At 71.4% G+C, this 179,718-nt stretch carries 171 protein-coding genes, 5 tRNA genes, 2 pseudogenes and 1 riboswitch; of the genes and pseudogenes, 75 read left to right on the forward strand and 103 right to left on the reverse strand.

Features of this window, described 5'->3' with window-relative positions; genetic code table 11:
* Window positions 1-400: 400 nt before the first annotated feature.
* The 5 genes from AB0L45_RS27610 to dxr form a co-directional block, all read right to left on the reverse strand.
* Entirely contained in the window at window positions 401-934 is a 534-nt protein-coding gene (locus AB0L45_RS27610) for a GNAT family N-acetyltransferase (RefSeq protein WP_365844522.1), read from the reverse strand.
* A 76-nt stretch (window positions 935-1,010) separates the two neighbouring features.
* Window positions 1,011-1,856, reverse strand: a complete 846-nt coding sequence (locus AB0L45_RS27615) for a GNAT family N-acetyltransferase (protein ID WP_365844524.1) — start codon at window positions 1,854-1,856, stop codon at window positions 1,011-1,013.
* Window positions 1,857-2,053: 197 nt separating this feature from the next.
* The gene (gene ispG, locus AB0L45_RS27620; RefSeq protein ID WP_365844526.1) at window positions 2,054-3,211 is read right to left on the reverse strand and encodes a flavodoxin-dependent (E)-4-hydroxy-3-methylbut-2-enyl-diphosphate synthase; all 1,158 of its coding nucleotides are present in this window, start codon (window positions 3,209-3,211) and stop codon (window positions 2,054-2,056) included.
* A gap of 179 nt (window positions 3,212-3,390) precedes the next feature.
* Entirely contained in the window at window positions 3,391-4,692 is a 1,302-nt protein-coding gene (locus AB0L45_RS27625) for a site-2 protease family protein (RefSeq protein WP_365844528.1), read from the reverse strand.
* Window positions 4,689-5,960 carry a 1-deoxy-D-xylulose-5-phosphate reductoisomerase gene (dxr, locus tag AB0L45_RS27630; RefSeq protein WP_365844530.1) on the reverse strand — a complete coding sequence of 424 codons (1,272 nt, stop codon included), beginning with the start codon at window positions 5,958-5,960 and terminating at the stop codon, window positions 4,689-4,691. The genes AB0L45_RS27625 and dxr overlap by 4 nt, the downstream gene beginning before the upstream one ends.
* A gap of 75 nt (window positions 5,961-6,035) precedes the next feature.
* Here dxr and AB0L45_RS27635 point away from each other — a divergent pair, with 75 nt between their 5' ends.
* Window positions 6,036-6,878 carry a YwqG family protein gene (locus AB0L45_RS27635; RefSeq protein WP_365844532.1) on the forward strand — a complete coding sequence of 281 codons (843 nt, stop codon included), beginning with the start codon at window positions 6,036-6,038 and terminating at the stop codon, window positions 6,876-6,878.
* Window positions 6,879-6,908: 30 nt separating this feature from the next.
* Here AB0L45_RS27635 and AB0L45_RS27640 read toward each other — a convergent pair whose 3' ends face one another.
* The 5 genes from AB0L45_RS27640 to AB0L45_RS27660 form a co-directional block, all read right to left on the reverse strand.
* The gene (locus AB0L45_RS27640) at window positions 6,909-8,831 is read right to left on the reverse strand and encodes an acyl-CoA dehydrogenase family protein (RefSeq protein ID WP_365844534.1); all 1,923 of its coding nucleotides are present in this window, start codon (window positions 8,829-8,831) and stop codon (window positions 6,909-6,911) included.
* A 248-nt stretch (window positions 8,832-9,079) separates the two neighbouring features.
* Complete coding sequence (locus tag AB0L45_RS27645; RefSeq protein WP_365844536.1) at window positions 9,080-9,766, reverse strand: response regulator transcription factor; 687 nt, start codon at window positions 9,764-9,766, stop codon at window positions 9,080-9,082.
* A complete protein-coding gene (locus AB0L45_RS27650; RefSeq protein WP_365844538.1) occupies window positions 9,741-11,048 on the reverse strand; it encodes a sensor histidine kinase in 1,308 nt (435 codons plus the stop codon). The genes AB0L45_RS27645 and AB0L45_RS27650 overlap by 26 nt, the downstream gene beginning before the upstream one ends.
* A gap of 350 nt (window positions 11,049-11,398) precedes the next feature.
* Window positions 11,399-12,844, reverse strand: coding sequence for an aldehyde dehydrogenase family protein (locus AB0L45_RS27655; RefSeq protein WP_365844540.1), 1,446 nt, complete (start codon window positions 12,842-12,844; stop codon window positions 11,399-11,401).
* A gap of 199 nt (window positions 12,845-13,043) precedes the next feature.
* Window positions 13,044-14,705 (reverse strand): PucR family transcriptional regulator, encoded by a 1,662-nt coding sequence (locus tag AB0L45_RS27660; protein WP_365844542.1) that lies wholly within the window; start codon window positions 14,703-14,705, stop codon window positions 13,044-13,046.
* Between the two features lie 168 nt (window positions 14,706-14,873).
* Here AB0L45_RS27660 and AB0L45_RS27665 point away from each other — a divergent pair, with 168 nt between their 5' ends.
* Window positions 14,874-15,086, forward strand: a complete 213-nt coding sequence (locus AB0L45_RS27665) for a type II toxin-antitoxin system VapB family antitoxin (RefSeq protein WP_365844544.1) — start codon at window positions 14,874-14,876, stop codon at window positions 15,084-15,086.
* A complete protein-coding gene (locus AB0L45_RS27670) occupies window positions 15,083-15,511 on the forward strand; it encodes a PIN domain nuclease (RefSeq protein WP_365844546.1) in 429 nt (142 codons plus the stop codon). The genes AB0L45_RS27665 and AB0L45_RS27670 overlap by 4 nt, the downstream gene beginning before the upstream one ends.
* Before the next feature lie 10 nt (window positions 15,512-15,521).
* Here AB0L45_RS27670 and AB0L45_RS27675 read toward each other — a convergent pair whose 3' ends face one another.
* A complete protein-coding gene (locus AB0L45_RS27675) occupies window positions 15,522-17,666 on the reverse strand; it encodes an ATP-binding protein (protein WP_365844548.1) in 2,145 nt (714 codons plus the stop codon).
* Between the two features lie 241 nt (window positions 17,667-17,907).
* On the opposite strand from AB0L45_RS27675, the gene gabT reads away from it, so the two are divergent.
* Together gabT and AB0L45_RS27685 are read left to right on the forward strand one after the other, a co-directional pair.
* Window positions 17,908-19,257: a 4-aminobutyrate--2-oxoglutarate transaminase gene (gene gabT / locus AB0L45_RS27680; RefSeq protein WP_365844550.1), complete on the forward strand. Its 1,350-nt coding sequence runs from the start codon at window positions 17,908-17,910 to the stop codon at window positions 19,255-19,257.
* A 346-nt stretch (window positions 19,258-19,603) separates the two neighbouring features.
* Window positions 19,604-20,305, forward strand: a complete 702-nt coding sequence (locus tag AB0L45_RS27685) for a phosphatase PAP2 family protein (RefSeq protein ID WP_365844552.1) — start codon at window positions 19,604-19,606, stop codon at window positions 20,303-20,305.
* Here the strand turns inward: AB0L45_RS27685 and AB0L45_RS27690 are convergent.
* Together AB0L45_RS27690 and AB0L45_RS27695 are read right to left on the reverse strand one after the other, a co-directional pair.
* Window positions 20,269-21,333 carry an isocyanide synthase family protein gene (locus AB0L45_RS27690; protein WP_365844554.1) on the reverse strand — a complete coding sequence of 355 codons (1,065 nt, stop codon included), beginning with the start codon at window positions 21,331-21,333 and terminating at the stop codon, window positions 20,269-20,271. The genes AB0L45_RS27685 and AB0L45_RS27690 overlap by 37 nt on opposite strands.
* The gene (locus tag AB0L45_RS27695; protein ID WP_365844556.1) at window positions 21,330-22,241 is read right to left on the reverse strand and encodes a TauD/TfdA family dioxygenase; all 912 of its coding nucleotides are present in this window, start codon (window positions 22,239-22,241) and stop codon (window positions 21,330-21,332) included. The genes AB0L45_RS27690 and AB0L45_RS27695 overlap by 4 nt, the downstream gene beginning before the upstream one ends.
* A 269-nt stretch (window positions 22,242-22,510) precedes the next feature.
* Here AB0L45_RS27695 and AB0L45_RS27700 point away from each other — a divergent pair, with 269 nt between their 5' ends.
* Together AB0L45_RS27700 and AB0L45_RS27705 are read left to right on the forward strand one after the other, a co-directional pair.
* Window positions 22,511-23,647: a DegT/DnrJ/EryC1/StrS family aminotransferase gene (locus AB0L45_RS27700; protein ID WP_365844558.1), complete on the forward strand. Its 1,137-nt coding sequence runs from the start codon at window positions 22,511-22,513 to the stop codon at window positions 23,645-23,647.
* A 31-nt stretch (window positions 23,648-23,678) separates the two neighbouring features.
* The gene (locus AB0L45_RS27705; protein ID WP_365844560.1) at window positions 23,679-24,809 is read left to right on the forward strand and encodes a nucleotide disphospho-sugar-binding domain-containing protein; all 1,131 of its coding nucleotides are present in this window, start codon (window positions 23,679-23,681) and stop codon (window positions 24,807-24,809) included.
* Between the two features lie 57 nt (window positions 24,810-24,866).
* Here AB0L45_RS27705 and AB0L45_RS27710 read toward each other — a convergent pair whose 3' ends face one another.
* The 13 genes from AB0L45_RS27710 to AB0L45_RS27770 all read right to left on the reverse strand — a co-directional run bounded on the left by AB0L45_RS27710 (window position 24,867) and on the right by AB0L45_RS27770 (window position 39,971).
* Window positions 24,867-26,093, reverse strand: coding sequence for a class I SAM-dependent methyltransferase (locus AB0L45_RS27710; protein ID WP_365844562.1), 1,227 nt, complete (start codon window positions 26,091-26,093; stop codon window positions 24,867-24,869).
* Window positions 26,090-27,427: an NDP-hexose 2,3-dehydratase family protein gene (locus AB0L45_RS27715; protein WP_365844564.1), complete on the reverse strand. Its 1,338-nt coding sequence runs from the start codon at window positions 27,425-27,427 to the stop codon at window positions 26,090-26,092. Before AB0L45_RS27715 ends, AB0L45_RS27710 begins: the two co-directional genes overlap by 4 nt.
* Before the next feature lie 41 nt (window positions 27,428-27,468).
* The gene (locus tag AB0L45_RS27720; protein WP_365844566.1) at window positions 27,469-28,581 is read right to left on the reverse strand and encodes a DegT/DnrJ/EryC1/StrS family aminotransferase; all 1,113 of its coding nucleotides are present in this window, start codon (window positions 28,579-28,581) and stop codon (window positions 27,469-27,471) included.
* Entirely contained in the window at window positions 28,578-29,558 is a 981-nt protein-coding gene (rfbB, locus tag AB0L45_RS27725; RefSeq protein WP_365844568.1) for a dTDP-glucose 4,6-dehydratase, read from the reverse strand. Before rfbB ends, AB0L45_RS27720 begins: the two co-directional genes overlap by 4 nt.
* Window positions 29,555-30,613, reverse strand: a complete 1,059-nt coding sequence (locus AB0L45_RS27730; protein WP_365844570.1) for a glucose-1-phosphate thymidylyltransferase — start codon at window positions 30,611-30,613, stop codon at window positions 29,555-29,557. The genes rfbB and AB0L45_RS27730 overlap by 4 nt, the downstream gene beginning before the upstream one ends.
* Window positions 30,614-30,718: 105 nt before the next feature.
* A complete protein-coding gene (locus tag AB0L45_RS27735) occupies window positions 30,719-31,738 on the reverse strand; it encodes a helix-turn-helix domain-containing protein (protein ID WP_365844572.1) in 1,020 nt (339 codons plus the stop codon).
* 180 nt (window positions 31,739-31,918) lie between these two features.
* Entirely contained in the window at window positions 31,919-32,371 is a 453-nt protein-coding gene (locus AB0L45_RS27740) for a hypothetical protein (RefSeq protein ID WP_365844574.1), read from the reverse strand.
* 328 nt (window positions 32,372-32,699) lie between these two features.
* A complete protein-coding gene (locus tag AB0L45_RS27745) occupies window positions 32,700-34,115 on the reverse strand; it encodes an FAD-dependent oxidoreductase (RefSeq protein ID WP_365844576.1) in 1,416 nt (471 codons plus the stop codon).
* Between the two features lie 5 nt (window positions 34,116-34,120).
* Window positions 34,121-34,915, reverse strand: a complete 795-nt coding sequence (locus AB0L45_RS27750) for an ABC transporter permease (protein WP_365844578.1) — start codon at window positions 34,913-34,915, stop codon at window positions 34,121-34,123.
* A complete protein-coding gene (locus tag AB0L45_RS27755) occupies window positions 34,915-35,847 on the reverse strand; it encodes an ABC transporter permease (RefSeq protein WP_365844580.1) in 933 nt (310 codons plus the stop codon). The genes AB0L45_RS27750 and AB0L45_RS27755 overlap by 1 nt, the downstream gene beginning before the upstream one ends.
* Window positions 35,844-36,992 (reverse strand): ABC transporter ATP-binding protein, encoded by a 1,149-nt coding sequence (locus AB0L45_RS27760; RefSeq protein WP_365844582.1) that lies wholly within the window; start codon window positions 36,990-36,992, stop codon window positions 35,844-35,846. The genes AB0L45_RS27755 and AB0L45_RS27760 overlap by 4 nt, the downstream gene beginning before the upstream one ends.
* Before the next feature lie 117 nt (window positions 36,993-37,109).
* On the reverse strand, window positions 37,110-38,357 hold the full coding sequence (locus AB0L45_RS27765; protein ID WP_365844584.1) for a spermidine/putrescine ABC transporter substrate-binding protein: 1,248 nt from the start codon (window positions 38,355-38,357) through the stop codon (window positions 37,110-37,112).
* Between the two features lie 96 nt (window positions 38,358-38,453).
* Window positions 38,454-39,971, reverse strand: a complete 1,518-nt coding sequence (locus AB0L45_RS27770; RefSeq protein ID WP_365844586.1) for a gamma-aminobutyraldehyde dehydrogenase — start codon at window positions 39,969-39,971, stop codon at window positions 38,454-38,456.
* Window positions 39,972-40,203: 232 nt separating this feature from the next.
* Between AB0L45_RS27770 and AB0L45_RS27775 the strand changes: the two genes are divergently transcribed.
* A complete protein-coding gene (locus tag AB0L45_RS27775) occupies window positions 40,204-40,899 on the forward strand; it encodes an NADAR family protein (protein WP_365844588.1) in 696 nt (231 codons plus the stop codon).
* 87 nt (window positions 40,900-40,986) lie between these two features.
* Here the strand turns inward: AB0L45_RS27775 and AB0L45_RS27780 are convergent, their stop codons facing one another.
* Window positions 40,987-41,610, reverse strand: coding sequence for a DUF4190 domain-containing protein (locus AB0L45_RS27780; protein ID WP_365844590.1), 624 nt, complete (start codon window positions 41,608-41,610; stop codon window positions 40,987-40,989).
* An 820-nt stretch (window positions 41,611-42,430) separates the two neighbouring features.
* Here AB0L45_RS27780 and AB0L45_RS27785 point away from each other — a divergent pair.
* Window positions 42,431-43,453 carry an adenosine deaminase gene (locus tag AB0L45_RS27785; RefSeq protein WP_365844592.1) on the forward strand — a complete coding sequence of 341 codons (1,023 nt, stop codon included), beginning with the start codon at window positions 42,431-42,433 and terminating at the stop codon, window positions 43,451-43,453.
* A 26-nt stretch (window positions 43,454-43,479) separates the two neighbouring features.
* A complete protein-coding gene (locus tag AB0L45_RS27790) occupies window positions 43,480-44,166 on the forward strand; it encodes a glycerophosphodiester phosphodiesterase (RefSeq protein WP_365844594.1) in 687 nt (228 codons plus the stop codon).
* Between the two features lie 21 nt (window positions 44,167-44,187).
* Here the strand turns inward: AB0L45_RS27790 and AB0L45_RS27795 are convergent, their stop codons facing one another.
* Window positions 44,188-44,721: an HXXEE domain-containing protein gene (locus AB0L45_RS27795; RefSeq protein ID WP_365844596.1), complete on the reverse strand. Its 534-nt coding sequence runs from the start codon at window positions 44,719-44,721 to the stop codon at window positions 44,188-44,190.
* A 218-nt stretch (window positions 44,722-44,939) separates the two neighbouring features.
* On the opposite strand from AB0L45_RS27795, the gene AB0L45_RS27800 reads away from it, so the two are divergent.
* Window positions 44,940-45,890, forward strand: coding sequence for a hypothetical protein (locus AB0L45_RS27800; protein ID WP_365844598.1), 951 nt, complete (start codon window positions 44,940-44,942; stop codon window positions 45,888-45,890).
* A 106-nt stretch (window positions 45,891-45,996) separates the two neighbouring features.
* Here the strand turns inward: AB0L45_RS27800 and AB0L45_RS27805 are convergent, their stop codons facing one another.
* Together AB0L45_RS27805 and AB0L45_RS27810 are read right to left on the reverse strand one after the other, a co-directional pair.
* On the reverse strand, window positions 45,997-47,181 hold the full coding sequence (locus AB0L45_RS27805) for a spermidine/putrescine ABC transporter substrate-binding protein (protein ID WP_365844601.1): 1,185 nt from the start codon (window positions 47,179-47,181) through the stop codon (window positions 45,997-45,999).
* 128 nt (window positions 47,182-47,309) lie between these two features.
* The gene (locus AB0L45_RS27810) at window positions 47,310-48,764 is read right to left on the reverse strand and encodes a gamma-aminobutyraldehyde dehydrogenase (protein ID WP_365844603.1); all 1,455 of its coding nucleotides are present in this window, start codon (window positions 48,762-48,764) and stop codon (window positions 47,310-47,312) included.
* A gap of 180 nt (window positions 48,765-48,944) precedes the next feature.
* On the opposite strand from AB0L45_RS27810, the gene AB0L45_RS27815 reads away from it, so the two are divergent.
* The 7 genes from AB0L45_RS27815 to AB0L45_RS27845 all read left to right on the forward strand — a co-directional run bounded on the left by AB0L45_RS27815 (window position 48,945) and on the right by AB0L45_RS27845 (window position 56,638).
* Window positions 48,945-49,418, forward strand: coding sequence for an Lrp/AsnC family transcriptional regulator (locus AB0L45_RS27815; RefSeq protein ID WP_003980199.1), 474 nt, complete (start codon window positions 48,945-48,947; stop codon window positions 49,416-49,418).
* Between the two features lie 2 nt (window positions 49,419-49,420).
* On the forward strand, window positions 49,421-50,782 hold the full coding sequence (locus AB0L45_RS27820; protein WP_365844605.1) for an aspartate aminotransferase family protein: 1,362 nt from the start codon (window positions 49,421-49,423) through the stop codon (window positions 50,780-50,782).
* A gap of 302 nt (window positions 50,783-51,084) precedes the next feature.
* A complete protein-coding gene (locus AB0L45_RS27825) occupies window positions 51,085-51,690 on the forward strand; it encodes an HD domain-containing protein (protein WP_365844607.1) in 606 nt (201 codons plus the stop codon).
* Between the two features lie 250 nt (window positions 51,691-51,940).
* Window positions 51,941-52,672 (forward strand): ATP-binding cassette domain-containing protein, encoded by a 732-nt coding sequence (locus AB0L45_RS27830; protein ID WP_365844609.1) that lies wholly within the window; start codon window positions 51,941-51,943, stop codon window positions 52,670-52,672.
* Window positions 52,654-53,865, forward strand: a complete 1,212-nt coding sequence (locus tag AB0L45_RS27835) for a hypothetical protein (RefSeq protein ID WP_365844611.1) — start codon at window positions 52,654-52,656, stop codon at window positions 53,863-53,865. Before AB0L45_RS27830 ends, AB0L45_RS27835 begins: the two co-directional genes overlap by 19 nt.
* 395 nt (window positions 53,866-54,260) lie before the next feature.
* Window positions 54,261-55,409, forward strand: coding sequence for an LOG family protein (locus AB0L45_RS27840; RefSeq protein ID WP_365844819.1), 1,149 nt, complete (start codon window positions 54,261-54,263; stop codon window positions 55,407-55,409).
* Between the two features lie 215 nt (window positions 55,410-55,624).
* On the forward strand, window positions 55,625-56,638 hold the full coding sequence (locus AB0L45_RS27845) for a hypothetical protein (RefSeq protein ID WP_365844613.1): 1,014 nt from the start codon (window positions 55,625-55,627) through the stop codon (window positions 56,636-56,638).
* A 198-nt stretch (window positions 56,639-56,836) separates the two neighbouring features.
* Here the strand turns inward: AB0L45_RS27845 and AB0L45_RS27850 are convergent, their stop codons facing one another.
* The 4 genes from AB0L45_RS27850 to rlmN form a co-directional block, all read right to left on the reverse strand.
* A complete protein-coding gene (locus tag AB0L45_RS27850) occupies window positions 56,837-57,901 on the reverse strand; it encodes an ABC transporter ATP-binding protein (RefSeq protein ID WP_365844821.1) in 1,065 nt (354 codons plus the stop codon).
* 102 nt (window positions 57,902-58,003) lie between these two features.
* A complete protein-coding gene (locus tag AB0L45_RS27855; protein WP_365844615.1) occupies window positions 58,004-59,617 on the reverse strand; it encodes an iron ABC transporter permease in 1,614 nt (537 codons plus the stop codon).
* 56 nt (window positions 59,618-59,673) lie between these two features.
* Entirely contained in the window at window positions 59,674-60,753 is a 1,080-nt protein-coding gene (locus tag AB0L45_RS27860; RefSeq protein ID WP_365844617.1) for a thiamine ABC transporter substrate-binding protein, read from the reverse strand.
* Window positions 60,754-60,830: 77 nt separating this feature from the next.
* Window positions 60,831-60,965, reverse strand: a riboswitch (TPP riboswitch).
* Window positions 60,966-60,998: 33 nt separating this feature from the next.
* Window positions 60,999-62,105: a 23S rRNA (adenine(2503)-C(2))-methyltransferase RlmN gene (gene rlmN, locus AB0L45_RS27865; protein ID WP_365844619.1), complete on the reverse strand. Its 1,107-nt coding sequence runs from the start codon at window positions 62,103-62,105 to the stop codon at window positions 60,999-61,001.
* Window positions 62,106-62,368: 263 nt separating this feature from the next.
* On the opposite strand from rlmN, the gene AB0L45_RS27870 reads away from it, so the two are divergent.
* Together AB0L45_RS27870 and AB0L45_RS27875 are read left to right on the forward strand one after the other, a co-directional pair.
* Window positions 62,369-62,815 (forward strand): GntR family transcriptional regulator, encoded by a 447-nt coding sequence (locus tag AB0L45_RS27870; protein WP_365844621.1) that lies wholly within the window; start codon window positions 62,369-62,371, stop codon window positions 62,813-62,815.
* Between the two features lie 10 nt (window positions 62,816-62,825).
* Entirely contained in the window at window positions 62,826-63,395 is a 570-nt protein-coding gene (locus tag AB0L45_RS27875; RefSeq protein WP_365844623.1) for an HD domain-containing protein, read from the forward strand.
* Here AB0L45_RS27875 and AB0L45_RS27880 read toward each other — a convergent pair.
* Window positions 63,383-63,856 carry an NUDIX domain-containing protein gene (locus tag AB0L45_RS27880; protein ID WP_365844625.1) on the reverse strand — a complete coding sequence of 158 codons (474 nt, stop codon included), beginning with the start codon at window positions 63,854-63,856 and terminating at the stop codon, window positions 63,383-63,385. The two genes, AB0L45_RS27875 and AB0L45_RS27880, sit on opposite strands and share 13 nt — an antisense overlap.
* Window position 63,857: 1 nt before the next feature.
* On the reverse strand, window positions 63,858-64,622 hold the full coding sequence (locus tag AB0L45_RS27885; RefSeq protein WP_365844627.1) for a helix-turn-helix transcriptional regulator: 765 nt from the start codon (window positions 64,620-64,622) through the stop codon (window positions 63,858-63,860).
* A 906-nt stretch (window positions 64,623-65,528) separates the two neighbouring features.
* Here AB0L45_RS27885 and AB0L45_RS27890 point away from each other — a divergent pair.
* From AB0L45_RS27890 to AB0L45_RS27990, 21 genes are all read left to right on the forward strand, one after another.
* Window positions 65,529-65,786, forward strand: a complete 258-nt coding sequence (locus AB0L45_RS27890) for a DUF6284 family protein (RefSeq protein WP_365844629.1) — start codon at window positions 65,529-65,531, stop codon at window positions 65,784-65,786.
* Window positions 65,786-66,232, forward strand: a complete 447-nt coding sequence (locus AB0L45_RS27895) for a DUF3307 domain-containing protein (protein ID WP_365844631.1) — start codon at window positions 65,786-65,788, stop codon at window positions 66,230-66,232. The genes AB0L45_RS27890 and AB0L45_RS27895 overlap by 1 nt, the downstream gene beginning before the upstream one ends.
* Window positions 66,232-66,384, forward strand: coding sequence for a hypothetical protein (locus AB0L45_RS27900; RefSeq protein ID WP_365844633.1), 153 nt, complete (start codon window positions 66,232-66,234; stop codon window positions 66,382-66,384). Before AB0L45_RS27895 ends, AB0L45_RS27900 begins: the two co-directional genes overlap by 1 nt.
* Entirely contained in the window at window positions 66,381-66,983 is a 603-nt protein-coding gene (locus AB0L45_RS27905) for a hypothetical protein (RefSeq protein WP_365844635.1), read from the forward strand. Before AB0L45_RS27900 ends, AB0L45_RS27905 begins: the two co-directional genes overlap by 4 nt.
* Window positions 66,980-67,681 carry a GGDEF domain-containing protein gene (locus AB0L45_RS27910; protein ID WP_365844637.1) on the forward strand — a complete coding sequence of 234 codons (702 nt, stop codon included), beginning with the start codon at window positions 66,980-66,982 and terminating at the stop codon, window positions 67,679-67,681. Before AB0L45_RS27905 ends, AB0L45_RS27910 begins: the two co-directional genes overlap by 4 nt.
* The gene (locus tag AB0L45_RS27915; RefSeq protein ID WP_365844639.1) at window positions 67,678-68,202 is read left to right on the forward strand and encodes a hypothetical protein; all 525 of its coding nucleotides are present in this window, start codon (window positions 67,678-67,680) and stop codon (window positions 68,200-68,202) included. Before AB0L45_RS27910 ends, AB0L45_RS27915 begins: the two co-directional genes overlap by 4 nt.
* Window positions 68,199-69,926, forward strand: coding sequence for a DUF2637 domain-containing protein (locus AB0L45_RS27920; RefSeq protein ID WP_365844641.1), 1,728 nt, complete (start codon window positions 68,199-68,201; stop codon window positions 69,924-69,926). Before AB0L45_RS27915 ends, AB0L45_RS27920 begins: the two co-directional genes overlap by 4 nt.
* Window positions 69,923-70,840 carry a hypothetical protein gene (locus tag AB0L45_RS27925; RefSeq protein WP_365844643.1) on the forward strand — a complete coding sequence of 306 codons (918 nt, stop codon included), beginning with the start codon at window positions 69,923-69,925 and terminating at the stop codon, window positions 70,838-70,840. Before AB0L45_RS27920 ends, AB0L45_RS27925 begins: the two co-directional genes overlap by 4 nt.
* Complete coding sequence (locus AB0L45_RS27930; protein ID WP_365844645.1) at window positions 70,837-71,169, forward strand: hypothetical protein; 333 nt, start codon at window positions 70,837-70,839, stop codon at window positions 71,167-71,169. Before AB0L45_RS27925 ends, AB0L45_RS27930 begins: the two co-directional genes overlap by 4 nt.
* Window positions 71,170-71,225: 56 nt before the next feature.
* On the forward strand, window positions 71,226-71,558 hold the full coding sequence (locus AB0L45_RS27935; RefSeq protein ID WP_365844647.1) for a hypothetical protein: 333 nt from the start codon (window positions 71,226-71,228) through the stop codon (window positions 71,556-71,558).
* Window positions 71,559-71,916: 358 nt separating this feature from the next.
* Complete coding sequence (locus AB0L45_RS27940; RefSeq protein ID WP_365844649.1) at window positions 71,917-72,141, forward strand: hypothetical protein; 225 nt, start codon at window positions 71,917-71,919, stop codon at window positions 72,139-72,141.
* Window positions 72,138-72,434, forward strand: coding sequence for a hypothetical protein (locus AB0L45_RS27945; RefSeq protein WP_365844651.1), 297 nt, complete (start codon window positions 72,138-72,140; stop codon window positions 72,432-72,434). Before AB0L45_RS27940 ends, AB0L45_RS27945 begins: the two co-directional genes overlap by 4 nt.
* Before the next feature lie 16 nt (window positions 72,435-72,450).
* Window positions 72,451-72,663 (forward strand): hypothetical protein, encoded by a 213-nt coding sequence (locus AB0L45_RS27950; protein WP_365844653.1) that lies wholly within the window; start codon window positions 72,451-72,453, stop codon window positions 72,661-72,663.
* 1,216 nt (window positions 72,664-73,879) lie between these two features.
* Window positions 73,880-75,241: a hypothetical protein gene (locus AB0L45_RS27955; protein ID WP_365844655.1), complete on the forward strand. Its 1,362-nt coding sequence runs from the start codon at window positions 73,880-73,882 to the stop codon at window positions 75,239-75,241.
* Window positions 75,234-77,441 (forward strand): hypothetical protein, encoded by a 2,208-nt coding sequence (locus AB0L45_RS27960; protein ID WP_365844657.1) that lies wholly within the window; start codon window positions 75,234-75,236, stop codon window positions 77,439-77,441. Before AB0L45_RS27955 ends, AB0L45_RS27960 begins: the two co-directional genes overlap by 8 nt.
* A gap of 209 nt (window positions 77,442-77,650) precedes the next feature.
* Entirely contained in the window at window positions 77,651-77,845 is a 195-nt protein-coding gene (locus AB0L45_RS27965) for a hypothetical protein (protein WP_365844659.1), read from the forward strand.
* A 33-nt stretch (window positions 77,846-77,878) separates the two neighbouring features.
* Window positions 77,879-78,355 (forward strand): hypothetical protein, encoded by a 477-nt coding sequence (locus tag AB0L45_RS27970; RefSeq protein ID WP_365844661.1) that lies wholly within the window; start codon window positions 77,879-77,881, stop codon window positions 78,353-78,355.
* 8 nt (window positions 78,356-78,363) lie between these two features.
* Window positions 78,364-78,861, forward strand: a complete 498-nt coding sequence (locus AB0L45_RS27975) for a MazG-like family protein (RefSeq protein WP_365844663.1) — start codon at window positions 78,364-78,366, stop codon at window positions 78,859-78,861.
* A gap of 20 nt (window positions 78,862-78,881) precedes the next feature.
* Window positions 78,882-79,328, forward strand: coding sequence for a single-stranded DNA-binding protein (gene ssb, locus AB0L45_RS27980; RefSeq protein WP_365844665.1), 447 nt, complete (start codon window positions 78,882-78,884; stop codon window positions 79,326-79,328).
* A gap of 61 nt (window positions 79,329-79,389) precedes the next feature.
* Window positions 79,390-79,830 (forward strand): hypothetical protein, encoded by a 441-nt coding sequence (locus AB0L45_RS27985; RefSeq protein WP_365844667.1) that lies wholly within the window; start codon window positions 79,390-79,392, stop codon window positions 79,828-79,830.
* Window positions 79,823-80,152, forward strand: coding sequence for a hypothetical protein (locus AB0L45_RS27990; RefSeq protein ID WP_365844669.1), 330 nt, complete (start codon window positions 79,823-79,825; stop codon window positions 80,150-80,152). The genes AB0L45_RS27985 and AB0L45_RS27990 overlap by 8 nt, the downstream gene beginning before the upstream one ends.
* Window positions 80,153-80,212: 60 nt before the next feature.
* Here the strand turns inward: AB0L45_RS27990 and AB0L45_RS27995 are convergent, their stop codons facing one another.
* A complete protein-coding gene (locus tag AB0L45_RS27995) occupies window positions 80,213-80,908 on the reverse strand; it encodes a hypothetical protein (protein ID WP_365844671.1) in 696 nt (231 codons plus the stop codon).
* A 296-nt stretch (window positions 80,909-81,204) separates the two neighbouring features.
* Between AB0L45_RS27995 and AB0L45_RS28000 the strand changes: the two genes are divergently transcribed.
* The 5 genes from AB0L45_RS28000 (at window position 81,205) to AB0L45_RS28020 (ending at window position 85,949) form a co-directional block, all read left to right on the forward strand.
* A complete protein-coding gene (locus AB0L45_RS28000) occupies window positions 81,205-81,903 on the forward strand; it encodes an SAM-dependent methyltransferase (RefSeq protein ID WP_365844673.1) in 699 nt (232 codons plus the stop codon).
* Window positions 81,900-82,814, forward strand: a complete 915-nt coding sequence (locus tag AB0L45_RS28005; RefSeq protein WP_365844675.1) for a bifunctional DNA primase/polymerase — start codon at window positions 81,900-81,902, stop codon at window positions 82,812-82,814. Before AB0L45_RS28000 ends, AB0L45_RS28005 begins: the two co-directional genes overlap by 4 nt.
* A gap of 172 nt (window positions 82,815-82,986) precedes the next feature.
* Entirely contained in the window at window positions 82,987-84,234 is a 1,248-nt protein-coding gene (locus AB0L45_RS28010) for a DUF3631 domain-containing protein (RefSeq protein WP_365844677.1), read from the forward strand.
* Between the two features lie 136 nt (window positions 84,235-84,370).
* A complete protein-coding gene (locus AB0L45_RS28015; protein WP_365844679.1) occupies window positions 84,371-84,601 on the forward strand; it encodes a helix-turn-helix domain-containing protein in 231 nt (76 codons plus the stop codon).
* A gap of 85 nt (window positions 84,602-84,686) precedes the next feature.
* Window positions 84,687-85,949 (forward strand): site-specific integrase, encoded by a 1,263-nt coding sequence (locus AB0L45_RS28020; RefSeq protein WP_365844681.1) that lies wholly within the window; start codon window positions 84,687-84,689, stop codon window positions 85,947-85,949.
* Window positions 85,950-86,162: 213 nt separating this feature from the next.
* Here the strand turns inward: AB0L45_RS28020 and AB0L45_RS28025 are convergent, their stop codons facing one another.
* The 5 genes from AB0L45_RS28025 to rpsB all read right to left on the reverse strand — a co-directional run bounded on the left by AB0L45_RS28025 (window position 86,163) and on the right by rpsB (window position 90,806).
* Window positions 86,163-87,293, reverse strand: a complete 1,131-nt coding sequence (locus tag AB0L45_RS28025) for a phosphatidate cytidylyltransferase (RefSeq protein WP_365844683.1) — start codon at window positions 87,291-87,293, stop codon at window positions 86,163-86,165.
* Window positions 87,293-87,850, reverse strand: a complete 558-nt coding sequence (gene frr / locus AB0L45_RS28030) for a ribosome recycling factor (protein ID WP_003980211.1) — start codon at window positions 87,848-87,850, stop codon at window positions 87,293-87,295. Before frr ends, AB0L45_RS28025 begins: the two co-directional genes overlap by 1 nt.
* A gap of 175 nt (window positions 87,851-88,025) precedes the next feature.
* Entirely contained in the window at window positions 88,026-88,799 is a 774-nt protein-coding gene (gene pyrH / locus AB0L45_RS28035) for a UMP kinase (protein WP_030017377.1), read from the reverse strand.
* Between the two features lie 176 nt (window positions 88,800-88,975).
* Window positions 88,976-89,812, reverse strand: a complete 837-nt coding sequence (gene tsf / locus AB0L45_RS28040; RefSeq protein ID WP_365844686.1) for a translation elongation factor Ts — start codon at window positions 89,810-89,812, stop codon at window positions 88,976-88,978.
* A 109-nt stretch (window positions 89,813-89,921) separates the two neighbouring features.
* Window positions 89,922-90,806 (reverse strand): 30S ribosomal protein S2, encoded by an 885-nt coding sequence (gene rpsB / locus AB0L45_RS28045; protein WP_365844689.1) that lies wholly within the window; start codon window positions 90,804-90,806, stop codon window positions 89,922-89,924.
* 930 nt (window positions 90,807-91,736) lie between these two features.
* Here rpsB and AB0L45_RS28050 point away from each other — a divergent pair.
* Window positions 91,737-92,492, forward strand: a complete 756-nt coding sequence (locus AB0L45_RS28050) for a M23 family metallopeptidase (protein ID WP_365844823.1) — start codon at window positions 91,737-91,739, stop codon at window positions 92,490-92,492.
* On the opposite strand, the gene AB0L45_RS28055 is transcribed toward AB0L45_RS28050, so the two are convergent.
* The 18 genes and pseudogenes from AB0L45_RS28055 to AB0L45_RS28140 form a co-directional block, all read right to left on the reverse strand.
* Window positions 92,446-92,985 carry a helix-turn-helix domain-containing protein gene (locus tag AB0L45_RS28055; RefSeq protein WP_365844826.1) on the reverse strand — a complete coding sequence of 180 codons (540 nt, stop codon included), beginning with the start codon at window positions 92,983-92,985 and terminating at the stop codon, window positions 92,446-92,448. The genes AB0L45_RS28050 and AB0L45_RS28055 overlap by 47 nt on opposite strands.
* 1,160 nt (window positions 92,986-94,145) lie before the next feature.
* The gene (gene whiG, locus AB0L45_RS28060) at window positions 94,146-94,982 is read right to left on the reverse strand and encodes an RNA polymerase sigma factor WhiG (RefSeq protein WP_365844691.1); all 837 of its coding nucleotides are present in this window, start codon (window positions 94,980-94,982) and stop codon (window positions 94,146-94,148) included.
* Between the two features lie 364 nt (window positions 94,983-95,346).
* Entirely contained in the window at window positions 95,347-96,510 is a 1,164-nt protein-coding gene (dprA, locus tag AB0L45_RS28065; protein WP_365844693.1) for a DNA-processing protein DprA, read from the reverse strand.
* 1,004 nt (window positions 96,511-97,514) lie between these two features.
* Window positions 97,515-99,131, reverse strand: coding sequence for a YifB family Mg chelatase-like AAA ATPase (locus tag AB0L45_RS28070; RefSeq protein ID WP_365844695.1), 1,617 nt, complete (start codon window positions 99,129-99,131; stop codon window positions 97,515-97,517).
* 1 nt (window position 99,132) lies between these two features.
* Window positions 99,133-99,492 (reverse strand): YraN family protein, encoded by a 360-nt coding sequence (locus AB0L45_RS28075; RefSeq protein WP_365844828.1) that lies wholly within the window; start codon window positions 99,490-99,492, stop codon window positions 99,133-99,135.
* A 582-nt stretch (window positions 99,493-100,074) separates the two neighbouring features.
* On the reverse strand, window positions 100,075-100,383 hold the full coding sequence (locus tag AB0L45_RS28080) for a DUF2469 domain-containing protein (protein WP_003980220.1): 309 nt from the start codon (window positions 100,381-100,383) through the stop codon (window positions 100,075-100,077).
* 38 nt (window positions 100,384-100,421) lie between these two features.
* Window positions 100,422-100,910 (reverse strand): NUDIX domain-containing protein, encoded by a 489-nt coding sequence (locus tag AB0L45_RS28085; protein WP_365844830.1) that lies wholly within the window; start codon window positions 100,908-100,910, stop codon window positions 100,422-100,424.
* Window positions 100,911-101,044: 134 nt separating this feature from the next.
* Entirely contained in the window at window positions 101,045-101,773 is a 729-nt protein-coding gene (lepB, locus tag AB0L45_RS28090) for a signal peptidase I (RefSeq protein ID WP_365844698.1), read from the reverse strand.
* A 405-nt stretch (window positions 101,774-102,178) separates the two neighbouring features.
* Window positions 102,179-103,183 carry a signal peptidase I gene (gene lepB, locus AB0L45_RS28095; RefSeq protein WP_365844832.1) on the reverse strand — a complete coding sequence of 335 codons (1,005 nt, stop codon included), beginning with the start codon at window positions 103,181-103,183 and terminating at the stop codon, window positions 102,179-102,181.
* Window positions 103,125-104,060, reverse strand: a pseudogene (lepB, locus tag AB0L45_RS28100) (signal peptidase I); the annotation flags it as partial. The pseudogene lepB (AB0L45_RS28100) and the gene lepB (AB0L45_RS28095), both read right to left, overlap by 59 nt.
* A 460-nt stretch (window positions 104,061-104,520) precedes the next feature.
* On the reverse strand, window positions 104,521-105,471 hold the full coding sequence (gene lepB, locus AB0L45_RS28105; protein ID WP_365844700.1) for a signal peptidase I: 951 nt from the start codon (window positions 105,469-105,471) through the stop codon (window positions 104,521-104,523).
* A 45-nt stretch (window positions 105,472-105,516) separates the two neighbouring features.
* Window positions 105,517-105,864, reverse strand: coding sequence for a 50S ribosomal protein L19 (gene rplS, locus AB0L45_RS28110; RefSeq protein WP_003980226.1), 348 nt, complete (start codon window positions 105,862-105,864; stop codon window positions 105,517-105,519).
* Between the two features lie 132 nt (window positions 105,865-105,996).
* Complete coding sequence (gene trmD, locus AB0L45_RS28115; RefSeq protein ID WP_365844702.1) at window positions 105,997-106,806, reverse strand: tRNA (guanosine(37)-N1)-methyltransferase TrmD; 810 nt, start codon at window positions 106,804-106,806, stop codon at window positions 105,997-105,999.
* The gene (gene rimM, locus AB0L45_RS28120) at window positions 106,806-107,417 is read right to left on the reverse strand and encodes a ribosome maturation factor RimM (RefSeq protein ID WP_365844704.1); all 612 of its coding nucleotides are present in this window, start codon (window positions 107,415-107,417) and stop codon (window positions 106,806-106,808) included. Before rimM ends, trmD begins: the two co-directional genes overlap by 1 nt.
* A gap of 195 nt (window positions 107,418-107,612) precedes the next feature.
* On the reverse strand, window positions 107,613-107,852 hold the full coding sequence (locus AB0L45_RS28125) for an RNA-binding protein (RefSeq protein WP_003980229.1): 240 nt from the start codon (window positions 107,850-107,852) through the stop codon (window positions 107,613-107,615).
* Window positions 107,853-107,854: 2 nt separating this feature from the next.
* Window positions 107,855-108,295, reverse strand: a complete 441-nt coding sequence (rpsP, locus tag AB0L45_RS28130; RefSeq protein ID WP_365844706.1) for a 30S ribosomal protein S16 — start codon at window positions 108,293-108,295, stop codon at window positions 107,855-107,857.
* Window positions 108,296-108,450: 155 nt separating this feature from the next.
* Complete coding sequence (locus AB0L45_RS28135) at window positions 108,451-109,041, reverse strand: hypothetical protein (RefSeq protein WP_003980231.1); 591 nt, start codon at window positions 109,039-109,041, stop codon at window positions 108,451-108,453.
* Window positions 109,042-109,289: 248 nt separating this feature from the next.
* Window positions 109,290-109,629: pseudogene (locus AB0L45_RS28140) on the reverse strand (hypothetical protein); the annotation flags it as partial.
* A 490-nt stretch (window positions 109,630-110,119) separates the two neighbouring features.
* Here AB0L45_RS28140 and AB0L45_RS28145 point away from each other — a divergent pair.
* From AB0L45_RS28145 to AB0L45_RS28185, 9 genes are all read left to right on the forward strand, one after another.
* A complete protein-coding gene (locus AB0L45_RS28145; protein ID WP_365844709.1) occupies window positions 110,120-110,992 on the forward strand; it encodes a methyltransferase domain-containing protein in 873 nt (290 codons plus the stop codon).
* A gap of 384 nt (window positions 110,993-111,376) precedes the next feature.
* A complete protein-coding gene (gene yhfZ / locus AB0L45_RS28150) occupies window positions 111,377-112,324 on the forward strand; it encodes a GntR family transcriptional regulator YhfZ (RefSeq protein WP_365844711.1) in 948 nt (315 codons plus the stop codon).
* A 148-nt stretch (window positions 112,325-112,472) separates the two neighbouring features.
* Window positions 112,473-112,844, forward strand: a complete 372-nt coding sequence (locus AB0L45_RS28155; protein ID WP_365844713.1) for a PRD domain-containing protein — start codon at window positions 112,473-112,475, stop codon at window positions 112,842-112,844.
* Window positions 112,841-113,197 (forward strand): DUF2620 family protein, encoded by a 357-nt coding sequence (locus tag AB0L45_RS28160; RefSeq protein WP_365844715.1) that lies wholly within the window; start codon window positions 112,841-112,843, stop codon window positions 113,195-113,197. The genes AB0L45_RS28155 and AB0L45_RS28160 overlap by 4 nt, the downstream gene beginning before the upstream one ends.
* Before the next feature lie 88 nt (window positions 113,198-113,285).
* Complete coding sequence (locus AB0L45_RS28165; RefSeq protein ID WP_365844717.1) at window positions 113,286-114,668, forward strand: YhfT family protein; 1,383 nt, start codon at window positions 113,286-113,288, stop codon at window positions 114,666-114,668.
* 36 nt (window positions 114,669-114,704) lie between these two features.
* Entirely contained in the window at window positions 114,705-115,769 is a 1,065-nt protein-coding gene (locus tag AB0L45_RS28170; RefSeq protein WP_365844719.1) for a phosphotriesterase, read from the forward strand.
* Window positions 115,766-116,911 carry an aminotransferase class V-fold PLP-dependent enzyme gene (locus AB0L45_RS28175; protein ID WP_365844721.1) on the forward strand — a complete coding sequence of 382 codons (1,146 nt, stop codon included), beginning with the start codon at window positions 115,766-115,768 and terminating at the stop codon, window positions 116,909-116,911. The genes AB0L45_RS28170 and AB0L45_RS28175 overlap by 4 nt, the downstream gene beginning before the upstream one ends.
* Window positions 116,912-116,916: 5 nt before the next feature.
* Entirely contained in the window at window positions 116,917-118,113 is a 1,197-nt protein-coding gene (locus tag AB0L45_RS28180) for an alanine racemase (RefSeq protein WP_365844723.1), read from the forward strand.
* A complete protein-coding gene (locus AB0L45_RS28185) occupies window positions 118,110-119,390 on the forward strand; it encodes a phosphopentomutase (RefSeq protein WP_365844725.1) in 1,281 nt (426 codons plus the stop codon). Before AB0L45_RS28180 ends, AB0L45_RS28185 begins: the two co-directional genes overlap by 4 nt.
* Window positions 119,391-119,500: 110 nt before the next feature.
* Here the strand turns inward: AB0L45_RS28185 and ffh are convergent, their stop codons facing one another.
* From ffh to AB0L45_RS28210, 5 genes are all read right to left on the reverse strand, one after another.
* Entirely contained in the window at window positions 119,501-121,057 is a 1,557-nt protein-coding gene (gene ffh / locus AB0L45_RS28190) for a signal recognition particle protein (RefSeq protein ID WP_365844727.1), read from the reverse strand.
* A 720-nt stretch (window positions 121,058-121,777) separates the two neighbouring features.
* Window positions 121,778-124,411, reverse strand: a complete 2,634-nt coding sequence (locus AB0L45_RS28195; RefSeq protein WP_365844834.1) for a [protein-PII] uridylyltransferase — start codon at window positions 124,409-124,411, stop codon at window positions 121,778-121,780.
* Between the two features lie 488 nt (window positions 124,412-124,899).
* A complete protein-coding gene (locus tag AB0L45_RS28200) occupies window positions 124,900-125,238 on the reverse strand; it encodes a P-II family nitrogen regulator (protein ID WP_365844729.1) in 339 nt (112 codons plus the stop codon).
* On the reverse strand, window positions 125,235-126,695 hold the full coding sequence (locus tag AB0L45_RS28205; RefSeq protein ID WP_365844731.1) for an ammonium transporter: 1,461 nt from the start codon (window positions 126,693-126,695) through the stop codon (window positions 125,235-125,237). The genes AB0L45_RS28200 and AB0L45_RS28205 overlap by 4 nt, the downstream gene beginning before the upstream one ends.
* A 401-nt stretch (window positions 126,696-127,096) precedes the next feature.
* Window positions 127,097-128,572 carry a hypothetical protein gene (locus AB0L45_RS28210; RefSeq protein ID WP_365844733.1) on the reverse strand — a complete coding sequence of 492 codons (1,476 nt, stop codon included), beginning with the start codon at window positions 128,570-128,572 and terminating at the stop codon, window positions 127,097-127,099.
* Window positions 128,573-129,878: 1,306 nt separating this feature from the next.
* On the opposite strand from AB0L45_RS28210, the gene AB0L45_RS28215 reads away from it, so the two are divergent.
* Entirely contained in the window at window positions 129,879-130,547 is a 669-nt protein-coding gene (locus AB0L45_RS28215) for a bifunctional DNA primase/polymerase (protein ID WP_365844735.1), read from the forward strand.
* Between the two features lie 340 nt (window positions 130,548-130,887).
* On the opposite strand, the gene ftsY is transcribed toward AB0L45_RS28215, so the two are convergent.
* A complete protein-coding gene (gene ftsY, locus AB0L45_RS28220) occupies window positions 130,888-132,132 on the reverse strand; it encodes a signal recognition particle-docking protein FtsY (RefSeq protein ID WP_365844737.1) in 1,245 nt (414 codons plus the stop codon).
* Window positions 132,133-132,623: 491 nt separating this feature from the next.
* Here ftsY and AB0L45_RS28225 point away from each other — a divergent pair, with 491 nt between their 5' ends.
* Both AB0L45_RS28225 and AB0L45_RS28230 read left to right on the forward strand, forming a co-directional pair.
* Window positions 132,624-134,105, forward strand: coding sequence for a cytosine permease (locus AB0L45_RS28225; RefSeq protein ID WP_365844739.1), 1,482 nt, complete (start codon window positions 132,624-132,626; stop codon window positions 134,103-134,105).
* Window positions 134,106-134,197: 92 nt separating this feature from the next.
* Window positions 134,198-135,187, forward strand: a complete 990-nt coding sequence (locus AB0L45_RS28230; protein WP_365844741.1) for an LLM class flavin-dependent oxidoreductase — start codon at window positions 134,198-134,200, stop codon at window positions 135,185-135,187.
* A 218-nt stretch (window positions 135,188-135,405) separates the two neighbouring features.
* Here the strand turns inward: AB0L45_RS28230 and AB0L45_RS28235 are convergent, their stop codons facing one another.
* The 4 genes from AB0L45_RS28235 to AB0L45_RS28250 all read right to left on the reverse strand — a co-directional run bounded on the left by AB0L45_RS28235 (window position 135,406) and on the right by AB0L45_RS28250 (window position 141,802).
* Complete coding sequence (locus tag AB0L45_RS28235; protein ID WP_365844743.1) at window positions 135,406-136,824, reverse strand: sugar porter family MFS transporter; 1,419 nt, start codon at window positions 136,822-136,824, stop codon at window positions 135,406-135,408.
* 262 nt (window positions 136,825-137,086) lie between these two features.
* Window positions 137,087-140,638 (reverse strand): chromosome segregation protein SMC, encoded by a 3,552-nt coding sequence (gene smc / locus AB0L45_RS28240; RefSeq protein WP_365844745.1) that lies wholly within the window; start codon window positions 140,636-140,638, stop codon window positions 137,087-137,089.
* A 295-nt stretch (window positions 140,639-140,933) separates the two neighbouring features.
* Window positions 140,934-141,140, reverse strand: a complete 207-nt coding sequence (locus AB0L45_RS28245) for a hypothetical protein (RefSeq protein ID WP_361145746.1) — start codon at window positions 141,138-141,140, stop codon at window positions 140,934-140,936.
* A 380-nt stretch (window positions 141,141-141,520) separates the two neighbouring features.
* Window positions 141,521-141,802 carry an acylphosphatase gene (locus tag AB0L45_RS28250; RefSeq protein ID WP_031007255.1) on the reverse strand — a complete coding sequence of 94 codons (282 nt, stop codon included), beginning with the start codon at window positions 141,800-141,802 and terminating at the stop codon, window positions 141,521-141,523.
* Window positions 141,803-141,937: 135 nt separating this feature from the next.
* Here AB0L45_RS28250 and AB0L45_RS28255 point away from each other — a divergent pair, with 135 nt between their 5' ends.
* Entirely contained in the window at window positions 141,938-142,891 is a 954-nt protein-coding gene (locus AB0L45_RS28255) for a CAP domain-containing protein (RefSeq protein WP_365844748.1), read from the forward strand.
* A 25-nt stretch (window positions 142,892-142,916) separates the two neighbouring features.
* Here the strand turns inward: AB0L45_RS28255 and AB0L45_RS28260 are convergent, their stop codons facing one another.
* Together AB0L45_RS28260 and AB0L45_RS28265 are read right to left on the reverse strand one after the other, a co-directional pair.
* Window positions 142,917-143,147, reverse strand: a complete 231-nt coding sequence (locus AB0L45_RS28260) for a hypothetical protein (RefSeq protein ID WP_365844750.1) — start codon at window positions 143,145-143,147, stop codon at window positions 142,917-142,919.
* A gap of 182 nt (window positions 143,148-143,329) precedes the next feature.
* Complete coding sequence (locus AB0L45_RS28265; protein WP_365844752.1) at window positions 143,330-143,938, reverse strand: flavodoxin family protein; 609 nt, start codon at window positions 143,936-143,938, stop codon at window positions 143,330-143,332.
* A 122-nt stretch (window positions 143,939-144,060) separates the two neighbouring features.
* Between AB0L45_RS28265 and AB0L45_RS28270 the strand changes: the two genes are divergently transcribed.
* On the forward strand, window positions 144,061-144,486 hold the full coding sequence (locus AB0L45_RS28270; RefSeq protein WP_365844755.1) for a helix-turn-helix domain-containing protein: 426 nt from the start codon (window positions 144,061-144,063) through the stop codon (window positions 144,484-144,486).
* A gap of 193 nt (window positions 144,487-144,679) precedes the next feature.
* On the opposite strand, the gene mutM is transcribed toward AB0L45_RS28270, so the two are convergent.
* The 9 genes from mutM to AB0L45_RS28315 all read right to left on the reverse strand — a co-directional run bounded on the left by mutM (window position 144,680) and on the right by AB0L45_RS28315 (window position 154,125).
* Window positions 144,680-145,540 (reverse strand): bifunctional DNA-formamidopyrimidine glycosylase/DNA-(apurinic or apyrimidinic site) lyase, encoded by an 861-nt coding sequence (gene mutM, locus AB0L45_RS28275; protein WP_365844758.1) that lies wholly within the window; start codon window positions 145,538-145,540, stop codon window positions 144,680-144,682.
* Window positions 145,541-145,833: 293 nt separating this feature from the next.
* Window positions 145,834-146,661 carry a ribonuclease III gene (gene rnc, locus AB0L45_RS28280; protein ID WP_365844760.1) on the reverse strand — a complete coding sequence of 276 codons (828 nt, stop codon included), beginning with the start codon at window positions 146,659-146,661 and terminating at the stop codon, window positions 145,834-145,836.
* A 19-nt stretch (window positions 146,662-146,680) separates the two neighbouring features.
* Window positions 146,681-146,854 carry a 50S ribosomal protein L32 gene (gene rpmF / locus AB0L45_RS28285; protein WP_003951102.1) on the reverse strand — a complete coding sequence of 58 codons (174 nt, stop codon included), beginning with the start codon at window positions 146,852-146,854 and terminating at the stop codon, window positions 146,681-146,683.
* A gap of 2 nt (window positions 146,855-146,856) precedes the next feature.
* Window positions 146,857-147,486, reverse strand: a complete 630-nt coding sequence (locus AB0L45_RS28290; RefSeq protein ID WP_365844836.1) for a YceD family protein — start codon at window positions 147,484-147,486, stop codon at window positions 146,857-146,859.
* Between the two features lie 128 nt (window positions 147,487-147,614).
* Window positions 147,615-148,706 carry a cell division initiation protein gene (locus tag AB0L45_RS28295; protein WP_365844838.1) on the reverse strand — a complete coding sequence of 364 codons (1,092 nt, stop codon included), beginning with the start codon at window positions 148,704-148,706 and terminating at the stop codon, window positions 147,615-147,617.
* A gap of 97 nt (window positions 148,707-148,803) precedes the next feature.
* Window positions 148,804-149,283: a pantetheine-phosphate adenylyltransferase gene (gene coaD, locus AB0L45_RS28300; RefSeq protein ID WP_365844762.1), complete on the reverse strand. Its 480-nt coding sequence runs from the start codon at window positions 149,281-149,283 to the stop codon at window positions 148,804-148,806.
* Between the two features lie 26 nt (window positions 149,284-149,309).
* Window positions 149,310-149,894 carry a 16S rRNA (guanine(966)-N(2))-methyltransferase RsmD gene (gene rsmD / locus AB0L45_RS28305; RefSeq protein WP_365844764.1) on the reverse strand — a complete coding sequence of 195 codons (585 nt, stop codon included), beginning with the start codon at window positions 149,892-149,894 and terminating at the stop codon, window positions 149,310-149,312.
* Window positions 149,895-150,048: 154 nt separating this feature from the next.
* The gene (gene recG, locus AB0L45_RS28310; protein WP_365844766.1) at window positions 150,049-152,262 is read right to left on the reverse strand and encodes an ATP-dependent DNA helicase RecG; all 2,214 of its coding nucleotides are present in this window, start codon (window positions 152,260-152,262) and stop codon (window positions 150,049-150,051) included.
* A 123-nt stretch (window positions 152,263-152,385) separates the two neighbouring features.
* Window positions 152,386-154,125 (reverse strand): DAK2 domain-containing protein, encoded by a 1,740-nt coding sequence (locus tag AB0L45_RS28315; RefSeq protein WP_365844769.1) that lies wholly within the window; start codon window positions 154,123-154,125, stop codon window positions 152,386-152,388.
* Window positions 154,126-154,387: 262 nt separating this feature from the next.
* On the opposite strand from AB0L45_RS28315, the gene rpmB reads away from it, so the two are divergent.
* Window positions 154,388-154,573 carry a 50S ribosomal protein L28 gene (gene rpmB / locus AB0L45_RS28320; protein ID WP_003984695.1) on the forward strand — a complete coding sequence of 62 codons (186 nt, stop codon included), beginning with the start codon at window positions 154,388-154,390 and terminating at the stop codon, window positions 154,571-154,573.
* 129 nt (window positions 154,574-154,702) lie between these two features.
* Here rpmB and thiD read toward each other — a convergent pair whose 3' ends face one another.
* Window positions 154,703-155,494, reverse strand: a complete 792-nt coding sequence (gene thiD, locus AB0L45_RS28325; RefSeq protein WP_365844772.1) for a bifunctional hydroxymethylpyrimidine kinase/phosphomethylpyrimidine kinase — start codon at window positions 155,492-155,494, stop codon at window positions 154,703-154,705.
* 73 nt (window positions 155,495-155,567) lie between these two features.
* Complete coding sequence (locus AB0L45_RS28330; RefSeq protein ID WP_365844773.1) at window positions 155,568-156,551, reverse strand: thiamine-phosphate kinase; 984 nt, start codon at window positions 156,549-156,551, stop codon at window positions 155,568-155,570.
* Between the two features lie 227 nt (window positions 156,552-156,778).
* Between AB0L45_RS28330 and AB0L45_RS28335 the strand changes: the two genes are divergently transcribed.
* Both AB0L45_RS28335 and AB0L45_RS28340 read left to right on the forward strand, forming a co-directional pair.
* A complete protein-coding gene (locus tag AB0L45_RS28335; RefSeq protein WP_030018372.1) occupies window positions 156,779-157,012 on the forward strand; it encodes an Lrp/AsnC ligand binding domain-containing protein in 234 nt (77 codons plus the stop codon).
* A 9-nt stretch (window positions 157,013-157,021) separates the two neighbouring features.
* The gene (locus tag AB0L45_RS28340; RefSeq protein ID WP_365844775.1) at window positions 157,022-157,513 is read left to right on the forward strand and encodes a DUF3515 domain-containing protein; all 492 of its coding nucleotides are present in this window, start codon (window positions 157,022-157,024) and stop codon (window positions 157,511-157,513) included.
* A gap of 27 nt (window positions 157,514-157,540) precedes the next feature.
* Here AB0L45_RS28340 and AB0L45_RS28345 read toward each other — a convergent pair whose 3' ends face one another.
* The 3 genes from AB0L45_RS28345 to AB0L45_RS28355 form a co-directional block, all read right to left on the reverse strand.
* Window positions 157,541-158,677 carry a D-alanine--D-alanine ligase family protein gene (locus AB0L45_RS28345; RefSeq protein WP_365844777.1) on the reverse strand — a complete coding sequence of 379 codons (1,137 nt, stop codon included), beginning with the start codon at window positions 158,675-158,677 and terminating at the stop codon, window positions 157,541-157,543.
* A 102-nt stretch (window positions 158,678-158,779) separates the two neighbouring features.
* On the reverse strand, window positions 158,780-159,781 hold the full coding sequence (locus tag AB0L45_RS28350; protein WP_365844779.1) for an NAD(P)H-dependent glycerol-3-phosphate dehydrogenase: 1,002 nt from the start codon (window positions 159,779-159,781) through the stop codon (window positions 158,780-158,782).
* Window positions 159,778-160,608, reverse strand: coding sequence for a lysophospholipid acyltransferase family protein (locus AB0L45_RS28355; protein ID WP_365844781.1), 831 nt, complete (start codon window positions 160,606-160,608; stop codon window positions 159,778-159,780). The genes AB0L45_RS28350 and AB0L45_RS28355 overlap by 4 nt, the downstream gene beginning before the upstream one ends.
* Window positions 160,609-160,748: 140 nt before the next feature.
* On the opposite strand from AB0L45_RS28355, the gene cofC reads away from it, so the two are divergent.
* On the forward strand, window positions 160,749-161,435 hold the full coding sequence (gene cofC, locus AB0L45_RS28360) for a 2-phospho-L-lactate guanylyltransferase (protein WP_365844783.1): 687 nt from the start codon (window positions 160,749-160,751) through the stop codon (window positions 161,433-161,435).
* Window positions 161,436-161,565: 130 nt separating this feature from the next.
* On the opposite strand, the gene AB0L45_RS28365 is transcribed toward cofC, so the two are convergent.
* The 5 genes from AB0L45_RS28365 to leuC all read right to left on the reverse strand — a co-directional run bounded on the left by AB0L45_RS28365 (window position 161,566) and on the right by leuC (window position 165,171).
* Window positions 161,566-161,793: a hypothetical protein gene (locus tag AB0L45_RS28365; protein ID WP_365844785.1), complete on the reverse strand. Its 228-nt coding sequence runs from the start codon at window positions 161,791-161,793 to the stop codon at window positions 161,566-161,568.
* Window positions 161,794-161,914: 121 nt separating this feature from the next.
* Window positions 161,915-162,637: an HU family DNA-binding protein gene (locus AB0L45_RS28370; RefSeq protein WP_365844787.1), complete on the reverse strand. Its 723-nt coding sequence runs from the start codon at window positions 162,635-162,637 to the stop codon at window positions 161,915-161,917.
* Window positions 162,638-162,762: 125 nt separating this feature from the next.
* Complete coding sequence (locus tag AB0L45_RS28375; RefSeq protein ID WP_360131275.1) at window positions 162,763-163,008, reverse strand: hypothetical protein; 246 nt, start codon at window positions 163,006-163,008, stop codon at window positions 162,763-162,765.
* A gap of 135 nt (window positions 163,009-163,143) precedes the next feature.
* Complete coding sequence (leuD, locus tag AB0L45_RS28380; protein ID WP_365844789.1) at window positions 163,144-163,737, reverse strand: 3-isopropylmalate dehydratase small subunit; 594 nt, start codon at window positions 163,735-163,737, stop codon at window positions 163,144-163,146.
* 3 nt (window positions 163,738-163,740) lie between these two features.
* Window positions 163,741-165,171, reverse strand: a complete 1,431-nt coding sequence (gene leuC / locus AB0L45_RS28385; RefSeq protein WP_365844791.1) for a 3-isopropylmalate dehydratase large subunit — start codon at window positions 165,169-165,171, stop codon at window positions 163,741-163,743.
* Between the two features lie 172 nt (window positions 165,172-165,343).
* Between leuC and ndgR the strand changes: the two genes are divergently transcribed.
* Window positions 165,344-166,060 carry an IclR family transcriptional regulator NdgR gene (gene ndgR, locus AB0L45_RS28390; RefSeq protein ID WP_003984709.1) on the forward strand — a complete coding sequence of 239 codons (717 nt, stop codon included), beginning with the start codon at window positions 165,344-165,346 and terminating at the stop codon, window positions 166,058-166,060.
* A gap of 52 nt (window positions 166,061-166,112) precedes the next feature.
* On the opposite strand, the gene AB0L45_RS28395 is transcribed toward ndgR, so the two are convergent.
* Entirely contained in the window at window positions 166,113-166,604 is a 492-nt protein-coding gene (locus tag AB0L45_RS28395) for a DUF4188 domain-containing protein (RefSeq protein ID WP_365844793.1), read from the reverse strand.
* 85 nt (window positions 166,605-166,689) lie between these two features.
* Between AB0L45_RS28395 and AB0L45_RS28400 the strand changes: the two genes are divergently transcribed.
* Complete coding sequence (locus AB0L45_RS28400; protein WP_365844840.1) at window positions 166,690-167,337, forward strand: MerR family transcriptional regulator; 648 nt, start codon at window positions 166,690-166,692, stop codon at window positions 167,335-167,337.
* A gap of 71 nt (window positions 167,338-167,408) precedes the next feature.
* On the opposite strand, the gene AB0L45_RS28405 is transcribed toward AB0L45_RS28400, so the two are convergent.
* The 6 genes from AB0L45_RS28405 to AB0L45_RS28430 form a co-directional block, all read right to left on the reverse strand.
* A tRNA-Glu gene (locus tag AB0L45_RS28405) sits at window positions 167,409-167,481 on the reverse strand.
* A gap of 37 nt (window positions 167,482-167,518) precedes the next feature.
* A tRNA-Gln gene (locus AB0L45_RS28410) sits at window positions 167,519-167,590 on the reverse strand.
* 16 nt (window positions 167,591-167,606) lie between these two features.
* Window positions 167,607-167,679, reverse strand: a tRNA-Glu gene (locus AB0L45_RS28415).
* Between the two features lie 63 nt (window positions 167,680-167,742).
* A tRNA-Glu gene (locus AB0L45_RS28420) sits at window positions 167,743-167,815 on the reverse strand.
* Window positions 167,816-167,854: 39 nt separating this feature from the next.
* Window positions 167,855-167,926, reverse strand: a tRNA-Gln gene (locus AB0L45_RS28425).
* 87 nt (window positions 167,927-168,013) lie between these two features.
* Window positions 168,014-168,739, reverse strand: a complete 726-nt coding sequence (locus tag AB0L45_RS28430) for an HAD family hydrolase (protein WP_365844795.1) — start codon at window positions 168,737-168,739, stop codon at window positions 168,014-168,016.
* A gap of 136 nt (window positions 168,740-168,875) precedes the next feature.
* Here AB0L45_RS28430 and AB0L45_RS28435 point away from each other — a divergent pair, with 136 nt between their 5' ends.
* Window positions 168,876-169,175 (forward strand): hypothetical protein, encoded by a 300-nt coding sequence (locus AB0L45_RS28435; RefSeq protein ID WP_365844797.1) that lies wholly within the window; start codon window positions 168,876-168,878, stop codon window positions 169,173-169,175.
* Window positions 169,176-169,242: 67 nt separating this feature from the next.
* Here the strand turns inward: AB0L45_RS28435 and AB0L45_RS28440 are convergent, their stop codons facing one another.
* Together AB0L45_RS28440 and AB0L45_RS28445 are read right to left on the reverse strand one after the other, a co-directional pair.
* A complete protein-coding gene (locus AB0L45_RS28440) occupies window positions 169,243-169,443 on the reverse strand; it encodes a DUF397 domain-containing protein (protein ID WP_365844799.1) in 201 nt (66 codons plus the stop codon).
* Between the two features lie 9 nt (window positions 169,444-169,452).
* Window positions 169,453-170,331 carry a helix-turn-helix transcriptional regulator gene (locus AB0L45_RS28445; RefSeq protein WP_365844801.1) on the reverse strand — a complete coding sequence of 293 codons (879 nt, stop codon included), beginning with the start codon at window positions 170,329-170,331 and terminating at the stop codon, window positions 169,453-169,455.
* Window positions 170,332-170,441: 110 nt separating this feature from the next.
* On the opposite strand from AB0L45_RS28445, the gene AB0L45_RS28450 reads away from it, so the two are divergent.
* From AB0L45_RS28450 to AB0L45_RS28460, 3 genes are all read left to right on the forward strand, one after another.
* Window positions 170,442-170,741: a hypothetical protein gene (locus AB0L45_RS28450; protein ID WP_365844803.1), complete on the forward strand. Its 300-nt coding sequence runs from the start codon at window positions 170,442-170,444 to the stop codon at window positions 170,739-170,741.
* Between the two features lie 143 nt (window positions 170,742-170,884).
* Window positions 170,885-171,217 carry a DUF6247 family protein gene (locus AB0L45_RS28455; RefSeq protein WP_365844805.1) on the forward strand — a complete coding sequence of 111 codons (333 nt, stop codon included), beginning with the start codon at window positions 170,885-170,887 and terminating at the stop codon, window positions 171,215-171,217.
* Window positions 171,214-171,453: a hypothetical protein gene (locus AB0L45_RS28460; protein WP_365844807.1), complete on the forward strand. Its 240-nt coding sequence runs from the start codon at window positions 171,214-171,216 to the stop codon at window positions 171,451-171,453. Before AB0L45_RS28455 ends, AB0L45_RS28460 begins: the two co-directional genes overlap by 4 nt.
* A gap of 78 nt (window positions 171,454-171,531) precedes the next feature.
* Here the strand turns inward: AB0L45_RS28460 and gltX are convergent, their stop codons facing one another.
* The 3 genes from gltX to AB0L45_RS28475 form a co-directional block, all read right to left on the reverse strand.
* Complete coding sequence (gltX, locus tag AB0L45_RS28465) at window positions 171,532-173,010, reverse strand: glutamate--tRNA ligase (protein WP_365844809.1); 1,479 nt, start codon at window positions 173,008-173,010, stop codon at window positions 171,532-171,534.
* Window positions 173,003-173,764, reverse strand: coding sequence for a fumarylacetoacetate hydrolase family protein (locus tag AB0L45_RS28470; protein ID WP_365844811.1), 762 nt, complete (start codon window positions 173,762-173,764; stop codon window positions 173,003-173,005). Before AB0L45_RS28470 ends, gltX begins: the two co-directional genes overlap by 8 nt.
* Window positions 173,765-173,849: 85 nt before the next feature.
* Complete coding sequence (locus AB0L45_RS28475) at window positions 173,850-174,071, reverse strand: hypothetical protein (protein WP_365844813.1); 222 nt, start codon at window positions 174,069-174,071, stop codon at window positions 173,850-173,852.
* Between the two features lie 639 nt (window positions 174,072-174,710).
* Between AB0L45_RS28475 and AB0L45_RS28480 the strand changes: the two genes are divergently transcribed.
* From AB0L45_RS28480 to AB0L45_RS28495, 4 genes are all read left to right on the forward strand, one after another.
* Complete coding sequence (locus AB0L45_RS28480; RefSeq protein WP_365844815.1) at window positions 174,711-178,496, forward strand: nitrate- and nitrite sensing domain-containing protein; 3,786 nt, start codon at window positions 174,711-174,713, stop codon at window positions 178,494-178,496.
* Window positions 178,497-178,505: 9 nt separating this feature from the next.
* Window positions 178,506-178,919 carry a roadblock/LC7 domain-containing protein gene (locus AB0L45_RS28485; RefSeq protein WP_365844842.1) on the forward strand — a complete coding sequence of 138 codons (414 nt, stop codon included), beginning with the start codon at window positions 178,506-178,508 and terminating at the stop codon, window positions 178,917-178,919.
* Window positions 178,920-179,016: 97 nt separating this feature from the next.
* Window positions 179,017-179,427 (forward strand): DUF742 domain-containing protein, encoded by a 411-nt coding sequence (locus AB0L45_RS28490; protein WP_003986417.1) that lies wholly within the window; start codon window positions 179,017-179,019, stop codon window positions 179,425-179,427.
* Window positions 179,408-179,718 (forward strand): ATP/GTP-binding protein (locus tag AB0L45_RS28495; RefSeq protein ID WP_365844817.1); only part of this gene is annotated, 311 nt, incomplete at its 3' end. The genes AB0L45_RS28490 and AB0L45_RS28495, both read left to right, overlap by 20 nt.

Here is a 179,718-nt window from a genome sequence, read left to right on the forward strand (position 1 = left end):
CGCCCCACGCGGCCCGCTCCCGCGCCCCACGCGGCCCGCTCCCGCGCCCCACGCGGCCCGCTCCCGCGCCCCACGCGGCCCGCTCCCGCGCCCCACGCGGCCCGCTCCCGCGCCCCATGCGGCCCGGATGGCGCGCCCCATGCTGCCGGAGTCCACGCCCCATGCGGCCACATTCCACGTGGCCGCCCGCCCCACGGCCCGGCCGCCCCGTCCCCGCCCGTCCCACGGCCCCGGCCGCCCCATCCCCGCCCGTACCGGGCCGACCGCCTCGCCCCCACCCATACCGACCCGACCGCCCCACACCCCACCCATACCGACCCGACCACCCCACACCCCACCCCTACCGACCCGACCGCCCCACACCCACCCCTACCGACCCTGCGCCCGAAGGCCAGGCAGGTCAGCGCTTGAGCGGCAGCGGCGCGCCCATCACGGCGTACGGCAGCGGGGCGCTCGGGAACAGCACGCGGCGGGCCAGGTCGCGGTAGCCCAGGGAGCGGTACAGGCCGCGGGCGGGGCTGTCGGTGTCGATGGCGGACAGGATGCTGCGCGGTTCGGCGGCGTCGTCCGTGATGCGGGTGATCAGTTCGCGGCCGATGCGCCGGTTCTGGAAGGCGGGCAGCACATGCAGCTCGGTGATCACGAAGGAGTCGTCGAGCCAGTGGTCGTGTCCCTGGGAGCGCAGGTACGGCTCGACGACCGTGGACCACCAGTGCGTGCGGCTGTTGGGCATCCCGTAGACGAAGCCGACCAGCCGCCCGCCGGGGGTGGTGGCGCCGAGGGCGCGCGCCCCGGGGCTGGTCAGGTGCCGCAGGACGATGTGGCGGCGGACCCCGATCTCGTCGTCGGTCAGTCCGAACGCCAAGGCCTGTACGGCGAGCGCGTCATCCACGCGGACAGCGAGATCCAGGGGGCCGACCGCGACGTCATCCATGGTCGGGAGCGTACAAGGCACCGGCCCGTAAGACGATCGGCCCGCGGGCCTCCGGCGGCCGGACCGCGCCGGTGCTTCAGAACAGCACGCTCATGAAGGCGCCGGTCTCCTCGAAGCCCACCCGCCGGTACGCGGCCCGCGCCGGGGTGTTGAAGTCGTTCACGTACAGCGAGGCGACCGGCGCGACCTCGGTGAGGGCGTGGCGCAGCACGGCCGCCATGCCGGTCTCCGAGAGGCCCTTGCCGCGGTATTCGGGGGCCACCCAGACGCCCTGGATCTGGCAGGCGCGCTGCGTGGCGGCGCCGATCTCGGCCTTGAAGACGACCTTGCCGTCGTCGACGCGGGCGAAGGACCGCCCGGCACCGACGAGCTCGGCGACGCGCGCCTGGTAGAGCAGCCCGCCGTCACCGGCCAGCGGTGAGATGCCGACCTCCTCGGTGAACATCGCCACGCACGCGGGCATGATCAGGTCCATCTCGTGCTTGCCGATGCGCCGTACGTACGGGTCGGGCTCGACCTCGGTGGCGAAGGAGGACGTGACCATCAGCGGCTGGTTGGCGCGCACCTCGCGGGCGGGGCCCCAGGCGGGCTCCAGGAGGGACCACAGTTCGGCGGTCGGTCCGGCCGGGCCGACGATGGAGGAGCAGCGCCGGCCCTGGCGGCGGGCCCGCTCGGCGAAGCCGCGTACCGCTTCGGGGGTGGCGCAGACGGGGACGAGGTTGGCGCCCGCGTAGCACAGTGACTCCAGGCGGCCGTGCGTGTACCAGCCCCACATCTCGCCGCCGAGCCGCCAGGGGTCCAGCCCGGCGACCTGGACGCGGGCGGCGACGAAGGCGTTGGCGACGGGGTCGCGGTCCAGTACGGCCAGTGCGTCGTCGAGCTCCCCGGGCTCCAGAACCTTGGTGGTCGTGGTCGTCAGCACGTGTCGGAAAGCCTCACCTTTACGGGCCTGGGAGGCCAGGCGACTGCAGGTCCTGGCACTTTACCTCCCTGGCGGCTGAGCAGCGGATCTGCTGCGGGTACCGCTCCTGGCGCGCTTTACGCACGAGCCCCGCCACCGGTGTGGTCCGGAGGCGGGGCTCGTGGGGCGCGCGGGGCGCCGGGGCGCTACGGGGGGCGTCAGCCGGCCACCGCGATGGTGGGTTCGCCGGACGCCACGCCGTCCTTCTCCATCTGCTCGGCGATCTTCATGGCCTCTTCGATGAGGGTCTCGACGATCTTCGACTCGGGCACGGTCTTGATGACCTCGCCCTTCACGAAGATCTGGCCCTTGCCGTTGCCGGACGCCACACCGAGGTCGGCCTCGCGGGCCTCGCCGGGGCCGTTGACGACGCAGCCCATGACGGCGACGCGCAGCGGCACCTCCATGCCCTCCAGACCCGCGGTGACCTCGTCGGCCAGCTTGTAGACGTCCACCTGGGCGCGGCCGCACGACGGGCAGGAGACGATCTCCAGGCGGCGCGGGCGCAGGTTCAGCGACTCCAGGATCTGCAGGCCGACCTTGACCTCCTCGGCCGGCGGGGCCGACAGGGAGACGCGGATGGTGTCGCCGATGCCCTCGGACAGCAGCGCGCCGAAGGCGACGGCGGACTTGATGGTTCCCTGGAAGGCCGGGCCGGCCTCGGTCACGCCCAGGTGCAGCGGGTAGTCGCACTGCGCGGCGAGCTGCCGGTAGGCGTTGACCATGACCACCGGGTCGTTGTGCTTGACCGAGATCTTGATGTCCCGGAACCCGTGCTCCTCGAACAGCGAGCACTCCCACAGCGCCGACTCCACCAGCGCCTCAGGCGTGGCCTTGCCGTACTTCTGGAGCAGGCGGCGGTCCAGGGAGCCGGCGTTCACGCCGATGCGGATGGGGGTGCCCGCGTCGGAGGCCGCCTTGGCGATCTCCTTGACCTTGTCGTCGAACTGCTTGATGTTGCCCGGGTTGACCCGGACCGCGGCGCAGCCCGCGTCGATCGCGGCGAACACGTACTTCGGCTGGAAGTGGATGTCGGCGATGACCGGGATCTGCGACTTCTTCGCGATGACCGGCAGCGCGTCGGCGTCGTCCTGGGTCGGGCAGGCGACCCGGACGATCTGGCAGCCGGACGCGGTCAGCTCGGCGATCTGCTGGAGCGTGGCCCCGATGTCGGACGTACGCGTGGTCGTCATCGACTGCACCGAGACCGGTGCGTCTCCGCCCACGGCGACCGGACCGACCTGGATCTGACGGCTGACCCGGCGGTCGGCCAGCTTGGTCGGTACGTCCGGCATTCCCAGTGAAATGGCAGTCATCTGGCGAGCAACCCCAAGGTGTGGATCTAGGTCCCGAGATCGGCGGGCTCCGGCCTTCGAGATTACGGCACGAGGGTTGCCGTGGGCACATCGATCCCCTCCTGCCCCCCGTCAGGGGGCAGGGGAGCACCCGTGTGCGCGGTGCGGGGAGCCCGAACGGGCGGAGGCCGCGCCCTCCCCTACGTCAGCTTCACCGGATTCACCACGTCCGCCACCAGCACCAGGAGCGTGAAGCAGATGAAGATCCCGGCGACCACGTAGGCGACCGGCATGAGCTTGGCCACGTCGAAGGGGCCGGGGTCGGGGCGGCGGAAGACGCGGGCGAAGGCCCGGCGGACCGACTCCCACAGCGCGCCCGCGATGTGTCCGCCGTCCAGCGGCAGCAGCGGGAGCATGTTGAACAGGAAGAGGGACAGGTTGAAGCCGGCGACCAGGAAGAGCATGGTCGCCACCCGCTGCTCCGGCGGGATGTTCAGCGAGAAGACCTCGCCGCCGACCCGGGCCGCGCCGACGACGCCCATCGGGGAGTCCTGCTTGCGCTCGCCGCCGTTGAAGGCGGCGTCCCACAGGTCGGGGACCTTGGCGGGCAGGTGGACCAGCGACTGGACGCCCTGTTCGACCATGCTGCCCATCCGGTCCACGGACTGGCCGAAGGTCTGCGGGACGATGCCGGTGGCCGGGGTGAAGCCGAGGAAGCCCGCGGTGACGTACTCGCCCGGCACGTACGCGCCGTTGCCGTCGGTCTTGGCGACCTTGTTCTCGATCAGGTTCGCGTGCAGCTGCTGCCGCTTGCCGTCCCGCTCGACGGTGATCGTCGCGGGTCCGGTGGTGTCCCGGATGCTCTGCTGGAGGGTCGCCCAGTCCGGTACGGGCTTGCCGTCGAAGTCGACGATCTTGTCACCGGCGCGCAGGCCGGCGGCCTTGGCCGGGGAGTCCTTGGCGCCCGCGGTGCACTTGTCGGTCTTGGCGGAGGCCGCGATGACGCAGTCCGAGACCGAGCCGACCTGGGTGGTCTGGGTGTTGATGCCGAAGCCCATCAGCACGCTCATGAAGATCACGACCGCGAGGATCAGGTTCATGAACGGCCCGGCGAACATCACGATGACGCGCTTCCAGGGCTTGCGGGTGTAGAACAGCCGCTTCTCGTCACCCGGCTGCAGCTCCTCGAAGGCGGCCGAACGGGCGTCCTCGATCATGCCGCGCCAGGGGGAGGTGGAGCGGGCGCTGATGGCGCCGTCCTCCCCCGGCGGGAACATCCCGATCATGCGGATGTAGCCGCCGAGCGGTATGGCCTTGATGCCGTACTCGGTGTCGCCCTTGCGGCGCGAGAAGAGCGTCGGTCCGAAGCCCACCATGTACTGCGGCACCCGGATGCCGAACATCTTGGCCGTGGACAGGTGTCCCAGCTCGTGCCAGGCGATCGAGAAGAGCAGGCCGACGACGAAGACGACTATGCCCAGAATGGTCATCCAGGTCGTCATGCGCGAGCCTCCGATGTCGTACGGGCCGCTCGGGCGGCCAGCTCACGGGCGCGGGCGCGCGCCCAGGTTTCCGCCTGCAAGACGTCCGCGACCGTCAGGGAGGTTCCCCGGGCCGGCGTACCGTGCTCCGCGACCACCTCGGCGACCGTATCGACAATTCCTGTGAACGGCAGCCCGCCCTTCAAGAAAGCGTCGACGCATTCCTCGTTGGCGGCGTTGAAGACGGCCGGCGCGGTGCCGCCCAGATTGCCGACGTGGCAGGCCAGCGGCACGGACGGGAACGCCTCGGTGTCCAGCGGCAGGAAGTCCCACTGGTGGGCCTTGGTCCAGTCGACGCCGGGGGCCGCGTCCGGCACCCGGTCCGGCCAGCCGATACCGAGCGCGATCGGCATCCGCATGTCGGGCGGGCTGGCCTGGGCCAGGGTGGAGCCGTCGGTGAACTCCACCATCGAGTGGATGTAGGACTGCGGATGGACGACGACCTCGATCCGGTCGAACGGCACGTCGTACAGCAGGTGCGCCTCGATGACCTCCAGCCCCTTGTTGACCAGGGTGGCGGAGTTGATCGTGATGACGGGGCCCATCGCCCAGGTGGGGTGCGCGAGCGCCTGCTCCGGCGTGACGGACGCCAGCTCCTGCTTCGTACGGCCCCGGAACGGCCCCCCGGAGGCGGTGACGACCAGCTTGCGCACCTCCTTGCGGGGGCCGCCCAGCAGGCCCTGGAAGAGGGCGGAGTGCTCGGAGTCGACGGGCACGATCTGGCCGGGGCGGGCCTGCTCCTTGACCAGCGGGCCGCCGACGATCAGCGACTCCTTGTTGGCGAGCGCCAGCGCGCGGCCCGCCTTCAGGGCGGCGAGGGTGGGCGCGAGGCCGATGGAGCCGGTGATGCCGTTCAGGACGGTGTGGCACTCGGAGGCGGCGGCCTCGGTGGCCGCGTCGGGCCCGGCGAGGATCTCCGGCAGCGGCTCCCCCGCCCCGTACCGGGCGGACAGCGCCTCGCGCAGCGCCGGCACCACGTCCTCGCGGGCCACCGCCACCGTACGGACCCGCAGCAGGTGCGCCTGCTCGGCCAGCAGCGCCACCCGGCCGCCGGCCGCGGACAGCGCGGTCACCCGGAAGCGGTCGGGGTTGCGCAGCACCAGGTCGATGGCCTGGGTGCCGATGGAGCCGGTCGAGCCGAGGATCACGATGTCGCGCGGCCCGTCGCCGCCGCCGGTGAGCGGGGCGGGGGTGAAGCGCAGATGCGGGTCAGCGAGGGTGTCCGTCATGGGCACCATTGTTGCCGGTCCGGGCGGGACGGTGAGCCGCAGGGGATTGTCAGTGGCGCGTGGGACCGTACGGGCATGGAACGGATGATGTCCCCGCCGGAGCGACTGGCCGCCGAGCACCTGCCCCCGGACGTGGCGGAGCGCTGGACGGCGCTGCTGCGTCCGGCGGTGCGCCTGACGCGCCCGGACGACCGCCGCGCCCCGCTGCCCGGTCCGGTGGTCGGCCACCTGGGTGGTCTCCCTGAGCTGCCGGCGGACGTGCCGTGGCCGGTGCGGGAGGGCAACGGGCCGCTGGCGTTCGTGGCGTCCGTGTCGCTGTCCGCGCTGGCCGCGCTGTCCGCTCAGGCCGGCGTGGAGCTGGACATACCCCTGCCCGGGGACGGCACGCTGCTGTTCTTCGTGGCCTACGGCCCGGGGCAGGACGGCGACGGGGTGCCGGGGCTCGGGCCCGAGGGGCAGCAGGGCGCCCGCGTGCTGTACGTCCCTGAAGGCACTCCGGTGGCCGAGCGCGGGGCTCCGGAAGGCATCGAGCCGTACCACCGGGTCCGGCTGTCGGCGGAGCCGGAGACGACGTTTCCCGACCGGGAGGATTTCTGGCTGGGGGACCTGGTGGGTGCGGAGTCCTTGGACGATCTCCCGGAGTGGGCGGAAGCCTTCGAGGACGCGCTGGCGGACCTCGACCCCACGGTGCGGCACCGCATCGGGGGCCATCCGATATCCGTGCAGGGCGGTGTGGGCCTCGACGACCTCGGCGAGGACGAGGATCCGGGCGACTGGGTGCTGCTCGCGCAGCTCGACAGCGATGAGCGGGCCTGGATGGACTGGGTCCACCAGGGCACCCTGTACTGGCTGATCACCCGGGCGGACCTGGCCGCGCGGAACTTCGCGGGGGCGCGCTTCACCTGGCAGTTCCTTTAGAACGGCTCGGGGAAGCGCGCCCCGCGCGGGTCAGCGGATCGGCCGGTGGACGTTCTGCTTCGTCGTCGGTCCGGGCGTCGCGTCGGCGATCCACGGGCCGTCGTCGCTGGGGTCCACGACGCCTTCCTCCAGCCAGGTGTACGTGCCGGTGAGCACGCCGGAGACGACCTTGCGGTCCAGGTCGTCGGTGTTGGTCCACAGCCGGCCGAAGAGTTCGTCGACGCGGATGCGGGCCTGCCAGCAGAACACGTCGGCGAGCTGGTGCGCCTCGCGGCCGTGGTCGTCGGTGGCGCGCAGGTGCTCGGCCCGTACGACGGCCGCGCTCATGGCGAACAGCTCGGCGCCGATGTCGACGATCCGGCCGAGGAAGCCCTGCTTGGTCTCCATCCGGCCCTGCCAGCGGGACATGGCGTAGAAGGTGGAGCGGGCCAGCTTGCGGGCGGCGCGCTCCACGTACCGCAGGTGCCCGGCGAGGTCGCCGAACTCCGCGTACGTGCGCGGCAGCTGGCCGGGGCCCGCGACCAGCTTGGGCAGCCAGCGGGCGTAGAACGTGCCGGCCTTGGCGGCGGCCTTGCCCTTGTCGGACAGCGATGTGTCCGGGTCGATGAGGTCGCCGGCCACGGACAGGTGCGCGTCCACCGCCTCCCGGGCGATGAGCAGGTGCATGATCTCGGTGGAGCCCTCGAAGATGCGGTTGATGCGCAGGTCGCGCAGGATCTGCTCGGCGGGCACGGCGCGCTCGCCGCGGGCGGCGAGCGAGGCGGCGGTCTCGAAGCCGCGGCCGCCGCGGATCTGCACGAGTTCGTCGGCCATCAGACAGCCCATCTCGGAGCCGTACAGCTTGGCCAGCGCGGCCTCGATGCGGATGTCGTTGCGGTCCTCGTCGGCCATCTGGGAGGCGAGGTCGACCACGGCCTCCAGGGCGAAGGTGGTGGCCGCGATGAAGGAGATCTTGGATCCGACCGCCTCGTGCCTGGCGATCGGCTTGCCCCACTGCTCGCGGGCGGCCGACCACTCGCGGGCGATCTTCAGACACCACTTGCCGGCGCCGACGCACATGGCGGGCAGCGAGAGGCGGCCGGTGTTGAGCGTGGTCAGCGCGATCTTCAGGCCGGCGCCCTCGGGCCCGATGCGGTTGGCGGCCGGCACCCGTACGCGGTGGAAGCGGGTGACGCCGTTCTCGATGCCGCGCAGGCCCATGAAGGCGTTGCGGTGTTCGACGGTGACGCCTTCGGCGGCGGCCTCCACGACGAAGGCCGTGATGCCGCCCTTGTGCCCCTCGCTCTTGGGGACGCGCGCCATGACGACCAGGAGGTCGGCGACGACGCCGTTGGTGGTCCACAGCTTGACGCCGTCGAGCACGTAATCGCCGCCGTCGTCCGGCACCGCGGTGGTCGCCAGCCGGGCCGGGTCGGAACCCACGTCCGGTTCGGTCAGCAGGAAGGCGGAGATGTCCGTACGGGCGCAGCGCGGCAGGAAGGTGTCCTTCTGCTCCTGGGTGCCGAACTGTTTCAGCGGCTGCGGTACGCCGATGGACTGATGCGCGGAGAGCAGCGCGCCGATGGCCGGGTTGGCGGAGCCGGCGAGGGCGAGCGCCTTGTTGTAGTAGACCTGGGTGAGGCCGAGGCCGCCGTACTTCGTGTCGATCTTCATGCCGAGCGCGCCGATCTCCTTGAGACCGTCGATCGTCTCGTCCGGGATCTGCGCCTCGCGCTCGATGCGGGCGCCGTCGATCTTCGTCTCGCAGAAGTCGCGGAGCTTGGCGAGGAACTCCTCACCGCGCTGGGCGTCCTCGTCGGCGGGGGTGGGGTGCGGGTGGATGAGGTCGAGCCGGAAGCGGCCCAGGAACAGTTCCTTGGCGAAGCTGGGCTTGCGCCAGTCCTGCTCGCGGGCGGCCTCGGCGACCTGCCGGGCCTCGCGCTCGGACACATTGCGGGTGGATGGAGCGGTCATGAGGGGCTCACCTCGCCGCGGAGTCGGGTCTCGGAGTGGGTCGGCGGTCTGCGGGACCGTGCGGTGCGGCCGACGGGGCGCGGTCCGCGTTCCGTACGGTCCGCGCCGGGCCGGCAGGCGTAGGGCGTCCCGCCGCCGTCCGGCTACCGGCCAGTGCTACTTGTGAGTCTCTACCCGTTCCGTTCGACTTGCACCAGACTTCGCGGCACGGAACGGGGCGGACGGCGCCCCGCCCGCCCCATGCCCCCTCACCGTGCCCCCGGCGTCACCAGCCCCGTCTCGTACGCCAGCACCACGGCCTGGGCCCGGCTGCACAGGCCCAGTTTGGCCATCGTCCGGTTCAGGTGGGTCTTCACGGTGGCCTCGCTGATCACCAGCCGCTCGGCGATCTCCGGGTTGGACAGCCCCTTGGCGGTGTGCCGCAGCACCTCCAGTTCACGGGCGGTGAGCGCCTGGAGGGACTCCGGCCCGTCCGCGGCCTCCTGGGCGGGCTCGTCCAGCCGCTGGGCGTACGCCTCGACCAGCCGGCGGGTCACGCTCGGCGCGAAGAGCATGTCGCCGCCCGCGACGGTGGCGATGGCCGAGAGCAGCCGCTGCGGCGGGGTGTCCTTCAGGAGGAAGCCGCTGGCTCCGGCGCGCAGCGCCGCGTACACGTACTCGTCCAGGTCGAAGGTGGTCAGGACCACGACGTGCGGGGCCGGTCCGCCGGTCTCGGCAGCGGCGCGCAGGATGCGTTCGGTGGCCGTGATGCCGCTGACCCCGGGCATCCGGATGTCCATGAGGATGACGTCGGGTCGGTGTTCGGCGGCCAGCCGGACCGCCTCCTCGCCGTCCGACGCCTCGCCGACCACCTCGACGTCGGGCGCGGCCCGCAACAGGGCGGCGACGCCGGCCCGGATGAGGACCTGGTCATCGGCCACCAGCACCCTGATCATGCTCTGTCGTCCCTTTCCCCGGCGGTGCCGGGCCCGCCGCGGGATGGACCGGCAGGGTGAGCAGCACCTGGAAGCCGCCGCCCGGAAGAGGACCGGCGCGCAGACTGCCGCCGTAAATCCTGGCCCGCTCGCGCATCCCTATCAACCCGTGTCCGGTGGAGACATGGCGGAATGCCGGCGGCGGAGACGGGGCCGCCGGCCGCGGGGCGCGTGGTGCGGGTGCGTCCGAGGCGCTGCCGTCGTCGCGTACGTCGACGGTGAGGCGGTCGGCGCCGTGGTCGATACGCACCTCGACATGGGCGGCCCCGGCGTGCTTGAGGGCGTTGGTCAGAGCTTCCTGGACGACGCGGTAGGCGCACTGTTCCAGCCCCGGCGCGTACGGCCGCCGCTCCCCCGTGGTGCGCAGCGCGACCGGCAGGCCCGCGGTCCGCACCCGGGCGACGACGGTCTCGATCCGGTCGAGGCCCGGCGCCGGCTCGTAGGCGTCGGCCGTCTCGCCCTCGCCCGTCTCCCGGCGGTCCACGGCGGCCGCTCCGCCCGCCATCTCCCGCGGGTCCACGCGCAGCACGGCGAGCAGCCGCCGCATCTCCTCCAGGGCTTCGCCGCTGGTTCCGGCGATGGTGTCCAGCGCGCGGCGGGCGGTGTCCGGGTCGGAGGTGAAGACGTACCCGGCCAGCCCGGCCTGCACGGAGATCACGGACATGTGGTGGGCGACCACGTCGTGCAGTTCGCGGGCGATGCGTACGCGTTCCTCGGCGACCGCGCGGCGGGCGTTCTCCTCCTGTTCGCGGCGGAGCTGTCCGGCCATCTCGGTGAGGCGGACGTTGCGCTCGGCGGAGGTGCGGGCGACGTTGCCGAACCAGCACAGGATCGCAGGGTAGAGGATGCTCTGGCCGAGTGTGGTCGCCCAGGAGCTCTCGTGCCCCGTCAGCCCGGCGAAGTTCCACAGCAGCACCAGCAGCACGGAGCAGCCGGCGGCGACGCGTGGCGGGCGGTGGGCGGCGACGGTGTAGAGGGCCATCAGGCCGGCCAGGCTGTTGACGACGGGCCAGTAGTCCAGCGCGATGTAGCCGGTCCAGAGCGCGAAGACGGCCAGGCAGACGGCGACGGGGGCTCGCCTGCGGGCCACGATCAGCAGGTTGATCAGGCAGGTCAGCGCGTTGCCGAGAGCGTCCAGGCGCTCCCAGCCGACGGGTACGTTGTCGTGGCCGAGCAGCAGGGAGACGGTGGCGAAACCGGCCGCGACGGCCGCGTCGAGGGTCAGCGGCGGGGCCCTCCTCACCCGCCGTCGCACCTCCCCTGCCACCCCGCCCATGCGCACGTCCGCAGCGTAACCCGGCGGACACGGCGGGTCGTCGGCCAGGAGGAGTCCGTCCGCGTACCACGGAAGTTGTACGCGTACGGAGCGCGCTACCGCGGAAGTCACACCCGGTTTTCCACCCGTGACGGGACGCCCCGGCGCGCGGCGGGCGCGTACGGTCGGAACACCACCACAAGAGTGCGGGGGCACGGGGGAGAGCACGGCACCACCGCACGGGGGAACGGGGGAGGCAACGCGCTCCGGGACAGGGTGCCGGAGCGCGTTGCTCGCTGTCCGCGCGCCGCCGGGCAGCGGCGCGCGGCAGGCCGCTCCTAGAGGTTCAGCCCGGTCAGCACGAGCACCCGCTCGTACGTGTAGTCCTCCATCGCGAAGCGCACGCCCTCGCGCCCCACGCCGGACTGCTTGGCGCCGCCGTACGGCATCTGGTCCGCGCGGTAGGACGGCACGTCGCCGATGATGACGCCGCCGACCTCCAGCGCACGGTGCGCCCGGAAGGCGGTCTGCACGTCGTGCGTGAACACGCCCGCCTGCAGGCCGTACTTGGAGTCGTTGACGGCCGCGAACGCCGCCTCCTCGCCGTCCACCTTCGTCAGGCTCAGGACCGGACCGAAGACCTCCTCGCAGGCCAGCGTCGCGCCGGCCGGCACGTCCTCCAGCACGGTCGGCGCGTAGGAGGCGCCGTCCCGCTTGCCGCCCGCGAGCAGCTTGGCGCCCGCGCCGACCGCCTCGTCCACCCACGCCTCGACGCGCTTGGCGGCGTCCTCGCTGACCAGCGGGCCGACCTCGGTCGCGTCGTCCGACGGGTCGCCGGTGACCTGCGCGTTGACGGCAGCCACGATCTTCGGCACCAGCCGGTCGTAGACCGAGGCGTCGGCGATCACCCGCTGCACGGAGATGCAGGACTGGCCGCCCTGGTAGTTGGAGAAGGTGGCGATGCGCTGCGCCGCCCAGTCCAGGTCGGCCTCGGAGGCGTAGTCCGCCAGCACCACGGCCGCGCCGTTGCCGCCCAGTTCGAGGGTGCAGTGCTTGCGCGGCACCGAGTCCATGATCGCGTAGCCGACCTTCTCGGATCCGGTGAAGGAGATCACCGGCAGCCGCTCGTCCTGCACCAGCGCCGGCATCCGGTCGTTGGTGACCGGCAGGATCGACCAGGAGCCGGCCGGCAGGTCCGTCTCGGCCAGCAGCTCGCCGAGGATCAGGCCGGACAGCGGGGTGGCCGGGGCCGGCTTGAGGATGATCGGCACGCCGGCCGCGACGGCCGGGGCGATCTTGTGGGCGCAGAGGTTGAGCGGGAAGTTGAAGGGCGCGATGCCCAGCACCGTGCCGCGCGGGAAGCGGCGGGTCAGGGCGAGCCGGCCGGCGCCGCCCGCGTCGGTGTCCAGGCGCTGCGCGTCGCCGCCGTTGAAGCGGCGGGCCTCCTCGGCCGCGAAGCGGAAGACGGACACGGCGCGGCCGAGTTCGCCGCGGGCCCACTTCATGGGCTTGCCGTTCTCGGCGGAGATGAGCCGGGCGATCTCCTCCGTGCGCTCCACCAGGCGCCGCTGCACGTGGTCCAGCGCCGCGGCCCGCACGTGCGCGGGGGTGGCGGCGAACTCTTCCTGCACGGCGACGGAGGCCGCGACGGCCTCCTCGGTCTGGGCCTCGGTGGGAACGCTCACCGTGCCGACGAGACGGCCGTCCCAGGGCGAGGTGACGTCGAAGGTGTCCTCGCCGGTGGCCTGGCGACCGGCGAGCCAAAAGGCGGTGGGAGAAGTCACAGTGGATCCCGGCCCTTCCGAAGTGGGGGTGGTACGGACGGCCCTGTCGGGCCTGGGTCCACCGTAGGGGCGGGGTGCGGCCGCGGTGTTTGTCCGGCGCGGAGTAGTCGTACGGTGCCGCCCGCCGCATTGGCGTACGGGGCACCGCTTCCCTCCTGCAACGGGGCGCCCCTTCCCCGCGACGGGGCGCCGCCCGCTCCTACAGCTGCTCCCCCGGCTCGCCCCCGTACGGCTCCGCGACCGCCGCCGTCGCCTTCAGCGCCAGCCACAGCTCCATCCGTACGTCCGGATCGTCCAGCGAGCGGCCGAGGATCTCCTCCACCCGCCGCATCCGGTAGCGCAGCGTGTGCCGGTGCACGCCCAGGTCGGCGGCGGCCGCGTCCCACTGGCCGTGCCGGGACAGCCAGGCGTGCAGGGAGGCCACCAGATCGCCGCGGCCGGTGGCGTCGTGGTCCCGCAGGGCGCGCAGCAGGCCGTCGGCGAAGGCCCGTACGGCGTCGTCGGCCAGCAGCGGCAGCACCGATCCGGCCGCCACGTCCTCGTGCTCGACCAGCACCCGGCCGCGCCGGCGGGCCACGGACAGCGCCTGTTCGGCCTGGCGGTGGGCGTGCGCGGCGTCCCGCGGCCCGGACGGTGCGGACAGGCCGACGGCCAGCCCTCCGGCGGTCCGCCCGGCCCCGTCCCGCCCCGTGCGCCCGCGTGGCGCCGGTTGCCCGCCGTACCGCGCCTCGGCCACGGCGGCATGCTCGGCGCACGCCTCGACGGCGGCGCCGCCGTCGGCCGCCAGCACGACCAGCCGGGTGCCCTCCGGTACGGCCAGCACCGCCTCGCCGGTACGGGCCGCCGCCGACTCCATGGCGTCGGCGAGCGCGTCCAGGGCGGGCACCGCGTCACCGGACTCCTCGCCGGCCGCGGCCATCGGTTCGGCGACCACGACCCGGAACGGTGCGTCCAAGAGCCCGCCGTACAGCCGGCCCGCGACCGCCCGCGCATGGTCCGGCTCACCGGCCAGCAGCATCCGCAGCACCGCGGCGCCGAGCCGTTGCTCGGCCTCCTGGAGCGCGCGGGAGCGCTCGGTGGTCAGGGTCAGCAGGGCGACGGCGGAGTGCACGGCGAAGCGCTCGGCGGTGCCCAGCGGCGCGCCCGTACCGACCGCGAGGACGCCGCGGGCGCGGCGGCCGGTGCCCAGGGACTGCAGTTCGACGCGGTCGTCGCCCTCGGCGTCGCTGACGACGGAACTGGCGGGGGCCGGGCGCTCGCGCAGCCGCCCCACGTCGCCGCCGAGCCGCGCCGCGCGGCGCGCGGCCCAGTCGGGAGCTGCCGCGACCACCGTGCCGGACGCGTCGTACAGCGCGGCCCACCCCTTGAGGTGCGCGGCGAGGCGGGCCAGCAGCTCGGCCGGTCCCTCGGTGCCGAGGGCGGCCCGGGTCAGCTCGCGCTGGGCCTCGAAGCCCTCGGTCACGGCGCGGTACTGGTCGGCGGCGACCGCGGCGGAGACGGCCTTGCTGATGGCGATGAACGGGGTGCTGCGGGGCACGCCCAGCAGCGGCAGCCCTTCCTCGGCCGCGGCGGTGACCAGCGCGTCCGGCACGTCCTCGTAATTGACGCCGACCGCGAAACCGAGCCCGACGACCCCGGCGCCCGCGACCCGCCGCACATACCTGCGGGCCGTCTCCGGGTCCTCGGCGTCCAGCTTGAGGGCGGTGATGAGCAGCAGCTCGCCGCCTTCCATGTACGGCACCGGGTCGATCAGCTCGCTGGCGTGCGCCCAGCGCACCGGGGTGTCCAGCCGGTCCCCGCCCGCGAGCACCGACAGCTTGAGCGCGGAGTGGTGGGCCAGGGAGGCGAGCGTGTGCGGCATGAGACCTTCGGTGGGGCGTCGGCGGGCGGGCGTGCTGGCGGCGGTCGGGGTCTTCGCCGTCCCGTATGAACGGTCGCTGCCGATTCTGCCTCAGTGGTGGGGTAAGGGGAGGGGTTGAAGCCTATGGATATCCTGGATACATTCTTGATATATCCAGGAGGCGATCGTATGACCAAGATGCTGGTGGACATCGACGACGAGGCGCTGGAGCAGGCGGCCCAGGTTTTCGGCACGAAGACGAAGAAGGACACGGTCAACACTGCCCTGCGTGAGGCGACTCGGCGGATAGCTCGTGCCCGCGCTCTGGAGCGGCTCGGCGAGATGGCCGACCGCGGAGACTTCGACGAGTACATCGACAACAAGACGGCCTACCGTCCGTGACCAGCAGCGCCCTCTACCTGATCGACACTTCCGGGCTGTTCCGGATTCTCGGCAGACCACTTCGTGAGCGGTGGCATCAGCAGATCACCAACGGGATCATCGCGCTGTGCCCGGTCGTGGAACTGGAGTTCCTGTATTCCGCCCGGTCGCTGGCCGATCGCCTGGAGAAGCAGGAACTGCTGCGCGAGCTGTTCTCCTGGGTGCCGATGCCCGAGCAGGTATTCGAGCGGGCACAAAAACTCCAGCAGCAACTCACCGAGTCAGGACTCCACCGCTCCGCCGGCGCCGTCGATCTGCTGGTGGCCGCCACGGCGGAGCGGGAAGGACTCATCGTGCTGCACGACGACCGCGACTACGAAGCCGTGTCGCGGATCACCGGACTGGCCGTGAAGCGGATCGCGAGCCCCGCCACGTCCGACGACTGACCACCCGCCCCTATCCCCGAAGATCCACCAGCACCGGCGGCGCATGCTCCCCCCGTACCGACGTCACCGACAGCACCGCGTGTCCCGGGGGGACGGAGTTGGCCAGGTCGGAGGCGGACCAGCGTTCGCGTTCGACGGTGCGGACGGTGACGGCCTTGGCGGTGGCGGCCTTGCCGGTGACCAGGTGGCGGAAGAGGTGGAACGCCTTCATCGCGGCGCCCTCGGCGATGATCTGCCGGTCGGTCACGTCCCGCGTCTCGACCCACTCCTTGCCCCATACCTCGGCGAACCGCGCCCCGTCCCAGGTCGTCACACCCGCGAACGCCATCCGGCAGCCCACCGCGCCCAGCAGCGCGCTGCGCAGCGTCTCCGGGACGTCGTCGAGGGAGCGCAGGGTCAGCAGCACGCCCGCGTTGGCGGCACGCAGCCGCTGCAGGCCGCGCAACGACTCGGCGGTGACGGTGTGCGCCGCGTCGTCGAGCACCAGGCAGGCGAAGAGCGAGCGGTCGCCGCGGGCGGCCGCGCACTCGGTGAACTGGGCGAGCACCAGCCGGGCCAGGATGCGTGACGCCTCGGCGTGGCCCCGTTCGGGCAGGTCGATGCGGACGCGCAGCGGGCGGTCGAGGGCGCGCAGGGAGAGCTGCTGGTCGCCGCCGCGGGGGTCGAAGCAGTGCACGAAGGCGGGGCGGTCGAGGAGGGCGACGCGGTCGGCGAGGAGGTCGCCGATGTCGCCGGGGCGGCCCGCCTGCCGCGCGCGGGCGTCGAGTTCGCGCAGCAGCGCGTGGGACTCGGTGGTCTTCAGCGCGGTGCGCAGCGCGGTGAGCGCGGTCTCCGCGCCGTCGAGGAGTTCACGCAGTTCCGGTACGGACGGGAAGCGGCCGTGCGCGGCGCGGAACGGTCCGAGCAGCTGACCGAGGGCGGTCGCGGCGCGCCGGCTGTCGCCGCCGGGCAGGGTGGCGGCCAGGTCGCCGACCAGGGCTTCGGCGAGGATGCCGGCCGCCTCGTCGGGGTCGGTGGTGCCGCCGTACAGGTCGAGGTCGTGGTCCGCTCCGGGGGCGCCGATCCGTACGACCACGTCGAACGCGTCGTCGGGGCCGAGCGCGGAGCCGGCCGCGCCGACGGCGACCACGGCGCTCCGCCCGGTCAGCGCCTGGAGGCACATGGCCTCCACCACGGGCCGCACCACGCGGGTGGTCTTGCCGCAGCCGGGCGGGCCGACGGCCAGCAGGGAGGTGCCGAGCAGCGCCGGGTCGAGGGCGAAGCCCGTACCGCGGTGCTGGTGGGGGTTGCGTGGGTGGTCGGTGGCGGTGCCGATGCGTACCTGGTGGGCGAGCAGGTCGTGGTGGGCCGTACGGGCGGGCAGGTCGCGCAGGCCGGAGGGGTGGGCGCAGGCGGCGGCGCCGTGGCGCAGGACGGTGTCGGTGAAGGAGGCGAGGGAGTTGTTGCCGGAGCGCACGGACTGCCAGGCGCGCTCGATGCGGGCCACGTCGACGTCGTTCAGGCGCCCGGCGAAGGTTTCTGCGGCGAGCTTGTCGGCGGCGTCGGGTGCGCCGCCCGTGCGCAGGGCGGGCCACTGGGCGCGGTCCTCCTGCGGCTCCGGTACGGCCTCGGGACCGCGCTCCCGGGCGCGGCGCAGCACCGGCCCCAGGCAGCGCCGCCCCAGTTCCCGCCAGCGTCCGAGGCGCCCGAAGATCACCACGAGGGCGGCCAGGACCAGGGCGTAATACAGGTAGGTCAGCCAGACGAAGATCATCTTGTCGCCGCCGGCCGAGCGCCAGGAGTCGGGCGTGAGCAGCAGCAGCGGGTAGATCCAGTACGGGCCGAGGTAGCCGTTCCACAGCAGGGACCACAGCAGCCAGCCGCACAGGAACGAGATCAGCGCGCCGGTGACGAGCTGCCGGGTCGGCACCCGGTCGGGGGCCTCCTCCGGCTTCGGTACGTGTCCGTACGTCCAGATGCCGGGCGCGGCGGCCCGGCGTGGGGCGCGCAGCCAGCGCAGGAACGTGCCGTCCTCGTGGGCGGCGGGCGGCGCCGGCGGCACCGGCGGCCTGCTGGGGGCCGGCGGGACGGACGGGACCGGTGGTGCCGCTGGGCGGGGCACGGGGCGGTCGGTGCGGGTGTGCGGTGCGTCGTGCTGCGTGCCCTCGGTGTCCATCCGGTGCCCCTCGTCCCCCTTGAGACGTGCGGGCGCGGTGCGGGTACGGCCCGTCCGCGCGCCTGCTGTCCACTGCGTACGCCGCCGCTCAATCTACTGGCCGCACCGCGCCGCTATGTCCGGTGCGGACAACGCAACACGCGCACTTCTCCCGAACGGAACATGCCGACGTCCCGCTCCTCCCCCTAGCCTGCGAGCACAACCCCTTCAGTACGTCCCGTTCCACCCCCAGGAGACTGCCATGACCGAACTGTCCGGAGGCCCCGCCCTCCCCCAGGAGCGTCGCGTCGTCACCGCGATCCCCGGCCCCAAGTCCCAGGAGCTGTGGGCCCGCAAGCAGGCCACGGTGGCCGGTGGTGTAGGGGCGGTGCTGCCCGTCTTCGCCAAGCGCGCGGGCGGCGGCATCCTGGAGGACGTCGACGGCAACTCCTTCATCGACTTCGGCTCCGGCATCGCCGTGACCTCGGTCGGCAACAGCGCGGAGGCCGTGGTGCGCCGCGCCACCGCGCAGCTCGCGGACTTCACCCACACCTGTGTGATGGTCACGCCGTACGAGCCGTACGTGGAGGTCTGCGAGCAGCTCGCCGAGCTGACCCCGGGCGACCACGCCAAGAAGTCGGCGCTGTTCAACTCGGGCGCCGAGGCCGTCGAGAACGCCGTCAAGATCGCCCGCGCGTACACCAAGCGCCAGGCGGTCGTCGTCTTCGACCACGGCTACCACGGCCGGACGAACCTGACGATGGCGCTGACCGCGAAGAACATGCCGTACAAGCACGGCTTCGGCCCGTTCGCGCCCGAGGTCTACCGGGTGCCGCTGGCCTACCCCTACCGCTGGCTGACCGGCCCGGAGAACTGCGCCCAGGAGGCCGCGGACCAGGCCATCTCGCAGATCACCAAGCAGATCGGCGCGGAGAACGTGGCCGCGATCATCATTGAGCCGGTGCTCGGTGAGGGCGGCTTCATCGAGCCGGCCAAGGGCTTCCTGCCCGCCATCGCGCAGTTCGCGAAGGACAACGGCATCGTCTTCGTCGCGGACGAGATCCAGTCCGGCTTCTGCCGTACCGGCCAGTGGTTCGCGTGCGAGGACGAGAACATCGTTCCGGACCTGATCACGACCGCCAAGGGCATCGCGGGCGGCCTGCCGCTGGCCGCCGTCACCGGCCGCGCCGAGATGATGGACGCGGCGCACGCGGGCGGCCTCGGCGGCACCTACGGCGGCAACCCGGTCGCCTGCGCGGCGGCGCTCGGCGCCATCGAGACCATGCGCGAGCTGGACCTGAACGCGAAGGCTCGGCGGATCGGCGAGATCATGAAGCCGCGCCTGGAGGCGATGGCCGAGAAGCACGACATCATCGGCGAGGTCCGCGGCCGGGGCGCGATGATCGCCATCGAGCTGGTGGAGTCCGGTTCCAAGGAGCCGAACCCGAAGGCGACCGCGGCGCTGGCGGCGGCGTGCCACCAGGAGGGCCTGCTGGTGCTGACCACCGGCACGTACGGCAACGTGCTGCGCTTCCTGCCGCCGCTGGTCATCGGCGAGGACCTGCTGAACGAGGGCCTGGACATCATCGAGAGTGCGCTCGCGACGCTGTGACCCGAGGTGACCGGAGGCAGGTCGTGAAGAATGTGTGCGGGGCCCATGGCGGGCAGGTGATCCGGGTGTCCGGCCCCGCTTCCCTGCCGTACGGTTTCTGCAGATGAGAGAAACACCCCGCTCACAGGAGACTGTGAGCGACGCCCGGCCGACGCTTCCCCAGCTGCGGCCAGGCCGTGCCTTGGCGCACGAATCCGGGGCCCCGCGCCCCGGGGATCCTCACCGATCGGACGGCCGCCCGCCCCAGACCCCCCGGGGCGCGCGGCACTCCGGTCAGCGCGGCCGTCTCGGAACCACCCCCCCTGTTCCGAGGCGGCCTGCCTCTGTCTTCCGCCCCCTGCTGTGGGTGGGCGTGCTCTGCGCCGCGCTCTTCGCGGTCCTCGCCTGGCAGGTCGCCGCCGGCGGTCCGCTGCGCGCGTCGGACGAACACCTCGGCCGCGCCGTGGTCCACGGCCCCGTCCCCACGCCCCTGGCGGAATTCTTCGCCGACCTCGGCAACACGGTCGTCGCACTGCCCGTGCTGGCGCTCGCCGCGCTGTACGCGGCCTGGCGCGGACGGCGGACGGCCGCACCACGCTGGTGGCTGCCGCCCCTGGCCGCCGTCGTGACGATGGCCGTGCTGCCCGCGCTGGTGGTGCCCCTGAAGACATGGCTCGCCAGGCCGGGACCGCCGGAGACGGCGGGCGGCGCGCACGGCGGCTTCTTCCCGTCCGGGCATGGGGCGACGGCAGCCGTCGCGTACGGGGCGGTGGCCCTGCTGCTCGCCGCACCGTGGGCCCGCCGCCCGGAACGGCGCACCAGGCCGACGCCGGCCGCCCTCGCAGCCACCGTAGGGCTGCTGAACCTGGCGGTCGGCATCGGCCTGGTGCGCCGCGGCTACCACTGGCCACTGGACGTACTGGCCGGCTGGTGCCTGGCCGGGGTGCTGCTCACGGCTTGCACGGCGGCGTGCGCGTGCTGGGCGGACCGCCCGTACCGGCGGCAGGGCGGTCCGCATCGGGAGCGGGACGGTCAGCTCGCCACGCCGAACAGTTCCGACGCGATGTAGTGGCTCGGGCGCCAGCTCGGGCCCGCCGGAATCCCCACCCGCTCGGCCTCGTGCCGCTTCATCAGCCGGAAGCGGTCGGTGCCGGTCTGCACGACGACGGCGTGCCAGGGCGTGAGCCAGTTGTCCGCCGCCTCCAGCAGCGCGATCCCGAACTTGGCCGAGCCGCAGGCCTGCGGGTGGATGGAGAGCCGTACGCTCCGCCGGTAGTGGTGGGCTATCAGCTCGCCCCATGCCCGGCTGCGCCGCAGGACCCCGTACGCCCGGCTGCGGCACTCGCGCTGCAACTGGGCCTTGGAGCCGGTCCACTCCGCGGTGTCCTCGACCAGGAACCGGATCGTGCCGCGGTAGTGGCTGAGCGCCGGTCCGCCGGCCCGTACCTCCGCCCGCAGTTCCTCGACGCTCTGTGCGTAGTCCTCCTCCAGCAGCGCCCGCTTCTCGTCGTAGCTGCGGCCGTCGTAGACGTGGCCGAGGCCGAAGGTGTCGATGTGCCGCAGGCCGTTGGTCTCGATCATGTCGCGCAGCGCCTTGCCGTACGCGTCGATGTGCGCGTCCGGCACCCGTATCAGGTCGCCGAAGACATGCCCGTCCGAGCAGATCAGCAGCCGGGCGCCGGGCGGGTAGACCGCGCCGATCCCGGCGCACAGGTCGTCCAGGAAACGCAGCGAGAGCAGTTCGCCGAGGTCGGGCAGGTGGCCGACGACCTTGGCGGGGTTGGGCGACTTGCAGGGGAACGCCGGCAGGGTCAGCAGTACCGGCTCCCGGCGGGCCACGAACCCGCGGATCTGGGTGAGCTGTTCGGCGAAGCACTCCTCCGGAAGGTGGTTGTCGTGGCCCCGTACGCCGGCCTGGTCGGCGCCGTCGCCGCCGTCGGCCCGCGTGTCCGCCGGCGCGCCCACGGGGCGACGGTGCGGCAGGAGCAGTTCCAGGATCCGGGCACAGTACTGCTCCGTGCGGGCCGCGTACGCGGCGTCCCCCTCGTCCTCCCCCTGCTCCTGGCCCTCGGCGTGCTGCTCGTAGGTCACGGTCATGCGGTCCCCCGCTCACTGCCCTGCTGGTCGTGGAGGTGGCTGGGCAGTGGGGGGTCGCCCAGGACGTGGACGCGGCGCAGGTGGCGCGGCAGTCCGCGGCGGTAGGGCACCCGGGTGTGCAGCAGGGTGTAGTTGTCCGCGACGACGATGTCGTCCTGCTGCCAGGCGTGCACGTACACGTGCCGCGGGTCGTACGCGGCGTCGCGGATGGCGGCCAGTTCGGCGGCCTCCTCCGCACCGTCCAGCCCGTCGATGTGCACCTCGGGCTGGTTGATGATGTGTTCGCCGTCCGGCACCGGTTCGAGGAACCGCATGACCGGGAATCCGGCGTCGGGGTGCGGTTCGACCAGGGGTGAGACGACGAGTCCGCCGTAGTGGGAGACCTTGGCGTTGCGGTAGCGCAGGGTCAGGCCGCGCCAGCGCTCCAGGGTCTCGGGGTCGGCGTCGGCGAGGACGCGGGTGGTGTCGCAGAAGAGCGTGCCGCCGCCGTCGGCCGCCCCGGGGGCCGCGACGCAGTGGAAGACCTGGAACTCGGGTACGAAGTCGACGTACATCCCGTCCCAGTGCAGCGGCATGAAGCCGGTGTCGAAGACGTGGTCCTCGGGGTCCTGGTGGGCGCGGACGTCGAAGACCGTGCCGAACGGCCACTCCATCACCTCGCCCCAGGTGCGCGCGTAGGCGTCGAGCGCCTCGGGGCCGGCGGGAGCGGTGAATCCCCGCAGGGCGACCAGGTGGTGACGGCGGGCCAGGTCGCGCAGCCACGGTACGGGGACGGCGGTGACCGGGGTGCCGGGCCCGGTCGCGGTGATCAGGACGCCGAAGGGGCCGGGTGCGGCCGTCGTCCAGGGCCGGGTGTCGTCAGGGGCGTCGTCGGTCGGACCGGACGCGTGGACGGCTTGGGACGTCATGGTTCCTCTCCGGAAGGCGGCGCGCCGGACCGGTCGGCCCGTGCGCGGTGACAGCGACAGTACTTGAGAGTTCAAGAACGTGTCATGTCGACGGGAAAGTCGCTGCCGTCCCGACTCTCGCGCCGCCACCGCGCGCGGGAAAGGCGCGCCGTCCGGCCCGAACGGGCCATGGCCCGTTCGGGCCGGACCCGGGCGCTTCTTTCACCCCTCGGCCCGCAGAACACTCGGCACCGAGATACGCCGCCCCTTCGAGGAAACGAGGCCCCGGCATGATCGACCTCTTCCAGCCACAGGCCGGCGACGACGAACTGGCCGCCGTCGCCGAGGTGTTCGCCGACCGATGGCTCGGCCACGGGCCGCGCAGCACGGCCTTCGAGGCCGCCTTCGCCGCCCACCTCGGCACGCGGCCGGAGCAGGTGCTGTTCGTCAACTCGGGTACGGCGGGCCTGTTCCTGGCCACCGAACTGCTGGGGCTCCGGCCCGGCGACGAGGTGGTGCTGCCCTCGCCCAGCTTCGTCGCCGCCGCCAACGCCGTCGTACGGGCCGGCGGCCGCCCGGTCTTCTGCGACGTGGACGCCCGCACCCTCAACCCGTCCGCCGAGGACGTCGAGGCCGCCGTCACCCCCCGCACGAAAGCGGTCGTGGTGCTGCACTACGGCGGCTACCCCGGCGACATCGTGCGGATCGCCGACCGCTGCCGCGCGGCAGGCCTCACCCTGGTCGAGGACTGCGCCTGCTCGGTGGCCTCCCGCGTCGGCGGGCGGGCCGTCGGCACCTTCGGCGACCTGGCGATGTGGAGCTTCGACGCGGCCAAGGTGCTGACCACCGGCGACGGCGGGATGCTGCACGTACGCGACGCCGGGCTCGCCGCCCGGGCGCGCCGGCTGGCGTACCACGGCCTGGTCCGGCCGACCGGACTGGGCTACGCGAAGGTCTCGCACCGCTGGTGGGAGCTGGACGTGCCGGAGCCGGGCCGCCGGGAGATCGGCAACGACCTCACCGCGGCGATCGGCACCGTGCAGCTGCGCAGGCTGCCCGCGTTCATCGCCCGCCGCAAAGAGATCGTCGAGCTGTACGACCGGGAGCTGGCCGGATTCGACGCGGTGCGGCTGCCTCCCGGGCTGCCCGCCGGACACCGGTCCTCGTACTTCTTCTACTGGGTGCAGATGGCCGCCCGGCTGCGCGACCAGGTGGCCTCCGCGCTGTTCCGCGACGGCATCTACACGACCTTCCGCTACGCGCCGCTGCACAAGGTCCCCGCCTTCGGGACCGGCGGCCCGGACCTGCCCGGCGCGGAACAGGCCGCCGAGGAGACGCTGTGCCTGCCGCTGCACCCGGGGCTCACCGACGCCGATGTCCGCACGGTGGCCGGCGCGCTGCGCAAGGCCGTCGAATCGGCGCGCTGACCGTCCGGTACGAGAGAGGGAGAGCCGACCGATGCGCGTCCTGGTGACCACGTCCCACGGAGCGGGGCACGTCTTCCCGCCCATCGCGCTGGCGCAGGCGCTGCGCGCCGCGGGGCACGACGTCCTGTTCGCGACCCCCGGCGCCTCCGGCGAACACGTGGCGCGCGCCGGACTGCACGCCTTCGACTCCGCGCCCCACGCCGACACCGAGGAGATCTTCGGGCGACTGCTGGCCGAACGGCGGATGACGTTCGACCGGTTCCGTACGGACTCGCCCGAGGCCGTCACGCTGGCGGCCGAACTCTTCGCCAGGACCTCCGAGGCCACCGTGGAGCGGACCGTCGAGGTCGCCCGGGCGTGGCGGCCGGACCTCGTCCTGTACACCGAACTCCAGGGCGCGGGGCCGCTGGTGGCGGCCGTGCTCGGGGTGCCTGCGGTCGAGCACAGCATCAGCTGCCACCACTTCCGCCGGATCAGCGACCGGTTCGGCCCGTGGCTGGCCGCCGCGTACCGGCGCCACGGCCTGACCGGACGGCCCCCGGCCGCCGCGACGATCGACACCCGGCCGCCCAGCATCGCCACGTACGACCTGGGCGGCTGGCCCATGCGCGCGCTTCCGTACACCACCGGCGCGGTACTGCCGCCCTGGCTGCTGGGCCGCCCGGCGCGGCCCCGGGTCGCGGTCACCCTCGGCACGCTGCGCCCGCAGCTGAACGGTGTCGGCGAGCTGCGTACCGTGGTCCGGGCGGCCGGCGCGGTGGACGCCGAGTTCGTCCTGGCGCTCGGCGACGCCGACCCCCGCGAACTGGGTGACCTGCCCGCCAACGTACGGGCCGAGGGCTGGCTGCCGCTGACCGCGCTGCTGGCGACCTGCACCGCGATGATCCACCACGGCGGCAACGGCACCACGCTGGCCGGGCTCGGCGCGGGCGTCCGTCACCTGGTGCTGCCGGGCGGCGCCGACGACTTCGAGGTGGCGCGGATCCTGTGCGCACGGGGCGTCGGCATGGTCAGCACCCCGGAGGAGGTCGACGCCGGCCTGCTGCGCCGCCTGCTCGCGGACGAGGACATGCCGGCCGCGGCGGCCGAGGTGCGCGCCGAGACGGCGGCCCTGCCCTCCCCCGCCGCCGTCGTGCCACGGCTGGAGAAGCTGGCGCGGTGACGGCGGGCGGGGCGCCGTGCCTGGTGCGGCCCGGCACCCCGCCCGCACGCCCCGCCCTCACACCACGTGCACCTCCGGGACGTACAGGATCCAGCGCCCGCCCGCGGCCCGGAACGCCTGTTCCCTGGCCATGATCTCCGCCGCGTGGTTCCACGCGAACAGCAGCGCGTGGTCCGGGTAGGGCGCGCCGAAGGCGGCAGGCGGGCGGACCGGGATGCGGGCGCCGGGGGTCAGCCTGCCCTGCTTGGCCGGGGTGGAGTCGCAGACGTACGGGACCAGGTGCGGACCGAGGCCGCAGTAGGTGGTCACCGTGCAGCTCTTGGCCGTGGCCGCGTAGCCGGCGACGGTGCGGCCCGCGGCGCGCAGCTCTTCGAGGAGGGCCACCAGGTCCCTGCGTACCCGGTCCACCCGGTCCGCGAAGGCGGCCAGGACCGCCGGGTCCGTCAGTCCCCGGGCCTCCTCCTCGGCCAGGATGTCCGCGACGGCCGGGGCGGGGGCGCGGCGGCCGGCGCGGGCCAGGGTGTAGCGGAGCTGGCCGCCGTGGACCGGCAGCCGTTCGATGCCGACGAGCCGGAATCCGAACCGTTCGGCCAGGGCCCGTACGGAGGTCGCGGTGAAGTAGCAGCGGTGCTCGTCGTAGAACTGGTCGAAGGCGGTACGCCCGACGATTTCACCGAAGTACGGGTCCTCGAAGACGAAGACGCCGTCGGCCGCCAGGAGTTCGTCCAGGCCCGCGAAGAGTTCCGGCAGGTCGGCGACGTCGCAGACGGTGTTGGCGGCGTACACGACCCGGGCCCGGCCTTCGGTGGCGACGACCTCGCGGGCCGAGGCGGCGGTCAGGAAGGCGCGGTGCACCCGTGCGCCGCCGTAGCCGCAGCGGCCGGACGGTTCGAAGGCGAGGGGGCGCACACCGGCGTCCGCCAGCGTCCGCAGCACGACGCCGTCCGTACAGCCGATCTCGACGGCGAAGGCGGCACGGTGGCCGCGCAGTTCGGTACGGAGCAGGCGCCGCCCCGTCGCGCGGAAGTGCTCGCGCATCGTCGCCGAGCCGGACGAGTGGTACGGGTAGCCCTCGTACGGGCGGCGCTCGTGCGGGACGTCGTCGGTGAGCTGGACGAGGGCGCAGCGCTCGCAGTGCCCGACAGCGAGCCGGTAGCGGAACGCGTCGCACGCCCCGGCCAGGGGCTCGGCGGGGGCCGGGAAGGCCGAGGACAGCGGGTGGTGCCCGAGGTCGAGGAAGGTGTGCAGCGGTGTGCCGCAGATCCGGCAGCTCGGTACGGTCATTCCGGCCTCCCGTCCGGGCCGGCCAGGCTGCGCAGGCAGGTGAGCAGGGTGCGGGCCTGGACGGTCACGTAGTGGCTGTGCCGCAGCAGGGCGCCGAGCTGGCGGGGCGTCACCCACCGGTGGTCGCCCGTGGCCTCGTACGTCCCGGGCCCGTCCACCGCCACGATCAGGTAGCGGTTGAGGGCGTGGTGGAAGCGGCCGCCCTCCTCGGAGAGGAGGGCGTCGAAGAGCACCCGTTCCGGTGGCGCGTTCAGGACCTCGTCCAGGAAGTGCGGGCGGGCCCCGGGCGGCAGCACGTCGTAGTTCTCCGGGGTGCAGCACACGGTCGCGGTCAGCTCGGCCTCGTCCACGCCGCCCGGTTCGGCGGCGGCGTGCACCAGGACGTGCGGCACGCCGTCGACGCGGGTGAGCAGGAAGGCGATGACGCCGGTTCCGCGCGGGCGCAGCATGGGCTGGGTCCAGCGCCGTACCTCCCGGCCGCCGGCGCGCACCTCGACCGCGACGATGTCGAAGAAGCGGCCGCCGTCGTGGCTGACGGCGTACTCGGTGCGGTGCCAGCCCGGCAGTCCGCGCAGCGGTACGGGGCGGGTGCGCAGCCCGGTGCGGCTGCGGACGTCGGTGAGCCAGCGCAGGATCTCCGGCCCGGAGTGCAGCGCGCGGCCCGTGGGCCCCGGCGGCGGGGGCAGGCAGGCCAGCACGCTCCTGGCGTCCATGTTCACCACGTCACCGGCCGCGAGCAGCGCGTGGACCTGGGGCAGTGTCATCCAGCGGTGCCCCGGCAGTACCTCGACGTCCTCCGTCGTGCGCACGATCATGTTGCGGTTGCGTTTGCGGTAGAACCAGGCGCCCTGCTCCGACTGGCGTACGTCCGCGATCAGCCGGCGGGGCGGCGGGTTCCGGAAGTGGCGCAGGTAGGGCACCGGCCGGCCGCCGTGTGCCCGGGTGAAGTTGGAACGGGTGGCCTGGACGGTCGGTGCGAGCTGGAGGCCGCCCGCGTTGCCCGGCTCGGGCTTGGCCTGCACGAGGACGTGCGGCCGGCCGCCGAAGTCCTTGACGAGCAGGCCCAGGATGCCGGTCTCGGGCTGGTCGAGGATGGGTTGCGCCCAGTGCGGTACCGGGCCGTCGGGCGCCGACACGGCCAGGCCCCGGACGGTGAAGAACGCGCCCCGGTCGTGGACGAGATCACCGGTGCGGGCGTCGGTGTGCCAGCCTTCCAGGGCGTCCAGCGCGATGCGCCGGGTCCGGGTGTACGTACGCTCGCCGGTCTCGGCGAACCAGCGGCCGAGGCCGCCGGGCAGGGCGGGAGCCGTGCGGTCCGCCGGGCGGGGGGCCACGGGCGCGACGGACGCGGACGTTACGCGTGCGGAGGTACGCGTCACAGCTCCTCCAGTACGCCGAGCAGCGCGTCGATCACCTTGTCCTGCACGCCGCGCGGCAGCGACGGGTACATCGGCAGCGAGAAGATCTCACCGGCCAGTGCCTCGGTGACGGGCAGCGGTCCCCTGGGGCGGCCCAGGTGGGCGAAACCGGTCATGGTGTGCACGGGCCACGGGTAACTGATGGTGAGTGCGATGTCGTGGCGCTCCTTGAGAGCCCGCAGGATGCGGTCCCGTTCGGGGTGGCGGACGACGTACACGTAGTACACGTGCTCGTTGCCGGGGGCCGTGGCGGGCAGCACCAGGCCGCTGCCGGCCAGCGCCTCCTCGTAGCGCCGGGCCACCGCGCGCCGTGCGGCGATGTAGCGGTCCAGGCGGCGCAGTTTGCGGCGCAGGATCTCGGCGTGCACCTCGTCGAGCCGGCTGTTGTGGCCGGGGGTGCGGACGACGTAGTAGCGCTCCGCCATGCCGTAGTAGCGCAGCCGTCTGAGCGCTGCGTCGACATGCGCGTACGGCGTGAGGACCGCGCCGCCGTCGCCGTACGCGCCGAGGACCTTGGTCGGGTAGAAGGAGAATGCCGCCGCGTCACCGAGGGTTCCCGCGAGGCGGCCGTGGTGCCGCGCGCCGTGCGCCTGCGCGCAGTCTTCCAGCAGGGCCAGGCCGTGCGCCCCGGCGAGGGTCCGCAGGGGTGCCATGTCCACGCACTGTCCGTAGAGGTGCACGGGCAGCAGCGCGCGGGTGCGCTCGGTCACGGCCGCCGCGGCCTGCTCGGTGTCCATCAGGTACGTGCCGGGGTGCACGTCGACGAAGACGGGGACGGCGCCGGCCGCGTCGACGGCCAGCACGGTGGGCGCCGCGGTGTTGGAGACCGTCACCACCTCGTCGCCGGGGCGGATGCCGAGGGCCTGGAGGGCGAGGGTGACGGCGTTGGTGCCGTTGTCGACGCCCACGCAGTGCGCGGTGCCGTGCCAGGCCGCGTACTCGGCCTCGAACCCGCGCACGCTGGCGCCGAGCACCAGTTGCCCGGAGCGGAAGACCGTGTCGACGGCGTCGAGCACGTCCGCCCGTTCCTCCTCGTACTCGGCCAGGTAGTCCCACACTCGGGTGGTCATCGGTGTGCCGCCTCCTTCCACCAGCCGGGGTTGTCGCGGTACCAGGCGACGGTGTCGGCCAGGCCGCGGCCGAAGTCGGTGCGCGGGCGGTGCCCCAGCTCCGCGCGGATCTTGGTCGCGTCGAGCGCGTAGCGCCGGTCGTGGCCCTTGCGGTCGGGCACCCGGCGGACGCTGGACCAGTCGGCGCCGCACAGCCGCAGCAGTTCGCCGGTCAGCGCGAGGTTGGTGCGGGCGGTGCCGTCGCCCACGTGGTAGATCTCGCCGGCCCTGCCGTGGTGGAGGACCCGGTGGAGGGCCCGGCAATGGTCGTCGACGTGCAGCCATTCGCGGACGTTGCCGCCGTCGCCGTACAGGGGCAGTTCGCGGCCCTCCAGGAGGTGGGTCACGAAGCGCGGGACGAGCTTTTCGGGGTGCTGGTACGGCCCGTAGTTGTTGCAGCAGCGGGTGACCGACACGTCCAGGCCGTGGCTGTGGTGGCAGGCCAGCGCGAACAGGTCGGCGGCCGCCTTGGACGCCGCGTACGGGGAACGCGGCGCCACCGGCTGGTCCTCGGTCCACGCGCCGCGCTCGATGGAGCCGTACACCTCGTCGGTGGAGATGTGCACCACCCGGGAGACGCCGGTGCGCAGGCAGGCGTCGAGGAGTGTCTGGGTGCCGAGGACGTTGGTGCGGACGAAGTCGGGTGCGGTGTCCTGGGCGAGTGAACGGTCGACGTGCGACTCGGCCGCGAAGTGCAGGACGGCGTCGTGGCCGGGCAGCAGTGCGAGCAGCAGCGGCAGGTCGCAGATGTCGCCGTGCACGAAGTCCAGGCGGGCGTGCCGGGCGGGCAGGGAGGCCCGGTTCCCGGCGTAGGTGAGCAGGTCCAGCACGGTGACGCGGGTGTCCGCGTCGCCCCGTTCCCCGAAGCCGCCGCCGAGGAGGGTACGGACGTAGTGCGAGCCGATGAACCCGGCGCCGCCGGTGACCAGAAGCCTCACGCGGCCACCTCGATGCGGGTGTCGTCGCCCACCACCAGCCGGTGCCGGCCGTCGCCGGGCCCGATATGGGCGGCGCGGCCGATCAGCGAGCCGTACAGGCCGCCGACCCGGTCGATGGTGACGCCGTCCAGGGTGATGGAGTCCGCCAGTCCGGCCCGGCGCAGCACGCAGTCGCGGCCGAGGGAGGTGTACGGGCCGATGCGGCTGTCCTCGACGACGGTGCCCGCGCCGACCAGCGCCGGGCCCTCGATCCACGAACGGGTCACCCGCGCCCCGGCCTCGACCACGACGGGCCCGGACAGCCGGCTCGCGGCGTCCACGGTGCCCGCCGTCACGGGCCGGACGCCCTCCAGCAGCCTGCGGTTGCACGCGAGGACGTCCTCGACGCGGCCGGTGTCGCGCCAGTAACCGCCGTACTCCCCCGCCCGGACCTCGGCGCCGGCGGTGATCAGCCACTGCACGGCATCGGTGATCTCCAGTTCACCGCGCGGCGCCGGCCCGATCGCGTCCACCGCGCGGTGGATCGCGGCGGTGAAGAAGTAGACGCCGACCAGCGCGAGGTCGCTGCGCGGCCGGTCCGGCTTCTCCGTCACCCGCGTCACCGCGCCGTCGGCCTCCAGTTCGGCGACACCGAACCGGCGCGGGTCGGAAACCTTCTGGACGGCCAGCTGCGCGGCCGGCCGGCGGGCCGCGAATTCCGCCGCGAGGGCGCCGACGCCTTCGGGCAGCATGGTGTCGCCGAGGTACAGCACGAAATCCTCCGCGCCGAGGAATTCCCGGCCGAGGGCCACGCAGTGCGCCAGGCCCAAGGGCTGTTCCTGGCGCAGATAAGTGAGCCGTATGCCGAGGTCCGAACCGTCGCCGAGGGCCGCTGTGATGTGCCGGTCCCGGGCGCCGGTGACGATGCCGATATCCGTGACATCCAGTTCCCGGATGTTTTCCAGGACGTGCCGCAGGACCGGCTTGCCCGCAATCGGGATCAATTGCTTGGGCATCGAGTAAGTGAACGGGCGAAGACGGGTTCCCGTCCCGCCGGACAACACCAGAGCTTTCATGGAAAGGAGTCTCGGACCGGCCGCGGCAGGGGAAAAGACGCGGCCGGTGGACCGAACCGGCCGTGTCCCTTTCGGTCCACGAGCCGGCCCGCGGTGCACCGCCCGTCAGGCGGACGGCGCCGGCAGATAACCCAGCTGGGCGGCGAGCACCCCCGCCTGGAAGCGGCTGCGCGCTTTCATTCCCGTCATCGCGTCGGTGGCGATGCGGCGCGCCGTCCGGGCCGAGACGCCCAGCCGCCGGGCGACGGTGGCGTCCGTGTGGCCCTCGGCGAGCAGCTGCAGCGCGGCCAGGTGCTGCCGGGTGAAGCCGTCCGCGACGCGCCGGGACGGCGGCGGGCCGAGCCGTTCGGCCGCTGCCCACACGGCGTCGAACAGCGTGCTCAGCGCGGTCACGACGCCGGGCACCCGTACGGCGACGGCGGCTTCCGCCGGGCCTTCCCCGCCGGTGAAGACGAGCGCGGCGTGCCGGTCGGCGACGGCCATACGGGTGGGCAGTACGGCGGCGGTACGGACGTCCGCGCCGGCCGACGCCAGCCACTCGGCGTGGGCCACGGCCGCCGGGTCGTGCCGGGCGCTGTCGAGGCAGACGGTGCGTACCCGTACGCCGCGCGCGAGCGGTTCCTCGTACAGCGGCCGAAAAGCGGGAAGTCCGGGAAAGGCACAGGGCTGCCCGGCGGCGAACACCTGCAATTCCTCCTCGGCCAGGGCACCCAGTTCCCTCAGGTGGTCGCCGATCCGGTCGGCGCCCGCCATCCGGAACACTCCGTGATCGGCGGCGGAATGCTGATGCGTGGCGAATTCGGAGACGAGCCGGGCGGCCGCCGCCCGGCTCTCCTCCACGCGCTGCTGCTGCGCGGCGAGTTCGGCCTGCTGCCGGGCGAGCAGGATGTCCATGCCCAGGCGCGGGCTCACCGCGTACAGCCGTCCGGGACGCTCCGCCGAAGGGCGCGCCAGCGCGAGGCCGGTCAGCCGGTCCAGCGACCGCTCGGCCTCCTGTGCGGTCATTCCCGTACGCGCCGCCAATTCGGCCGGTGTGGCGTGCGGTTGCGCCAGCAGGGCGCGGTAGACCGATTCCGTTGCCGGTTCGACGCCCAGCCGTCCCAGAACGTGCTCCGACGTGCGCATGTCGCTCCCCCTGAAATGCGGCACCTGGTCCGGGCGGCGGGCGCCCCACGCGCCCGGCCCGCCGGGGAGCCCCGCGGGCGCCCCACCCGGGACCACGGATCCGGGGGCCCGCAGGACTCAACGCCGGGCCGGGAAAAGCGCGGCTGTGGCCTGTCTCACGGCGCCACCGCCCCGGGTTCCTCACCGGCCCCCGCCGAGTCCCGCGGCGGCCTCGTGCATCGCCAGTTCGAGCACCGCCGGTTCGGTGAGCCGGCCCGTGCCGTCCGGGACGACCAGCCAGCGCACCCCGCCCGTCGCCCGTCCCGGGTACGGCACCACGATCCAGCTGCCGTCACCCGCGCCGCGCACGCCCGTACCGAGCCAGCGCGCCGCCGTACCCGGCGGTACGAAGAATCCCGTACGGGTGTCGCCGAAGTCGGCGAGGACCGGCCCCGGCAGGTCGAGCACACGGGTCAGTACGTCCAGGGTCGGCCGTCCCAGCGCGCCGGGCACGATCAGCACGTCCCAGAGCCTCCCGGCCGGGAGCAGCGCGACCCCGAGGGGGTTGCGCTCCCACTCCCACCGACAGGTGTCCGGGTCCGCTGCCGCCGTCACCAGCCACTCCACTGCGTTCTTGGCCCCCGCGGCGTCCATGTCTCCTCGCTTCCGCGGTCCGCTCGGACCGCTGTCCGCCCGGTGAGAGGCAGCGGAGGCGGCATCCTTACACGGGTTTGCCGGGGTTTTTCACGGAAGACGGAAGCAGTCGGGGGCGCGAGGTGGTGTACGGGGGCACGAGGCGCGCGGTGCGGGCGTGCCCGCAGACTGCGGGAAACAGCCGGGGACGATACGGGCCGGGGAAGGGCCGGAGGCGGGCCGAGGACAGTCCGGAGGCGGGCCGGGGACGGTCCGGAGGCGGGCCGGGGACGGTCCGGAGGCGGGCCGGGAAGGGCCGCTTGCGCGCCAGGCTCCCGGCCCGGGCTCCTCAGCTGTCGAATCCGAGCCCCGCCTTGTCCATCGCGCGCAGCCACAGGTTGCGGCGGCCGCCGTGGGTGTCGGCTCGGGTCATCGACCACTGTGTCAGGCCGATTCCGGCCCAGCGCAGCGGTTCCGGGGGGAACGGCAGTGGCTTCTTGCGGACCATTTCCAGTTCGGTGCGCTCGGTCCGCTCCCCCGCCAGGAGGTCGAGCATGACCTCGGCGCCGAAGCGCGTGGCGCCCACGCCCAGGCCCGTGTATCCGGCGGCGTAGGCGACCCGGCCGGCGTGCGCGGTGCCGAAGAAGGCGGAGAAGCGCGAGCAGGTGTCGATGGCGCCGCCCCATGCGTGCGTGAAGCGCAGGCCTTCCAGTTGGGGGAAGCACTGGAAGAAGTGCCGGGCCAGCTTCTCGTACGTCGCCGGGCGGTGGTCGTACTCGGCGCGGACCGACGCGCCGAAGCGGTACACGGCGTCGTAACCGCCCCACAGGATGCGGTGGTCGGCGGTCAGGCGGAAGTAGTGGAAGTGGTGGTTGCTGTCGGACAGGCCCTGGCGGCCCTGCCAGCCGATGGCGGCCCGCTGGTCGGCGGAGAGCGGCTCGGTCATCAGCGCGTGGTCGTAGACCGGCACGACGTACGGGCGGACACGGCGCACCAGGGACGGGAAGACGTTGGTGCCGAGCGCGACCCGGCGGGCGAAGACCCGGCCGTACGGGGTGCGGGCGGCCATGCCCACGCCGTCGGCGGCCAGGGCGGTGGCGGGCGTGTGCTCGTAGATCCGTACGCCCAGGTCCAGGCAGGCCCGCTTCAGGCCCCATGCGAGACGGGCGGGGTTCAGCATGGCGACGCCCGTACGGTTCCAGAGGCCGGCCAGGAAGGTCGGGGAGTCGACCTCGGCGCGCAGCGCCTCGCGGTCGAGGAAGGTGATGTCCGGCAGGCCCAGCCGGGCGGCCAGCTCGGCGCCCTCCTTCAGTTCGGCGACCTGATGGGGTTCGGTGGCGACATCGATCTCGCCGGTGCGCTCGAAGGCGCAGTCGATGCCGTGGCGGGCGACGGCGTCCTCGATGGCGTCCAGGTTGCGGGCGCCGAGTTGCTCCAGTTTTCCCAGCTCGTCCGGCCAGCGCTCCAGGCCGTTGCCGAGGCCGTGGGTCAGGGAGGCGGCGCAGAAGCCTCCGTTGCGGCCGGACGCGGCCCAGCCGACCTCCTGGCCCTCCACGAGGACGACGTCGCGTGCGGGGTCGCGTTCCTTGGCGATCAGCGCGGTCCACAGGCCGGAGTAGCCGCCGCCGACGACGAGCAGGTCGGTGCGTTCGTCGCCGACGAGGGCGGGGAGGGCGGCGGGGCGGTCGGGGTCGTCCAGCCAGAAGGAGACCGGTGCGGCGTCCGCGAGGGCGTGGGCGGGGGTGCTCATGGCAGCTCGTGCCATGGTTCTCAGCTCCTCTTCCGGCGTCCGGAGAGCAGCTGCCCTCCCAGGACGCAGAGCACGGCGATGAGGAACATCGCCGTTCCGATGACATTGATCTGAACGGGCGTGCCCCGTTGCGCCGATCCCCAGACGAACATGGGGAACGTCACAGTGGAGCCGGCGTTGAAGTTCGTGATGATGAAGTCGTCGAAGGACAGCGCGAAGGAGAGCAGTGCGCCGGCCGCGATGCCGGGTGCCGCGATCGGCAGGGTCACGCGCAGGAACGTCTGTGCGGGGGACGCGTAGAGGTCCTGGGCCGCCTGTTCCAGGCGCGGGTCCATGCTCATCACGCGGGCCTTGACCGCCGTGACGACAAAACTCAGACAGAACATGATGTGCGCGATCAGGATCGTCCAGAACCCGAACCGGATGCCCATGTTGAGGAACAGGGTGGCCAGCGAGGCGGCCATCACCACCTCGGGCATCGCCATCGGCAGGAAGATCAGGGTGTTGACGGCGGGGCGGGCGCGGAAGCGGTAGCGGGCCAGCGCGAAGGCGATCATGGTGCCCAGTACGGTGGCGCCGACCGTCGCCCAGACGGCGATCCGCAGGCTCAGGCCCAGCGATCCGCACAGGTCGGCGACGCCGCACGGGTCGGCCCAGGCGTCCGCCGAGAAGCGCTGCCACGCATAGTTGAAGCGGCCGTTGGGCTTGTTGAAGGAGAAGACCAGGACGACGAGGTTGGGCAGGATCAGGTAGGCGAGCGTACCGAGGCCCGCGAGCACGACGAGGTGGCGGCGCAGCCACCGGAGCACGGCCATCAGACCAGGTCCTCCGTCCCGGACTTACGGATGTAGAACGTGACCATGGCGAGGATGGCCGCCATGAGGATGAAGGAGAGCGCGGCGGCGGTCGGGTAGTCCAGGACGCGCAGGAACTGCGACTGGATGACGTTGCCGATCATCTTCTGGTCGGTGGAGCCGAGCAGTTCGGCGTTGATGTAGTCGCCCGCCGCGGGGATGAAGGTCAGCAGCGTGCCGGCCACCACGCCCGGCATGGACAGCGGGAAGGTCACCCGGCGGAAGGTGGTGACGGGGCGGGCGTACAGGTCGCCGGCGGCCTCATGCAGCCGCGGGTCGATGCGCTCCAGCGAGGTGTACAGCGGCAGCACCATGAACGGCAGGAAGTTGTACGTCAGGCCGCAGACCACCGCCAGCGGCGTGGCCAGCACCCGCTGTCCCTCGGTCAGCCCCAGCCAGCTCGTCACGTCCAGGACGTGCAGCGCGTTCAGGACGCCGACCACGGGGCCGCCGTCCGCCAGGATCGTCTTCCAGGCCAGCGTGCGGATCAGGAAGCTGGTGAAGAACGGGGCGATGACCAGCACCATCACGACGTTGCGCCAGCGGCCCGCCTTGAAGGCGATGAGGTAGGCGAGCGGATAGCCCAGCACCAGGCAGAGCACGGTCGCGGTGGCCGCGTAACCGACGGAGCGCAGGAACTGCGGCCAGTACTCGCCGAGCGCGTCCCCGTAGGTGGCGAAGTGCCAGGTGACCTTGAAGCCCTCTTCGAGGGAGCCGGTCTGGACGGACGTGGACGCCTGGTAGACCAACGGGGCGGCGAAGAAGACGACCAGCCACAGGATGCCGGGAAGCAGCAGCCAGTACGGGACGAGGCGCTTGCGCACGGCGCGCTTGCGGACCTCCGGCACGTCCTCGGAGGCGGGTGGCGGCGGTGCTTCGGTGGTCGTCGTCACGCCGCCTCCTCGGCGGTGTCCGCGCCGGCCTCGATGTCCTGGGAGGCGTCCAGGCCGAAGGTGTGCGCGGGGTTCCAGTGCAGGATGACCTCCGCGCCGGGCACCATGCGCGCGTCGCGTTCGACGTTCTGCTCGTAGACGGCGAGGCGTCCGGCGCCCGGGGACTCGATGACGTACTGCGTGCTGACGCCGAGGAACCCGGCGTGTTCGATACGGCCGGGGAGCCGGTTGCGGCCCTCGGCGATGCCGCCCGCGTCGTCGGCGTGCGTAAGGCTGATCTTCTCCGGCCGGACGCCTGCCAGCACCGTGCCGCCCGCACGGGGCGTGGCGCGACATCGCGCGGCGGGCAGCCGGAGCTTGCTGCCGCCCGCGGTGAGCACCAGGTCGTCGCCGCCGGCCGTCACCACCTCGGCCTCGATGAGGTTGGAGGTGCCCAGGAAGTTGGCGACGAAGGTGGTGCCGGGGTTCTCGTACAGATCGGCGGGGGCGCCGAGCTGCTCGACCCGGCCGCCGTTCATCACCGCGACCGTGTCGGCCATGGTCATGGCCTCCTCCTGGTCGTGGGTGACGTGCACGAAGGTGATGCCGACCTCGGTCTGGATGCGTTTGAGTTCCAGCTGCATCTGGCGGCGCAGCTTGAGGTCGAGGGCGCCCAGCGGCTCGTCCAGGAGGAGCACCCGCGGATGGTTGATCAGGGCACGGGCGACCGCGACGCGCTGCTGCTGGCCGCCGGAGAGCTGCTGCGGTTTACGGCGCGCCATCGGCCCGAGTTCGACCAGGTCGAGCATTTCCTCGACCTGTTTCTTCACGGACTTGATGCCGCGGCGGCGCAGGCCGAACGCGATGTTCTCGAAGATGTCCAGATGCGGGAAGAGCGCGTAGTTCTGGAAGACCGTGTTGACCGGGCGCTTGTACGGGGGCAGCGCGGTCACGTCCTTGCCGTCCAGCTCGACGGTGCCGGCGGACGGGTCCTCCAGGCCCGCGATCATGCGCAGGGTGGTGGTCTTGCCGCAGCCGGAGGCGCCCAGCAGCGCGAAGAAGGAGCCCGCCGGCACCGTCAGGTCGAGCGGGTGGACGGCGGTGAAGGAGCCGTAGGTCTTGCTGATCCCGGAGAGGCGGACGTCGCCGCCGGAGGTCTGTGTCATGGGTGGTCCCGTGGGTCGGAGGGCGGGCGCGGGCCGGTACGTGGCCGGCTGCCGGGCGGCGTTCTTCGCTGTGCCGGGCCGGTTCCGAACCGGTTTCCGGCCGGTTCCGGGCCGGTCTCAGGCGCCGGTGAGGTCGGCGAACTTCTGGGCGAAGTCCTTGCTCTCCCCGGCGCTGAGGGCGCGGAAGGCGTGCGACCGGGCGGCCATCTCCCGGTCGGGGAGGATCAGCGGGTTCGCCGCCAGGTCCGGATCGATTCTCGCCAGTTCCTCCCGTACGCCGTCGACCGGGCACACGTAGGTGATGTACGCCGCGATCCGCGCCGCCACCTTCGGCTCGTAGCAGTAATCGATGAGGCGCTCGGCGTTCTTCTTGTGCCGGGCCCCGTTCGGCACCAGCAGATTGTCCGTGGACGTCATGTAGCCGGCGCGCGGCACGGCGTACTTGATGTCCGGGTTGTCGTGCTGGAGCTGGACGACGTCCCCGGCCCAGGCCACACAGGCCGCGAGGTCCCCCTTGCTGAGGTCGTTGATGTAGTCGTTGCCGGTGAAGCGCCGGATCTGCTTGCTGTCCACGCCCTCCTGGAGCCGCGCGATCGCGGCGTCGAAGTCGTCACCCGTGCAGTCCTCCGGGCGCTTGCCCATGTCCAGGAGCGTCAGTCCGACACTGTCGCGCATCTCGGAGAGGAATCCGACCCGCCCTTTGAGGCGCGGGTCATCCAGCAGCTGGCTGACGGAGTCGACCGTACGGCCTCCGGTGGCCTTCGCGTTGTACGCGACGACCGCCGGGATGCCCGTCCAGGGGTAGGAGTGGACGCGGCCCGGATCCCAGTCCGGATCGCGGAACTGGGGCGAGAGGTGGGCCTGCGCATGGGGCAGGGCGGCCTGGTCCAGCTTCTGGACCCAGCCCAGCTGGATCATTCGCCCGCACATCCAGTCGGTGAGCACGATCAGGTCCCGGCCGGTGTCCTGACCCGCCGCCAGCTGCGCCTGGATCTTGCCGAAGAACTCGTCGTTGTCGTTGATGTCCTCGGTGTACTTCACCGCGATCCCGGTGCGGCGGGTGAAGGCGTCCAGGGTCGGCCGGCGCTTGCCGTCGTCGCTGACGTCCAGGTACTCCGTCCAGTTGGAGAAGACGAGACGTTTCTCCTGTGCGGAGTGGTCCACGGACCGTCCGCCGTCCGTACGGCCCGCGGGCGGGATGCCGCAGGCCGACAGCGCGCCCAGCCCGCCGGCCGCGAGCACCCCCGCCGCGCTCGCGCGCAGCAGCGACCGCCGGGTCATGGCCATCCGCCCGTCGGTGAGACTGCGCCGTACGGCGGCCAGTTCGGGCGGGGACAGGCTCCCGGGCTGCTGAACGTCCTCCATACACGGTGCCCTTTCAGGATGAGCCCGGTGCTCAGATCCTGCGTCTGAGCCGGTGCGGCCGTGCGGCGGCTGCCGCCTTGCGTCGGCGCCGGTGCCTCAGGCGCGGTCCCCGAAGACGGTCCGGTGCCAGTCCTTCCTGGCCACTCCGGTGTTGTCGTACATGACGTGCTTGACCTGCGTGTACTCCTCGAAGGAGTACACCGACATGTCCTTGCCGAAGCCGCTGGCCTTGTACCCGCCGTGCGGCATCTCGCTGAGGATCGGGATGTGGTCGTTGACCCAGACGCAGCCCGCCTTGATCTCGCGCGTGGCGCGGCCGGTGCGGTACACGTCCCGGCTCCATGCGGAGGCCGCGAGGCCGTACGGGGTGTCGTTGGCCAGCGCGATGCCCTCGTCGTCGCTGTCGAAGGGCAGCACGACCAGTACCGGCCCGAAGATCTCACGCTGTACGGCCTCGCTGTCCTGCGCGGCGCCCGTGATGAGCGTGGGGCGGTAGTACGCGCCCTTGGCCAGGTCGCCCTGCGGGGCCTCGCCGCCGGTGACGACGGTGGCGTACGACCGGGCGCGTTCGACGAAGCCGGCGACCCGGTCGCGCTGGGTGTGCGAGATGAGCGGCCCGAGGTCGGTGGCGGGGTCGAACGGGTCGCCGAGCCGTACGGTCGCCATCAGGTCGGCGACGCCGCTGACGAACGCGTCGTACAGCGGGCGCTGCACGTAGGCGCGGGTGGCGGCGGTGCAGTCCTGCCCGGAGTTGATCAGCGCGCCGGCCACCGCGCCATGCACCGCGGCGTCCAGGTCCGCGTCGTCGAAGACCACGAACGGGGCCTTGCCGCCGAGTTCGAGGTGCAGCCGCTTGACGGTACTGGTGGCGATCTCGGCGACCCGCTTGCCGACCGCCGTGGAGCCGGTGAAGGAGGTCATGGCGACCCCGGGGTGGGCGACCAGGTGCTCGCCGGCCTCCCGGCCCGCGCCCGAGACGATGTTGAGCACGCCGTCCGGAATGCCCGCCTCGGTGGCCGCCTGCGCGAACATCACCGATGTCAGCGGAGTGATCTCGGCAGGTTTGAGGACGATCGTGTTGCCTGCCGCGATGGCCGGCAGCACCTTCCAGGCCGCCATCTGCAGCGGGTAGTTCCACGGCGCGATGGAGCCGACGACGCCGATCGGCTCACGGCGGATCACGGACGTGTGGTCGGGGCTGTACTCGCCCGCCGACCTGCCCTCCAGATGGCGCGCGGCGCCCGCGAAGAAGGCGGCGTTGTCCACCGAACCCGGTACGTCGAACTCCGCGCTGAGCTTGACCGGCTTGCCGCACTGCAGCGACTCGGCGTACGCCAGCTCACCGGCCCGCTCGCCGAGTACGGCGGCGAAACGGTGCAGGGCGTCGGAGCGCTCGCCCGGGGTCGCACCCGCCCACCCGGGGAAGGCGTCCTGAGCGGCCCGTACGGCCGTGTCCACGTCCGCCGTCGAGGCCAGCCGGTAGCTGTACACCTGCTCGCCGGTGGCCGGATCGACCACCTGCTGGGTCCGGCCGGAAGTGCCCTCCCGGAGCTCGCCGGCGAGGTACTGCGCGCCCTCGGCGAATCGTTCGTTCACGTCGAATCGCTGAACCATGGTGCTCTCCTCCGCCGGACGCCGGGGCCGCTCGGCGGCACACCCATGCGTAGCTCTTTCCGGAATCGATGGCTGATCTTGACAGAGGGACAGGTCCCCAACAAGGGATTCCGTTGTTGCCTTTTGGTTACGCGACGGATTCTGCGATTTCCGTCGCGAAATACCCCGACACGTTGTCAGTGCCGGCTGACAGAATCCCGGCATGATGCACGACAGCACGGGGGGCACGGGGATGAACGAGCCAGGAAGCGGTACGCCGGTGGACGCGCCGGAGACGGCGGCAGGCGCCGGGGCGGCCGGGGCAGGCGCTGGAACGGCCGGGACGGGCGCGGTGGGGGTGGCGCCCGCCGGCGCCGACGGGCCGCGGTCGGTTGCGGAGCTGACGGCGGCGACGGCCGCCGGCAAGCGGTACACATACGTCTGGTTCTGGGGCCACACGCCACGCCGTGACGGGCAGCTCGGCGCGAGCTGCTTCAGCCAGTGGTGGCCCGCCCCGTTCACGGTCGACGGCGTGCGGTACGCCACCGCGGAGCACTGGATGATGGCCTGCAAGGCCCGGTTGTTCGGCGACCAGGAAGCGGAGCGGCGGGCGATATCCGCCACCCACCCGAAGCAGGCGAAGGACGCCGGCCGCTCGGTGCGCGGCTTCGACGGCGCGCAGTGGGAGCGCCACCGCTTCGCGTACGTGGTCGACGGCAACGTCCACAAGTTCGGCCAGGACCCTGCCCTGCGCGACTACCTCCTCGGCACAGGCTCCCGCGTCCTCGTCGAGGCCAGCCCGCTGGACCGTATATGGGGCATCGGACTGGCCGCCGACGACGACCGCGCTCAGGACCCGGCGCGCTGGCGCGGGCTGAACCTGCTCGGCTTCGCCCTGATGGAGGCCCGGCAGCGGCTGGCGGCGGGGGCGGCGTCCGCGGAGGGCTGACCGAGTTCGGCGGACGGCCGGCGGGTGGAGCTGTTGAGGGCTTACGGGCGAGGGTCAGGCCGGGATCAGGCGAGGGGCAGGCCGGGATCAGGTGAGGGTGACGAGCCGGCCGCGGGCGGACGGCGAGAAGCTGGGGGCAGCGGTCGGGTCGGCCGCGGACACGGGTGCGGCTTCGTAGATGCCCGGCCCGGGGGCGGGCGCGGCCTCGTACGTGTCCGGCTCGTCGTCGGAACGGGAGCCGCCGGAGGTGGAACCTCCAGAGGTCGAGCCGCCGGAGCCCGAGTCATCGGAGTAACCGGGATCCCACGGGCCGTCATCTTCCTCGTACGTCGCGTTCGCCACCACGACGAACCCGACCATGAGCACGCTCAGCAGGATCCCCACACCGCCCAGAATGATCCCGGCCAGCGCGCTGCCGCCGTTGTCCGCCTCCTTCCTGGACGCCTTCATCCGCCCGACGGCGCCGAAAACGATCGCGAGCGCACCGAAGAGGAACCCGAAGACGATGGTGAAGGAGAGCGTGGCGCCGATGATGCCGAGCACGAGAGCGGCGGTGCCGAACCCGTTGTTCGGCGCGGCAGGCATCCAGTACGGCTGGTAGCCGGGCGGCAGCTGCTCCCCCGGGCGGCCGCCCGGGTACGGAGCGCCGCCCCAGCCGCCGGGAGCGGGGCTGCCGTACGGTGCCGCCCCGCCACCGGGTATCGGCGGCACGCCGGATCCGGGCGGCGCGAACGCATGCGCCAGGTCCGGAGCGGGAGGCGGCGGCGGAACGTCGTAACGGCCGGCGGGGGTATTCGGTGCGCTGGGAGATGCCGGCGTGCTGAGGGGCGCCGGTGTGCTGGAGGGTGCCGGTGTGCTGGAGGGTGCCGGTTCGTTGGAGGGTGCCGGTTCGTTGGAGGCCGTCGGCTCAGTCGGGGCCGCCGGTCCGCTCGGAGGATCTGCCTTGGTCAGAGCGTCCGGCTTGCCCGGGGCATCGGGTGTGCTGGGGGTGTCCGGCGCTTTCAGAGCATCCGGCTTGCTCAGAGCGTCCGGCTTGCCCCGGTCATCCGTCTTGCCCTGGTCATCCGCCTTGGTCAAGGCATCGGGCTGGCTGACGGCATCCGACCGACCCGAAACGCTCGCCCCACGCTGAACGCTCGCTTCGCCCTGAATGCTCGCCCCGCCCTGAACGCCCGCCCCACGCGAATCCCCCGGGCCGCCCGACCCGGCCTTCGTCGACTCGGCCTGCACTGCCCCGGTACCCGCCGACCCGCCGCCCGCCCGCTCGTCCGCCACCCGACCGCCTGCCGTCGGCGCGTCCGCCGGCGGCGCGGCCAGCGGCGCCCGGTGCTCCGGCGGCGCCCACGGGTCGCGCGGCGCAGGCTGCTGACTGTCGGACATCGACACCCCCACATTCCCCCCGCAATCACTGTCCGACCATGCTAAGACCTGCACTGTTCCGTCCGGACCTGCACCGTTCGGGACAGAGGGCCCCGCATACGATGGCCACCGTCCGCACCACGTCCAGCTCGCCGCCGCCCAGGAGGAACCGTTGTCCGATCTTGACGCCTTCATCGCCGGACTCCCCAAGGCGGAGCTGCATGTTCACCACGTCGGATCGGCGTCGCCGCGTATCGTCTCCCAGCTCGCCGCCCGCCATCCGGACTCCGCGGTCCCCACCGATCCCGAGGCGCTGACCGACTACTTCACGTTCCGCGACTTCGCCCACTTCATCCAGGTCTACCTCTCCGTCGTGGACCTCATCCGGGACGCCACCGATGTCCGGCTGCTGACGTACGAGGTCGCCCGCGACATGGCGCGGCAGAACATCCGCTACGCCGAACTGACCGTCACCCCGTACAGCTCGGTGCGCCGCGGCATCCCCGACGAGGCCTTCGTCGAGGCCATCGAGGACGCGCGGCGGGCAGCGGAGACCGAGCTGGGCGTGGTGCTGCGCTGGTGCTTCGACATTCCCGGTGAGGCCGGGCTGGAAGCGGCCGAGGAGACCGCACGGATCGCCTGCGACCTGCGCCCCGAGGGCCTGGTCTCGTTCGGGCTCGGCGGCCCGGAGATCGGCGTGCCGCGCTCGCAGTTCAAGCCGTACTTCGACCGCGCCATCGCCGCGGGCCTGCACTCGGTCCCGCACGCCGGCGAGACCACCGGCCCGCAGACCGTCTGGGAAGCGCTCACCGACCTGCGCGCCGAGCGGATCGGCCACGGCACCAGCTCCGTGCAGGACCCGAAGCTGCTGGCCCACCTCGCCGAGCACCGCATCCCGCTGGAGGTCTGCCCGACCTCGAACATCGCCACCCGCGCCGTGCGCACCCTCGACGAGCACCCGCTGAAGGAGATGGTCGACGCGGGTGTCCTGGTGACGATCAACAGCGACGACCCGCCGATGTTCGGCACCGATCTGTGCCTGGAGTACGGCGTCGCCGCCCGCCTGCTGGACCTCGACGCGGCCGGGGTCGCCGCGCTGGCCAAGAACGCCGTCGAGGCCTCGTTCATGGATGCCGCCGCCAAGGCGGCGCTGACCGCGGAGATCGACGAGTACACCGCGGCGTGGCCACGGTGAGGCCGACGGGCCGCACCGCCGGCCCCGTGCCCGCGGCCGGACGGGTCGCGGTCATCGGTCACCGCGGCGCCCCGTACGACCACCGTGAGAACACCCTGGCCTCGCTCCGTGCCGCGCTCGAAGCGGGCGCCGACGCGGTCGAGGTCGACGTACGGCTGACCGCCGACCGCGTACCGGTCCTGCTGCATGACGCGACGCTGGAACGCCTGTGGGGCCATGACCGCCGGCTCTCCTCGCTCACCCACTCCCGGCTGGACGAGGCCACGGCGGGCGGCGTCCCCACGCTGCGCGACGCGCTCGCCCTCACGGCCGAGTACCCGTCCGCCCGCACCCTCGTGGACCTCCCCGACCCCACGGCCGCACAGGCCGCCGTGGGCGAGGTCCGCGATTCGGGTGCCGCCGGCCGCGTGTACTACTGCGGCGGCGGGTCGGCCATGCTGGCCGTCCGTGCCGCCGACCCGGCCGCCGAGCTCGCCCTGTCCTGGCGCCGGTCGGCCCCGCCCCGTGCCGAACTGCTGGCCCGCATCCGTCCCCGCTGGCTGAACTACCACTTCGGCCTGATCACCCGTGATCTGGTCGAACGGGCCCACGGTGACGGTTACCTGGTCGCCGCCTGGACCACCGACAGGCCCCGCACCGCGCGCCGCCTCCGGCATGCGGGTGTCGACGCCGTCACGACCAACCGGGTGGCCGCCGTACGCGCGGTGCTCTGAGGCGTACCGGCCCCGTCCGGCTCAGCGCCGCACCAGCCGCCGTGCGACGTAGTGGGACAGCGCCGTGGCGGCTCCGGCCACGGCCAGCCCGCTCACCGCGCCGCGGACGTCCGCCGGCCGCAGGCGTCCCGCGCGCCGCAGCCTGCCGCGCGCCCACACGGCGTACGGAACGACGATCAGCGGCGAGGTGACGGAGCCGGGCGTGTAGCCGCGTACGGCGGCGGCCTGCGCGAGGTGCACCAGGCCGTGCAGCCCGAACCCGTCCACCGCGCCCTGGAAGAAGGCCGAGCGGCCGCCGGTGCGGTGGCCCTGCGCGGAGGCGGCGGCCACGATCACCGCCATGGCGCCCACCGCGACCGTGAACTCCCGCTGGTCGACGCCTTCCAGTGCCTTCCAGAGGCGCTCCGGTGCCCTGGGGAAACGTTCCCGCAGTTCCGGCAGGCTCTTACGGATCCAGCGCGGCCCGAAAGCCACCTCCTCCGCGTCATGCAACGCCCAGGCGGCGAGCAGTCCGAACGTGACGGCAGGGCTCAAGCCCTCTGTGGTCCTCGACATGACCGCCGAGTCTGGCACGCACCCAAATCCCGCTCGCACCCGGCCACTTACGAACACGAACGCACTTGACCTTCTCCCCGTGTCAAGCCGTCCACTGAGAGACACCCGGCGGCGGATACCGAGCGCCCACTCGCCCGCGCCCCGTCCTCTCCCGCTCCCTTCGCCCCCCCTTCCTGCGCCTCCTCCTACGGCACCTCTTCCTACGACCAAGGACACCCATGCCCACCTACACCGGCTCCGGCCCGTACTGCTACACCCATTCCCTGGCGATGATGCTCGCCCCCGACGCCGCCCCGCCGGCCGCCGTCATCGAAACCCTCACCGGCTCGCCCTTCGGCGTACAGCTCATCGGCGGCACCCTGCCGTTCTTCGACCCGTACGGCTGGGATCCGGAAGCCGGCCTGGACGCCGCCGTGCCGGCGCTCGGCCTGCGCTGTGTCCGCAGTTCGGGCGGCACCCAGGACGAGGCGCTTGCGCGGCTGCGTGCCGCCTGCGCCGACGGCCCCGTCCTGGCCGGCCCGCTGGAGATGGGCCTGCTGCTGTACCAGCCCGGCTCCGGGGCGGCGATCGGCGCCGACCACTACGTGGTGGTCCTCGCGGTCGAGAACGGCACCGTCCTCCTCCACGACCCGCACGGCCACCCGTACGCGACGCTCCCCGCCCCGGCATTCGCCGCCGCCTGGCGCGCGGAGTCGGTGCCGTACGCCGACGCCCCGTACGTGATGCGCTCCGCCTTCGTACGAGAGCGGGCCGTCGACCCGGCGGACGCCCTGCGGCAGTCGCTCCCCGGCGCCGTACGGTGGCTGGCCGGCCGCGACGACCTGCCGGTCCCGCCCGGCACGCTGGGCGGCGCCGCCGCGGTCGAGGCGCTGGCGGATCGGGTCGCCGAGGGCGGCCTGCCGCCCGCGACCCGCGACCTGCTCGGGACGTTCGCCGTCCGGCTCGGCGCCCGCCGCCTCAACGACGCGGCGGCATGCCTGGCCCCGTTGGGCCTGACCGCCCCGGCCGCCCTGCTGACCGAACAGGCCCGCATCGTCGGCGGCCTGCAGCACCCTGTCGTCTCGAAGGACGACCGCGCACTGGAAGCGGGACTACGCCGGCTGGCCCCCACGTACGACCGGCTCCGTACGGCCTTGGAGGACGCCGTCACGCACAGCACACTTCGCTGAACGGCAGCGGGCAGAGCCTGCCCCACGCAACGACGTCGCACGGGGCACGCTCCGCCGAGCACGTCCACCGAGCACGCTCCGTTGCACCGCGCGACAGCCCACCGCCTCACAGCCCCACGAGGCCGTTCCACTCCTTGGCGAACGCCGGGCGTTCCTTGGAGGTGATGTCGCGGGCGATGGCCAGCCGCTGGCGCATGGGGCCGTCCGGGAAGACCAGCGGGTCCTCGGCCAGCGCGGCGCGTTCCTCGTCCTTGGAGGAGGCGAGGACGTCCCGCGCGGCCGGCACCGGGCAGACGTAATTGACCCAGACGGCCAGCTCGGCGGCGATCTCCGGCTGGTAGTAGAAGTCGATCAGCCGTTCCGCGTTGCGCTTGTGCTCCGCGCGGTCGGGAATCATCAGGCTCTCCGCCCAGAGTTCGGCGCCCTCCTGCGGCACCACGAACTCGATGTCCGGGTTGTCCTCCTTGAGCTGGATGACATCACCCGAGTACGCCTGGGCCGCCAGCACGTCGCCCGAGGCCAGGTCCTTGATGTAGTCGTTGCCGGTGAAGCGCCGGATGTGCTTCTTCTCCACCAGGCGGCGAATCCGGCCCGTCATCCGGTAGAAGTCGCTCTCCGTCCAGCGTGTGATGTCCACGCCGTCGCCCTGCATGAGCATGGCGAAGGACTCGTCCAGCCCGGACAGCAGCGTCACCCGTCCGCGCAGGTCGTCCCGCCACAGGTCCGCGGTGTGCCGGATCTCCCGGCCGAGCTTCCTGCGGTTGTACGCGATGCCGGTGATGCCCGACTGCCAGGGGACGCTGTGCTTGCGCCCGGGGTCGAAGTGCGGGGCGCGCAGCAGCGGGTCGAGATGGCGCGCGACGTTCGGCTGCCGGGACCGGTCCATCTCCTGCACCCAGCCCAGGCGTACGTACCGGCCGCACATCCAGTCGCTGATGACGATCAGATCGCGGCCGGTCGGCTGGTGGTTCATCAGCGCGGGGCTGATCTTCCCGAAGAACTCGTCGTTGTCGTTGATCTCCTCGGTGTACGTCACCGAGATGCCGGTGCGCTGCTCGAACGCCTCCAGCGTCGGCCGCCGCTGCTTGTCGTGCTCGTCCACGTCGATGTAGAGCGGCCAGTTGGCGAAGGTCAGGCGCTTGTCCCGGGCCGAGCGGTCCGGGGCGGCGCGGTCGGCCGGGCCGACGTACGCGGCGGGCACCCCGCATCCGGCCGCCAGCAGGGCCAGCGCCCCGGCCGCCCCCGTACCGACCGTGCTCCGTAGCAGCGAACGCCGCGAAAGTTCAGCCATGGCGAGCACTTTCACGCGTCATGGGCAGCGGCGGCAAGCGACAGAACGTCGACTGCCGGGGCGCCGCCCACGACGGTGTGCCGAGCATGGGGCGGGAGCACGGGGCCCCGGCCCCATGCCGGACCGGCTCAGCCGTCCAGCGACGTCATCACGTGCTTGATGCGCGTGTAGTCCTCGAAGCCGTAGCCCGACAGGTCCTTGCCGTAACCGGACTTCTTGAAGCCGCCGTGCGGCATCTCGGCGACCAGCGGGATGTGGGTGTTGATCCACACGCACCCGAAGTCCAGCTTCTTGGACATCCGCATGGCGCGCGCGTGGTCCTTGGTCCACACCGACGACGCCAGCGCGTACTCGACGCCGTTGGACCACTCGACGGCCTGGTCCTCGTCCCGGAAGGACTGGACGGTGATGACCGGGCCGAAGACCTCCTGCTGGATGATCTCGTCGTCCTGCTTGAGGCCGGAGACGACGGTCGGTGCGTAGAAGTAGCCCTTCTCGCCGACCTGGTGGCCGCCCGCCTCGATCTTGGCGTGCGCGGGCAGGCCGTCGATGAAGCGCTTGACCTGCGCCAGCTGGTTGGCGTTGTTCAGCGGGCCGTAGAGCACGTCCTCGTCGTCGACCGGACCGGTCTTGGTGTCGGCGGCGGCCTTGGCGAGCGCGGTGACGAACTCGTCGTGGATGGATTCGTGGACCAGGACGCGGGTGGCGGCCGTACAGTCCTGGCCGGCGTTGAAGTAGCCCGCGACGGAGATGTCCTCGACGGCCTTGGCGATGTCGGTGTCCTCGAAGACCACGACCGGGGCCTTGCCGCCCAGCTCCAGGTGGACCCGCTTGAGGTCCTTCGAGGCGGACTCCGCGACCTGCATGCCGGCCCGCACGGAGCCCGTGATCGAGGCCATCGCCGGGGTCTTGTGCTCGACCATCAGACGGCCGGTGTCACGGTCGCCGCAGATGACGTTGAAGACGCCGCGGCTGTGCCCCAGCTCGTCCAGCACGCTGCCGATGATCTCGGCGATCAGCACGGTCGAGGCGGGCGTGGTGTCGGAGGGCTTGAGGACGACGGTGTTGCCCGCGGCCAGCGCCGGGGCGAACTTCCACACCGCCATCATCATCGGGTAGTTCCAGGGCGCCACCTGCGCGCAGACGCCGACCGGCTCGCGGCGGATGATGGACGTGAAGCCGTCCATGTACTCGCCCGCCGCGCGGCCCTCCAGCATCCGGGCGGCCCCCGCGAAGAAGCGGATCTGGTCCACCATCGGCGGGATCTCCTCCGAGCGCACCAGCGCGATCGGCTTGCCGCAGTTCTCCGACTCGGCGGCGATCAGCTCCTCGGCCCGCTCCTCGAAGCGGTCGGCGATCTTGAGCAGGACCTTCTGGCGCTCGGCCGGCACCAGGTCGCGCCAGGCGGGGAACGCGGCCTCGGCGGCGGCCATCGCGGCGTCGACGTCCGCGGCGGCGGACAGCGGAGCGGTGGCGTACGCCTCTCCCGTGGCCGGGTTGACCACCTCTGTGGTCCGCCCGTCGGCGGCGTCCCGGAACTCCCCGTCGATGTAGTTGCGCAGCCGACGCAGTTCGGTGGTCACGAGCGACCCCTCCTAGTGCAGGTGTCCAGTGTTTGAGATGCCCACCCTAGCCAGGAAGGCCACGTTTTCGACATACCCACAACGGATGAACGACGAAATCAGTGGTGCCGTGGCTTCGTGGCAACTGATTTCATTGAATCGGGGTTGCGGGACTGACGAGGCTCGTGCACAGTGAGGGCTGTGGCCACTCGTGACAGAAACGGCACCCAGTCGATCGACTCCGTCTCCCTGGCGATCATCGAGCAGCTCCAGGAGGACGGCCGCCGTCCGTACGCCGCGATCGGCAAGGCCGTGGGCCTGTCCGAGGCGGCGGTGCGGCAACGCGTACAGAAACTGCTCGACCAAGGCGTGATGCAGATCGTCGCGGTCACCGACCCCCTCACGGTCGGCTTCCGACGGCAGGCGATGGTCGGGATCAACGTCGAAGGTGACCTCGACCCGGTGGCCGACGCCCTGACGGCCATGGAAGAGGTCGAGTACGTCGTCATGACCGCGGGCTCCTTCGATCTCCTCATCGAGATCGTCTGCGAGGACGACGACCACCTCCTGGAAATGATCAACAAGCGGATCCGCACGCTGCCCGGCGTCCGGACCACCGAGAGCTTCGTCTACCTCAAGCTCCGTAAGCAGACCTACACCTGGGGAACCAGATAGCCATGACTGCTGACCTCTCGAAGACGGCCTACGACCACCTGTGGATGCATTTCACCCGCATGTCGTCGTACGAGAACGCCCCCGTGCCGACGATCGTGCGCGGCGAGGGCACGAACATCTACGACGACAAGGGCAAGCGCTACATCGACGGGCTGGCCGGCCTGTTCGTCGTCCAGGCCGGGCACGGCCGCGCCGAACTCGCCGAGACCGCGCTCAAGCAGGCCCAGGAACTGGCGTTCTTCCCCATCTGGTCGTACGCCCACCCCAAGGCCGTGGAGCTGGCCGAGCGGCTCGCGCACCATGCGCCGGGCGACCTGAACAAGGTCTTCTTCACCACCGGCGGCGGCGAGGCCGTCGAGACCGCGTGGAAGCTGGCCAAGCAGTACTTCAAGCTCACCGGCAAGCCCACCAAGCACAAGGTGATATCGCGTGCGGTGGCCTACCACGGCACGCCGCAGGGCGCCCTGTCCATCACCGGCCTGCCGGCCCTCAAGGCCCCGTTCGAGCCGCTGGTGCCCGGCGCGCACAAGGTGCCGAACACCAACATCTACCGCGCGCCGCTCTTCGGTGACGACCCCGAGGCGTTCGGCCGCTGGGCCGCCGACCAGATCGAGCAGCAGATCCTCTTCGAGGGTCCGGACACCGTCGCCGCCGTCTTCCTGGAGCCGGTGCAGAATGCGGGCGGCTGCTTCCCGCCCCCGCCCGGCTACTTCCAGCGCGTCCGCGAGATCTGCGACCGCTACGACGTGCTGCTCGTCTCCGACGAGGTCATCTGCGCCTTCGGCCGCCTCGGCACGATGTTCGCCTGCGACAAGTTCGACTACGTACCTGACATGATCACCTGCGCCAAGGGCATGACCTCGGGCTACTCTCCCATCGGCGCCTGCATCATCTCCGACCGGCTCGCGGAGCCGTTCTACAAGGGCGACAACACCTTCCTGCACGGCTACACCTTCGGCGGCCACCCGGTCTCCGCCGCCGTCGCCTGCGCCAACCTCGACATCTTCGAGCGCGAGAGCCTCAACCAGCACGTACTGGACACGGAAGAAGCTTTCTTCTCCACCCTGAAGAAGCTCCACGACCTGCCGATCGTCGGCGACGTCCGCGGCAACGGCTTCTTCTACGGCATCGAACTCGTCAAGGACAAGACCACCAAGGAATCGTTCAACGACGAGGAGACCGAGCGCGTCCTGTACGGCTTCCTGTCCAAGGCGCTCTTCGAGAACGGCCTGTACTGCCGCGCCGACGACCGCGGTGACCCGGTCATCCAGCTCGCTCCGCCGCTCATCGCCGACCAGCCGGTCTTCGACGAGATCGAGCAGATCCTGCGCGGAACGCTCACGGAGGCCTGGAGCAAGCTCTGAGGTAGGAACGGGGCGGGACGGGGCGGCCGCACACAAGGGGCTTCACGGGCTCACGCGCCCGCCCGCGATGCGCGCGGCGCCGTGAACCTGCGGCCCCGTGCGCCCACCGAGCAGGCGCGAAACCCGGACGAGCGCGGTCCTGGCCGCCCCGCCTCCCCCTCGGCTCCCCGCCCTCCCGCTGCCTGCCCCTCGCGCTCCCCTGGCCCTCCCCGGCCCCACCCTGCTCTCGGGCGGTTGTCGTGCCGGCGTGGCCGTAGGCTGGGGCGCCTGGGGTGATGATCTTTCCCGTGAGGGGTGGGGCGATGCTGCTCGAGGTCGCAGGTGTGCGGACCCGCATGGGGCGGGGCATGGAGCTGGCGCAGTCGGTGTGCGCGGAGTACGCGGACGAGGCGCTGCACCACCACTCCATGCGGTCGTACTTCTTCGGTGCGGCCTGGGCGCAGGCGCGTGGTCTCGCATTCGACCAGGAGCTGCTGTTCGTCTCGGCGATGCTGCACGACTTGGCACTGACCCCGCCCTTCGACAGCCACACGCTCCCCTTCGAGGAGGCCGGCGGCCATCTGGCGCGGGTCTTCACTGCCGGCCTCGGCTGGCCGCGCGAGCGGCGTGACCGGGCAGCCGAACTCATCGTGCTGCACATGCGGGACGACGTGGCGCCGGGGCAGGACCTGGAAAGCCGCCTGTTGCAGAGAGGAACGAGCGCGGACGTCTCCGGGGCGGGGCTCGACGCGTTCGACCCCTCCTTCGTCGAAGCGCTCGTCGCGGCGTACCCCCGCCTGGGCTTCGCCGGGTCCTTCGTCCGCCTCTTCCGTGACCAGGCGGAGCGGAAGCCGGGGTGCGCGGCGGCGGAGTTGGTGGCCGGCGACTGGCCGGACCGCAGCCTGGCCCATCCGCTCGAACGTCTCTGACCGAGCCCGCGCACGTCGCCGCGGCACCATAGGCGCTGCGCACCCGTGTCACAGCCTCACCGGTCGCCGCCCCACCCTCTTCACCCAGATTTTTCATATAAGCCGCCATTTGAGTGAACCTCCGCCGTGGTGCGCGGCGAGCGCCGAATACCGAGGGTCGCCACTCCTTACCGTGCCAGTGACCGATACCCTCCATGGTCGTTCACCCGGTTGGGGGAACGATCGGACGCGACGAGCATGAGGTGCGCAGATGGTGGCCCCACCTGACAACGACGTTCTCTGGGCGCGCGGCCTGCACCACACATACGCCGGCTCCCCTGCTCTGACGGGGGTGTCCGTCGGTGTCCGCGAGGGCGAGATCCTCGCCGTCACCGGGCCTCGCGGCTGCGGCAAGACGACTCTGCTGCGGTGCCTTTCCGGCCAACTTGTCCCGGACAGCGGCGAGATCTGGTTCAACAGTTCACCGGTGCACACCCTCTCCGCTCTCAGCCGTGAGCGGCTGCGCCTGGACCGGTTCAGCTGGGTGGACACCGAACCGCACCTCGTTCCCGAACTGACCGCCTGGGAGAACGCCGCCCTCCCCCTGCTGCTCCGCGGCGTCAGCCACCGCACCGCCAAGCAGACCGCCGGCGAATGGCTGGACCGGCTGGACGTGGGCATGTGCGCCCGCCAACGTCCCGGCCGCCTCGAACAGTCGCAACGTCAGCGCATCGCCATCGCCCGCGCCCTCGCCTGCGCACCGCAGGTCCTGTTCGCCGACGAGCCCACCGCGCCCCTGCACCGTGCCGACGCCGCCCAGGTGCTGCGCGCCATCACCACCGCCGCCCGCTCCCACGACATCACGGTCGTCCTCGCCACCCACGAACCCGAGGCCGACACGCTCGCGGACCGCACCGTGGCACTCCTCGACGGCCGTCGCGTCGGCCCCAAGGCCCCCGCCCCCGACAAGGAAAGCAGGGCAGAGTGCTCGCTCTCCGTCTAGCCCGCGGGGCCCACCCCCTCGTCCTGTTGCGCCGCCTGCTCGTGGCCGCCGCCTCCGCCGGCACCGGCTTCCTCCTGCTGGCCGCACTCGGCCACGCCGCCGCCCACCCGGCGACGGCCACGGACTCCTTCGTACGTCTCCTGTGGTGCGCCGTCCCGGTCGCGGCCACCACCCAGCTCGCCGTGTCCGCGGCCCGTACGGATCCCGCCGCCCGCCCGCAACGGGGCATGTCCGCCGCCGGATTGGGCCCCGCCCGGCTGACCCTGATCGCCGCCACGTCCACCGCCGTCTCCTGCATCCTGGGCAGTTTCTTCGCGTTGCTCGTCTTCCTCGCGCTCCGTGGCGACCTGGGCGGCGTGGCCGCCACCGATTCCGCCACCCAGCTCCTCGGCGCCGGCCACCCGCTGCCGGCGGCCGGCACACTGCTGCTGCTCGCCGTCGTCCCGCTGATGGCGGCTGCCGCCACCGCCGTCGTCCTACGTCCCCGCAAGGACGCCCGCGGTGACCCCCGCGGCGCCAAGGCAGCCACCGGGGCCGGCGAGCCCCTCACGGCCATGGACACCAACAGCAACGGCTCTTCCGTGCCTGCCGCGCTCCCATGGGGCATCACGCTGACCGCCGCCGGCCTCGCCCTGGAGACCTACGTCAGCCGGGGCGCCGCCGACGCCGCAACCCTTCTCCCGTTGCCCGAGCGGCTCATCGGCAGCCCGCCTGGCGTCCTGGCGGGCTGGGCGCTGTCCACCCTCGGCCTGGTTCTGGCAGGGCCAGGCCTGACGCAGTTGTCCGGCCGCCTGCTCGCCGCCGGCCGCCCGGGCGCCGTCCGTCTCCTCGCCGGCCGCGTCCTCCAGGAGGAGTCCCGGCGCATCGGCCGCCCGCTCGGCGTCCTCTGCGCGGTCGCTTCCGGTACGTATGCGGCGGCGAAGGTCTACGAAGCCGCCCCCACCCGGCCCTTCGGCCCCCTCACGGGGCTGGGTGCGGCGCTCGTCCTGGCCTGCGTCACCGCCAGCGCCCTCACGGCGGCCCTGGAAGCCCGGTGGGCCCGTACGCACACCACCGCCGCCCTCCGCCGTCTCGGTACTCCGCGCTCGCTCCTCCACCGCGCCTCCGCCCTGCGCGTCCTGGCCCTGCTGCTCGTCCTGGGCCCTCTGACCTGGGCCATCTCGGAACTCGCCGCCCTCCCCCTCCTCCACTGACCCATTCACCCGCCCTTCCCGCCCTTCCCCTCCACTCCCTCCCGCAACGGCCGCTCCAGCGGCTCTCCACATCGGCGGTGACCACCGCCGCCCACCACTCCGCACGACCACGGCGCCCCATGCCCCCGCTCCCGCTCCCTGCTCCCTGCTCCCTGCTCCCCGCCATGCCTCTCCTGCCCACGGCGCCCCATGCTCCAGCCGCCCTCCCCGCTCCGCGGCGCCCCATGCCCCCGCCCCATGCCGCCCTGCGCCACCGCGCCCCATGCCACGCCGCACCGCGCCCCATGCCCCTTCCCGCTCCGACCCGACCCGCCCTCACCTCCGCCGCTCATCACCTCCCGCCTACGATGTCGGGCGTGCAGCCGAACTCCGAGTCCCCCGCGCCCCATCGCCCCATCGAGCGGCCGCAGAGCCGCGGCAGCGACCGCGAGATCGAGACGCTCGCCGAATTCGACCGTGTCCTGGCCACGGGCAGCCTCTGCGGATATCGCGTCCAGTCCGTCGACCTGACCGGTCGTACATCCGCCCTGGTCGGCACCCCGGCCTCCGACGCCGTCTTCCTCGGCTGCCGCATGGAGCCGGAGGCCGCCGCGAGCGTACGGGCGGGCGGCGCCCTGGTCTTCCCCCCGATACCGGACCTGCCCTTCGACCCGTACCGCGGCAGTCTCTACTCACCCGATGAACTCTTCGAGGCGCTCGCCACCGAAGCCGGCTACGCGGCGACCCCCGACGCTCAGGCCTACGCCTGGTACCAACGCACCATGTCGGACGGTGACGTCTTCGCCTCGATGCTGCGCAGCATCCACGACGACGCCGTCTCGGACGCGCTGGACGAGCACGTCATCGGCGCCCGCGTCGTCGGCATCATGGGCGGGCATGCGCTGGAACGCGGATCCGACGCGTACGCAGGCGCGGCCCGGCTCGGGCGTCAGCTCGCCCGTACCGGTCTGACGGTCGCCACCGGCGGCGGCCCGGGTGCGATGGAAGCCGCAAATCTCGGCGCCTACGCCGCCCCCTTCGACGACGCCATGCTCGACGAGAGCCTCGCCCTCCTCGCCAAGGTTCCGCACTTCGGCCCCTCGGTGACGGACTGGGCGCGGGCCGCCTTCGAGGTGCGCGGCCGCTGGCCGGGCGGCGGTGACTCGGTGGGCATCCCCACCTGGTTCTACGGGCACGAGCCGCCCAACGCCTTCGCGGCCCACATCGCCAAGTACTTCGTCAACGCGGTCCGCGAGGACGGCCTCCTGGCGCGCTCCAACGCCGGAGTCGTCTTCCTGCCTGGTGCGGCGGGCACCGTGCAGGAGATCTTCGACAACGCGACTCCGAACTACTACGGGTCGCGGGGTGAGCCGACCCCGATGGTCCTCGTCGACCGTGCCCACTGGACCGAGCGACTGCCCGCTTGGCCTCTGCTGCAAGCACTCGCCGCGGAGCGCGCCATGTCCGACAAGATCGCTCTGGTCGACTCGGTGGAAGAGGCTCCGGAAGCACTGGCCCGCCTCACTGGCGCCCCCGCCGCCCCCCGCACAGATCCCGCGCCCTGAACGAACGCGCCGGCCGAATCAACGGGCTCCCCCAGTGGGCTCTCTGCTCTCTCTGAGCCCCTGCCTTCTCCGCTCGTCCTGCCCTCCCTCCCCACTGCCCACGTGCACGGTGCGGATCTGTTTGCCCGGCGGAGGCAACTCCCGTCCCCGATTCCACGTCTGGCTAGCCAGGTAATGCGTAGGTAAATCCATGCAGTGCGCGAACGGAGTTCTTGGTGGTCATCGGTCTTCTGACGGCAGTAGCGGCTTCGGCCTGCTACGGCACGGGGTCGGTCCTGCAAGCGGTGGGATCACGCAAGTCCGCGCGCCGGGAGGCGGCCGCCGCGTCCACGACCGGCGTCACGCAGCACGGCGGGCCCAGCCTCTCCTCCACCGCCAAGGCTGCCGTGACGTGGGAGTTCATGGTCGGCACGGTGCTGGACTTCGTGGGGTTCGGTCTCGGCGCGCTGGCTGCCCGGCTGCTGCCGCTCTTCCTCTCGCAGACCGTCATCAGCGCCAACCTCGTGATCACCGCCGTTCTCAGCATCAAGCTGCTCGGCATCCGGCTGAACCGCCCCGAATGGGCCTCCATCGCCGTCGTCTGCTCGGCGCTGGTCCTGCTCGCCACGGCTGCCGGCCCGGAGGGCGGCGGTGACGCTTCGACGACCACGCACTGGTGGCTGCTGATCGCCTCGGTGGTGCTGATCGGCGGCGGAACGCTGGCCGTACGGCTGCTCGGCAGCCGCGCCGCGATCCTTGCCGGTCTGCTGTCCGGCCTGGGCTTCGGCGCGCTCGGTGTCGGCGTACGCGTCCTGAACGGCGTCGCCCCGTTCGACCTGCCCACGCTCCTGGCCGACCCGGCTCTCTACGCGATTCTCGTCGCCGGCATCGGCGGTATGTACCTGCACACGGTGGCGCTCCAGATCGGTTCGGTCAACGGGGCCACGGCAGCGCTGGTGGTGGGTGAAACGGTGGTGCCGGGCATCCTCGGAGTGCTCTGGCTCGGTGACTCCTCCCGGCCGGGCTTCGCCTGGGTCGCCGTACTGGGCTTCGTCATCGCCGTGGCCGGCGCCGTGGCTGTCGCCTGGTTCGGAGAGCCGGAGGACGGCTCCGCGGCCGGCACACCCGACGCCGCCGCGTCGGGTACGGCGGGCGCCCCGGACGTGGCCCCGGGCGACCGCTCGCACGGCCCCGGTGCCGGGGACGCCGGGCGCCCTCACCCGGCGAGCAGCCGCGCCGGCTCGTCGTAGGAACGGTGCCAGTCCCGCTCCATGCGGGTCCATGACCACCGCCCTTCGGGGCGCAAGCCCTGCGGGCCCTGGTTGTCAGCCGGGCTCTGGCCATCAGCCGGGCCGCGGTCGTCAGCCGGAATCTGGTCGACAGCGGGACCTGGTCGACAGCGGGCCCTGGCCAACAGCCGGAACCCGATCGACAGCAGACCCTGGCTGTCAGCGGTCCAGCACCACGATGTCTTCCGCCGCGAAAGCGACGCCCACCCTCGCTCCGTCCTCCGGCGCGTCGCGCAGCGCGCAGGCCGCCTCAAGCTGCGGGCCGGCCGCGGGCTGGAGGAGGAGCGTGACGTGGGTGCCGCGGAAGGTGCGCGCCGCGACAGTGCACGGGAGCCCTTCCGTGGCGGTGGTGATCCTTACACCGGCCGGGCGGACGAGCAGGCGGCACGGCCCGTCAGCTGTGCCCTCCGGCACCGGTACCTTGCCCCAGGGAGTGTCGGCGGACTCGCCCCGTACCGCCGCCTCCACCACATTGTCGAAACCGAGAAAGCGGGCGACGAACTCGGTGGCGGGGCGCTGCCAGACCTCCAGCGGCGTGCCGCTCTGCGCGATACGCCCCTCCTGCATGACCACCACCCGGTCGGCCAGCGCGAACGCCTCGCCCTGGTCGTGGGTCACCGCCAGCACGGTCGTACCCAGTTCCCCGAACACTCGACGCAGTTCGACGACCAGGCGCTCGCGCAGGCCGCGGTCGAGCTGGCCGAGGGGTTCGTCCAGCATCAGCAGCCGGGGCTGCGGTGCGAGTGCCCGGGCCAGCGCGACCCGCTGCTGCTCGCCTCCGGACAGTGCCGCGACGGCGCGCCGCTGCGCGCCCGGCAGGCCGACAAGGTCCAGGAGGCCGGCCACTGTGCGCTCCTGCTCGGCGCGGGAGGCCCCGCGCATACGCAGTCCAAAGGCCACGTTGCCCCCCACGTCCCGCTGCGGGAAGAGCTGGTGATCCTGGAACATCAGCCCGACACCACGCCGGTGCGTCGGCACACCCGACTGGTCGCGGCCCTGAAGGAACACGCGCCCCGTGTCGGCGGCACGCAACCCCGCCACGACCCGCAGAAGGGTGGACTTCCCGCTGCCGCTGGGCCCCAGGACGCAGACGATCTCCTGCTCGGCGACGTCCAGGTGCACCGCGTCCAACGCGGGCGGCTGCCCGTCACGGAAACGGACGGTGACGTCCTCCAGCCGTAGCAGCGCCTGCCCCGTCGCACGGCCGGCGCGTCCCTGCGCCATGCCGGAGCGCCCCGCCCCCGTACCGGGGTGCCCCGTCGCCGTGCCGCCGTGTTCCATCGCTGTGTCGGCCTGTTCCGTCGCTGTGTCGGGGTGTTCCGCCATCTAAAACTCTCCGGCCTGATCGGTACGGATGCGCTCCAGCGCCAGCAGCGCGCCCGCGCACACCACCATCAAGATCGTGGACAGTGCCATCGCCTGTCCGTAGTTGAGTTCGCCGGCGCGTCCCAGCAGCCGTGCCACGGCCACCGGCAGCGTCGGGTTGTCCGGCCGTGCGATGAAGACCGTCGCCCCGAACTCGCCCAGTGACACGGCGAAGGCGAATCCCGCGGCGATCAGCAGCGCCCGCCGTACGAGGGGCAGGTCGACCTCGCGCCACACCCGCCAGGGCGAAGCCCCGAGCACCGCCGCGGCCTCCCGCAGCCGCTCGTCGACCGCGCGCAGCACGGGCAGCATGGTCCGTACGACGAAGGGCACCCCGACCAGCGCCTGGGCCAGCGGTACCAGCCACCACGAGGACCGCAGATCGAGCGGCGGTTCGTCGAGAGTGATCAGAAAGCCGAAGCCGACGGTCACGGCCGAAACGCCCAGGGGCAGCATCAGCAGCGCGTCGAACCCCCGCACCAGCCTGCCGCCCCGTTTCGTCAGCGCGGCCGCTGCCAGCCCGCCCACCACCAGGGCGATCAGTGTGGCGGCGGCCCCGTAGGCGAGCGAGTTCCACAGGGCGTTCAGTGGGGCGACGGCGAACGTGCTGTCCATCGAGGCGGCGGACTGCAGCGCCCGGTAGAACACGAGACCGTAGCCGTCCGGGCCTGCGAAGGACCGCTCGATCAGCACCGCCAGCGGTAGCACCAGCAGCAGCGCGATCACGACGAGCGTTCCCCACAGCAGCGCCCACTGACCGGCACCATGCGGCCGCCGCACCGTCTGCGCCGGATCGACGAGCGTGAGGGCGGACTCCCGCCTCCGGACGGTCCAGGCGTGCAGGGCCAGCAACGCCAGTACGGCGGCGAACTGCAGCAAGGTGAGGACAGCGGCCGTAGGGAGGTCCAGGAAGTCAGCGGTCTGCCGGTAGATCTCCACCTCCAGGGTGGAGAATCTCGGGCCGCCCAGGATCTGCACCACCCCGAAGGAGGTGAAGGCGAAGAGGAAGACCATCAGTGCGGCAGCCGCGACGGCCGGCGCCAGGGCCGGCAGCGTCACCCGCCGCCAGGCGCCCCAGCGGGACGCCCCGAGCACCCGGGCCGCCTCCTCCTGCCGCGGGTCGAGCTGTCCCCAGAGGCCGGCGACGGTGCGTACGACCACGGCGTAGTTGAAGAAGACATGGGCCAGCAGGATCGCCCACACCGACGTGTCCAGCCGTACGCCCCACAGGTCGTCCAGCACTCCGCCGCGCCCGACCAGCGCCAGGAACGCCGAGCCCACCACCACTGTCGGCAGGACGAACGGCACCGCGACGACGGACCGCAGCAGCTTCTTTCCGGGGAATTCGAAGCGCGCGAAGACGTACGCGCCGGGGAGCGCGATCAGCAGTGTGAGCCCGGTCGAGGCCGCCGCCTGCCAAACGGTGAACCACAGCACGTGCAGGACGTCCGGGTCGGACAGCACCTCCCCGGCCCGGCCGAGCTGCCACTGTCCGCCGTCCTTCAGCCCGCGCCCGACGATCGCGGCGACCGGGTAGGCGAAGAACAGCGCGAAGAAGGCGAGCGGCAGGGCCATCAGGGCGAGCCGGGCGGCCGTTCCCCGTGCACGGCGCGCCCGCCCCGTGCGGCCGCTTACTTCAGGACGAGCGAGGACCACTGCTTGATCCACTGTTCGCGGTTCTTGGTGATCGTCTCCGGGGCCACCGTCTCCGGCTTGTCGATCTTCTCGCCGTACTTGGTGAACAGCTCCGGCACCTTCGCGTCCGTTCGCGCCGGGTTGACGAACATCTGCAGCGGCACGTCCTCCTGGAACTTCTTGCTCAGCAGGAAGTCCAGCAGCGCCTTGCCGCCCTTCTCGTTCTTGGCGCCCTTGAGCAGGCCCGCGAACTCGATCTGCCGGAAGCAGGTGCCGGTCGCGACGCCGGTCGGGGCTTCCTCGGGCTCGGGCTTCTTGCCGAGCACCTCGACCGGCGGGCTGGACGCGTACGACACGACCAGGGGCTTGTCCCCCTTGCCCTTGCCGGCCGCCGAGCCCGAGAACCGCTCGTTGTAGGCCTGCTCCCAGCCGTCCACGACCTCCACGCCGTTGGCCTTGAGCTTCTTCCAGTAGTCCTGCCAGCCGGACTCGCCGTACTTGGCGATGGTGCCGAGCTGGAAGGCGAGCCCCGGTGACGACGTGGCGGAGTTCTCGGTGACCAGCAAGCCCTTGTACGCGGGCTTGAGCAGGTCGTCGAAGGTCTTCGGCGGGGCGATCTTGTGCTCGGCGAAGTAGGCCCGGTCGTAGTTGACGCAGGTGTCGCCGTAATCGACCGGCGTCACCCGGTGCTCCGCCTTGTCGAGCTGAAGCTCCTGCGGGACGCTCGCCAGCCCCTTGGCCTCGTACGGAGTGAAGATCCCCTCCTTCAGACCGCGCGACAGCAGCGTGTTGTCGATACCGAAGAAGACATCGCCCTGAGGGTTGCCCTTCGACAGGATCGCCTGGTTGACGGCCTTGCCCGCGTCCCCGCCCTTGAGCACGTTCACCTTGTAGCCGGTCTGCTTGGTGAACTCCTCCAGCACCGACTTGGAGGCGTTGAAGGAGTCGTGGCTGACGAGCGTGACGGTCTTCGGATCCGTACCGCCGCCGCTGCCGCCCGAGCCGCATGCGGCGAGCGCCGTCATGCCGGCCGCGACGGCCAGCGCCGTGACGGTGATCCTCGTGGTGGTGCTCACTGAATTCCTCCTGGCTGGCCAGGAAGAGACGCGGCCCCGTCCGGCGCTTCGTACGAAGGCCGGACGGGGCGCAACAGCATGAGTGACGACCGAACTTCCTACCCGGAATGACCCGGGCGAGGTTCAAGGGTCTGCGGCACCTCGGTGTCCGTGACGCTAGGTCCGTGACACTGCCGCACTCTCAGCGCTGTGGCGCTCCCCTGTCGGAATGTGCATTTGTTCGATCACACGGTACCAGCGGGCGGTCAGCGCTCCGAGGCGGCGAGCTGGCCGCAGGCACCGTCGATCTCCTGCCCGCGCGTGTCGCGCACCGTCACCGGCACTCCGTGCGAGGCGATGGCCTCGACGAATGCCTTCTCGTCCTCGGGACGCGACGCGGTCCACTTGGAGCCGGGCGTCGGGTTCAGCGGGATCAGGTTCACGTGGACGCGCTTGCCCTTGAGCAGCCGGCCCAGGAGGTCACCCCGCCATGCCTGGTCGTTGATGTCCCGGATCAGGGCGTACTCGATCGAGATGCGGCGGCCGGACTTCTCCGCGTACTCCCACGCGGCGTCCAGCACCTCACGCACCTTCCAGCGCGTGTTGACCGGCACGAGCGTGTCGCGCAGCTCGTCGTCGGGCGCGTGCAGCGACACCGCGAGGCGGCACTTCAGGCCCTCGTCCGCGAACCGCAGCATCGCCGGTACGAGACCGACGGTGGACACCGTGATGCCCCGCTGCGACAGGCCCACTCCGTCGGGCTCGGGGTCGGTCAGCCGCCGGATGGCGCCCACGACCCGCTTGTAGTTCGCCAGCGGCTCGCCCATGCCCATGAAGACGATGTTGGACAGCCGGGCCGGCCCTCCCGGCACCTCGCCGTCGCGCAGTGCCCGCATGCCGTCGACGATCTGATGCACGATCTCGGCGGTGGAGAGGTTCCGGTCCAGGCCGGCCTGCCCCGTCGCGCAGAACGGGCAGTTCATGCCGCATCCGGCCTGGGACGAGATGCACATCGTGACCCGGTCCGGGTAGCGCATCAGCACGGACTCCACGAGGGTGCCGTCGTGCAGCTTCCACAGCGTCTTACGGGTCGTGTCGTCGTCACAGGAGATGTGCCGCACCACGCTCATCAGCTCGGGCAGCAGCTCCGACGCCAGCTTCTCCCGCGCCGCGGCCGGGATGTCCGTCCACTCCGCCGGGTCGTGCGCGTACCGCGCGAAGTAGTGCTGCGACAGCTGCTTGGCGCGGAACGGCTTCTCACCGGCCGCGGCCACGGCTTCGCGCCGCTCGGCGGGGGTGAGATCGGCAAGGTGCCGCGGGGGCTTCTTGGCCCCACGCGGCGCGACGAAAGTGAGTTCTCCGGGCTTAGGCATGGTTCTTCCAGTGTCGCAGACGCGTCTCTGTGACCTGCCTCACGAGCGCTCCGTCATGGTGGTTGGTGGTGGTCGTTGGGGGTCGCCGGCTGTCGCTTCACGGCCCACAGACGGCCCGGCTCGATCGCCGGAAGTCCAGGTCAGCCACGACACAGGCCCTACAGCAGACGGGCAGGAAAGGCGTCGCTCTCCCACCGACCGCGCCCGCAGGCGTGCGAAGCTGGGAGGGGCGACCGCCATGCCGTCGGCGAAGGGAATGTCACGTGCCGCAGACCTCTCCGCGAGGTACGTACCTGCAAATCACTGAATCTCTGCGTCAGAAGATTCAAAAGGGCAAGATCACTGAAGGTTTGCCGTCTGAGGCGGAACTCATGCGCACGTACGGTGTGGGTCGGACTACCGTGGGTCGCGCCCTGAAAGCCCTGAGGAACGAAGGCGTCATTGAGTCTGTGCAGGGCATCGGTTGGTATGTGGCGGGAACAGGTGACCGCCGACCACTGGTAGAACGCATAACAGATCTTCTCCGCGCCGAAGATGTCAGGCCGGGCGCCCCCTTCCCTTCGGAGAAGGAGCTGTGCGACCGGTTCGGAATGTCCCGCACCGCCGTGCGGACAGCCATCGCACAGTTGGAGGGAGCGGGCCTCGTAGAGATGGGCCCGGGGCGCCGGCGGCGGGTGCGCGCCCTCCCTTCCGAAGAGGGGACCTCATAGCTTGGACAGCATGGATCTCGCAGAGCGGGCCTACGGCCTCGCCGAAGCGCTCCTGTCCGACCCCCTACCCCGGCGCTGGCGGCACTCCCTCGGAGTTGCCGAGCGGGCGCGCTCGCTCCGCCCGATGCTCGGGAGCGAGGCTCCCCTACTGGAGGCCGCAGCCGTACTGCACGATGTCGGTTACTCGCCTGAGATCGCGTTCACGGGATTTCATCCGCTCGACGGCGCCCGCTATCTGCGGGAGCACACAGACATGGACGAGCGAGTTGTCCGCTTGGTCGCGCACCACTCTTGCGCTTTGCTCGAAGCCGAGGAGAGAGGACTGCGCGAAGAGCTGGCAAGCGAGTTCGACTTGGAGCGCCCTCACCTCGTGGATGCCCTGCTCTTTTGCGACATGACGACCACTCCGGACGGCCGTCCAACCACTTCTCAGGCGCGAGTCGCCGAGATCGTCGGACGGTACGGGCCGGACACAATCGTTGGTCGCTTCATTCAACGCGCCGCCCCTGATATTCATGCCGCTGTTCGACGCATCGAAAGGCGACTGGGCGCCGAAGAAACAACGAGTCACCCTATGTAAGGCTCCTTACGTGAGGCGTCCAGCCCATGAGAGATCCGCAGGCGCATTGAAGGGTGAATAGCCAAATCTTCGAGGTCCGTTGGCGACACCCAACGGACCTCTTTGGATTCTTCGCTGGTCCGGAGGGCACCGCCAACTGGGTGGGCACGAAAGCAAATAGAGAATTGCTGCCGAACCTCACCGTCATCGTACTTCATGACGTGCTGAGGATCGGTATAGATCCCCACGATACTCTCCACAACCACCTTCATGCCGGTCTCTTCTTCAACTTCCCGCACAACCGTCTGGGAAATGCTTTCACCAGCGTCATGGCCGCCTCCCGGAAGCGCCCACAAGCCATTATCAGTTTTGTGGATGAGTAGAAGATTTCCCTGAGCATCCCTGACCACGGCGGTCACGGACGGAACGACCGAGTTGGCCTTTGGGGCAGCAGGGTCGCGGAAGTAGTCAATGCGGCTCACTTCAGGCACCTTCGCATTCAGTGGGTGATGTTATGCGCCGGGCACTCTCCCAGACGCGTTCTAGACTCTCTGCGTAAGTGCCGAACAGCTCCCCGCCAGGGACACGCTGCAAGTGCAATACGGGCGCCATGTAGGCACCTACCCCGTAGACGTGCCCGTTCGCCAGCAGTTCATCATCGGCACGATAGATCGAATTATAGAGCGTCGTATCGTGAAGCCTAAACTCCACGCCAGGAAGCCCAAATAGCGGGCCGTAATTCACTAGCGCATTGCGAATCTTTCCCCCCATCGCCGCCCCGATGCCCTCGTCTTCACCGCGGACGGCGACGGCCCGACTATCCGGGGCCCCGAGCATGAATCGGATTGGTACGCCAGCCGCCGACTTTTCACGCACGAGCCGATGGAATCGAGCATCTTCTGTGAGCCAGAACCCCGAGTAAACCAGCACATCGAAGTGCGTTTGCGCGTTGGAGTACAGCTTCACCCATGCGTCTTGCGGAACAACGGATCGGTGAGGATAAAGTCTTATCAGCTCTGAACTGCTCGATTCGGTAACTTCTTCGGAAGTGCGTTCATCTGGCCATAGGTACGAGACTTCACGCTGAACCATCGAAGCCAGGGCGTACTGGAAACGCCTGTACGGCTTACGCCTCGGTTCAGAGATCCAACGCTCAACGGTTTTCGGCGAGACTCCTAAACGCTCGGCCACCTGCTCCAACTTGAGCCCACTCGCCACAATCGCCCCGCGGATCCGCTCGTTCGCCATACGACTTCTCCCGTCTGGGACGCCCTGGGACGACTTCGACCCTAGCGAGTCAGGGTCAAGTCGTACATGCACGGAGTCCAACGTCCCGTGCTTCGCGGCCAAGCTGAGACATGTCGCCGACCGAGGGCGACGACATCCCGTCAGAACCAACGCTCCGGCGGGGCTCTTGACGGAGATGCGAGGCAGGTATTACATGTATCGCATCGGCCTGAACGCCCCGGCAGCAGGGTGCGGACGGGTGCAGAAGCCGCTTACACGCGGATGGAGATCTGTGCGTCTCGCTGGTGACGACCCCGGAGGTGATCCGGGAGGTGACAGCGACTGAGCTGGCAGACCCGCTAGGCCGGGACTGGAGCGAGCAGGCAGGTCAGGAAGGCGGCCGGGGAGGCCGGAACATCCCCGGACGTGCGGCTGGTGGCCGTTTCAGGGTGACACCGGAGCGGCTGTGCCAAGCGAGCGGAACACCCCCATACCCGCGCTGCGGGCAGATGGGCGCAATGACCGAGGCAGCCGGCCAGCACGCAACCGCATAGGGCGGCACGCGGGCACCCGGAGGGGGCCTGCCTGGATGCCGCACCTGCGAGAGGCAGACCGGGGAGGTGCCCGGTAGGCGTGAGGGGCCTGGTGGTCCCAGACCGAACTGCCACTCGTCATGCGGGCAGGGCCCATTGGTTCCCTGCCCGTTTGATGAATCTTCGCGAATCGACTCCCCACGCACTTCCACGTTCCGCGTGGTTGAGCCCGAGTGCTCGCGGTCCTCGGCATCCAACCCGCTTCGGCAGGCTCGGATGCCGGGAGCCGCGGTTGCTCGGCCGTCGTACGGCCTCGTGCAACCGATGTTCGCCCCGGTCCGCTTTCTCAGGGCCTCGCCGGGGCCTGCCGTTTCCTTCGAGAGGAACGCCCGTCATGAAGATTCTCACCCCTGATCACGCCATGGCCGCGGACCTGGCAGCCCAGGAGCCGACCGCCGCCGACCTGGCCGCCATCGACGCCGAGATGCCGGTGCTCGTGGCGGAGGTTGAGCTGCTGGACGCGCAGATCGCGGCGCTGGACACCCCGCTGACCGAGGTGACCGCCCGCCGTATCCGACGCGCCCGCCGCAAGCTGCTCGCCGCCCGCCTCGCCCTGGCCAACCAGAGCGAGCCCGTACCGGAGGTGGCTTGATGGCTGCCGCTGCCGAGTTCGCCGCGACCTACATTGCGCTGTTCACCGCGCACCACGCCGCCGACTACCTGACCCAAAGCGACCGGATGTCGGCCCGCAAGACCGGCTGGACGGGAAAGGACGCCGACGGTAAGCCCGTCCGGCACGCCGGGTGGGGCGCGAACCAGTTGCACGCCGCGTCGCACAGCGTCGCCGAACTGCTGGCGCTGGGGCTCCTGGCCGCCGTGGTTGGCCTGTCGCTGCCGCTGTGGGGCGTGATGGCCGCCGTGCTGTGGATTCACCTCACGCACTCACTGATCGATCGCAGGTGGCCGGTACGGGCCTGGATGTGCCGCACCGGCTCCGCCGACTTCGTACAGCGCGGCGGGATGCCGCTGGTCGATCAGTCCATGCACCTGGTCTTCGGCCTCTTCCCGGCAGCCCTGCTCATCGCGGGAGGTGCCTGATGACACGCCGACCGCGCGCCACACTGCGCCACCGCTTGTGGCGGCGCCTGCACCCCCGCGCCTACCGCGCCGGTCAGCTCGCCGAACAGCGGCACGTCCTGGACGGCCCACTGGACTACACCGGCACGCCTGTCTCAGGAGGTGCGCTGTGAGTGCCCCGCCTGCTGAGCACGCACACGTTCTGATCGACCACACCGGGGCTCCCCGGCCCTTGTTCTTCACCCCACAGTCCCTGGACGACGCCCGGCTGGGAATGGCCGTGCATGAGGCCGGACACGCGGTGCTGGCCCTGCTGTACGGGCTGCGCGTGGAAACCACCGAAATCATTCAGTGGACCGGCGAGGACGGGGACTGGTTCCTGACCGGCCAGACCGCTGTTAATGGCAGGCGCATCTGCCCGTGGGACCTGGCCGCCTACATGGCCGCCGGCGAAGTCGCCCATCTCAAGCACCTGGCGGGTCTGGGCTGGACGCGGGAGCAGGCGGAAGCCATCGCCACGGCGGACCACGATCGTGAGGACGCTGTGGCCACACTGGCCCGCCACGGGTTCCGGCTCGGACGCGACCACGCTCCGCACGGCGGCCGGTCCTGGGCCAGCATCCAGGCGCAGGCGCTGGACGCTGTCGATGCCGTATGGGAGCAGATCACCACCGTGGCCCGCGCCATCGCGGCCGACACCAAACTACACGGCGACACGGTAGCCGCCCTGGTCGGCCTGCCCAACCCCGAATCGATCGGGGGCGTGTCATGACGGTCTCGGCGCTGGAGAGGTTTCGGGAGCGCGCGCAGCATGACCCGGACGTGTCCTGGCTGCTGGCCTTCGCCCGGAGCGCGGTACAGGCTGGCCGCTATCAGTCGCAGCTGATCCGCCACCTGTCCGCAGAGCTGGAGCAGGCCCGCCACGATCCGCTGACGGGTCTGCTGACGCGGGCCGCCTTCGAGCAGCGCGCCCCGCATGTTGTGGGAGCCGGGCCGTGCGCCGTCCTGCTGATCGACCTGGACGGGTTGAAGCGGCTCAACGACCAGTTCGGCCATGACGCCGGGGACGCGGCGATCCGGGCGACCGGCGCGAGCCTGAACGATGCCCTGGAGTCGCGCCCGACCGCGGTGGCGTGCCGGTTGGGTGGGGATGAGTTCGCCGCCGTGGTGCCGCTGCCGGAGGCCGTGGCGCTGCCGTGGCTGCTGCGCGGCCTGCACGACTCCATCACCGCCCCGTTCCGCCACCGCGGCCGGGACCTGACGGTCGGCGTCTCCATCGGCGCCTGCCTGACGGCTGACCTGCCCGCCACCTCGCTGCCGCTGGCGCTGCGGCTGGCGGATGAGGCCATGTACGAGGCCAAGGGCAACGGCGGCGGCTGGCTGGTTGCCGGCCCTGCCCCGTCCCACCGCACGGTAAACGGCCGCCGCCACGGCCGGCGCGGCACCGCCCTGGAAGGGACCACATCATGATCCGTATCGTGACGGCGGCCCGCCTGGCCGCGCTGCACGCCGAAGTCGATGACGCCAACGACCTGGCCCGGCAGGCCCGGGAGGATGTGGCCGAGCAGTGGACCGCCCGGCTGGCGGCCAGCCGCGAACTGATCGAGGAGCGCAAAGCACTCACCGGTGTCGCGCACACCGCGATCGTGCAGGCCGAGGAAGCGCGCCGGCAGGCCGTACAGCTACGGCAGGCGTTCACCGCAGCTCTGCTGGCCATCGCCCGGCAGCAGCACTATATCGGCGAGCTGGAACGGCAGCTCGCCGCCGCTCGTACGGCGCCGTCGTGGCTGTACCTGCTGCGCAAGTACGGGGAGCCGCACAGCCTGCACCCCACCTCGGAGGCGGCCAAGGAGCACGCGGCCACCTGCGGAGCAGCGCGCACCGGCTGGACATCCTCCGACCTGCCGGCCGCCGAGGTCGCGTGGCGTGTGGAGGCCGTGGCCGTGGTGCCCGAGCACGAAGAGGGCGCGCCGCGCAGTGATGCCGCGTGATCCCCGACGTGTTCACGTCCTGGCCGGCCGCGGCCGGTGGGGCGCCGTGGCTGGTGCTGCCGCTGGCCGCCACCGCACTGGCCGCCGTGGCGCTGCTGGTGTGGCAGCTGCGCCGGTCGGTGTGGCTGGCCGGCATCGGCCCGCAGGCCGTCGTCGCTCTCGGTGGCGTGGCGGTCAGCGTGCACGGACTGTGGGGGTTCGCCGCCGAGACCGTGCACCTGCCGGTCCCGCTCGCCATCGCGTTCATCTGCGTGTTCGACGCTGCGGAGATGACGCTGCTGGTCATGCTCTACCGCGCCGCCGACCCGGATATCGGGTGGACGCGGGAGCTGCGGCTGATGCACCGCACCGCCTGGACCCTGGTCGGCTTCTCCTCGGCGATGAACGCCGTGCATGCCCCGAACTGGTGGGCGCGTCCGGTGCTGGCGGCGGTCCCCGGGCTGGCCGCGTGGCTGATCGAACTCCAGCTCCGCAGCAAGCTGCACGCCGCCGCCACGGATGAGGACGATGACGCGCGGCCGGGTCCGGCCCGGCTGCTGGCCCTGCTGTGGCAGCACGCCTGGGCTTCGCTGTTCGCCCTGCTCGGGCTGGACGCCCGCTCGTCGTCCTCAGCGATTGCCCGCGCTGCGCGGGCGCAGCGGGCGGCACTGCGCGTCTACCGGCTGCGGCTGGCCCTTCAGGCCCCGGTGTCCGAGGTGACCGGCACGCCGCGGGCACAGCGTCGGTCCCAGCGGCGTACCGAGCGGCTGCGCCGCCGGGCGCAGGCCGCCCTGGATCGGGCGGACGTGGCCACCGATGCGCGTCAGGGCCTGGCTCTGGCGCGGCGGCTGGCCGCGCTGACCCGCGCGGACCAGGTGGCCCTGCTCGACTACACCGACACCCCGAAGGTGGTGGAGATGCTCGAAGCGCTGGCCGTCACCCCGGCCGCCGACCGGATCACCGCTACTGCCGCCGCGCGGGACGCCGAGGATGCGCGGCAGCGCGCGGAGACCGCGCGGCAAGAAGCCGAGGACGCGCGGCAGCGCGCGGCGGACGACCTGACCGCCGCGCGAGAAGAGCTGAAGCGCGTGGAAGGCGCGCGGAAGAAGCTGCTGGAGGAACAGGAGGGAATTACCGAGCAGACCGAGACCGCGCGGCAGCGCGCGGCAGACGCGCGGAAGGACATCGACGCCGCGCGGCAGCGCGCGGAAGCCATCATGGACGCCGCGCGCAAGGAGGCCGACCGCACCCGCCGCGACGCCGAACAGGCCATGACGGAGGTTCGCACGGCGGCCGAGGAACAGCGGCACGCCCTGGAGGAACTGACCGGCCGCACCGAGCAGGAACGCGGCCGACTCCAGCAGTACGAGAAGGCATTGCAGCAGCTCACGGCGCAGATGCAGGAAGCCACCCTCATCCGCGACCGGCTGCGCGGCGACCTGGCCGCCCTCGACCCGCAGGCCCCGGAGGCGGCCCGGACCGGGGACGGGCCGGTGTACCGCTCGGAGGCCAAGGAAGCCGGCTGGCGCTACTACCTGCACACCCTCGAAGCATCCGAGGGCCAGCAGGAACCGACCGCCGCCGACCTGGCCGAGCGGTTCGGGGTGGACACCGGAAACGCGCGGAACTGGATCAGGGACTTCCGTGCCGCGCGCGCCGCGCAGCTTGCCGCGCGCCCGCCGCGCGCCACCGCGCACACCGACCACCAGCGACCCGATCACGCAAGGCGGGAGGCAGCAGCATGACGCCGCCGGCTTTGCGTGTCCTGTCCCTGGGCGCCGGAGTGCAGTCCACCACCTTGCTCCTACTGTCCGTCCAAGGGCGGCTGCCGCGTCTGGATGCGGCAGTGTTCGCGGACACCGGCTGGGAGCCGGCCGCGGTCTATGCCCACCTCGATCGGCTGGAGCGCGAGGTGGCCGCCCCGGCGGGCATCCCGATCCTGCGGACCGGCGGCGGCAGCATCCGCGCCGATGCGCTCGATCCGGCACACCGGTTCGCCTCCATGCCGCTGTTCGTCCGCAACCCGGACGGCACGGTCGGCATGATCCGGCGCCAGTGCACCGACGAGTACAAACTCAAGAAAATCAAGAAGAAGGTCCGGGCCCTGCTCGGCTACCCCGGCCGACAGCGCGTGCCAGCCGGAGTCTTCGCGGAGCAGTGGGTGGGCATCAGCCGGGATGAGTTCACCCGGGCCAAGGATTCGGGTCTCCGCTATGCCGTCAACCGGCATCCGCTGCTCGAACTCGACTGGACACGGACCGACTGCCTGCGCTTCCTGGCCCGCCACGGCTGGGCGCACACCCCGAAGTCGGCGTGCATCGGGTGTCCGTTCCACTCCGATGCCCAGTGGCGCCACATGCGCGATCATCAGCCCGACGAGTGGGCGGACGCGGTCGCCTTCGACCACGCCATCCGCCAGGGCAACCGGCGCGGCACCGCGACCGGTTCCCCGCTGCTCGGGCAGGCGTATCTGCACCGCTCGTGCCGTCCGCTGGATCAGGCGCCGATCGACCGGGTCAGCGCGCACGAGTGGAAGCAGCGCCAGGGCTCGTTGCTGGATCTGCTCGCCGACCAGGCCGACGAGGACGGGCCGGTGGGGTGTTCGCCGTGGACCTGCCGCAGCGAAGACCCCGACGCCCTGGCGGGGGTGGCGGTGTGAGTGAGCCGATCGTCTACGCCGCCTTGTGGCGCCCGGCCATGGAGGCCGCGGGCTATCGCTGCCAGTGCACCGGCCAGTGCGGCAACCGGCACGCCAAGGCCGGGGGCCGCTGCCCGCGCGAGCACGACCAGCACGCCAGCAAACACCGCGGGCCCGTCCACCTGCTGGCCGTGCCCGCCGACCTGACCGCCAGCGACACCATCGCGTGCCGGGCCGCGGCCACCGAGCTGCGGGCCTGGTGCCCCGACTGCTACACCGCTGCCCGCGCCTCGGCCCGCAAAACCGCCCGTACGGCCGCCGCCGCACAGGACGGCCTGTTCGACCTGTGACCCGGCGGGCCGTACGCCGCCTGACCTCGCACTTTCAGCTTGATGGGAGTACCACTGTGACGGAACACCCTGCCCTGACCGTGGCCGAACAGGCCCACGTCATCCGCGCGCTGACGGTCCTGGCTGACCGGTTCGCCACCTTGCCCAGCACCAGCTTCACCGTGGGCACGGTGTGCGGGCCCGACGGCATCGAAGAGGGCATCCACATCGATCTGCACACCTGCGCCGCGGACTTCGAAGCCTGGCGCGCCGCCCTGGGCATCGATCCCGGCGGTATCGAGTACAGCGAACTGAGCAGGTGCCACTGCCTGCGTGCCTACACCGCGTTCGAGGGCGTGCCCGTGCAGCTCACCGGCTACCTGCCCTACCCCTCCATGGCCGCTGCCTGACGGCTGCCCGCGCCGTCCCGGCCCGCGTCGGGGCGGCAAAGGGAGCCGGGACAGTCCCGGCCCGGAAGGAAACCGCGATGTCTGAACGCTGCCTCCCGTGCGAGGAGCACGCGAAGCTCCACAGCGGCAATTGTCTGGGCTTTGGGCCCAATGAACCCTGCTCTCAGTGCGAGCAGCACGCAGAGATGCACAGCGCCGGGGGATGCGGGGGGCTGCTGTTCGTGGCCCTCATGGCCTGCGCCGCAGCCCTGGTGACCAGGAAAACCCGCTGAACGGCGGCTGCCTGATCCGCCCGTCTCGCACGGGCGGTGAAGGGGAGCCGGACCGTCCGGCCCATCAACGGGGATGGAGTGCCTTCTTGAGCTGCACGAAGGGAACCGGAACCCACTTCTTCATTCTGACGGTCGAAAGCCCTGGCTACGCCATGTGCACCGAGACCGGCAGGTTCACCCCGCGGCCCGGCTGCACGCGGGAGGAAGCCTTCAACCTCATCTACGCCAAGGTCACCCGCAACAGGCCGGACCTGGCCCGCTGCAACGTCGTCTTCTTCAGCCTCGACCGCAACGACTTGGAGGGGCCGTGAAGCGTCAGCGTCTGGTCCTGCCCGTCGCGGTGGTCGTCGGCACGGTCTATGCCGTGGCGATCGGCTGGCGGCTGGCCTCCTTCCACGTGCCGTGGACGCTGCTCGTGGCCTGTGCCAGTGCGCTGTTCGTGACCGCGTTCACGCTGGTGCTGCGCATCGCCGAAGCGCGGTCGACCGTCGTGCACCGCTGCCGCATGGAGGGCTGCTCCTTCGCGGTGCAGGTGCGCCACGTGGACGCAGTGGACAACCGCCGCTGGCAGGAGATCGCCGCCGCCCACCCGCACCGCTTCTGACCAGGAGGGCTGCACGATGTCCGTGCTCAAGCAGATTCTTACGCCGCGGCCGTCGCTGCGGCAGATCCGTACCGCTCCCGATGACCTGGTGCTGGAAGCCGACGAGTACCTGCGCCAGGCCGTGAGCTGCGAAGACAGCCGGGACTACGCGGCGATGACCGCGTACGCCGCGGTGGCGTCGGCGAAGGTCGCGCTGGCTGCGTACCTGCGCGACGCCGACCACACGTAAACGGTCGCCCCCGGCCCGCTTTCTCAGGGCCTGGCCGGGGGCGCCCTACCCCTTCGAGAGGAGCCCTCTCAGCATGCCGGAAATCATCACGCCGGCCGAACCGGTCGAAGAAATCACCACCCCCACGGAAGCGAACCCGCCGGCACCGGAGCCCGAACCGCCGCCGACGCCGGACCTGCCCGCCCCCGGCCCGGACCCCGAACCCGCCCCGGAGCCGGACCCGGAAGACGGGGAGGCCACCGACGAGGACGACAACGAGGCTGACCCGGAGCCCGTGGGCCTGCCGGCCGTTCCCCTGCTGGCCAACGCCATCAACCTCGGCACCGTCGGCGTGTGCAGCAGCCTCAGTACCGCCGGGCCGGTCGCCGCCATCGCCGCGGGCACCGTGGCCGCAGCCGGTATCGGCGCGCTGGGACTGGCCGCCGTACGCTCCGCCCGCACAGCCGAGCAGCGCCGGGAGCAGACGGCCACCACCACCCGCGCCGGACGTACCGGCAGCGGGAGCACCGGCGGCGGCACAGGGCGCGGCGGGAGCCGGGTCCGGCCCGGCGGCGCGGGCAGCGCCGACGGGGGCAGCCGCGGCGGGCTCGGTGGCCGCCAGCGCACTGCCGGTGGCGGCGGAACAGGCGGTGCCCGGTCGGGCCATCGCTTCGGCGGGGGGAACGGAGGCGGCGGGCGATGGGGCGCCAGCGGCCTTTTCGGCCGTAGGACGCCTGCCGCTGGCACCAGCGGTGGTTCGCGCGGTGGAGGCGGTACGGGCTCCGGTGCCGCCGGTGCCGACCGGCGTTCGCGCGGTGGGGGCCGTGCAGGTTCGGGCTCGGGCGTGGCGGCGGGCGGTATGTGGGGCCGTACGCCGGGACGGCACCGCACCGACCGCGGCGCCTTCGGCGCGTCCCCCGGTACCGGCTCCGCCGGTTTCGGGGGGCGCGGGAAGGGCCGGTCGGGCCGCTTCGATGCGGCATCCGGGCACCGTTCTTCGGGTGCATCGCCGCTCAATCTTGGCAAAGGCAAGGGCAAAGGCCGCGGGGGCCGCTTCGGCTCGGGTGCCGGCGCTGGTGGCCGTGGCCCGGGTTGGTTCTCCGGGCCGGGTAAAGGGGGCGGGCGCCGCGGCGCCGGTGGCCTCTTCGGTGGCCGTGGCGCCGGGCGGCACGGTCTTGGTGCGTCCGGTGCGGGCAGGCACCGCGGCGGCGGTCTGGGCTCTGGCCTGGCCTCCGGTTTGACTGATCGCTGGTCCGGGTCGGGGCGCAAGGACCGCTGGGACCGTACGGCTGGTGACAGGCACTGGCGCGGGGCGGGCCGGCAGACGCTCAAGGCCGCCCGGGGCCGTCTGGCGCGCGCCCGGGAAGCGGCCGGCCAGTGGCTGTGGCAGTGGGGCGCTCGTCTGCGGGAGCGGCTGCGGCAGTGGCGTGAGCGGGCCGGGGCCTGGCTCAAGGCCAAGCTGACGCGGGCCTGGCAGGCCACGCACATCTGGCGGCGCCGCAACTTGGCGAAGCTGCGGCATCTGCTGCGGCTGGCCGCCGCGTGTTTCTTCGCGACCGTGGCCGCGCTCGCCGTGATGCCCGCCTCGCTGTTCGTCGGAGCCGTCGCCAACATCCCCGCCGTGCTCACCAGGCGGTTCCGCTTCACCGATCTCGGCATGGACTGGCCGGGCCGCGTCTTCCGCAAGGTCTGGAAGGGGATGGCGGACGCCTCCCGGCGCCGCCTGCACGACCAGCTCGCCGACATGGCCACGCCGATCACCGGCGAACGCCGACACGTCGGCCACGTCTGCGACGACCCCGGGGCCGACACCACCGCCCCGGCCGCCACCGAAACCACTGTTGAAAGGGGTGGGCACGTGAGTGTCTTCGCCACCTCCGCCGAAGAGGTCGCCAACACCTACGCGGCCTACGATCCGCCCGCGATGGCGGCCGTGGCGGCCGAGTACAAGGGTCTGCCGGACGCCATCCGCAACATCAACGGCGCGGTGATGGCGCTGGCGGAGAACTCCGCCGCGCTGTATCCCATGGACCCGGCCATGGCCGAAGGCGTCGCACAGGTCGCGCAGGTCCTGGAGGCCACCGCCGCCTACGCCGACGAACTCGAACCCACCTTCCGGCAGGTCCACGACCTGGACATCATGCGCCTGGAGAACCCCCGGACCAACGAGCACTGGTGGAACGTCGGCGGCATCGACGGCGACGGCGCCCTGTGGGCCAAGCCGTCCGTGCTGGCCACCGCCGCCGAAGAGGTCAGCGGCGTCTACGAGCAGTGGTCCCCGGAGGCACACGCGGACGCGGCCACCAACCCGGCCATGGTCGTGGGCGCGGAGTACGAGGGCGTACCGGTCGGACTGGAACACCTGGCGCAGGCGGTCACCTACCTGGCCACCCGCTCCGCCGAGTGCTACCCGGTCGATCCGTGCATCGCCGAAATGGTCGCCGACGTGGTGCACGGGCTGCGCAAGGCCGAGTCCGCCGCCATGGAGCTGCACCCGGCGTTCCGGCGGCTGCACTGCGAGGAGATCGACCACAACGAGAACCCGCGCAACGGTGAGCACATGTGGAATGTGCCCCGGGACGGAGGGCAGCGTGCCTGAGCTGGACTGGCAGGGCCGCCACACCCTGAACACCGCAGCTGCGACCGCAGTTACCTCCGCGCTCGCCGTCTCCTCCGTGACCTACGTGAGCGGGGTGGACCCGCTGTGGGACGCGGGGATCGCCGCGGCCGGGGCGCTGGGCAGCGTGCTGGCCGGGGCTCGCAGCGGGCACCTGCCCGCCACCCTCACCTACCGCGCCGGCCTGTGGGCCGGCGCGGGCGCGTGGTCGTGGTGGGCCGCCGCGGACGGCCCGCCCTGGTCCTGGCCGTGCCTGGCGGCGCTTGCCGGCGGCGCCGCCTTTGGCCGCCTGACCTGGACCGCCATCGGCCGCCACGAGGTGGCGGAGAAGCTGCGGCGCCGCAAAGCCGCCTGGGACGCGCAGGAGGCAGCGCGACAGGAACGGCACGACGCGTGGGGCGAGCAGTGGAAGCAGCGCCTGGCCCGCATCGCCAAGCTGGACGACTGCCGCATCGTGGCCATCCAGCCATGGGCGGCCAACACCGGCTACACCGTTGAAGCCGAGCTGCCCGGCGGCGCCACCTGGGGTCAGCTCAAGCGCTTCGAAGAGGCGCTGGGCTCGGATCTGCGGCTGCCGGAGGGCTGCGGGGTGGAGGTGGCCGGCGGGCGCCGCAAGGGCACCGCCATCATCCGCATCTCCACCGTCAACGTCATCGAGCAGAACATCCCGTTCCCCGCCGATCTGTCCCCGACCAGCATCGATGACCCTTTCGCCATCGGGTTGCACAAGGACGGCACCTACGCGAAGGGTTCGCTGGCCTTCCAGTGCGGGCTGGGCATCGGCGATACCGGGTCGGGCAAGACCAACACCCTCAACGGCGTCAACGCCCAACTCATCCGCACAACCGATGGGCTGGTGTGGCACATCGACACCACGGGCGCCGGCCTGTCCCTGCCGTGGCTGACCTCGTGGGCCATCGACGGTACCCACAAACGCCCGGTCATCGACTGGACCGCGCCCACCCTGGATGAAGCGCGCGCGATGCTGACCATGGCCATCCAGATCATCGAGATGCGCAAGCGCCGCTACCAGCAGGTGATGCGCCAGGCCAACGACACCAAGTTGCCCGCCCGCCCGGACATCCCCGCGATCATCATCGTGGTGGATGAGACGGCCGATCTGCCCCGCGACATCAAAGGCATGATCGAAACAGTGATGAACACCGGCCGGGCGGTACGCGTGCGGATGCTGGTCTCCTCGCTGCGGGCCACCACCGACTCCATCCCGGTGCCGGTCAAGAAGCGCGCCAAGTGGCGCTGGGGGATGTTCGTCACCGACCCGGAGGAACTGTCGTACCTGTTCTCCGGCTATCAGAAGGTGGACCCCAGCGACGCCCCATGGCCCGGCTGCGGCTTCAACGCCTTCGACACCACGAAGCCGCGGCCGTTTAAGGCGTTTCAGCTCAGCCCCAAGGCCATGGACCGCATCGCCGCGGCCGTCAGCGCCCGCCGCCCCGTCCTGGACAAGATCTCCAGCGAGGTGCCGCACGGCCGCTTCTACCCCTCCCGGTGGGCGCGGGTCCTGCCGCGCCTGTATGAGGGGGAGCGGCTGCACGTGGTCACCCGGCCCTACACCGACGTGCCCGTCGTGCCCGTGCCCACCGCCGCGCCGCAAGGCGGCCCGGCCCCGGCGTCGGGCGCGGTCCCGGGCGGTCCGGGGGCGGGCATCCGGCCCGGCAGCCCGGAATGGAACCGGCTTTTCCCCCGCCGCGGCGACACGGCTTCTCCCGCCGCACCGGACAAGCAGCCGGACACCCCGGGCTCCCCGCCGGACGGGCGGCTGCGGCTGGTGGTCAGCAACACCGACCAACCGCAGGACCCACCGAAGCCGCCGGAGACCCCTCAGGAGCCGCCCGCCCCGGCGCACGACGACCCGGCCCCGGCACAGCAGCCGGAACCGCCGAAGCCGCCGGAGCGGGCGGAGCCGGAAGAGCCGACGACACCGCAACCGACCGCGCAGGACGCGGCGATGCGGCTGGTGCTTGACGCCGGTCCGAAGGGCACTGGCCCCTCCCGCATCGAAGCCGACCTGAAAGCCATGGGCTACAGCACCCACCGCACCACCATCTCCGGATGGCTGCGCCTGTGGGCCGCCGCCGCAGAGGTCTTCCAGATGGGCAGCGGCACACAGACGTACTACGTCCACCGCAGCTACGTCTCCGACCGTCCACCCTCCGCCTGACGGTCACCGTGTGTGCTTGTTGTCGCTTGTAGCGACAACAAGCACACACCCCCTGCACACCCCCTGAGGGGCCTGTGACCCCCTCTTTCCTTGTTGTCGCTACAAGCGACAACAAGCAACAACAGCACGCACCGTAATCGCCGCGCGCTCCCCGCCGGGACCGTCCGGCCCGCCGCGCGGCGCCCGTTTCGACCGTGACAGGAGCCCTGATGGCCCTCACCGTCTCCGCCGCCGTGCTCTTCACCGTCCTCACCCTCGTGCTGCTGCGCGCCCGCTACGTCGGTCCCGGCGCCGCGGTCGTGGTGTTCCTGTGCGGCTTCTTCGCCGCCGGGACCGGCGCCTACCGGCCCATCCACAACCTGTGCGAAACCGTCGCCGGCGCACTCGCCAACCTGATCAGCTGACCGGCGCCCGCACCTCCCGCCAAGGAGGAGATCGTGCCCGACCCCTACCGGATCACCACCGCCCCCGCGCCGTACAAGCCCGCCGCACACCTGGCCTACCCGCCACTGCCCGCAACCGAGATCCCGCCCGGCGTCGAGGTGGTCACCCTGCCCGGCGGCGCCCGCACCCTGGCCTACACCCAACCCACCGCCCCACCGCCCGCCCCGGCCAGACCGGTCGCGGGCGGCGGGCAGCCGATTCCGGTGTGGGCCAAGACCATTGCGCTGCTCGCGCCGACCACCGGCGTCGGCGTCGCCGCCGCCGGCGTCGGCATCTCCTACGCCGCACCCGGAGTCATCGCCGTGAGCCACGCCCTGTGGGCCGCCGTCGCCTTCCTCGCCACCGGCGGCATCGCCGCCTGCTCCGTCGTGCGCGCCATCCGCCGCCGCACAGGGCCTGCCCACATCACCCAGAACATCACCGCCAACGGCCTCTTCGGCCGCGCCAACGGCACCATCAACACCCACTGAGGAGAGACGTGTTCGAGATTTACGTCATCTGCGACAACACCGAAACCGAGCAGATCGTCAACACGCTGCCCGCCGCCTTCAGCATCCGCAATCTCCGCAAGTCACCCGCAGCCGAGCCGGGCCGCACCCGCGTCCACCTCACCGCCGACCACCAGCCCGGCAGCGCCGACCTGGCCGAACCGTGGGCGCACATCCGCGCGGTCAAAGCGTGGCTGGACGACCGCAACGGCCGCGGCCCGGAAGAAACCGCCCTGCGCCTGCTCAAAGTCACCGAAGAGGCGGGGGAGGCCGCGCAGGCGTACATCGGCGTACGCGGTCAAAACCCCCGCAAGGGCACCAGCCATAGCGCCGGCGACGTGGCCGCCGAACTGTGCGACGTGATCCTGAGCGCCATGGTCGCCCTGCACGACTTCAGCGACCACCCCGCCCGCCTGCTCGCCGACACCGCCGCCCACCGCCACCAGCGGCTGACCGCCCTCACCGCCGCCACCCCCACCGGCGCCTGAGCAGCGAAGGAGAAAGCTTCATGTCGTTCGGAGAAACCCCGGTCACCATCATCGGCAACCTGACCGCCGACCCGGAACTGAAGTACACGACCAGCGGGCAGGCCCTGGCCAAGTTCACCGTTGCCTCCACCCCGCGCACCTTCGACCGCGAAGCCAACCAGTGGAAGGACGGCACCTCGACGTTTTTCCGCTGCGCCGCCTGGCGCACCCTGGCGGAACACGTCGCGGAATCCCTCACCAAGGGCTCCCGTGTGGTGCTCTCCGGCCGTATCCGCCAGCACAACTGGCAGACCGAGCAGGGCGAAAACCGCTCCATGCTCGCCGTCGAAGTCGATGAAATCGGCGCCTCCCTGCGCTTCACCACCGTCACCATCGACGGCAAGCGCACCAACGGCACCGCCCCGTCCGGCGACTCGTGGAACTCCGCGGCCAGCCCCGCGGCGCCGGGCGATGAGCCGCCGTTCTAACGGCATGGCAGCCCGCGGAACACCGACTGCCCACAGCACCACCAACCATCAAAGGAGTGCCGTGTTCGAAATCCGCGTCATCTGCGACCCCGACGACGTACCGAAAGTCAGCACCGACCTGGCCCTTGCCTTCGGCCTGACCAAGGAAATCCGCGACTACCCGGCGCGGGACGGCCGCCGTCGCCGCCTCTACACCGAAGCCGGCCACCGGACCGCCCCGCCCGTGCAGTGCGCCACCTGCTCCCGGGGCGTCGAGTGGATCGACCACGCGGACGGCTGGTGGGTGCACGCCGACATGGACACCCCCGACCACGAGGCCGCACCCGCCACCTGGAAGGACGACGACCGCCTCATGCAGGCAATCGCCGCCGCCGTCCGCGCCTACTGCCGCACCGACGCCAACGGCCTCGTACGCGACACCGCGCAGGACATTGCCGCCGTCGCCGCGTCGGTCGCCCGCCTGCTGCCCGACTCCCAGCCCGAAGGAGACTGCCGTGGATGACCGGCTCAACGCCCCCGACATCGCACGCATCCCCATCCCCGTCGCCCATCTAGAACTGTCCGAGATGCTCGACTACTCGGGCCGCAAACTGCTCGTCACCCCGGAGAAGGTCACTTTCTACTACCGGCTCGGTGAGGACAGTCCCGTACAGGCACACGTGCACGGCCCGTGCCGCCCGGCAGAGCCCCGGACGGTCCCGTTCCCCCTGCCCGGCACGTCCACGATCGTCTTCTACCGCGGCTGGCCCCAGTACTGGCCCGACTGGCTGCGCGACCTCGGCACCCGCCACCAGCCGCCCGCCGGGGGCACCAGCACTGCCTGACCCGCCCGCACGCCAAGGGCGGCCCCGCTTGTCGTGCGGGGCCGCCTCGCCCCCGTTGCGCTACACACAGCCGGTGCCCGCTGCCTTCCGCAGGTCGGCAATACAGCGGCCCACTTCCTCATCCGTAGGCAGGTGCAGCCGCCCGAAAGCGTGCTGCTTCTGCATCTCCAGACGGACGAAGCTGAATCCTTCCTGGTCTTCCAGGTAGGTTTCGGGGCGGGGTTTGCGGCCTCCCTGGCCGCCCTTGAACAGGCTGTTGGCCACGTACATTTCCACGGTGGTCCTGCCGCACCACGCATCGACCCGGAACAGGGCGTCGGCCAGCGGATGGATACGGGCGTCCAGACCTTCCTCCCGCAGTCGTGCGATCAGGTACAGCTCCCGCAGGAACGAGTAGAACGCGTTGCCGACCCTCCACTTCATGGCGTTCACGGCCGCCTGGAGGGTGCATCCCGCGCTGTCGGCAAGGCAGTTGACCTTGTCCCGCGCTTCCCGTGAAAAGCCCTTGCCGTCTTCGTCGTCCCGGCAGAATTCGCGGAACTCGCCGTACGAGAAGAGTCCGCCTTTGCGTTCAAGGGCGAAGTGGAACAAGTGCACCATGGCGAACTCGGGGAACCAGTCCCGGATCTCCACTTCCCTGTACGCCGCCGCCGACGTGATCTCTTCCAGCGGGTGGTCGAAGCTGAACGCCCTGAACTCCGCGGAGCGCAGGGTATAGGGCGCGGCGCTCACATGGCGCATGACGCGCTCTGCCACGTGAGGCTTCCTGCACTGCCACCGGGCAAGTTCCCGCGCGGCCCTGCCCCGCGAAGCGAAAAGACAGACCACATCATCCGCAGTTGTCACCATAGCCACGCTCCCAGCCGTGTCACCCACAGTGAAGGCGAGGCTAGGGCACGCCACTGACAGGCGGCGCGCGGATATTCGCGCCAACGCCCGTCGCAGCTCTGCCCCTTGGCTGTCACGACGAGGGCGGCCCCCACATCTCGTCAAAGAACCGGGGCCGCCCTCTCCCACCAGCACAACTCAACAGTGCACTGGAGGTCTCCAGCATGACCCAACCTGCCCCCGTCCCGCGAGTGGCCCACCGGCCGTTTAGGCCGCGGCTGCTGGATGCGTACTGCTGCCAGGGCGGCGCTGGCATGGGCTACTACCGGGCCGGATTCGACGTGACCGGCGTCGATATCGCTGCCCAGCCCCGCTACCCGCTCAGCTTCCACCAGGGCGACGCGATCAAGTTCATCCGCGAGTTCGGCGCCGGTTTCGACTTCATCCACGCCTCCCCGCCGTGCCAGCACGACAGCGAGTGCCAGCGCATCCAGGGCCGGACCCACCCGGACCTGATCGGGCCGACCCGTGAAGCACTGGAGGCCACCGGGCGGCCGTACGTCATCGAGAACGTGCGCGGCGCCGTCGCAAAGCTGCGCAACCCGGTGATGCTGTGCGGCGCCATGTTCGGACTGAAGACGTACCGCCACCGGTACTTCGAGACCGGCGGCGGCTTCACCTTCACCCTGCCCCCGCACCCGCCGCACACCGCCCCGCAGGCCAAGATGGGCCGCCCCGTCCCGCCCGGCCACTTCGGGCAGTACGTCGGCAACTTCTCCGGCGTCGAACAGGCCCGGCGCGTGATGGGTGTGCCGTGGATGAACCGCGACGGCATCCGCGAATGCATCCCCCCGGCCTACACCCAGCACATCGGCCACGCCGCCCTGGCCAGCCTCCGTACGGAACAGGCGGTGGCGGCATGAGCGCGCCCCTGACCATGGACCTCCCCCAGGTACCTCTGCTCGCCGCGGCGCTGGCCGCCGCCGATCGCGGCTGGCACGTCCACCCGCTGCGGCCCGGCGCGAAGACTCCGGCGCTACACGGGGAAGAGCGCTGCCCCCGTACCGGCGAATGCGCCAGCGGGCACCGCAAGTGGGAACAGCGCGCCACCACCGACCCGGCCCGCATCGAACGCTGCTGGGGGCATGCCCCGTACAACGTCGGCATCGCCACCGGCCCGGCCGGACTGCTCGTGGTGGACCTGGACACGCCGAAGGACAAGGACAAGAAGGACGCGCCTGACGGCGCGAACTGCTTCCTGGCGCTCTGCGAGCGCGCCGGACAGCCCTGGCCGACCACCTACACGGTGCGGAGCGCCCGCGGCGGACAGCACCTGTACTTCGCCGCGCCGGACGGGGTACGGCTGCACAACACCGCCGGCAAGCTGGGCCCGCTCATCGACACCCGGGCCTGGGGTGGCTACGTGGTCGCCGCCGGAAGCACCACCCCGACCGGGGACTACCACGTCGTGGACGATGCGCCCGTAGCCGACCTGCCCGCGTGGCTGCTCGCTGCCCTCACGCCCCCGCCCCGCGCCCGCGGCCCCGTCGCCCTGGCCTCCCCGGGCCGGGCGAGTGCGTACGCGCAGGCGGCGCTGCGCAATGAGACGGACAACGTCCGCCATGCCCCCGAGGGCACCCGCAACCGGACCCTGGTCCGCGCCGCGCGGGCCCTGGGACGGCTGGTGGCCTCCGGTGACCTCCCCCGCGCCGTGGTGGAGGAGGCTCTTAATGGGGCAGGAGTGGCAGCCGGTCTGACCGAGCGCGAGTGCCGGCCCGCCGTCACTAGCGCGCTGAACTGGTCGATCAGCCACAACGGCGGGACAGCCGCATGACCGCCCGCCCCCAGCCCCTTAAGAGCCCCTCTCCGTACCCCGACCGCCCGTACGCCGCTGGCCGCTTCGCGGCTCCGGCGGCTGCCTGCGGCCCGAAGGGCGGCGGCCGTCAGGCCGTCCATGCAGCTCTTCGCCCTGCTGCACGGCCGGACGTCGAGAACAGGACTGCCTCATGAACGATCCCGCACAGCACGCACCGCGCCCGATCGACGGTGCGGCACTCCTGGGGGAAGTCGAGCGCTTCCACCGCCGCTTCAACATCTTCCCCAGAGAAGCCGCCTACGTGGCCGTGACCCTGTGGGACGCGCACGCCCACCTCGTGGACTGCGGCGACAACACCGCCCGCCTGGCGTTCCTCTCCCCCGAGCCCGGCAGCGGCAAAAGCCGGGCCCTGGAGATCGTGGAAGCCCTGGTGCCGCGCCCGCTGGCGACGGTCAACGCCTCCGCCAACGCCCTCTTCCGCGTGGTGACAGGCGAAGAGGGCCGACCCACCATCCTCTTCGACGAGATCGATACCATCTTCAGCCCGAAGGCCGGGGGCAACGAAGACCTTCGCGGCTTCCTGAACTCCGGCTACCGGCGCGGCGCGAGTTCCCTGCGGTGCGTCGGGGAGGGCGCCAACCAGAGCGCTGTGCCCTTTCCGTCGTTCTGCGCCGTCGCCATGGCCGGGCTCGGGTCTCTGCCGGACACGATCCTGACCCGTTCCGTCATCATCCGGATGCGCAAGCGGGCCCCCAACGAGCACATCGAGCCCTACCGCCAGCGGACCAACGGCAAGGAAGGGCGCGCCCTGCGCGACCGGCTCGCCGCGTGGGCCGACCAGGTGCGCGCGCAGGTGACCGACGCCTGGCCGCAGTTGCCAGACGGTATCTCCGACCGGCCGGCGGACGTGTGGGAGCCGCTGCTGGCCGTGGCCGAAGCCGCCGGCGGTACCTGGCCGGAGCGGGCCCGCGCGGCGTGCGTGGAACTGGTCGCCGCGGCCAAGGACGGCGAACCGGCATCCCTAGGCGTCCAGCTCCTGACCGACCTGCGGGACAGGGTGTTCTGCGGCGCCGACCGGATGCCCACCGCCGAAATCCTCCGCAAACTCCACGATCTGGAAGATTCGCCGTGGGGGGACATGGACGGCCGGCACCTGACCCCCCGCAGCCTGGCCAAGATGCTCAAGGAGTACGTGACCGGCGCCAACGAGCCGATCCGGACCCGGCCCATCCGCACCACCTCCGGCATCCCCCGGGGCTACTACGCGGAAGATCTCGCCGACGCCTGGATGCGGTACTGCCCCCCGTCCTCCCCCAAGTCCGCTACGTCCGCTACATCCGCTACACCGCAGGTCAACAGCATGATCGATGTAGCGGATACGGAGCATGTAGCGGATACGAGCGCCACACCCCCGCCGGCCCTCTCCCGCACCGCCTAGCGGGACCTATCCGCTACACGCCACCAATCCGCTACAAAAATCATGGCCCTGACCTGGGGTGTAGCGGATGTAGCGGACGTAGCGGACCTGTGAGAAGAGGGGCAGGGCCCCACTCGCCGCGAAGGAGAACGGCCCCATGGCTGACGCACCTCCCACAGACGCGCTCCGGGGTGGGCTCCCGGACCGCTACCTCACCCCTGACGACGTGGCCGAACTGTTCCACGTGCCCAAAGAAACCGTCTACGAGTGGCGCAAGAAGCGTTGCGGGCCGCCCGGCTTCCGCGTCGGCAAGTACATCCGCTACGACCCGATCGCCGTGCGTCGCTGGGCTGAGCAACAGATGCGCGCTGACGCCGACGCCGCCTGACGTAACGACAACCGAATATCGATCGAGCGCGGGGCACGGCCATTAGGCCGTGCCCCGCCGTGTCTCTGGAAGGGACCACCCTCGTATGGCAGGCCATATCCAAGACCGCTGGTTCAAGACCGAGAAAGGCCCTGATGGCAAGCCCATCCGGGTCAAGACCGACCGCTACGGCATCGGCCTCCGCTACCGCGCCCGGTACATCGGCCCTGACGGCACCGAGAAGTCCAAGAGCTTCCCCGACCGGCAAAGGCGCCTGGCGGTGAAGTGGCTCATCGACACCGCTTCCGACATGTCGCGCGGCCACTACATCGACCCTCGCGCAGCTCGAATCACCTTCAAGAGCTACGCCGAGAAGTGGCTCCGGACTCACACCGCCGACGTGTCCAGTCAGATCGTCGCCGAACAGCGGTTGCGCCTGCACGCCTTCCCGGTCCTTGGCTCACGCCCGCTCGACTCGTTTCGTCCTGAGCACATTCGTGGACTGGTCAGCGCTCTGGAGGCAAACCCCGCCGTAAGTGGTGCATACGCGCGGAACATCTACGGCGATGTTCGAGCTGTGCTGAGCGCGGCCGTGGATGACAGGCTGTTGCCGCGGAACCCGTGCTCTGCGAAGTCCGTCCGCCCACCGGCGGCCGAGCAGCGGCGTGTCGCGCCATGGCTGCCCACACAGGTTCAGGCCGTCCGCGCGGCGCTTCCCAAGCGGTATCGGACCATGGTGGACACCGGGGCTGGTTGCGGGCTGCGGCAAGGCGAAATCGTCGGGCTGGCTGAGGATGCTCTCGACTTCGAGGGCGGCATCCTGCGAGTGGTACGGCAGGTGAAGCTCATCCGAGGAAAGGCAGTGTTCTCCCCACCGAAGTGCGGCAAGGAGCGGGACGTGCCGCTGCCGTCCTCGGTGGCTGAGGCGATACGCGTCCACATGGACACCTTCAAGCCGGTGGAGATCACACTCCCATGGCGGAAGCCGGACGGCCCTAAGGTGTCGGCCCGTCTCCTGTTCACGAACACCGCGGGTGGAGTCGTCTGGCGGAGCAACTTCAACATCCAGGAGTGGAAGCCCGCGCTCGCGGTGGCCGGGCTCATCCCGGACGCCGGAGAAAACGGCAAGTACGAATCGGCACGCGCGCACGGTATGCACGCGCTGCGGCACTTCTACGCCTCGCTGCTGCTGGAGGCTGGGGAGAGCATCAAGGCCGTCAGCCAGTACCTCGGGCACACTGACCCGGCTCTGACGTTGCGTGTGTACGCGCATCTCATGCCATCGAGTCAGGAGCGTACGAGGAAGGCTGTTGACCGGGCATTCCAGGCCGGTCAACACGAGCCTGACGGCCCAGAGACGGCCCAGTAACTCGATACCGGCCCCTTGCCGACGCCAAACGCGCAGGTAGGGGGCCGGTTACTGCCGGATCGCTGCCAGTTCTCCGGGCTTAGGCATGGTTCTTCCAGTGTCGCAGACGTACGAAGTACCGATCGCCGACGCGAGGAGAGGGCGTTCGGCGACGTACGAGGGGCCCGCCACTCGGTGTGTGGCGGGCCCCTCGTACGTACGAGAAATCGCTGGTCAGCCGGATCCGACGAAGATCACGTACAGCAGCCAGACGACCGGGGCGGTCGGCAGGAGGGAGTCCAGGCGGTCCATGATCCCGCCGTGGCCGGGCAGCAGGGTGCCCATGTCCTTGATGCCGAGGTCCCGCTTGATCATGGACTCGCCGAGGTCGCCGAGCGTCGCGCTGGCCGCGACGGCGATGCCCAGGAGGAGGCCCTGCCACCAGGCCCCGTCCGTGATGATCAGCTCCATGCACAGCGCGCCCGCGACCATGGCGAACAGCACCGCGCCCAGCAGCCCCTCGCGGGTCTTGCCGGGACTGATGCGTGGCGCGAGCTTGTTCTTGCCGAAGCGCCAGCCCACCGCGTACGCGCCCGTGTCACTGACGACGGTCAGCAGCAGGAACGTCAGAACCCGCTGCGGCCCGTCGTCGGCGGCGAGCATCATCGCCACGAACGTCGCCAGGAACGGCACGTAGAACGCCGCGAAGACGCCTGCCGTGACATCCCTGAGGTAGTTCTCGGGAGCCTCCGTCATGCGCCATACGAGGGCGGCCAGCGCGGTCAGCGCCATCGCCACCCAGGCGCCCTCCGCGCCGCGCACGTAGCCGGCGACCACCATCGCCGTACCACCGAGCGCGAGCGGCACCAGGGGGACCTTGATGTCCTTGCGCTCCGCCAGCCGCGAGGTCAGCTCCCACAGGCCCACGACCACCGCGATGACTATCACGCCCACGAACAGCGGCTTGTAGACGAAGAGCGAGAAGAGGATGACCGCGCCGAGGCCGACGCCGACCCCTATGGCGGCCCGGAGGTTACGTCCCGCGCTCTTCTTCTGCGGCTTGGGGGGTTGCGGTGCGCTGTCGGGCCCCGGCATGGAGGTGGGCATGGGCTCCTGCGGCTGTTCGTCGCGGAACAGGGGGCCGCTCGGCCGAGCGGCCCCCCGATGGTCCCGGTCGTCGTCCAGAGGTTTCCGGTCGTCGTCCTGGTGTCCGCCTGCGTCGGGCACGATGGGCATGGGGCGAGTCTGCGCCGCCGCGCCCCAGTCGTGCGCGGAACCCGCCGAACCGGCGGGCCCCTGGTCGGGTGGTCCCCATTGACCGGCTTGGCCGACGCCAGGCGGGGCCCCCCAGGATGACTCGTTCATCAGACCTCGAGGAGCTCGGATTCCTTGTGCTTGAGGAGCTCGTCCACCTGCGCGACGTACTTCGCGGTGGTGTCGTCGAGCTCCTTCTCCGCCCGGCGCACCTCGTCCTCGCCGGACTCCTTGTCCTTGACGAGCTTGTCGAGGGCTTCCTTGGCCTTGCGCCGGATGCTGCGGATCGAGATCTTCGAGTCCTCGGCCTTGTTCTTGGCGACCTTGATGAACTCCCGGCGGCGCTCCTCGGTGAGCTCCGGGAAGTTCACGCGAATGATGTGGCCGTCGTTGCTCGGGTTGACGCCCAGGTCGGAGTCCCGGATGGCCTGCTCGATGTTGCGCAGCGCGCTCTTGTCGAACGGGGTCACCACGGCCATCCGCGGTTCGGGCACCGAGAACGACGCCAGCTGGTTGATCGGCGTCATGGCGCCGTAGTAGTCCGCCACGATCTTGTTGAACATCGCCGGGTGCGCACGCCCGGTGCGAATCGCGGCGAAGTCCTCCTTGGCGACCACGACGGCCTTCTCCATCTTCTCCTCGGCCTCGAGGAGGATCTCTTCGATCACCACTTGCTCCTGGTCTTTTCGGTAAGAAGCAGAGCCTCGCCCCTGCCGCGCGTCTTCTCCTGCACGGTGTCCGACCGGCAGGCCATTGTCCATCCCCGTGCCGAGGTCTTCCCACGGCCCGGGGTTGCCGCCCGTACGGAGCCCTGCCCGTACGGCAATACGGCAGTTGGGGCCGTCAGGCCCGGGTGCCCTGATCGCTGACGAGCGTGCCGATCTTCTCACCCTTCACCGCGCGCGCGATGTTGCCCTCGGCGAGCAGCTCGAAGACGAGGATCGGAAGCTTGTTGTCACGGCAGAGCGTGATGGCGGTGGCGTCGGCGACCTTGAGGTCACGGGTGATGACCTCGCCGTACTCCAGGGCGTCGAACTTCACCGCGTCCGGGAACTTCTTGGGGTCGGCGTCGTAGACCCCGTCCACCCCGTTCTTGCCCATCAGCATGGCCTCGGCACCGACCTCCAGGGCGCGCTGGGCCGCGGTGGTGTCGGTGGAGAAGTACGGCATGCCCATGCCCGCCCCGAAGATGACCACGCGGCCCTTCTCCATGTGGCGGACGGCGCGCAGCGGAATGTACGGCTCCGCGACCTGGCCCATGGTGATGGCGGTCTGGACCCGGCAGTCGATGCCCTCCTTCTCCAGGAAGTCCTGGAGGGCCAGGCAGTTCATGACCGTACCGAGCATGCCCATGTAGTCCGAGCGGGCGCGGTCCATGCCGCGCTGCTGCAGTTCGGCACCACGGAAGAAGTTGCCGCCGCCGATCACGATGGCGATCTCGTAGCCGTCGCGGACCACGGCTGCGATCTCGCGGGCGATGGCGTGCACGACATCGGGGTCGACGCCCAGTCCGCCGCCGCCGGCGAACGCTTCGCCCGACAGCTTCAGCAGGAAGCGTCCCTTCCCGTCACTGTCGGCTTTGTGGGCTGTGTCCGCGCCGTCGGCACCCTGATTCATCACGCTCTCCTCGTGCACATACGAAGAAGGCCATTGCCGGGGGTCTGGTTCAGATCCCTGTACGGCAATGGCCTCCTCGTCACATCTGCGGTCGGCCGGTACGCGGCCGACTGCGTACGACCCTAGCGGGGCCGCAGGTCATTCGCTGGCCTTGGCGACAAGGCCCACGGCTGGGCTCAGGCGCCGACGCGGATGCGCGCGAAGCGCTTCAGCGAGACACCGGCCTCTTCCAGGACCTTCTCGACGGACTTCTTGTTGTCCTTCGCGAAGGGCTGCGCCAGCAGCGTGTTCTCCTTGAAGAAGCCGTTCACGCGGCCCTCGACGATCTTCGGGAGGGCGGCCTCGGGCTTGCCCTCCTCACGCGAGGTGGCCTCGGCGACGCGACGCTCGTTCTCGACGATGTCGGCCGGGACGTCCTCACGGGTGAGGTACTTCGGCGCGAACGCGGCGATGTGCTGCGCGACGTCCTTGGCGGTCTCGGCGTTCTCCTTGTCCAGCTCGACCAGGACGCCGACCTGCGGCGGGAGGTCGGGCATGGTGCGGTGCATGTAGGCGGCCACGTAGCCACCGGAGAACTGCGCGAAGCGGTCCAGGACGATCTTCTCGCCGAGCGTGGCGTTGGCCTCGTCGACGTACGCCTGGACGGTCTTGCCGGCCTCGATCTCGGAGGCGAGCAGCGCCTCGAGGTCGGCCGGGGAGGTCTTGGCGACGTGCGCGGCCAGCGCGTTGGCGACGGCCATGAACTTGTCACCCTTGGCGACGAAGTCCGTCTCGCACTTCAGCTCCAGCAGGACGCCGGAGGTCTTGTCCTCGGAGATGAGGGAGACGACGGCGCCGTTCTCGGCCGAACGGCCCTCGCGCTTGGCGACGCCCTTCTGGCCCTTGACGCGGAGGATCTCCACGGCCTTGTCGACGCTGCCCTCGGCCTCGTCCAGGGCCTTCTTGCAGTCCATCATGCCGGCGCCGGTGAGCTCACGGAGCTTCTTGACGTCCGCGGCGGTGTAGTTCGCCATGGTCTGTGAATCTCTTCTCGAAATCTCGACAGTCGAAAGATCTACGGGTGGACGGCGGGGGCGGCGCGCATGGCGCCCTCCCCCGCCGTCATCAACCGGTTGTGCGGCGTCAGGCCTGCTCGTCGGCCGGCTTCTCGGCCTCGGCGGCGGGGGCCTCGGCGGCAGGCGCCTCGGCGGGCTTGTCCTCGGCCTTGGCGGCGTCCTCGGAGTCGGCCTTCTTGTCGCCCTCGAGCAGGTCGCGCTCCCACTCGGCGAGCGGCTCGCCGGCCTTCTCGCCCGGCTTCTGGTCGCCGGTGGCGACGCCGGAGCGGGCGATGAGGCCCTCGGCGACGGCGTCGGCGATCACGCGGGTGAGCAGGGTGACGGAGCGGATCGCGTCGTCGTTGCCCGGGATCTTGTAGTCGACCTCGTCCGGGTCGCAGTTCGTGTCGAGGATCGCCACGACCGGGATGTTGAGCTTGCGCGCCTCGCCGACGGCGATGTGCTCCTTCTTGGTGTCCACGATCCAGACGGCGCTGGGCACCTTCTGCATCTCGCGGATACCGCCGAGGGTCTTCTCCAGCTTGGCCTTCTCGCGGGAGAGGACCAGGAGCTCCTTCTTGGTGAGGCCGGAGGCGGCCACATCCTCGAAGTCGATCTGCTCGAGCTCCTTCAGGCGCTGCAGGCGCTTGTAGACGGTCGAGAAGTTGGTCAGCATGCCGCCGAGCCAGCGCTGGTTCACGTAGGGCATGCCCACGCGGGTCGCCTGCTCGGCAATGGCCTCCTGGGCCTGCTTCTTGGTGCCGACGAACATGACCGAGCCGCCGTGGGCGACGGTCTCCTTGACGAACTCGTAGGCGCGGTCGATGTACGACAGCGACTGGAGCAGGTCGATGATGTAGATGCCGTTGCGCTCCGTGAAGATGAAGCGCTTCATCTTCGGGTTCCAGCGGCGGGTCTGGTGCCCGAAGTGGACGCCGCTCTCCAGCAGCTCCCGCATCGTGACGACGGCCATGGCCGTACTCCTCGTGTTACTCGGTTCCACTGCGGCCGGGCGGCCGCGGTGCCTGACGCCCCGGCGCGCTCTGCCGGGGAAGGACCTTGCGGGGCCTTCCGAGGACCGAGGGGCGCGGCCACCGTGCTGCCCGAATGGGAACTGTTGCGCTGGTGGCGGGGCGTGCGAAGTCGACCCGGTGACCCGGATCGCCACAAGAAGTGTACGGGACCGCCGAAGGGACGGGCGACACGCTCCTTTCGGACAGGGGGCCGGGGGGTGAGGTGAGGCTGAGGTGGGGGGGGTGAGGGAGTGAGGGGTGACGAGGTTGTACACAACCGCTCGGTAATCCACCGATCCGGCTCAAGATCCCCGAGCCGCGGCCGAACAGGTCATCGTCACGCCATGCGACAACGAACTGTCTTCGAGACCGTACGCGCGGTAGTCACCTGGCATCGGAAGCGCGCCGGACGCGCGGTGAGCACGGCGAACAGCTGCCGAGCCCGGCGGCCGTTCAGGGGGATTCCCCCAGCGCTCCCCACCGCGTGCGTACGCGCCGTGAGCCACGTGTGCACCACACGCCCCCTACTCCACCTACGCCACCTACACCCCGGGCCTCCCTCTGGGCCTCGTCCCGGGCGCGCCGACCGTGCTCGTCACGGCGGCGGCCATGGATGCCGCACCGACCACGGACGCCATAACGGCGGAGCCTGGTGGACAAGCCGTGCCGCACCCGCTGCCCGTGCCCGGCCGATGGCGCGCGTCTGGCGCACCACTCCCCCAGCCGTTCGTCTCCTGGCCCTCTGCGCGATGAGCACCGCGTCAGCCGTACTGCTGGCCGGCGTCGCTGCGGCCGGTGCGGCGTCCGCCGAAGACGCTCCACGAGCCGAATCCGCGAGGCTCACGAAGTCGCCGGAGCGCCGTCCGACTCCCGGGCAGCCGCTCACTTCCCTGCCGGGCGGCCCCGCGTCGGCGACCACCGGCGACCGGGCCTGGCCGATCACCGGACCGACCGGCGCACGGCCCGCTGTCGCGCGCGGGTGGGAGCCTCCACCCGCCCCCTGGGCGCCCGGCCATCGGGGGGTGGACCTCCTCGCGGACGAGGGCGCGACGGTACGGGCCGCTGCCCCCGGGCGGGTGCTGTTCGCCGGGAAGGTGGCGGGCCGGGGAGTCGTGTCGATCGAGGTCGCGGGGTCCGGTCAACCGCCGCTACGCACGACGTACGAACCGGTCCGCCCGATGGTGCGTAAGGGTGATCACGTCACCGCGGGCCAGCCGGTAGCCACACTCGGCCCAGGCCCTTTCCACTGCTCCCGCCCATGCCTGCACTGGGGCCTGCTCCGCGGGAAGACGTACCTGGACCCGCTGTCCCTGCTCCCCGCCTCGATGCTGCACCCCGGCCCTTCACGCCTGCTCCCGGTCACCGGTGTGCCTGAGCCGAAGGCTGAACCAGAACACCGCGCCCCACCGCGCTCGCGTCGATCACGGCGTACGGGAACCACGGGGACCGCGGCAATCGCTGGCCCAGGTCAGGCGCGAAAGCGGACTCCGCCTTCTCCCCCACCTGCGGCCGCCGACCAGCCGCGGCACACGTCCCACACGTCCACCCCGCCCATTCACCGCCTTCTCCGCCCGATGGCAGGAGAGCCGGTTCGTCCGCTCAGCCCCTTACGCCACCCAGGACCATGGCGACCGCAGCCTCCGTGATCTGCGTCGGGTCTTCCGCGGCCCCGAGCTCGATACGGCGGACAGCGGCGTCGACGATTCCCTGGAGCAGCATGGCGGCGAGTCGCGGCTGCTCGTGACCGAGGCCCGCCAGGGCCTCCACGATCATCGCGATCAGCCCGCCGTGCGCGGCACGGATCTTCTCGCGCGCGCCGGCGTCCAGCTCACCTGCGGAAATCGCGACGACGGCCCGGTGCCGACGGTCGCCGACCAGCGCGAGCTGTTGGCGGACGTACGCCTCGATCTTGGCCTCGGGCGTCTCGACCCGCTCCATCGCCGCCTCGACCTCAGCCGCCCACACGGGAAAGTCGACAGCGCAGAGCTCTTCGACGACAGCCGCACGGGAACGGAAGTACTCGTAGACGGAGGAGCGTGCGAGACCCGTTCGCTCAGCGAGGGCGGGGAAGGTCAACGCCTCGGTCCCGCCTTCGGACAGCAGGGTGCGGGCGGCGTCCAGAAGGGCGCCACGCTGCATCGTCCGGTGCTCGGCCACAGAGGCCGCTCGAATCCTGGGCACGTCACCACTGTACGGATGGCGCGCCGGGCACGGCACTCCGCATCACGATGTGTCCATGCCGACACCCGAGAGAACGACAACCACCAGCACGGAGGAAAGGAGCTGGTCACGGCAAGCCGATGACAGGAAGAGCCGAGGTCAGACCAGCTCTGAGGGCGGCTCGGGCGGCTACCGCAGATCGACTGCGCAGGATAGGCACAAGGCCGCAGCAGGCACTTGAGCGAAGCAGGTACGGGGGCGAGGACGGTCTGGGCGGCGGCAAGGCTGGGGCGGGCGCTCGGCACGGGTGCTGCCGCGCGGGCGAGCGCTGACGCTGGGGGAGGACCAGCGGCTGGGCGTACGAAGGCCACAGTGTTCGTCAGTGTTGGTGGCCCCTGCGAGCCGGTGCCGTGACGGCGCTCGCTGCGCATACCTCACCGAGTCGGGCCTGGACTGGTGACGGAAGGCGGGCGGCGACCGGGCCGGCGCCCCGGGACTACGAGGGGGTGGGCAGGACCAGCACGGGTTCCTGTGCAGCCACCGCTCCGAACGCCGTCGGGGAGCCGCGTGCGCCTGGGATCGGGGCGGTGGCTGACGCCGCGGCGGGCTTGGCGGAGGTGGCGGCGAAGGCAGCCGAGAGGCGGAGCGAAGGAGGCGGCGGAGGCGGAGGAGGCGGCCAAGACGCGGGGCGGAGGAGGCGGACGGGGCGACCAAGAGGCGGGGCTGAGGAGGCGGCGGAGGGAGTGGCGAGGGCGGGGTGGTGGCGGAGGAGGAGCGGCGGTGGAGGTGGTGGGTGGGCGGGGGGGGGAGGGGGGAGAGGGGAAGCCGGAAGAGCGAGCGCGAGCCCGGGAGTCCGAACCAGAACTCGGGGCCCCCGGATTTCCGGCAGCCCCGAGAGCCGCAGAAGCAGAAAAGACGAACAACGGACAAAAGGACAAGCACCGGCCGCAGCCCGCAGCCCAGCGCACTCAGACGTGCACGCCAACCCTGCACAACCTCAGCCGCGAGCCCCCGCACAGGCACCACCGTGTACAGCCGGGAGCCGGCCCCGGACAACCACTGGCAACGAGAGCGCGCTCATACACATGAACGGCGCCCCCGGCCCGAGGCCCCGCCGCCCCTCCATGCCCAGCCCCGGCTCACCGCCCCACGTCAGCCAATTTGGCGCGGAGCTGGAGTACGGACTTGGTGTGGATCTGGCTGACCCGGCTCTCGGTGACCCCGAGAACGTTGCCGATCTCGGCGAGCGTGAGGCCCTCGTAGTAGTACAGCGTGACAACGGTCTTCTCGCGCTCGGGGAGCGTGTTGATGGCCCGGGCGAGCAGCCGGCGCAGTTCGCGGTCCTCAGCCACCTCGACCGGGTTGTCGGCAGCCGTGTCCTCCAGGGTGTCCATCAGGCTCAGCCGATCGCCGCCCTCGCCACCGACGTGCAGCAGCTCCTCCAGGGCGACGACGTTGGCCAGGGACAATTGGCTGAAGACGCCGTGCAGTTCCTCCAGCGCGATACCCATTTCCGAGGCCACCTCCGCTTCGGAGGGGCTGCGTCGCAGCTGGGCCTCCAGCGTGGCGTAGGCCCGCTCGACCGCCCTGGCCTTCTGCCGTACCGAGCGCGGGATCCAGTCCAGTGCCCGCAGTTCGTCGATCATCGCGCCCCGGATGCGGGTGATGGCGTACGTCTCGAATTTGATCGACCGCTCGGGGTCGAACTTCTCGATGGCGTCGATGAGCCCGAAGACCCCGGAGGAGACGAAGTCGGCCTGCTCGACGTTGGGCGGCAGGCCGACGCTCACCCGGCCGGCGACGTACTTCACCAGGGGCGAGTAGTGCAGGATCAGCTGCTCACGCAGCCGTCCGTCGCCCGAAGCCTTGTAGGCGCGCCACAGCTCCTCCAGCGAGGTGGGCGCGGTGGGGCGCACGCTACCGCGCGCGGCGGGGGGCGCGGCCGCGCGATCGGATCCGGAGGTGTGCTGGGGCATTCGTTGCCTTGAGCCGTTCTGCCGAAACACTGGGAACACGTGCGTGAGGTTCAATTACTCGTGAGCGTAGCGTGACTGCAGTGTCGCGATGCGCGATGAAGGGTCGTCCGGCAGTGCGCAGATACGTTCCGCTGCCCGCACCCCCGGGTTACAGAGGGCGGAGCCAATTCCACTCGCAGGGGGATGGAAGCGTCATCACGGGCGCCCGGCGCACGCTCCCCCGTACGCGGCTTCACCACCGGCCGCCACGGCAGCAGCCGAGACGCCCCGCCGCCACCCGATGGCGGCAGGGCTCTACGACTGGATCAAGACAAACCCGGCTTCTGAGGCCATTCCCCTCGCCTTTTCACCCATTCGCCTCAGGTCAAGCACCGCCTCGCCGGGATCCCGTAGCGCCTACGGAACGCCGCGCCAACTCCCAGACAGCACCACACCTTTGAACGAATCCCAGCGACTGCAGCTCGAAGAGCTTGCCCTGCGCGACTTCCTCTGCCGTACCCGAGTCCCGCGCCAGCCGCCGCGAGTCCGCGCCACCGCGCGCGGGGACCGCTTCGAGCACCCGGGAAGCCACCGGATCAAGAAGATCGCGCGCCAGAACCGGTCCGCGCTGTGCGGGAGCAAGGTCGCCGATACTGCCGACCAGCTCGACGACTTCGGCGGCGTCGGTGACCACTACGGCTTCGCCGCGCAGAAGTTGATGCACACCGGCCGACAGCCCGCTGGTGACCGGCCCCGGCATCCCCATGGTGAACCGGCCCAGCTCCGTCGCCCGCCGGGCGGTGACCAGCGATCCGCTGCGCAGCTCAGCCTCTACGACCACGGTTCCCCGGGTGAGCGCCGCGATGACTCGGTTGCGCAGGATGAAACGGCTACGGGTCGGATGATCACCCGGTGGCAACTCCGCGATCACCAGTCCCTGTTCCGCCAGCCGGTGGATCAACTCGGTGTGCCCTCGCGGGTAGGCGTAATCGACGCCGGAGGCCAGTACGGCGACGGATGCTCCCTCTGCGGCCAGGGCACCCCGATGAGCCGCGCCATCCACTCCGTACGCGGCTCCGGACACGACCGTCCAACCGCGGTCGGCCAGTCCTGCGCCGAGGGTGGCCGCCAGATGAGCGCCGTACTCGGTGCAGGCGCGAGCACCGACGATCGAGACGGACTTCAAGGCCCACATGCGCAGATTCGCCCTCCCGCGCACCCACAGGCCGATGGGCCTCCCGTCCCCCAGATCGTTCAATTGCTGTGGCCACTCGTCGTCTCCGGGGCAGATGAACCGGCCGCCGAGCGCGCCGATGGCCGCAAGGTCTGCAGCTGCTCCGTCGATGTCCGTCCGAGCCGCTCGCATGCGTAGGCCCTGAAACTTCTCCTTCGACACTCCTGACGACATGTCCCGTCCACCGAACAGGGCCTGTACGAGGTGCACCGGCGCCGTCTGCCGCAGCCAGCGCCCTACCGTCTCGTCGCCGGGCTCTACGATGCGCGTCAATGCCGCACGCGCTGTCCTCTCCTCCTCTCCCACGTCACTCATGCGCCGGCTCCCTGGCACTTGCCACAGAACAGTCCTTGGTCCCCCGCATGTCCTTCTCCTTCTCGTTCGTGATTCGTCGGCAATCGGGCAGCGCGGTGTAGCTGAAAGGGTTGAATGAGCGCCAGGCGTCGGCCTCGCAGATCGATGCCTCCAGCTGGCTCCCGCGCCGCCGTAGGGTTCAGTCGTTTGGTCCTACTGCTGAGGTGGTGGGCGTTATCGTTCGGCTGGGGTTGGCTGGGTTGAGGCATGGTTCAAGTGCCTGGCTGCCGGTTCGCAGCACGCCAAACTGAGTTCGTACGCGTTCCTCTCCCTCCCCCCCCCCGCGCCCACCCACCACCGCCTCCTCCCATGCACGCCTCTGCTCTCGCGCATCTACGCCATCGCGTCCCCCTTCACGCCCACCCGGCTCTCTCCGCCCCGGCCGCAGCAGCGCGCCGTCATGCCACGACACCGCATCCCACGCCGTGCCACCACGCCCTCGACCGCGCCAACGTGCCGCCACACCGCCGTCACCGTTCCGTACCGCCTCGCCGCAGAGCCCAGCCGTGCCCCACCGGCTCACCGCAGAGCCCAGCCGCACCCCACCGCCTCACCGCACCTCACCGCCACGCCACGCCTCGCCGCACCCCACCTCGCAACCGCACCGCGGCCACGGCACATCGCTACCGCGCCACTACGTCCCCACCTCCCCGTGCCATGCCTCTGCGCCCTACACCACAGCCCTGCCGCAGCCTCCTCTCCAGGCGGCATGACACCATCGCGCCGCACCCAGAGGCACCCCCTGACACCCCCCAGGCCCCCAGGCGCCCCCGGCCCTGAGGGCTGACCGAGCGCGATAGGCCGCCAGATCCCGTTTGCCACCACCTACCGCGCCCGCCCTACGCCCTCGCCCGGGATGACCAGGGCCACGGCCTGCCGCCCCGGCACGCCTTCCTCCGCATCACGCTCTACCGGCCCACCCACCCCACACCCACACCCCTCCCCCGGCCCCAGCTCCCCTCACCTCACCTCGCTCCCGTAGCCAAAGGCACACCTCGCCTGATGCCCGTACGTAGTTCCAGGGCCCAGTTGATGTCCTCGGCCATCGGGCGGTCGTGGCCTGCGAGGTCGGCTGACGTCCAGGCGACTCGGAGTACGCGGTCCATGCCGCGGGCTGTCAGGAGGCCGGTTTCCAGGTCGCGTTCTGCTTGTGCCAACGCTCCCGGAGCTACTTGCCAGCGCGTACGCAACTCGTGGCCTGGCACTTCGCTGTTCGTGCTCCATGGCGTGCCCGCGAGGCGGGCGGCGGCGCGGTCGCGGGCGGCTCGAACTCGTTCGGCTACTTCGGCGGTCGTTTCGGCGCCCTGGACGAGCGACAGCAATTCGGAACGCGCGACGGGCTCCACTCCCACCCGCAGGTCGACGCGGTCCATCAGCGGGCCCGACAGCCGGGCGCGGTAGCGCCGGATGGTGGACGGGCGGCATTCGCAGCCGCCTCCGAGCGTGCCGTGGCGCCCGCACGGGCAGGGATTGGCGGCCATGGCGAGGAGAAACTTCGCCGGCATACGCATCATTCCGGCGGCCCGTGCGACCACGACGAATCCCGATTCCAATGGTTGCCGTAGCGCGTCCAGCACACGGGCGTTGCATTCGGCAGCCTCGTCGATGAACAGGACGCCGTGATGGGCCAACGACACGGCACCCGGTCGGGGCAGGCCGCTGCCACCACCCACGAGCGAGGCCATCGTCGCGCTGTGGTGAGGAGCGCAGTACGGCGGACGGTCCACCAACGGCTGCCCAGGAGGAAGGGCGCCGGCCACCGAATGCACTGCCGTCACCTCCAGGGACTCCTTCGGCGACAGTCTGGGCAGCAGTCCGGGCAAGCGTTCTGCCAGGAGGGTTTTCCCCGCTCCGGGAGGGCCCAGAAAGAAAATGTGGTGGCGTCCGGCTGCCGCCACCTCCAGAGCTCTTCGTGCGCTGTGCTGCCCGGCGACGTCCGACAGATCGGGCAGCCGGTCACCGTCCACGCGCCCTGCGTCGAGGCCGCTGCCGGGCACGGCCAGCCCCGCCAGCAGCGAATCCGGGCGCCCTTCGGTGGTCGAGCCCTCGTCCTCCTCTTCCGGCACCGGCTCGTCGGTGAGCACCGCGATCAGCTGCCGGAGGCTTCGTACGCCGAGGACGGAGACCCCTGGGACGAGCGATGCTTCGGCCACGGTCCGCTCCGGCACCACGACCTGGCGGTACCCGGCGTCGGCCGCGGCCAGGACGGCCGGGAGGACTCCGCGTACCGGCCGGACGCGACCGTCCAGTCCCAGCTCGCCGATCATGACGAGGTCGGACAGCTCGCGCGGATCGATCCGTTCCGCCGCGCCGAGCACCGCGCAGGCCACGGCGAGATCGAAACCGCTGCCGCTCTTGGGAACGGAGGCCGGGCTGAGGCCGACGGTGAGTTTCTTCTGCGGCCACTCACCGCCGGAGTTCACGACGGCCGCTCGTACCCTGTCGCGCGATTCGATCAGGCTTTTGTCCGGCAGGCCGACCAGCGCGAAAGCCGCTACCCCCGGCTCCAGGTCCGCCTGGACCTCGACGACCACGCCCTCGACACCGACCAGTGCGACCGAGCACGTACGGGCGAATCCCATGTCAGGTCACCCCCCGCACGTGCTCCAGGAGCGGTGCGCCGCGTGCGGGCAGCAGCACTCCGATCACATCGATGCGCACCCCGCCGGGCGGTGGGCCGCCGTGTTCCTCCAGCCAGCGTTCCGCCAGGCGGACAAGGCGGGCGGCTTTCTCGGGTCGTACGGCCGCCATCGGATGTTCGTACGAGCCGGCGCGGCGTGCCTTGACCTCGCAGAGCACCAAGGCGTCGCCGTCGGCGGCGACGATGTCGACCTCGCCGTCCTGACATCGCCAGTTCCGGTCCAGGATGCGCATACCGACGGAGATCAGGTGTCGGGCCGCCAGGTCTTCCCCGTACCGCCCGAGTGCTCGCCGCGCACTGATGACGGGCGTCGCGGAAGCGGTGAGTGTGGTGGATGAGTTTGACGGGATGGTCGTGGTAAGTGTGGCAATCGGGTCGGTTGTACTACCGGGGACGGCAGTGCGTCCGGAGGGGGTACTGGTACCGCGGGACCTGACACGTCGAGAGCCACTTCGTAGCCCGCTTCGGGGTCCGCCTTGGGGTCCACTTCGGGGTCCGCCTCGGAGTCCGTCTCGGGGCCCGCCGCGAGGGGCGGACCGGCCGCCCCCGAAGCCGGTGATCGCCCGGCCACCCCCGCTTTTCTCTTCCGAATACCCCTGCGGATCCTTCTCGCCCGGCTCCGGCCGGCGATTCTTCTCGTTCGTGGCGTTCACTCGGCACCACCTCCGGCACCGACTGTGACGCTTCAGCCACCATCTGTTGGATCTTGGTGGATAACGAAGCGCTTGTGGACAACTTCGTCACTCAGGCCGGCGACACTCGACGATGCCCCCACGCCCGGCGGGTCCGGCACCAGCGCCAGGACCAGCACCGGCCGCAACACGCCAGCCACGAGCTTCGCCGCCACCCACTCGACGCCCTACCCCAGCACCGCCCGAGCCCCCTCAGCTCCCCGGAAGATCCAGATCGCTCTTGTTCAGCTCCTCGATGTTCACGTCCTTGAACGTCAACACCCGTACCTGCTTCACGAAGCGAGCCGGCCGGTACATGTCCCAGACCCAGGCGTCAGCCATCGAGACCTCGAAGAAGACCTCACCCTGCACGGAGTGCACCTGCATCTCGTAATCGTTCGTGAGATAGAAACGCCGCTCAGTCTCGATCACATACTTGAACAGCCCGACGACGTCGCGGTACTCCCGGTAGAGCTTCAGCTCCATCTCGGTCTCGTACTTTTCGAGGTCCTCGGCGCTCATGGCAGATCCCCTTCAGCCGTGCGTCCCCCTATTGTGCGTCAGGCGCTCTCGGTAGCCAGCAGCACCGGCGCGTCAGGGGGCCCTTCGTCGAGCAGCCTGCGCAGCAGCTCGGCGAATCCCGTCGGATACACCGTCTCATGCGACGCGGAAAGATCTTCCGAAGTCCACCACCTCAGTCCGGACACGCTGCGCCGCTCAAGATCCGTCTGCCCCGACATCTCGGTAGCAGTCCGGTCGGTGCGCGCCAGGTAGTACCACTCGTCCTGGTCCCAGCGTCGGCCGTCGAAGGGGAAGGAGCAGCACCGTTTCCACAGCAGCGGCCCCAGCCGTACGTCGGTGATGCCCGTCTCCTCGGCCAGCTCCCTGTGGGCGGCCTCCTCGCGGGTCTCCGCGCCCTCCACGCCGCCGCCCGGCGTGAACCACCAGGTACGGGTCGGTTCACCCGGTTCGTAGCCGTGCAGCAGCAGGACCCGGTCGTCCGGGTCCAGCAGCACGACCCGCGCGACCTGCCGCACCTGCACCGGCAGGTCCTGGACCGCCTCACGTACCTCGTGCGCCGCATCGGCACCCGTCGTCTCAGCCATCTAGACCTCCCGCGTCGCGTCAGTCACTCCCACGCCTCCCGCGCCGCGTCAGTCACTCCCACGCCTCTCGCGCCGCGTCAGTCACTCCTACGCCTCCCGCGTCGCGCCAGCGGCCCGTACGCCGCGCCGCCCAGGATCAGCACCGCTCCGGCGACGACCGCGATGACGATGATGCGCACCGGCCCGGGCTGAGACGTTCCGCCGGGCATCGCCGCGAAGCTCTCCGGCCGGTCCACCACACCCATGCTGCCGATCGGCCACGCCCTGGCGTCCACCCGCGCGTCCACGGCCGTGCGCGACACGGAGCCGTGGTCGGCGTCCTTGAGGTGCGTCCGGGAGTCCAGGGAGTCGTTGCGGTGATCGCCGAGGAGGAAGAGCTGACCCACCGGCACCTTGGAGCTGAAGCCGGTCGGCGAGGCCGGTCCTGTGGCGTGGAGATACGGTTCTTCGACGGGCTTGCCGTTGATCGTCAGCCGGCCGTCCTTGCTGCAGCAGGCGACCGTGTCGCCGCCCACCCCGACCACCCGCTTGATCATCGGCACATCGCCCCACACCGCGTCCCGGAAGACCACGACGTCACCGCGCCGCACCTCGGAGCCGTCCACCCGCTCGGCCAGCACCCGGTCCCCCACCCCGATCGTCGGGGCCATCGAGTCGGTCGGCACCGTATAAGGGCGGTAGGTCAGCGCTCCCCATACGAAGCCGCCCAGGAACAGCACACAGCCGACGGCCACGACCAGACCGGAAAGCACACTGCCCGTCGTCCGGCCGCGGCCGTCGCCCGTACGTGCCTTACTGCTGCTCATCCCAGCGCTCCCGCCCCGTGAACAACCTGCGTCGAAGATCTGGGACGGCACCCTACCCGGGGGTACGTTCCCCAGTCAGCACCACGAGCCGGGCCGACGGGGGCACGACGTGCGTCCGTGACGCTCATCGGGTGGGCAACTGGCACCGACGCCCTATGGGCCACCGGTCCGTGCAGACACATCCATGGACCCCGCGCCCCGTCCCCGTAACCACCGCAGGCCGCGCCCCGTACCCACCGGGCCACGCACCTCGTACGCGCCAGGCCGCGCCCGGCCTGGCGCGGGCCCTGAGCGCCCCAGCCAGCCCGTACGCGGCCCGAAACTCAGCGTCACCCCCGGAACCCGTACACACCGACGCCACACGTCCGGCCCCGAGGTCAGCAAAGGCCGGACGCCATCCCCCACTCAGTCGGAAACCCGCTCCACCGACCGCGTCACCCGTACGGCCCGCCGACGGCGCCGCCACAGCACGATCGGCACCGCGCCCGCCAGACCGAGCGCCGCCGGCGTCGCCGCCATGGCCTTGTTCAGTGCGGGCTGGTCGAAGGTGTCCGGCACCGACAGCCACGACCAGCGGTTGATCGGCCAGGCGATCGTGAAGGCGCGCCCCACGACCTGCTTGACCTCGACCGTGCCGTTGCCCTTGAGGTTCGTGTGGTAGCGCGAGTCGAGGGAGTCCTGGCGGTGGTCACCCATGACCCAGATGCTGTCCTTGGGCACCTTGATCGGTCCGAACGGCTTGTCGCCGCACGGCGTGTTGCCGGGGAAGAGGTACGAGTCCTCCTTCAGGGCGGTGCCGTTGACCTTGACCGGTCCGGTGCCCTGGCACTCCACGGTGTCACCGCCGACTGCGATGACCCGCTTGATCAGGTCCTTCTCCTCGGCCGACGGCATCAGGCCGATGAAGCTGAGGACCTGCTGGATCGCGTTGGGCTCGGGAGTGGGCACCTCGTTCAGCCAGCCGCCCGGGTCGTGGAAGACGACGACCTCGCCACGTTCCGGTTCGGAGCCGAACCACGGGGTGAGCTTGTCCACCAGCACTCGGTCCCCGCGCTGCAGGGTGTCCTGCATCGAGTCGGACGGGATGGAGAACGCCTGCACCAGGAAGGTCTTGATGATCAGCGCGAGGATCAGCGCGATCCCGATGAGGATCGGCAGCTCTTTCCAGAAGGCACGCGGCTTCTTGCCCTTCTTCACGCTGCCGCTCTCCTCCTCGTCGGCCGGCTCTTTCTTGTCCATCGACACGCCCGGGCCCGTCGGCCGCCCGGGGCCGGCCGGCTCTCCCGGGCCCGTCGCCCGCGCCGGGTCCGCCGGCCCTCCCGGCACTCCGGATGCGGCGGGCTGTGCGGACTCACCGTTTCCCGCCGGCTCCTCGGGCTCTTCGGTTCCGGACCGCGCGCCGACCGCCAAGTCCCCCACATCCACTCCTTACGCCACGCCACTGCCTGCCCGATAACCGGTGCAGGCCCACCACTCCCATAACGAGCGGGAGTTCCGCAGGGGTCGGGAGTTCGGACAAACCGTCGGAGGACACACTATGCGGAGCCCGTCCCGCCGTCGCCCTCGCGCCCGGCGCGTCGCGCACGGTCGCGTAGGTGTCAGGCTCCTCCAGACGACGCCAGTGGCCCACCGGCCAGGCGATGACCACGGCCCGGCCGACCACGCTGTCCACCGAGATCGTCCCACGGTACGGCTCGTCCAGGTGATACCGCGAATCCGCCGAATTGGAGCGATGGTCGCCCATCACGAAGATTCGGCCGACCGGAACCTTGACCTCGAATTTGAACTGTGAGGGCGGATTGCCCGGATGTATGTATGGCTCATCCAGGGGCGTTCCGTTGACCGTGACCCGCCCCTGCTTGTCGCAGCACTTGACGGTGTCGCCACCGACCCCCACCACTCGCTTGATCAAGTCCTGTTCGTCGGCCGACGGGAGCAGCCCGATGAAGGTCATGAACTCCTTGAGCTGCTTGACCACGACCGGATCGTCTGCGGGCTCGACCTGCTCACCTTTGAGCCAGCCCCCGGGGTCCTTGAAGACGACCACGTCACCGCGCTCCGGTTCCGAGCCGAACCAGGGGGTGAGCTTGTCGACCAGGACGCGGTCGCCGATCCGGATGGTCTGCTCCATGGAGCCGGACGGGATCACGAATGCCTGGACGAGAAAAGTCTTGAGCACCAGCGCGATGGCCAGGGCCACGCCGATGAGGATCGGTATCTCTTTGAGGTAGGAGCGACGCCTGCGACGTTTGATGCGACGTGCCTGGCGTCGTCGTGCGGCGCGTCCCCCGGTCGCGGGCCTGGTCGTCCGCGTACTGGCGCGCGCGCTGCCGTCGACCTCGGGGGCTTCGCTGTACGGCTCGTCCCCATGCCTTACGTTTTCGTGCGGTACGCCCTCGTGTCCGGCGGTCTCGTACGGCCCGCCCGACCCGCCTCTGTATCCGGTGCCGTCGTGCGCCTGGCTCCCGTATCCGGTGCTTTCGTACGGCCCGCGCCCGTATCCGGCGCTTTCGTGCGGCCCGCCCCCGTAGCCGGCACTGCCGTACGGCCCACTCCCGTACCCGGCCCCGTCGTACGCTCCGCCCCTGTTTCCCGCAGCTTCGTACGCACCGCCTCCGTACCCTCCGTACGAATCAGCCTCATACGGGCCGACTCCGTACGTAGCTCCCCCGTAGGCCCCTTCCGCGTCCGCCTCACCCGGGTCAGCGCCCGCGCCCCCCTGGTGCCCGTGCCTGGGCCGCCCCCGGTTACCCATGGCTGCCCGCCGCGCCTGGTATGCGGTCGAAGACGCGTGGGCGGTGCAGGGCCGTCCAGTGGCCCACCGGCCAGGCGATCCAGTCGGCGCGGCCGATCACCTTGTCTACCGGGACGGTGCCGCCGCCCGGTTCACCGAGGTGGTCCCGTGAGTCGCGTGATCTGCCGCGATGATCTCCCATGACCCACAGTTTCCCCTCCGGCACCACGATGTCGAACGTGTCGGAGGACGGCGCGTCCCCCGGAAACAGGTAGCTCTCGTCCACCGGCTCGCCGTTCACCTTGATCCGCCCCCGTTTGTCGCAGCAGGTCACCCGGTCCCCGCCGACGCCGATCACGCGCTTGATGTAGTCGGTGGCCGCGGGCTCGGCCAGTCCCAGCGCCGCGCCCGCACCCCTGATCAGTCCGGTCACCGGGTTCTCGCTCGGTTCGCTCTGCAGAAACGAACCGGTGCCGTCGAAGACGATCACATCGCCCCGGCGTGGTGGGCCACCGAAGCGGTACGCCAGCTTGTTGACCAGCACCCGGTCACCGACCCGCAGGGTGTTCTCCATGGAGGAGCTGGGAATCAGGAAGGGCTGGACGACGAAGGCGCTGAGCAGCAGGGCGAAGGCCAGACAGGCCGCGAGCAGCAGGACCGGGCGGTGCCACAGGGCGGACGCGCCGCCCCCTAGCCAGGACCCGAACCGCCGGAGCCGGGACGGCTGCCGCCGTGGCGCCGCCTCCTGGGGCCGCACGCACTGGTCCTGGAGGCCTGTGAGTTCCTTCGGCTCTTCCGGGGGCTGCGCCCCGCGCTTCGTCCGCTCCGCGGGTTCGGCCTGCTCGCTCCCCTCCGTCCCGGAGGAGGGCCGCCCGGAAAAACACGCGGAGCGCGACCCCTGCTCCGGCCCCTGCTCGGGGGCGGGAGAGCGGTCGCGCTCCGAAAGCTGTGCGTCGGTGTCCATCGGACCCTGAGCCTATCCGGCCGGTCCAGGACGCCGGACGTCTGTTCAGCTGTCGCGCTTCTCCTTGATCTTCGCGGCCTTGCCGCGCAGCTCACGGAGGTAGTACAGCTTGGCGCGACGCACGTCACCGCGGGTCACCAGCTCGATCTTCTCGACGATCGGGGTGTGCACGGGGAAGGTGCGCTCGACGCCGACGGAGAAGCTGACCTTGCGGACCGTGAAGGTCTCGCGGACGCCCGCGCCCTGGCGGCGGATGACGACGCCCTTGAACTGCTGCACACGGGAGCGGTTGCCCTCGATGACGCGCACGTGGACGTTGACGGTGTCACCCGGGCGGAAGGCCGGGATGTCGCTGCGCAGCGACGCAGAGTCGACGGAGTCGAGAAGGTTCATGACCCACTGCTTTCTTCGTTGATGCCACAGGTCATCAACGGAACTGGAGAATTGCGTTGAGGTTGCCGTTCCGTCGGGCGGGCGTCGTTCCCCCTGTGGCAGGGGCGCGCGCCGGACGCACACAGCAGCGGCCTATTCTTCCACGTCGTCGCTCGTACGCCCAAATCGACCGTCCGTGCCCTCGGCCCACCCGAGGATGGAGAGGGTCTCCCGGTCCTTCTTGTCGAAGGCGGCCGGGTCGGCGCGCTCGATCAGGTCGGGGCGGTTGCGGTCGGTACGGCGGAACGCCTCGTCCCGGCGCCAGCGGGCGATCTTGCCGTGGTGGCCGCTGAGCAGCACCTCGGGGATGCCGCGGCCGCGCCACTCGGGCGGCTTGGTGTAGACGGGCCCCTCCAGGAGGTCCGCCATCGCGCCGGGGGCGAAGGAGTCGTCCTGGTGGGAGGCCGAGTTGCCCAGCACGCCGGGCAGCAGCCGGGCGATGGCCTCGACCATCACCAGGACGGGAGCCTCGCCGCCGGCCAGGACGTAGTCACCGATGGAGACCTCGCGTACGTCCACGCGGTCGCCGTACTCCTCGATGACGCGGCGGTCGATGCCCTCGTAGCGGGCCGGCGTGAAGATCAGCCAGGGCTTCTCGGACAGTTCCACGGCCAGCTGCTGGGTGAAGGGTATGCCGCTCGGCGTGGGGACGACGATGACCGGGTCGCCCTCCTGGGAGTCGATGACCGAGTCCAGCGCCTCACCCCACGGCTCGGGCTTCATGACCATGCCGGGACCGCCGCCGTACGGTGTGTCGTCGACGGTGTTGTGCTTGTCGTGGGTCCATTCCCGCAGGTCATGGATGCGTACGTCCAGCTGGCCACGGGCGCGGGCCTTGCCGACCAGGGAGACGTTCAGCGGTTCCAGGTATTCCGGGAAGATCGTGACGACGTCGAGCCGCATTACGCGTCCTCACCCGCGTCACGGGCCGGGGCGGCAGCCCCCTCCGCCTCCGAGGGCGCGGTCGCGCCGGACGCGTCGCGGGCCGAGGCCACCTCGGCCTGGCTGTCGTCGAGCAGGCCGGGCGGCGGGTCGATGACCGCCTTCTGCTCCGCCAGGTCGATGTCCGGCACGATCTCCGAGACGAACGGGATCAGGATCTCGCTGCCGTCCGGGCGGCGGACGACCAGCAGGTCCTGGTAGGGCAGGTGGGAGATCTCGGCGATGCGGCCGACCTCGGTGCCGTCGCGGGTGACCACGTCGAGGTCGATGAGCTGGTGGTCGTAGAACTCCTCGGGGTCCTCGGGGACCTCTTCGGGGTCGACCTCCGCGATCAGCAGCGTGTTGCGCAGCGCTTCGGCGCCCGTACGGTCCCGTACGCCCTCGAAGCGCAGCAGCAGACGCCCGCTGTGCACCCGGCCGGTCTCGATGGTCAGCGGGCCGACGGTGGCCGGGTCCGTGGCCAGCACGGCGCCGGGTGCGAGCCGCAGCTCCGGCTCGTCGGTACGCACCTCGACGGTGACCTCGCCCTTGATGCCGTGGGCGCGGCCGATCCGCGCGACTACCAGCTGCACAGTGCCCCTCTTCGCGGCCGGCCGCCCGCCGCTCTCGCGGTGGCGGTCCTCGCCTCGTGATTCGTCAATCGGTGATAACGGTCATACGTGCATCGTCGCAGATGCCTACGACAACGGGCCGGGGTGAGCCGTAGCCCTCCCCGGCCCGTGCCGGTACTGCCTGGTCCGGGGAGTACCCCGGTGCCCCGGTTCTGCTCAGCGAACCTGGTCCACGTCGACGAGGTCGACCCGGATGCCACGGCCGCCGATGGCGCCTACGACCGTCCGCAGGGCACGCGCGGTGCGGCCGTTGCGGCCGATCACCTTCCCGAGGTCGTCGGGGTGGACCCGGACCTCCAGGACGCGCCCGCGGCGCAGGGTGCGCGAGGCGACCTGCACGTCGTCGGGGTTGTCGACGATGCCCTTTACGAGGTGCTCGAGGGCCTCCTCGAGCATGATCAGGACTCGGTCGACTCGGAGGTGGACTCGGCCTCGGCCTCGTCCGCCTTCTTGTCAGCCTTCTTCGCCTTCGGGGTGATGGCCTCACCCTTCGGCTCGTCGCCGGCGTCCTTGGCCAGGGCCTCGAACAGGGCGCTCTTGTCAGCCTTCGGCTCGGCGACCTTCATCGGCGCCGGGGCGGGCAGGCCCTTGAACTTCTGCCAGTCACCGGTGACCTTGAGGATGGCCATGACGGGCTCGGTCGGCTGCGCGCCGACACCCAGCCAGTACTGGACACGCTCGGAGTCGACCTCGATGCGCGACGGGTTCTGCACCGGGTGGTACAGACCGATCTCCTCGATGGCCCGGCCGTCACGGCGGGTGCGGGAGTCGGCGACGATGATGCGGTAGTGAGGCGCGCGGATCTTGCCCAGACGCTTCAGCTTGATCTTGACTGCCACGGGAGTGGTGTCTCCTGGTCTTGACGTGGTTGGGCACAACGGGATGCCACGTGGGGTTGCGGCACTCGGGTGCCCGATGGACGCGCCAGCCGGAGGAGAGAGGGGTCCTGTGCGACTGTCGAGTACAGCTGACCATTGTGCCACACCACTCCAGGTCAGCCGACCGCAGCCACCTCGGGGATCCGGAACGGCTTGCCGCAGCCGCCGCAGACGATGGGCGCCTGAGCCAGTACAGACGGAACAACCCGCACATTTCTACCGCAATCGCATACGGCCTTGACGCGCACACCGCCGCCGGACGAGCCGTGCCGGGCGGCCGGCCCCCGGAAGCTGCGGGCGCTGTCGGCCGTGGTCGCGGCGGAGTGCGCCTTGAGGGCTCTGGCGAGCCGCTCGATGGTGGGGCGGTAGCGCCTTCTGGCCTCGGGGTTGAGCGTGACCAGCGAGAAGCCGCTGCTCGGGTGCGGCTCGTCGACGTGGTCGAGGCCCAACTCCTCGGCGATCGCGAGGAATCGACGGTTGTGGTAACGGCCTGCACGCGAGGTGTCACGGACGCCGCGGGCGGCGGCGATGCCATGGACTGCCTCGTGCAACAGCCGTTCGAAGGAGAGCTCGGCCCCACAGGCGGACGAGGACTCTCCGATCAGGGACTCGGGCGCGGCCAGGTCCGGCAGCTCGGGGTGGTGCCGTTGAATGTCGGCCCACGCGAGCGCCAGCTCGGCGGCGAGAACAGGCGGTGTCGTGCTCACGTCGTGACAACGAGCCGGATCCATCCAGTGTTCCGATTACGGGGCATCTCAAATAATTTGCACGTACCGGTCAGTTTCTGGTCATGGGTTTCGAGGACGGCGTGTGCGCAGAACTGCGGAGAAGGCGCGCGTCGGGTGGCAAGCCGGGGCGTACCCGCGCGTACGCCCCGGCGCGTAAGAGATGGGTACGCGCCGGGGCAACCGTTGCCCGTGGGCCGCGGCGTGACACCGGTGGAGCCCGGTGGGGCTCAGCAGTCGCGCGCGACGACCGCGATGCTATCGGGGGCGTCGTCCGCGTCGGGCACCGACCCGCCCTCGGTTACCAGACACCGTACGGTCACCGGGCCCACGGCGAGCCGGGCCTCCCCCTCCGGGCCGAGTACCGCTCCGGGGTTACGGACCCAGCCGCCTGCTGCCACCACCTCGGCGACCTCCTCGACCGGCGCCACGTCCGAGGTGCGCGAAGGGAAGGTCCGTACGGTCGTCGCCCTGGGCGCGTACGCCCGCGGTCGTCAGCATGCCGCCGATCCGTCGGGCCTCGGCCGATGCGGCGGCTTCGCCCTTGATCGCCAGGACCACGGCCTGGAGCGGGATCGGCCCGACGGGCGTCGCTGACCCACTGGTCGGCGGCCAACGACAAACCTCCGGGACTCTGCACCCACGTGAAGAAGGACTTCGTTGACGATGGTCTCGGAGGTGGGTCTGACGACGGAACGGTCGGGTGACCATGGTGCCGCGCACCGACCGCGTGGTGCCGCGCACCGGACCGTTGTCCGCCGGCTCGGCCTTGCTGATCAACTCCTGGTACCAGCGGTGGAACGTCGTCCGCCTGAGGTGTGAGAACGGGGGCCTTTGCCATGGCGCGCACGGTAAGGGCGCGACACCCGGCACCGGCGAACGGAACTGCACCCCGGCGCACCGAGGGGCGCGCGGGAGACAACCCCGGCGCACCCCTGGACTCCGAGCCGGATGGGGAGTTGTCTGGAATGCGGGGGCGCACGACGCGAACACAGGGGCGGGACACGGGGGAGATCGACCACTGACAGCTTCGGGTTCTCGGCGGATTGGGGCGCTTTCGATGACACCCACGCTCGTACGGCATCACCTCCGGCAGTCCGGCTCGTCCGGTTCGAACGACCCCTCCGCACCGGCCGGCCCCTGCGGGCGCGCCCGGGACTGGGCCGAGATCCAGGAACGGATGCTGGTGCCGCTGTACGAGGCCGTCTACGACCGGGTGGGCGTCGGGCCGACCACCAGGCTGCTGGGCCTGGGCTGCGGTTCCGGGCTCGCGCTGCTGATCGCGGCGGCGCGTGGCGCGCAGGTCTGCGGTGTGGACGCGGACGAGGGACGGCTGGATCTGGCGCGGGAGCGGCTGACTCCCGACTCCGCTCGCGAGGCTGGGGACGGCGCGGCGCGTGCCACGTTGCTGGCGTGCGGCAGTCCCGAGCGGGCGGCCGCCCCGGAGGGTGCATTCAATCTGGTGACGGCATTTCACCCGGTGGGCTGCGTGAGCAGCATCGAGGGGCTGACGGCTTCACTGGTGACGGCCGCCGGCCTCGCGGAGCGCGGCAGCCCTGTGGTGCTCGGCGGCTGGGGCCCGGTGGAACGGTGCGCCACGGCGAGTGTGCTGCGGGTGGCCCAGCGACTGGCGGACCCGTTGCGTACGACGGGCGGCTGGCGGCCCAGCGGCCGGGACGACCTTGAGGACCTGGCCGACCGTGCGGGATTGCGGCCCGACGGGTCGGGGCGGGTGGCCTGCCCGTTCGGATACGGCGACCTGCCGAGCGCGGTACGGGGGCTGCTGTCCACGGGGCTGTTCGACGCGGCGCTGGAGGTCACCGAGGCGGCGCAGGTGGAGAAGGAGCTGAGCGAGGCACTGCACCCGCACCAGCGTCCGGACGGCACGGTCTGGATGGCGAACGTGTTCCGTTATCTCATCGCCCGCACGTGATTCTTCCTGCCCGGTCCACCTTCCCGACGCTCTGCCCTTGCACCTCCCTGGCGTTCTGCCCTTCCACCTTCCCGGCGCCCTGTCCTTCAGTTGCTCCACCCCTCTCGTCCTTCCCCCTCCCGACGTCCTGACTGGCGAAACCGATGCTTGGCCAGTCGGCTTGTCCCGGGCGTTGCCGATGTGGCGCAGCGGCTTGTCCCCGAGCGTTGCCGATGTGGCGCAGCGGCCCGGGCCGGGCGTCGGCCGGAAACGGGATCTGGGCAACCGCCCATTCCAGGCTTCGCTCCGCAAGCCGGACCGAGCATTCGCGTCAACATCGAGGCCCCAGACATTCACCCGTGCGAGGTATACCCAATATCCAGAATTCTGTTTACTGTCATTTCCATGAACAGCATCGACGAACGGTTCCTCACCCGCAACGGACACGCCGCCCGACGACTCTCCGCCCTCCTGATCAACCGGCCCACCGAGGGCGACGCCGCGCGGCTCCCCCGGGTCCGCGATCTGGCCGCGGAACTCGGGGTGGGCAATGGGACGGTGCAGGCGGCGCTCCAGTTGCTGGAGGAGTCGGGGGCGATAGAGACCGTGGCGCGCGGACATCTCGGCACCTTCCTGGTGCGCGCGGACCGCGCCATACTGTGGCGCCTCGCCGGGCTGGGCACCGTCCTCGCCGCGATGCCGCTGCCCCACTCGCGCCGGTACGAAGGCCTGGCCACCGGACTGCGGACCGCCTTCGAGGAGGCCGGCGCACCCTTCGCGATCACCTTCATGCGGGGCGCCGCCTCGCGGGTCTCCGCCTTGTTGGACGGCAAGGTCGATCTGGCGGTGCTGTCCCGCTTCGCGGCCGACCGGATGACGGCACAGCATCCCGTCGAACTGATCGCCGACCTGGGGCCGGCCACCTATGTCGGCGCACACGGTCTGCTGCTGCGGCATGGGGTCCAGCTCGACACCGACGGTCTGCGGGTCGCCGTGGACCCCGCGTCGGAGGATCAACGGGCGCTGGCTGAGCGGGCGTTCGCCGATCGGCCGGACGTGACCTGGCTGGAGAGTTCGTCCATACGGATCCACGACCTGTTCACGCACGACCGGGCCGACGCCACCGTGTGGAGCCTCGACGAGGTGCAGGGGCGGCTGGGCGACGGGGTGGAAGTGCTGCCGCTGGGTGACGAGGTCTCCGGCGATCTGTCGCTGCGCAATTCCAGTGCGGCACTGATAGCCCGCAAGGAGGGCAGCGAGGCGCTGGCAGCCGTGAGCGGATCGCTCGACCTGGAAGCCGTCACGAGTCTGCAGGCCGAGGTGGTGCGAGGGGAGCGCGTTCCTTCCTACTGAGGCGGCTGCGGCGGCCGGCGGGGGACAGCTAGCTGGAGCGCCGTTCCGAACGGGGCATCGGGAGACCTGTACGCAGGTGCTCCCCCCGAGGCTTCACGCCGATGTGCAAGACACCGGATTTCGTCTACCGATGATCAGGGGGACGGGCATGGACACTCTGCTGGCACAGCGCATCCGGATTTTCGTCGAGAGCGGTCAGGTGCGACCCGAGGTCGCCGCGTTCGTACGGGCCGAGCTGGACGCGCTGGCCGCCGACGGGTGTGTGGTCACCGAAGAGTCCGCGGGGATGCTCACCAGCCACTTGCTGATGGCGTTGACCCGGCTGCAGGACGGCGAGCCGGTCGAGGAGTTCCGCGCCGACGACATAGCGGCCGCTGAACTGGCCGACCATCCGGAGGCCGTCCGGCGGGCCCACGCCGTCTCCGTACGGGCCGAGAGCGCCCTCGGCTCTCCGCTCCCCGAGTCCGAGATCAGCTTCCTGGCGATGCATTTCGCCCTCCTGCGAAGGGACACACCATGACGACCATCCTCACCGGCGGTGTCGGCAAGGCCGAGGTCGCGGCCACCGTGCAGCGGCTGGCACTGGACGGCGTCGAGGTCGTGGTCAGCAACGACATGGACGCGGCCGCACGGCTGCGGGCCGGCCGGGCGGACTACTTCCTGGGCACCTGCCAGACCGGAGCCGGGGCGTCACTGGGCGTGCTGGTCGGGCTCCTGGGCTCCGCCGTCTGCCACACCTTCGGCCGCTCGGTCCCGTCGGAGAGCGAGATCGCCGGCCTGCTGGACCAGGGCAAGAAGGTGTTCGGTTTCGCGGTGGACCAGATCGACGTGATCACGCCAGCGCTGGCCGGGGCCATAGCCGCCCGCACCTGACCGCGCCGGGCCCACCACCGGGCCCGGTGCCCGGGCCCCCGTGGGCCGTGCGATCCGATGATGTGCCAGGGCACAAAGGAGTGACCCCGTGAGCAGCACCGTCCTCACCGCGAGCACCGGTCTCAACTTCTCGCTCGCGCAGCAACTGACCGTCGTGGCCCTGTGCGCGCTGACCGCCTTCCTCGCGCACCTGGCGCTGGCCGTCTTCAACGACGGTGTGCGCCCCTTCATGCTCGACTTCATCCAGGGCCGTACGACCCGGAGCGCCACCACGGCGGTGTCCTTCGGGCTCTCCGCCGGGTTCATCTTCGGTCTGGGGGCGCCGATGGCGCTCTCCTCCGGGGTGCTCAATCCCTGGCTGGTGTTCCTGCCCACCGACGTCCTGGGCATCCTGGCGCCGAAGAAGTGGCTCGCGCCGCTGCTCGGCGGTGCGTGGGGTGCGGTGGTCGTGTTCGGTCTGGCCGGGGCCAATGAGCTCGCGCACGAACTGCCGGTCGACTTCCTGACGGCCATGCAGCAGATGGCGACGCCGATTCTCTTTCTCTTCGCGCTGTTTCCGGTGTTGGCGATCACCAAGCAGTTCGGGCGGTTGCGTGGCGCGCTGGCCGGTGGGGTGGAGCTGGCGCTCGTGGTGCTGACGATGAAGGTGTGGCCCGAGGTGTTCGCGGGGGCGCCGGCCATGGCGGTCGGCGTGCTGCTTCTCATCGGGTTCGCGGTGACCAAGGACGTACGGCAGCGCCGGGCGGAGCGAGCCGCGGCGGGTGCGACGACGTCCGTGAGCGAGGCGGCTCCGGGTGACCCGGTCGCGGTCGGGGCGGCGGGTGAGGCGGATCCGTTGGCGTCGCTGTTCGGCGCCGGTGCGGCCCGGTTGCGACGGCACCTGCTGTTGTTCATGGTGCTGGGGGCCGGGGTCTGTCTGCTGGCTCAGCTGCATGTGTTCGGTGGCGGGGAGGCGACCAGCTTTCTGATCGCCAAGGGGCAGTACGCGGAGGCGGCGCAGGTCGACTTCTACCGGGCCCTCGGATTCATTCCGCTGATCGCCACTACGGCGCTGGCCTCCGGCGCGTACGGCATCGTCGGGTTCACCCTCGTCTACCCGGTCGGGTATCTGCTGCCGAACCCCTGGCTGGCGGTGGTCTGCGGGGCGCTGGTCTTCGCGGCCGAAGTGCTGGCCCTCAGCTGGACGGGGAAGGTGCTGAGCAAGCTGCCTTCGGTCCGCGACTGTTCCGAGCATCTGCGCGGCGCCATCGGCGACACCCTGCAACTGGCCATCCTCTTCGGCTCCTTGATGGCGGCGAACGCCATGGGCGGCGGGCTGGGGGTCCTGATAGCCGGCGGCCTCTACCTGCTGAACGAGGCAGTGGGCCGGGTGGTGGTCCGGATGGCCGCCGCTCCCGCCGCGGTCGTCGTCACCGGCATCGTCCTCAATCTCCTGCATTGGCTGCATCTCTTCACCCCGGTCAAAAGCTGAGCCGGCGTACGTGGGACGCCAGGAAGGCAGTGCGTCATGATCGCTTCGCTGCGGACCGTCACCGGGCCGCTGCCGGTGAGCGCGGTGCGGGGCCCCGTACTCGCACACGAGCACCTGGCCCTCGACCTGACGCGGGCCACCGACCGTGCGGCTTCGCTGGGAGCCGAGCACGCCACTGCGGTGGCCGGTGAACTGTCCGGTCTTCGGGAGAGGTTCGGGCTGTCGCTCGTCGTCGAGCTGACCTGCCGAGGCATGGGGCGGGATCTCTCGACGCTGGCCCGCATCTCCCGGGCGTCGGGGGTGGCGGTCGTCGCGGGTACCGGCTGGTACCACGAGGCGTTCCATCCGGCCGAGGTGACGGGCGCGAGCGTCGCGGAGCTGACGGACGTGCTGATCGAGGAGATCACCGGCGGACCGGACGGCGGTGGCGTCCTTCCCGGAGTCATCGGGGAAGTCGGCAGCCATGGCCGTGCGCCGAGCGGGCCGGAGGCCCGTACGCTCACCGCGGCCGCCCGTGCCGCCGTGGCGACGGGGCTGTCGCTGGCCACACATGCGCAGCTGGGGCGTGGCGGTCGCGCGCAGTTGGAGTTGCTGACCGCGGCCGGCCTGGCGCCGGACCGGATCAGCATCGGGCACCAGGATCTGCTCGACGATCCCACGGTCCATCGGGAGCTGGCGGCGGCGGGCGCTTACGTCGCGTTCGACACCGTCGGCAAGGAGCGTTACCAGAGCGATGCCACCCGGTTGCGGCTGCTGGTCGCGCTGCTGGAGGCCGGGCATGCCGACCGTGTGCTGCTCAGTTGTGACATCTCCCGGCACGGCTATCTGGTCGGTGAGGGCGGCCAGGGCTACGGGCACCTGTTCCGGTCGTTCCTGCCACGCGTGCGGGCAGCAGGAGCGGACGAGGAACTGATCGACCTGCTGACCCGCCGCAACCCGCTGCGTTTTCTCACCGGCGGGGACGGCGCAGCCGGGCCGGCGGCAGCGCGACAGTTGGCCGGGCAGCCGGACTCCGCACCGGTGTCGGACTCCGGGCCCGTGCCACGTTGCGGTCCGGTTCCCGGCACCGGAGGGCAGTCGGGGCAGGGGGCGCTGACATGAGTGTGCGGCTGCCCAGGACGTTCCCGTTGCCGACCGTGTCGGTGGAGGACGCGGTGGCGAACCAGTTCCGGCTGGTGGAGTGTGTTGCCCGGCATTTCGAGGGCCGGCAGCTCTTCGAGGCGGACGCCGGAGTGGTGCCGGGTTTGGGACGTCCGCGGACCACCTCGCGGGTCGAGGCCGTCCTCGCCGACTTCTTCGGGGCTCCCGCGGCTGCGCTGGTGCAGGGCGCCGGGACAGGTGCCATCCGGGCCGCGCTCGGCGCCGTACTCGGTGCGGGCGATCCGCTGCTCGTGCACCGCGCGCCGGTCTACCGCACCACGGGTGTCACCTTGCGCGGGCTGGGCGTGGAGACCGTCGAAGTCGACCTCGACGACCCCGCGGCGCTGGGCCGAGCGCTGGCCTCCGGCCGGTTCCGGTGGGCCTTCGTGCAGCACACCCGGCAACGGGCGGCGGACTCCCACGACCCGGGCGAGGTGCTCGCCGCCTGCCGCGCCGCCGGAGTGCGCACCATCGTGGACGACAATTACGCGGTCTTCCGTGTCCCGGCGTGCGGCGTCGAACTGGGCGCCGATGCTTCCTGCTTCTCGCTGTTCAAGCTGCACGGTCCGGAGGGGGTGGGAGCGGTCGTCGGGGCACGCGATCTGGTGGCGCGGGTGCATGACGACAATTACTCGGGCGGTGGCCAGGTACAGGGGCACCAGGCGCTGGACGCGCTGCGCGCGCTCAGCCACGTTCCGGTGATGTGGGCGGTGCAGTCCAGGACCGGTACGGAGGTCGCCGAACGGCTGGCGGCCGGGGAGCTGCCGGGCGTCGCCGAGGTACGGATCGCCAACGTCCAGGACCGTTGTGTGCTGCTGAGGCTGGATCGGCCGGTGGCCGGGGCGTTACCGGCCGCCGCGGCCCGGTACGGCGCCGCGCCGTACCCGGTCGGTGCCAACTCCCGGTACGAAATCGCTCCGCTCGTCTACCGGATGTCCAGCTCCACCCTGGAGGCCGCACCGGAGCTCGCCGACTGGACGGTACGGGTCAACCCCATGCGGGCCGGCGCGGACCTGGTCATCGACATCCTTCGCCGCGCGCTGCGCGATCTGGACGCCGTCCGCACCGGGCGCGACGTTCCCCGGCCCGGGGAAGGGGGCTGACCGTCATGTTCCTCGGCACCGTCCTGACACGTAATCCGCGACTGGTCGACTTCGCCGCCGAGCTGCACCGCACCGGTCAGGTGCAGCCGAACACGTACGTCATGGATCTGGACGCCGTCGAGGCCAATGCCGCGCTGCTGGCGAGGGAAGCGAGACGGTGGGGCCTCGGCCTCTGGCCCGTGGTCAAGCAAGTCGGCCGCAACCCTGAACTGATCCGGGCCGTGGCCCGGTACCTGCCCCGCTTCGCCGCGATCGACGCACCGGAAGCCCGCACCCTGCACTCGGCGGGGGTGCGGGTGGGCAACGTGGGTCACTTGGTGCAGGTTCCGCACCGTGCGCTTCCGGAGGTGCTGGCCCGGCGGCCTGGAGCCGTCACCGTCTTCGACGCGGCCAACGCCCGGGCCGTGTCGGACGCCGCGCGCCGACTGGGCCTTGTCCAGGCCGTCCTCGTACGGATCGAGGGTGCGCCCGGGTTGGTGTTCCCGGGCCAGGAGGGCGGTGTGCCACTCGGTGGCCTGGCGGAGTTCGCGGCCGAGGTGGAGCAGTTGCCCGGGGTCCGCCTCGCGGGGGTCACGGGGTTCCCCTGCGTCCAGTGTGTTCCCAATTCGGAGCAGCCGCGTCCCACTGCCACGTTCGCACTCGTCCGCGAGGCCCGTGCGGTGCTGGCCGCGCGCGGGCACACGGACCTGGTGCTCAGCGCGCCGGGCGTGACCTGTGCGGCCACGCTGCCGCTGCTCGCCGAGTTGGGTGCCACGCATGGTGAGCCCGGCCACGCTCTCACCGGCACCACTCCCCTCCATGCTGTGGACCGGGACCAGCCGGAACAGCCCGCCTACGTCTACGTCACCGAGGTCGCGCACGTCCTCGCCGACGGACGGCCCGCCCTGCACGGCGGCGGCTTCTACCCGAGGGCCAGGGTCGAATCGGCACTGATTCCCCGTACCGGGGCCCGGCTCGCCGTCCAGCGAGCCCCCGCCGAGAACATCGATTACTACCGCTTGCTGGCTCCCGGTGACGCCCGGCCCGGGGACACCGCCGTCCTCGCGTTCCGTACGCAGATCTTCGTCACCCGCAGCACCGTCGCCGTCGTCGCCGGCCTGGCGGCCGGCTCGCCGCGGCTGATCGGCTGCCATGACGCGCTCGGCCGCCCGCTTGCCGAGGTCGCGGAGAACACGGGCAGGAAAGGCGGGGGTGGACCATGAGCAGGATCGTCATCGTCGTCATCGACGGCTTCGGTATCGGTGCGATGCCCGACGCGGACGCGCATCGCCCCGGCGACGGCGCCGCGGACACACTCGGCCATCTCCTCGACCGGCACCGTGCGGCGACGGGCCACCCTCTTGCCCTGCCCACTCTGGAGGCACTCGGTCTCGGCCTCGTCCACCCTCACCCGGACCTCGCACGGGCCCCGACGCTCCCGGTGGCTGCGGGCCGCGCGGCGCTCGGGTATCCGGGCGCCGACACGTACGCCGGGCACCAGACCATGATGGGGGCCGACTTCAGCCGGGTGACGGTGGCCCGGTTCGCCGGGCATCTCGACGGGGTCGCCGCGGCCCTACGGGAAAGCGGGCACGGCACGGACCTTCTTGGCGGGCGGCCGGTGCTGGTGGCGGACGGGTGCATCCTCGTCCACGACAACCTGGAGGCGGATCCGGGCGTCAACTGGAACGTTTCCGGCCGCTTGGAGGACGTCTCGTTCACGGATGTGCTCCGCGTTGCCCGGGTGGTGCGCTCGGTGGCGCCGGTCGCCCGGGTGATCGCCGTGGCCGGCCGTACTGACGCTCCGCTGCACACCTTCGTCCGGGAAGGCGCCCTCGGCACGGTCGGTCTGGACACGCCGGCGAGCGGTTTCTACCGGAACGGCGGGCTGGCCGTGCGCCACCTCGGCGCATCGCTGGACCGGGCCCGCCGACTGCCGGAGCTGGCGGTGGATGCGGCCGTGCCCGTGACCCTCGTGGGCAAGGCCGCGGATGTGCTGGCCTGCGACGCGGCAGTGTGCCTGCCCAGCGTCGACACCACTGAGGTCTTCGCGCTCACCCGCGACGCCCTCCGCCGGGCCCCGGCCACGGCGCTGATCGTCAGCAATGTCCAGGAGACCGACCTGGCGGGGCACCAGCAGGACGCCGCACGGTACGCCTCCGTGCTCCGGCGGACGGATACGGGTCTGAGCACGCTGCTGCCGCTGCTCTCCTCCCCCGGCGACCGTCTGATCGTCACCGGCGACCACGGCAACGATCCGGTGATCGGCCACGCCTGTCATACGCGGGAGTACGTTCCCGTGCTGATCCACCGCCCCGAGGCCGCCCGCCCAAGCACCGCCGGCTCCAGGGCCACTCACCCCGACCACCTGCCGCCGGCCCACACCTTGGCGGACGTAGGGGCCACAGCAGCCGTCGCGCTCGGGCTGAGGGCAGGTGCGCTCGGCAGCGGCACCCCCCTGCTGCGGCCGGCGGCCGGATCGGCAGGTGCACCGCGATGATCACAGGGAAGAGCCCCCGACCGGGGCTCCGGCCAGGGGCTCGCTCACATGCCTACGCGCCGTACACGCCCCCGCGAGCGGCGCGTGCCGCCCAGAGGGCCGGACGGACGTCAGCCCATGAACTTCTTGAACTCGTCGGGGAGTTCAAAGTTCTTCGCTTCGTCACCCTGCGGCAGGCCCAGCGGGTTGCCGGACTGTGCGGCCTCGCGGCGGGCGGCAGCGGCCTCCTCCTCGGCCTTCCGCTTCATGGGGTTGCCGCTCTTGCGCTTGCCCTTGGCCTGCTTCTGCTGCTTCTTCTTCTTGGCGCCGCCACCCATGCCCGGCATTCCCGGCATGCCGGGCATCCCCGGCATGCCGCCGCCCTGGGCCATCTTCGACATCATCTTGCGGGCGTCGAAGAACCGCTCGACGAGGTTCTTGACCGCGCTGACGTCGACACCGGAGCCCTTGGCGATACGGGCACGGCGCGAGCCGTTGATGATGGTCGGGTCCTGGCGCTCGGCGGGCGTCATCGACTTGATGATCGCGGCCGTGCGGTCGACCTCACGCTCGTCGAGATTGTTGATCTGCTCCTTCATCTGCCCCATGCCGGGCAGCATCCCGAGAAGCTTGGAGATGGAGCCCATCTTGCGGACCTGCTCCATCTGGGCCAGGAAGTCGTCGAGCGTGAAGTCCTTGCCCTTGCTGCTCGCCAGCTTGGAGGCCATCTTCTCGGCCTCTTGCTGGCTGAAGGTCTGCTCGGCCTTCTCGATCAGCGTGAGCATGTCGCCCATGCCCAGGATGCGGGACGCCATGCGGTCCGGGTGGAACGCGTCGAAGTCGTCCAGCTTCTCGCCGTTGGAGGCGAACATGATCTGCTTGCCGGTGACGTGCGCGATGGACAGCGCGGCACCACCACGGGCGTCGCCGTCCAGCTTGGAGAGCACCACGCCGTCGAAGCCGACGCCGTCGCGGAACGCCTCGGCGGTGTTGACCGCGTCCTGGCCGATCATCGCGTCGACGACGAAGAGGACCTCGTCCGGCTTGACCGCGTCGCGGATGTCCGCGGCCTGCTGCATCAGTTCCTGGTCGATGCCGAGGCGGCCGGCGGTGTCGACGATGACCACGTCGTGCTGCTTGGAGCGAGCGAACTCGATCGAGTCCTGAGCGACCTTGACCGGGTCGCCGACGCCGTTGCCCGGCTCGGGCGCGTAGATGGCGACCTCGGCGCGCTCGGCGACGACCGAGAGCTGGTTGACGGCATTGGGGCGCTGCAGGTCACAGGCGACCAGCAGCGGCGCGTGGCCCTGCTGCTTGAGCCAGTGGCCGAGCTTTCCGGCGAGGGTCGTCTTACCGGCACCCTGCAGACCGGCCAGCATAATGACGGTCGGCGGGTTCTTGGCGAAGCGCAGCCGACGGGTCTCGCCGCCGAGGATGCCGATGAGCTCCTCGTTGACGATCTTGATGACCTGCTGGGCGGGGTTCAGCGCCTGGGAGACCTCGACACCGGTCGCCCGCTCCTTGACCTGCTTGATGAAGGCCCGGACGACGGGCAGCGCGACGTCGGCCTCGAGCAGGGCGATCCGGATCTCGCGCGCCGTGGCGTCGATGTCCGCCTCGCTCAAGCGGCCTTTGCCCCGGAGGTTTTTGAAAGTACTCGCCAAGCGGTCGGAAAGCGTATCGAACACGGCGGTCGTCGATCCTCGGGGTCGGGGGCAGGGTCAAGTCGGCTTCTAGGGTATCCGCACGGGCGAGCAACGTGCCCCTGCCCGCCTGGGAGGACCCACAAGAAGGGGCTCCGTACGGTCGCGGGCACGGTGCGCAACGGACGCGGACGCCCGCTGCGCATCCCTCCCCCACCGTCTCACGGTGGGACGGCGCCCGGGGAGCCCGTACCCGGGTCCGTGCTGCGGATGGGGACTGTGCGGGATGGCATGCGGTTCTGCGGCAGGGGGAGGGGGTGGGGGTGGGGGTGGGGCGGGGGGAGGTGCTGCGAGAGGTGCTGGTTCTGGGAGGCGCGCTGGGCCGGGGACAGGTCACGGACTGGAGTGATCTTGATCCGGGCGATCTCGGTCCGGGTGATCTTGGTCAGGGTGATCTTGCCTCGGTTCGTTAAACGGTTGATTCCGAACAGCGTGATCTTGGGCAGGGTGGTTTCAGCTGGAGTGGCGGTGTCCGCCTCACGGGTCTCTCCGGCCTCGAAGCCCGGCCCGGCGCTGGACGCAGCACCGGTCCGTCGGCCCGCTCGGGCCCGGGTGCGGTCGCGGGCTTCGGCTGCACCGGATTCGGGTTGGGCGTCGGATTCCGGTTGGACTTCGGACTCGGGTTGGGCGTCGGATTCGGGTTGGACTTCGGATTCGGCCTCGGCCTCGGATTCGATCTCGGCTTCGTCTTCGGGTTGGGCGTGGCTATTTGAGAGCGTTTTCCACTGTCCGGGCGACCTCGGCGGCCACCGCGTCCGGCAAGGGTTCTCCCTTCTCGTCCGTGACGTAGAACGCATCCACCGCGTTCGCGCCCAGCGTGCTCACGTGGGCGCTGCGTACGGTGACCCGCGCGGACTCCAGTGCGCGGCCGATCCGGTGCAGCAGGCCCTGGGCATCCTGGGCCCGTACCTCGATCACGGTCGCCAGCTGCGACGTCCCGGAGGCGACCGTCACCCGCGGCGGCGGGGCCTGCGCCCCGCGCGAGCGGCGCGCGTACGCCTGCTCACGTTCCGCGAGCCGAGCCGGCACGTCCAGCGAACCGTCCAGGGCCCGCACGAGGTCCGCCCGCAGTCGTACGGTCTGTGGGAGGGAGCCGTACTCGGCAGCCACCCGCCAGCTCAGCAGCAGGACCGGACCCTCGCCGACGGGGTCGAGACTGCGCAGGTCGGCGGCGCGGACGGTCAGGCGATGCATGGCCAGGACGCCGGCCGCGGCAGGCAGCACGCCGGGCTGTTCCGGTACGGCCATCAGCAACTCGACGCCCACCGGTTCCGGCTCGGCGCCCGCGCCCGAGCCCGTACTCGCATCCGCGTCCGCGCCCGCGTCCATACGCGTATCCGCATGCGGACTCGTGCCGGTGGGGCCTGCGGCGGGTACCGACTGGTCGTGGTCCTCTGTCCGGGTGTGCAGGGCGAGCACCGGTCCGCCGGTACGCCACGCCTCGACGGCCAGGCGTTCCTGCTCGGCGGTCGGCTCGTCCGCCGGGCGCCCTTCCGGTGCGGCCTCCCCCGCCAGCCGCGCCGTGACGCGTTTCACCAGGTCGGCGACGAGCGCGCCGCGCCAGGTGCTCCAGGCCGCGGGGCCGGTCGCCAGCGCGTCGGCCTCGGTGAGGGCGTGCAGCAGTTCCAGCGTCCCGATGTCGCCCACGGTGTCCGCGACCGCGTCGACCGTCGCCGGATCACCGAGGTCCCGGCGGGTGGCCGTGTCGATGAGCAGCAGATGGTGCCGTACGAGGGTGGCGATCACCGCCACGTCCCGGGCGTCGAAACCGATCCGGGCCGCCATGTCCCGGGCGATGGTCTCGCCGGAGACGGAGTGGTCGCCGGGCCAGCCCTTGCCGATGTCGTGCAGCAGGGCCGCGACCAGCAGCAGGTCGGGGCGGTGCACGCGCCGGGTGAGCGCCGAGGCGCGGACGGCCGTCTCGATCAGGTGCCGGTCGACGGTCCAGCGGTGCACGGCGTTGCGCTGCGGGCGGCAGCGCACCCGCTCCCAGTCGGGCAGCAGCCAGGTGGTGATCCCTTCCGCCTCCAGCGCCTCCCATACGGGTACGGTCTGCGCGCCCGCGCCCAGCAGCGTGACCAGTTGTTCCCGCGCCTCGGCCGGCCACGGGGTGGGCAGGGGCCGAGTGGCGGCAGTCGCGCGCAGTCGGCGTACGGCGTGCGGGGACAGCGGCAGTCCGGCCTGGGCGGCGGCAGCAGCGGCGCGCAGCGGAAGTACCGGGTCGCGGTCCGGTCGCGCCGTCCGGGCCAGTACGGCTTCACCGTCCAGTTCGACCACGCCCTCGGCGAGCGGCGAGCGTTCGCCCCGCCCCGGTCCGCCGCCGGCCGTACGGCCTCTCAGCAGGCCCCGCAGTACGGGGCGTACGGACCGCGACCGCAGTACGCGTCCGACCTCGCGCCAGGTGACGTCACTGGCGTAGGAGATGGTGCGCGCGGATTCGTAGACCTGCCGCAGCAGTACGTCCGCATCCAGCACGCCGAGTGCCTCGGCCACCTGGTCCTGCTCCTGGAGGGAGAGCCGGTCGGTGGTGCGGCCGGTGGCCAGGTGGAGTGCGTCGCGTACGTCCAGCAGGCGGATACGGGCTGCCTCAAGACCCTCGCGTGGTGCGTCGGCCAGCCAGGAGGCGGCGACCGCCCGCAGTGCGGTGGCGTCCCGCAGTCCACCCCTGGCCTCCTTGAGGTCAGGTTCCAGCAGGTACTGCAACTCGCCTTGGCGCGCGGCGCGTTCGCGGCAGAGCTCGTGCAGCTCGGGCAGGCGTTTGGGGGCCTGTTCGCGCCAGTCGGCGAGCGCGGTGCCGCGCAGGGCGCGCGTCAGTTCCGGGTCACCGGCCAGGTGGCGGGCGTCCAGGAGACCGAGCTGCACCTTGAGGTCCCCGCGTGCGGCTTTGCGCGCCTCGGCGGGCGTCCGCACCGAGTGGTCCAGGGCGAGGCCCAGATCCCAGACCGGGTACCAGAGCTGGTCGGCGAATGCGGCGACCGTGCGGGCGCCGGCCTTGCCGTCGTGCAGCAGGAGCAGGTCCAGGTCACTGCGGGGGGAGAGCTCGCCGCGGCCGTAACCGCCGACGGCGACAAGCGCGATGCCGAAACCGGGGCCAGAGCCAGAACCGGGACCGGAGCCAGAACCGGGACCGGGACCAGCCCCGGAGCCGGAGCCGGAGCCGGCCCCGAAGCCGGTCGCGCGCTCGAACAGGTCGGCCAGCCAGGCGTCGGTGAGGCGGGCGAGGGCGGCCCGGCGCTCAGAGCCGTCCTGAGCCGTGTCGTTAAGAAGCTGCAGCCGGTCCGCGGCGTAGCGGGCTTCGGCCGCGGAGGCTGGAGGCGGTTCCTCCGAGGTGTCGGGGATCTTGAGGGGGTCGGAGGCCCCGGGGGCGTTGGAGGCGTTGGAGGCGCTGGAGGTGTTGGGCGTGCTGGGGGACTTGGAGGGCTGAGGGCTCTCGGAAGTACCGGGTGCCCCGGCTGTGTTCGCTCCGGCCGCCTCCTGGTCGCCGTTCTTCGCCGTCTTCCGCACGCTCTCGGTCAACTCAGGTGCTCCTTGGTCATGTCGGCCCCCGGCTACCGGCCCTTGCGGGGCCCCGCCCGTACACTCCGGCGGCTGTGGCGGGGCCGGCTGTGTCGCGTGCGGAGGCGGTGGCTCCGCACCGTCGCAACCGCATCGGCATCTGCATCGGCATCCCCGTCGTCAGCCGCACCCACAGCCGTAGCGGTACGGGCGGGAGCCGCCGGGCCGGGCGGCGCCGCGCCTTCGGCCCGGCCGACTCCGGATCCGGACCGTCGAGCAGTCGAGCACCGCCGCATCCCGTCCCCATCCCCGCCCCCGCTCCCGCCCCGCGCCTACAACGCGTCCGGTCCCCGCTCGCCGGTGCGGACGCGGACCGCCTCCTCGACCGGGAGGCTCCAGACCTTGCCGTCGCCGATCTTGCCGGTGCGGGCTGCCTTCACCACGATGTCGATCAGTTCCGCGGCGTCCGCGTCGTCGACGAGCACCTCGATGCGGACCTTCGGCACCAGGTCGACGGTGTACTCGGCGCCCCGGTACACCTCCGTGTGCCCGCGCTGCCTGCCGTATCCGCTGGCCTCGGTGACGGTCAGGCCATGTACGCCGAACGACTGCAGGGCCTCCTTCACCTCGTCGAGCCGGTACGGCTTGATCACTGCCGTGATGAGCTTCACGCGTCCACCTTCTTCTCACTGCCGGAAGCCGGGGCCGCGCCCTGGCCCTTCCCCTGACCCTTCGCTCGGCCCTTCTCCTCGCCCTTCCCCCGGCCCTCCTCCGGGGACGAGCCGTCGCCGCGAGCCGGGACGGCGGCCGAGGCCGCCCCCACGCCGGCGCCCGTCCGTGCCACCACGCCGCCGCCCGTGCCGCCGAAGTCGTACGCCGTCTCCGCGTGCGCGGCCTGGTCGACGCCCGCGACCTCCTCGTCCTCGGAGACCCGGAAGCCCATCAGCACGTCGATGACCTTGGCGAGGAGGAAGGAGACGACCAGGGAGTACAGGAGTACGCAGACGACACCGACGGCCTGCTTGCCGAGCTGTTCCAGACCGCCGCCGTAGAGGAGGCCCTTGGCGTCGCTCTGGACGCCGCCGGTGGCGAACAGGCCGACCAGCAGGGATCCGGCGATGCCGCCGACGAGGTGGACACCGACCACGTCGAGGGAGTCGTCGTACCCGAACCGGTACTTCAGCCCGACCGCCATGGCACACAGCACACCGGCGATGACGCCCACCGCGATCGCGCCCAGCGGGCTGACCGCGCCGCACGCCGGGGTGATCGCGACCAGCCCGGCCACCGCGCCGGAGGCCGCGCCCAGCGTGGTGAAGGAGCCGTGCCGGATCTTCTCGTACGCGAGCCAGCCGAGCATCGCGGCGGCCGTCGCGACCTGGGTGTTGACGAAGGCGACGGCGCCCACCCCGTCGTCGTTGTTGAGCCAGGAGCCCGCATTGAAACCGAACCAGCCGAACCACAGCAGACCGGCGCCGAGCATCACCAGCGGCAGGCTGTGCGGCCGCATCGGGTCCTTCTTGAAGCCGATGCGCTTGCCGACGACGAAGATCACGCCGAGGGCCGCGGCGCCCGCGTTGATGTGTACGGCCGTACCGCCGGCGAAGTCGATGACCCCCAGGTCGAAGAGCCAGCCGCCCTCGGCCCACACCCAGTGCGCGACGGGGAAGTAGACGACGGTGGCCCACAGGGCGATGAACAGGGCCCACGCGGTGAACTTCACCCGGTCCGCGAGAGCACCGCTGATCAGCGCGGGGGTGATCACCGCGAACATGAGCTGGAAGACGGCGAAGACGTAGACCGGGATGGAGGTGGTGCCCCACAGCTCGGTCAGACCGATGCCGCTGAGTCCGGCGAAGTCACCGGGCCGGCCGAGGAAGCCGCCGCTGTCCTGGCCGAAGGCGATGCCGAAGCCGTACAGGACCCACAGGACGGTGACGATCCCCAGACTGATGAAGCTCATCATCAGCATGTTCAGCACGCTCTTGACCCGGACCATGCCGCCGTAGAAGAAGGCGAGGGCGGGGGTCATGAGCATCACCAGAGCGGTGCAGATCAGCATGAAGCCGGTATTGGCCGGGCTCAACGTGGCCTCGTCTGCCGCGAGCGTCATGATGCCTGGGGGCATCGGCGTCTCCTGTCGTCGATGCGGCCCGTGCGGGCGTGGTTCCGGGTGGGCCGACTTTCGCCACGAGGTTGTCGCAGTACCGTTTCGGCCATGACCCGTCGGTGTTTCCCCGCGGTGACGAAGCCCTCGCCAGTGTTACGCCCCTATGAACTCCGAGATCAGCCCGCCACGCCCGACATACCCCGCAACCCACCGAAACGACCACGCCCTCCCCCCCCGCCCACGCACAGCCGACCGCGGCTGTCACCCGTGTGACCTGGCGTGGGGGAGCCGAGTCGAGCTGTACGGGGTGACGGGCCGCGGCCGGGGCTTGTGGACGTGCCGTCGGGCAGTGCCGTCGGGGCCGGGAGCGCTGTTCAGGAAGGAGCACCGCCAGAAAGCAGCGCTGTCGGGACGTACGGTCAGACGGCCTCCGCGCCGGTCTCCGGCAGTTGCTGGGCCAGTTCATCGCTGAGCTGGATGACGTCGGCGACCCCGTCGAAGGTGCGTGCCGCGGTGTCCACGGTTTTGCGCAGTCGGGTGTTGACCCGCTCCGAGCGGACCTTCTTCGCCAGTGGTATGGCCTGGTGCGCCAGTACGGCGCACTGCTCCGGTTCCTTCTGGAGCAGGTGCACCGTCGCCATGCCGATCAGGTTGAGCGCGTACGAACGCTGGTGCTCCGCGTCCTTCGAGAAGAGTTCGACCGCCCGCTGCATCACCGGGTTGGCCAGGGAGGCGTACGTCGGGCTGCGCCCGGCCACGTAGGCGAGGTCGCGGTAGGAGTGGGCGTTCTCCGCGTTCAGCTCGGCCTCCGAGAAGAAGCGGATCCAGTCCGGCTCGGGATCGCCGGCCGACACGTCGCTGAAGGTGTCCTCGGCCATCCGCACGGCGCGTTTGACCTTGCCCGGCTGGCCCATGCTCGCGTACGCCCGCGCCTCCATCGCATACAACATCGCCTGCGTACGGGGCGTAGCCGATTCGCGGCTGCCGTACTGGGCGAGGTGGATGAGCTCCAGTGCGTCGTCGGGACGGTCCAGGTGGATCATCTGGCGGCTCATGCTGGAGAGGATGTACGAGCCCAGCGGGCGGTCGCCGGCCTCCTTGGAGGCGTGCAGGGCGAGCACGAAGTACTTCTGCGCGGTGGGCTGCAGGCCGATGTCGTAGCTCATCCATCCGGCCAGCTCGGCGAGTTCGGCGGCGACCTTGAACAGCCGTTTGGCGACCTCTTCGCTCTGTGGTTCCTGCAGCAGGTCGGTGACCTCGTGGAGTTGGCCGACCACCGCCTTGCGCCGCAGTCCGCCACCGCACTGGGCGTCCCACTGGCGGAACATCACGGTCGTCGACTCCAGCAGGTCCAGTTCCGGCGCGGACAACCGGTTGGAGCGCCGCGCACGTTCCTGGGACGCCTGTTGGGCGGCGGTCACCTGACCCGGCGAGACCGGTACCAGCCAGCGCTGCATCGGCTCGATGAGGGCGGGCCCGGCGGCCAGGGCCAGGGAGGTGCCCAGGAAGCCACGGCGTGCCAGCATCAGGTCGCTGCGGGAGAACTCACTGATCAGTGAGACGGTCTGCGGGCCGGCCCAGGGCAGGTCGACGCCGGACACGGACGGGGACTGGTGCGCGGAACGCAGGCCGAGGTCCTCGATGCCGACCACACACCCGAAGCGCTCCGAGAACAGCTCGGAGAGGATGCGCGGGATGGGCTCGCGCGGCTGCTCGCCGTCGAGCCAGCGCCGTACGCGCGAGGTGTCGGTGCTGATGTGGTGCGCGCCCATCTGGCGTGCGCGCCGGTTGACCTGTCGTGCCAGCTCGCCTTTCGACCAGCCGCTGCGCATGAACCATGAGCCCAACGGTTCGTTGGGGCGCTTGTCAGCGCCGGTGCCGCCACTGCCGCCCACTGGAACGCCCCCATTCCGATTGCTGCCTTGCTTCACTGCGCCGCGCCGTCGCTGCGCATTGCCGCTCTTCGCCGCTTCCCAGTTTCTTTTCCATACGTCCGCTACATACGGTCCGGACCGCCCCGGTGCCTCACTGCGCCGGCACGGTGTCACTGCCGCGGCCGGCCGGTCCGATGCGGTGCGGTACATGAGGTGCCGCTCCGCCGGTGACCGGCCGCGCTGTGGCCGCTGCGGCCTGCTGCTGCCGCGGCACCCACGTCGCCATGCTGTTGTTCTTCCAGTTCTGCGGTACTGCTGTATCGCAGAACTGCTGTAGTGGGGTACCGCTGTGCTGCGGTACCTGATTGGTGCGGTGGTGCGGTTCCGCTGTGCTTCCGTACCTGGGTGGTGCGGTGGTGCGGTACCGCGGTGGTGCGGTACTGCTTCATCTGCCGGTCCTGGAGGGCCGCTCGCCCTACGGGGCCGCTCGCCGTACGGAACTCGCGGTCCCGTGGGGTGCGCCAGTACGTTTCTGTCCGCCGGTGCTTCGGTTCCGGTACGTCGCGTTCCGCTGCTTCCTGCACTTCTGGTGCCGCGTGTGCTGCCCGTCGCGCTCCCGGCCGTGCCCGTCCGGTCGCGCCTGCGTGTTCCGTGCCGCTCGTCCTGCTGCTTCCGCTTCTCTTCGCGTCCACCGTTCCCGGCTTCCGCTGTTTCCCGGCTTCCGCCGTTCCCGGCCTCTGCTGTTCCCGGCGTCCACTGTTCCGGACTTCTGCCGTCTTCCGCTTCCGCCGTTCTCGTCGCCGTTTCGCGTCGGCGCCGCGCCGGCACGCAATGCGCGCACCGGGCTGCCGCCCCGCTTCGCACGGCCGACCTGCCGTCGTGCGTCGCGGCCGTGTCCCGCGAACCTCCCACAGGATGCCGTCTGTTGCGACGACCGGTACGGGGTGGACCTACCCGACCACGGAATCCAGCCAACACGATTCGGGAGGGTTCACCCGCCGGTGCGTTGCCTCCGGCATACCCGCGCCCACGGAACTTCGCCCCAGGTCGCGCACTGAAAGTAATCCTACGATCACGCCCGCGGCGAGGGCGATCCGCTAAACGCCACCATTCGCCACCCCTTTGAATGAACTCCCCGACCGGTCCTCGCGATTGACTTGACACAGGTCGAGAGGAGACGGACGGAAAGGAGTGCGCGAAGGCGCGCGCCACGCGCCGCACCACCCCCCGCACCACGACGCGCCACGGACACCGACCTCTCCTGACGGAGCGTCACAAGCGCGTTCCGGCACGTAACCACTCGCACACACCACCCGTTGGAGGAGGCATGGGCTTCACGATCGGCGGCATGCGCGACATCCGGTCCGGTTCACGGCGTCGCGCCCGCTCGACCGAGATCACGGCGGTGGCGGAGTACACGGGGCTGTGGGGCTGGGACGTGGTGCCCGGCGCCCGCGCGGTCCGCGGCGGGAACGGGCGTACGGTCTGCTCGTGCGGTGCGGACGACTGCGCCTCCCCCGGCGCCCACCCGCTGGCCTTCGCGGACGGGCTGGCGGCCGGCGCGACGCTGGAGGACGCCGCCGACGCGTGGGCCAGGACACCCGGCGCGGCCGTCCTGCTCCCGGTGGGCCGCACCTTCGACGTTCTCGAAGTGCCGGAGGTCGCGGGGCGCAGCGCGCTCGTACGGCTGGAACGGATGGGCCTGCCGCTCGGCCCGGTGGCCGCCACGCCGACGGGCCGCGCCCTGTTCTTCGTGGCGCCCGGCGCCGCCGCCGGGCTGCCCGGCCTGCTCTACCGGATGGGCTGGGACGACGCCGCCCTCGACCTGCGCCCCCGCGGCCCCGGCGACCACATCACGGCCCCGCCGTCCGACCTCGGCGGGTTCGGCCCGGTGCGGTGGCTGCGGCCGCCCACCCTGGACACGGCCGGGCGGCCTCCGCAGGCCCGGCTGCTGCTGGGCACACTCGCCTACGTATGCCATCGGTCGGCCGCGTAGCCGGAACGCGTGACGGGGGCGCGTATACGGAACGCTCAACCGGGGTTCGTATCCGGAACGCGTAACCGGGGCGTGAGACCGGAGCCGCGTATCCGGGACGCGAGACCGGTGCCGCGTAACCAGGCACCCGTAACGGCCACGAGCCCCATACACGCCCCGGGGCTCCCCCGCCCCCACCCGCCCGCCCCCCACCCACCAAAAAGCCCCGCAGCGACCCATCCGCTGCGGGGCTTTTCGAACCGCCCGTACCGGTGCGCCCGTACCGGTGCACCCCCGTCGGCACATCCGTGCCAGCGCGCCCATGCCGGTGCGGCCGTGCCCATAAGGCCATCTGCGTGTCCTAGTCCCCGATCAGGGCGTCCACGAATGCCTCCGGCTCGAACGGCGCCAGGTCGTCCGCGCCCTCGCCGAGGCCGACGAGCTTGACCGGGACGCCCAGCTCGCGCTGGACCGCGACGATGATGCCGCCCTTGGCCGTGCCGTCCAGCTTGGTCAGCACGACGCCGGTGATGTCCACGACCTCCGCGAAGACGCGGGCCTGCACCAGGCCGTTCTGGCCGGTGGTGGCGTCCAGGACGAGGAGGACCTCGCCGACCGGGCCGTGCTTCTCCACGACGCGCTTGACCTTGCCCAGCTCATCCATCAGGCCGGTCTTGGTGTGCAGCCGGCCGGCGGTGTCGATGAGGACCACGTCGGCGCTCTCGGCGATACCTTCCTTCACCGCGTCGAAGGCGATCGAGGCCGGGTCACCGCCCTCCGGGCCGCGGACCGTACGGGCTCCGACCCGCTCGCCCCAGGTCTGGAGCTGGTCGGCGGCGGCGGCGCGGAAGGTGTCGGCGGCGCCGAGGACGACCGACTTGCCGTCGGCGACCAGGACGCGGGCCAGCTTGCCGGTGGTGGTGGTCTTGCCGGTGCCGTTGACGCCGACGACCATGACGACGCCGGGGATCTCCTGGCCGTCTTTGCCCAGGGCGTTGTCGGTGGCGACCGCGCGGTCCTGATCCGTACCGATCAGCTTGAGCAGTTCCTCGCGCAGCAGGCCGCGCAGTTCCTCGGGGGTACGGGTGCCGAGCACCTTCACGCGCTCGCGCAGCCGCTCCACCAGCTCCTGCGTGGGCGCGACGCCCACGTCGGCGGTGAGCAGCGTGTCCTCGATCTCCTCCCAGGTGTCCTCGTCGAGGTGCTCGCGGGAGAGCAGGGTGAGCAGGCCCTTGCCGAGCGAGTTCTGGGAGCGGGAGAGGCGGGCGCGCAGCCGGACGAGCCGGCCGGCGGTCGGCTCGGGGACCTCGACCTCGGGGGCGGCGGGGACGGGCGGCGCCTCGGCCACCGGCTCCTCGACGGGGGCCTCGGCCGGTGGTGCCTCGGCCGGCGGCAGGTCGACTTCTTCTATGGTGCGACGGGTTTCGTCGCGGGGGGTCTCGGCGTCCTCACCGACCTGCGGCTCCGCAGGGGGCGCGGTGACGGACGGGGTGGTCGGCGGGGCCGGCGGCAGCTGCTGCTTCTTCCTGCGGCTGCTGACGACGAGCCCGCTGATCGCGCCGAGCGCGACCACAGCGATGACTACAGCAAGGATGACGAATTCCATAACCCACCCAGTATCGGTCACACCCCGCCGTGCGGGCCCGCACACGCCGAACCTGGACGCTGCCTGTCCGGATTCACCGGGCGGGGCGCCGCTTCAGGCCCTGCGGCGGAAAAGTCCGGACATCGCGTATCACGGCCCGGGCGGCGGCCTCGTCGGCACCCTGGGGCTTCCGGACACCTCCCGGCCGGCTCGCCGCTGCGCTCCCGCGCCGAGTACGCGGCCGGCCTTCACCCCGCCGGCCGGGCCCGGAGAACACCCGGCGTGACCCTTGGGCACCCCACCTGACCTGCGCTTCGACCACCCCAGCGGGAGGCTCGGACGAGTGCGGGGGCCGCGGGCGGTCGTCGTTGGACACAACAAGGCGTAGGAACCGAAGTTGGATCAAAGTACGATAGCTCTCGGCTGCGCAACGCGCGTAGAGTCCTGGCAACCCCCTCCCCTTCGCCAGGCATCACAGCCGCTGCCTGAACCCGCACGGAGACACCTGCACCATGGGCACCACGTCCACGGACACTCTGTCCGCTCCTGAAACCGAAGGCGCCGTCGAGCAACGAGGCATCGAGCCCGTCCCCGACCACGAACGCCACGGCCGCGTCCGCGAACTCTTCCCGACCTGGGTCGCCGCCAACATCAGCGTGCTGCTGCTCACCATGGGGGCCTCCCTGGTGATCACCAACGGGCTGAACTTCTGGCAGGTCCTGATCGTGGCCGCCATCGCCTCCGTCGTCTCCTTCGGCATGGTCGGCGTGCTGTCGGTCTCCGGCAAGTGGGGCGGCGCGCCCGGCGCGATGCTCTCCCGCGCCGCTTTCGGTGTGCGAGGCAACTACTTCCCCGGCGCGATCCTGTGGGTGGCCCGCTTCGGCTGGGAGACGATCAACGCGGTCAGCGGTGCGTACGCGGTGCTCACCGTCCTGAAGCTGCTGTTCGGCATCGAGGCCAACAACGTCCTCACCGTCATCACGCTGCTGCTCTTCGTCGCGACGACGTTCCTGGTCAGCGGCATGGGCCGGAAGGCGCTGAACGTCTGCAACAAGTACTCGACGTACCTGTTCAGCATCTTCAGCATCATGGTGCTGGTGTATCTGATCGCCGAGATGCCGTGGGGGAAGATCTTCTCCCAGTCGGCGGGCAGCACCGCGCTGATGATCGCCGGTATCGGCACCATCGCGGCGGGCGGCATCAGCTGGGTGCCCACCGGTCCGGACTTCGCGCGCTACCTGCCGCACTCCGCCTCCGGCAAGAAGATCGTCGGCACCACCATCTCCGGCGCGGCCCTGGTGCTCGTGCCGATGGTGCTGATGGGCGGCATCATGGCCGTCTCCAAGCCGGACCTGGCCAACCAGAACACCGACCCGATGTCGTTCCTCGGCGAGGTGCTGCCGACCTGGCTGGCGGTGCCGTACCTGATCACCGCGCTGGTCGGGATGCTGCTGATCAACAGCCTGTCGATGTACTCGGCCGGTTTCACCGCGCAGACCATGGGCGTCAAGCTGCCGCGCGCGCTCGCCGTGAGCATCAACGCGATCATCAGCCTGGTCGGCGGCGCGTTCATGATGCTGGTGGCCAAGGACTTCATCGGCCAGTTCATCACCTTCCTGACGCTGCTGGCGGTCTCCTTCTCCGCCTGGATCGGCGTGTACGCCGTCGACATGGCGCGCCGCCGGAACATGGCCGTCCGCTACGACGGCGACAGCCTGATGAACGTCAGCCGCACCAGCCGCTACTGGTACGCGGGCGGCTTCTGCTGGCAGGCGCTGACGGCCTGGACCGCGGCGCTGGTGGTCGGGCTGTGCCTGACCAAGGTCACCTGGTTCACCGGCCCGCTGGCCGAGACCTGGCCGGGCAGGCACGGCCTGGGCTGGGCGGCCACGATCCTGATCGCCGCGGTGGTCTTCGCGGTGCTGCCGAAGCCGAAGGAGACGGTGCCCGCGGGCGCCGCCGCCCCTGCCGAGGAGCCCGCGCCGGTCGGCTGATTCGGCCCCCGCACCCTTCTCACCTGATGTGACGTCAGCTAGCGTCCCCTTCGCCAACCGGGCCCACCGCCTCGGCGAAGGGGACGTTCGTCATGCCCGTAACGGTCCTGCGCTTCAACCTCGCCGGCCCCCGCCCCGCTCCCGACGTACTGGGCGCGCGCTACCGGGCCGCCGTCGAGATGGCCGCGTACGCCGACGACCGGGGCCTGACCACGGTCCAGACCGAGGAGCACCACGCCACGGACAGCGGCTGGATGCCCGCGCCGCTGGCCTTCGCGGGCGCCGTCCTGGGCGCCACCCGGCGGATCACGGTCACCGTCTCCGCGCTGATCACACCGTTGCACGACCCGCTGCGGCTGGCCGAGGAGATCGCCGTGCTGGATCTGCTGAGCGGCGGCCGGCTGGTCACGGTGGCGGGCATCGGCTACCGGCCCGAGGAGTACGCGGCGCACGGCCGGGACTGGCACTGGCGCGGCAAGCTCCAGGACGAGGTGCTGGAGACGCTGCTCGCCGCCTGGAAGGGTGAACCGTTCCGCTACCGGGGCCGTACGGTGCGGATCACCCCGCGTCCGTACACGCAGCCCCATCCGCTGCTGCTGGTCGGCGGCAGTTCCCGGGCCGCCGCGCGCCGGGCGGCGCGGCTGGGGCTGCCGCTGTTCCCCAGTGCGCGGCTGCCCGAGCTGGAGACGTACTACCACGCGCGGCGCGCCGAGTACGGGACCGAGGGCTGGGTGATGCAGCCCGCCGCCCGTACGTGTCTGCTGCACGTGTCCGAGGATCCGGACCGGGCCTGGGCCGAGTACGGCGGGCATCTGCTGTACGAGGCGCGTACGTACGCGTCGTGGCAGTCGCCCGGTGCGGAGTCGGCCGTCCGGTCCGCCGCCGGCGATGTCGAGGCGCTGCGCCAGGAGGGGGTCTACCGGATCGTGACGCCCGAGGAGTGCGTGCGGCTGGCCGGGGAGGCGGGGACTGCGGGGTCGCTGATCCTGCATCCGCTGTGCGGCGGGATGCCGGTGGACGAAGGCTGGCGTTCCGTACACCTGTTCGCGGAGCGGGTCGTTCCGCGCCTCAGGGAGCTCTGAGGCGCGGGCCCGGTCCGTCTTGCAAGGAGGCCTGGGGACCGGCACGCTCCGCGCCACGCGGGGACGTGCGGCGCCGCCCGCCTTTGCTTCAACGGAAAACCATTCACGCGGAAAGGAACCGCCTCGAAGCCTTGCCCCGGAATACAGGAGCTGCCCCGGTCCGTCCGACGGACCGGGGCAGCCGCCCACAACTGAGGAGATGAGCTGGCGGGGGGGTGTTAGCCCATCTCCTCCAACGCCTTGCCCTTGGTCTCCTTCACGAATTTCAGCACGAAGGGGATCGAGAGCAGAGCGAAGATCATGTAGATCACGTACGTACCCGAAAGGTTCCAGTCGGAAAGGCTCGGGAAGCTGGCCGTGATGGCCCAGTTGGCGATCCACTGCGCACACGCGGCGACACCGAGCGCAGCGGCGCGGATCTTGTTCGGGAACATCTCACCGAGGAAGACCCAGACCACGACACCCCAGGACAGGGCGAAGAAGAGCACGAACGCGTGGGCCGCGATCAGGGCGACCGTGCCCTGGGCGGTCGGCAGCGTGCCGTCCGCGGTCTTGGAGGCGAAGGCCCACGCCTCCAGGGCGAGCGCGACGGCCATACCGGCGGAGCCGATCAGCGCCAGCGGGCGGCGGCCGATCCGGTCGACGAAGATCATCGCGATCACGGTGCCGACGATGTTGATGATCGAGGTGGTGAAGCTGTAGAAGAACGAGCTGCTCGGGTTGATGCCGACCGACTGCCACAGCGTCGAGGAGTAGTAGAACGCCACGTTGATGCCGACGAGCTGCTGGAAGACCGAGAGGCCGATACCGATCCAGACGATCGGCAGGAAGCCGGCCTTGCCGCCCAGCAGGTCCTTGAAGCTGGACTTGTGCTCCCGGCGCATCGCCTCCTTGATCTCCGAGACACGGGTGTCCAGGTCGATGCTCCGGCCCTCGACCTCGGCCAGCACCTCCTTGGCCTTCTCGGTCTTGCCGACGGAGATCAGGAAGCGGGGCGACTCGGGGATCGCGAAGGAGAGCAGGCCGTAGAGCACGGCCGGTACGACCATCACGCCGAGCATCCACTGCCAGGCCTCCAGGCCCGCCACCTTGCCGCGCTGGTCACCGCCGGCGAGGTTGAGGATGCCCCAGTTCACCAGCTGGGAGACGGCGATGCCGATGACGATGGCGGCCTGCTGGAAGGAGCCCAGGCGCCCCCGGTACGCGGGCGGCGCGACCTCGGCGATGTAGGCCGGGCCGATCACCGAGGCCATACCGATCGCGATACCGCCCAGGACCCGCCACATGGCCAGGTCCCACAGGGCGAACGGCAGCGCCGAGCCGACGGCGCTGACCGTGAAGAGCGCCGCGGCGATCTGCATGACGCGGATGCGGCCGATGCGGTCGGCGATCCGGCCGGCCGTGGCGGCTCCGATGGCGCAGCCGATCAGTGCGATGGCGATCACCTGGGCGAGCCCCGCTGAGCCCACCTCGTAGCGGCCGCGGATGGCCTCGACGGCGCCGTTGATCACGGAACTGTCGTAGCCGAAGAGGAAGCCGCCCATCGCGGCAGCCGCGGTGATGAAGATGACATGGCCGAGGTGGTCCGGCTGGGCCTTGCGGCCCTCCGGCATCGTCGGCTGCGCGGTGCTGGTCAACGTGTACTCCAGTGCCCGGCTGCGCTGCCGGGCGTAGGGGGCTGGCCCTTCCAGTGGCGCATAGGTTGGGGGTACCCACCACTTGAAGGTAAAAGCAACGTTGCAGACCCTATGCCTTCAAGTTTCGAAGTCAATAGGTCGTGATGAATTTGTTTCGGCGCAGCTTCCGGGGCAATGCGTTCAAGTTATGAACCGTAGCGGGCCGTAGCAATCGTGTATGTCACACCGGTTACCCCGCCGCGCACCGGTTACCCGGCCGCCCTCAGCGCAGCCGCTGGCTGATCACCTTCGAGACGCCGTCGCCCTGCATCGACACCCCGTAGAGCGCGTCGGCGACCTCCATGGTCCGCTTCTGGTGCGTGATCACGATCAGCTGGGAGCTCTCCTGGAGCTCCTCCATGATCCCGATCAGCCGCTGCAGGTTGGTGTCGTCGAGCGCCGCCTCGACCTCGTCCATCACGTAGAACGGGCTGGGGCGCGCCTTGAAGATCGAGACCAGCAGGGCCACCGCGGTCAGCGAACGCTCACCGCCCGACAGCAGCGACAGCCGCTTGACCTTCTTGCCCGGCGGGCGGGCCTCCACGTCCAGGCCCGTGGTGAGCATGTTGTCCGGGTCGGTCAGCACCAGCCGCCCCTCACCGCCCGGGAACAGCCGCGCGAACACGCCCTCGAACTCCCTGGCCGTGTCGTGGAACGCCTCGGTGAAGACCTGCTCGACGCGCTCGTCGACCTCCTTGACCACCCGCAGCAGGTCCGTCCGGGTCTTCTTCAAGTCTTCAAGCTGCTCGCTGAGGAACTGGTGCCGCTCCTCCAGCGCCGCGAACTCCTCCAATGCCAGCGGGTTCACCTTCCCGAGCTGCTGATACGCCCGCTCGGCGGCCTTGAGCCGCTTCTCCTGCTCGGCCCGTACGTAGGCCACCGGCCGGTTGCGCGGGTGCTCCGGGTCCTCCGGCAGCTCCTCGCCCTGCGCGGCGGGGGACGGCGGTACGGGCTGGTCGGGGCCGTACTCGGCCACCAGGGCAGCGGGCTCGACCCCCAGCTCCTCCAGGGCCTTGGCCTCCAACTGCTCGATGCGCATCCGCTTCTCGGCGCCCAGCACCTCACCGCGGTGCACCGAGTCCGTCAGCTTGTCCAGCTCGCCCTTCAGGTCCCGGCTCGCGTTGCGCTCGGCCACCAGCGCCTGCTCGCGCTCCTGCTTGGCCAGCTCCGCGGCCAGCCGCTCCTGCTCGGCCCGGACGACCGAGACCTCGACGTGCGCCAGCAGCTGCCGCGCCCCGGAGGCGACCGCGGACGCCACCGCCGCCTCGTGGCGGGCCCGGGCGCGCCGCTGCTCGGCGCGGGCCCGTGCCTCGCGTTCGGCCCGCGCCGCGCGGTCCAGACCGTCGGCCCGGCCCGCGAGGCCCTTGACCCGCTCCTCGTGGGTACGGACCTGGAGGCGGGCCTCCATCTCCGTCTGCCGCGCGTTGGCGCCGTCCGCGGCCAGCCGGTCCCGTACGGAGGTGTCGGGTTCCTCGTCGCCGGGCTCCTCCTCGGCCACCGCCAGCCGCGCGGCCAGCTCCTCGGCCTCCTCGGTCGCCCGTTCGAGCGCTTCCTCGGCCCGCGCCGCGGCGGCGGCCGAACGCTCCGCCTCGTCAGCGGCGCCGCGCGCCTGGCCGCCGAGCCGGCCCAGGTCCCCGGCGACGCGGGACTTCTCGCGGTCGGCGGCGCGCCGCCGCTCCCCCGCCTCCTCGGCCAGGCGGGCGCAGGCGTCCCGCCGCTGCCGTGCCGCCTCCTGAGCGGCGGTCAGCTGCTCGCAGCGTCCGCCCAGTTCGGCGGCCTCGGCGGCGGCCTCGTCGACGGATGCCTGCACCTCCAGCAGGCTCGGCGCGCCGGCCGATCCGCCCTGTGCGAAGTGGGCTCCGAGGACGTCGCCTTCTGCGGTCACCGCCGTCAGGTCCGGCCGGGACGCGACCAGTTCCTCGGCGTCCTCCAGCGTGCCGACGACCACTGCGCCGCGCAGCAGCCACCGTACGGAGCGCATCAACTCCTCCGGTCCCTGGACCAGTTCGGCCGCGAGCGGCAGGCCTCCGGAGTCCACGGGGCGGTCCGGCTCCGGCCCCGCGCCCAGCACCATGGCCGCACGTCCGGCGTCCTCCTTGCGCAGGAGGCGAATCGCTTCGGCGGCCGTCGCCGGGTCGGCCACCGCCACGGCGTCCGCCGCCGCGCCGAGCGCCGCCGCCACCGGTACCTCGTGGCCCGGGGTGACGGTCAGCAGTTCGGCGGCCGGGCCGAGGAGGCCGGTCAGCCGGCCGGCCGCGCCGAGCAGCGCTCCGGTCCCGTCCTTGCGGCGCAGCCCGAGGGCGAGCGCTTCGTGGCGGGCGGAGACCGCCGCGCGCTGCCGCTCCGCGGCCGTCAGCGCGTCGCGCGCGGCGCTCAGCGCGGCCTCCGCGTCGGCCAGGTCCTGCTTCGCGGCCTCGTGCTGCCGCGCCAGGTCGGCGTCGTCCGCGTCCAGCCCGTCCACCTCGGCCTTGAGCGTCTCGTACTGCTCCTGGGCGTCGGCCGCGCGCCGGCGCGCCTCGTCCCTGGCCGCGACCAGCCGCCCGATCTCCGCCTGGGCCGACGCCGCCCGGCCGCGCGCGGCGGTGACCTGCCCGTGCAGCCGGGCCAGCCCCTCCCGGCGGTCCGCCATGGCGCGCGCCGCGTCCCGCAGCCGCCGCTCCTCGTCCTGGAGCTGCCGCTCCAGCTCGGCACGGTGCTCCGCGGTGTCCTCCAGGGCCCGGCTCGCCGCCTCCAGCGCGGCTTCCAGCTCGGCCTCCTGCTCGCGGACCCGGGCCGCCTCCCGTTCCAGGTCCTCCGGGTCGCGGCCGCGGCGTTCCTCCGGCGGGGCAGCCGTGGCGCTCTTGACGCGCGCGTCGGCCAGCGAGACGGTGCCGCGCACGCGCTCGGCGAGCTGCGACAGCTCGTAGTACGTCTGCTGGGCCCGCTGGAGGCGTGGCGTCAGCGTCCGTACCTCCTCCTCCAGGGCGGCCTCGCGCCGGGTGGCCTCCTTCAGGCGCTGCTCGGCGGTCTCCTTGCGCTGCTTGAGTGCGGCCTCGTCGGCGATCTCCGCGCGTAGCGCCTCGCGCAGCGCCACCAGGTCGTCGGCGAGCAGCCGCAGCCGGGCGTCGCGCAGGTCGGCCTGGATGACGGCGGCGCGGCGGGCGACGGCGGCCTGCCGGCCCAGCGGCTTGAGCTGGCGCCGCAGCTCGTCGGTGAGGTCCTGGACGCGGGCCAGGTTCGCCTTCATCGCCTCCAGCTTCCGCAGCGCCTTCTCCTTGCGCTTGCGGTGCTTGAGGACACCGGCGGCCTCCTCGATGAAGGCGCGGCGCCCCATGGGGTCGGCGTGCAGGACGGAGTCGAGCTGGCCCTGACCGACGATGACGTGCATCTCCCGGCCGATGCCGGAGTCCGACAGCAGTTCCTGGATGTCCAGCAGGCGGCAGGTGTCGCCGTTGAGCTGGTACTCGCTGCCGCCGTTGCGGAACATCGTCCGCGTGATGGTGACCTCGGCGTACTCGATGGGCAGCGCGCCGTCGCTGTTGTCGATGGTCAGCGAGACCTCGGCGCGGCCGAGCGGCGGCCGGCCGGTCGTCCCGGCGAAGATCACGTCTTCCATCTTGCCGCCGCGCAGCGACTTGGCGCCCTGCTCGCCCATGACCCAGGACAGGGCGTCGACGACGTTGGACTTGCCCGACCCGTTGGGGCCCACGACACAGGTGATGCCGGGTTCGAAGCGCAGTGTCGTGGCGGAGGCGAAGGATTTGAATCCTCGCAGTGTCAGGCTCTTGAGATGCACGCCGTTGGACTCTACCGCCCGGCCCCCGCCGGGGACCGCCCCGGCACGAGGGCCCCGGCGCACCCGGCCGGACGCGCAATGCCGGGCGGTGTCCGCGGCGTCCGCTCTCCCGGCGGCTGTGCGATTTCGGTTTCGTTGCTGAAGGTGCAGGGCACATCAGACGGTGAGGGTCACCCGGGGACCGAAGAGAAAAGCGAGCGGAAACGACGAAGGGACGCCGAAGCGTCCCTTGAAGATCTTGCTAGCGGTGCCTCAAGCGGCTGGCGGTACAGCCCGTCGGCCCCGGGGGATGGGGTCAGGTGAGCGCGGGCTCCGCCTGGGGTACGTCGATGCCCTCAAGCATCGAGTCGTCGTGACGTGCGGCAGCGGACAGCATGTCGTTTTCGGCCTGCATCCGGATGAGTTCGGATTCGAGGTCCTGGACGCGCTGCTGAAGCCGTCGCATCTCGGAGAGGACTCGGGGGTCGGAGCCGCCGACGTAACCGAGAAGCGCCTTTGCCATGATGGATGGTCCTCCACACTGAGTGACCGACCGAAGCGGTGTGGGTCGTGAGGGATTCGCACCCGCGGTGCTTGTCATTGTCCTGCGAACTCAATGCCAAACAGCTAAGGTGCGCGGGGCTTCCAGAGTCTCACCAAAAGGTTTGAGGGTCAACACGATCACGCCCCGTATCCTTGGGCGCCCGGGAGCCCGCGGCCGCGGCAACGCCGGACCGGCTCCCCAGAAAAGCGCCTCGGGGGCGTGGAGATCATCCTTACAGCGGCAGCCTTGCACGGGTCGGCCGAGTTGGCAACCACCAGGTCATGACTGCATTGTGCATCTGACGGGGACACGCGAAACCGGCCCGCCGTCCGGTTCCCGGATACCGCGCCCCGCACGGGTCAGCGGATCGCGAACCCGTCGTAACCGCCCCGCGGCGTGTCCCAGATCTCACCCACACCCTCGACCCGTCCGGGCGTGTCGCCGGTACGCAGCCACTCCAGCAGTTCCTCGCACCGCTCACGCGGCCCCTCGGCGACGACCTGGACCCGCCCGTCCTCCAGATTGAGGGCGAACCCCACGAGGCCGCCGATGCGCAGCGCGTTGGCCCGCGTGAACCACCGGAAACCGACCCCTTGGACCCGGCCGCGCACCCAGGCGGTCAGGCGGACATCTTCGTTCATGTCTGCACGTTAACCGGCCAATTGCTCGTCGGGCACATCGGCCCCACACGTCATGGCGTACAGTCGCCCGGCAACGAGACTCACCCTTACGAGTGAGACACGTTGACGTTCGTGTGGACAGAAGGAAGGCAGTGGATGGGCCGCCATCGACGCTCCGCTCCCGCATCGCCCGCAGCCCCCGGAGCCCCGGACCAGGCCGGAACCCCGGCCTCCGCACCGCCCCCGCACTCCGGCCGGCACCGCGGCCCCCGCCCCGCGCGCGACCGCCGCAGCGCCCCGGTCCGCACCGGACTGCTCGGCGCTTCGGCCGCCGTGGCGATGGGCGCGGTCGCCGTCGCCTCGGGCCTGCTGCCCGGCGGCAGCCCGTACGACTGGGGCGGCAACGGCGGCTCCGGCGAACGGGTGCGCGCCGACTCCCTGCCGCACCCGCCGGCGCGCGAGACGGCGTCCGCGACGCCCACGGACCGCGGCACCGGCCAGGCCAGCCGCGGTGAGCCCCGCCCGGACATCCCGGACCGCGCGCGCCCCACGTCGTCCGCGCCCCCTTCGGCCACTCCGGTCCCCCGGCAGTCGGCCACGCCCGCGGGCGACACCGGTACCGACGCGGACACCGGCGCCGGCCGGGACCGTACGCAGCGCCCGGACCGTACGCCCACCACCCCCGCGCCCCCGAAGCGCACCCCGTCCGCCTCCGCCGCGCCGGGCACCACGCCCTCGGACGCCGAGTCGCAGGTGGTGACCCTGGTCAACCAGGAGCGCGCGAAGGCGGGCTGCTCACCGGTGACCGCCGACCGCGAACTGGGCGCCCTGGCCCGCAACTTCAGCGCCGACATGGCGCGCCGCGGCTTCTTCGACCACACCGACCCGGACGGACGCAGCCCCTGGGACCGGGCCGAGGAAGCGGGCATAGCCACCATGGGCGGCGAGAACATAGCCCGCGGCCAGGCCGACGCCCGCGCGGTGATGGACACCTGGATGCACAGCTCCGGCCACCGCGCCAACATCCTCAACTGCGAGTACAAGACCCTGGGGGTCGGAGCGCACTTCGGCCCGGGCGGCCCGTGGTGGACGCAGGACTTCGGGTTCTGACCCGGACGGTGCCACGGGCGCCGGCTCAGCCCTCCTCCGGAAGGCTCTCCCACTCCTCGCCGTCGCGGTAGAGCTCGAAGTCGTGTTCGGCGGCGATCTCCTCGGCGTGGGCGCGGCTGCGCACCGTCACCTCGTGCCGCCGGCTGACGACCTCGCCGTGTACGCCGCCCTCTTCGACCACCTCGATCGCGTGTGTCTCGTACACGACGCTGCCGGGCGCCGCCGAGCTCCAGACCAGATGCATACTCGTCGCCATCGGATCCCAACCTCCGAAGGTATGGCCCCCTGGCTACAGGGTCGCATCTCCATCCGTACGAAAGCACGCGTATGCGGGTGGGTCGGCGTGTACGTGTCCCCGCGTACGGACGGCATGTCCGGGGCGGAGCGCGCGGGGCGGGCGCGCGCCGCACCCGCGAGCGCCCGGCACCGGCGGCCCTGTCAGGCGGCGACGGCGGCGCGGCCGGCGGCGAAGAGCGCGGCCTGACCGGCGACGCGGCGGCCGAGGTGTTCGGCGGTCGCGACGTCGGCCTTGTGGACACCGTCGGGGCCGCGGTCGTTGTCGGTCTGCGCGGCGGCGCCCAGGAAGAAGCCGAGGCGGTTGAGGTCGTTCTCGGAGGCGGTGGTGGCGTTCCAGCCGGGCAGCAGGCCGAGGTTGACCCAGTGCATGCCGTGCTGGGCGGCCAGCACGGAGAAGAACTGCAGGGTGTGCAGCTTGTCGCCGCTCTTGGAGGCGGAGTTGGTGAAGCCCGCCGCGAGCTTGTCCTGCCAGGCGCGGGTCGCCCAGCGCTTGGCGGTGGCCTCGGCGAAGACGTGGAAGGCGCCGGACGCGGTGCCCATGTAGGTCGGCGAGCCGAAGACGATCGCGTCGGCGGCGTCGAGCAGATCCCACTGGGCCTCGGTGATCTCGTCGACCTTGATCAGGTGAACGGTCGCGCCGGCATCGGCGGCGCCGGCGCGTACGGCCTCGGCGAGCACCGCGGTGTGGCCGTAGCCGGAGTGGTACGCGACGGCGACGACGGGGGTGGCGGCGGGGGCGGGCGTGGACATGGGAGGGCTCCTCCGTGTGTGCCGCGCGGCGGGGTGCGGCGCGGTCCGATGACCAAAGGAAAGCACTAACTAAAAGAAAGCGCAATCGATGAGCTAGCGCTGTGCGGGAGTAGGCTTGGCGTATGGCGAATCACGGCAGCCCGCAGGAGGTTCCGGCGTGCGGGACGGAGGCGGGGGCGGAGGAGGCGTTCAACGTCTTCGCGCGCACGTGTCCGTCGCGCGACACCCTCAAGCACGTCACCGACCGGTGGGGCGGCCTGACGCTGGGCGCGCTGCACCAGGGCACGTTCCGCTTCAACGAATTGCGGCGGCAGGTCGACGGGGTCAGCGAGAAGATGCTGTCCCAGACCCTGCACGCCCTGGAGCGCGACGGGCTGGTCCACCGCGAGGCCCAGCAGACCAACCCGCCACGGGTGGACTACGCGCTGACGCCGCTGGGGCGCGAGGTGGCCGAGCGGCTGCTGGGGCTCATCGAGCTGGTGGAGAACCGGATGCCGGAGGTACTGGCGGCGCGGGAGCGCTACGACGCGGCGCGCGCGGACGCCTGAGGCGGCGGGTGCCCGGTGCGGGCTACGGGCGCGGCGGGTGCCAGATACGGGCTCGGGCGCGGCGAGTGCCCGGTGCGGGCTACGGGCGCGGCGGGTGCCGGATACGGATTCGGGCGCGGCGAGCGCCCGGTGCGGGTCACGGGCGCGGCGGGTGCCGGATACGGGCTCGGGCGCGGCGAGTGCCCGGTGCGGGTCACGGGCGGGGCGGTCGCTGGCAGCGTGGGCAGAAGTAGCTGGAACGGTTCATCCAGGGGCGGCGGCGCATCGCCGTACCGCAGCGCCGGCACGGCTCGTCCTCGCGCCCGTACGCGTCCAGCGACCGTTCGAAGTAGCCCGACTCCCCGTTGACGTTGACGTAGAGGCTGTCGAAGCTGGTGCCGCCCACGGCGAGCGCGGCGGTCATCACGTCGCGGATGTGGCCGAGGAGTTCGGTGGTGCGGGGGCGGGTCAGGGTGGCGGTCGGGCGGTCGTAGTGCAGCCGGGAGCGCCACAGCGCCTCGTCGGCGTAGATGTTGCCGACGCCGCTGATCAGCGACTGGTCCAGCAGCGCGCGCTTGACGGTGGTCCGGCGGCGGCGCAGCGCGTCGTGGAAGGCGGCGTCGTCGAAGGCCGGGTCGAGCGGGTCACGGGCGATGTGCGCGATGACGTCGGGCAGCCCTTCGAGGTCGCCGGGCACGGCGTCGTGCAGCGACAGCCCGCCGAAGGTGCGCTGGTCGACGAAGCGCAGCTCGGTGCCGGCGTCGTCGTCGAAGGTGAAGCGGACCCGCAGGTGCTTCTCGTCGGGCGCGTCCTGCGGCTGGACCAGGAGCTGCCCGCTCATGCCCAGGTGGGCGAGGACGGACAGGCCGTCGGTGACCGGCAGCCACAGGTACTTGCCGCGGCGCCGGGCCTCGCCGATCCGCTGCCCCTTCAGTCGGGTGGCGAAGTCGACGGCCCCGGCGGTGTGCCGGCGGACCGCCCGCGGGTGCAGGACCTCGACGGCGTCGACGGTCCGGCCCCGTACCCAGCGCTCCAGTCCACGGCGTACGACCTCGACCTCGGGCAGCTCGGGCACGGCTCTCCTCGTCATGGGGCGCCCCGCCGCGCGACGCGGGAGGGCACGGTGCGGATGCGGTACGGGTGTACGGGCGGTACGGGTGTGTACGGGTAGTACGGGGCAGCCCACACCGGACGCGATGCACGGGTGGCACGGGGCAGCCCACACCGGACGCGACGTACGCGCGGTACGGGACAGCCCCACGCCGGACGCGACGGCGGCCCCGTACGCCCCGTGCACCCCCGTAAAGCACTGCCCGGCCGCCCTCCCCTGCACGGGGCGGACGACCGGGAGTGACGAACACTGCGGGTTCAGCCGGAGACGGGCGGCTCCCCGGCCGGGGGAACCACGGGCTCCCCGGCCGGCGGCGCGTCCGCGGCCTTCTCGGCCGCTTCGTCCGCCGCCGCGCGGATCGCCCGCCAGGCGGACTCCGCCGCCTGCTGCTCGGCTTCCTTCTTGCTGCGGCCGGTGCCGGTGCCGTACGAGACACCACCGACGCGGGCAGCAGCAGTGAAGGTCTTCTCGTGGTCCGGACCGGTCTCGCTGACCACGTACTCCGGGACGCCGAGACCTTCGGTCGCGGTCAGTTCCTGGAGGCTGGTCTTCCAGTCCAGGCCGGCGCCCAGGCCGGCCGACTTCTCGATGAGCGGGTCGAAGAGCCGGTGCACCAGCTCGCCGGCCGCGTCGAGGCCCTGGTCGAGATAGACCGCGCCGATCACCGCTTCGAGGGTGTCGGCCAGGATGGATGCCTTGTTCCGGCCGCCGGTGCCCTCTTCGCCCCGGCCGAGGCGGATGAAGGCGCCGAGGTCGAGGCCGCGGCCCACCTCGGCGAGCGCGCGCGAGTTGACCACCGCGGCCCGCAGCTTGGCCAGCTGGCCTTCGGGCAGGTCGGGGTGGGTGCGGTACAGCGTGTCCGTGACCACCAGGCCGAGCACCGAGTCCCCGAGGAACTCCAGCCGCTCGTTGGTGGGCAGGCCGCCGTTCTCGTACGCGTACGAGCGGTGCGTCAGCGCACGCACCAGAAGGGCGGACTCGAGGTGGTACCCGAGCCGCCCTTCCAGAAGCGTGTGGGACGAGGCCGTGTCCGCCGTTGCCGTGTCGGCCCCGCGCTTGCGGGGTGACGTAGGGGCGTCTGACATAGAGCCTGTCACCAGCCGATCAGACCTCGAGGACCTGTCGCTTGTTGTAGGTGCCGCAGCTCGGGCACGCGATGTGCTGCTGCTTCGGCTCGTGGCAGCGCTCGCACGCCACCAGGGTGGGGACCGCAGCCTTCCACTGCGACCGGCGGTGGCGCGTGTTGCTGCGCGACATCTTCCGCTTCGGAACAGCCACGGCTACTTCTCCTGCTTCTCGTCGACGCCCGCTTCGGCGCCGCTCATGTTGTCCTTCTCGCCGTCCGGGCCGGTGGCGAGTCCCTGCAGTGCCGCCCAACGGATGTCGACGGCGTCGTGGTGGTGGTCCGGGTCGTCCGCGAGCCGCTCTCCGCACTGGGAGCACAGGCCCGGGCAGTCGTCCTGGCACACCGGCTGCATCGGCAGTGCGAGCACCACCGCATCACGCAGCACGGGTTCGAGGTCGAACAGGTCGTCCTCGAGGAAGAGAGTGTCCTCCTCTTCCTCGGCGTCGTCGCCGGGCTCCGCGGTGCGGTTCCTGGCGTCGGCGTCGGGGTAGGCGAACATCTCCTGGAAGTCCGCTGCGAGCTCGCGCTCCAGCGGCTCCAGACACCTTACGCACTCCCCCTGGAGCGATGCACGGGCGGTACCTGTGACAAGCACCCCGTCCATGACGGACTCCAGGCGGAAGTCGAGTTCCACCGGCGCGCCCTCGGGCACGCCGATGACCTCGTTGCCGAGGTCCCGGGGGGCCTCGACGGTGCGGGAGAGCCGCTGCAGCGCGCCGGGACGTCGTCCCAGATCGCGCGTGTCGAACACGAGCGGGGAACGGTGGTCGAGGCGGGCGTTGATGGCTTCCTGCTTTCTACGCTGACGTACGAGCCGCCCCGTCACCGAGAGGCGACCGGGCAGCAGAGATCGCGGACGTACACGCGACCGAAGAGCCAGGATACTGGAACGGTCCCGATAGGCCCAATCCGCTACTGCCGCCCCTCCTCGTACTGCCGCAGCCGGTCGAGATCGATCATGCTCGTGTCGAAGAGGCTGGTCTCGTCCAGCGCGGCGGGCTGCGCCGCCCGCCCGGCGGGGGCCTGCCCGGGAAGCTGCGCCTGCTGGAGGTAGGCCGCGCTCGGGTCGTAGGGCTGCTCGTGCGGGTGCTGCTGCGTCTGCGGGTCCTGCCAGCCGTAGCCGTACGGGTCCTGCTGCGCGTACGGGGCCTGCGGGTAGCCGTAGGCGTCCTGCTGCGGGTAGCCCTGGCCGGTGTAGTAGTCCTGCCGGTCCTCGGGCTGCGCCTGGGGCGGCACGGTGGGCTGCGGCGGGACCTGCGGCTGCGGCGGTACGGGGTCGGCCAGCTCGGCGAGGCCCGCGAGGTACTCGGCGTCGCCGGTGTGCACCGGGTGCCGGCCGTCGGCCGGTGCGGCGAGGCCGCCCAGCTCGTCCGTCGGCCGGACCCCCTGGAGTTTCTGCCGGCCGCGGCCGACGGCTTCCAGGGTCTTGGTCAGGACGGCTTCGAAGGCGCCGAACTTGGCGTCCACGTACCGGTCGGCGCGGTCCTTGAGCGTCTGCGGGTCGGCGCTGGGCTCGGGCGCCTGGATGCCGTCCTCGTCCTGGTGGCCGCCTTCGCCCGGGGCGCGGCCGAGCAGCTTCTCGCGGCCGCGGTCGACCGAGCCGATGGTCTTGGTGAGGACGACCTCGAAGTTGGCCAGTTTGCTGTCCACGTAGTCGTCCGCCTCGGCGCGGATCTCCTCGGCCTCCCGGCGGGCCTCGGCCAGGATCCGGTCGGCCTCGGCCTGGGACTGCCGGGCCACCTCGGTGTCGGAGATCAGCGAGCCGCGGTGGGCGTTGGCGGACTCGATGATCCGCTCCGCCTCGGCACGGGCCTCCTCGACCATCTGCGCGCGGTCGCCGAGCACCTCCTGCGCCTGTGCGAGCGACCCGGGCAGGGCGGCGCGCACCTCCTCCAGCATGGCGAGCAGCTCGGCGCGGTTGACCACGCACGAGGCCGACATGGGCATGGACCGGGCGCTGCCGACGGTCCGGACGATCTCGTCGAGCTTCTTCTGCACGTCCACCTTGGACTCGCCACTTTCCGGGTCGGTACGACGGAACGGGGACGACTGTACGTCCACAGGGCCCCGCACCGACACCTGCTGACGGGTGGTCAGCGGCTCACTTGGCGCCCAGCCGTTTCGTCAGCTCTTCCAGGACGAAGGGCGGTACGAGGTGGGAGACGTCGCCGCCCCATGCCGCGACCTCCTTGACCAGGCTGGACGAGAGGAAGCTGTAGGTGGGGCTGGTGGGGATGAAGAGGGTCTCGATGCCGGAGAGACCGTTGTTCATCTGGGCCATCTGCAGCTCGTAGTCGAAGTCGCTGACCGCCCGCAGCCCCTTGACGATGGCGGGGATGTCGCGCTGCTTGCAGAAGTCGACGAGCAGGCCGTGGAAGGACTCGACCTGGACGTTGCCGTACTCGGCGGTGGCCTGGCGGATCAGGTCGATCCGCTCGTCGACCGAGAAGAGGCCCTTCTTGGCCTGGTTGATCATGACGGTGACGTGTACGACGTCATAGAGCCGGGAGGCCCGGGCAATGATGTCCAGGTGCCCGTTGGTGATGGGGTCGAACGACCCCGGACAGACTGCGCGGCGCAACTGAGGTTCCTCGCTCTCCGGTCCGGTCATGACGCGTTGTCGCACGTCGAAGCGGCGCGACCGTACCAAAGCGTCCCCTCGCCGTAGCGCCGGGACCGGATGGCCTCGAACCCGGCAGGCCAGGGGAACGGACCGCCTCTGGTGCTGCGCTCCACGGTGACGAGTGCCTCCTCGGCACACCAGCCCCGCCGGAGGAGTGTGAGCAGGATCTCCCCAAGATCGTCGTCGGTGACGGCGTACGGCGGGTCCAGGAAGAGCACGTCGTACGGCTCCTCCGGGGCCGGACCCGCGGCCACCTGCTCGGCCTTGCCGGCCCGCACCTCGGCGCCCGGCAGGCCGAGGGTGCGGACGTTGTCGCGGATGGTGCGGACGGCGCGGGCGTCGGCCTCGACCAGCAGGACGTGCGCGGCGCCGCGGGACAGCGCCTCCAGGCCCACGGCGCCGGAGCCGCCGTACAGGTCGAGCACCCGGGCGCCGGCCAGCGGGCCGTCCAGCGACTCCCAGGTGGAGAACAGGCCCTCGCGCGCCCGGTCGGAGGTCGGTCGGGTGCCGGTGCCGGGGGGCACGGCCAGGCGCCGGCCGCCGGCCGTGCCGGCGATCACGCGGGTCATGGGTCTCGGTCCTTCGCGCTGCGGGTGGGGCGGCCCGCCTGCGCGGACCACTCCCCCACGATATGGCGTCGGACGCTGCCGGGCCGCCCGGCCCGGCCCCGCTGCCCGTCAGCCCTGTCGGGACACGGCTCGTCGCCCCTGTCGGATCCGCTCGTCACCCCTTGTCGAGATACTGCTCGCGCTCGGCGTCCAGCAGCGCCTGGAGGGCGATGCGCAGCTCCGGGTAGCCGGTCAGCTCCGGGTCGGCGGCGACCACCGAGGTGGCCTCCTCCCGGGCGGCCTCGATGACCTGCTCGTCCTCGATGACGGCGAGCATCCGCAGGGACGTACGGGCGCCGGACTGGGCCTGGCCGAGGACGTCGCCCTCGCGGCGCTGCTCCAGGTCGATACGGGACAGCTCGAAGCCGTCGAGGGTGCCGGCCACCGCGGCGAGCCGGGCCCGCGCGGGGCTGGCCTCGGGCATTTCGCTGACCAGCAGGCACAGGCCGGGGGCCGAGCCGCGGCCGACCCGGCCGCGCAGCTGGTGCAGCTGGGAGACGCCGAACCGGTCCGCGTCCATGATCACCATGGCGGTGGCGTTGGGGACGTTCACCCCGACCTCGATGACGGTGGTCGCCACCAGCGCGTCCACCTCGCCGGCCGCGAACCGGCGCATCACCGCGTCCTTGTCGTCCGGATGCATCCGGCCGTGCAGCACCTCGACGCGCAGCCCGGCCAGCGGGCCCTTCGTGAGCTGCTCGGCGACCTCCAGGACGGCCAGCGGGGGCCGCTTGTCCTCTCCCCCGCCGTCCCCCGCCTCCTCCGCGGACTTCTTCTTGGCGCCCTTGCCCTTCGGCGCGTCGTCCTCGTCGCCGATGCGCGGACAGACCACGTACGCCTGGTGGCCCGACTCGACCTCCTCGCGCACCCGTTCCCAGGCCCGCGCCAGGAAGTGCGGCTTGTCCTTGGCGGGCACGACATGGCTGGCGATCGGCGAGCGCCCGGCGGGGAGCTGGTCCAGTACGGAGGTCTCCAGGTCACCGAAGACGGTCATCGCGACCGTACGGGGAATGGGGGTCGCCGTCATGACGAGGAGGTGCGGCGGCTGCTTGCCCTTGCCGCGCAGCGCGTCGCGCTGCTCCACCCCGAAGCGGTGCTGCTCGTCGACGACGACCAGGCCCAGGTCGTGGAACTGGACCTTGTCCTCGATCAGCGCGTGGGTACCGATGACGATCCCGGCCTCGCCCGTGACGAGGTCCAGCAGCGCCTGCCGGCGGGCGGCGGCGCCCATCGACCCCGTCAGCAGCACCACCTTCGTGCCGTGCTCGGCACCGCCGAGCATCCCCCCTTCGGCCAGCTCCCCCATCATCTCGGTGATGGACCGGTGATGCTGCTGGGCCAGCACCTCCGTGGGCGCGAGCATCGCCGCCTGCCCGCCGGTGTCCACGACGGCGAGCATGGCGCGGAGGGCGACCAGGGTCTTTCCGCTGCCCACCTCCCCCTGGAGAAGCCGGTGCATCGGATGGTCGGTCGCCAGATCCCCGAAGATCTCCCGGCTGACCTTCTGCTGGCCTTCGGTGAGGGTGAAGGGGAGCTTCGCGTCGAAGGCGTCGAGCAGGCCGCCGGGGGTCAACGGGCGCGGGGTGGCGGGGAGTTGGGTCTCCGCCAGGCGGCGGCGGGCCAGGGCCACCTGGAGGACGAACGCCTCGTCCCACTTCAGGCGGGAGCGGGCGTCCTCGATGTCGGCTTTCGTGCGCGGGCGGTGGACCTTTTCCAGGGCGTCCGGGAGGGGCAGCAGGGCGCGGCCGGCGCGCAGCGCCTCCGGCAGCGGGTCGAGTGCTTCGCGGACGCTGGGCAGCACCGCGTCGACGGCCTTGGTGATCTTCCAGGAGGCCATCTGCTGGCAGGCCGGGTAGATCGGCATGAGGCGGCCCGCGAAGGCGTCCACCGCCTCCTCGCCGCCCTCGCCGTCCAGCAGCGCGTACTCGGGGTGGGCCAGCTGGAGCTTGCGGTTGAAGACCGAGACCTTGCCCGCGAACATCGCGCGGCGGCCGGGCAGCAGGTCCTTGTGCGGTTTGTGGATGCCCTTGCCGAAGAAGACGAGCTGGAGCCGGCCGCTGCCGTCGGTGAGGGACACCTCCAGGCGCTGGCCGCGGCCGTTGTTGAACTTCAGCACGCGGGCGTCCGCGACCCGCGCGACGACCGTGACGTGTTCGTCCAGCGGCAGGTCGGAGAGGCGGGTCAGCTCACCGCGCTCCGCGTATCTGCGCGGATAGTGGTGGAGCAGATCGCCGACCGTGTGCAGACCGAGATGCTCGGCCATCACCTTGGCGGTGGTGCCACCGAGAATCTTCTTCAGGGGTTCGTCGAGCGCGGACACGGTGACCATTGCACACCACGCCACTGACAACCGGCGGCAGGCCCCGGAATTCCGCCGGTCAGGCGGGCTTTCCCGGCCGGTTTTCCGGAATGCCTTCCGGGCCGTCCCGCCGTGTGCGACGCGCGGTCCGCGTCATTCGACGCCGATGAGCAGGGGCGCGCCCCGCTGCCCGCCTTCGTAGACGACGGTGTCCACGGCCAGGTGGCGCTCGCGTACGTGCCTTTCCAGGCGCTCCGCGAGGGAATCGGGGAAATCGGCGCCCAGCACGAGCGTCACCATTTCCCCGCCGGCCGAGAGCATCCGGTCCAGTACGGTCACCGCGGTCGCGGCCAGGTCGGCGCCGATCACCACCACGTCCCCGTCGATCAGCCCGAGGACGTCCCCGGCCTGGCAGACACCGGCCATCGTCCAGGACTGCCGTTCGGCGACGGCCAGCTCCGCGTAGCGGGTGGCGCCGGCGGCCGAGGTCATGGCCACCACGTCCTCGTCGAAGCTGCGGGCGGGCTCGTGCACGGCCAGCGCGGCGATGCCCTGGACGGCGGCGCGGGTGGGGATGAGGGCGACCCGTACGCCTTCGGTACGGGCCTGCTCGGCCGCGGCCGCCGCGGTGTGCCGCAGTTCGGGGTCGTTGGGCAGCAGCATCACTTCGCGGGCGTTCGCCTGGCGGATCGCCTGCACCAGCTCACCGCTGGCGGGCGGCTCCCCGGGGCGTACGGTCACGGCGGTCGCGCCGGCCTCCGCACACAGTCCGGCGAGCCCGTCGCCCGGCACCACGGCCACCACGGCGCGCGCCACCGGCTCCGGCTCGCGGCGGCGCGGGGCCCGGCCGCCTTCGGCCGCGCCGAAGTGGGTGATGCGGATGCGGTACGGGCGGCCCGCCTCGATGCCCGCCTCGACGGCGGCGCCCGCGTCGTCCACATGGACGTGCACGTTCCACAGTCCGTCCCCGCCGACGACGACCAGGGAGTCCCCGAGGCCGTCCAGCCGGGTGCGCAGCCGGGCGACGGCGGCGTCGTCGGCCTCCAGGAGGTAGATCACTTCGAAGGCGGGCCCGTCCGGGTCCGCGTCGTCCGGACCCGCGTCGCCCGGATCCGCGCCGCCCGGGTGCCGCCCCTCGGGGGCCCGCCCGTCCACCTCCTGGCAGCCGCCTGCCACCGGTACGGGGGCGTCCGGCCGTACGGTGATCGCCGCCGTGGGCACCTCCCCGGAGAGGGCGCCCGCCAGCGCGCCCAGCAGGGCGACCAGGCCGCAGCCTCCCGCGTCCACGACGCCCGCCCGGCCCAGGACGGCCAGCTGCCCCGGCGTCTCCTCCAGAGCGGCCCGTGCGCCTTCGTACGCGGCCCGTGCGACCGCCGCCGGGGTGCCGTCGGCCCGCTCCGCCGCCTGGGCAGCCATCGTGGCGACCGTGAGCACGGTGCCTTCGACGGGGTGCGCCACCGCCTCGTACGTGGACTCGGCCGCCCGCCGCAGCGCGCGCTTCAGCGTCGCCGCCGGGCCCTGGGCGCCGTCCGCCTCACCGTCCCCGTGCCCGTGCCCGGCCCCGTTCCCGTCCCCCAGGATCTCCGCCATCCCCCGCAGGAGCTGGGCGAGGATCGTGCCGGAGTTGCCGCGGGCGCCGATCAGGGCCCCGTGCGCCATGGCGCCGACGGCGTCGGCCAGGCCCGGCGCGGTGCCCGAGGCGCCGTGCCCGTCGAAGGCGGCCTCGACCGCGCGGGCCGCGGACTCCACGGTCAGGTAGAGATTGGTGCCGGTGTCCCCGTCGGCCACGGGATAGACGTTGATCGCGTCGATCCGCTCGCGCTCGCGGCCCAGGGCCTGGAGCGCGAGGGCGCACCAGGTGCGTACCGCATCGGCGTCGAGCGGGTGCGGCACCGTTCGTCCTCCTCGGCCAGCGGCCCGTCGCGGGCTCGGCTCGGTCATGCGATCCACCGCACAGTAGTCGCGCGGAGGCCCGGCGGCCGGGGCGGGGGCCCGGGCGGTCATGGTAGTTTCGTTCTACGGGAGCGGTCGTTGTATGCTGCTCCGGTTGCCCGATGCGAATCGGGCCATTCCTCTCCTGACGAATCGGGTCGGTTCAATGCACTCCGCTCGTCGGGATTCACCGTAAGTGCATCTGAAGTCTTTGGAGTGACCCGTGGCTGCCAACTGCGACGTCTGCGGCAAGGGGCCGGGCTTCGGCAAGAGCGTTTCCCACTCGCACCGCCGTACCAACCGTCGTTGGAACCCCAACATCCAGACGGTGCGCGCGGTCATCGGGCGCACGCCGAAGCGGCTCAACGTCTGCACCTCGTGCATCAAGGCCGGCAAGGTCTCGCGCTGACGTCCTAGTCGTAGCGCAGCCCCGCCGGTTGCCTGAAAGCCGGTCCACCTCGGTGGACCGGCTTTTTGCCTTGCCCGGAGCCCGGGGCCCGGAGCCCGGTGTGCTGGGCGATGGGCTCCGGACGCCTCCCTACCCCCGCATCCGCCACCCATGATCCACCGGCCCGATCCCCGCCCCCAGGCGGAAGCCGCCCGCGATGGCTCCGGTGACGTACTCCTTCGCCGCCGCCACGGCCTCCGGGACGGTGTCCCCCCGCGCGAGCCGGGCGGCGACGGCGCTGGCGAGGGTGCAGCCGGTCCCGTGGGTGTGGCGGTTGTCGTGCCGGGGCGCGCGCAGCCAGTGTTCCTCGGAGCCGTCGGTGAGCAGGTCGACGGCGTCGCCCGCCAGGTGGCCGCCCTTGATCAGCGCCCAGCGCGGCCCGAAACCGAGGACCGCGGCGGCGGCCCGCGGCAGGTCCTTCTCGCCCGCCACCCGTACGCCCGTGAGCTGGGCGACCTCGTCCAGGTTGGGGGTGGCGAGGGTGGCGGTGGGCAGCAGTCGCGTACGCACCGCGTCCAGCGCGGAGGCGGCGAGCAGCGCGTCGCCGTGCTTGGAGACGCCGACCGGGTCCACGACGACCGGCGCGGACACCCCGGCGAGCAGGTCCGCGACCGTCTCGACCAGTTCCGGTGAGGAGAGCATCCCGGTCTTGACGGCCTGGACGCCGATGTCGTCCACGACGCTGCGGAACTGGGCCCGTACGGCCTCGGCGGGCAGCTCCCACGCGCCCTGCACACCCAGCGAATTCTGTGCGGTGACGGCGGTCAGCACGCTCATGCCGTGCGTGCCGAGCGCCAGCATCGTCTTCAGGTCGGCCTGGATGCCCGCGCCGCCGCCGGAGTCGGACCCGGCGACGGTCAGGACGCGTGGAGGGGTACGCATACCGGCGAATCTACCGGTGGCCCTCCCGGGGCCCGCCCGTGGTCCCTCGGAAGCGGACCCGTCCCCCGGCTCCTCAGGCGCCGGCTGCCGGATCGCCGTCCGGATCCTCGCCGAAGTGGTCCCAGCCCGCGTGCGCCCACGGCGCCCCGTCCACCGTCACCTGCGGCAGCGCCGACGGGTTCAGCACCTCGCCGATCACCTTCCAGCGGGCGGGCAGCTTCACGTCCGGCGGGAACGTCGCCACGATGGCGTGGTCCTCGCCCCCGTTGAGCACCCACTGCATCGGGTCCACGCCGACCGCCGTACCGATGTCGGACATCTGCGAGGGGATGTCGATCTGGCCCGAGCGCAGGTCGATCCGGACCTTGCTGGCCTCGGCGATGTGGCCGAGGTCGGCGACCAGGCCGTCGCTGACGTCCGTCATGGCGGTGGCGCCGAGACCGGCCGCCGCCGGGCCCGCGTGGTACGGGGGCTCGGGGCGGCGGTGCGCCTCCACGAAGGCGCGCGGGGAGCGGAAGCCGCGGGAGAGGACCGCGTGGCCGGCCGCCGACCAGCCCAGCCAGCCGGTGACGGCGACGACGTCGCCGGGCTGGGCACCGGATCGGGTGACGGGCTCCTGGTTGCGCAGGTCACCCAGTGCGGTGATCGCGACGGTGATGGTGTCACCGCGCACGACGTCGCCGCCGACCACGGCGGCGCCCGCCACGTGGCACTCGTCGCGCAGCCCGTCCATCAGCTCGGTGGCCCAGGTCGCGGGCAGTTCGGCGGGGACGACCAGGCCGAGCAGGATGGCGGTGGGCACCGCGCCCATGGCGGCGATGTCGGCCAGATTCTGTGCGGCGGCCTTGCGGCCCACGTCGTAGGCGGTGGACCAGTCGCGGCGGAAGTGCCGCCCTTCGAGGAGTACGTCGGTGCTGGCCACGACCCGGCGGTCCGGCGCGGTGACCACCGCGGCGTCGTCGCCCGGACCGATCCGTACGGCCGGGGTGGCGGTGAGCCGGGAGGTCAGCTCCCTGATCAGCCCGAACTCTCCCAGCTCGCCCACGGTGCCCTTCATGCTGCTGCCCTTCCGATGCGTACGGACGATCCGTACTGCGCTGCCGATCCGTACTGCGTCGCCGTCGCGTACCGCGTCGCCGCGGGCGCGGCCCCCGCTCCCCCGAGGTGGCCGGTCCCCGCGCCGCGCGTCGTGTTCCCCGCGCGGGTCTCCCCGGCGCGCGCACCGACGCGGTACCGTGGCGTCCCTTCTTCCCACATGATCCTCGAAGCCGCCCTGGAGGTCCCGTGGTACAGGCGTACATCCTGATCCAGACCGAGGTGGGCAAGGCGTCGGCCGTGGCGGAAGTGATCGCCAAGATCCCCGGCGTGATCCAGGCCGAGGACGTCACCGGCCCGTACGACGTGATCGTGCGGGCCCAGGCCGACACGGTCGACGAGCTCGGCCGCATGGTGGTCGCCAAGGTCCAGCAGGTGGACGGCATCACCCGCACCCTGACCTGCCCGGTGGTCCATCTCTAGCTCCCCCGTATGCTCGGCCGGGTGATCTCCTCGTCGCGCCGGCTGCTGGTTCCGGCCCTGCTCACCGTGGCGTTCGCCGCGGTGGGCTGCTCGTCCTCGGTCCCCGTCGCCGCCCCCTCGCCCACGGGCGACTCCACGCGGCAGTGCCGGGCACTCCAGAAGGAGTTGCCGCGGACCGTGGACGGGCTGGAGCGGGGCACCGCCGACCCGGTCTCGGACTTCACCGCCGTCTGGGGCGATCCCGCCGTCCGGCTGCGCTGCGGGGTACGCAAGCCCGCCGTGCTGACGCCTGGGAGTGAACATTACAACCCCGGTGCGGACGCGGCGGAAGTCGACGGTGTCGAGTGGCTCTTCGAGCAGCAGGACGACGGGTACCGCTTCACGACCGTGCTGCGCAGGACGTATGTCGAGGTCAGCGTGCCGGGGAAGTACGCCCCGGAGGTCAGTGTGCTCACCGACTTCGCGGACGCCGTCCGCAGGACGGTGCCGGCCGGGGTCTGAGGACGCCGGCCGGGCACGGTCCGGGGGTCAGCGCAGGCCCGTGGAGCGTCGCAGGGCCGCCTGGATCAGCAGGTCGACCAGCTCCGGGTAGCTCACGCCGCTCTCCTGCCACATCCGCGGGTACATCGAGATGGGCGTGAAGCCGGGCATCGTGTTGATCTCGTTGATGACGAACTCGCCGTTCTCCTGGAGGAAGAAGTCGGCGCGCACCAGGCCCTCGCAGGAGGCCGCCTCGAAGGCCGCCACGGCCAGCTCCTGGATTCGCGCGGTCTGCTCCGGGGTGAGCGGTGCGGGCACGATGCCGCTGGCCGAGTCGATGTACTTGGCCTCGAAGTCGTAGAAGGAGTGGTCCGAGACCGGCGGGATCTCGGCCGGCACGCTGGCGCGCGGGCCGTCCGCGAACTCCAGGACACCGCACTCGATCTCCCGGCCGCTCAGCAGCGACTCCACGATGATCTTGGGGTCGTGGCGGCGTGCCTCCTCGACGGCCTCGTCCAGCCCGGCGAGGTCGTCCACCTTGGAGATGCCCATGGAGGAGCCGGCCCTGGCGGGCTTCACGAACAGCGGCCAGCCGTGCTCGCCGGCGAAGTCCACGATCTTCTTGCGGGCCGCGGCGGGGTCCTGCTCCCACTCGCGCGGGCGGATGACCTCGTACGGGCCGACCGGCAGCCCGAAGGAGGTGAACACCCGCTTCATGTAGTCCTTGTCCTGGCCGACGGCCGAGGCGAGCACTCCGGAGCCCACGTAGGGCACGCCGGACAGCTCCAGGAGGCCCTGGAGGGTGCCGTCCTCGCCGTACGGGCCGTGCAGTACGGGGAAGACGACGTCGACCTCGCCGAGCACCTTGGGCGCCATGCCCGGCTCGCTGTAGACGACCTCGCGGCTGGTCGGGTCCACCGGCAGGACGACGGTGCCGTCGGCGGACTCGCTCAGCTCCGCCACGTTCGGCAGCTTCCGGTCGGTGATGGCCATCCGCTCCGGGGCGTCGGCGGTCAGCGCCCACCGTCCGTCGGCCGTGATGCCGATGGGCAGCACGTCGTACTTCTCGCGGTCGATGGCGGCCAGTACGGCGCCCGCGGTGACCACGGAGATGGCGTGCTCGGAGCTGCGCCCGCCGAACACGACGGCGACGCGGGGCTTCTGGGGAGAGGTCTCGCTGCTCATATCGCGTTGAGCGTACCTGCTGCCTCAGGAGGAGTCTGTGCCGCGGGCCCGGGAGTCGCCACGGTCCGGCCGTGGCCGGATGCCGCTCGGGCCCGGCGCCCGTCAGTGCCGCTCGGGCTTGGCGCTGCGCGACATCAGCTCCTTGAGGGCCACCAGCGGGGGCTTGCCCTCGTGGACGATGTCCACGACCGTCTCGGTGATCGGCATGTCGACGCCGTGCCGGCGCGCCAGATCCAGTACCGACTCGCAGGACTTGACGCCCTCCGCGGTCTGCTTGGTGACCGCGATGGTCTCCTCCAGCGTCATCCCGCGGCCGAGGTTGGCACCGAAGGTGTTGTTGCGGGAGAGCGGCGAGGAGCAGGTGGCGACCAGGTCGCCCATGCCCGCGAGGCCGGCGAAGGTGTGCGCGTCGGCGCCCATCGCGAGGCCCAGCCGGGTCGTCTCGGCGAGGCCGCGGGTGATCAGGGAGGCCTTGGCGTTGTCGCCCAGGCCCATGCCGCCGGCCATGCCGACCGCCAGCGCGATGACGTTCTTGACCGCGCCGCCCAGCTCCGCGCCGACCACGTCGGTGTTGGTGTACGGGCGGAAGTAGGGGGTGTGGCAGGCGGCCTGGAGGCGCCGGGCCACGGCCTCGTCCGCGCAGGCGACGACCGCGGCGGCGGGCTGCCGGGCGGCGATCTCCTTGGCGAGGTTGGGGCCGGTCAGCACCGCGACGCGCTCGGCGGGGGCCTTGGCGACCTCCTCGATGACCTCGCTCATCCGCTTGGCGGTGCCCAGTTCGACGCCCTTCATCAGGGAGACCAGGACGGTGTCGGCGGGCAGCAGGGGCGCCCAGGCGGCGAGGTTGTCGCGCAGCGTCTGGGACGGGATGGCCAGGACGGTGAAATCGGCGCCCTGGGCGGCCTCGGCGGGGTCGGTGGTGGCCCGTACGGACTCCGGCAGCTGTGCGTCCGGCAGGTAGTCGGGGTTGGTCCGGCCGGTGTTGATGGCGTCGACCAGGCCCGCTCTGCGGCCCCACATCGTCACCTCGCAGCCCGCGTCACCGAGCACCATCGCGAATGCGGTACCCCAGGACCCCGTGCCGTAGACGGCGCAGCGCGTCACTTGCCTTCATCCTCCTGTGTCTTCGGTGCCTGGTCGTCCAGGTCGACGCCCTGCTCGTCCCGCTTGCGTGCCCGCTCGGCGGCCTGCTGTTCCCGGCGGGCCCGGCTGCGCCGGACGGCGTCCTTGCGGTGGTCGTACGGCTCGGCCGGCGCCGGTTCGTTCCGCACCTCGGCGAGGATGTCGGTGACGGCGGCCATGACCTTGTCGGTCACCTCGCGCAGCACCTCGGCGGTGGGCTCCTTGCCGTAGAACTCGCTCAGGTCCACCGGCGGCCCCGCCTTGACCCGCAGGGTCTTGCGCGGGAACAGCCGCAGCTTCTTCTCCTTGGCGTACGGCGGCATCACCTCGTTGGCGCCCCACTGCGCCACCGGGATGACCGGTGCCTTGGTGAGCAATGCCACGCGGGCGGCCCCGGTCTTGCCCTGCATGGGCCACATGTCGGGATCCCGGGTGAGGGTGCCCTCGGGGTAGAAGGCGACGCATTCGCCCTTGTTGATGGCGGCCACGGCGGCGCGGAAGGCCACCGCGGCGTCGGCGGATTCCCGGTAGACCGGGATCTGGCCGGTGCCGCGCATCATCAGGCCGACGAAGCCGCCCTTGAAGAGCCCGGACTTGGCGAGGAATCGCGGGACGCGTCCGGTGTTGTACTGGTAGTGCGCGTACGAGAGCGGGTCCAGATACGAGTTGTGGTTGACCGCGGTGATGAATCCGCCGTCGGCGGGAATGTGCTCCATTCCCTGCCAGTCCCGCTTGAACAGAACCAGGAGCGGCGGTTTGCAGATGACCGCGGCCAAGCGGTACCAGAAGCCGATTCTGCGGCGGGACACTGGGACACCCTCCTTGTGGGATCTGCTGAGCTGCTGCGACCCGGCAGCCGCACAAGTGTCGCCCCAGGTACCCGCTATGTCGAGAACACCGTAACCCCGCCGCTCACGGATGGCGGTGACGGCAGGTGAGAATGAGGGCGATGCGAAGAGACGGAGCGGACGCGGGCTGGAGCCTGGTCGTGCCGCTGAAACCCCTGGTACGGGCGAAGAGCAGGCTGTCCCGGGCGGCGGGGGAGGCGCTCCGGCCCCAGTTGGCACTGGCGTTCGCGCTGGACACCGTGTCGGCCGCGCTGGCCTGCGAAGACGTCCTGGATGTGGCGGTTGTCACGGACGATCCGGTGGCCGGGGAGCGGTTGGCGGCCCTCGGAGCGCGGGTCGTGGCGGACGTACCGGCCCGTGGTCTCAACGCGGCGCTGGCGTACGGGGCGGGGCGGGTACGGCAGCGGCGCGCCGGCGCGGCCGTGGCGGCGCTGAACGCGGATCTCCCGGCGTTGCGGCCCGCGGAACTGGGGCGGGTGCTGTCGGCGGCCGCCGCATTTCCCCGGGCATTTCTCGCGGATGCGGCGGAAATCGGGACGACGCTGCTGTGCGCGGCGCCGGGAGTGGAATTGGCACCCGCTTTCGGAGGCCCGTCCCGGGCGCGTCACCGCGAATCGGGGGCGCACGAGATCGTGCTGCCGGACACCGAATCCGTACGCCGGGACGTGGACACCGGCGAGGATCTGCGGGCCGCGCTGGCGCTGGGCGTGGGGCGGCACACCGCCCGCTGCGTGCCGCGGATACGGGACCGTACGGCGGCGGAAGGTGTCAGGGCGCCCGGAGCGTGACGAAAGGCACCGGTAACGTCCGAGGGGAGGGGAAAGGCGCCGTGACGCCGGGAGGGCGGCGAAGGGCGGCGGATCGCCGGGAAAGGGCGGCGCGCGGCCGTCGGAGCGCCCGCGGGGTGCCGGAAAGCCGTCAGAATGTCTGAAGAGTGATGAGCACGATGCGGCGCCCGTCCTTCTCCTGGCCGCCGCCGACGTCGTCCATGACCTCGACGTCGATACGGACCCGCTGGCCGGGCCGCAGCAGCCGCAGGCCGCCGGCGTCGAAGGCCGCCGCGTCGAAGGGCAGCGGCGTACCGTCGTCGAGCAGCACGCTGCCGGAACGGGTCTGGGCGTCGTAGGTGTACGCGGTGGCCTGCATGGTGACCAGCCTAGACGGCGTACGGCGGCCGTACCGCACGCCCGGCGGGCCGCTCAGGACGCACCGCGGGCCGGGCTCCCCGGGGGGAGTCCGGCCCGACGCGTGGCGTCGCCGCTGCTGATTACCGCTTGCGGGCGGTGGTCTTCTTGGCGGTGGTCTTGCGGGCCGTGGTCTTCTTGGCCGGGGCCTTCTTCGCCGTCGCCTTCGTCGCGGGCGCGGTCTTCTTGGCCGTGGTCTTCTTGGCGGTGGTGGTGGCCTTCTTCGCCGGGGTCGCCTTCTTCGCGGCCGGGGTGGCCTTCTTGGCGGTGGCCGTGGTCTTCTTGGCCGCCGACTTCTTCGCCGTGGCGGTGGTCTTCTTCGCCGGCGTCGCCGTGGTCTTCTTGGCGGTGGCCGTGGTCTTCTTCGCCGGGGTCGCCTTCTTGGCGGCGGTGGCCGTGGTCTTCTTCGCGGCCGACGACTTCTTGGCGGTGGCCTTCTTGGCGGCGGCCTTGGCCGTCGTACGGGTGGAACCGCCCGAAAGGCTGCCCTTGGGAGCCTTCTTGACGGCCACGTCGTTCTTCGGGAGCTTCTTCGAGCCGCTGACCAGGTCCTTGAAGCCCTGACCGGCGCGGAAACGGGGCACCGAGGTCTTCTTGACCCGGACCCGCTCACCCGTCTGCGGGTTGCGGGCGTAGCGGGCCGGACGGTCCACCTTCTCGAACGAACCGAATCCGGTGACCGATACGCGGTCGCCGGAGACAACTGCACGGACGATTGCGTCCAGTACCGCGTCCACCGCGTCCGCGGCGTTCTGACGGCCGCCGAGCTTGTCGGCAATGGCTTCTACGAGCTGCGCCTTGTTCACGTCTTCCCCTTCGGAGACATTGCTGGAACGAAAGTGTTCAAGCCTTTTCGCACGTTAGGCAGATATATACCGCAAATCAAACACGAAACGGGCTAATCACCCTTGTGCCGCAACGAACTCGACCTTCACGGAGTTCCGTCGGCGTGCACGTCTTCGGGAAAGCGACCCTCGTCGAGGTCGTTCATGAACCACTCCAGACGCCTTGCCGCGTCCGCCAGATCGTGTTTCGCCGCCGCCGTGATGACGAGCAGCTTCCGGGTCAGCGCCATGCGTACGCCCTCCGGGACTTGCAGTGTCCGCACTCGTGTGTGTGCGTCCTTGAGTCGGTCGGCGACGAGACCGTAGAGCTTGAGTTGGTCGTCGCGTTCCATGCGCTAATTGTGCCATCTGCGGCGAGTTGTCGCTTCACGGGGCCTCAACAGCAGCCTTCACACGCCGATGCGCCCCCTGCCAACTAGCAAGGGGCGCATCGTACGCAATAAGGCTTTGAGCCAAAAAACCCGAGGTCAGACTACTACCGTACGCGGCTTGAACGACGGCCTGTTCGCCTCGTACGTGGCGATGGCCTCCTCCTCCCGAAGGGTGAGGCTGATGTCGTCCAAGCCCTCCAGCAGCCGCCAACGCGCGTTCTCGTCCAGCTCGAACCCTGCGGTGATGCCCGGTGCCCGGACCTGCCGGCCGACGAGGTCGACGGTGACCTCGGCCGCGGGGTCCGCCTCGGCGAGCTTCTGCAGCGCCTCGACGGTCTCCTGCGGGAGCACCACGGTCAGCAGTCCGTTCTTCAGCGAGTTGCCCCGGAAGATGTCGGCGAAACGCGAGGAGATGACGGCTTTGAAGCCGTAGTTCTGCAGGGCCCAGACCGCGTGCTCGCGCGAGGAGCCGGTGCCGAAGTCGGGTCCGGCCACCAGGACGGTCGCCCCCCGGTACGCGTCCTGGTTCAGCACGAACGCCGGATCCTTGCGCCAGGCCTCGAAGAGCCCGTCCTCGAAGCCGTCGCGGGTGACCTTCTTGAGCCAGTGCGCCGGGATGATCTGGTCGGTGTCCACGTTGCTGCGGCGCAGCGGGACGGCCCGGCCGGTGTGGGTGGTGAAGGCTTCCATGGTTCAGACTCCCGCGGGCGTACGTACGTCGGCGTCGGCCAGATCGGCCGGCGATGCCAGATGGCCGAGAACCGCCGTTGCGGCGGCGACCTGGGGCGAGACCAGGTGGGTGCGGCCGCCCTTGCCCTGCCGTCCCTCGAAGTTGCGGTTGGAGGTGGAGGCGGAGCGCTCGCCGGGGGCCAGCTGGTCCGGGTTCATGCCCAGGCACATCGAGCAGCCGGCGTGCCGCCACTCCGCACCGGCTCCGGTGAACACCTTGTCGAGCCCCTCCTCGACCGCCTGGAGGGCGACCCGCACGGAGCCCGGTACGACGAGCATCCGTACGCCGTCGGCGATCCGGCGGCCCCGTACGACCTCGGCGGCGGCACGCAGGTCCTCGATCCGCCCGTTGGTGCACGAACCTACGAAGACGGTGTCCACACGGATGTCGCGCAGCGGCTGACCCGCCGTCAACCCCATGTATTCCAGGGCCTTTTCGGCGGCGAAGCGCTCCGATGCGTCTTCGTACGAAGCGGGGTCGGGGACGGCCGACGAAAGCGGCGCACCCTGGCCCGGGTTGGTGCCCCAGGTGACGAACGGGGCCAGCTCGGAGGCGTCGATGACGACCTCGTGGTCGAAGACCGCGTCGTCGTCGGTGCGCAGCGTCCGCCAGTACGCGACGGCGTCGTCCCACTCCTGCCCCTGGGGCGCGTGGTCGCGGCCCTTCAGGTAGGCGAAGGTGGTCGCGTCGGGGGCGATCATGCCGGCCCGGGCGCCCGCCTCGATGGACATGTTGCAGATGGTCATCCGGGCCTCCATCGAGAGCTTCTCGATGGCCTCGCCGCGGTACTCGATGACGTACCCCTGGCCGCCGCCGGTGCCGATCCGGGCGATGACGGCGAGGATCAGGTCCTTGGCGGTGACGCCGTCGGGCAGCTCGCCCTCGACGGTGACGGCCATGGTCCGGAAGGGCGCCATCGGCAGTGTCTGGGTGGCCAGCACGTGCTCGACCTGGCTGGTGCCGATGCCGAAGGCCAGCGCGCCGAACGCGCCGTGGGTGGAGGTGTGGCTGTCGCCGCAGACCACCGTGGTGCCGGGCTGGGTCAGTCCCAACTGCGGTCCCACCACGTGGACGACTCCCTGCTCGACGTCGCCCAGCGGGTGCAGCCGGACGCCGAACTCCGCGCAGTTCTTGCGCAGCGTCTCCAGCTGGGTGCGCGAGACGGGGTCGGCGATGGGCTTGTCGATGTCGAGGGTGGGGGTGTTGTGGTCCTCGGTGGCGATGGTGAGGTCGGTGCGCCGCACCCGGCGCCCGGCCTTGCGGAGGCCGTCGAACGCCTGCGGGCTGGTCACCTCGTGCAGCAGGTGCAGGTCGATGAAGAGGAGGTCGGGCTCGCCTTCCGCGCGCCGGACGACGTGGTCGTCCCAGACCTTCTCCGCGAGTGTCCGTCCCATCGCTTTCCCTCCGGCCGGCCGCATTGCCGGCCCAACTCGACTGTGTGCAAAGCGCCCGTCCCCCGGTTGCGGGCGTCGTGCCGGGCCCTGGTCGGGGGCCGTGCCTACAGATTGGCGGCTTCCCCGGAAAATTGAACTTGCGTTTCACACTGTGAGACGCGAGTATCGTTGCATGGACAACTCTAGCGGCGTCGGCGTTCTCGACAAGGCAGCTCTGGTACTGAGCGCTCTGGAGTCCGGTCCGGCCACCCTCGCCGGGCTGGTCACGGCGACCGGGCTCGCACGACCCACGGCACACCGGCTGGCCGTGGCACTGGAACACCACCGGATGGTGGCGAGGGACATGCAGGGCCGGTTCATCCTCGGCCCGCGGCTGTCGGAACTGGCCGCGGCGGCCGGCGAGGACCGCCTGCTGGCCACGGCCGGACCGGTGCTCACGCATCTGCGGGACGTGACGGGCGAGAGCGCGCAGCTCTACCGGCGCCAGGGCGACATGCGGATCTGTGTGGCCGCGGCGGAACGGCTGTCCGGACTGCGGGACACCGTCCCGGTCGGCTCCACGCTCCCGATGAAGGCCGGCTCGGCGGCCCAGATCCTGATGGCCTGGGAGGAGCCGGAGCGGCTGCACCGGGGCCTCCAGGGCGCGCGTTTCACGGCCACCGCGCTGTCCGGCGTACGGCGCCGGGGCTGGGCCCAGTCGATCGGCGAGCGGGAGCCGGGCGTGGCCTCGGTCTCCGCCCCCGTACGCGGCCCCTCGAACCGCGTGGTCGCCGCCGTCTCGGTCTCCGGGCCGATCGAGCGGCTGACCCGCCACCCGGGCCGGATGCACGCCCAGGCGGTCATCGACGCGGCGGCGCGCCTCAGCGAGGCGCTGCGGCGCACCGGCTGACCAGCGAGAACACCGGCCGGCCGGAGCGCCGCCACGCGTCGCGCCGCGGGCGTCAGCCGTACTGCGGCACGCTCGCGGGTGCGGTCGTCCTGCCGCGCCGGCCGGCCGGCGCGACGCCGTACGCGGCCCCCAGCCCGGTCGGCGGCACCGTGTGGTAGATCGTGCTGTACGCCCCCGCCGGCACGACGTAGGTCTCGTGCCAGATACCGACTCCCCCCTTGCCGCTCCGCGCGCGGCGGTTGAACGCCGCCCACGCGGGGCGGTGCGCCATGTCCTGCTCCGAGGCGTACGCGTACAGCTTCTCGCGCGACTCCCAGTACTGGATGACGGTGAAGGAGCGCGGCCCGCCGCTCAGCAGCCGGAATCCGAGCAGTCCCGCACTCCGCTCGCGCGACAGCTCCTTGAGCATCCGCGGCATCCCCAGCCACACAGGCGCCCAACTCCGCACGTCCCGCCACCTGTTGACACGCATGCCGATCAGGAAGACGACGACCTCCCCGTCGGTGTCCACCACCATGCGCCCCGGCACGACCTTGTCGCTCACGACTGCCCCCCTGCCTCTCCGGACTTTGGATAGCGGCACTATCCATGCTTGGATAGTGACACTCTCCAAGGAAGGGCGCAAGCGGATGCGACTGGCGGAACTGAGCGAACGCAGCGGAGTGCCCACCGCCACGATCAAGTACTACCTGCGGGAGAAGCTGCTCCCGCCGGGCGAGCGGGTCACCGCCACCACGGCCGAGTACGGGGACGCCCACCTGCGCCGGCTGCGCCTGGTGCGGGCGCTGGTCCAGGTCGGGAAGATGCCGGTGGCCACCGCGCGCGAGGTGCTGGCCGCGGTCGAGGACGAGTCGCTGGACCACCACATGCGCCTCGGCGCGGCCGTCTGGGCCCTGCCGCACGATCCCGGGCCCGCCGAGGAGACCCCGGAGACCACCGCCGCGCGCGGGACGGCGGACGCACTGCTGCGCCGCCTGGGCTGGCAGTACGGGCTGGAGCTGGGGGCGGTCTCCCCCGCGTACGGGATGCTGGTGAACGCCCTGGCCGCGCTCGCCCGGCTCGGCTATCCGCACACCGTCGAGAGCGTGCTGCCGTACGCCCGGATCGCCGGCGAACTGGCCGTCGCCGACCTGGACTTGGTGGAGGAGTACGAGACGCCGGCCGAGCAGGTGGAGGCGGCGGTGGCGCTGACCGTCCTCATGGAACCGGTACTGCTGAGCCTGCGGCGGCTCGCGGAGGCGGAGGAGTCGCACCGCCGGTTCCGCGGCGACGCGTGAGGCGGGCGCCCCGTCCCGGGGCGCCCCATGCGAAAAGGCCCTCCCCAGCGGGGAGGGCCTTTCCTTGCGCGTACCCCCGACCGGATTCGAACCGGCGCTACCGCCTTGAGAGGGCGGCGTGCTAGGCCGCTACACAACGGGGGCTTGCTCTGCAGAACCGCAGGTGACCTGCGATTTCGCGCTGGGCTACCAGGACTCGAACCTAGACTAAATGAACCAGAATCACTCGTGCTGCCAATTACACCATAGCCCATGGTGGTTTAGACCAGTACCCCCGACCGGATTCGAACCGGCGCTACCGCCTTGAGAGGGCGGCGTGCTAGGCCGCTACACAACGGGGGCCCTAGCGATCCTTGCGTCGTCGCATCCGGGAGCGACCCGAAGGTGACGGTGAGAAAGGATCTGTACCCCCGACCGGATTCGAACCGGCGCTACCGCCTTGAGAGGGCGGCGTGCTAGGCCGCTACACAACGGGGGCTTGCACTGCGCGATCAAGAGACCTTGAGAAGATCTCTTGCTGGGCTACCAGGACTCGAACCTAGACTAACTGAACCAGAATCAGTCGTGCTGCCAATTACACCATAGCCCACCAGAACGCAACCCCTCGCCGGGGTCTTGTTCGGCTTGCGCTTCCCGGCCCGGCCTTTCGGCCCGCCCGGGCGGCGCAGAAAGAACATTACCCGAAGGTGGACGACGCTCCAAAACCGATAAGGCCGCGCACCAGCGGGGGCACCTCGGCGAGCCCCCCGACCCGCGTCACCCCGGCCGGCACCTCGCCCCGCTGCCCCGCCCGGTCCACCCACACCGCGCCCAGCCCGGCGTCCCGCGCGCCGATGGCGTCCACGTCCAGCTTGTCGCCCACGTAGAGCACGCGGCCGGGCTTCAGCCCCATCGCGTCACAGGCCGCCCGGAACGCCTCCGCCGCCGGCTTCGCGTGCCCCAGCTCGTCGGCGCACAGCACCACCTCGAAGTGATCGCGGATGCCCAGCGTCCGCAGCTTGCGGTCCTGGTTGGCGACGGAGGAGTTCGACAGCACCCCCTGCCGGGCCAGCGGCGCAAGATCCTCCAGGGCCCGCGCGGCGTCCGGAAAGAGCGTCCAGGCGGCCTCGTAGAGCGCGACGTACCGCCCGAACCAGGCATCCGCCTCGTCATCACTCAGCGGCGTCCCCAGAAAGGTGCGCGCCCGCTCCCTGCGGTGCTCCAGAAAACCCAGCTCCCCCGCCAGGAAGCGCGCGAAGGCTGCCTCCATGCACTCCCGCCACCGCCCGAGCGCGCACTCGGCGTCCGCGTACCGCCCGAGCAGCCCCTCCGCCTCGATGTGCCGCAGGGCTCCCACGCGGTCCGACCCCGTGTAGTCGAAGAGCGTGTCGTCCACGTCCCAGAGGACGGCGTCGATGGTCATGGAACCGACCGTACCGGGGCGGACCCCGCGGGATCTTGGTTTTCGCCCTGCGCACGTCAAAGCCATGGCATGCTGTCGCCCTGCCGGGGCGCCGATTCCGCGCCCCGTCCGGAATCGGACGGGGAGTGACCGACCAGTGATCGACATGAAGCGTGCCGCCGTGGTGGGCCTGGCCGTGGCAGGCCTGGGACTCGGCAGCCTGGTGACCGCCGCACCGGCCGCCGCGAACGGAACGGCACCCGCCTGCGTCAAGCGCAACGTCTTCACGGTGGTGGGCCGCTACTGGGAAGCCCGCGTCGAGAACACCTGCGGCAAGACCGTGCGCGTCCGCGTGGTCGGCTCCTTCGGCCCCTTCGACTGCCACACCCTGAAGAACGGCCAGAGCTACCGGCACCACAGCGACTGGGGCAAGTACAAGCGCGTCGAGGTCTGCTGAGGCGCGCTCGCGCGCCGAAGGTGACGTGGGGGGCTCGGCTTGCCGGGCCCCTGCGCGTGGTCAGCGGTTACGTACGCACGGGCGGGCGGGCGCCGTGCCCTTTGATCGCGGCGAGGAACGCGGCGATGCTGTCGCGGGTAGCTGAGAGAACCACCTCGGGGGCGTCGCTCTCCCGGAGACGGAGGGTGCCGTCGGAGGCGGCGGCGATGTTCACACAGTTCACCGCCGCGTTGCTGTACGAGGACTTCTGCCACTGGTAATCGCACATCGTCGGGCCTCACACACTCTTCGCGATCTTGTGGATGAAGTTGCGACTCTCGGCGGGATCGAGTGCACACCGACGCATGCGGTCCAGAACCTCCCGGTAACGGGCGAGCTGATCCTCCGCGTGGAGAATCTCAAGGCCGTGGTCGGTATCCAGCAGGACGGTGTCCAGTTGGGGCACGGGCCCACACGCATAGGTGATCGGTTGGCCGCCTGATGCGGGAAAATCCGCCTGCCCGAAAGGGACCACCTGGATCGTGACGTTCTCGTGCTCACCCATGTCCATGAGATGCCGAAGCTGTGCACGCACGACGTCGGCCCCACCGATCCCCATCCGCAACGCGGCTTCGTGGATGATCGCCGTGTAGGGCAACGGTATTTCCCTGTGCAGGACGCCCTGGCGCCTGATGCGGAACGCAGTGCAGTGTTCGATCTCGAACGGGCGAAGCGGAGGCACGTTCTGGCTGTATGCGGCGCGGACGTGTTCGGCGCACTGCAGGAGGCCGGGCATAGCCACGAGCACGGCGACCCGCAGCGCCGTGGCCTCGTGTTCGAACTCGGCTACCTCGACCAGCGCCGCGGGCAGCAACTCGCGGTATTCGTCCCACCAGCCGCGCGTACGGCCGCCGGTCATCGCGGCCAGCGCCTGGACGAGGGCATCGTCCGAACACTCGTAGAGCCGGGCCAGCGCCCTGACACGGTCCGCGCTGACCGCGTAGTTGCCCGCCTCGATGTTGCTGATACGCGACTGCGGCGCGCCGAACAGTTCTCCGGCACGCGTCGCGGACAGTCCTGCGTGCTCCCGAAGACGGCGCAGCTCGGCCCCAAGACGCCGCTGTCTGACCGTCGGCGGGACCTTGGCACGGACCAATACCTTCTGCCTTTCACTCACAGGAGTGGTAGCGGTACGGAATCCAGCCAATCAATGGTCTGCATACCAGCAACCGCCCTAGTCTCCTCGCTGTCGGCCAAGCAACTTCGCCCACAGGCGGGAGACTTCACATGACCACCGTATCCCCACCCCCACCCCTCCCCGGCCCCCCTGATGGGTTCGGGCGGGAGGTACAAGAACTGGTCGACGCCACCGCGCCCCGTCTCTTCGCCGTCGTCGAGGAGTACGCCGTCGGTGGGTTCCGGGACGCGCGGGTCGCCGCATGGGGCCTCGCCTACGAGGACGGGCGGGCGGATGTCGCCGGCGTGGACTGCGGCTTCCGGATGTCGGTGACGGCGCCGGAGCGCGCGGCCCGGTTCGTGTCGATGCGGCCGGGGAGTCTGGGGAGCGTCGTCTGGCCGGGGGCATGAGGGCCCGGCCGAGCGGACCGATTCGACCGTCGCCGGTCATGGTGCGTCCGCCGGGACACGGAAGCCCCGATTTCCTGGATGCGTGCCCCGGCGCCGCCTACCGTGAGTCCCGCCCTGCCTACACGTACCGGAGGTCGCCGGCCATGGACAGAGAGATCGAAGTGGATCGGAACGCCTGCGAGCGGACTCCGGACGCCATCCGTACGGCGTTGCAGCGGCGCCCGGACTGGCTCCAGTACTTCGAGCAGGACTGGCTCAGCGCGGCGGCGGAATTCGACCGTGCGGAGCTGGACCGGGTCGTCGACAAGTGGTTCCCCTTCGCTTGCGCGTGTGCGACGCCCGGCTACCTGGATCAGGTGGAGCAGATGGCCAAGCGCCTGGCGGAGGGGGACACGGAGGGCATGGTCTTCCGGGACGCCGAGGGGAATGCGTACGACGCCGAGAACAATCCCATCGACGTCGGCAGGTGCCCATGACCGCTTACGTCATCAGGTACGCGGACCGCGCCGCACGGTGCAAGGCAGCCCTGAGCGCCGCACAACGGGTCTCCTTGGAGGAGCTGGAGAAACGGCTCAGCCTCAATCCGTTCGGCGCGCCCGCCAAGAGCCATCGGGACAACAGCTGGTCGGCCACCTTCGAGGGCGGCTTCGTCCAGTACGTGGTGTCCAACACGCACGTCGTGATCAACGTCATCGATCTCGTGGCCGCGTGAGCCGGAGCCGTCACCTACGAAAGGGCGGCCACCGGCACCCGGTGACCGCCCTTCGGCGTACGGCGTCAAGCCTCCGCGTTACGCGCCCAGCTTCGCCAGCGCCGCGTCGATGCGCGCCAGCGTCCGGTCCTTGCCCAGGATTTCCAGGGACTCGAAGAGGGGGAGGCCTACCGTGCGGCCGGTGACAGCGACGCGGACGGGGGCCTGGGCCTTGCCGAGCTTGAGGCCGTGGGCCTCGCCGGCGGCCAGGACGGCCTCCTTGAGGGAGTCGGCGCTGGACCAGTCGGCGCCGGACAGCTTCTCGCGGGCGGTGGTGAGCAGGGCCACCGGGTCGCCCTTCATCGCCTTGGTCCAGGACGCCTCGTCCTCGACCGGCTCCTTGCGGAAGAGGAAGTCGACGTTGGCGGTGATGTCGGAGAGGACCGTCAGGCGGGTCTGCGCGTGGGGCGCGATGGCCTGCCAGGCGGCCTCGTCGAAGTCCGCCGCGTCCCAGGTGGCGTGCGGGGCCTGGAGCCAGGGGCGGCACGCCTCGGCGAAGGCCTTCGGGTCGAGGCGGCGGATGTGGTCGGCGTTGATCGCCTCGGCCTTCTTCAGGTCGAAGCGGGCCGGGTTGGCGTTGACGTCGGCGATGTCGAAGGCCGCGACCATCTCCTCGATGGAGAAGACGTCCTGGTCGGCGGAGAAGGACCAGCCGAGGAGGGAGAGGTAGTTCAGCAGGCCCTCGGGGAGGAAACCGCGCTCGCGGTACAGGTTGAGGGACGCCTGCGGGTCGCGCTTGGAGAGCTTCTTGTTGCCCTCGCCCATGACGTACGGGAGGTGGCCGAAGGCGGGGATCGACTTGGCGACGCCCAGTTCGATCAGGGCCTTGTAGAGGGCGACCTGGCGGGGGGTGGAGGAGAGCAGGTCCTCGCCGCGCAGGACGTGGGTGATCTCCATGAGGGCGTCGTCGACCGGGTTGACGAGCGTGTAGAGGGGGGCGCCGTTGGCGCGGAGGATGCCGTAGTCCGGCACGTTCTCCGGGGTGAAGGTCAGCTCGCCGCGGACCAGGTCGGTGAAGGTGATCGGCTCGTCCGGCATCCGGAAGCGGACGATCGGCTCGCGGCCCTCGGCCTCGTACGCGGTGATCTCGTCGGCGGTCAGCGCGCGGCACTTGCCGTCGTAGCCCGAGGGCTTGCCGGCGGCGCGGGCGGCCTCGCGGCGGGCGTCCAGCTCCTCGGTGGAGCAGTAGCACTTGTACGCGTGGCCGGCGTCCAGCAGCTTCTGCGCGACGTCCTTGTAGAGGTCCATGCGCTGCGACTGCCGGTACGGCGCGTGGGGGCCGCCGATCTCGGGGCCCTCGTCCCAGTCCAGGCCCAGCCAGCGCATCGAGTCCAGGAGCTGGTTGTAGGACTCCTCGGAGTCGCGGGCCGCGTCGGTGTCCTCGATACGGAAGACCATGGTGCCCTGGGTGTGCCGGGCGAAGGCCCAGTTGAACAGGGCGGTGCGGACCAGGCCCACGTGGGGGTTGCCGGTCGGGGAGGGACAGAAACGGACGCGGACGGGGGTCGCGTTAGCCACGCTTGATCACCTTGTTGGTGAGAGTGCCGATGCCTTCGATGTGGACGGCGACCTCGTCGCCGTCCTGGAGGGGGCCGACCCCGGCCGGGGTGCCCGTGAGGACGACGTCGCCGGGGAGCAGCGTCATCGCCTCGGTGATGTGCACGATCAGGTCCTCGACGGAGCGCACCATCTCGCTCGTACGGCCGAGCTGGCGCTGTTCGCCGTTGACGGTGCACATGATCGTCAGGTCGCTGGGGTCCAGCTCGGTCTCGACCCAGGGGCCGAGCGGGCAGGAGGTGTCGAAGCCCTTGGCCCGGGCCCACTGCGCCTCGCGCTTCTGCACGTCGCGCGCGGTGATGTCGTTGGCGCAGGTGTAGCCGAGGACGACGTCCTTGACGCGCTCGCGGGGGACCTCGCGGCACATGCGGCCGATGACGACGGCGAGCTCCGCCTCGTGGTGCACCTCCTGGGAGAAGGAGGGGTACACCACGGGGTCGCCGGGGCCGACCACCGAGGTGGAGGGCTTGAAGAAGGTGACCGGCACGTCCGGGACCTCGTTGCCCAGCTCGCGCGCGTGTTCGGCGTAGTTGCGGCCGACCGCGACGACCTTGTTGGGCAGGACCGGGGGCAGCAGGCGGACCTTGTCCAAGGGGACCTTGTGGCCCGAGCGCTCGAATTCCGCGAAGGGGTGTCCCTTGATGACGTCGATGTCGTCGCCGTCGAGGACGCCGAAGCCGACGTTGCCGTCGATGGAGAATCTGGCGATGCGCACGGGTTGCCGCTGCCCCTCATTGATCACTGGCCGGAGTTGACACTCCAGGCTATCGCGGGGGCGCGGCCGGCCCGCTTCCCCTTGGTCACACGGCCGCGTCCGCGGCGTCGGCCGGTGCGGGGACGGCCTGCGGCGCGGGGGCGTCCATCAGGACGGTGCGGCGGGGGTTGGCGGTCTGGGTGGGCAGCTCGACGGCGTGCTCCGGTGCCTCGGCCGCGGCGCTCTGGAGCTCGTCGGCGTCCTTGAGGTGCGCGAGGGTGGTGCGGCGCGGGTTGGCTATGTTGCGGAACATCATCGTGGTCTTCACTGCTTGTGCCTCGCGTAAGGACGTCGGGAAACAAGGCCGTTTCCCGCACGCGCGGGGTTACGGCCTTGTCATTTCGGGCAACTGTGTAAAGCGACAGGCTATGCGCGCTATTCCCCGCGCGCGTCCGGGAAAGTCGACCGGGTGCCTGTGAGTTTGCTCACGAACTGTGCGACAAATGCCGCATTTCTCATGATCAACATCCAGGGGCGAAACGGACATTGCAGGATTGAAGCCCATGTTCCGCTCCCGATCACCGCACCTGGGACAGGGCGTACGCGTGAGCGACTCGCGGGCATAAGTCCGTTATCGACAGCGCCACTCTCTACACGTTGTGACGCGTTCCGTACATTGCGTCACGCATGTCACGGGGGACGGCACCGCCCTTGTTGGAGATCCGGCACTGTGCTGGAATTCCACGGACCGCCGCAGGTTTCAGCCGGACGGCGCGCAGGGGGCGCAGCGAAGCGCCGCGCGGTGGTGCCGCTCTCTCGGCCAGAGAGGGCAGCTCGCCGGTCACTCACGACCGCCACACGGGGGCCCCGGTCCCCTACGACTCGACAACCGTCCCGCCGTTCACGCGGAGGGACGCCTGGTCCAGAGGTTGCGACGCTAGTGCAGGGACGTTTCAAGAGGGATGGCATGGGGTCTCCCCAGGCCCGCCAGGGCCAAGGGGAAGCTGCGGCGGACCCGGAGCTGCGCGGCGGGAGCGACCGCGCCTCCTCGCCCCAGCACGGCCCGGGCTCCGGCCCGTCGGCCGGGGGTGACTCCGCCGACGGCGCCTCGCCCAAGCCGTCGAAGGGCGCCAAGGAGCCGAACGGCACCGGCGCGCGAATAGCCATGCGCAACTGGCGCATCAGCACCCGTCTGGTCTCCCTGCTGGCGCTCCCCGTCATCGCCGCGACCACGCTGGGCGGCATGCGGATCTCCACCTCCCTGGAGAACATCGACCAGCTCGACAAGATGCAGCTGCTCACCGAGATGACGCGGCAGGCCACCGAGCTGGCCGACGCACTCCAGGTGGAGCGGGACAAGTCGGCGGGTCCGATCGCCGGCACCGGCAACGTCAAGGACGACGCCAGCGTCGTCGCCCCCCGTGAGGCGACCGACCGGGCCAAGCAGGCGTTCAACAAGGCCACCGGTGACGTCCAGCGCGACGACCCGACGATGGCCGGTGTGCAGGCGACCCTGCTGGACATCGGGCGTCAGCTGAACACCCTCAACGAGATCCGCAACAACGCGTACAAGGACGGCGACAACGCCGCCCGTACGGTCAGCAGCTACAACCAGCTGATCACCTCGCTGCTCGCGCTCTCCCAGGACATGGCGCAGGCGACCAGCAACCCGGAGATGATCCGCAGCACCCGTGCGCTCGCGGCGTTCTCCTCCGCCAAGGAATACGCGTCGATGCAGCGCGCGCTGGTCAGTGCCGGCCTCGCACACAAGGGCGGCCCGCAGCTGTCCTCCAACGACCGGCTGGCCGGCCGCACCGCCGAGGACAACGAGAAGGCGGCCCGCGACCGCTTCTCGCAGATCTACAACGGCGCCACCGACCTGACCAAGGGTCTGGACGGCAACAACGACGACATCAAGGCGGCCGTCGCCTTCGCGCACCGGGCCTTCGCCAGTGACGGCGGTATCCACGGCGAGGACTACAAGTACCTCGACTGGTACGACACCGACACCGTCAAGATCGACGAGATGGGCCGTATCGAGAGCTCGCTGCTCTCGCAGATGGAGCAGAAGTCCCGCGAGCTGCGCAACGAGGCGACCCAGGAAGCGATCCTGAGCGGTGCGCTGATCCTGCTGGTCCTCGGCATCTCGCTGGTCGGCGCGTTCGTCGTGTCCCGGTCCATGGTGCGTTCGCTGCGCCGTCTTCAGGACACCGCGCAGAAGGTCTCCCAGGAGCGCCTGCCCGAGCTGGTCAAGCAGCTGTCCGAGGCGGACCCGCAGGACGTGGACACCTCCGTGGAGTCCGTCGGCGTGCACAGCCGGGACGAGATCGGCAAGGTGGCCGCGGCCTTCGACGACGTGCACCGCGAAGCCGTCCGTCTGGCGTCCGAGCAGGCGCTGCTGCGGGGCAACGTCAACGCGATGTTCACCAACCTCTCGCGCCGCAGCCAGGGCCTCATCCAGCGCCAGCTCTCGCTCATCTCCGAGCTGGAGTCCCGCGAGGCCGACCCGGACCAGCTGTCCTCGCTGTTCAAGCTGGACCACCTCGCGACCCGTATGCGCCGTAACGGTGAGAACCTCCTCGTCCTCGCGGGCGAGGAGCCGGGCCGCCGCTGGACGCGCCCGGTGCCGCTGGTCGACGTCCTGCGTGCCGCCGCGTCCGAGGTGGAGCAGTACGAGCGCATCGAACTGAGCGCCGTACCGCAGACCGAGGTCGCGGGCCGCGTCGTCAACGACCTCGTCCACCTGCTCGCCGAGCTGCTGGAGAACGCCACCTCGTTCTCCTCCCCGCAGACCAAGGTCAAGGTCACCGGTCACGCGCTGCCCGACGGCCGCGTGCTGGTCGAGATCCACGACACCGGCATCGGCCTGTCGCCCGAGGACCTGTCCGCGATCAACGAGCGGCTGGCCAGCCCGCCGACGGTGGACGTCTCGGTCTCCCGCCGCATGGGTCTGTTCGTGGTCGGCCGCCTGTCGCTGCGGCACGGCATCCGGATCCAGCTGCGGCCGTCCGACTCGGGCGGTACGACGGCGCTGGTCATGCTGCCGGTCGATGTCGCCCAGGGCGGCAAGAAGCCCCAGCCGGGCGGCAAGGGCGGGCCGGGCGCCGGCCCCGTCGAGAGCGGCCCGTCCACCCCGAGCCTGCCGAACACCCCGAACGCCTCCGCCAACCGCCTCGCCGGCCTGCAGCCGCGCGGCCAGGTCGGCGCGGGCGGCGCGCGCCCGGCGCTGCCGGGCCGCGGTGGTCCGGGCGGCCCCGGTGCCGGTGCGTTCGGCGCGCCGGGCGGCCGTACGGGCAACGCCCCTGCCGGGCCCGCGAAGAGCGGTGCCGGTGCCGGTCAGCTGAGCGACGGGCGTCCGGCGCTGCCGACCCGTGGCGCGCCGCCGGCCGGTGCGAACACGGGCGCCGGTACGGGTGCCGGTGACACCTCGCAGATGCCGACGGTCGCTCCCCCGACGGGTGCGCCCCGCCGCGACGAGCGCGCGCAGCTTCCGCAGCGCGGTGCGGCCGGTGAGCTGACCGGCGGCGCGGACGCCGCCGGCGGTCCGGCGCAGCCCGGCACCACGAGCTGGGGCGCCCGCCGTGAGCGCGGTGCCTCCGACGACTGGCCGATGACGCCCCGCCAGGCGCAGGACCAGCCGCGCGGCCACGAGGAGCCGGAGACCACCGGCACCTTCGCCCGCCCGGCGGCCGGCGGCCCCGGTGACACGGCGGAGTTCGCCCGTCCCGACTTCGACGCCCCGCCGCCCGGCGCGGACCGCGGTCAGGCCGACGGCCCTGGTGACACCGGCGAGTTCGCCCGCCCGGACGCCTTCGGTACCGGCGCGCCGCAGCGCGACAACCAGACCACCGGCCAGTACGAGCTGCCCGCCGACCTGCGCGGCGAGCCGTCGCAGGGCCCCGGCGACACCGGGCAGTTCGCCCGTCCGGGCGCCGAGCGCGGTGGCTTCGGCGAGTACGGCGACACCGCGTACGAGAACAACGGTTACGACCCGAACGCGGGCAGCGGCTTCGGGGGCGGCAACGCCTTCGGCGGCGCGCCGCAGCAGGGCGCCGGCGCCACCGGCGAGTTCGCGCTCCCCGCCGACCTGCGGAACGGGTCGCAGCAGGGCACCGGCGAGTTCGCCCGGCCGGCGCAGGACCGGCAGCGTCCGGACGACGGCGCCGGTGACCTGCTCGGCGGCGGTTCGCCGGCCGGCCCCGGGGACGGCCGTACGCCGATCTTCGACACCATCGAGTCCAACTGGTTCAGCCACCCGGCCTCCGGCGCGGCCTCCGTTCCGGAGCAGGCCGCGGAGGAGCCGCAGGCCCCGTCGGCGGAGCGCTCCGAGGCGCCGCCGCTGCCGCGCCGCGAGCCCGGCGCCGCGACGGGCGGTGCGGCTGGCGGTACGTCCGGTGCGGGCCTGCTGAACGGTGCCGCCGCCGACGACCGCGCGCAGGGCCAGCAGGGCCAGTGGCGCGCCTCCCCCAACGACGAGCGCTGGCGGCAGGCGGAGCAGATCCGCCAGCCCGCCGCCGGCGGCGTCACCACGTCCGGACTGCCCCGCCGCGTGCCGCGCGCCAACCTGGTCGCCGGCACCGCGCAGCAGCAGTCGAACCAGACCGGTCCGCAGGTCTCGCGTGCGCCCGATGACGTGCGCGGCCGTCTGACCAATCTTCGTCGGGGTATCCAGCAAGGCCGTTACCGGGCCGAGGAGAACGCCTCCACCGGCAACCACGGCATTGTCGACCCCACTCACCAGCAGGAGCGTTAGTTGAGTCCGATGAGCCAGGCGGCGCAGAATCTGAACTGGTTGATCACCAACTTCGTGGACAACACCCCCGGTGTGTCCCACACGGTGGTGGTCTCCGCGGACGGACTGCTCCTCGCCATGTCCGAGGGTTTCCCGCGCGACCGTGCCGACCAGCTGGCGGCGGTGGCGTCGGGGCTGACCTCGCTGACCTCGGGTGCCTCGCGCATCTTCGAGGGCGGCGCGGTCAACCAGACCGTGGTGGAGATGGAGCGCGGCTTCCTCTTCATCATGTCCGTCTCCGACGGATCGTCGCTGGCCGTCCTGGCGCACCCCGAGTGCGACATCGGCCTCGTCGGTTACGAGATGGCCCTGCTGGTCGACCGCGCGGGCACCGTGCTGACGCCCGACCTGCGCGCCGAGCTCCAGGGCAGCCTGCTGCACTGAGTCCCGCCGAACGTCACGACCCGACCCACCGACCACCGTGCCGCACCCCCCACCGGCCCAACCCGACGACAGTCAGTTGTCCCGTCCGGAGGACCCCATGACCCCGCCACCTGCCTCGCCCGGCCCGTACGGCGCCTACAGCCAAGCGCCGTACGGGGGCGAAGGTGACCAGCCGCTGGTCCGCCCGTACGCCATGACCGGGGGACGGACCCGGCCGCGCTACCAGCTCGCCATCGAGGCGCTGGTCAGCACGACCGCCGACCCGTCCCAGCTGCCCGGTCTGCTGCCGGAGCACCAGCGCATCTGCCACCTGACCCGCGAGGTGAAGTCGGTCGCCGAGGTCTCGGCGCTGCTGCACATCCCGCTGGGTGTGGCCCGGATCCTGGTCGCGGACCTGGCGGAGGCCGGCATGGTGGCGATCCACCAGCCGGGCGGCAGCACCGAAGCCGGCGGTACGCCCGATGTGACGCTGCTGGAAAGGGTGCTCAGTGGACTTCGCAAGCTCTGACGGGGCCGGGCCCGCCGCCGGTCAGGGCGGCGGGTCCACCACCTCCGCCAAGATCGTGGTGGCGGGCGGCTTCGGCGTGGGCAAGACCACGTTCGTCGGGGCCGTCTCGGAGATCAACCCGCTGCGCACGGAGGCCGTGATGACCTCCGCCTCGGCGGGGATCGACGATCTGAGCCATGTCCAGGACAAGACCACCACGACGGTGGCGATGGACTTCGGCCGCATCACCCTGGACCAGGACCTGATCCTGTACCTCTTCGGTACCCCCGGTCAGGACCGCTTCTGGTTCAT

The organism is Streptomyces sp. NPDC052496, from assembly GCF_040679095.1.
GTDB lineage: Bacteria > Actinomycetota > Actinomycetes > Streptomycetales > Streptomycetaceae > Streptomyces.

Excerpts from the sequence above, each read along its gene's own strand:
- AB0L45_RS27610 (WP_365844522.1), bottom strand. The coding sequence starts at position 934 with ATGGATGACGTCGCGGTCGGCCCCCTGGATCTCGCTGTCCGCGTGGAT.
- ispG (WP_365844526.1), bottom strand. The coding sequence starts at position 3,211 with ATGACTGCCATTTCACTGGGAATGCCGGACGTACCGACCAAGCTGGCC.
- AB0L45_RS27625 (WP_365844528.1), bottom strand. The coding sequence starts at position 4,692 with ATGACGACCTGGATGACCATTCTGGGCATAGTCGTCTTCGTCGTCGGC.
- dxr (WP_365844530.1), bottom strand. The coding sequence starts at position 5,960 with ATGACGGACACCCTCGCTGACCCGCATCTGCGCTTCACCCCCGCCCCG.
- AB0L45_RS27635 (WP_365844532.1), top strand. The coding sequence starts at position 6,036 with ATGGAACGGATGATGTCCCCGCCGGAGCGACTGGCCGCCGAGCACCTG.
- AB0L45_RS27640 (WP_365844534.1), bottom strand. The coding sequence starts at position 8,831 with ATGACCGCTCCATCCACCCGCAATGTGTCCGAGCGCGAGGCCCGGCAG.
- AB0L45_RS27645 (WP_365844536.1), bottom strand. The coding sequence starts at position 9,766 with ATGATCAGGGTGCTGGTGGCCGATGACCAGGTCCTCATCCGGGCCGGC.
- AB0L45_RS27660 (WP_365844542.1), bottom strand. The coding sequence starts at position 14,705 with ATGCCGCACACGCTCGCCTCCCTGGCCCACCACTCCGCGCTCAAGCTG.
- AB0L45_RS27665 (WP_365844544.1), top strand. The coding sequence starts at position 14,874 with ATGACCAAGATGCTGGTGGACATCGACGACGAGGCGCTGGAGCAGGCG.
- AB0L45_RS27675 (WP_365844548.1), bottom strand. The coding sequence starts at position 17,666 with ATGGACACCGAGGGCACGCAGCACGACGCACCGCACACCCGCACCGAC.
- gabT (WP_365844550.1), top strand. The coding sequence starts at position 17,908 with ATGACCGAACTGTCCGGAGGCCCCGCCCTCCCCCAGGAGCGTCGCGTC.
- AB0L45_RS27690 (WP_365844554.1), bottom strand. The coding sequence starts at position 21,333 with ATGACCGTGACCTACGAGCAGCACGCCGAGGGCCAGGAGCAGGGGGAG.
- AB0L45_RS27695 (WP_365844556.1), bottom strand. The coding sequence starts at position 22,241 with ATGACGTCCCAAGCCGTCCACGCGTCCGGTCCGACCGACGACGCCCCT.
- AB0L45_RS27700 (WP_365844558.1), top strand. The coding sequence starts at position 22,511 with ATGATCGACCTCTTCCAGCCACAGGCCGGCGACGACGAACTGGCCGCC.
- AB0L45_RS27705 (WP_365844560.1), top strand. The coding sequence starts at position 23,679 with ATGCGCGTCCTGGTGACCACGTCCCACGGAGCGGGGCACGTCTTCCCG.
- AB0L45_RS27710 (WP_365844562.1), bottom strand. The coding sequence starts at position 26,093 with ATGACCGTACCGAGCTGCCGGATCTGCGGCACACCGCTGCACACCTTC.
- AB0L45_RS27720 (WP_365844566.1), bottom strand. The coding sequence starts at position 28,581 with ATGACCACCCGAGTGTGGGACTACCTGGCCGAGTACGAGGAGGAACGG.
- AB0L45_RS27730 (WP_365844570.1), bottom strand. The coding sequence starts at position 30,613 with ATGAAAGCTCTGGTGTTGTCCGGCGGGACGGGAACCCGTCTTCGCCCG.
- AB0L45_RS27735 (WP_365844572.1), bottom strand. The coding sequence starts at position 31,738 with ATGCGCACGTCGGAGCACGTTCTGGGACGGCTGGGCGTCGAACCGGCA.
- AB0L45_RS27740 (WP_365844574.1), bottom strand. The coding sequence starts at position 32,371 with ATGGACGCCGCGGGGGCCAAGAACGCAGTGGAGTGGCTGGTGACGGCG.
- AB0L45_RS27745 (WP_365844576.1), bottom strand. The coding sequence starts at position 34,115 with ATGGCACGAGCTGCCATGAGCACCCCCGCCCACGCCCTCGCGGACGCC.
- AB0L45_RS27750 (WP_365844578.1), bottom strand. The coding sequence starts at position 34,915 with ATGGCCGTGCTCCGGTGGCTGCGCCGCCACCTCGTCGTGCTCGCGGGC.
- AB0L45_RS27760 (WP_365844582.1), bottom strand. The coding sequence starts at position 36,992 with ATGACACAGACCTCCGGCGGCGACGTCCGCCTCTCCGGGATCAGCAAG.
- AB0L45_RS27765 (WP_365844584.1), bottom strand. The coding sequence starts at position 38,357 with ATGGAGGACGTTCAGCAGCCCGGGAGCCTGTCCCCGCCCGAACTGGCC.
- AB0L45_RS27770 (WP_365844586.1), bottom strand. The coding sequence starts at position 39,971 with ATGGTTCAGCGATTCGACGTGAACGAACGATTCGCCGAGGGCGCGCAG.
- AB0L45_RS27775 (WP_365844588.1), top strand. The coding sequence starts at position 40,204 with ATGAACGAGCCAGGAAGCGGTACGCCGGTGGACGCGCCGGAGACGGCG.
- AB0L45_RS27795 (WP_365844596.1), bottom strand. The coding sequence starts at position 44,721 with ATGTCGAGGACCACAGAGGGCTTGAGCCCTGCCGTCACGTTCGGACTG.
- AB0L45_RS27800 (WP_365844598.1), top strand. The coding sequence starts at position 44,940 with ATGCCCACCTACACCGGCTCCGGCCCGTACTGCTACACCCATTCCCTG.
- AB0L45_RS27805 (WP_365844601.1), bottom strand. The coding sequence starts at position 47,181 with ATGGCTGAACTTTCGCGGCGTTCGCTGCTACGGAGCACGGTCGGTACG.
- AB0L45_RS27820 (WP_365844605.1), top strand. The coding sequence starts at position 49,421 with ATGACTGCTGACCTCTCGAAGACGGCCTACGACCACCTGTGGATGCAT.
- AB0L45_RS27825 (WP_365844607.1), top strand. The coding sequence starts at position 51,085 with ATGCTGCTCGAGGTCGCAGGTGTGCGGACCCGCATGGGGCGGGGCATG.
- AB0L45_RS27830 (WP_365844609.1), top strand. The coding sequence starts at position 51,941 with ATGGTGGCCCCACCTGACAACGACGTTCTCTGGGCGCGCGGCCTGCAC.
- AB0L45_RS27850 (WP_365844821.1), bottom strand. The coding sequence starts at position 57,901 with ATGGCGCAGGGACGCGCCGGCCGTGCGACGGGGCAGGCGCTGCTACGG.
- AB0L45_RS27855 (WP_365844615.1), bottom strand. The coding sequence starts at position 59,617 with ATGGCCCTGCCGCTCGCCTTCTTCGCGCTGTTCTTCGCCTACCCGGTC.
- rlmN (WP_365844619.1), bottom strand. The coding sequence starts at position 62,105 with ATGCCTAAGCCCGGAGAACTCACTTTCGTCGCGCCGCGTGGGGCCAAG.
- AB0L45_RS27875 (WP_365844623.1), top strand. The coding sequence starts at position 62,826 with ATGGATCTCGCAGAGCGGGCCTACGGCCTCGCCGAAGCGCTCCTGTCC.
- AB0L45_RS27885 (WP_365844627.1), bottom strand. The coding sequence starts at position 64,622 with ATGGCGAACGAGCGGATCCGCGGGGCGATTGTGGCGAGTGGGCTCAAG.
- AB0L45_RS27890 (WP_365844629.1), top strand. The coding sequence starts at position 65,529 with ATGAAGATTCTCACCCCTGATCACGCCATGGCCGCGGACCTGGCAGCC.
- AB0L45_RS27895 (WP_365844631.1), top strand. The coding sequence starts at position 65,786 with ATGGCTGCCGCTGCCGAGTTCGCCGCGACCTACATTGCGCTGTTCACC.
- AB0L45_RS27900 (WP_365844633.1), top strand. The coding sequence starts at position 66,232 with ATGACACGCCGACCGCGCGCCACACTGCGCCACCGCTTGTGGCGGCGC.
- AB0L45_RS27910 (WP_365844637.1), top strand. The coding sequence starts at position 66,980 with ATGACGGTCTCGGCGCTGGAGAGGTTTCGGGAGCGCGCGCAGCATGAC.
- AB0L45_RS27915 (WP_365844639.1), top strand. The coding sequence starts at position 67,678 with ATGATCCGTATCGTGACGGCGGCCCGCCTGGCCGCGCTGCACGCCGAA.
- AB0L45_RS27925 (WP_365844643.1), top strand. The coding sequence starts at position 69,923 with ATGACGCCGCCGGCTTTGCGTGTCCTGTCCCTGGGCGCCGGAGTGCAG.
- AB0L45_RS27950 (WP_365844653.1), top strand. The coding sequence starts at position 72,451 with ATGTCCGTGCTCAAGCAGATTCTTACGCCGCGGCCGTCGCTGCGGCAG.
- AB0L45_RS27965 (WP_365844659.1), top strand. The coding sequence starts at position 77,651 with ATGGCCCTCACCGTCTCCGCCGCCGTGCTCTTCACCGTCCTCACCCTC.
- ssb (WP_365844665.1), top strand. The coding sequence starts at position 78,882 with ATGTCGTTCGGAGAAACCCCGGTCACCATCATCGGCAACCTGACCGCC.
- AB0L45_RS28000 (WP_365844673.1), top strand. The coding sequence starts at position 81,205 with ATGACCCAACCTGCCCCCGTCCCGCGAGTGGCCCACCGGCCGTTTAGG.
- AB0L45_RS28005 (WP_365844675.1), top strand. The coding sequence starts at position 81,900 with ATGAGCGCGCCCCTGACCATGGACCTCCCCCAGGTACCTCTGCTCGCC.
- AB0L45_RS28010 (WP_365844677.1), top strand. The coding sequence starts at position 82,987 with ATGAACGATCCCGCACAGCACGCACCGCGCCCGATCGACGGTGCGGCA.
- AB0L45_RS28015 (WP_365844679.1), top strand. The coding sequence starts at position 84,371 with ATGGCTGACGCACCTCCCACAGACGCGCTCCGGGGTGGGCTCCCGGAC.
- AB0L45_RS28020 (WP_365844681.1), top strand. The coding sequence starts at position 84,687 with ATGGCAGGCCATATCCAAGACCGCTGGTTCAAGACCGAGAAAGGCCCT.
- AB0L45_RS28025 (WP_365844683.1), bottom strand. The coding sequence starts at position 87,293 with ATGAACGAGTCATCCTGGGGGGCCCCGCCTGGCGTCGGCCAAGCCGGT.
- pyrH (WP_030017377.1), bottom strand. The coding sequence starts at position 88,799 with ATGAATCAGGGTGCCGACGGCGCGGACACAGCCCACAAAGCCGACAGT.
- tsf (WP_365844686.1), bottom strand. The coding sequence starts at position 89,812 with ATGGCGAACTACACCGCCGCGGACGTCAAGAAGCTCCGTGAGCTCACC.
- rpsB (WP_365844689.1), bottom strand. The coding sequence starts at position 90,806 with ATGGCCGTCGTCACGATGCGGGAGCTGCTGGAGAGCGGCGTCCACTTC.
- AB0L45_RS28055 (WP_365844826.1), bottom strand. The coding sequence starts at position 92,985 with ATGCAGCGTGGCGCCCTTCTGGACGCCGCCCGCACCCTGCTGTCCGAA.
- whiG (WP_365844691.1), bottom strand. The coding sequence starts at position 94,982 with ATGCCCCAGCACACCTCCGGATCCGATCGCGCGGCCGCGCCCCCCGCC.
- dprA (WP_365844693.1), bottom strand. The coding sequence starts at position 96,510 with ATGAGTGACGTGGGAGAGGAGGAGAGGACAGCGCGTGCGGCATTGACG.
- AB0L45_RS28070 (WP_365844695.1), bottom strand. The coding sequence starts at position 99,131 with ATGGGATTCGCCCGTACGTGCTCGGTCGCACTGGTCGGTGTCGAGGGC.
- AB0L45_RS28080 (WP_003980220.1), bottom strand. The coding sequence starts at position 100,383 with ATGAGCGCCGAGGACCTCGAAAAGTACGAGACCGAGATGGAGCTGAAG.
- lepB (WP_365844698.1), bottom strand. The coding sequence starts at position 101,773 with ATGAGCAGCAGTAAGGCACGTACGGGCGACGGCCGCGGCCGGACGACG.
- lepB (WP_365844700.1), bottom strand. The coding sequence starts at position 105,471 with ATGGACACCGACGCACAGCTTTCGGAGCGCGACCGCTCTCCCGCCCCC.
- rplS (WP_003980226.1), bottom strand. The coding sequence starts at position 105,864 with ATGAACCTTCTCGACTCCGTCGACTCTGCGTCGCTGCGCAGCGACATC.
- trmD (WP_365844702.1), bottom strand. The coding sequence starts at position 106,806 with ATGCGGCTCGACGTCGTCACGATCTTCCCGGAATACCTGGAACCGCTG.
- AB0L45_RS28125 (WP_003980229.1), bottom strand. The coding sequence starts at position 107,852 with ATGCTCGAGGAGGCCCTCGAGCACCTCGTAAAGGGCATCGTCGACAAC.
- AB0L45_RS28145 (WP_365844709.1), top strand. The coding sequence starts at position 110,120 with ATGACACCCACGCTCGTACGGCATCACCTCCGGCAGTCCGGCTCGTCC.
- yhfZ (WP_365844711.1), top strand. The coding sequence starts at position 111,377 with ATGAACAGCATCGACGAACGGTTCCTCACCCGCAACGGACACGCCGCC.
- AB0L45_RS28155 (WP_365844713.1), top strand. The coding sequence starts at position 112,473 with ATGGACACTCTGCTGGCACAGCGCATCCGGATTTTCGTCGAGAGCGGT.
- AB0L45_RS28160 (WP_365844715.1), top strand. The coding sequence starts at position 112,841 with ATGACGACCATCCTCACCGGCGGTGTCGGCAAGGCCGAGGTCGCGGCC.
- AB0L45_RS28170 (WP_365844719.1), top strand. The coding sequence starts at position 114,705 with ATGATCGCTTCGCTGCGGACCGTCACCGGGCCGCTGCCGGTGAGCGCG.
- AB0L45_RS28175 (WP_365844721.1), top strand. The coding sequence starts at position 115,766 with ATGAGTGTGCGGCTGCCCAGGACGTTCCCGTTGCCGACCGTGTCGGTG.
- AB0L45_RS28180 (WP_365844723.1), top strand. The coding sequence starts at position 116,917 with ATGTTCCTCGGCACCGTCCTGACACGTAATCCGCGACTGGTCGACTTC.
- AB0L45_RS28185 (WP_365844725.1), top strand. The coding sequence starts at position 118,110 with ATGAGCAGGATCGTCATCGTCGTCATCGACGGCTTCGGTATCGGTGCG.
- AB0L45_RS28205 (WP_365844731.1), bottom strand. The coding sequence starts at position 126,695 with ATGCCCCCAGGCATCATGACGCTCGCGGCAGACGAGGCCACGTTGAGC.
- AB0L45_RS28215 (WP_365844735.1), top strand. The coding sequence starts at position 129,879 with ATGGGCTTCACGATCGGCGGCATGCGCGACATCCGGTCCGGTTCACGG.
- ftsY (WP_365844737.1), bottom strand. The coding sequence starts at position 132,132 with ATGGAATTCGTCATCCTTGCTGTAGTCATCGCTGTGGTCGCGCTCGGC.
- AB0L45_RS28225 (WP_365844739.1), top strand. The coding sequence starts at position 132,624 with ATGGGCACCACGTCCACGGACACTCTGTCCGCTCCTGAAACCGAAGGC.
- AB0L45_RS28230 (WP_365844741.1), top strand. The coding sequence starts at position 134,198 with ATGCCCGTAACGGTCCTGCGCTTCAACCTCGCCGGCCCCCGCCCCGCT.
- AB0L45_RS28245 (WP_361145746.1), bottom strand. The coding sequence starts at position 141,140 with ATGGCAAAGGCGCTTCTCGGTTACGTCGGCGGCTCCGACCCCCGAGTC.
- AB0L45_RS28250 (WP_031007255.1), bottom strand. The coding sequence starts at position 141,802 with ATGAACGAAGATGTCCGCCTGACCGCCTGGGTGCGCGGCCGGGTCCAA.
- AB0L45_RS28255 (WP_365844748.1), top strand. The coding sequence starts at position 141,938 with ATGGGCCGCCATCGACGCTCCGCTCCCGCATCGCCCGCAGCCCCCGGA.
- AB0L45_RS28260 (WP_365844750.1), bottom strand. The coding sequence starts at position 143,147 with ATGGCGACGAGTATGCATCTGGTCTGGAGCTCGGCGGCGCCCGGCAGC.
- AB0L45_RS28265 (WP_365844752.1), bottom strand. The coding sequence starts at position 143,938 with ATGTCCACGCCCGCCCCCGCCGCCACCCCCGTCGTCGCCGTCGCGTAC.
- AB0L45_RS28270 (WP_365844755.1), top strand. The coding sequence starts at position 144,061 with ATGGCGAATCACGGCAGCCCGCAGGAGGTTCCGGCGTGCGGGACGGAG.
- rnc (WP_365844760.1), bottom strand. The coding sequence starts at position 146,661 with ATGTCAGACGCCCCTACGTCACCCCGCAAGCGCGGGGCCGACACGGCA.
- rsmD (WP_365844764.1), bottom strand. The coding sequence starts at position 149,894 with ATGACCCGCGTGATCGCCGGCACGGCCGGCGGCCGGCGCCTGGCCGTG.
- recG (WP_365844766.1), bottom strand. The coding sequence starts at position 152,262 with ATGGTCACCGTGTCCGCGCTCGACGAACCCCTGAAGAAGATTCTCGGT.
- thiD (WP_365844772.1), bottom strand. The coding sequence starts at position 155,494 with ATGCGTACCCCTCCACGCGTCCTGACCGTCGCCGGGTCCGACTCCGGC.
- AB0L45_RS28330 (WP_365844773.1), bottom strand. The coding sequence starts at position 156,551 with ATGAAGGGCACCGTGGGCGAGCTGGGAGAGTTCGGGCTGATCAGGGAG.
- AB0L45_RS28340 (WP_365844775.1), top strand. The coding sequence starts at position 157,022 with ATGCTCGGCCGGGTGATCTCCTCGTCGCGCCGGCTGCTGGTTCCGGCC.
- AB0L45_RS28345 (WP_365844777.1), bottom strand. The coding sequence starts at position 158,677 with ATGAGCAGCGAGACCTCTCCCCAGAAGCCCCGCGTCGCCGTCGTGTTC.
- cofC (WP_365844783.1), top strand. The coding sequence starts at position 160,749 with ATGCGAAGAGACGGAGCGGACGCGGGCTGGAGCCTGGTCGTGCCGCTG.
- AB0L45_RS28365 (WP_365844785.1), bottom strand. The coding sequence starts at position 161,793 with ATGCAGGCCACCGCGTACACCTACGACGCCCAGACCCGTTCCGGCAGC.
- AB0L45_RS28375 (WP_360131275.1), bottom strand. The coding sequence starts at position 163,008 with ATGGAACGCGACGACCAACTCAAGCTCTACGGTCTCGTCGCCGACCGA.
- leuD (WP_365844789.1), bottom strand. The coding sequence starts at position 163,737 with ATGGAAGCCTTCACCACCCACACCGGCCGGGCCGTCCCGCTGCGCCGC.
- leuC (WP_365844791.1), bottom strand. The coding sequence starts at position 165,171 with ATGGGACGGACACTCGCGGAGAAGGTCTGGGACGACCACGTCGTCCGG.
- ndgR (WP_003984709.1), top strand. The coding sequence starts at position 165,344 with ATGGACAACTCTAGCGGCGTCGGCGTTCTCGACAAGGCAGCTCTGGTA.
- AB0L45_RS28400 (WP_365844840.1), top strand. The coding sequence starts at position 166,690 with ATGCGACTGGCGGAACTGAGCGAACGCAGCGGAGTGCCCACCGCCACG.
- AB0L45_RS28430 (WP_365844795.1), bottom strand. The coding sequence starts at position 168,739 with ATGACCATCGACGCCGTCCTCTGGGACGTGGACGACACGCTCTTCGAC.
- AB0L45_RS28440 (WP_365844799.1), bottom strand. The coding sequence starts at position 169,443 with ATGTGCGATTACCAGTGGCAGAAGTCCTCGTACAGCAACGCGGCGGTG.
- AB0L45_RS28450 (WP_365844803.1), top strand. The coding sequence starts at position 170,442 with ATGACCACCGTATCCCCACCCCCACCCCTCCCCGGCCCCCCTGATGGG.
- AB0L45_RS28455 (WP_365844805.1), top strand. The coding sequence starts at position 170,885 with ATGGACAGAGAGATCGAAGTGGATCGGAACGCCTGCGAGCGGACTCCG.
- AB0L45_RS28460 (WP_365844807.1), top strand. The coding sequence starts at position 171,214 with ATGACCGCTTACGTCATCAGGTACGCGGACCGCGCCGCACGGTGCAAG.
- AB0L45_RS28480 (WP_365844815.1), top strand. The coding sequence starts at position 174,711 with ATGGGGTCTCCCCAGGCCCGCCAGGGCCAAGGGGAAGCTGCGGCGGAC.
- AB0L45_RS28485 (WP_365844842.1), top strand. The coding sequence starts at position 178,506 with ATGAGCCAGGCGGCGCAGAATCTGAACTGGTTGATCACCAACTTCGTG.
- AB0L45_RS28490 (WP_003986417.1), top strand. The coding sequence starts at position 179,017 with ATGACCCCGCCACCTGCCTCGCCCGGCCCGTACGGCGCCTACAGCCAA.